This window comes from Microbacterium sp. ZKA21, from assembly GCF_050434165.1.
Taxonomy (GTDB): domain Bacteria; phylum Actinomycetota; class Actinomycetes; order Actinomycetales; family Microbacteriaceae; genus Microbacterium.
Genome location: NZ_JBNPVV010000002.1, coordinates 286,247 through 515,770 on the forward strand (window position 1 = coordinate 286,247; position 229,524 = coordinate 515,770).

General features: G+C 68.6%; 213 protein-coding genes and 2 tRNA genes (1 of these 215 running past the window's edge). 108 read left to right on the top strand and 107 right to left on the bottom strand.

What is annotated here, in order from left to right; translation table 11 throughout:
* Positions 1-673: the 5' end (the start) of a phosphoglucomutase (alpha-D-glucose-1,6-bisphosphate-dependent) gene (gene pgm, locus M2317_RS05560; protein ID WP_429458125.1), read on the bottom strand. It extends 971 nt beyond the left edge of the window; 673 of the gene's 1,644 nt are visible here — the first part of the coding sequence; its start codon is at positions 671-673; the stop codon falls past the left edge of the window.
* 63 nt (positions 674-736) lie between these two features.
* On the opposite strand from pgm, the gene pheA reads away from it, so the two are divergent.
* Positions 737-1,687 carry a prephenate dehydratase gene (pheA, locus tag M2317_RS05565; protein WP_429458127.1) on the top strand — a complete coding sequence of 317 codons (951 nt, stop codon included), beginning with the start codon at positions 737-739 and terminating at the stop codon, positions 1,685-1,687.
* 107 nt (positions 1,688-1,794) lie between these two features.
* On the opposite strand, the gene M2317_RS05570 is transcribed toward pheA, so the two are convergent.
* The 4 genes from M2317_RS05570 to M2317_RS05585 form a co-directional block, all read right to left on the bottom strand.
* A complete protein-coding gene (locus M2317_RS05570; RefSeq protein ID WP_429458129.1) occupies positions 1,795-2,004 on the bottom strand; it encodes a methyltransferase in 210 nt (69 codons plus the stop codon).
* 170 nt (positions 2,005-2,174) lie between these two features.
* Complete coding sequence (locus tag M2317_RS05575; protein WP_429458131.1) at positions 2,175-3,221, bottom strand: LLM class flavin-dependent oxidoreductase; 1,047 nt, start codon at positions 3,219-3,221, stop codon at positions 2,175-2,177.
* Positions 3,222-3,262: 41 nt separating this feature from the next.
* A complete protein-coding gene (locus tag M2317_RS05580; protein WP_429458133.1) occupies positions 3,263-3,898 on the bottom strand; it encodes a phosphoribosyltransferase in 636 nt (211 codons plus the stop codon).
* A 42-nt stretch (positions 3,899-3,940) separates the two neighbouring features.
* Complete coding sequence (locus M2317_RS05585; protein WP_429458135.1) at positions 3,941-4,240, bottom strand: MerR family transcriptional regulator; 300 nt, start codon at positions 4,238-4,240, stop codon at positions 3,941-3,943.
* Between the two features lie 124 nt (positions 4,241-4,364).
* On the opposite strand from M2317_RS05585, the gene M2317_RS05590 reads away from it, so the two are divergent.
* The 3 genes from M2317_RS05590 to M2317_RS05600 all read left to right on the top strand — a co-directional run bounded on the left by M2317_RS05590 (position 4,365) and on the right by M2317_RS05600 (position 7,024).
* Entirely contained in the window at positions 4,365-4,787 is a 423-nt protein-coding gene (locus M2317_RS05590; RefSeq protein WP_429458137.1) for an Hsp20/alpha crystallin family protein, read from the top strand.
* 76 nt (positions 4,788-4,863) lie between these two features.
* Positions 4,864-5,094, top strand: a complete 231-nt coding sequence (locus tag M2317_RS05595; RefSeq protein ID WP_429458139.1) for a DUF2795 domain-containing protein — start codon at positions 4,864-4,866, stop codon at positions 5,092-5,094.
* A gap of 160 nt (positions 5,095-5,254) precedes the next feature.
* Positions 5,255-7,024: a cation:proton antiporter gene (locus M2317_RS05600; RefSeq protein WP_429458140.1), complete on the top strand. Its 1,770-nt coding sequence runs from the start codon at positions 5,255-5,257 to the stop codon at positions 7,022-7,024.
* Positions 7,025-7,123: 99 nt separating this feature from the next.
* On the opposite strand, the gene M2317_RS05605 is transcribed toward M2317_RS05600, so the two are convergent.
* The 8 genes from M2317_RS05605 to M2317_RS05640 all read right to left on the bottom strand — a co-directional run bounded on the left by M2317_RS05605 (position 7,124) and on the right by M2317_RS05640 (position 22,120).
* Positions 7,124-8,545 (bottom strand): dicarboxylate/amino acid:cation symporter, encoded by a 1,422-nt coding sequence (locus M2317_RS05605; protein ID WP_429458142.1) that lies wholly within the window; start codon positions 8,543-8,545, stop codon positions 7,124-7,126.
* Positions 8,546-8,729: 184 nt separating this feature from the next.
* Positions 8,730-9,074, bottom strand: a complete 345-nt coding sequence (locus M2317_RS05610; protein WP_429458144.1) for a hypothetical protein — start codon at positions 9,072-9,074, stop codon at positions 8,730-8,732.
* A gap of 69 nt (positions 9,075-9,143) precedes the next feature.
* Complete coding sequence (locus tag M2317_RS05615; RefSeq protein WP_429458146.1) at positions 9,144-9,419, bottom strand: helix-turn-helix domain-containing protein; 276 nt, start codon at positions 9,417-9,419, stop codon at positions 9,144-9,146.
* 343 nt (positions 9,420-9,762) lie between these two features.
* A complete protein-coding gene (locus M2317_RS05620; protein WP_429458147.1) occupies positions 9,763-11,781 on the bottom strand; it encodes an AAA family ATPase in 2,019 nt (672 codons plus the stop codon).
* Between the two features lie 69 nt (positions 11,782-11,850).
* The gene (locus M2317_RS05625; protein ID WP_429458149.1) at positions 11,851-15,219 is read right to left on the bottom strand and encodes a DUF499 domain-containing protein; all 3,369 of its coding nucleotides are present in this window, start codon (positions 15,217-15,219) and stop codon (positions 11,851-11,853) included.
* A gap of 29 nt (positions 15,220-15,248) precedes the next feature.
* Entirely contained in the window at positions 15,249-18,026 is a 2,778-nt protein-coding gene (locus M2317_RS05630) for a DUF1156 domain-containing protein (RefSeq protein WP_429458151.1), read from the bottom strand.
* 43 nt (positions 18,027-18,069) lie between these two features.
* Complete coding sequence (locus M2317_RS05635) at positions 18,070-21,657, bottom strand: helicase-related protein (protein WP_429458152.1); 3,588 nt, start codon at positions 21,655-21,657, stop codon at positions 18,070-18,072.
* Between the two features lie 73 nt (positions 21,658-21,730).
* A complete protein-coding gene (locus M2317_RS05640; protein WP_429458154.1) occupies positions 21,731-22,120 on the bottom strand; it encodes a helix-turn-helix domain-containing protein in 390 nt (129 codons plus the stop codon).
* Between M2317_RS05640 and M2317_RS05645 the strand changes: the two genes are divergently transcribed.
* The 4 genes from M2317_RS05645 (at position 22,079) to M2317_RS05660 (ending at position 24,032) form a co-directional block, all read left to right on the top strand.
* On the top strand, positions 22,079-22,285 hold the full coding sequence (locus tag M2317_RS05645; RefSeq protein WP_429458155.1) for a hypothetical protein: 207 nt from the start codon (positions 22,079-22,081) through the stop codon (positions 22,283-22,285). The genes M2317_RS05640 and M2317_RS05645 overlap by 42 nt on opposite strands.
* Positions 22,286-22,400: 115 nt before the next feature.
* Complete coding sequence (locus tag M2317_RS05650; RefSeq protein ID WP_429458157.1) at positions 22,401-22,778, top strand: DUF3052 family protein; 378 nt, start codon at positions 22,401-22,403, stop codon at positions 22,776-22,778.
* A gap of 14 nt (positions 22,779-22,792) precedes the next feature.
* Positions 22,793-23,416 carry a DUF3841 domain-containing protein gene (locus M2317_RS05655; RefSeq protein ID WP_429458159.1) on the top strand — a complete coding sequence of 208 codons (624 nt, stop codon included), beginning with the start codon at positions 22,793-22,795 and terminating at the stop codon, positions 23,414-23,416.
* Positions 23,417-23,675: 259 nt separating this feature from the next.
* Positions 23,676-24,032 (top strand): DUF898 family protein, encoded by a 357-nt coding sequence (locus M2317_RS05660; RefSeq protein WP_429458160.1) that lies wholly within the window; start codon positions 23,676-23,678, stop codon positions 24,030-24,032.
* A 54-nt stretch (positions 24,033-24,086) separates the two neighbouring features.
* Here M2317_RS05660 and M2317_RS05665 read toward each other — a convergent pair whose 3' ends face one another.
* Together M2317_RS05665 and M2317_RS05670 are read right to left on the bottom strand one after the other, a co-directional pair.
* Entirely contained in the window at positions 24,087-24,536 is a 450-nt protein-coding gene (locus tag M2317_RS05665; RefSeq protein ID WP_429458162.1) for a TA system VapC family ribonuclease toxin, read from the bottom strand.
* Positions 24,533-24,769 (bottom strand): CopG family transcriptional regulator, encoded by a 237-nt coding sequence (locus M2317_RS05670; RefSeq protein WP_429458164.1) that lies wholly within the window; start codon positions 24,767-24,769, stop codon positions 24,533-24,535. The genes M2317_RS05665 and M2317_RS05670 overlap by 4 nt, the downstream gene beginning before the upstream one ends.
* A 151-nt stretch (positions 24,770-24,920) precedes the next feature.
* Between M2317_RS05670 and M2317_RS05675 the strand changes: the two genes are divergently transcribed.
* On the top strand, positions 24,921-26,516 hold the full coding sequence (locus M2317_RS05675) for a DUF222 domain-containing protein (protein WP_429458166.1): 1,596 nt from the start codon (positions 24,921-24,923) through the stop codon (positions 26,514-26,516).
* A 319-nt stretch (positions 26,517-26,835) separates the two neighbouring features.
* Here the strand turns inward: M2317_RS05675 and M2317_RS05680 are convergent, their stop codons facing one another.
* From M2317_RS05680 to M2317_RS05695, 4 genes are read right to left on the bottom strand one after another with little or no spacing between them, the layout of a single operon-like run.
* Entirely contained in the window at positions 26,836-27,066 is a 231-nt protein-coding gene (locus M2317_RS05680) for a helix-turn-helix domain-containing protein (RefSeq protein ID WP_429458168.1), read from the bottom strand.
* Positions 27,063-27,821, bottom strand: a complete 759-nt coding sequence (locus M2317_RS05685) for a hypothetical protein (RefSeq protein WP_429458170.1) — start codon at positions 27,819-27,821, stop codon at positions 27,063-27,065. The genes M2317_RS05680 and M2317_RS05685 overlap by 4 nt, the downstream gene beginning before the upstream one ends.
* Positions 27,821-28,408 (bottom strand): hypothetical protein, encoded by a 588-nt coding sequence (locus M2317_RS05690; protein ID WP_429458172.1) that lies wholly within the window; start codon positions 28,406-28,408, stop codon positions 27,821-27,823. Before M2317_RS05690 ends, M2317_RS05685 begins: the two co-directional genes overlap by 1 nt.
* The gene (locus tag M2317_RS05695) at positions 28,405-29,016 is read right to left on the bottom strand and encodes a hypothetical protein (protein ID WP_429458173.1); all 612 of its coding nucleotides are present in this window, start codon (positions 29,014-29,016) and stop codon (positions 28,405-28,407) included. The genes M2317_RS05690 and M2317_RS05695 overlap by 4 nt, the downstream gene beginning before the upstream one ends.
* Positions 29,017-29,215: 199 nt before the next feature.
* Here M2317_RS05695 and M2317_RS05700 point away from each other — a divergent pair, with 199 nt between their 5' ends.
* The 4 genes from M2317_RS05700 to M2317_RS05715 all read left to right on the top strand — a co-directional run bounded on the left by M2317_RS05700 (position 29,216) and on the right by M2317_RS05715 (position 33,713).
* Entirely contained in the window at positions 29,216-31,744 is a 2,529-nt protein-coding gene (locus M2317_RS05700; RefSeq protein ID WP_429458175.1) for an ATP-dependent Clp protease ATP-binding subunit, read from the top strand.
* 211 nt (positions 31,745-31,955) lie between these two features.
* Positions 31,956-32,453, top strand: coding sequence for an amino-acid N-acetyltransferase (locus tag M2317_RS05705; RefSeq protein WP_429458176.1), 498 nt, complete (start codon positions 31,956-31,958; stop codon positions 32,451-32,453).
* The gene (locus tag M2317_RS05710) at positions 32,453-33,103 is read left to right on the top strand and encodes a hypothetical protein (protein ID WP_429458177.1); all 651 of its coding nucleotides are present in this window, start codon (positions 32,453-32,455) and stop codon (positions 33,101-33,103) included. The genes M2317_RS05705 and M2317_RS05710 overlap by 1 nt, the downstream gene beginning before the upstream one ends.
* Before the next feature lie 202 nt (positions 33,104-33,305).
* Positions 33,306-33,713: a dehydrogenase gene (locus M2317_RS05715; protein ID WP_429458179.1), complete on the top strand. Its 408-nt coding sequence runs from the start codon at positions 33,306-33,308 to the stop codon at positions 33,711-33,713.
* A 43-nt stretch (positions 33,714-33,756) separates the two neighbouring features.
* Here M2317_RS05715 and radA read toward each other — a convergent pair whose 3' ends face one another.
* Positions 33,757-35,130 (bottom strand): DNA repair protein RadA, encoded by a 1,374-nt coding sequence (gene radA, locus M2317_RS05720; RefSeq protein WP_429458181.1) that lies wholly within the window; start codon positions 35,128-35,130, stop codon positions 33,757-33,759.
* A gap of 94 nt (positions 35,131-35,224) precedes the next feature.
* Here radA and M2317_RS05725 point away from each other — a divergent pair, with 94 nt between their 5' ends.
* Entirely contained in the window at positions 35,225-35,857 is a 633-nt protein-coding gene (locus tag M2317_RS05725; protein WP_429458183.1) for a helix-turn-helix domain-containing protein, read from the top strand.
* A 37-nt stretch (positions 35,858-35,894) separates the two neighbouring features.
* Entirely contained in the window at positions 35,895-36,353 is a 459-nt protein-coding gene (locus M2317_RS05730; RefSeq protein ID WP_429458185.1) for an SRPBCC domain-containing protein, read from the top strand.
* Positions 36,354-36,385: 32 nt separating this feature from the next.
* Here M2317_RS05730 and M2317_RS05735 read toward each other — a convergent pair whose 3' ends face one another.
* On the bottom strand, positions 36,386-37,162 hold the full coding sequence (locus M2317_RS05735; protein WP_429458187.1) for a hypothetical protein: 777 nt from the start codon (positions 37,160-37,162) through the stop codon (positions 36,386-36,388).
* A 108-nt stretch (positions 37,163-37,270) separates the two neighbouring features.
* On the opposite strand from M2317_RS05735, the gene M2317_RS05740 reads away from it, so the two are divergent.
* The 7 genes from M2317_RS05740 to M2317_RS05770 all read left to right on the top strand — a co-directional run bounded on the left by M2317_RS05740 (position 37,271) and on the right by M2317_RS05770 (position 46,657).
* The gene (locus M2317_RS05740; RefSeq protein WP_429458189.1) at positions 37,271-38,317 is read left to right on the top strand and encodes a hypothetical protein; all 1,047 of its coding nucleotides are present in this window, start codon (positions 37,271-37,273) and stop codon (positions 38,315-38,317) included.
* A gap of 117 nt (positions 38,318-38,434) precedes the next feature.
* The gene (locus tag M2317_RS05745; RefSeq protein ID WP_429458191.1) at positions 38,435-40,888 is read left to right on the top strand and encodes a glycosyl hydrolase 2 galactose-binding domain-containing protein; all 2,454 of its coding nucleotides are present in this window, start codon (positions 38,435-38,437) and stop codon (positions 40,886-40,888) included.
* A 227-nt stretch (positions 40,889-41,115) separates the two neighbouring features.
* On the top strand, positions 41,116-42,819 hold the full coding sequence (locus M2317_RS05750) for an ABC transporter substrate-binding protein (protein WP_429458193.1): 1,704 nt from the start codon (positions 41,116-41,118) through the stop codon (positions 42,817-42,819).
* A 43-nt stretch (positions 42,820-42,862) separates the two neighbouring features.
* Positions 42,863-43,852, top strand: coding sequence for an ABC transporter permease (locus tag M2317_RS05755; protein ID WP_429458194.1), 990 nt, complete (start codon positions 42,863-42,865; stop codon positions 43,850-43,852).
* A 5-nt stretch (positions 43,853-43,857) separates the two neighbouring features.
* Positions 43,858-44,859 (top strand): ABC transporter permease, encoded by a 1,002-nt coding sequence (locus tag M2317_RS05760; protein ID WP_429458196.1) that lies wholly within the window; start codon positions 43,858-43,860, stop codon positions 44,857-44,859.
* Complete coding sequence (locus tag M2317_RS05765; protein WP_429458198.1) at positions 44,859-45,770, top strand: ABC transporter ATP-binding protein; 912 nt, start codon at positions 44,859-44,861, stop codon at positions 45,768-45,770. Before M2317_RS05760 ends, M2317_RS05765 begins: the two co-directional genes overlap by 1 nt.
* Positions 45,767-46,657, top strand: coding sequence for an ABC transporter ATP-binding protein (locus M2317_RS05770; RefSeq protein ID WP_429458200.1), 891 nt, complete (start codon positions 45,767-45,769; stop codon positions 46,655-46,657). Before M2317_RS05765 ends, M2317_RS05770 begins: the two co-directional genes overlap by 4 nt.
* Before the next feature lie 50 nt (positions 46,658-46,707).
* Here the strand turns inward: M2317_RS05770 and M2317_RS05775 are convergent, their stop codons facing one another.
* Positions 46,708-48,834, bottom strand: coding sequence for a glycoside hydrolase family 36 protein (locus M2317_RS05775; RefSeq protein ID WP_429458202.1), 2,127 nt, complete (start codon positions 48,832-48,834; stop codon positions 46,708-46,710).
* Between the two features lie 92 nt (positions 48,835-48,926).
* Here M2317_RS05775 and M2317_RS05780 point away from each other — a divergent pair, with 92 nt between their 5' ends.
* The 3 genes from M2317_RS05780 (at position 48,927) to M2317_RS05790 (ending at position 52,389) form a co-directional block, all read left to right on the top strand.
* Entirely contained in the window at positions 48,927-50,042 is a 1,116-nt protein-coding gene (locus tag M2317_RS05780; RefSeq protein ID WP_429458204.1) for an ROK family protein, read from the top strand.
* An 85-nt stretch (positions 50,043-50,127) separates the two neighbouring features.
* Complete coding sequence (locus tag M2317_RS05785; RefSeq protein WP_429458206.1) at positions 50,128-52,242, top strand: alpha-galactosidase; 2,115 nt, start codon at positions 50,128-50,130, stop codon at positions 52,240-52,242.
* 56 nt (positions 52,243-52,298) lie between these two features.
* Positions 52,299-52,389: transfer RNA gene (locus M2317_RS05790), tRNA-Ser, on the top strand.
* Positions 52,390-52,498: 109 nt separating this feature from the next.
* On the opposite strand, the gene M2317_RS05795 is transcribed toward M2317_RS05790, so the two are convergent.
* Positions 52,499-53,410, bottom strand: coding sequence for an aminoglycoside phosphotransferase family protein (locus M2317_RS05795; RefSeq protein WP_429458208.1), 912 nt, complete (start codon positions 53,408-53,410; stop codon positions 52,499-52,501).
* A 137-nt stretch (positions 53,411-53,547) separates the two neighbouring features.
* Here M2317_RS05795 and M2317_RS05800 point away from each other — a divergent pair, with 137 nt between their 5' ends.
* Positions 53,548-54,066, top strand: coding sequence for an AAA family ATPase (locus tag M2317_RS05800; protein WP_429458210.1), 519 nt, complete (start codon positions 53,548-53,550; stop codon positions 54,064-54,066).
* Between the two features lie 234 nt (positions 54,067-54,300).
* Positions 54,301-55,152: an SDR family NAD(P)-dependent oxidoreductase gene (locus tag M2317_RS05805; protein ID WP_429458719.1), complete on the top strand. Its 852-nt coding sequence runs from the start codon at positions 54,301-54,303 to the stop codon at positions 55,150-55,152.
* A gap of 226 nt (positions 55,153-55,378) precedes the next feature.
* Here M2317_RS05805 and M2317_RS05810 read toward each other — a convergent pair whose 3' ends face one another.
* Positions 55,379-55,801: a VOC family protein gene (locus tag M2317_RS05810; RefSeq protein ID WP_429458212.1), complete on the bottom strand. Its 423-nt coding sequence runs from the start codon at positions 55,799-55,801 to the stop codon at positions 55,379-55,381.
* A gap of 109 nt (positions 55,802-55,910) precedes the next feature.
* On the opposite strand from M2317_RS05810, the gene M2317_RS05815 reads away from it, so the two are divergent.
* Both M2317_RS05815 and M2317_RS05820 read left to right on the top strand, forming a co-directional pair.
* Positions 55,911-56,456 carry a PadR family transcriptional regulator gene (locus M2317_RS05815; protein ID WP_429458213.1) on the top strand — a complete coding sequence of 182 codons (546 nt, stop codon included), beginning with the start codon at positions 55,911-55,913 and terminating at the stop codon, positions 56,454-56,456.
* A complete protein-coding gene (locus M2317_RS05820) occupies positions 56,453-57,196 on the top strand; it encodes an alpha/beta fold hydrolase (protein WP_429458215.1) in 744 nt (247 codons plus the stop codon). The genes M2317_RS05815 and M2317_RS05820 overlap by 4 nt, the downstream gene beginning before the upstream one ends.
* Positions 57,197-57,200: 4 nt before the next feature.
* Here the strand turns inward: M2317_RS05820 and M2317_RS05825 are convergent, their stop codons facing one another.
* Complete coding sequence (locus M2317_RS05825) at positions 57,201-57,989, bottom strand: DNA/RNA non-specific endonuclease (protein WP_429458217.1); 789 nt, start codon at positions 57,987-57,989, stop codon at positions 57,201-57,203.
* Positions 57,990-58,083: 94 nt separating this feature from the next.
* Here M2317_RS05825 and M2317_RS05830 point away from each other — a divergent pair, with 94 nt between their 5' ends.
* On the top strand, positions 58,084-59,217 hold the full coding sequence (locus M2317_RS05830) for a calcium:proton antiporter (RefSeq protein WP_429458218.1): 1,134 nt from the start codon (positions 58,084-58,086) through the stop codon (positions 59,215-59,217).
* Between the two features lie 31 nt (positions 59,218-59,248).
* Here the strand turns inward: M2317_RS05830 and M2317_RS05835 are convergent, their stop codons facing one another.
* The 6 genes from M2317_RS05835 to M2317_RS05860 form a co-directional block, all read right to left on the bottom strand.
* The gene (locus M2317_RS05835) at positions 59,249-60,310 is read right to left on the bottom strand and encodes a Gfo/Idh/MocA family protein (RefSeq protein WP_429458220.1); all 1,062 of its coding nucleotides are present in this window, start codon (positions 60,308-60,310) and stop codon (positions 59,249-59,251) included.
* Positions 60,307-61,044, bottom strand: a complete 738-nt coding sequence (locus M2317_RS05840) for a cupin domain-containing protein (protein WP_406248992.1) — start codon at positions 61,042-61,044, stop codon at positions 60,307-60,309. Before M2317_RS05840 ends, M2317_RS05835 begins: the two co-directional genes overlap by 4 nt.
* On the bottom strand, positions 61,041-62,174 hold the full coding sequence (locus M2317_RS05845) for a Gfo/Idh/MocA family protein (protein WP_429458222.1): 1,134 nt from the start codon (positions 62,172-62,174) through the stop codon (positions 61,041-61,043). Before M2317_RS05845 ends, M2317_RS05840 begins: the two co-directional genes overlap by 4 nt.
* Before the next feature lie 92 nt (positions 62,175-62,266).
* Complete coding sequence (locus M2317_RS05850; RefSeq protein WP_429458224.1) at positions 62,267-63,580, bottom strand: ABC transporter substrate-binding protein; 1,314 nt, start codon at positions 63,578-63,580, stop codon at positions 62,267-62,269.
* 39 nt (positions 63,581-63,619) lie between these two features.
* Positions 63,620-64,528 carry a carbohydrate ABC transporter permease gene (locus M2317_RS05855; protein ID WP_429458226.1) on the bottom strand — a complete coding sequence of 303 codons (909 nt, stop codon included), beginning with the start codon at positions 64,526-64,528 and terminating at the stop codon, positions 63,620-63,622.
* A complete protein-coding gene (locus M2317_RS05860) occupies positions 64,518-65,468 on the bottom strand; it encodes a carbohydrate ABC transporter permease (protein WP_429458227.1) in 951 nt (316 codons plus the stop codon). The genes M2317_RS05855 and M2317_RS05860 overlap by 11 nt, the downstream gene beginning before the upstream one ends.
* A gap of 143 nt (positions 65,469-65,611) precedes the next feature.
* On the opposite strand from M2317_RS05860, the gene M2317_RS05865 reads away from it, so the two are divergent.
* Together M2317_RS05865 and M2317_RS05870 are read left to right on the top strand one after the other, a co-directional pair.
* Positions 65,612-66,607, top strand: a complete 996-nt coding sequence (locus tag M2317_RS05865) for a LacI family DNA-binding transcriptional regulator (protein WP_429458229.1) — start codon at positions 65,612-65,614, stop codon at positions 66,605-66,607.
* A gap of 31 nt (positions 66,608-66,638) precedes the next feature.
* A complete protein-coding gene (locus M2317_RS05870) occupies positions 66,639-67,877 on the top strand; it encodes a hypothetical protein (protein WP_429458231.1) in 1,239 nt (412 codons plus the stop codon).
* On the opposite strand, the gene M2317_RS05875 is transcribed toward M2317_RS05870, so the two are convergent.
* The 3 genes from M2317_RS05875 to M2317_RS05885 are packed head-to-tail and all read right to left on the bottom strand — an operon-like array spanning position 67,809 to position 69,504.
* Positions 67,809-68,294 (bottom strand): hypothetical protein, encoded by a 486-nt coding sequence (locus tag M2317_RS05875; RefSeq protein ID WP_429458233.1) that lies wholly within the window; start codon positions 68,292-68,294, stop codon positions 67,809-67,811. The genes M2317_RS05870 and M2317_RS05875 overlap by 69 nt on opposite strands.
* A complete protein-coding gene (locus tag M2317_RS05880) occupies positions 68,294-68,851 on the bottom strand; it encodes a hypothetical protein (RefSeq protein WP_429458234.1) in 558 nt (185 codons plus the stop codon). Before M2317_RS05880 ends, M2317_RS05875 begins: the two co-directional genes overlap by 1 nt.
* A complete protein-coding gene (locus M2317_RS05885) occupies positions 68,848-69,504 on the bottom strand; it encodes a hypothetical protein (RefSeq protein WP_429458236.1) in 657 nt (218 codons plus the stop codon). The genes M2317_RS05880 and M2317_RS05885 overlap by 4 nt, the downstream gene beginning before the upstream one ends.
* A 119-nt stretch (positions 69,505-69,623) precedes the next feature.
* Between M2317_RS05885 and M2317_RS05890 the strand changes: the two genes are divergently transcribed.
* The 3 genes from M2317_RS05890 to M2317_RS05900 all read left to right on the top strand — a co-directional run bounded on the left by M2317_RS05890 (position 69,624) and on the right by M2317_RS05900 (position 72,415).
* Entirely contained in the window at positions 69,624-71,330 is a 1,707-nt protein-coding gene (locus tag M2317_RS05890; RefSeq protein WP_429458238.1) for an MDR family MFS transporter, read from the top strand.
* 1 nt (position 71,331) lies between these two features.
* Entirely contained in the window at positions 71,332-71,787 is a 456-nt protein-coding gene (locus M2317_RS05895; protein ID WP_429458240.1) for a MarR family winged helix-turn-helix transcriptional regulator, read from the top strand.
* Between the two features lie 133 nt (positions 71,788-71,920).
* A complete protein-coding gene (locus tag M2317_RS05900) occupies positions 71,921-72,415 on the top strand; it encodes a MarR family winged helix-turn-helix transcriptional regulator (RefSeq protein WP_429458242.1) in 495 nt (164 codons plus the stop codon).
* A 4-nt stretch (positions 72,416-72,419) separates the two neighbouring features.
* On the opposite strand, the gene M2317_RS05905 is transcribed toward M2317_RS05900, so the two are convergent.
* Both M2317_RS05905 and M2317_RS05910 read right to left on the bottom strand, forming a co-directional pair.
* A complete protein-coding gene (locus M2317_RS05905) occupies positions 72,420-72,989 on the bottom strand; it encodes an NADPH-dependent FMN reductase (RefSeq protein WP_429458244.1) in 570 nt (189 codons plus the stop codon).
* A gap of 68 nt (positions 72,990-73,057) precedes the next feature.
* Entirely contained in the window at positions 73,058-73,846 is a 789-nt protein-coding gene (locus M2317_RS05910; protein WP_429458246.1) for a helix-turn-helix transcriptional regulator, read from the bottom strand.
* Positions 73,847-73,923: 77 nt separating this feature from the next.
* Here M2317_RS05910 and ilvD point away from each other — a divergent pair, with 77 nt between their 5' ends.
* The 12 genes from ilvD (at position 73,924) to M2317_RS05970 (ending at position 89,656) form a co-directional block, all read left to right on the top strand.
* The gene (ilvD, locus tag M2317_RS05915) at positions 73,924-75,837 is read left to right on the top strand and encodes a dihydroxy-acid dehydratase (RefSeq protein ID WP_429458248.1); all 1,914 of its coding nucleotides are present in this window, start codon (positions 73,924-73,926) and stop codon (positions 75,835-75,837) included.
* 123 nt (positions 75,838-75,960) lie between these two features.
* Entirely contained in the window at positions 75,961-76,608 is a 648-nt protein-coding gene (locus tag M2317_RS05920; RefSeq protein WP_429458250.1) for an alpha/beta hydrolase, read from the top strand.
* A gap of 87 nt (positions 76,609-76,695) precedes the next feature.
* The gene (locus M2317_RS05925; protein WP_429458252.1) at positions 76,696-78,105 is read left to right on the top strand and encodes an extracellular solute-binding protein; all 1,410 of its coding nucleotides are present in this window, start codon (positions 76,696-76,698) and stop codon (positions 78,103-78,105) included.
* On the top strand, positions 78,105-79,037 hold the full coding sequence (locus M2317_RS05930) for a carbohydrate ABC transporter permease (RefSeq protein ID WP_429458254.1): 933 nt from the start codon (positions 78,105-78,107) through the stop codon (positions 79,035-79,037). Before M2317_RS05925 ends, M2317_RS05930 begins: the two co-directional genes overlap by 1 nt.
* A complete protein-coding gene (locus tag M2317_RS05935) occupies positions 79,034-79,972 on the top strand; it encodes a carbohydrate ABC transporter permease (protein ID WP_429458256.1) in 939 nt (312 codons plus the stop codon). The genes M2317_RS05930 and M2317_RS05935 overlap by 4 nt, the downstream gene beginning before the upstream one ends.
* Before the next feature lie 31 nt (positions 79,973-80,003).
* Positions 80,004-83,693 (top strand): hypothetical protein, encoded by a 3,690-nt coding sequence (locus M2317_RS05940; RefSeq protein ID WP_429458258.1) that lies wholly within the window; start codon positions 80,004-80,006, stop codon positions 83,691-83,693.
* 22 nt (positions 83,694-83,715) lie between these two features.
* Positions 83,716-85,080 (top strand): Gfo/Idh/MocA family protein, encoded by a 1,365-nt coding sequence (locus M2317_RS05945; protein WP_429458260.1) that lies wholly within the window; start codon positions 83,716-83,718, stop codon positions 85,078-85,080.
* Positions 85,080-86,078 (top strand): LacI family DNA-binding transcriptional regulator, encoded by a 999-nt coding sequence (locus tag M2317_RS05950; RefSeq protein ID WP_429458262.1) that lies wholly within the window; start codon positions 85,080-85,082, stop codon positions 86,076-86,078. The genes M2317_RS05945 and M2317_RS05950 overlap by 1 nt, the downstream gene beginning before the upstream one ends.
* A 251-nt stretch (positions 86,079-86,329) precedes the next feature.
* Positions 86,330-86,713 (top strand): aldo/keto reductase, encoded by a 384-nt coding sequence (locus M2317_RS05955; protein ID WP_429458264.1) that lies wholly within the window; start codon positions 86,330-86,332, stop codon positions 86,711-86,713.
* Between the two features lie 146 nt (positions 86,714-86,859).
* Positions 86,860-87,855 carry a PLP-dependent cysteine synthase family protein gene (locus tag M2317_RS05960; protein ID WP_429458266.1) on the top strand — a complete coding sequence of 332 codons (996 nt, stop codon included), beginning with the start codon at positions 86,860-86,862 and terminating at the stop codon, positions 87,853-87,855.
* A gap of 38 nt (positions 87,856-87,893) precedes the next feature.
* A complete protein-coding gene (locus M2317_RS05965; RefSeq protein ID WP_429458268.1) occupies positions 87,894-89,522 on the top strand; it encodes a sodium-dependent transporter in 1,629 nt (542 codons plus the stop codon).
* Positions 89,519-89,656, top strand: a complete 138-nt coding sequence (locus tag M2317_RS05970; RefSeq protein ID WP_406249026.1) for a methionine/alanine import family NSS transporter small subunit — start codon at positions 89,519-89,521, stop codon at positions 89,654-89,656. Before M2317_RS05965 ends, M2317_RS05970 begins: the two co-directional genes overlap by 4 nt.
* Positions 89,657-89,676: 20 nt before the next feature.
* On the opposite strand, the gene M2317_RS05975 is transcribed toward M2317_RS05970, so the two are convergent.
* Both M2317_RS05975 and M2317_RS05980 read right to left on the bottom strand, forming a co-directional pair.
* On the bottom strand, positions 89,677-90,726 hold the full coding sequence (locus M2317_RS05975; protein ID WP_429458270.1) for a 2,3-butanediol dehydrogenase: 1,050 nt from the start codon (positions 90,724-90,726) through the stop codon (positions 89,677-89,679).
* Between the two features lie 28 nt (positions 90,727-90,754).
* Positions 90,755-91,306, bottom strand: coding sequence for a TetR/AcrR family transcriptional regulator (locus M2317_RS05980; RefSeq protein WP_429458272.1), 552 nt, complete (start codon positions 91,304-91,306; stop codon positions 90,755-90,757).
* A gap of 85 nt (positions 91,307-91,391) precedes the next feature.
* Between M2317_RS05980 and M2317_RS05985 the strand changes: the two genes are divergently transcribed.
* On the top strand, positions 91,392-92,168 hold the full coding sequence (locus M2317_RS05985) for an SDR family NAD(P)-dependent oxidoreductase (RefSeq protein WP_429458274.1): 777 nt from the start codon (positions 91,392-91,394) through the stop codon (positions 92,166-92,168).
* Here the strand turns inward: M2317_RS05985 and M2317_RS05990 are convergent.
* The 3 genes from M2317_RS05990 to M2317_RS06000 are packed head-to-tail and all read right to left on the bottom strand — an operon-like array spanning position 92,158 to position 95,047.
* Positions 92,158-93,546, bottom strand: coding sequence for an MFS transporter (locus tag M2317_RS05990; RefSeq protein ID WP_429458276.1), 1,389 nt, complete (start codon positions 93,544-93,546; stop codon positions 92,158-92,160). The two genes, M2317_RS05985 and M2317_RS05990, sit on opposite strands and share 11 nt — an antisense overlap.
* A 47-nt stretch (positions 93,547-93,593) precedes the next feature.
* Positions 93,594-94,181, bottom strand: coding sequence for a hypothetical protein (locus M2317_RS05995; protein ID WP_429458278.1), 588 nt, complete (start codon positions 94,179-94,181; stop codon positions 93,594-93,596).
* A complete protein-coding gene (locus M2317_RS06000; RefSeq protein ID WP_429458280.1) occupies positions 94,178-95,047 on the bottom strand; it encodes a hypothetical protein in 870 nt (289 codons plus the stop codon). The genes M2317_RS05995 and M2317_RS06000 overlap by 4 nt, the downstream gene beginning before the upstream one ends.
* Positions 95,048-95,192: 145 nt before the next feature.
* Here M2317_RS06000 and M2317_RS06005 point away from each other — a divergent pair, with 145 nt between their 5' ends.
* From M2317_RS06005 to M2317_RS06015, 3 genes are all read left to right on the top strand, one after another.
* Positions 95,193-96,107: a hypothetical protein gene (locus tag M2317_RS06005; protein WP_429458282.1), complete on the top strand. Its 915-nt coding sequence runs from the start codon at positions 95,193-95,195 to the stop codon at positions 96,105-96,107.
* Positions 96,104-96,451, top strand: coding sequence for a GntR family transcriptional regulator (locus M2317_RS06010; RefSeq protein ID WP_429458284.1), 348 nt, complete (start codon positions 96,104-96,106; stop codon positions 96,449-96,451). Before M2317_RS06005 ends, M2317_RS06010 begins: the two co-directional genes overlap by 4 nt.
* Before the next feature lie 122 nt (positions 96,452-96,573).
* Positions 96,574-96,975: a hypothetical protein gene (locus tag M2317_RS06015; protein ID WP_429458286.1), complete on the top strand. Its 402-nt coding sequence runs from the start codon at positions 96,574-96,576 to the stop codon at positions 96,973-96,975.
* A 19-nt stretch (positions 96,976-96,994) separates the two neighbouring features.
* On the opposite strand, the gene M2317_RS06020 is transcribed toward M2317_RS06015, so the two are convergent.
* Both M2317_RS06020 and M2317_RS06025 read right to left on the bottom strand, forming a co-directional pair.
* A complete protein-coding gene (locus M2317_RS06020) occupies positions 96,995-97,339 on the bottom strand; it encodes a hypothetical protein (RefSeq protein ID WP_429458288.1) in 345 nt (114 codons plus the stop codon).
* 92 nt (positions 97,340-97,431) lie between these two features.
* Complete coding sequence (locus M2317_RS06025) at positions 97,432-98,322, bottom strand: LysR family transcriptional regulator (protein ID WP_429458290.1); 891 nt, start codon at positions 98,320-98,322, stop codon at positions 97,432-97,434.
* A 91-nt stretch (positions 98,323-98,413) separates the two neighbouring features.
* On the opposite strand from M2317_RS06025, the gene M2317_RS06030 reads away from it, so the two are divergent.
* Positions 98,414-101,854, top strand: a complete 3,441-nt coding sequence (locus M2317_RS06030; RefSeq protein WP_429458292.1) for a bifunctional proline dehydrogenase/L-glutamate gamma-semialdehyde dehydrogenase — start codon at positions 98,414-98,416, stop codon at positions 101,852-101,854.
* A 263-nt stretch (positions 101,855-102,117) separates the two neighbouring features.
* A complete protein-coding gene (locus M2317_RS06035) occupies positions 102,118-102,603 on the top strand; it encodes an FBP domain-containing protein (RefSeq protein WP_429458294.1) in 486 nt (161 codons plus the stop codon).
* A gap of 492 nt (positions 102,604-103,095) precedes the next feature.
* Here M2317_RS06035 and M2317_RS06040 read toward each other — a convergent pair whose 3' ends face one another.
* The 8 genes from M2317_RS06040 to M2317_RS06075 are packed head-to-tail and all read right to left on the bottom strand — an operon-like array spanning position 103,096 to position 109,501.
* Entirely contained in the window at positions 103,096-103,431 is a 336-nt protein-coding gene (locus tag M2317_RS06040) for a DUF202 domain-containing protein (RefSeq protein WP_429458296.1), read from the bottom strand.
* Positions 103,428-103,793: a YidH family protein gene (locus M2317_RS06045; RefSeq protein WP_429458298.1), complete on the bottom strand. Its 366-nt coding sequence runs from the start codon at positions 103,791-103,793 to the stop codon at positions 103,428-103,430. The genes M2317_RS06040 and M2317_RS06045 overlap by 4 nt, the downstream gene beginning before the upstream one ends.
* Before the next feature lie 31 nt (positions 103,794-103,824).
* Complete coding sequence (locus M2317_RS06050; RefSeq protein WP_429458300.1) at positions 103,825-104,802, bottom strand: PaaX family transcriptional regulator; 978 nt, start codon at positions 104,800-104,802, stop codon at positions 103,825-103,827.
* Positions 104,799-106,007: a kynureninase gene (locus M2317_RS06055; RefSeq protein ID WP_429458301.1), complete on the bottom strand. Its 1,209-nt coding sequence runs from the start codon at positions 106,005-106,007 to the stop codon at positions 104,799-104,801. The genes M2317_RS06050 and M2317_RS06055 overlap by 4 nt, the downstream gene beginning before the upstream one ends.
* Position 106,008: 1 nt before the next feature.
* Positions 106,009-106,962, bottom strand: a complete 954-nt coding sequence (locus M2317_RS06060) for an amidohydrolase family protein (RefSeq protein ID WP_429458302.1) — start codon at positions 106,960-106,962, stop codon at positions 106,009-106,011.
* Entirely contained in the window at positions 106,962-107,816 is an 855-nt protein-coding gene (gene kynA / locus M2317_RS06065) for a tryptophan 2,3-dioxygenase (RefSeq protein WP_429458304.1), read from the bottom strand. Before kynA ends, M2317_RS06060 begins: the two co-directional genes overlap by 1 nt.
* A 51-nt stretch (positions 107,817-107,867) precedes the next feature.
* Positions 107,868-108,923, bottom strand: coding sequence for an alpha/beta hydrolase (locus tag M2317_RS06070; RefSeq protein WP_429458305.1), 1,056 nt, complete (start codon positions 108,921-108,923; stop codon positions 107,868-107,870).
* A gap of 53 nt (positions 108,924-108,976) precedes the next feature.
* Positions 108,977-109,501: a TetR/AcrR family transcriptional regulator gene (locus M2317_RS06075; protein ID WP_429458307.1), complete on the bottom strand. Its 525-nt coding sequence runs from the start codon at positions 109,499-109,501 to the stop codon at positions 108,977-108,979.
* A 73-nt stretch (positions 109,502-109,574) separates the two neighbouring features.
* Between M2317_RS06075 and M2317_RS06080 the strand changes: the two genes are divergently transcribed.
* Positions 109,575-110,282 (top strand): MBL fold metallo-hydrolase, encoded by a 708-nt coding sequence (locus M2317_RS06080; RefSeq protein ID WP_429458309.1) that lies wholly within the window; start codon positions 109,575-109,577, stop codon positions 110,280-110,282.
* A 170-nt stretch (positions 110,283-110,452) separates the two neighbouring features.
* Here the strand turns inward: M2317_RS06080 and M2317_RS06085 are convergent, their stop codons facing one another.
* From M2317_RS06085 to M2317_RS06100, 4 genes are all read right to left on the bottom strand, one after another.
* On the bottom strand, positions 110,453-111,004 hold the full coding sequence (locus tag M2317_RS06085) for a cysteine hydrolase family protein (RefSeq protein ID WP_429458310.1): 552 nt from the start codon (positions 111,002-111,004) through the stop codon (positions 110,453-110,455).
* A complete protein-coding gene (locus M2317_RS06090) occupies positions 111,001-112,452 on the bottom strand; it encodes a purine-cytosine permease family protein (RefSeq protein WP_429458312.1) in 1,452 nt (483 codons plus the stop codon). Before M2317_RS06090 ends, M2317_RS06085 begins: the two co-directional genes overlap by 4 nt.
* Positions 112,453-112,528: 76 nt before the next feature.
* Positions 112,529-115,246 (bottom strand): MSCRAMM family protein, encoded by a 2,718-nt coding sequence (locus tag M2317_RS06095; RefSeq protein WP_429458314.1) that lies wholly within the window; start codon positions 115,244-115,246, stop codon positions 112,529-112,531.
* A gap of 210 nt (positions 115,247-115,456) precedes the next feature.
* Positions 115,457-116,746 (bottom strand): M18 family aminopeptidase, encoded by a 1,290-nt coding sequence (locus M2317_RS06100; protein WP_429458315.1) that lies wholly within the window; start codon positions 116,744-116,746, stop codon positions 115,457-115,459.
* A 104-nt stretch (positions 116,747-116,850) separates the two neighbouring features.
* Here M2317_RS06100 and M2317_RS06105 point away from each other — a divergent pair, with 104 nt between their 5' ends.
* Entirely contained in the window at positions 116,851-123,789 is a 6,939-nt protein-coding gene (locus M2317_RS06105) for a DUF7507 domain-containing protein (RefSeq protein WP_429458317.1), read from the top strand.
* Between the two features lie 134 nt (positions 123,790-123,923).
* Positions 123,924-125,792, top strand: a complete 1,869-nt coding sequence (locus M2317_RS06110; protein WP_429458319.1) for an alkyl/aryl-sulfatase — start codon at positions 123,924-123,926, stop codon at positions 125,790-125,792.
* A 65-nt stretch (positions 125,793-125,857) separates the two neighbouring features.
* On the opposite strand, the gene M2317_RS06115 is transcribed toward M2317_RS06110, so the two are convergent.
* Complete coding sequence (locus tag M2317_RS06115) at positions 125,858-126,574, bottom strand: hypothetical protein (RefSeq protein ID WP_429458321.1); 717 nt, start codon at positions 126,572-126,574, stop codon at positions 125,858-125,860.
* Positions 126,575-126,776: 202 nt separating this feature from the next.
* Here M2317_RS06115 and M2317_RS06120 point away from each other — a divergent pair, with 202 nt between their 5' ends.
* A complete protein-coding gene (locus M2317_RS06120; RefSeq protein WP_429458323.1) occupies positions 126,777-127,637 on the top strand; it encodes an EamA family transporter in 861 nt (286 codons plus the stop codon).
* 14 nt (positions 127,638-127,651) lie between these two features.
* On the opposite strand, the gene M2317_RS06125 is transcribed toward M2317_RS06120, so the two are convergent.
* Positions 127,652-128,308, bottom strand: a complete 657-nt coding sequence (locus M2317_RS06125; RefSeq protein ID WP_429458325.1) for a response regulator — start codon at positions 128,306-128,308, stop codon at positions 127,652-127,654.
* Between the two features lie 227 nt (positions 128,309-128,535).
* On the opposite strand from M2317_RS06125, the gene M2317_RS06130 reads away from it, so the two are divergent.
* On the top strand, positions 128,536-129,717 hold the full coding sequence (locus M2317_RS06130) for a sensor histidine kinase (protein ID WP_429458329.1): 1,182 nt from the start codon (positions 128,536-128,538) through the stop codon (positions 129,715-129,717).
* Positions 129,718-129,879: 162 nt separating this feature from the next.
* Here the strand turns inward: M2317_RS06130 and M2317_RS06135 are convergent, their stop codons facing one another.
* The gene (locus M2317_RS06135; protein ID WP_429458330.1) at positions 129,880-130,623 is read right to left on the bottom strand and encodes a GntR family transcriptional regulator; all 744 of its coding nucleotides are present in this window, start codon (positions 130,621-130,623) and stop codon (positions 129,880-129,882) included.
* 173 nt (positions 130,624-130,796) lie between these two features.
* Between M2317_RS06135 and M2317_RS06140 the strand changes: the two genes are divergently transcribed.
* From M2317_RS06140 to M2317_RS06165, 6 genes are read left to right on the top strand one after another with little or no spacing between them, the layout of a single operon-like run.
* Positions 130,797-131,732, top strand: coding sequence for a phosphate/phosphite/phosphonate ABC transporter substrate-binding protein (locus M2317_RS06140; protein WP_429458332.1), 936 nt, complete (start codon positions 130,797-130,799; stop codon positions 131,730-131,732).
* Between the two features lie 38 nt (positions 131,733-131,770).
* On the top strand, positions 131,771-132,583 hold the full coding sequence (gene phnC / locus M2317_RS06145) for a phosphonate ABC transporter ATP-binding protein (RefSeq protein WP_429458334.1): 813 nt from the start codon (positions 131,771-131,773) through the stop codon (positions 132,581-132,583).
* A complete protein-coding gene (locus M2317_RS06150) occupies positions 132,580-134,304 on the top strand; it encodes a PhnE/PtxC family ABC transporter permease (protein ID WP_429458336.1) in 1,725 nt (574 codons plus the stop codon). Before phnC ends, M2317_RS06150 begins: the two co-directional genes overlap by 4 nt.
* Entirely contained in the window at positions 134,301-135,437 is a 1,137-nt protein-coding gene (locus M2317_RS06155) for a TIGR03364 family FAD-dependent oxidoreductase (protein WP_429458338.1), read from the top strand. Before M2317_RS06150 ends, M2317_RS06155 begins: the two co-directional genes overlap by 4 nt.
* Positions 135,434-136,138 carry an HAD family hydrolase gene (locus tag M2317_RS06160; RefSeq protein WP_429458340.1) on the top strand — a complete coding sequence of 235 codons (705 nt, stop codon included), beginning with the start codon at positions 135,434-135,436 and terminating at the stop codon, positions 136,136-136,138. Before M2317_RS06155 ends, M2317_RS06160 begins: the two co-directional genes overlap by 4 nt.
* Before the next feature lies 1 nt (position 136,139).
* A complete protein-coding gene (locus M2317_RS06165; RefSeq protein WP_429458342.1) occupies positions 136,140-137,219 on the top strand; it encodes an alcohol dehydrogenase catalytic domain-containing protein in 1,080 nt (359 codons plus the stop codon).
* Positions 137,220-137,238: 19 nt separating this feature from the next.
* Here the strand turns inward: M2317_RS06165 and M2317_RS06170 are convergent, their stop codons facing one another.
* Positions 137,239-137,511, bottom strand: a complete 273-nt coding sequence (locus M2317_RS06170) for a DUF7218 family protein (protein WP_429458343.1) — start codon at positions 137,509-137,511, stop codon at positions 137,239-137,241.
* 30 nt (positions 137,512-137,541) lie between these two features.
* A complete protein-coding gene (locus tag M2317_RS06175; protein WP_429458345.1) occupies positions 137,542-137,955 on the bottom strand; it encodes a CBS domain-containing protein in 414 nt (137 codons plus the stop codon).
* Between the two features lie 207 nt (positions 137,956-138,162).
* Here M2317_RS06175 and M2317_RS06180 point away from each other — a divergent pair, with 207 nt between their 5' ends.
* Entirely contained in the window at positions 138,163-138,498 is a 336-nt protein-coding gene (locus M2317_RS06180) for an ATP-dependent DNA ligase (RefSeq protein ID WP_429458347.1), read from the top strand.
* Here the strand turns inward: M2317_RS06180 and surE are convergent.
* Complete coding sequence (gene surE, locus M2317_RS06185; RefSeq protein ID WP_429458349.1) at positions 138,435-139,250, bottom strand: 5'/3'-nucleotidase SurE; 816 nt, start codon at positions 139,248-139,250, stop codon at positions 138,435-138,437. The genes M2317_RS06180 and surE overlap by 64 nt on opposite strands.
* Positions 139,247-140,242 (bottom strand): 1-phosphofructokinase family hexose kinase, encoded by a 996-nt coding sequence (locus M2317_RS06190; RefSeq protein ID WP_429458351.1) that lies wholly within the window; start codon positions 140,240-140,242, stop codon positions 139,247-139,249. The genes surE and M2317_RS06190 overlap by 4 nt, the downstream gene beginning before the upstream one ends.
* A gap of 206 nt (positions 140,243-140,448) precedes the next feature.
* Between M2317_RS06190 and M2317_RS06195 the strand changes: the two genes are divergently transcribed.
* Both M2317_RS06195 and M2317_RS06200 read left to right on the top strand, forming a co-directional pair.
* Positions 140,449-140,907, top strand: coding sequence for an SRPBCC family protein (locus M2317_RS06195; protein WP_429458353.1), 459 nt, complete (start codon positions 140,449-140,451; stop codon positions 140,905-140,907).
* Between the two features lie 81 nt (positions 140,908-140,988).
* Entirely contained in the window at positions 140,989-141,126 is a 138-nt protein-coding gene (locus M2317_RS06200; RefSeq protein ID WP_429458355.1) for a hypothetical protein, read from the top strand.
* Between the two features lie 154 nt (positions 141,127-141,280).
* On the opposite strand, the gene M2317_RS06205 is transcribed toward M2317_RS06200, so the two are convergent.
* Positions 141,281-141,574 (bottom strand): hypothetical protein, encoded by a 294-nt coding sequence (locus M2317_RS06205; protein ID WP_429458356.1) that lies wholly within the window; start codon positions 141,572-141,574, stop codon positions 141,281-141,283.
* Positions 141,575-141,769: 195 nt separating this feature from the next.
* Here M2317_RS06205 and M2317_RS06210 point away from each other — a divergent pair, with 195 nt between their 5' ends.
* The gene (locus M2317_RS06210) at positions 141,770-142,657 is read left to right on the top strand and encodes an SDR family oxidoreductase (RefSeq protein WP_429458358.1); all 888 of its coding nucleotides are present in this window, start codon (positions 141,770-141,772) and stop codon (positions 142,655-142,657) included.
* Positions 142,654-142,968 (top strand): hypothetical protein, encoded by a 315-nt coding sequence (locus M2317_RS06215; RefSeq protein WP_429458360.1) that lies wholly within the window; start codon positions 142,654-142,656, stop codon positions 142,966-142,968. The genes M2317_RS06210 and M2317_RS06215 overlap by 4 nt, the downstream gene beginning before the upstream one ends.
* Positions 142,969-142,994: 26 nt before the next feature.
* Here the strand turns inward: M2317_RS06215 and M2317_RS06220 are convergent, their stop codons facing one another.
* From M2317_RS06220 to M2317_RS06240, 5 genes are all read right to left on the bottom strand, one after another.
* Positions 142,995-144,005, bottom strand: a complete 1,011-nt coding sequence (locus M2317_RS06220) for a cation diffusion facilitator family transporter (RefSeq protein ID WP_429458362.1) — start codon at positions 144,003-144,005, stop codon at positions 142,995-142,997.
* On the bottom strand, positions 144,002-144,505 hold the full coding sequence (locus M2317_RS06225) for a hypothetical protein (RefSeq protein ID WP_429458363.1): 504 nt from the start codon (positions 144,503-144,505) through the stop codon (positions 144,002-144,004). Before M2317_RS06225 ends, M2317_RS06220 begins: the two co-directional genes overlap by 4 nt.
* Before the next feature lie 69 nt (positions 144,506-144,574).
* Entirely contained in the window at positions 144,575-145,309 is a 735-nt protein-coding gene (locus M2317_RS06230; protein ID WP_429458365.1) for a YidC/Oxa1 family membrane protein insertase, read from the bottom strand.
* A gap of 61 nt (positions 145,310-145,370) precedes the next feature.
* Positions 145,371-145,643, bottom strand: coding sequence for a DUF6412 domain-containing protein (locus M2317_RS06235; protein ID WP_429458367.1), 273 nt, complete (start codon positions 145,641-145,643; stop codon positions 145,371-145,373).
* A gap of 42 nt (positions 145,644-145,685) precedes the next feature.
* Positions 145,686-146,303 (bottom strand): FHA domain-containing protein, encoded by a 618-nt coding sequence (locus M2317_RS06240; protein WP_429458369.1) that lies wholly within the window; start codon positions 146,301-146,303, stop codon positions 145,686-145,688.
* A gap of 116 nt (positions 146,304-146,419) precedes the next feature.
* On the opposite strand from M2317_RS06240, the gene M2317_RS06245 reads away from it, so the two are divergent.
* Entirely contained in the window at positions 146,420-147,463 is a 1,044-nt protein-coding gene (locus M2317_RS06245) for an NAD(P)H-dependent flavin oxidoreductase (protein ID WP_429458371.1), read from the top strand.
* A gap of 123 nt (positions 147,464-147,586) precedes the next feature.
* Here M2317_RS06245 and purU read toward each other — a convergent pair whose 3' ends face one another.
* The gene (gene purU / locus M2317_RS06250) at positions 147,587-148,438 is read right to left on the bottom strand and encodes a formyltetrahydrofolate deformylase (protein ID WP_429458373.1); all 852 of its coding nucleotides are present in this window, start codon (positions 148,436-148,438) and stop codon (positions 147,587-147,589) included.
* A gap of 119 nt (positions 148,439-148,557) precedes the next feature.
* On the opposite strand from purU, the gene M2317_RS06255 reads away from it, so the two are divergent.
* Entirely contained in the window at positions 148,558-149,766 is a 1,209-nt protein-coding gene (locus M2317_RS06255; RefSeq protein WP_429458374.1) for a cation:proton antiporter, read from the top strand.
* Positions 149,766-150,221 carry a glutaminase gene (locus M2317_RS06260; RefSeq protein ID WP_429458376.1) on the top strand — a complete coding sequence of 152 codons (456 nt, stop codon included), beginning with the start codon at positions 149,766-149,768 and terminating at the stop codon, positions 150,219-150,221. Before M2317_RS06255 ends, M2317_RS06260 begins: the two co-directional genes overlap by 1 nt.
* A gap of 139 nt (positions 150,222-150,360) precedes the next feature.
* Here M2317_RS06260 and M2317_RS06265 read toward each other — a convergent pair whose 3' ends face one another.
* The 11 genes from M2317_RS06265 to M2317_RS06315 form a co-directional block, all read right to left on the bottom strand.
* Entirely contained in the window at positions 150,361-151,077 is a 717-nt protein-coding gene (locus M2317_RS06265; protein ID WP_429458378.1) for a glutamine amidotransferase-related protein, read from the bottom strand.
* 59 nt (positions 151,078-151,136) lie between these two features.
* A complete protein-coding gene (locus tag M2317_RS06270; RefSeq protein ID WP_429458379.1) occupies positions 151,137-152,060 on the bottom strand; it encodes a LysR substrate-binding domain-containing protein in 924 nt (307 codons plus the stop codon).
* Positions 152,061-152,267: 207 nt separating this feature from the next.
* Positions 152,268-152,675: a transferase gene (locus M2317_RS06275; protein ID WP_429458381.1), complete on the bottom strand. Its 408-nt coding sequence runs from the start codon at positions 152,673-152,675 to the stop codon at positions 152,268-152,270.
* 100 nt (positions 152,676-152,775) lie between these two features.
* A complete protein-coding gene (locus M2317_RS06280; RefSeq protein ID WP_429458383.1) occupies positions 152,776-153,549 on the bottom strand; it encodes a DNA-formamidopyrimidine glycosylase family protein in 774 nt (257 codons plus the stop codon).
* Positions 153,542-154,495 carry an EI24 domain-containing protein gene (locus M2317_RS06285; RefSeq protein WP_429458385.1) on the bottom strand — a complete coding sequence of 318 codons (954 nt, stop codon included), beginning with the start codon at positions 154,493-154,495 and terminating at the stop codon, positions 153,542-153,544. Before M2317_RS06285 ends, M2317_RS06280 begins: the two co-directional genes overlap by 8 nt.
* 66 nt (positions 154,496-154,561) lie before the next feature.
* A complete protein-coding gene (locus M2317_RS06290; protein WP_429458386.1) occupies positions 154,562-159,205 on the bottom strand; it encodes an ATP-dependent helicase in 4,644 nt (1,547 codons plus the stop codon).
* A gap of 84 nt (positions 159,206-159,289) precedes the next feature.
* A complete protein-coding gene (locus M2317_RS06295; protein WP_429458388.1) occupies positions 159,290-160,621 on the bottom strand; it encodes a CHAT domain-containing protein in 1,332 nt (443 codons plus the stop codon).
* A complete protein-coding gene (locus M2317_RS06300) occupies positions 160,615-162,264 on the bottom strand; it encodes a tetratricopeptide repeat protein (protein WP_429458389.1) in 1,650 nt (549 codons plus the stop codon). The genes M2317_RS06295 and M2317_RS06300 overlap by 7 nt, the downstream gene beginning before the upstream one ends.
* Positions 162,261-163,331: a hypothetical protein gene (locus M2317_RS06305; RefSeq protein WP_429458391.1), complete on the bottom strand. Its 1,071-nt coding sequence runs from the start codon at positions 163,329-163,331 to the stop codon at positions 162,261-162,263. Before M2317_RS06305 ends, M2317_RS06300 begins: the two co-directional genes overlap by 4 nt.
* On the bottom strand, positions 163,328-164,638 hold the full coding sequence (locus M2317_RS06310) for a hypothetical protein (RefSeq protein WP_429458393.1): 1,311 nt from the start codon (positions 164,636-164,638) through the stop codon (positions 163,328-163,330). The genes M2317_RS06305 and M2317_RS06310 overlap by 4 nt, the downstream gene beginning before the upstream one ends.
* 143 nt (positions 164,639-164,781) lie before the next feature.
* Positions 164,782-166,416, bottom strand: a complete 1,635-nt coding sequence (locus M2317_RS06315; RefSeq protein WP_429458395.1) for an ABC-F family ATP-binding cassette domain-containing protein — start codon at positions 166,414-166,416, stop codon at positions 164,782-164,784.
* Positions 166,417-166,777: 361 nt separating this feature from the next.
* On the opposite strand from M2317_RS06315, the gene M2317_RS06320 reads away from it, so the two are divergent.
* Positions 166,778-167,032 (top strand): hypothetical protein, encoded by a 255-nt coding sequence (locus tag M2317_RS06320; RefSeq protein ID WP_429458399.1) that lies wholly within the window; start codon positions 166,778-166,780, stop codon positions 167,030-167,032.
* A 3-nt stretch (positions 167,033-167,035) separates the two neighbouring features.
* Here the strand turns inward: M2317_RS06320 and M2317_RS06325 are convergent, their stop codons facing one another.
* Positions 167,036-167,263 carry a hypothetical protein gene (locus M2317_RS06325; RefSeq protein ID WP_429458400.1) on the bottom strand — a complete coding sequence of 76 codons (228 nt, stop codon included), beginning with the start codon at positions 167,261-167,263 and terminating at the stop codon, positions 167,036-167,038.
* A gap of 108 nt (positions 167,264-167,371) precedes the next feature.
* The gene (locus M2317_RS06330; protein WP_429458401.1) at positions 167,372-168,022 is read right to left on the bottom strand and encodes an alpha/beta hydrolase; all 651 of its coding nucleotides are present in this window, start codon (positions 168,020-168,022) and stop codon (positions 167,372-167,374) included.
* Between the two features lie 124 nt (positions 168,023-168,146).
* On the opposite strand from M2317_RS06330, the gene M2317_RS06335 reads away from it, so the two are divergent.
* The 10 genes from M2317_RS06335 to M2317_RS06380 all read left to right on the top strand — a co-directional run bounded on the left by M2317_RS06335 (position 168,147) and on the right by M2317_RS06380 (position 178,483).
* A complete protein-coding gene (locus M2317_RS06335; protein WP_429458403.1) occupies positions 168,147-168,746 on the top strand; it encodes an NUDIX hydrolase family protein in 600 nt (199 codons plus the stop codon).
* Positions 168,747-168,996: 250 nt separating this feature from the next.
* Positions 168,997-170,718, top strand: a complete 1,722-nt coding sequence (locus tag M2317_RS06340) for a dihydroxyacetone kinase family protein (RefSeq protein ID WP_429458405.1) — start codon at positions 168,997-168,999, stop codon at positions 170,716-170,718.
* A 1-nt stretch (position 170,719) separates the two neighbouring features.
* Entirely contained in the window at positions 170,720-171,175 is a 456-nt protein-coding gene (locus M2317_RS06345) for a ribose-5-phosphate isomerase (RefSeq protein WP_429458407.1), read from the top strand.
* A gap of 2 nt (positions 171,176-171,177) precedes the next feature.
* Complete coding sequence (locus M2317_RS06350; protein ID WP_429458409.1) at positions 171,178-171,921, top strand: triose-phosphate isomerase family protein; 744 nt, start codon at positions 171,178-171,180, stop codon at positions 171,919-171,921.
* A gap of 24 nt (positions 171,922-171,945) precedes the next feature.
* Positions 171,946-172,659 (top strand): GntR family transcriptional regulator, encoded by a 714-nt coding sequence (locus M2317_RS06355; protein WP_429458411.1) that lies wholly within the window; start codon positions 171,946-171,948, stop codon positions 172,657-172,659.
* 167 nt (positions 172,660-172,826) lie between these two features.
* Positions 172,827-173,768 (top strand): sugar phosphate isomerase/epimerase family protein, encoded by a 942-nt coding sequence (locus M2317_RS06360; RefSeq protein WP_429458412.1) that lies wholly within the window; start codon positions 172,827-172,829, stop codon positions 173,766-173,768.
* A 25-nt stretch (positions 173,769-173,793) separates the two neighbouring features.
* Complete coding sequence (locus M2317_RS06365) at positions 173,794-174,765, top strand: 3-hydroxyacyl-CoA dehydrogenase family protein (protein ID WP_429458414.1); 972 nt, start codon at positions 173,794-173,796, stop codon at positions 174,763-174,765.
* Positions 174,766-174,776: 11 nt separating this feature from the next.
* Positions 174,777-175,547, top strand: coding sequence for an SDR family NAD(P)-dependent oxidoreductase (locus M2317_RS06370; RefSeq protein ID WP_429458416.1), 771 nt, complete (start codon positions 174,777-174,779; stop codon positions 175,545-175,547).
* Between the two features lie 178 nt (positions 175,548-175,725).
* Positions 175,726-177,120, top strand: coding sequence for an MFS transporter (locus tag M2317_RS06375; RefSeq protein ID WP_429458418.1), 1,395 nt, complete (start codon positions 175,726-175,728; stop codon positions 177,118-177,120).
* Positions 177,121-177,214: 94 nt separating this feature from the next.
* Positions 177,215-178,483, top strand: a complete 1,269-nt coding sequence (locus M2317_RS06380) for an endonuclease/exonuclease/phosphatase family protein (protein WP_429458420.1) — start codon at positions 177,215-177,217, stop codon at positions 178,481-178,483.
* A gap of 414 nt (positions 178,484-178,897) precedes the next feature.
* Here M2317_RS06380 and M2317_RS06385 read toward each other — a convergent pair whose 3' ends face one another.
* Together M2317_RS06385 and M2317_RS06390 are read right to left on the bottom strand one after the other, a co-directional pair.
* Positions 178,898-179,638 carry a tyrosine-protein phosphatase gene (locus M2317_RS06385; protein ID WP_429458422.1) on the bottom strand — a complete coding sequence of 247 codons (741 nt, stop codon included), beginning with the start codon at positions 179,636-179,638 and terminating at the stop codon, positions 178,898-178,900.
* Positions 179,635-180,702: a threonine aldolase family protein gene (locus M2317_RS06390; protein ID WP_429458423.1), complete on the bottom strand. Its 1,068-nt coding sequence runs from the start codon at positions 180,700-180,702 to the stop codon at positions 179,635-179,637. Before M2317_RS06390 ends, M2317_RS06385 begins: the two co-directional genes overlap by 4 nt.
* 48 nt (positions 180,703-180,750) lie before the next feature.
* Here M2317_RS06390 and M2317_RS06395 point away from each other — a divergent pair, with 48 nt between their 5' ends.
* The gene (locus tag M2317_RS06395; RefSeq protein WP_429458424.1) at positions 180,751-182,193 is read left to right on the top strand and encodes an MFS transporter; all 1,443 of its coding nucleotides are present in this window, start codon (positions 180,751-180,753) and stop codon (positions 182,191-182,193) included.
* Between the two features lie 13 nt (positions 182,194-182,206).
* On the opposite strand, the gene M2317_RS06400 is transcribed toward M2317_RS06395, so the two are convergent.
* Both M2317_RS06400 and M2317_RS06405 read right to left on the bottom strand, forming a co-directional pair.
* Complete coding sequence (locus M2317_RS06400) at positions 182,207-182,845, bottom strand: SDR family oxidoreductase (RefSeq protein ID WP_429458426.1); 639 nt, start codon at positions 182,843-182,845, stop codon at positions 182,207-182,209.
* Positions 182,846-182,987: 142 nt separating this feature from the next.
* Positions 182,988-184,415 carry a DUF6421 family protein gene (locus M2317_RS06405; RefSeq protein ID WP_429458428.1) on the bottom strand — a complete coding sequence of 476 codons (1,428 nt, stop codon included), beginning with the start codon at positions 184,413-184,415 and terminating at the stop codon, positions 182,988-182,990.
* Positions 184,416-184,487: 72 nt separating this feature from the next.
* Between M2317_RS06405 and M2317_RS06410 the strand changes: the two genes are divergently transcribed.
* Positions 184,488-184,937: an Lrp/AsnC family transcriptional regulator gene (locus M2317_RS06410; protein WP_429458430.1), complete on the top strand. Its 450-nt coding sequence runs from the start codon at positions 184,488-184,490 to the stop codon at positions 184,935-184,937.
* A gap of 4 nt (positions 184,938-184,941) precedes the next feature.
* On the opposite strand, the gene M2317_RS06415 is transcribed toward M2317_RS06410, so the two are convergent.
* Positions 184,942-185,967, bottom strand: coding sequence for a DUF5937 family protein (locus M2317_RS06415; protein WP_429458431.1), 1,026 nt, complete (start codon positions 185,965-185,967; stop codon positions 184,942-184,944).
* Between the two features lie 45 nt (positions 185,968-186,012).
* Between M2317_RS06415 and M2317_RS06420 the strand changes: the two genes are divergently transcribed.
* The 4 genes from M2317_RS06420 to M2317_RS06435 are packed head-to-tail and all read left to right on the top strand — an operon-like array spanning position 186,013 to position 188,331.
* Complete coding sequence (locus M2317_RS06420; protein WP_429458433.1) at positions 186,013-186,375, top strand: cupin domain-containing protein; 363 nt, start codon at positions 186,013-186,015, stop codon at positions 186,373-186,375.
* Between the two features lie 12 nt (positions 186,376-186,387).
* A complete protein-coding gene (locus M2317_RS06425; protein WP_429458435.1) occupies positions 186,388-186,690 on the top strand; it encodes a DUF4287 domain-containing protein in 303 nt (100 codons plus the stop codon).
* A complete protein-coding gene (locus M2317_RS06430) occupies positions 186,687-187,331 on the top strand; it encodes a dihydrofolate reductase family protein (protein WP_429458437.1) in 645 nt (214 codons plus the stop codon). Before M2317_RS06425 ends, M2317_RS06430 begins: the two co-directional genes overlap by 4 nt.
* A gap of 46 nt (positions 187,332-187,377) precedes the next feature.
* Positions 187,378-188,331 carry a 1,4-dihydroxy-2-naphthoate polyprenyltransferase gene (locus M2317_RS06435; protein ID WP_429458439.1) on the top strand — a complete coding sequence of 318 codons (954 nt, stop codon included), beginning with the start codon at positions 187,378-187,380 and terminating at the stop codon, positions 188,329-188,331.
* A 27-nt stretch (positions 188,332-188,358) separates the two neighbouring features.
* Here the strand turns inward: M2317_RS06435 and M2317_RS06440 are convergent, their stop codons facing one another.
* The 3 genes from M2317_RS06440 to M2317_RS06450 form a co-directional block, all read right to left on the bottom strand.
* Entirely contained in the window at positions 188,359-188,634 is a 276-nt protein-coding gene (locus M2317_RS06440; RefSeq protein ID WP_429458441.1) for a DUF4229 domain-containing protein, read from the bottom strand.
* 61 nt (positions 188,635-188,695) lie between these two features.
* A complete protein-coding gene (locus M2317_RS06445) occupies positions 188,696-189,475 on the bottom strand; it encodes an ABC transporter permease (RefSeq protein WP_429458443.1) in 780 nt (259 codons plus the stop codon).
* The gene (locus tag M2317_RS06450; protein ID WP_429458445.1) at positions 189,472-190,509 is read right to left on the bottom strand and encodes an ABC transporter ATP-binding protein; all 1,038 of its coding nucleotides are present in this window, start codon (positions 190,507-190,509) and stop codon (positions 189,472-189,474) included. Before M2317_RS06450 ends, M2317_RS06445 begins: the two co-directional genes overlap by 4 nt.
* 62 nt (positions 190,510-190,571) lie before the next feature.
* On the opposite strand from M2317_RS06450, the gene M2317_RS06455 reads away from it, so the two are divergent.
* Positions 190,572-191,579, top strand: coding sequence for a helix-turn-helix transcriptional regulator (locus M2317_RS06455; RefSeq protein ID WP_429458447.1), 1,008 nt, complete (start codon positions 190,572-190,574; stop codon positions 191,577-191,579).
* Between the two features lie 69 nt (positions 191,580-191,648).
* Positions 191,649-191,724, top strand: a tRNA-Met gene (locus M2317_RS06460).
* Positions 191,725-191,775: 51 nt separating this feature from the next.
* Here the strand turns inward: M2317_RS06460 and M2317_RS06465 are convergent.
* Genes M2317_RS06465 through M2317_RS06490 form a run of 6 tightly spaced genes read right to left on the bottom strand, consistent with a single transcriptional unit; the run spans position 191,776 to position 198,227 of the window.
* Entirely contained in the window at positions 191,776-192,669 is an 894-nt protein-coding gene (locus tag M2317_RS06465) for a gfo/Idh/MocA family oxidoreductase (RefSeq protein ID WP_429458449.1), read from the bottom strand.
* Positions 192,666-193,556, bottom strand: a complete 891-nt coding sequence (locus tag M2317_RS06470) for a carbohydrate ABC transporter permease (protein ID WP_429458451.1) — start codon at positions 193,554-193,556, stop codon at positions 192,666-192,668. Before M2317_RS06470 ends, M2317_RS06465 begins: the two co-directional genes overlap by 4 nt.
* The gene (locus M2317_RS06475) at positions 193,556-194,479 is read right to left on the bottom strand and encodes a carbohydrate ABC transporter permease (protein WP_429458453.1); all 924 of its coding nucleotides are present in this window, start codon (positions 194,477-194,479) and stop codon (positions 193,556-193,558) included. The genes M2317_RS06470 and M2317_RS06475 overlap by 1 nt, the downstream gene beginning before the upstream one ends.
* 50 nt (positions 194,480-194,529) lie before the next feature.
* Positions 194,530-195,804, bottom strand: coding sequence for an extracellular solute-binding protein (locus tag M2317_RS06480; protein ID WP_429458455.1), 1,275 nt, complete (start codon positions 195,802-195,804; stop codon positions 194,530-194,532).
* Between the two features lie 30 nt (positions 195,805-195,834).
* Positions 195,835-197,205 (bottom strand): sulfatase family protein, encoded by a 1,371-nt coding sequence (locus M2317_RS06485; RefSeq protein ID WP_429458457.1) that lies wholly within the window; start codon positions 197,203-197,205, stop codon positions 195,835-195,837.
* A gap of 2 nt (positions 197,206-197,207) precedes the next feature.
* The gene (locus M2317_RS06490; RefSeq protein ID WP_429458459.1) at positions 197,208-198,227 is read right to left on the bottom strand and encodes a hydroxyacid dehydrogenase; all 1,020 of its coding nucleotides are present in this window, start codon (positions 198,225-198,227) and stop codon (positions 197,208-197,210) included.
* A gap of 61 nt (positions 198,228-198,288) precedes the next feature.
* Here M2317_RS06490 and M2317_RS06495 point away from each other — a divergent pair, with 61 nt between their 5' ends.
* The 8 genes from M2317_RS06495 to M2317_RS06530 all read left to right on the top strand — a co-directional run bounded on the left by M2317_RS06495 (position 198,289) and on the right by M2317_RS06530 (position 211,052).
* Entirely contained in the window at positions 198,289-199,488 is a 1,200-nt protein-coding gene (locus tag M2317_RS06495; protein WP_429458461.1) for an ROK family protein, read from the top strand.
* Positions 199,489-199,549: 61 nt separating this feature from the next.
* A complete protein-coding gene (locus M2317_RS06500) occupies positions 199,550-200,632 on the top strand; it encodes a substrate-binding domain-containing protein (protein WP_429458463.1) in 1,083 nt (360 codons plus the stop codon).
* Positions 200,633-200,734: 102 nt separating this feature from the next.
* Positions 200,735-202,030 (top strand): ABC transporter substrate-binding protein, encoded by a 1,296-nt coding sequence (locus tag M2317_RS06505; protein ID WP_429458465.1) that lies wholly within the window; start codon positions 200,735-200,737, stop codon positions 202,028-202,030.
* A gap of 60 nt (positions 202,031-202,090) precedes the next feature.
* Positions 202,091-203,023, top strand: coding sequence for a carbohydrate ABC transporter permease (locus tag M2317_RS06510; RefSeq protein ID WP_429458467.1), 933 nt, complete (start codon positions 202,091-202,093; stop codon positions 203,021-203,023).
* On the top strand, positions 203,020-203,949 hold the full coding sequence (locus M2317_RS06515) for a carbohydrate ABC transporter permease (protein ID WP_429458469.1): 930 nt from the start codon (positions 203,020-203,022) through the stop codon (positions 203,947-203,949). The genes M2317_RS06510 and M2317_RS06515 overlap by 4 nt, the downstream gene beginning before the upstream one ends.
* Positions 203,946-204,950 carry a hydroxyacid dehydrogenase gene (locus M2317_RS06520; RefSeq protein ID WP_429458471.1) on the top strand — a complete coding sequence of 335 codons (1,005 nt, stop codon included), beginning with the start codon at positions 203,946-203,948 and terminating at the stop codon, positions 204,948-204,950. Before M2317_RS06515 ends, M2317_RS06520 begins: the two co-directional genes overlap by 4 nt.
* Positions 204,951-204,992: 42 nt before the next feature.
* On the top strand, positions 204,993-207,023 hold the full coding sequence (locus M2317_RS06525; protein WP_429458473.1) for a hypothetical protein: 2,031 nt from the start codon (positions 204,993-204,995) through the stop codon (positions 207,021-207,023).
* 198 nt (positions 207,024-207,221) lie between these two features.
* Positions 207,222-211,052, top strand: coding sequence for an SdrD B-like domain-containing protein (locus tag M2317_RS06530; protein ID WP_429458474.1), 3,831 nt, complete (start codon positions 207,222-207,224; stop codon positions 211,050-211,052).
* Between the two features lie 49 nt (positions 211,053-211,101).
* Here the strand turns inward: M2317_RS06530 and M2317_RS06535 are convergent, their stop codons facing one another.
* Both M2317_RS06535 and M2317_RS06540 read right to left on the bottom strand, forming a co-directional pair.
* Positions 211,102-211,305 carry a CDGSH iron-sulfur domain-containing protein gene (locus M2317_RS06535; protein ID WP_429458476.1) on the bottom strand — a complete coding sequence of 68 codons (204 nt, stop codon included), beginning with the start codon at positions 211,303-211,305 and terminating at the stop codon, positions 211,102-211,104.
* On the bottom strand, positions 211,302-212,345 hold the full coding sequence (locus tag M2317_RS06540; protein WP_429458477.1) for an iron-containing redox enzyme family protein: 1,044 nt from the start codon (positions 212,343-212,345) through the stop codon (positions 211,302-211,304). The genes M2317_RS06535 and M2317_RS06540 overlap by 4 nt, the downstream gene beginning before the upstream one ends.
* A 165-nt stretch (positions 212,346-212,510) precedes the next feature.
* Between M2317_RS06540 and M2317_RS06545 the strand changes: the two genes are divergently transcribed.
* From M2317_RS06545 to M2317_RS06555, 3 genes are all read left to right on the top strand, one after another.
* Positions 212,511-212,855, top strand: a complete 345-nt coding sequence (locus M2317_RS06545; RefSeq protein WP_429458479.1) for a PLD nuclease N-terminal domain-containing protein — start codon at positions 212,511-212,513, stop codon at positions 212,853-212,855.
* Complete coding sequence (menD, locus tag M2317_RS06550; RefSeq protein WP_429458481.1) at positions 212,852-214,642, top strand: 2-succinyl-5-enolpyruvyl-6-hydroxy-3-cyclohexene-1-carboxylate synthase; 1,791 nt, start codon at positions 212,852-212,854, stop codon at positions 214,640-214,642. Before M2317_RS06545 ends, menD begins: the two co-directional genes overlap by 4 nt.
* A 128-nt stretch (positions 214,643-214,770) precedes the next feature.
* On the top strand, positions 214,771-215,625 hold the full coding sequence (locus M2317_RS06555) for a PPK2 family polyphosphate kinase (RefSeq protein WP_429458483.1): 855 nt from the start codon (positions 214,771-214,773) through the stop codon (positions 215,623-215,625).
* Positions 215,626-215,636: 11 nt separating this feature from the next.
* On the opposite strand, the gene M2317_RS06560 is transcribed toward M2317_RS06555, so the two are convergent.
* On the bottom strand, positions 215,637-216,884 hold the full coding sequence (locus M2317_RS06560) for an isochorismate synthase (RefSeq protein WP_429458485.1): 1,248 nt from the start codon (positions 216,882-216,884) through the stop codon (positions 215,637-215,639).
* Between the two features lie 106 nt (positions 216,885-216,990).
* On the opposite strand from M2317_RS06560, the gene M2317_RS06565 reads away from it, so the two are divergent.
* The 6 genes from M2317_RS06565 (at position 216,991) to M2317_RS06590 (ending at position 223,490) form a co-directional block, all read left to right on the top strand.
* A complete protein-coding gene (locus tag M2317_RS06565) occupies positions 216,991-217,581 on the top strand; it encodes a DUF402 domain-containing protein (RefSeq protein ID WP_429458487.1) in 591 nt (196 codons plus the stop codon).
* A gap of 241 nt (positions 217,582-217,822) precedes the next feature.
* Positions 217,823-218,674: a class I SAM-dependent methyltransferase gene (locus M2317_RS06570; RefSeq protein ID WP_429458720.1), complete on the top strand. Its 852-nt coding sequence runs from the start codon at positions 217,823-217,825 to the stop codon at positions 218,672-218,674.
* A 36-nt stretch (positions 218,675-218,710) separates the two neighbouring features.
* Positions 218,711-219,772, top strand: coding sequence for a polyprenyl synthetase family protein (locus M2317_RS06575; RefSeq protein WP_429458489.1), 1,062 nt, complete (start codon positions 218,711-218,713; stop codon positions 219,770-219,772).
* A 30-nt stretch (positions 219,773-219,802) separates the two neighbouring features.
* Entirely contained in the window at positions 219,803-221,173 is a 1,371-nt protein-coding gene (locus M2317_RS06580; protein WP_429458491.1) for an FAD-dependent oxidoreductase, read from the top strand.
* Between the two features lie 149 nt (positions 221,174-221,322).
* Positions 221,323-222,366: an alpha/beta hydrolase gene (locus M2317_RS06585; protein ID WP_429458493.1), complete on the top strand. Its 1,044-nt coding sequence runs from the start codon at positions 221,323-221,325 to the stop codon at positions 222,364-222,366.
* A gap of 287 nt (positions 222,367-222,653) precedes the next feature.
* The gene (locus M2317_RS06590; protein WP_429458495.1) at positions 222,654-223,490 is read left to right on the top strand and encodes an endonuclease domain-containing protein; all 837 of its coding nucleotides are present in this window, start codon (positions 222,654-222,656) and stop codon (positions 223,488-223,490) included.
* Between the two features lie 84 nt (positions 223,491-223,574).
* Here M2317_RS06590 and M2317_RS06595 read toward each other — a convergent pair whose 3' ends face one another.
* From M2317_RS06595 to M2317_RS06630, 8 genes are all read right to left on the bottom strand, one after another.
* Positions 223,575-224,198, bottom strand: coding sequence for a GntR family transcriptional regulator (locus M2317_RS06595; protein WP_429458496.1), 624 nt, complete (start codon positions 224,196-224,198; stop codon positions 223,575-223,577).
* A 496-nt stretch (positions 224,199-224,694) separates the two neighbouring features.
* A complete protein-coding gene (locus M2317_RS06600; RefSeq protein WP_429458498.1) occupies positions 224,695-225,297 on the bottom strand; it encodes a hypothetical protein in 603 nt (200 codons plus the stop codon).
* Positions 225,298-226,332: 1,035 nt separating this feature from the next.
* Positions 226,333-226,614: a hypothetical protein gene (locus tag M2317_RS06605; RefSeq protein WP_429458500.1), complete on the bottom strand. Its 282-nt coding sequence runs from the start codon at positions 226,612-226,614 to the stop codon at positions 226,333-226,335.
* A gap of 88 nt (positions 226,615-226,702) precedes the next feature.
* Positions 226,703-227,098: a hypothetical protein gene (locus M2317_RS06610; protein WP_429458501.1), complete on the bottom strand. Its 396-nt coding sequence runs from the start codon at positions 227,096-227,098 to the stop codon at positions 226,703-226,705.
* A gap of 132 nt (positions 227,099-227,230) precedes the next feature.
* A complete protein-coding gene (locus M2317_RS06615; protein WP_429458503.1) occupies positions 227,231-228,013 on the bottom strand; it encodes a hypothetical protein in 783 nt (260 codons plus the stop codon).
* A 25-nt stretch (positions 228,014-228,038) separates the two neighbouring features.
* Positions 228,039-228,356: a hypothetical protein gene (locus M2317_RS06620; RefSeq protein WP_429458504.1), complete on the bottom strand. Its 318-nt coding sequence runs from the start codon at positions 228,354-228,356 to the stop codon at positions 228,039-228,041.
* Positions 228,357-228,640: 284 nt separating this feature from the next.
* Positions 228,641-229,357 carry a hypothetical protein gene (locus M2317_RS06625; protein WP_429458506.1) on the bottom strand — a complete coding sequence of 239 codons (717 nt, stop codon included), beginning with the start codon at positions 229,355-229,357 and terminating at the stop codon, positions 228,641-228,643.
* Positions 229,354-229,497, bottom strand: coding sequence for a hypothetical protein (locus M2317_RS06630; protein ID WP_429458508.1), 144 nt, complete (start codon positions 229,495-229,497; stop codon positions 229,354-229,356). Before M2317_RS06630 ends, M2317_RS06625 begins: the two co-directional genes overlap by 4 nt.
* Positions 229,498-229,524: the final 27 nt, after the last annotated feature.

Below are 229,524 nucleotides of genomic sequence, written 5' to 3' on the forward strand. Positions count from 1 at the left end.
TCGCGTCGATGTCGATGATCGTGGCGAGGTCGCGCACGTATGCGTCGCGGAAGTCGTAGCTGGGCAGGGCATCCCAGTCGATGTCGGCGAAGCGCTCGCTCTTCACGCCCTCGAGGCCGGCTTCGAGCAGGGCGTTGGCGCGGTCGGCGATCCATCCGGTGGCATCGGTGTCGGCGGGGCCGCCGTGCGGCGGGTTGTACTTGAAGCCGCCGTCGCGGGGCGGGTTGTGCGACGGGGTGACGACGATGCCGTCGGCGCGACCAGGGGCGTCGGCCGCCAACTCCTTGTTGTGCGTGAGGATCGCGTGGCTGAGGGCCGGAGTCGGAACCCACGAGTCGCGGGCGTCGACGCGGATGTCGACGCCGTTCGCGACGAGAACCTCAATCGCGCTGCGCTCGGCGGGAAGCGACAGGGCATGCGTGTCGCGCCCGAGGAAGAGAGGACCGGTGATGCCCTGCGCAGTGCGGTAATCGACGATCGCCTGGGTCGTGGCCAGGATGTGGTTCTCGTTGAAGCTGCCGCTCAGCGATGAGCCACGATGACCGCTCGTGCCGAATGCGACTCGCTGCGCCGGGTCGGACGGATCCGGGTGGCGGTCGTAGTACGCGGCGATGAGTTCGTCGACATCGATGAGGTCACTTTCCTCCGCGGGGAGGCCGGCACGGCTCGTCATGTGAACAGTCTGCCCCCAAACAGCGCGCGCGTGCACATTCGGGTCGACATCTTCAGGGCTAAGGTGAAACGCGTGACTGAACGGCGCACCTACAGCTATCTCGGCCCTGCCGGCACCTTCACGGAAGCGGCGCTCGATCAGGTCGCCGAAGCCAGAGGCCAGCAGTGGCGGGCCGTCCACAACGTCGGCGAAGCGCTCGCCGACGTGCTCGAGGACCGCAGCTACGCCGCGATGATCGCGATCGAGAACTCGATCGAGGGCGGCGTCTCGACGACGCAGGATGCGCTGGCCACGCTTCCTGGGCTGCGCATCATCGGCGAGTACCTGGTGAACGTGAACTTCGTTCTCGTCGCCCCGCCGGGCGTCCGCCTCGAGGACGTGTCGGTGATCGCCGCGCATCCGGTCGCGTACGCGCAGTGCCATGGCTGGCTGGGCGAGAACCTGCCGAACCATTCGCACGTCCCTGCAGCCAGCAACGTGGCATCCGCGATCGGCGTGCTCGACGGGACGAGTCCTGCGCAGGCGGCGATCGCCGCCCCCGGCATCGTCCAGCACTACGACGTCGACGTGCTGGCATCCGAGATCGGCGACAACAAGCAGGCGGTCACCCGGTTCGTGCTGGTGACGCGCACGACCACGCCGCCGTCTCCGACCGGCGCCGACAAGACGTCGCTCATCGTCGAGCTGCCGCACGATCACCCAGGATCCCTGCTCGAGATGCTCGAGCAGTTCTCGACGCGCGGTATCAACCTGTCGCTCATCGAGTCACGGCCGATCGGCGACGAGTTGGGTCGCTACCGGTTCGTCATCGACGCCGACGGGCATGTGTCGGACGAGCGGATGGCCGATGCGCTGCTCGGCATCCGCCGGTTCAGCCCGCGCGTCGTGTTCCTCGGATCGTATCCGCGGGCGGACCGGCAGATCGTGCAGTACCCCGACCGTTACTCGGACGACATCTTCGTCGAGGCCCGCGATTGGCTGCGCGGGCTGCTCTCCGGCGAACCGGAGGCTTGACCCACGCGTCCTGCCTCGCGGGAGGCGGCGCAGATGGTCGCTTCACGGGCGTCGATGCGGCCAGGTGCGACCGCGCGCGCGAGGCGTGACGCCCCGCGCATCCGGCCTCAGTGCTCGCGGAACATCGGCCACGCACTGCCCGGAGGCATGTGCGAGTGCAGCGCTCCCTTCGCCGACTCCAGGCTGGGGTAGGTGCCGGTCTCGGCATCCGCTCCTGCCATGACGACGACGTAGCCGTCCGCCTCATGCCGGATGCTGCCGCACACGCCGTTCGATCCGTAGGCGACCCACAGCGCGCGTGTCGTGGTTGTGCTCATCACGAACTCCCTTCCGATGCTCCTGACCGTACGCCCCGGTGCGGAACCGCGCCAGGGGGTTGCGGGGAAACCCGTCGGCGCGCGAGAAAGCAGGGCGCGAGCGGCCACAGCGGACGCGACGGGCGCATCGACGACGGTCGATGCGAGAGGGGTGCGCGGCCGGGGCGGAACTACTGCGCGGCGGCGATGAGCTCGAGCGTCTGAGCGCGGCCGGCCGCGGCATCCTTCGGCTCGGATTCGTAGGCTCCGGCGACGGGCGAGAGCATGACCTCGTCGACGCCGTGCTCGGCGGCGAAGGCGGCGAGTTCGGCGGCGACGGACTCGCCGGTTCCGACGAACCAGCGCTCGCGGGCTGCGGCGACGACCTGGTCGGTCGCCGGATCGGATGCTGCGGCCAGCGCCTCCTCGACGGTCTCGAGCGCGGTCAGCGGTTTGTTCAGTCGGAGTCGAGACATCATGCGCAGCTGCGGGAGGGCGCGCGCCTCGGCCTCTTCCTGCGTGGGCGCGGCCACGACATTGATCGTGAGGAAGGTCCGCGGCGTCGGGCGGGCTTCGCTCGGCTGGTATCCCGAGCGGTAGAGGTCGAGCGCACGCTCCAGCCCCTGGCCCGAGAAATGGTTGGCGAACACGTACGGGAGGCCCTGAGCCGCGGCGAGCTGGGCGGAGTAATCGCTCGAGCCCAGCAGCCAGACCTCGGGCACGCCGGTCGCGGCGGGCGTCGCGCGGACCGTGTACTCGCCGCCGGAGGTGAACTGGATCTGCGCACCTTCGGCTCCGAGGAGCAGAGTGATGTCCTGCACGTGCCGGGGGAACTGCTCGACGTCGCTCGTGGTTCCGGAGCCCCGCAGCAGCTGGGTGATCACGGGGTCGCTGCCCGGGGCGCGGCCGAGGCCGAGATCGATGCGGCCAGGCGCGATCGCCTCGAGCGCCGCGAACTGCTCCGCCACGATGAGCGGAGCGTGGTTCGGCAGCATGACGCCACCGGAGCCGAGGCGCAGTGTCTTCGTGCGCGTGGCGGCCGCGGCGATCAGCACCGGGGGAGTCGTGGATGCCACGGCGGGCATGTTGTGATGCTCGGCGAACCAGTAGCGGCGGTAGCCCAGTCGGTCCGCGGTCTCGGCGAGGTCGAGGGACGCCGCGATCGCCTCCGTGCTGGTCTGGCCGGTGCGAACCGGGACGAGGTCGAGGACGGAGAGGGCGGGGGCTGCGGAAGTCATCCCCGGATGCAACCGGTCGCGCGCAGCCGGTATTCCTGCGTTCAGGATCGGAGCGCACGCAACCGCTCGATGACCTCGTCGTCGGAGACCTGAGCGAAGTCGATGTAGTGCATGCCGACCGACATGAGGGACTCGGGGGTCAGCACGCAGATCACCTCGTCGGCTTCGGGGACGTGCGCTGCGGCATCCGGCGGGGCGACCGGCACGGCGAGGATGACGCGAGCGGCGCCGCGGATCCGGGCGATCGCGCATCCGGCCCGTGCCGTCGCGCCGGTTGCGATCCCGTCGTCGACGACGATGGCGGTACGACCCGCGAGCTCGACCGCCGGAACGCCTGGGCGCAGCAGGGCGACGCGGCGTTCCACTTCGGCGGCCTCGCGCTCACGGGCGGCGGCGACAGTGGAGGCAGGGATCGAACCCATGCCGATGATGTCGTCGTTGAGCACCGTCGCACCGTCTTCGCCAATCGCGCCCATCGCCACCTCCTCGTGTCCCGGCACGCCGAGCTTGCGGACGACGAGCACGTCAAGATCTGCGTCGAGCACGCGTGCGACCTCGACGGCCACCGGGACGCCGCCGCGGGGGAGCGCCAGCACGACGGGGTCACTCCAGGTGCGCTGCGAGAGCTTCGCCGCCAGTCGGCGGCCGGCATCCGTCCGGTCCGTGAATCTGTCCATCTCGCCCTCCTGCTTCCGGCTTACGCCCGAGGGCAGGGCGGGTCAACCCCCGGCCGAGGAGCCCTCGTCCCCGGCGAGCTCGTCGCGCAGGCTCGCGTTCTCGTCCTCCAGTTCGAGCACGCGACGGATGCCGGTGAGGTTGACGCCTTCGCTGCGCAGATCCGTGACCCGCCGGAGCCGTTCGACGTCGTCCTCGCTGTATCGGCGCGTGCCGCCGTCGCTGCGGGACGGCGTGAGCAGCCCCTTGGCCTCGAACAGGCGGAGCGTGGCTTCGGGCACGCCGGACAGCTGTGCGGCGACGGCGATGCCGTACAGCGGGGTGCTCGAATCTCGCTGGGCCATGCTGAGAATTTCCTTACTCGAACTTGCAGATCATCTCGGATCGATCTATAAAAAATATACATCTGATTCTGCAGATTATCTGCAGAGCAGCGCCTGGGTCATCGAAGACGAAAGGAGAACGCTCATGGCGATGACAATCGATCCCCTCAGCCAGCTCGACCGGTTCGCAGCGGCCGTGCTCGACTCCGCCCGGTCTCCGCGTGTGATGCCGGTCGATCTCTTCCGGGACGGCGACCGCTACATCCTGTGCGCGGACCTGCCGGGCGTCGACCCGGGCACGATCGATGTGGACGTGGATGGCGGCCAGCTGTCGATCCGCGCTCAGCGCACCGGCGACACCCGCGACGGCGTCCGCTGGCTCGCGCGCGAGCGCAACACCGGCAACTATCTGCGCCAGTTCACGCTGGGCGACGGCGTGGACATCGACGGGATCAGTGCGTCCTACGAGAGCGGCGTGCTGTCCGTCATCATCCCGGTGAGCGAGCGCGCCAAGCCGCGCAAGATCGCGATCGAGTCCCGCGACGAGCGCCGGGCCGTCACAGCCTGACCCGCCGCCCGATTCCCGGATGCCGGGGTGGGCCGCCACCCCGGCATCCACTCACTGATCAGAGAGGAACAACATCATGGCCGTATCCCCCGCGCTCGACGCCTTCCTCAGGAACATGGAGTACCCCGCGACGAAGGATGACCTGCTCCGCGAGGCTGCGCGAGAGCGCCTGAATCCGAGCGACCTGGCGAGGTTGGAGCACTTGCCGGAGCAGAGCTTCAGCGCCGGCTGGCATATCCGGTACCACCTCGCGCACCGGGCGCTGGCCGACATCACGGCGGCGTCGCGTTCGCTCGCATCCGCCTGACCTGCGGGACGGGTCGTCGTGACCCGCCTCGGATCCTCGAGACCCCGTCCCGCCGGCGAGACCCTGTCGTGTCCACCTCGATACGGCGGCGGGGTCTCGCCGGTGCGGGGAGGTCTGGATGCCCGGGGTGGATCATCGGGCCGGGCGATAGCCTGACGGCATGGATGCCGAGCTGTTCTACGTCCTCGTCGGATCGATCTCCGTGGCGGCGTTCGCCCGTTGGCGGGGGTGGCCGGCCCCGCTGCTGGTCACGGTGACAGCCCTCGCGGTCTCCTTCCTGCCGTTCGTGCCGGAGTTGAAGATCGACGGGCATGTGCTGTTGAATCTCGTGCTGCCGCCGCTGCTGTACTCGGCGGCGCTGGACGTCTCGTTCGTCGGCTTCAAGCGGAGCCTGCCGCAGATCCGTCGGCTCGGGATCTGGCTGGTGCTCATCACCGCGCTCGTCGTCGGACTCGTGGCCTGGTGGATCTTCCCGTCGCTGACTCTGCCCGGCGCACTTCTGCTCGGTGCGATCGTCGCGCCTCCGGATGCGGTGTCCGCCGCCGCGATCGGACGCAAGCTCGGTCTGCCGCGTCGAGTGATGACCGTGCTCTCCGGAGAGAGTCTCATCAACGACGCCACATCATTGACGCTGTACCGCGTGTTCGCGGCGATCATCGCCGGCGGGGCGTTCCAGCTGGGGGCCAGCATCTGGGAGTTCGTCGTCGCCGTGGTCGTCGGCGTCGTGGTCGGGCTGGTCTTCGGCATCCTGCTGCACCAGCTGCGCATCCGGTTGGACGACCCTGTGGTGATCGGCACGTTCGGGCTGCTGGTGCCGTTCGGGGCGTATGCGATCGCCGAGCATCTGGGCGGCTCCGGAGTGCTCGCGGTCGTCGCGATGGGCCTGTATGTCGGATACAACGCGCCGCGCACCGACTACACGACGCGCCAGCAGGAGGCTCCGCTGTGGCTGTCGGCGGACTTCCTGCTGGAGAGCTTCGTGTTCGCGTACATCGGGCTGCAGCTGCCGCGGGTCATCAGCGATCTCGGACGCGAGTCGGTGGGGGAGATCCTGCTGCTCGCGGGGGTCGTGCTCGTGGTCGTGCTCGTCGTACGGCCGGCCTACATCTATCCGGCGCATGCGTGGGCGATGTGGATGCAGCGGATCCGGCTGCGGCGCTGGGAGAGATCTCTCGCCTCGGGGGACTGGGAGCGCAGGGAGCGCCTCGAGCAGGAGCGGAGCGAACGGTTCGCGGCGAAGCATCCGGAGCCGGCGGCGGCTGGTAGGCAGAGGCGGCGTCCGACCGTCGACGAGGTGAAGGCGCGGTTCACCGAGCCGGAGCTCAGCTGGAAGGACAACGCCGTCATCTCATGGGCCGGGATGCGCGGGGTCGTCACGCTCGCGACGGCGCTCGCCGCGGCCGACCTCGCCGAGCTCGATGACGAGGCGTCGCACGCGATCGTCGTGGTCGCGTTCGCGGTGACCGTCGGCACCCTGCTGCTGCAGGGGCTGACGCTGCCGGCGCTGATCCGGGGGCTGGGAATCGCGAGCGACGTGGATGAGGAGCAGGATGCCGCCGAGCTCGCCGCCGTGCGGGCGCGGACGCGGCAGGCCGGCGAGGAGTTCATCGAGCGCAAGCGCGCCGTGTGGGAGGAGAAGTACGGTGCTGCGGACCTCGCCGTCTTCGACCGGTTCGCGAAGCGGATGACGCGGGTCGAGAAGGACACCGATCGGGCACAGGAGACCGAGGATTCGGTGGCGCGCCCGACCTACGAGGATCTCGTGGCGCTGTCGAAGGGCTGGTTGCACGTGCGGCGCGAGATCCTGTTGGAGGAGCGGGATGCCGGGAATCTCGACGAGGAGCTCATGCGGGAGCTGATCACGGCGATGGATGCCGAGGAGCTCGCCCTGGACACGAGGGGCGCGACGCGTCCGCAGTCGAGGGCGTAGTAGTCGTCATGTCATTCGTTTAGCGAGGACGGCAGAGCCGACCGAGACGAAACGGGGTGACTGCTGACCAGCAGTCACCCCGTCTGTCGGTTCAGCGCGTCAGCGGGCGCCGGCCGGCTGCGCCTCGGCATCCTGTTCCGGGGCGTCCGAGTCGCCGGCGGAGTCGTCGGCGAACGGAAGGCCCTCACGCGGAGCGTTGTAGAGATCCTCGTCGAGGATGCCCTCGCGCTTGGCGACGATCGTCGGGACGAGGGCCTGACCCGCGACGTTGACGGCCGTGCGGCCCATGTCGAGGATCGGGTCGATCGCGAGGAGCAGGCCGACGCCCTCCAGAGGCAGGCCGAGCGTCGACAGCGTGAGGGTCAGCATGACGACGGCGCCGGTGGTGCCGGCGGTCGCTGCGGAGCCGAGCACCGATACGACGACGATCAGCAGGTACTGGAAGAAGTCCAGCTGGATGCCGAAGAACTGTGCGACGAAGATCGCGGCGATCGCGGGGTAGATGGCGGCGCAGCCGTCCATCTTGGTGGTCGCCCCGAGCGGCACGGCGAACGACGCGTACGACGAGGGAACGCCGAGGTTGCGCTCGGTGACGCGTTCGGTCAGCGGAAGGGTGCCGATCGAGGAGCGGCTGACGAAGGCCAGCTGCACCGCGGGCCAGACGCCCGAGAAGTACTGCTTGATCGAGAGGCCGTTGGTGCGGATGATCACCGGGTAGACGACGAACAGCACGAGAGCGAGTCCGATGTAGACGGCGGCGGCGAACCAGCCGAGGCCGACGAGCTTGTCCCAGCCGTACTTGATGACGGCGGATCCGATGAGGCCGAAGGTTCCGATCGGGGCGATGCGGATGATCCACCACAGCACGCGCTGGATGACCTTGAGCAGCGACTCGGTGAAGACGAGGAACGGCTCGGCCTTCTTGCCGGCCTTGAGAGCTGCGATGCCGACGACGGCGGCGACGACGATGACCTGGAGGATGTTGAAGCCGACGCTGGAGGTGAACGTGCCGTCGACGGCGCCGGGGCCGGTCGAGACCGTCAGGCCGAGGAAGTTCTGCGGGATGAGGCCGAGGAGGAAGTTCCACCACGTGCCGACCGTGTAGGGGTCGCCGGTCTCGAGGCCTTCGCCGGCGCGGGCGCCGGGCTGGATCACGAGGCCGAGCACGATGCCGATGATCACGGCGATGAACGCGGTGATGCAGAACCACAGGATCGTCTGACCGGCGAGGCGCGCGGCGTTCTGCACGCGGCGCAGGTTCGAGATGCTCGCGACGATCGCGGTGAAGATGAGGGGGACGACGGCTGCGCGCAGGATCGTGACGTAGGAACTGCCGATCCGGTCGAGCGTGTCGGACAGGATCGTCGGGTTCTCGGCGGAGGCGCCGAGCTGGCGGCCGATGAGTCCGGCGACGACGCCGAGGACGAGAGCCGCGATGATCTGGAAGCCGAACGAGGTCAGCAGTTTGCGCGCGGGGCTACGGGTGTCTGGCGCCTTCTGGGCGCGGGAGGCGGTGCTCATGGGGACTCCAAGTCATGGCGCGCCCGGGTGCGCGCCGATGGGAGTCAACGCTAAGCCTGTCAGCGTATTCCCAGGGTCGATATGACGAACGGTGACGGCGCCGAAGCATCCGTCACCGTTCATCTTCAGATCGCTGAGCGGCCCCTATCGCTCGCTGAGCTTGTCGAAGCGCGTCAGCGGGAGGTCACTCTGCGGGAGTCGCGCACTTCGGCGCTGCCTCGGTCACGACCTGAGTCAGGAGTTCCTGAGCATCAGTGCTGGTCTGGATGTCCTTGCCATCGGCGATGTTCGCAAGATCCTCATCCGAGATCTCGGAGTCGACGAGTGCTTCGGAGAGGCAGAGGATGATGTCATCGGTGTAAAGGTCGCTCTGTCCGGCGTCGTCGATGATCTTCGTCCAGCCTTCGGCAACCTCTTCGGCAGAGGGACGCTCGACGGCCGCGCCCCCGCACGCCGCGAGAGAGAACGCCAGTGCCGCGATCGGCACAGCGGAGAGAAGTCGGTTACGCAGTTTCCGGTCGGTGTTCATAGGAACCACGGTATCGCGTTCCCAGCTGATTGATAGGTGCGAGTGGCGGGCAGAAGTGCCCATGCGGCATCAGGCCGTCCGGCGACGTCGGTCGGTCTCGTTCGTGCCGAACATGTCCGCGGTGACGCCGTCGAGCAGGTCGCCAGGGGTCGTCCGGAGGGCATCGGAGATCTTGAGCAGGGTCAGGATGCTGAGCATCGATCGCCCTGATTCGTAGCTGCGGATGTTCGAGGAATCGATCTCGCTGAGCACCGCGAGCTGATCCTGCGTGAGTCCCCGGCGCTTGCGTTCGGCAGCGATCCGAGCCCCGATGTGGGCTGCTGCAGGCGAAGGCGTACGGGGCACTCATCAAGCGTGGACGGCGCCGGTAGCGAGTGCCAGGGTGCGCGTCCCCGGGTACTTGTACACTCTGGCTTGTGGGTAGGGATAGAGACGCTGCGGAGCAGCTGGTCAAGTCGCGGCAGCGCGTCTCGGATCACGGTGAGGTTTTCACGCCGCGGTGGCTCGTCGACGACATGCTCGACCTGGTCAAGTCGGAGACCGAGCGGATCGATTCCCGCTTTCTGGAGCCAGCCTTTATGTGCAAGTCGGGTGTCTCACGAGACATCAGGCGGTATCCGCTGGGGCGCTTCGGCCTGACAGCGTAGACCTTTCGGTCTCAGTTCGCGACCAACGGTCCGGTCTGGGATTAAGCGAGCGCCTTGTTGACCGCAGTCGACAGCGAATGCCACGCTTCAAGTTCCGAAGGATCGAGCGCTTCCGTTCCGTTCGCGCTCAACCACTTCGCGAAGGCGCGCGCGAGTTTCCACTTGGACGCTCCCGGATGCTCGGCGACGAGGATCTCCATCAGAGGACGAGTCGGCTGGCTTCGGACGGTCGCGACGCTGTCCCACCCGAGATCGTCTCGAGCAATCTGAGCCAGAGTCTGACGCAGCAGGTCCTCGATCTCTGCACGTTGCACGCCGGTGATGTGGTCGCCAGTTCGGAGGATCCTCTTCGTGCTCAGAAGTTGCCACAGTGCTTCCTGCTCTGCAGCCAGATCGCCGGCAGAATCCGAGTCCAAGAGTGCAGCCACCTTGAGGCTCTGGCTGGTGAGGATCGTGCTGTAGTAAACGACCTTGCTTGCGCTTCCGGCGGGAACGATTGCGATGTCGTTTTCCAACGCTGGTCCACCGTTCGAGGAGAACGCGGCATCTAGGGCCTCGATGATGAGGAGGTCGGTGATGCCCTCAACCACCAGGTTACGTTGGTGTGTGAACATGCTCTGCGCAAGGTCATAGCCGAGCGCAGCCTGGAGTGGGTAAATCGACTTTGGATCGTCAACAGCCAGGCGAGTGTGGACTTTCGTCCCGACCCTGCGGTCTACCATCTCGACCACCCGAACGAGATCCAGTTCGTCCGCTCCCACCATAAAGGGTGAGTGCGTCGTGTAGATGATCTGGTTCCCCTCGGCCAGAGCGGACACGGTCTTGCGGAACTCCTGCTGTTTGAGCGCGTGAAGGCTGAGCCCGGGCTCATCGAGGAGCAGGATCGCGTTCCGGAGATCGTCTTTGGCTTGAGCATGGAAGACGACGAAGAACGATACGAGCCAGCGGAAGCCCTCACTTCGCTGGTCGAGTTCGACTGGAATCCCGAGCTCATCCTCTACGAGCGTTTGAAGGTACTGGCCGTCGACATCGAGCCGGAGTGTGAGGGAGTCATCGTTCCATACGCGGCGAATCTCGGCGGTCAGACGTGCGCCAGCAGTCTGCAGCGCGCGTTTACGCTCCGTGATCCGGCGTTCATGCGCGGCGAGCTCAGTCTTGTACCGCTCTTGCTCCTGGACATCGGTGTCGTAGTAGGCCCCTTTCACAGGAGCCTCCGAGTCCATATCCGACAGTTCGCGGGCAGTAAAGCCGAGGAACTTCAGCAGTTGCAGATTGCCGAAGTCGTAATCGAGGTCAATCTCGCCTGACTCTTCCCGTTCCGCGAGGCGGTTCAGGTGGATTCGTGGGCGCACCGAGAAGTAGGAGGAGAAGTAGACGAATGGTGGCAACTTTGACAGAAGGTGCTTGCCAATCTTGTCTCGTTGCGTCGCCTCTTTGACTACGGAGTCCAGCGCATCCCAGTACCCTTCGGCAGCAGAGCCGTCCGCGAACAACGGCAATAGCGCATCCAGGTGGCCGAGGAGTTCTTTCGCGATCTCACCACTGATCGAATCGTCTTGGCTGAGGCCTGCCCTCCAGTCGGTCAGCGCCTGAGCGGCGCCCTTTGCGTCTTCGCTCGACTGCTTAGACATTGCGCTGGTGAGGCGAACGATGCTCTTGTCTATGTCTCCGAGCGAGGGGGACGGTTGCAGACCCGTGACACGGTAGGTGCGCTTGCCGCTGAGCCACGCCGTCATCTCAAATCGGATGTCGGCGACATTCGTGAGAGCAAGGCCCTCGAGATCGGTCGCGTCGGGCACCAGCACGACCTTCGCGACCGCCATCTGCTCGCGATCTAGATTCCCGCGTCGGATGTCATCAACCATCGGCGCGGGAGCGTCAAAGAGCCAGTCAATCTTAGGAGTGTCGGGCGTCGGGCTGACGAGCTGAATCGCCTTCAACAGCGCAGTCTTACCTGCTTCGTTGATCCCGACCAGGATTGTCTTGTCAGTTTCAACGCTGAACTCTCCGCTGTCGACGATGCAGCGATAGTTGGTTGCAACTGCTGATTCGATCCTCATCCTCGAGGCTCCTTCCACCTTGATACGGATCCGACGCACGCTTCACGCACGGCGGACTGCTTGCATTGACTAGTTCTCGAAGCCCGAGCTGGCGTCGAACTTCAGGACGCGCGCATTCTCGGAGATCGTGCGCACCTCGCCCTCGTCGAAGCCATCACTCTTGATCGCCTGGATGTCGATCGTGATCTCGAGTTTTGCGCCTGCGCCGACCAACCGATCGATGACCTCGCGGGTTACGTTGCCGATATCCCGTGAGTACCGAGTTGGATCCACCTTCACGGAACCGAAGTAGCGAACGGGACTCCGAGCGGCGTCCAGGGCAGGGGGTACAACCTCGATTGTGACGTCGACATCGGGACTCGGTGTCACGAAGTCGACCGGACCGATGGGTTCAGTTCCTTCACCGGCTGCTTCAGCCGCAGCTCGCCGAGCGGCCTCGGCGCGCTCCGCTTGCGCTTGCTGCTCAGCCAAACTCCAGTCAACGAGCATCGTGCTATCGGTGATCTGAAGTGCCGCCTTGTGATCGGGTGGGACGATGAGCCCACGGTAACGACCTGTCTCTGGGTCCCTGCCGGATGCGATTGCAAAACGCTCACGGTCAACCAGAACTGCGTTGAGCGCGCGCTCGAGGGCAGAATCAAGCACTTCGCGACTGGTAAGACGCGGCAGGTAGACGTAGCGGGTGAAGTACCCCCAGAGTTCACCGACGCTCATTTCCCGGGCGCTGGACCACAGCGTTCCCAACTCCTCATGCAGGGTCGCGCCGAGAATCGGAGCGCCGAGCTCGGTGACGAGCTGATCGTCACGCCCGAGCTTCGCACCTACGCGCTCGGCCAGGGAACGGCCAGCGGAGTCAGGCACCTTCTCGCTCACAACCTCGAAGGGTTTGGTCGGGTCGAATTGTTCCGGGTACAACGCCCACGCGAAGGTCTCACGGATCCGGTCCGACACCGTCTGATTGAGTCGAGTCACCCACTCGTCCGTCTGCTTACGCTGCTGCGTCGAGAGGTTGAGCGAGTCGCTCGTCGCCTGCACTCGCTTCCATCCGAGGTAGCTGCGAGTCGCGGCCTCCAGACTCTCCAACTCGCTTTTGTCCGCCATCAAGAACACTAGTGTGTTCCGGTGGACACGCTGGCTCGCGCCCTTCGATTCGATCGCATCGCGTACCCACTTATGCGCTGCGGAATCGCTTCCGTCTTGCTTACGGCGTGAATGACGCGGATGGACGATCACGAGGCGCGTGTTCTCGAGGTCGGGAATGTCGGCGCTCGACTCAGGCGCGACGTGAACTCGATCGAAAACCCCGCGGGCGCGCTCCTCGCCGCGCAGCCGCTGAACGATCTCGTTCCACACGGTCTCGACGTCTTCACGGAGGCGCTCTGCGTAGTCGCTCGCGGTCTTGGTGACCGACGGCTGGGTGTCGAACCAGTAGTGTCCCTGCTCCTCGTAGAAGTAGGTCGACCGTTGGGCGAGCTGGTCGATGGCGCTGCCGAAGTTGCCGAGCGTGTCACCGGGAGCCGCGGTTCCGAGCCAGACGTATTGCTTGTCCAAGCCCTTCCGGGACGCCTTGATCCGTGGGGCAGCCCCCATAAAGATCGTTCGCGCGATCCGCTGCGTCACGAACCGCTGCCCAAGATTGGGGCGGTCCAGGTCGATTTGCTGCGCCATGGACCCCGGACCGTCGATGTCCGAGTCGATGATCGGCTTCCACTGGTCCTCGAGGTATTGGGTGAGGTCGGTGTTGACGGTCGTTGCCTCCAGCGGCACGTTGCCGGGGAGGATTAGCGGCGACGTGTCGTTGGAAGCCCAGAGCTCGTGCACGATGGATGATACGAGCTTGAGCACGCCGCGGGTGCGCTGGAAGCGCTCCAAAGTGGACCAGTCTTCGTACAGGCGGTCAAGCAGCTCCGGGTGCAGCGGATACGACGCCCGGATGCGCTGCTCGTAGTCGTCGCTCGGGGCTGCGGCATCTCGGGGGAACAGGGCGGTGTTGCTCCTGTACAGCGTGACGAAGCTGCGCGCCACGGCAGAGATCGTAGTCAGCCCCTCCGCGTTCGGCGCCTGGAACAGTCGGCGGCGCACAATCTCGAAGGACTCGTCCTTGCTCGACGATCGCCACTGATCGGCGACACGGCGGATCACATTTTGCAACCGTTCCAGCGCAAGCTGACCGTTCGCGCCACCGATCTCGATGTCACTTCCGCTGCCTGCTTCGCCCGTGTCGGATGCCGGGATCGAGACAACGAGCATCGCGCCCGGCACGGATCGGACGACTTCAGTTAGCGACTGGGCGAACGTAAACTGCGTCTCGAACGAGCCCGCTGGGAGTTCCTTATCCGTGACAAGCTGCCGGGCATACGCGACCCACTCGTCGATCAAGATCAGCGCCGGCGAGTACTTCGCGATCAGTGTCCGCAAGGCTTCGCCCGGGTTCGTCCCCGCACGGTCGTCCTCAGCGATGAGGTTGTAGGCTTCGCGGCCGCCGAGCTGCCACGCGAGCTCACCCCAGAGCGTCTGCACCTCGGTCCCGTCTTCCTTGATGAGCGGTGATCCTGCCTTCAAGTACGTACCGACGAGCGCAACGCGCTTCACACCCAGCGTCGCAAAATCCCGGTTCCCCGTCTTGGCGATGAGCTCCTGCAACTCCTGCGGGAAGTCCTTCGCCGGAGTGCCACTGAACAAGTGGAAGAGAGCGAGCATCGAGTGCGTCTTTCCGCCACCGAAGTTCGTCTGCAGGTTGACGACCGGGCTCGCGTTCCCGTCGCCGCCCACGCGTCGGAGCGCGCGCGACAGCAGGTCGCGCAGACCCTCCGTGAGGTACGTGCGTGTGAAGAACTCCACCGGGTCCCCATATTCGGGGCTCGTCGCCTGACCTGTTCGCACGAGATGCAGGTCGGCGGCGAACTCGGATGCCGTGAACTCGCCGCGTGCGACATCATCGTGCGGACGGATCACCTCACGCCAGGGCCGCAATCCTGAACCTGGGTCGAGCGACACCGTCGTCCGCTTGACCTGCTTGCGCGTCTGATCCTCAAAAACCGTTCGTTGCAGGTCGACGCGGAGCTTGCGGACATCTTCGGCGGAGTCGACCGCGCCGACGGCATGTAGCAGTCGCTCGATCGTGTCGAGAGCGCGCGCAGCATCATCCGAGCTGAACGGCTCGTTATGCGCCCAGAGATTGCGCGTCTCGCGGAGCTCGGACCCGAAGCCCTGCTGCGCCCGCGACAGCACGTCCTTGAACCGGTAGCCCTGCTCAGTGATCGCGCGAAGCTGTACCTGCACGTCGTGCTTCGTCAGCGTTCGTGCGGGTCCGCCCCGGCGCTGGGCGTCCTCTTGTGCCCACACGGCGGGCCAATCCGGAGTGCCGTAGGCGGTGGTCATCACTTCGTCGACGGAGTCGAGCAGTCCCTCCGACAACAGATCGAAGGCCTTGCCCACGCGGTCACGGTTATTCATCGCCATCGGACTCAGTCCCCATCCTCATCGAAGTCGAAAGCCTGTTGAACGGCACGTGGAGAATCGGTGTGCTTTCGCGCCTGTTCATTCACGTCTCCCCATGCGCTTACCAACCCGTTGAAGAGGATTGCGTCCTTGGTATCACGCTTCTTCTCAGCCTCACGGAATAACCAGAGTGACATCTGTTTGACTGCCTCGAGGCTCACACGCGCCTGTACATCGGGCAGCAGTCGGGCGACTTTGTCGACACCATCCCGTGCCATCACCGCGGCCAGGCGAACTGTCGCCTCCCAGACGCTGACGCGCTCGTCGGCGGCGACGTCCCACTCGCCTTCAAGCACCGTCGGCGAGAGGAGGCGTGCCCGTCCGCCTTTCGCTTCGAAAATGCCACCCCGCTCAAGTGCACCCAGTGAGGTTCCGGCCGACTGAGCCATTGTTATGGCTGTACCGGAAATCTCGGTGCCCCAGCCGAACTGCCTGTACCATTTCGCCGCGAATCGGGAATCCGGGTCCGAGTCGGAGAGCTCGTCAACGACTTCGTCCAGAATTGCGTTGATTAACTCCAGTGCGTCTCGGACGGACATGTCGGTCCCGTCTGCCTCTCGAACTCGTGAGTAGCGTGAGAAAACTGCGATCCCTGGACCGATCGCAGCCTGGTCGAGGTCGACCGCTGCGATTGAGCCCTGGATGAGGGTGCGGAGCGCATCGGGGAGTTCGGCGCGCAGCGCGGCGGTCAGCGCGCGTCGGGTCGTGGACGGGGCATTCTCGGGTCGGGGCCGACAGGCGAGAACGATGGAGGAAGCGAGCGCGTTGGTGCCGACGCTGATTAGACGGCCCCCACGCTCGCTCCGCATGGGCCACGTAGCTGTGATCTCCCATCCTGCATCGATCAGCCCTCCGAGTAGCGTGTGCCAACCGGTTGAGGATGTGCCAGCGTCACGAGTGTCCTGTTGCTTGTACGCGTAGTAAACCGTTAATGGGATGTCTGGGTTTGCTTCACGACGAATTCTCGCGAAGACAGAATTAAACCCTCTCACGAAGAAGGCTTGGGCTCCGGCCTTCCCATCATGTCGGTACGGATTGGCCACGAGCTCCTCGGCCTTCGGGGTAAGCATCGTGCTGACTGTCTTCGATTGGATGTGCAGTAGCGACCGCCGAAGCCACACGTAGAAGTAGTCAGACAGATCGGAGTACCCGATGTTGTCGTAATACGGCGGGTCCGTCGAGATGGCCAGGCCTTGGTACGTACGCGCTGCTGCATCGGCCTGAATTACCTCGGCCGGCGGATTTGCGGGAGTGTGCGCCACCGCCTTCGCTACCCATTCGACGTTCCCGGCGAATCCACCGGACGAGTCCGAGAACGGATTGACCTCCGCGTAGTCCCACACCATAGGGATCGCCTGGCGGCCAAACACGTTGCGTACCTTCTCGCCTTGCGACTGCCAGCTAGCGAGAGATGATAGCCGGTCGGTTTGGCGACCGACCGCAAGAGCGAGGTACGTGGCAACGGCGTCCGCGTACGCTGCTGCCTCTCGACCACCGTCTTCCAGCCGTTCGCCCGCCGCGATACCCGCTTCAGTCGCGTCGGCGAATACCCGCTGCCGTACCTCGTCAACAAGATCGCTCAGCGTCGTGAGGGCGACAAGCTGGCGATTCGTAAACGCGTCGGCCCAAGTGGGCATTCCGTACATCGGCATGCGATCAACGTCGTGGTTCCGGGTGGGAACTTCCTGGTTCGGCACGTCGACCGGGCGATCAACCACCGCAGCCGCCGCCTGCAGTTCGTCGCCGCTGAAATAGAGTCGGCTTCGGTTCCCCTCCGCGACGACGGCCATCAGGTGCGCTCCAAGACGGTGCGCTTGAGCTTCGGCGCGAATGTACGAGTTGGGAATCACCGTCCCATCGCCCACGGCACGGCCGTTCCCGCCAGCCACAGTTCCGTCTTCGTTCCCTGTCGGCCCTTCGGCATCGTGACGAACTTTGTATCGGACCTCGCCGTTAACGACGGTAGCTTCGATCCAGGCCTCTTTGCCCTTCTTCTTGTTGAGCCACCACGAGCGAACAAGCGGAACCTCAATGGGATTCGCGGGATTGGGGCTCTTGACTGTGCGTGCCCAGATCCAGGCGATCACCGTGTGCTCGCCTCCGTCCGGAGATACGACGCGGGGGTACAAGGCGCCAATGCGCCTGCTGGCTTCCTCGCGCATCCAAGCCCCGTAGCGCTGGACATCTTCAGCAAGGCCCTCCGCCCGCGCCCAAGTATTCCGTGTCTGTGCGGCGTCGGGATACACGGGTTCATGATCCGAGAACCGTGGTGGGATCTCGACTAGCGCCTTGTTGATCAGCACCGCGAGGGGGTTCAGGTCGCTAGCGTGCGCTTGCAATCCGAGTCGTTGCGCTTCGAGAGGGATCGCCCCACCGCCGGCGAATGGATCGAGGACGGCTGGCAGATCACCGTTGTTGCTCTTGCGAATCTCGACTCGCGCCTGACTCAGCAGAGTTTCGTCATTGCTGTTCTCCCAGATGACCAACCGCTCGAGAAGCCGGTGAAGTCGGGCGCGCTCGATATCCTGCGCCTCAACCGTGGGGAACTCTTCGGGTCGCGATGCCGGGTCATCCACTAACTGCGCGAACAGGACAGCGCGTGCGGCCGCCAGGGGGCGCCGTGCCCAATAAAGGTGCATAGTCGAAGGGTGACCGTGCCGGATCGACTTCTCGCGCGATGCCTCGGCATTGATCGCTTCCAGGGGGAGCGAAGTCTCGATGAGTTTCTTCTTGAACGTCGTCATGTGATGTCCTTCGGCGATGCATTGCGGGTCATGGTGTTCTGGGTCATCGCGGCCCCCCGCCGCGGTCCCAGTAGTCGCGCCACTCTTCATTGAGGGAGCGGGTGGTGTCTGAAGGCTCCATGTGATCGAACGCGTCGACCACGTAGCGGATCTGGTCGTAGGCAGGCCCATCGGGCGAGACGCTGACAAGTGAGAGCCTGTGCCGCTCGCCCTGGGTCTGCGCGAAGGTGACCTCGTTCGTGGTAATGGTGAACGTGTCAGAACCTTCGATGCGCCCCTTGACCTCGATATAGAACATGCGACCGTTGACATCCATTGACTGGATGTCGTAGCCGGGGTTGTTGCGAGCCATCTCGAGTGGTTTGCGACCGAGTTCTCGCTCAGCTGCGAGCGTTGCCTCGACTGCGCGGCGCTCCACCTCCTCCGTGTTCCGGGCGAACAATGCCGGATGCTGCTCCTTCGTCACAAGCATGCTGCTGGGCACCACGAGAGCCATTCCGAGGATCACGGACGGGATGGCGACGACATTGGTGGCTTCGTCGAGCTCGCGCATCCGCCGTTCGAGCCGCTCATCGAGTTGGCGCGAACGCACGAGTGCAGTCTCGGCCCGAAGACGCCCGACCGTCCCGCCACGCTCAAGCGCATCGAGACGGTTGTGCTCTCGATCCCAGTGGTTGATCTCGGCGAGTAGCCGCTCTTGCACCTGGGCGCGAGTTCGAGCGGTCTCGATCTCCAACCGTGCCCTCACCTCGTCGATCCGGGGCTGGAGGCCGTGTCGGAACGCCTGGGCACGGATGAGTTTCTCGTGGTTCGCCTTTGCCCAGTCGCTCGCCACGATCTCGTGGAGATGCGAATCTTCCTCGGGCTGGGGCCGGTCGTAGTCGAGGTACGGCGGAGCCGGCGAGACGGTGACTGTGCCGTCGCTCGAGTACTGCGGATAGTCAAAGTGGTGCGAGATTGTATCGGGCTCAGACGCGGTGTTCTGGATCCGCTGCTCAACCGCGTACATCAGGGCTGGCTCAGTTGCTTGCTTGTCTCTTCGGTCGACGAGGACGGTGCCGCGCTTAAGGACGCTACCGAGGTCGTCGATCGTCGTTTCGATTACCGCGTGAAGTAGAGGGTGGCCCGGGGCGATAAGAGCCGCCTCCACCTTGCCGTCGACGCGCTTCTTGTCGAGTTCGAAGGTGATCCGCTCGTATTGCTCTGTGACCGGCGCCCACCTGTTCAACCTCCGCGCGGAGTCGACGACGCGGCTGGGGACGCGGGTGATCTCGTAGCGACCCTTTTCTCGGCGGCGGATCCTGCCGCCGAGTCGTTCGAGGGCTGGGATGAAGAACGCGGCAATGTAGCCGGGCTGGAGTTTGCGTTCGCGCGCTTTCTCCATGCGGGCTCGGACTTCTTCGAGGTTCAGGGCGCTGAACATTTCGGGGTGAAGGGCGCGCTCTTCGAGCATGTCGTCGAGCCCGTGCGAGACGCTGGCGTCAATGATGTGGTCGAGTTTCGCCTTGGTTTCGGGGCGGTCGCCGTATCGGATCGCCTCGATCAACAGGTCTCTCAGGGAGCGCTCCTGGAAGGCGTCAGCGTCGCCGAGGACGTTGAACAGGCTTCCGTTGTAGGCGATCGACATTTGGTCGATCTTCGAGAGCAGCCGAGCGAAGACATCGCCTTCGCGGGTGTCTTTCGCGACCATGTTCCAGAGGTGGCAGACCTCCCGCTGACCGATGCGGTGGATACGCCCGAAGCGCTGCTCGATACGGTTCGGGTTCCAGGGCAGGTCGTAGTTCACCATCAGGTGCGCACGCTGAAGGTTGAGCCCCTCGCCCGCAGCATCGGTGGCGAGCATGACGACGGTGTCCGGATCATGGGTGAACTGCTCGCGTGCTACCTTGCGATCCTCGCGCCTGGTCCCGCCATGGATCGTAATCACTGCATCGGCACGCCCGAGAAGCGAGGAAATCTTCGCCTGGAGGTAGTCGAGTGTGTCTCGATGCTCCGTGAAGATGATGATCTTCCGCGGTTCGCCCGAGCTCGCGTGCGTGAGCAGCTGTTCATCGAGGATCGCGCGCAGCTCGACCCACTTCTTGTCGTCGTCTTGGAGACGCACGCGACGCGCTGTGCGAATGAGGTCTTCAAGTATCGCGATCTCGGCGCGCAGCTCCGGGATTGTCTGGGCTGCCGTCGCGAGGTCGACGACCGCCTCAACTTGCTCCTCGAATCGGGCGCGTTCGTCTTCGGTGGTCTCGTCGTCGAGCTCTTCGAAGTCGCCGATAGACAGGTTCGGGAGTGCTGTCTCGGCGAAGTCCGGTTCTGTGCGACCAGTAGTCCACTGATCGATGTGCGAGGAGATGGTGGAGCTGTTTCGGGCTGCGTCGGTTGCTCGCTGCATATCCCGTAGCTTCGTTTCCAGTCGCTGCTGGCGGCGTTCGAGGGAGCGCAGGATCGCCTCGGGGCTGGATGCGAGTCGGCGCTGGAGCACGGTGAGAGCGAAGCCGACGTTGTTGCCACGTTTCTTGTCGCCTTCGGCTGCGATGCGCTCGGCGCGTCCCATCTCGGTGCGGACGTAGTTCGTGACCTGCTCATAGAGGTCTCGTTCGGCGGGGCTGAGCTCATACTCGACGGTGTAGGCACGGCGCTCAGGGAACAGCGGCTTGCCCTCGAAGGTGAGGAGATCCTCCTTCACCATGCGCCGCATCAGTCCGTTGGTATCGGTGCGGTGCACGCCTTGGCGGAACTGGCCTTCGAACCTGTCTCGGTCGAGAAGTGACATGAACAGCTGGAAGTCCTCTTCCTTGCCGGCATGCGGGGTCGCCGTCATGAGCAGGAAGTTGTGTGCGGTCTCAGACAACAGGCGGCCGAGACGGAAGCGCTTGGTCTCGTCGACTTCTCCAGCCCACGACGAGTAATGGGCAGACATTCGGTGAGCCTCGTCGACGATCGCGACATCCCATCTCACGTCCGACAGCTGTTCCATGAGATCTTCGCTTCGCGAGGCCTGATCCATCCGCACGATCAGGTACGGATGCAGGTCGAACACGTTGCGGCCTTCGGCATCATCGACCATCTGGCGGCTGAAGACCTCGAAGCGAAGGTCGAACTTCTGGGAAAGCTCTTCGCGCCACTGCTCGACGAGGCCACCCGGAGCGACGATGATGGCCCGCTCGCAGTCGGACCGCAAGATCAGCTCTTTGAGGTAGAGCCCGGCCATGATCGTCTTACCCGCGCCGGGGTCGTCGGCAAGAAGGAATCGCAGAGGGATCCGTGGCAGCAGCTCCTCGTAGACTGCGCGGATCTGGTGCGGCAACGGGTCAACGTCGGAGCTGTTGACCGCAGCCATTGGGTCGTAGAGAGCTGCGTACTTGATCCGCAACGCCTCGGCAGCCAGACGGAACTCGTCGGGGTCTCCGTCGAACGGGGGCGCTTCGTCACGCTCCCGCGCCAACTCGAGTCGAGCGATATCGACGTCAGTCACAGTTCGGGCGCCGCCCCGACCCGAGTCGTCACGGTAGAAGATCTCGAACAGAGAAGCATCGATCGCGTCGACCGCGATCAGCGTGACTGCGCCACCGGGAACGAGCCCGCGGATGCGCTGGCCGGCACGCAACGCCGCTGGCGTCATCGTGGCTTCATCCACTTCGCTCCTCCTCCGATTTTGGGCAAGTCGATCAGGATACGTCTGGCCGCCGACATTGCGGCGACGAGTACGACTACTCGGCCGATGCGGCGTCTCCACGGCGCACCCAATCGTCAACCTCACTCGTCTGGAACTTCCAAAGGCGACCGACCTTGTGAGCTGGCATCCCCTTGTCGGAGATCCAGGCATAGATCGTGTCCTTGGTCACGCCCAGGTAGTCCGCGATGTCGTCGGCAGACAGCCATGGTTCAGGCATGCGGACTCCTCGAAGCAAGTAGAACCGGATCTTTCCGGATATGTCCGAGACTAGCGGGTCGACGCGGCGCCGATGTGAGAGCAGCGCGACGGAAAATTCGGGATCGACGTCGACAGCGGCAATCCTCGCTTCGTGATGCTCGGGGCACAGCGTCGACACCCAGAGATGGATTACGTACTGAGCGCCGTCGGTGAGCCCGACAGCCATTTCTGGGCGTTGACGCGCGATGGTCAAGCGGTCGCCGTGGTCTCCATCGAAGGGCGGTTCCACCGGCCTGGAAAGCCAGTTGTCGATCTTGCGCAGGCATACGTGAAACACCACTGTCGGCTGCGCCCGATGACCGTGGCCCTACTCAGCGACTGGCTCGAGTGAACTGCGTCGAGCCCCTCGCCTGACTGTCATGCAAGAACGCCAGGCGCCAATCCGGCGTGCGACACTGACTGCTGAAGCCGCACACCACAACATCCCTCCGCGAGGAGAACGAGAAATGCCCCGCGCCACCGCCGAGAGGCTCCAGATCAAGTCCGGCACCGAACTGCTGTTCGGCCCGTCAACACCCGAGCAGCGCGCGCTGCTCGATCCGCTCCCTGCGGGCGTGACCGTCGTCAACGGCATCCATCGCGACACCGCGGACGTGGCGGTCATGTTCGCGAGCGATCGTGACGAGCTCGACGCGCTGCTGAGCGAGGTGCTCCCGTTGCTTTCGACACCTCGTGCCGTCTGGATCGGGTACCCCAAGGGCAACAAAGCAGGTATCAATCGCGACGGCATCTGGCAGCGCGTGGAAGAAGTCGGCTGGACGCTCAACGCCAACATCTCGCTGTTGGACGTGTGGTCGTCGGTGCGCCTCAAGCGCGTCGGCTGAAGCGAGGAGTGTCGGTGCCCACCGGCATCCTTCTTCTCATGCCGCCCTTCCCGATCCGCACCGCGGCCCCGGCGCTCGCCGTCCCGCCTGGTCGTCTCGGTTACGACCTGGATGCTGAGACGATGCTGCTCCACAGCATCCAGTCGGCGGAAGCGTTCGACGTCCTCCTCGAGACCGGAGTGCTGCGCGCCGACCCGACTCTTGCCGACTCGCCCTGGCCCGAGGCATACGAGTGGATGAACCGGATGATGGCCGAGCGGCTGCCGACCTCGGGCGATGCGGCGCTGTGGCTCTGGGTGCGCATCCGGAGGCGCCACCTGGTCGCGCTCTGCCGACGCGCCCGCGGCGAAGTTCTGCTCACGTGCCGCATCCCGCGCGGGCGCGTGCTCGTGTCGCACTTCGGGGAATGGCACGTGGCGCTCAATTCCGGGCTTTCTGTGCCGCAGCATCCGGGGGAGTCGGAAGACGAATACGACAAGCGCAACGATCGCGAGTTCGACGACTTCGCGGATCGTGTGGATGCCGCAGGGGCGCGGAACTCCCCGCTAGGCGATTGGCCGTTCGAGCTGCGCACCGAACTCGAGCGCTCCTGGGAGTGCATCCTTGACCGGACCCTGTTCCCGAAGACCGATCACTGACAGGCCACGGTGCATGAGATCCGCGCGGAGGATGTCGTAGGGGCGGTCCGGATCGCGTGAGCTACGCCGCGGGCGATCGCCGAAGCCAGGATCGAGGATGCAGTTGTCCAACAGGCTGTTGGCCAATCGCCCCGTTGGGAGATTCGTGGCTTCGGAGCGCTTGCAATAAGCCAGCCGGTGTCCGACGTTTCCGCTAGCGTCGGCAGCGCATGATCTCAGCATCCTCGGCTCCGAGGGCACCAAACACGAAGGGCTCCACATGGCGACCAGCGCACCCGAACCTCTCGCGACAGGACGCCTGCCGCAGCTGAATTGGGGCTTCGATGGCGGGGCCGGCACCTGGATCGGTGTCCAGATCGGCGGATTCCTCATCACGGTGCTCACGCTCGGGATCTGCTACCCCTGGGCCGTCGTGATGACCTACCGCTGGAAGACCAAGCACACCTTCATCAACGGGCAGCGCCTGCGCTTCACGGGAACGGCGCCGCGCCTGTTCGGGATGTGGATCAAGTGGTTCCTGCTGTGCATCATCACGCTCGGCATCTACAGCTTCTGGGTCTATCCGCGCCTCACGAAGTGGATCGTCGAGCACCAGGAAATCGACCCCGTCGGCTGAGGCTCCAACGCGGCACAGCGTTCCGTCGTCACCGATCAGGCCGCCTAATCGGGCTCACCGACCCGCGGCATCCGCTCCGGGGTCGAACCATTTCAATCCCGAGAACCGGGCGAAGCCGCGGTCTCTCGTCGCCAGCCGGGCACCGCTCGCGAGACACAGCGCTGCGATATGGGCATCGGGCACGAGATTGCCGCGGACCCCGGCATCCGACCGGGCAAGGTGCTCGAACGCGTCCCAAGCGGGCGAGCCCTGTCGGAGCCACTCGGAACCGGGCGCGTCGATCAACTGCCTGGCGAAAGCGAGCGCATCCGCAGGCGGGGTCGGCTCGGCGAAGATGCGTGGATGCGTCACGACGCGCACGAACCCGCTCAGGATGGTATCCGCGACACCCACGCGGTCTGTCTGCAGAGCGCCGTTGAGCCAATCGGCGTAGGCGGTGTGTCCGGGAGAATCCGCGCGGAACGCGTAGATCAGCACATTCACGTCGGGGACGAAGAGTGTCATGCGGACTTGTCCAGCGCGTCCCAGACGGCATCCTTGTCGTCGAGGTCGACGAGCGCTCCCGGGATCTTCGGCGTATGCGTCGGCAGCGGATGCGCGCCCGGCACCGGCTCCTCGCGGGCGAGGTAGTCGCGCAGGGCGTCCTCGAGGAAGCTCGTGAACGTCCGCCCTTCGGATGCCGCGCGCGCCTTCGCCGCTCGCGCGAGCGAGTCGGAGAGGTTGAGCGTGGTCCGCATGCAGATCAGCATACGCTCACGGGCAGATATCTGCATCCAATGTCGGAGGCCAGTGCGACCATGAACTATGGCAGTTTTCACCGAGGTTGCGGCCCTGATTCCCACGCTGCGTGGGCGTCTCGCCCCGGCCTGCGGTGATGATCTTCCGGCGGTGCTTTCAGCCCTTTCGGATGCTGAGATCCTCACGGTCTTCGAAGAATCAGCCGAGCTGGCGAAGCAGGTCGAGCAGATCAAGCTGCTCGCCATCGGAGCGGTCGCGGTGCGCTCGAAGCGCGCGCGGGGGCATGCCGGACTCGCGCAGTCGCGCGGCCGGCGCTCGGCCGTCGATCTCGTGCAGAAGGTGACGGGGTCGACGAAGGGCGAGGCCGCCAGAGAGGTGCGCGTCGGGCAGGCGCTGATCGAAGCGGCGGACGAGAGCGCAGCCGCCGAGGCGGGCGGCGAGCTGGACGGCTCAGACAGGCGGCTGGATGGGGCGGGCGCCGGCTTCGGCGGGACGGAAGGCGGCGAGGGGCCGCCATGGCGCGGGGGCGACGGCGGGTTCGACTTCGGCGATGACGGCAGCGATTCGGACAGCGCCGGCTCAAGCGTCGGTGGCGCCGGCGGTTCCGAGAGCCCCGGGGCAGGCGATGAGGGCCCGTCCGAATCCGCGGGGGAGCAGGAGGCATCGACCAGGTCGCGGCCGTGGCAGGCTTGCCTGCACGCCGCATTGCAGGCGGGACGCATCACCTCCACGCAATTCGATGTGATCCGCAGTGGACTCGCCGAGCCGCCGGAGACGGATGACGACGAGGCCGCGACAGCCGCTCGCGAAGCATGGCGGTGCGCCGCCGAGCAGCTGATCGCCGAAGCGAGCGAGCGCACGGTGGAAGAACTGCGCACCGCCGCTCGCTCGGTGCGTGACATCCTCGACCCGGAAGGCGCCCTGGAGCGGTATCGGGTGCAGTTCGAGGCCCGGTCGTTCCGCACGTACCGGGACTCGTTCGGTCGCAAGCACGGGCACTTCGTGTTCGACGAAGAGAGCGGTGCGTTCGTCGACAGCGCGCTGGCGTCTGCACTGCGACCGCGTCGCGGTGGACCGCGGTTCGTCGACTCGGCGGAGAAGGAGCAGGCGGCACGGCTCGTGGACGATCCACGCACCAACGATCAGCTCGCCTTCGATCTCGTCATGGACGCGCTGCGCGCCGGGGTGCTCGCCGAACCCGAGACCGTGTTCGGCACGCGGCAGGCCGGAGTGCGGCTCGTGCAGACGGTCGACCAGTCGGGCAAGCGATCGGGCACGGTGCTGACAGAGGACGGACTCCTCGCGTTCCCGGCCGCGGTCGCCGACCAGCGCATCTGCGAGAGCGGGGCCGTCACCGTGACGGTGGACTCCTGCGGAAACCCGCTCGACGTCGGACGAGAGCGTCGGCTGTTCACGCCGGCTCAGCGCGTCGCGCTGGCCATCAGGGATGGCGGATGCCGCGTGCCCGGCTGCGATCGGCCGGCATCGTATTGCGAGGCGCATCACATCGATGAATGGTCAGGCGGCGGATGCACCGACATCGATCGCGGGATACTGCTGTGCCGCTTCCACCATATGAACCTGCACGACGGCGGGTGGTGGATCACGCGCGAGGGCAAGGGCGACTTCGTGCTCCATGACCCCGGCGGCGAGACACTCGTCCTGAAACCGAGAGCCGTCCTGCTCTACACGTGGGGCGCGCTCGGAGTCGATCCGCCTCCGAAACGGTTCCGACCGGCGGCGTGATCCTCGCCGGATGAATATCAGTCGACGTTCGACGTTCGACGAGCGTCTTGTGCTCGCGTGGCATGAGGCGGAGACTGGTGCCGAGCCACCGCCCCCTGTGTCTCGACGTTGAGAGTCCATTGGATCTCACTGACCACGGCGCGGTGGCTCCTTCACGTCAGCGACGCACCTGAGCTTTTACGACCTGTGCGCCCACGTCCGCACACCGTGCATGCGTGCATCACCGGCCACCGGCCACCGGCACCGGCGGTCCGCGCCCGTCCGGCCGACGTCCGCAGGCCGCGCGTGCGCCGTCGGGCGGGTTACGCCGTCGGGCGCACTACGCCAGCACGAGCAGCTCGCCCACCTCGCACTCCAGCGCATCGCAGATGGCCCGCAGTGTCGAGTACCGGATCGCCCGCGCCCGATCGTTCTTCAGCACCGAGAGGTTCACGATCGAAACGCCCACCCGCGCGCTCAACTCCGTCAGCGTCATCCCCCGGGAGACGAGCAGCTCATCGAGACGGCAGTGGATGCCGGTGAACTCGTCATCGGAGTCGGCCGGGGTCATACCAGCCCCTCCGTCTCGCGCGCGAGCTGATCCCGCTCGGCCTGCAGGCGGCTGCCCCGGCTGAACACCGCGGCCAGAGCACCCAGTGCGAGCGCCCCGCCGACAGCGGGGAGCGGGACGGACAGCTGGAACGTCATCGGGTACCACTCGCTCCCGGGCTCGAACACCTCGCGCAGGGCGAGCGTGCTCGAGATCTCGGCCATCAGCTCTCCCGAGACACCGGCGATCAGCAGCACGATTGCGCCGATCGTCAGGGCGCGGACCACCGTGCGATGGAACGGCCGCCCCCGCAGCGTCTGGAAGCAGATCACCGCGATCATCGCGGCCGGCAGCGTCGAGACCACCAGCTGACAGAGCTCGGTCAGGCTGCCCAGTATCCGTACGCCGGCGCTCACGTTGTAGACCGTGAGGCTCGCCATCGACGCCGAACCGCACCCCAGCGCCGGGTCCGTCCCGGATCCGGCAGGATCGCCGAGATCCACACACGGCAGCCCTGCCGGAAGCGGGATGCCGACCGACCCGCCGATCTCCATCCAATCCGCGCTGAAGGCCTTTCCGACGATCGCGATCACCCCGAGCGCCGACATCGTCACCCACCACCCGCTCACGGTCAGCGCAACATCGAGCACGAGAGTCTTGCTCCCGCGCCGCCGGGCACGCCACACGGCTACTCCGACCAGAGCGGCGAGCACCAGCATCCCGATCGCGATGAACAGCAGTGACGTGCCGAGATCCGTTGCAGAACCGAAGAACATCAGACCAGCCCCTCCGTTTCCTTCTGCAGCGCGGACCCACGTCGGAAGGCGTAGGCGATCAGGGTCAACCCGGCGAAGATGGCGAAGCCCATCCAGTAGCTCAGCGGGGTCGAACTGCCGGTCTCCCCGAGATCAGCCGCCGTTCGCAGCGATCTCCCGATTGCGGAGTCGAGGAGATAGCACGTCGTCGTGCCCAACAGGACGATGGTCGCCATCGCCGTGAGCAACCGAATCGAACGGACCGAGAACGTCCGGCCGCGGGAGATCTCGACGGCCAGGACGAAATAGCATCCGATCGCGGCGATACCCGCCACCGAAGCAACGGCGACGGTCCCGATGATCAGCGCAGACAGGCCACCACCGGCATCCGGAACCGTCACGATCCCCTGCGTCACCTGCACCGGCGCGCCCAGAGGCGGCGAGCCGGTGTCGCGCGACAGCGGAACCTCCCAGGCCACGCCGCCGCTGTCGAACGCGAGCATCAATCTCGTCGCGGCGACTGTCACGATCCCCGCGACCGCCAGCACCGCCACGACGCCCGTCCACACGATGTTCGCCTCCCAGGGCGCGCGCTCCTCGGCGTTCATACCAGGCCCTCCGTCTCCTTCTGCAGCCGTTGGCCCACCTCGAAAGCCGTCGCGACCAGCGCCAGTGCGATGCCCCAGCCGACCGGTGCGGGGTCGAGCTGATACAGCAGCGTCCAGAACATGCCGGCATCTGAGGCGGGAAGCTGCTCGACGACCTGAGCGCGGGCGACGGCACCGAGGAAGGGAGCGAACATGCCAGCGAACACCAGCGCGATCGCGGCAGTGCCGAGCACGGGCGCCATCGATCTCCGGAATGCGCGTTGACGGATCAGTGACAGCCCGAGCCACCACAGCGACAGACACACGATGACGGTGGCCAGCGCCGGCAGGGCGCTCTCGCCCCACAGCAACCAGCGGGTGCCTGCGGCCAGCGAGTCGAATGACACGAGCGACTGCGTGTACTCCGCGGCGACCACACCAGCGGCATCCGCCATGTCGTCCATCGGCACGTCGTGCACCGGCAGCGACACTGGCACCGGCGAACCGAAGATCTCGACAGCGGCACCCGTCGCGCCGACGACCGAGGCAATCGCGATGCTCACCGCGCCCGTGGCGACGACCCCGAGCGTCACGGCCTCGAGCCGGGAAGGCGTTGTGTTGCGACTCATCTTCCTACCCCTTATCGATAGTCGTTGTTATCGATGGTCGTTAACATAACGACAGTCGATAAGGACTGTCAAGACCCCGCCCCCACCCGCTATGCCCACGGCGAACACGGGCATACCTCCCCGTCTGCGTGGTTACTCTCGATGTACAAGCTTCGCCACGTGCGAGACACGCGAACCACGTGCGAACCAAGGAGTGAACATGTTCGAGAGATTCACGGACCGAGCCCGTCGAGTGGTCGTCCTCGCCCAAGAAGAGGCGAAGATGCTCAACCACAACTACATCGGAACCGAGCACATCCTGCTCGGCCTCATCCACGAGGGCGAGGGCGTCGCAGCCAAGGCGCTCGAAAGTCTCGGCATCTCGCTCGACGCAGTGCGCGAGCAGGTGCAGGACATCATCGGCCAGGGCCAGCAGCAGCCGACCGGCCACATCCCCTTCACGCCCCGTGCCAAGAAGGTGCTCGAGCTGAGCCTGCGCGAAGCGCTGCAGCTGGGGCACAACTACATCGGCACCGAGCACATCCTGCTCGGCCTCATCCGCGAGGGCGAGGGCGTCGCAGCCCAGGTGCTGGTCAAGCTCGGCGCCGACCTGAACAAGGTCCGCCAGCAGGTCATCCAGCTGCTCTCCGGCGCTCCGGGTCGCGAGCCCGCCGCCGTCGGCGCGCAGACGCACGAGACCCAGTCCGGTGCCCAGGGCGGCTCGCAGGTGCTCGACCAGTTCGGTCGCAACCTGACCCAGGCCGCGCGCGACAACAAGCTCGACCCGGTGATCGGACGCGAGAAGGAGGCGGAGCGGGTCATGCAGATCCTCTCCCGCCGTTCCAAGAACAACCCCGTCCTGATCGGCGAACCGGGTGTCGGAAAGACGGCCGTCGTCGAGGGCCTCGCGCAGGCCATCGTCAAGGGCGATGTGCCCGAGACGCTGAAGGACAAGCAGCTCTACTCGCTCGACCTCGGCTCGCTCATCGCCGGTTCCCGCTACCGCGGTGACTTCGAGGAGCGCCTGAAGAAGGTCACCAAGGAGATCCGCACGCGTGGCGACATCATCGTCTTCATCGACGAGATCCACACCCTCGTGGGTGCGGGTGCCGCCGAAGGCGCGATCGACGCTGCCAGCATCCTGAAGCCGCTGCTCGCCCGAGGCGAGCTGCAGACCATCGGCGCAACCACGCTGGACGAGTACCGCAAGCACTTCGAGAAGGATGCCGCGCTCGAGCGCCGCTTCCAGCCGGTGCAGGTCAACGAGCCGAGCCTCCCGCACGCGATCAACATCCTCAAGGGTCTTCGCGACCGCTACGAGGCGCACCACAAGGTGCAGATCACGGACGGCGCGCTCGTCGCGGCAGCCAACCTCGCCGACCGCTACGTCAGCGACCGCTTCCTGCCGGACAAGGCCATCGACCTGATCGATGAGGCCGGCGCACGCCTGCGGCTCAGCATCCTGTCGTCCCCGCCCGAGCTGCGGGAGTTCGACGACAAGATCGCGAAGGTCCGCGAGCAGAAGGAAGCCGCCTCCGAGGAGCAGGACTTCGAGAAGGCCGCGTCCCTGCGCGACGAGGAGAAGGGCCTGCTCGCCGAGCGGCTCCGCCTCGAGAAGCAGTGGCGTTCGGGCGACGTCGCGACCCAGGCGGTCGTCGACGAGGGCCTGATCGCCGAGGTGCTCGCACAGGCCACCGGCATCCCGGTGTTCAAGCTGACGGAGGAGGAGTCCAGCCGACTCGTCTTCATGGAGAAGGCGCTGCACCAGCGCGTCATCGGGCAGGAGGAGGCCATCGCGGCCCTGTCCCGCACGATCCGTCGCCAGCGCGCCGGCCTCAAGGACCCGAAGCGTCCGTCCGGTTCGTTCATCTTCGCCGGCCCGACCGGCGTCGGAAAGACCGAGCTGGCCAAGGCGCTCGCGGAGTTCCTGTTCGACGACGAGGGCGCGCTCATCTCGCTCGACATGAGCGAGTTCGGTGAGAAGCACACCGTCTCGCGGCTGTTCGGTGCCCCTCCAGGGTTCGTCGGCTTCGAAGAAGGCGGCCAGCTCACCGAGAAGGTGCGTCGCAAGCCGTTCAGCGTGGTGCTCTTCGACGAGATCGAGAAGGCCCACCCGGACATCTTCAACTCGCTGCTGCAGATCCTCGAAGAGGGTCGTCTCACCGACGGTCAGGGTCGGATCGTGGACTTCAAGAACACGGTCATCATCATGACCACGAACCTCGGATCGTCCGCGATCGCCGGAGGCCCGGTGGGCTTCCAGATCGAGGGCAACGCGCAGACCAGCTACGAGCGGATGAAGGGCAAGGTCGACGAAGAGCTCAAGCGGCACTTCAAGCCCGAGTTCCTCAACCGCGTCGACGACGTCATCGTCTTCCCGCAGCTGTCGAAGGCAGAGCTCGTGCAGATCGTGGATCTGTTCGTGAAGCGCCTCAGCGACCGCCTGCTGGACCGCGACATGACGGTCGAGTTGACGCAGGCCGCCAAGGAGCGCCTCATCGAGGTCGGCTTCGACCCGGCACTCGGCGCCCGGCCGCTGCGCCGCGCGATGCAGCGGGAGATCGAGGACCAGCTGTCCGAGAAGATCCTGCACGGCGAGCTCAGCGCCGGAGACCACGTCAAGGTGGACTCGGCCGACGGCAAGTTCCTGTTCGAGACCAGCGCCCGTGGCGAGAAGGTCTCGGTCGGAATCAACACCGGCGGTGCGATCTCCGGAACACCCGACCTGGCCGTCGCCAGCGGAGAGTGATCTGATTCGAAGGGCGGATGCTTCGGCATCCGCCCTTCGTCGTGTCCGGGTGCGTGCGGGCGCGGGCCGTGTGCGTGCCGAATCCCAGACGCCTCCGCGTCGAGACGGCGTGTCGACCCCGGCATCCGTGCCGACGCGCCGCCGCCGTCCGGGATTCGGCACGCGGCGAAGTGCCAGGGTGGTCGCGAGCGGCGCGCATAAGCTGGATGCCGTGAGCTACACCGTCCGCCCCGCGCGCAGCGCCGACATCCTCGGCATCCATCGCCTGCTGGAGCCGATGGTGGGCCGACGCATCCTGCTCGGCAAGGACCTCGCGGTGCTCTACGGTGCGACGCAGGAGTTCGTCGTGGCTGAACGGGACGGCGAGCTGATCGGATGCGGCGCCCTGCACGTGATGTGGGAGGACCTCGGCGAGATCCGCACGCTGCTGGTCCGCGACGACTGGCTGCACCACGGCGTCGGGCGGAGGATCGTCGAAGAGCTCGAAGAGCGCGCGCGCGAGATCGGGCTGAGCCGACTGTTCTGCCTGACGTTCGAGGTGGACTTCTTCACGCGGCGCGGCTTCGCGCCGATCGGCGAGCAAGTGGTCGACCCCGACGTGTACTCGCAGCTGCTGCGCAGCCCGGACGAAGGCGTCGCCGAGTTCCTCGATCTCGCGCACGTCAAACCGAACACGCTGGGCAACACCCGGATGCTGAAGGACCTGTGATGGCCAGACGCACCGCAGCTGTGTACCGCCGTCGACGACTGGCCGTCCTGGTCGTGCTGATCCTCGTGATCGTCCTCGTCGCGGCCGGAGCCTGGGCGCTGATCGCGCGTCCGTGGGAGCAAGGACCGCAGCCCGATCCGACACCGACGGCCGAGCAGACCACGACGCCCGAGAGCGCGAGCCCGTCGCCCACCACCGAGGAGAGCCCGACGCCGTCGGCCTCCGAAACTCCGGCGGGAGTCGTCGCCTGCGAGGCCGCCGACATCGAGGTCGTCGCCGTGACGGATGCCGAGACGTACGCGGCTGATCAGTTGCCGCAACTGTCGATCGCTCTCACGAACAAGGGCGCGGCGGACTGCACGATCGACGTCGGAACCGCGACCCAGCGCTATGAAGTGACCAGCGGGAACGACCTGTGGTGGCGCTCCACGGACTGCCAGGCGGAGTCGAGCAGCATGATCGTGACGCTCACGGCCGGGCAGACCGTGCCGAGCGCGACGCCGCTGCCGTGGGATCGCACGCGCTCGAGCACGACGACCTGCGACGACGCGAATCGAGAGCGCGCACCCGCCGGCGGAGCGTCGTATCACGTCGCCGTGTCGATCGGCGGGTTCGACAGCGCCAGCACCCAACAGATCATCCTGCAGTGAGTGCCGTGACAGGCTGACTTCCCCGCCTGTTTGGGATACCATAGACGTGACTCTCGGCACTGATTCGGTGTTCATGCCATCCCCAGTGGCGTCGTATTCAGCGTCCCCAGCGCTTCGACACTCACCGATCGAGAGTCCGAGGGCCCTTTCGAGTACCCCAGTCCCCAATGGAGGACTCGAGAGGGCCCCATACACTTAAGTCATGGCCCGTAAGAAGAGCGCGAAGAAGAAGCCGGCACCCGAGGACTTCCGCTCCGAGGCCCTCGCTCAAGCGCTCGAGAAGCAGGACGTCGCGGCGGTCGCTCTCGCGCTGCGCCACGGCATCACCGTCGTGCCGCTGATCAAACCGGGCGCCAGGGACAACCCGCTCGACAGCGGCGAGGTGTGGACCTACCGAGACCCCGGCACGGGCGACGTCGCGCTGCTGCTGTTCAGCGACGCCAAGAACAAGCCGGCGAACCTTCCTCCCGGCGTCGGCATCTACTCGGCCGACTGGCTGCGCGCGTTCCTGACGAAGCACGCGGATGCCGTGACGACCGTGTTCCTCGACATCGCCGGACCGCACCCGATGCAGGCCGACCCGCAGGAGCTGCTGAAGGCGCTCGCGTAGGCACTGCGCCTCGCAGGGACGCGCCCTTCGTTCGTGGGACAGCTCAGAACGGCGGAATGTCGTCGACCGGGCGCGGGCGACGCCGCCCATGCCCACGGACGTCGTCGATCGCCGCGCGCAGCGTCTGAGATCTCTCGTCGACGACCCGGGAGTACCCCAGCCGTGCCGCTTCCGTGCGCCGCTGCGCCGCCTGCGTGACCGGGCGCACCTCGCCGGCGAGGCTGAGCTCGCCGACGGCGGCGAGCTCGCGCGGGACCGAGAACGGCTCGATCGACCCGGCGACGGCCATCGCGATCGCGAGATCGGCCGCCGGCTCGGTGAACCGCACACCGCCGACAGTGGAGACGTAGACGTCGAGATTCCCCGTGGGGATCTGCGCTCGGCGCTCGAGGATGGCCAGCACCATCGCCACCCGCGAGCCGTCGAGCCCGTGCACGACGCGTCGCGGGTTCGGCCCCGACGCCTTGATCGTGAGTGCCTGCACCTCCACCGGCATCGCCCGCCGCCCCTCGAGGGCGATCGCCACGCACGTCCCGGGTTCGGCCGCCCCCTGAGACAGGAACAGACCCGACGGATCGGGGACCTCGCGGATCCCGTCGCCGGCCATCTCGAAGCATCCGACCTCGTCCGTCGGACCGAACCGGTTCTTCAGCGCACGCACGAAGCGCAACGACGTCTGACGGTCGCCCTCGAAATGGCACACCACATCCACGAGGTGCTCGAGCAACCGTGGGCCGGCGATCTGGCCGTCCTTGGTGACGTGCCCGACGATGATGATGGGCAGGCTGCGTTCCTTGGCCACCCGGATGAGCGTGGCCGCGACCTCGCGCACCTGGCTCGGCTGGCCGGCCGCCCCGTCGATCAGCGACGATGCCACGGTCTGCACGGAGTCCACGATCACGAGCTGGGGCCGCACCTCATCGATGTGGCCGAGGATCGTGGCGAGGTCGGTCTCGCTGGCCAGGTACAGCTCGTCGTGCAGCGCGCCGGTGCGCTCGGCACGCAGGCGCACCTGAGCGGGCGACTCCTCGGCGCTCGCGTACAGCACGCGCCGCCCCGAACGCGCGGACTGCGCCGCGACCTCGAGCAGGAGCGTCGACTTGCCGACCCCAGGTTCGCCGCTGAGCAGGATGGCCGCGCCCGGCACGATGCCCCCACCGAGCACGCGGTCGAACTCGCCGACGCCGCTCGTGCGGCGCGGGGACTCGGCGGTGGTGATCTGCGTGATCGGGCGCGCCACGCGATCGGCGGACGGTGCGAGGGCCGTGACCTGCGGGCGGGCGATCCCCACGGAGGCCGCCTGCTCGACCACCGTGCCCCACTGCTGGCATTCGCCGCAGCGCCCCACCCACTTCGAGGCCGTCCACCCGCACTCGGTGCAGACGAATGCCGGGGGAGCGGGTCGGGTCTTTGCCATGGTCTCAGGGTAGTCGCGGCATCCGACAGGCCCGGTCGGTTATTCACGGCCTGCGGCCCGGCATCCGGTCAGGCGCGTCGGCCACAATGGAGGCATGGCCACCGCGAAACCCGCATACGGGCCGATCTCGAGCTACTCCCGGGTGCAGATCCTGCATCTGGTGCAGGCGCGACCCGAGCGCTCGATCGCCGAGCTGCACGAGGCGACCGGGCTGCACGCGAACACGATCCGCGAGCACCTGCAGCGACTCATCGAGGGCGGCTACGTGATCGCCTCGACCGAGCGCCGCACCACGCGCGGTCGCCCGCGCACGCTCTACAGTGCCGCGACGGGGGCTCCGGAGGCGTCCAGCCCGGTCGCCCGCGAGAAGGTCACCGCGGCCGCGCGTCGCGGCGACCTGCTGCGACGGATGCTGCCCTCCACGACGCCGGACCTCGCACGCGACGCGACCCACCAGCTCGACGCGCTGGTCGAGCACCTCGAGGAGAGCGGCTTCGAGCCGGTCGTCGACGACGATGCCCTCACGGTCGACCTCACGCCGTGCCCGCACGCGGCGGGGCAGCCGGAGCATCGCCCCGTGCTGTGCGCCGTGCACCTCGGGCTCATGCAGGGGGTGCTGAACGAGGCCGGTGGACCGCTCGTCGCGGACTGCGTCCTCGCTCCCCAGCACGCGGCGGAGTGCACGGTCCGGCTCAAGCTGTCGTCGCTGGCCGAAGCGCTCGCCTGATCTGTCGAATGTCCGGACTCCGACGTAGCGTGGAGGAATGGCGAGAACCGATGAGGCCGAGCGGCTGATCGACGCGTCTTCGGTGCGCGTGTACAACGCGATGACGGACCCGGATGCAGTGGCGCGCTGGCTGCCGCCGACGGGGATGACGGGCCGCGTCGACCGCTTCGACGCCCGCACCGGCGGCACCTATCGGGTCGTGCTGACCTACGACGATCCGCAGGGAGCGCACGGCAAGGCGTCAGCCGGCGAGGATGTCGTCGAAGGCGCGTTCGTCGAGGTGATCCCGGGCGTCCGGCTGGTGCAGGACATCGGGTTCCCCTCCGAGGACCCCGCGTATTCGGGCGTCATGCGGATGACGTGGGAGGTGGTCGCGGAAGGCGGCCGGAGCCTTGTGCGCTTCCGTGCCGAGAACGTGCCGGAGGGCATCTCCGCCGAGGATCATCTCGCCGGATTCCGCTCCACACTGAGCAATCTGGCCGCTCTGGTGGAGTGAGCGGTGGCCGCGGCATCCGCAACCGGACGGGCTCAGCCGTAGAGCGGGGCCGGAGGTTCCATCGTGATGCCGGCCGCCTCGAAGGCCCGGCGGCGCTCCTCGATGCGCCGGTGCATCTCGACCTGCGCGTCATCGATGAGCTGTTGGTCGAGGGTCACGCTCTGAGCGTGCGGGTCACCGTGCGCCGCAGCGATGTAGGCGTCCAGTTCGGGACCCGAGGTCCATGAGGTGATGAGCGAGTAGCGGGGCGCGGAGCCGCGATGCCAGACGGCGTGCCAGAAGCGCTGGGTGTCGACGATCACGCGGGAGCCGACGGGCAGCGGCAGGCGCACCTCGGTAGCCGGGTCGAAGCGGTCCTCGCGGAGGATCATGAGCGAGTCGGCATCGTCCGTGAGGTTCAGCATCCCGCGGACGACCCAACCGGTGCCGTCCTCGTTGAGGCGGTTGTTGTCGTCCTGATGCAGGTTGTAGATCGCGTCGGCGTAGGTGTTGGGCTGCAGTTCGATGACACGGCACCGGCCGATGTTCGCCTCGGGCTCCTGGGCGCGCGCGACGACGGTCGGCGCGATCGCCGTCTGGGACTCGATCCACACGCCGTCCTTATCGGTGCGCGGCGGGGTGTGGTTCCAGAAGCCGTTGCAGTCGATGTCGCCGGCATAGCTGGTGAGCGGGGCGAAGCGGGTGATGCCCGAGGAGCGCCATCCGATGTACTCGAGCCGCCGCCACTCGGCGGGGTCGATGGCGCGGTCGTCGCGGTCGAGGACCACGTACCCGGTCTCGGTGAGAGCGGGTGAGGTGACGAAGCCCATGGTGCGCCTCCTGCTCGGCATCCGTTCAGGCCAGCCTAACTTCCCGACCCACGCGACGCAGGCGGGCGGGCCGGGCATATGGCCGTTCAGCGCGGATAGCCTGGAGGCATGACGATGCCGCAGGGTGCCCTTCTCGTGGGCAGTGTGAACTTCGATGATGCCGAGAAGACGATGCGGGTGGCCGCAGCGACGCTCGGGGACCGGCTCAAGCGGATTCCCGACGGCGAGGTCGGCAAGCGATTCCACTGGATCATGTTCCAGCCGGACGTCCTCGGACAGGCCGACGGCATCGAGCGGGTCGGCGACCAGCCGATCCCGTTCCCCGCCGGGCTGGATGCGCGACCGCTGCGCATCGCCGATGGCGTGGATGCTGCCGACATAGAGCTGCCTCCACTCGGCTACGCGGATGCCGCGATCGAGTCCCATGCGGTCTTCACGCGACTGCGGGCCGAGGGAGCTGTGCCTCCAGGCGTGCGCTTCCAGGTGTCCCTGCCGACGCCGGTCGCGGTCGTCTCGTCGTTCTTCTCAGGCGACGATCGTGCCGCGATCGAGCCGGTCTACGAGGCGGCGATGCGCCGCGAACTGGCGCGCATTGCCGAGGTCATCCCGCACGAGGACCTCGCCGTGCAGTGGGATGTCGCCAGTGAGATGGGGATCATCGAGCGCGCGGCCGGATACGGGAAGGTCATGGATGCCTGGTGGCCCGGCGATCCGTTCGGCGGGCTGGTCGCGCGGCTCGCGTCGCTGATCGACGCGGTTCCTGCGGATGCCGAGGTCGGCGTGCACCTCTGCTACGGCGACGCGGGGGAGAAGCACTTCGTGGAGCCTGCGGATGCCGGACACCTGGTGCGATATGCGAACGCCGTGATGGCTGCGGCCGCGCGATCGCTGACGTGGCTGCACCTGCCGGTGCCGATCGACCGCGACGACGAGGAGTACTTCGCCGCATTGGCTTCCCTGTCGCCGGTGGCCGAGCTCTACCTCGGGCTCGTGCACCGGGAGGACGGCGTGGCGGGAGCAGAGCGGCGGATTGCAGCGGCTTCCCGCTTCGTGACGCGCTTCGGCGTCGCGACCGAGTGCGGGATCGGGAGGGCTCCGGCTGGGTCGACCGAAGAGATCCTTCGGACGCACGCGGAGGTCGCGGCCGCCTGGTGAGGCGTCGCTGTGTGATCTCGTGCGCGCGCGGGGGTTTCGCTCCACGGCCTCCTTTGTTAGGTTGTGGAACTAAGTAGCGCACCTGACGCATGGGGCGCCCCGAGGCGAAGGAGCCGCATGGCCATCATCGAACTGTCCGACAACTGGTCCGTCACCGCCGTCGCAGGGCCGGCCCCCGGAGATATCTCAGGAGTTCCGATCCCGGCTCGGGTGCCCGGCGCTGTGCACCTCGATCTGTATCGTGCGGGTCTCATCGCCGAACCGTTCGATGGTGCCAACGAGGCCGAGCAGCAGTGGATCGGCGATGTCGACTGGTCCTTCCGGACGACGTTCCGCTGGGGTGAGGACGGTTCGGAGCGCCGGGACCTGGTCGCCGAGGGACTGGACACGATCGCCACCGTCACGCTCAACGGGATCGAGGTCGGTCGCACGCAGAACCAGCACCGCTCATACCGTTTCGACATCGGCGCCGCACTCGTCGAGGGAGAGAACGAGCTGCGCATCGACTTCGCAGCTCCCGTGCCCGCGGCGCTCGCGCGCTCCGAGGAGCACGGTCCGCGGCCGCACACCAATCACCACGCGTACAACGCCGTCCGCAAGATGGCGAGCAGCTTCGGGTGGGACTGGGGCATCGATGTCGCGGCCTCCGGGATCTGGAAGCCGATCCGCATCGAGACCTGGTCGCGGGCGCGGATCGCCTCCGTCCGCCCGCTCGTCGATGTGGAAGGAACGACGGGGGTGCTCAACGCGCATGTCGAGATCGAACGCGCGGATGGGGTGAAGACCGGACCGCTGACGGTCGCAGTCGAGGTGGACGGTCGGATCGGGACCGTCGAGGTCGCTCCGCGCGAGACCTCGGCATCCCTGCGTATCGAGGTGCCGGACGCGCAGCTGTGGTGGCCACGCAGCCACGGCGCCCAGCCGTTGTACGACGTCGTCGTCCGGCTGGGCGCGGGAGACGAACCGGTGGACGACACGTGGGCGGGGCGCGTGGGTTTCCGGACCATCCGGGTCGACATCGCGCCTGACGAGCACGGCAGTCCCTACGCAGTGCATGTGAACGACCAGCTCGTGCAGATCCGCGGTGCGAACTGGATCCCCGACCACGCGTTCACCACCGAGGTCGACCGCGATCGCTATGCCCGTCGCATCGCGGACGCCACCGAGGCGAACATGAACCTGCTGCGCGTGTGGGGCGGCGGGATCTACGAGTCCGACGACTTCTACGAGATCTGCGACGAGCAGGGTGTGCTGGTGCAGCAGGACTTCCTGTTCGCCTGCGCTGCGTACGCGGAGGAGGACTGGCTCGCGGTCGAGGTCGAAGCCGAGGCTCGAGAGGCCATCACGCGCCTTTCCGGACATGCGTCATTGGCGATCTGGAACGGCAACAACGAGAACATCGTCGGGTACACGGACTGGGGATGGCGCCCTCGGTTGCAGGGCAAGACGTGGGGAGAAGGCTATTACCGCCGGCTGTTCCCGCGCCTGCTGGCGGAGCTCGACCCGACCCGCTTCTACTCCGCAGGCAGCCCGTACTCCTTCTCGTCATACGTGAGCCCCAACCTCGACACCCACGGAACCGTGCACATCTGGGATGTGTGGAACCAGAAGGATTACACCGCCTACGCCGAGTGGAAGCCCCGTTTCGTTGCGGAGTTCGGCTTCCAGGGGCCGCCGGCGTGGACCACGCTCGTGGATGCCGTGCACGACAGCCCCCTCGAGCCATATGGCGAGCAGATGCTCGTGCACCAGAAGGCTCACGAGGGCAACCGCAAGCTCGAGCGCGGCTACCAGCCGCACCTGCCCGAGCCCGCGACGATCGACGACTGGCACTGGGCGACTCAGCTGAATCAGGCGGCGGCGGTGCGATTCGGCATCTCGTACTTCCGCTCGCTCGCGCCGTACAACACCGGCTCGATCGTGTGGCAGCTCAACGACGACTGGCCGGTCATCTCGTGGGCTGCCGTCGACTTCGAGGAGCGCCGCAAGCCCCTCTGGTACGCGCTCAAGGCGGTCTACGAACCGCGCTTCATCACGGTCCAGCCACGCGACGGCCGGCTGGCGGCCGTGCTGCTGAACGACCACGCGGAGGCCTGGAGCGGGCAGGTCGTGGTGCGCCGCCAGTCCTTCGACGGCACGGTCCTGGCGGAGACCGCGATCGCCGCGGACCTGCCGGCTCGCGGCGTGCAGACGCTCGCGATCCCCGAAGAGCTGAGCACTCCGAAGGATGCGCGCGGCGAGGTGCTGGTGGTGGACGCGGCGGGTTTCGCGCGCGGCATCCACGACTTCGCCGAGGTGGTCGGACAGCGGCTGGAGAAGGATGCCTTCACCGCCGAGGCGATCCGCGTCGGCGACGACGTCCGCGTGCGGATCACGGCGCGCTCCTATGTCCGCGACGCCTTCATCCTGGCCGACCGAGGTCATGCGGATGCCGCCGTCGACAGCGGACTCGTGACGCTGCTGGCCGGTGAGAGCCACGAGTTCGTCGTCACCGGTGCGCCGGGGGACGCCGATGCGGATGTCTTCCTCGGGCCGCTCGTACTGCGTCATGCGGGAGATCTGCAGGCCTGACGGCTGCGGACCTCGAGTGCGCCCCGTGACTTCGGTCGCGGGGTGCACTCGTGCGTTCCGGCGTCACGAGAGCGACACTTAGTTTCATTTGTGACAAAGATCCTTGACAGGGTTCGTTTCACTGCGTAACAATGACGAAGTGGGAGGCCGACCTTCCGCCCCTGCAACTGCGCAGGGCTCGTCGACGCCGACGGTCACGATGCCGTGGCGTGAGGAAAGGATCACTGATGCTTCTTGGCTCACAGCGCGCACGCCGCGCGACGCTCGCCCTCGGTGCCGGGGCGGTCGCGCTCGGGCTGGCACTGACCGGTTGCAGTCCCGCCGGCAGTGCGGGCGGCTCGAACGGCGCCTCCGGCGACGCCACCACCCTGGTCGGCTTCACCGGCCAGGCCGGCGACTACCAGATCAACTTCAACCCGTACTCGCCGACCAAGATCGGCGGCCTCGGCACCATCTACGAATCGCTGTTCTTCGTCACCAACGTCAACACGGAGGACTTCGCGCCGCTGCTGGGTACCGAGTACACGTGGAACGCGGATGGCACCCAGCTGGACGTCACGCTGCGCGAAGGCGTCACCTGGTCCGACGGCGAACCGTTCACCGCGGATGACGTCGTCTTCACCTTCCAGCTCATCAAGGACACACCGGCGATCAACACCGGCGGGTTCAAGGGCGAGGTCACCAAGATCGACGACACGCACGTGAGCATCGCGTTCCCGGAGCCGGCGTTCGTCACCGGTCCCGAGGTCCTCGGCAAGACCTTCATCGTTCCGGAGCACATCTGGAAGGACATCGACCCCGTGGCAGATGTGCTGGCCGAACCCGTCGGGACCGGTCCGTACGTGCTGGACAACTTCAAAGCACAGGCCTTCACCCTCACCGCCAACGACGACTACTGGGATGGCGCGCCGAAGGTCGAGAACATCCGCTATCTCTCGCTGTCCGGCAACACCGCCGGTGTCGACGCGCTCGCGGCGGGAACGATCGACTGGCAGACCGGCCCTGTCCCCGATCTCGCGAACGTCTCGAAGAACTACCCCGGCTATGAGGCCATCACGATCGGCATGAACCAGATGGCGCTGCTGACCTGCTCGAACGCAGATCTCGGGTGCACCGGCCCGCAGACAGACCCCGCTGTGCGCAAGGCCATCTACTACGCGATCGACCGGCCGCAGGTGAACTCGCTGGCCTTCCAGGACACGGCGAGCGACATGTCGCCGACGTTCGCGCTGCTTCCGGCGCAGGAGGACTACATCTCCGACGCGATCGAAGAGCCCACAGTGCCGAGCGAACCTGATCTCGACAAGGTCGACGAGCTGCTCACCGGCGCGGGCTACGAGAAGGGTGCCGACGGCATCTACGCCAAGGACGGCGAGCCGCTCAAGCTCACGATCGAGGTGGTCACCGGCTGGACCGACTACATCACCGCGATCGACACCATGGCGCAGCAGCTGAAGGCCGCGGGCATCGATGTCACGGCGGCGCAGTCGTCGTGGAACGAGTGGACCGACAAGAAGACCAAGGGCAACTACCAGCTCGCGATCGACTCGCTCGGTCAGGGCGCCGCGAGCGACCCGTACTACCTGTACAACAACAACTTCTCCACGGCCAACACCGCGAAGGTCGGCGAGACCGCGCCCGTCAACGTGTCGCGGTTCAGCGACCCGGCGGTCGACGAAGCGCTCGCCGTGCTCAAGCGGACGAACCCGGAGGACACCGCGGCCCGTCAGGCGCAGTTCGACATCATCCAGGCGGCCATCGTCGAGGAGATGCCCTACATCCCGATCCTCACCGGAGGAACGACGAGCGAGTTCAACGCGGAGAAGTTCTCGGGCTGGCCGACGCTGGACAACCTGTACGCCTTCCCCGCCATCTGGGCTTCGCCGGACAACGCGCAGATCTTCAAGGCGCTGACGCCCACGGGCGAGTGAGCATGGCCGAGGAGGAGTTCGTGATGACGGAAGGCGCGGATCGGTGAACTACTACCTGCGAAAGGTGGGCTTCTACATCGTCGCCCTCTGGGCTGCGCTGACGCTCAACTTTCTGATTCCGCGGCTGCTGCCCGGCAACCCGGTCGACATCCTGCTCGCCAAGCTCCAGCAGCGCGGCGGCACGGTCTCGGCCGAGACCAGGCAGGCGTATGAACTCCTCCTCGGTGGTGACTCCTCGCAGCCTCTCCTCGCGCAGTACTGGAACTACCTCGTGAACGTCTTCCGGGGCGATCTCGGGGTGTCGGTGACGTACTTCCCCGCGCCCGTCTCCGAGGTCATCGCGACCTCGTTGCCGTGGACGATCATGCTCATCGGGATCGCGACGGTGCTCTCGTTCGTCATCGGCATCACGCTGGGCGCGCTGGTCGGATGGAAGCCGGGCACCTGGCTGGACTCGCTGGTACCTGCGACGACGCTGCTCGCCGCCGTGCCGTACTTCTGGCTCGCGTTGATCCTGGTCTACTTCCTGTCGACCCAGTTGGGCTGGTTCCCGTCGCAGGGCGGTTACGACGTGATCCTCGATCCCGGATGGAACTGGGAGTTCATCCAGTCGGCCATCTACTACGGCTTCCTGCCCGCGCTCACGATCGTCATCGCTTCGCTGGGCGGCTGGTTGCTGGGGATGCGCAACATGATGGTCTCGACGCTGTCGGAGGACTACATCCTCACGGCGCACGCGAAGGGCCTGTCGAACGGGACCATCCTGCGCGGATATGCGGCACGCAACGCCGTGCTCCCCTCCATCGCTGGCTTCGCCATCTCGCTCGGCTTCGTCGTGTCGGGGTCGGTCGTGACCGAGCAGGTGTTCTCCTACCCGGGGATCGGTTCGAAGCTGCTGTCCGCGGTGACCAACAACGACTACGCGCTCATGCAGGGTCTGTTCCTGTTCATCACCCTGGCGGTGCTCGGAGCGAACTTCATCGTCGACCTCTTCTACGGCCTCATCGATCCCCGCACGCGGGCACGGAGCTGATCGCCATGACCAACATCGCCCCCAGTACAGAACCGTCGGTGGCAGACGGCACCGAACTCATCATCACCAGGCAGCAGCGTGACGGTGCGCGTCGACGATCGCGCTCCGCGCTGCGTCAGATGCTCCCGACGATGACCCCATGGCTGGCCACCGGGCTCATCCTCATCGGGGTGATCACGCTGTTCGGGCTGATCGGCCCCTTCTTCGTCGGCGACCCGGCCGCGATCGACAACATCGGGCTGACCCCGCCCTCGGCCGAGCATTGGATGGGGACGACCCAGACCGGTCAGGACGTGTTCGCTCAACTGGCCTACGCCACGCGCGGCTCGCTCGAGATCGGCATCATCGTCGGCATCCTCGCAACCGTGCTGTCGGCCTTCTTCGGCATCCTGGGCGCGTACATCGGCGGCTTCGCCGACGAGGCGTTCTCGCTGCTGTCGAACGTGTTCCTCGTGATCCCCGGCCTGCCGCTCGTGATCGTGATCTCCGGTTTCGTGCCGGCCGAGGCGCGAGGGCTGTGGACCATCGCTGTCGTCCTGGCGATCACGAGCTGGGCAGGATCCGCTCGCGTGCTGCGTGCGCAGACCCTGTCCATCCGCAGCCGGGACTACGTCGCCGCCAACCGCGTCGCCGGCGAACGCGCCTGGCGCGTCATCGTCGTCGAGATCCTGCCGAACCTGCTGCCCGTGCTGGCCTCCCAGTTCGTGTTCGCGGTCATCGCCGCGATCCTCGGCGAAGCCGGGCTGTCGTTCCTCGGGCTCGGGGCGTCCAACGCCTCGACGCTGGGCACGATGCTGTTCTACGCGCAGAACGGCTTCGCCCTGCCGCTCGGCGCCTGGTGGTGGTTCATCCCGCCGGGCCTCATCATCGCCCTGTTCGGCATGGGCCTGTCGCTGGTGAACTTCTCCATCGACGAGATCATCAATCCCAAGCTCAAGAACGTGCGCCTGCACGCGCGCGCCGAGCGTCGTGAACGCCGCGCAACGCGCAAGAAGGAGCGTGCCTGATGGGTGCTGTCACCGAGGAGCGCAGGCCGGTGCTGTCCGTCTCCGACCTCACCGTCGTCTACGAAGTCGACAACCCCGTCACCGCCGTGAAGAACGCATCGTTCGAACTCTCGGCTGGCGAGATCCTCGGCCTCGCCGGCGAATCGGGCTGCGGCAAGACGACACTGGCCTACGCGATCAACCGGCTGCACAAGCCGCCGGCGCGGATCACCACCGGCAGCATCGTCTTCCACGGTCGAGGGGATGACGTCGATCTGCTCGAGCTCGGCGACGAGAAGCTGCGGGCGTTCCGCTGGTCGGAGCTGTCCATGGTGTTCCAGGGCGCCATGAACGCGCTCAACCCGGTCACCAGCATCCGTGTCCAGCTGGAGGATGTCCTGCAGGCTCATCGTCCGCAGATGTCGCGCGCCGAGCGCCGCGCACGTGCGGCGGATGTGCTCTCCCGCGTCGGCGTGGATCCGGCTCGCCTGACCTCGTATCCGCACGAGCTGTCCGGCGGTATGCGGCAGCGCGTCATGATCGCGATGGCGATGATCCTCGAACCGCAGATCATGATCATGGACGAGCCGACCACAGCGCTCGACGTGGTCGTGCAGCGCGACATCCTCCGGGAGATCGTGCGTCTTCGCGACGAGCTCGGCTTCGCCGTGATCTTCATCACCCACGATCTGCCGCTGCTGCTGGAGATCAGCGACCGGATCGCCGTGATGCTGCAGGGCGAGATCGTCGAGCTGCGCTCGGCCGACGAGATGTACCGGGATCCGCATCACGAGTACACCCGCAAGCTGCTGGGGTCGTTCCCGAGCCTGAGCGGTTCGAGAGGATCATTCATCCGCACCGGCATCGATGCAGACGCGGACAGAGACCCGCATACCGACGCCGACACCGACCCCGAGGAGACCCGCTCATGACCGGAGTGAAGGTCACCGACCTCGTCAAGGAGTTCAGCATCCGCAAGGGGCTGCGCCACAACCGGTTCCGCGCCGTCGACAATGTGTCATTCGAGCTCGTTCCCGGCCGCACGGTCGCGCTGGTCGGGGAGTCCGGATCGGGCAAGTCGACCATCGCGCGCATCCTCTCCAAGCTCGAGCGGCCGACCTCGGGGAAGATCGAGGTCACGCAGGCGGATGGTCGCGCCGTATCGGGGCGCGAATACCGCAGCCATGTTCAGATGGTCTTCCAGGATCCGTTCGCGTCGCTGAACCCGTTCCATTCGATCGAGCATCACATCGCGCGTCCGCTGCGCATCCACAAGCGCACCCGCGGGACGCACGAGACCTACGAGCGGGTCGTCGAGATGCTGGAGCGCGTGAATCTGGACGAGTCGTTCGCGCATCGGCGACCGCATGAGCTCTCGGGCGGTCAACGCCAGCGCGTCGCGATCGCGCGGGCGCTCGCCCCCGGTGCGCAGGTGGTGCTGGCCGACGAGCCGGTGTCGATGCTGGATGTCTCGATCCGCCTCGGCGTGCTGAATCTGCTCGGGCGTCTGCAGCGCGAGGACGACCTCGCGGTGCTCTACATCACGCACGACCTCGCGACCGCGCGGCACTTCTCGGACGAGATCCTGGTGCTCTACAAGGGCCGCGTCGTAGAGCGCGGACCGGCGGATGCCGTGATCCTCGATCCTCACCATGACTACACCAGGCTGCTCGCGATGGCCGCTCCCGACCCGGAGCGCATCGGCAAGATCGTGAGCGGCGAGAAGGCACCGGATCGTTCGAAGCTGGACAACTCGACCTGCTACAACCACTTCACCGGTGAGTGGGAGGGCGCGCGGACGCCGGCGGGCGTGAGCTGACGGACGGGGAGGGCGGCCTCCGGGAGCTGCCCTCCCCGTCCGTCCCCGCGTTACAGCGCCCGTACGTCGAACGTGCGGGCGCTCGGCTCCGCCGTCGGTGCGGTCGTCTCGAGGACGCCGGACTCGGCATCCCATGCCCAGGTCCAGCCGGCGGCATCCGCCGGGAAGAACGGGGTCACTTCGATCTCTCGTCCTCGCGCCCAGGGCAGGTGCAGGGATGCCGTGGCGCCGCCGCCACGACGCCACACCGAGACGTAGGCCTGCGCGGCCGTGGGGTCGTGCAGGCCGAGGGAGACCCACTCGGCATCCCACGCGGGCAGCCCGAGTGGCCAGACGGGGTGGCGGTCGCGGACGTCGGCGAGCACCGTCTTCTGCGCGGTCACGGCGGCGCGCACGGCATCCACCTCGACCGACGTCATCCGGTTGAGGTATCCGGACAGGTACATGCGGCCGAGCACGCCGTTCACGAGGGCGAACGTGCGCGCCTCCGTGCTCATCCCGGTCTGCGGGTATGCCCAGTTCCCGGCCTGCTCGGGCAGGATGGCGGCAGGAGCCGCCGCGGCGATCGAGGCGTAGGCGACGGGGTCCTGCTGATCGGAGGTCGACTGCATATGCAGGCGGGACAGCAGCGCGTAGTCCATCCGCATCGCACCCGAGGAGCAGTTCTCGATGAGGAGATCCGGGTGGCGCTCCTGGACGGCGTCGATCCAGTCCAGCAGGGCCCTGGCATGCTCGAGGTGGCCGTGGCCGGGGGCGAGTCCGCCGAGGTCGCTCCCAGGGCCGGTCATGGTGTTCTCGTCCATCTTGATGAAGCCGATGCCGTATTCGTCCACGAGGCGGTCGACCACGGCATCCAGATGCGCACGAGCGGCCGGGTGGCGCAGATCGAGGAGGTGCCGACCGTGCTCGGCGATGCGCACCCCGCGGCGCTGGAAGAACGCGTCGTCCGGCAGCGTCTCGGCGAGAGGCGAGCGCACGCCGATGACCTCCGGCTCCAGCCACAGCCCAGGCGTCATGCCGCGCGAGCGGATGTGCTCCGTCACCTCGGCGATGCCGCCGGGGAAGCGGACCGTCGACGGCTCCCAGGCGCCGACGCCGTCCCACCAATGGCCGTCGGCGTACCAGCCGGCGTCGATGCAGAAGTAGTCGGCGCCCGCCTCGGCCGCGGCGTCGACGAGCGGGAGCAGTCGCTCGGTGGTCGGGTCGCCCATGAGGGTGTTCATATAGTCGTTGAACACGACCGGAAGTGCATCGTCCACTGCGCGGGGATGCCGGATCGCGCGGCGGTGATCGGTGAGGGCGTGCAGGGCGTCCGCCGTATCGCCCAGTGCGACGGCGAGCGACACGGGGACCGAGGCGAACGTCTCCCCGTCCCGCAGCCGCACGCTCCACTGGTGCTCCTGATCGGTGGGACCGGACAGCAGCACGTAGGCGCCATGGCCGTTCTCGCCGAGCTCGGCCAGCCACGGACCGTTGTGCTCGATCTGCCAGGCCAGGGCGTATCCGGCATCCGTGGCGGCCACCGCGGCGACGGGGACCTTCTCGCCGCTGGACCACGAGCCGCGATTCCCGAGCGTGATGCGGGTGCGCGGCGGCTGATGGTGATGCGCCTGCCGGAGGACGTCCACGAGGCCGGCGGTGCGCAGCGGCTCCACCCGCCACCGGCTTTCGGCGATCCAGTCGTTGTCGGCGTGCGCGAGGACGAGGGCGTCGACGGATTCCGCTCGTGCGTCGGCGAGGAAGGATCCGGTCGCGAAGCTCGACACGGCATCGATCACGAGGTCGGTGGCGACCGTCACCTCGGTCCATGTGCGAAGCGCGGCGGTCGATCCGTAGGCCTCGAAGACGCTGGTCACACGGATGCCGCGAGCGGCGTCGACCTGGGTGATGCGCAGCTCGTGCCGGTCATCGTGCGCGGTGCGCGTCTCGGATGCGAAACGGAGCTCGCGGCCGATGACGGTGTCCACATGACGGTAGCTCCCTGGAAACCGCCCGTGGCCGAAGGCGGAGAGCTCCACGAGCGGCTGCTCGCCGTGCCCGCCGGGAAGGACGGGCTCCGGCGCCGGCGACCCGGCCGGTCGCACGCCGAGCACCGACACCGGGCCGTCCTCGGGGGCGGCGAAGCTCACGGAGAGGCCGGGGGTCTCCCAGCGGATGCTGCGGTGGTCCGTTGTCATGGAAATCGGCGCTCCTTCGCGGCGGATGTGATGAGATCCTTTCAAGAGCGGCGGGATCCGCGCAACATACTATGTTTATTGAGGTGACAAACATGGCCGAGATGTCGGCACCGATGCGCGCGGCTCTGCTCGAGGTTCTCATCCACGGCGAGTTGCCGCGCGCCGAGATCGCACGGCGACTCCTGCTGTCCAGAGCGAGCCTGACCCGCATCACGAGACAGCTCGTCGACGGGGGATTCCTGACCGAGGGGGAGACGCGGCTGGTCGGCCAGACCGGCCGCCCGTCGGAGATGCTCTCGGTGCGCGCGGAGGCCCTGCACTTCCTCGGGATCAAGCTCACCGGCGACCGCCTCTACGCCGTCGTCACCGACCTGTCCGCGCGCATCGTCGCGGCTGCGGAACAGCCGATCGAATCACGTGAGCCCGCGGATGTGGTGGCTCAGATCGCCGCGGTCGCCCGCGAGTTCGCTGAGGCGGGGCACGAGCTGTCTGCTGTGGGGATCGCGCTGGCCGGTCGCGCTCGTCAGGGGCAGGGAGGCGCCATCGTGGAGCGCTCCGCGTTCCTGGACTGGACCGACGTCGCCCTGGGGTCGCTTGTGGCGAAGGCCACAGGACTGCCGTGCTCCGTCGAGAACGACGTCCAGGCGCTGACGGCGACGGAGCACTGGTTCGGTGCGGGTGCGGGCATCGACGACATGGCGCTGATCACGGTCGGCGTCGGCATCGGGTGCGGATTGGTCGTCAACGGCGAGGTCGTCGACGGCGCGCACGCTCGGGCCGGCCAGATGAGCCACATGATCGTCGACGAGGCAGGGCCCTACTGCGGGCTCGGGCATCGGGGGTGCGTATCGAGCCTGCTCGTGAATGCGGCGATCAGCAAGGCCGTGCGCCGGAACGAAGACGAGTACGAGCAGTCCGTCGAGGACGCCCGTGACGGCGATCCGATCGCGCTGGCGGCGTTCGCCGATGCCGGACGTGCGCTCGGCGCGCTCATCGCCACGGTCGTGAACCTCGTCGACCCGAAGAAGGTCGTGCTCACCGGCGACGGGATCGCGGTGCACGAGCTGGGGGGAGATGCGATGCGCGCCGCGCTCGCCGAGCGACTCGATAAGGACGCCGCGGAGGTGGATCTGGACGTGCGAGCGTGGGACTTCTCGAAGTGGGCTCGGGCGGGTGCCGGAATCGCGGTTCGAGGGATGCTCACCTAGCCTCTTTGTTTCACCAATTGACAAAGTGGGCTCATTCGCGGGAATCTTGTGTGGACGGCTCGACCGTCACGACGGAGGTTTTCTGATGCCCATCATTCGCCGCTTCCACGCCGCCGGCGCTGCGCTGCTCGTCGCGTTCCGCGACCACGGACTGCCCGAGGTGCTGCACTGGGGAGAAGACGTCGGCGACGTCTCCACCGACGCGCTCCGAGCCCTCGACGAGGCGAGCGCACGACAGATCCCGGCCAGCGCCCTCGACGTGGCCTGGCCGCTGACGATCCTGCCGACGGAGCGGGACGGATGGGAAGGGCATCCAGGTCTGTCCGGCGCCGTCGCCGGTGCGCCGTTGCATCCGGACTGGTCGGTCACGGACGTGGATGCCGACGAGCACGGGTTCTCGATCGCCGCGTCGGCGGAGGGGATGACGCTACACAGTACGCTGCGCTTCGATGACGCCGGCGTGCTCCGCGTCGATCATCGCGTCGTCAACAGCGGCGATGCACCGCTGACGATCGCAGCGCTCGACGCGACGCTGCCGGTCGCCGCTCGAGCGCGGGAGCTGCTCGACTTCACCGGGCGGTGGACGCGGGAGCGCTCGCCGCAGCGGCGTCCGATCGCGATGGGAACGCATCTGCGCGAGTCGCGGCGCGGGCGGACGGGACACGACGCTCCGACGCTCGTCGTGGCGGGGACGCCGGGTTTCGGCGACCGCTCAGGAGAGGTCTGGGCCGTTCATCTCGCGTGGAGCGCGGACGCCGTGTACCGCACCGATCGACTGCCCGAGGGGCGCAGTGCGCTGGGTGCGGGGGAGCTGTTGCGACCGGACGAGATCGTTCTCGCCCGCGGTGAGGAGTTCGCGGCGCCGACGGCCGTCTTCGTGTGGAGCGACGCCGGTCTCGACGGGCTGTCCGCGCGGCTGCACCGGTCGCTTCGCGCGCGGACCGCCCATCCGTCGGCGCCGCGTCCGGTCGTGCTGAACACGTGGGAAGCGGTCTATTTCGATCACACCCTCGAACCGTTGACGGCGCTCGCCGATGCGGCCGCCGAGGTCGGTGTCGAACGGTTCGTGCTCGACGACGGCTGGTTCCTCGGTCGCCGCAGCGACACGGCCGGGCTCGGCGATTGGCACGTGGACGGAACCGTCTGGCCGGACGGGCTGCACCCGATCGTCGAGCACGTGCAAGCGCTCGGGATGGGATTCGGCCTGTGGGTGGAGCCGGAGATGGTCAGTCCGAACTCGGGCCTTGCGGCTGAGCATCCCGAATGGCTTCTCCGGATGCCGGAGCGGACCACGCGGTCGTGGCGCAACCAGTTCGTGCTGGACGTCGCTCAGCCCGAGGTCGCGGACTACCTGCTGGAACGGCTGGGGGCGCTGCTGACCGAGTATCCGATCGAGTTCCTGAAGTGGGATCAGAACCGGGACGTGCTGGAAGCGGTGCACGCCGGGCGGGCGGGGATCGATGCGCAGACCCGGGCGGTGTACGCGCTGCTGGACGAGCTGCGTCGCCGGCACCCGGACGTCGAGATCGAGTCCTGCTCCTCCGGTGGGGCTCGTGTCGACCTCGGCATCCTGGAGCACACCGATCGGATCTGGGCGTCGGACACGAACGACCCTCTCGAGCGCTCGCGCATCCAGCGCTGGACCGAGCTGCTGCTGCCGCCCGAACTGATCGGCAGCCACATCGGCCCGGCCAAGGCCCACACGACCCAGCGGGCGACCGAGCTCAGGTTCCGGATCGCGACGACGCTGTTCGCGCACGGGGGCATCGAGACCGACATCACCCATCTGACCGCAGACGAGCGGGCGGAGGTGAAGGCGTGGATCGGCGAGTACAAGCGCTTGCGGGGGCTCATGCACTCCGGCGAGCTCGTGCACGGCGACGGGGACGACGACGGGCAGGTCCTGACCGGCGTGGTGTCCTCGGATCGCCGTCACGGACTGTTCCGGCTGACGCGTGAGGTGACGGGGGAATGGGCGGTGCCGCCGGCGCTGCGGCTACCAGGACTCGACGCCGCGGCGGACTACCGTGTGCGGGTGGTCCCTGCGCTGTCGGCGACGAGATTCCTGGACGCGAAGCCGGTGCCGTGGATCGCCGAGGGGGCCTGCGAGCTGCCGGGATCGCTGCTCGGCGCGATCGGCGTTCGGGTGCCCCTGCTCGCGCCGGCATCCGCGCTCGTGCTCGAGGTCGAAGCCCTCTGACGCCGGGCCGATCACCCGATTCGCGCAGACGCCGCGTCTCCCGTAAACTGATCCGCGGTGACGTGTCCGAGCGGCCGAAGGTGCAACTCTCGAAAAGTTGTGTAGGGTAACCCCCTACCGTGGGTTCAAATCCCACCGTCACCGCCATGGAAACCCCCGCAGAACCCTTGAAAACACTGGGATCGCGGGGGTTTCGTCATGCCCGTCCGACTTCGCCGGCCGGAGGGCCGGTGGACGGCCTGCTCCCGGAATCATGTCACGCGTCTGAGAGGACCCGGTCGAGCGCCGTCCGGCCCAGCGGCCCCCACGCGGGCTTGCCGCCGGGCAGACCGCGATCGCCGTTCTGGCCCATCAGCATCAGGAAAAGGCACTTCAGCACGGCCAGCCCGCGAGCACGCCGGATCGTCGCGTCATCAGCCTCGGCGTAGATGGTGAAGAAGCGTTCTGCCCCACCCGCCGGCAGCAGCAACCAGGCGGCGGCCAGGTCCACGGCCGGATCGCCGGCGAACAGGTCGCCGAAGTCCACGACGCCCGCCAGCGTCCCGTCTGCGACCACGACGTTCGCCGGATGCAGGTCACCGTGCACCCACACTGCTGGTCCTGTCCACGCCGGGGCTGCGACGGCATCTTCCCAGACGGCCCGAACCGCGGCGGCGTCGGAGCGGATCGCGTCCGCATCAACGGATTCGAGGAAGTCGTCGAAGCCGTTCGTGAGGCCGCTCGGGTGTCCACCGCGGACCGTGTCAGCCGGTGCATCCGTGGGGGCAGCAACATGCAGCGCCCGGAGAAACGTCGCCAAGGCGTCAGCCGCGTGCTCGCTGCGCGTGATCGGCGCGTGGTCCAGTGGAAGACCCGGCACCCACGTCATCACTGTCCATATTCTGGGGAATCGCTCGGAAGGAGCACCATTGCGCATCGGGACGGGGATGGGCAGTGGCAATCGCGGGGCGATCAGCGGCAGCCACCGGCGCTCCTTGAGCTGGTGATCGAAATCGGTATCCATCCGCTGGACCCGCACGGCCAGCTCGTCTCCGAGGCGCCACATCTGATTGCCCCAGCCGCCTTCCACCTCACGAAGCGGCAGCTCAGCGAGGTCCGCGTGCTGGTCTCGCAGCAGATCGCGGATGAGGCTCGCGGTGATCTCGGTGTCGCCCTGCAATTCGGCCATGTAGAGCAACCTACTGAGGCTGGTGCCGATCTGTCGTACTTGTCGTGCTGTGCCGGCGAACTCGTCGAAGTCGCGTCCGAGCGTCCAGAGGGCGCGCATTCCACGGCCGTCCGGCCAACCCCGTTAGGCTGGCCCGCGTGAGCAGGGTCATCTTCATGTGCGGCCCGGCCGGATCCGGCAAATCCACCATTGCGCGTCAACTCGAGGCCGAGGGCATGACGCGGCTGTCCTTCGATCAGGAAGCGTGGCATCGCGGCATCCGGACGATGCCCTTGCCGCCCGAGATGCATCGAGAGATCGAAGACGAGCTTCGCGACCGGTTGATCGCGCTGGTGCGGGCCGGCACCGACGTCGTTCTCGACTTCTCGTTCTGGTCGCGCCGACAACGGGATGCCTATCGCGAACTGCTCAGGCCCTTCGGGCTCGAACCGGAGACGATCTATCTGGCGACGCCCCGTGGCGTTGCTCTCCAGCGTGTCCGTGATCGCGCGACATCCCACGGAGATGAGTTCGAGCTCGATCCGGATGTCGCCGCGGCATACTTCGATCACTTCGAACAGCCCACCGATGACGAAGGTCCGTTGACGGTCATCGACCGGTGGCAGTCGGCTCCGTCGGGCGAACGATCGTCTGTGAGCCCCGACGGCGCGCTCTGACAGTATGACGCGGCCATGTGCGGTCGTGATCAGCCCCTGACGGCACGAGCGTGTTGCTTGTCCGCTGCGCGTCTGATTGCGGCAGCATCCTGAGCGCCGAGGCGATGGTCGAGGAGCCGACTGCCGGCCAGGCGCTCCATCGTGACGGCGGTGATCGGCCGCGATCGCTATCGTGGAGGGATCACTCCTCGCAGCCGCAGCCCTCGCGCCGATGATCTCGGTGCTCCGACGAGCGTGTCCGGAACCGCCCAGCAGAAGACCATCGTGATCACGGGAGCGAGCGACGGCATCGGTGCCGCGGCTGCCCGTCGGCTTCATCGGGACGGCCATCGGATCGTCGTCGTCGGCAGGTCCGCGCGCAAGACCGAGGCGGTCGCCGCCGAGCTGGGCGCAGATCATTTCGTCGCTGACTTCGCTCGCCTGGCGGAGGTGCGGACGCTCGCGGTCGAGCTCGCGGCGAGGTATCCGCGCATCGACGTCCTCGCCAACAATGCGGGTGGCATCTTCGGCGACCGGGGCAAGACGGTCGACGGGTTCGAGAAGACGTTCCAGGTCAATCACCTCGCCCCGTTCCTGCTCACCACGCTGCTGCTGGACACGCTGATCGCGAGCGGTGCCAGCGTCATCCAGACCGCCAGCGTGGGTGCGCGCCTCTTCGGCCGGGTGAACATGGACGATCTCGACCATGACCGTGACTTCTCGCCAGAGCTGGCGTACGGCAGCGCCAAGCTGGAGAACATCCTCTTCACGACAGAGCTCCATCGCAGGTATCAGGCACAGGGCCTGTCCGCCGCCGCTTTCCATCCCGGTCTCGTCGCGACCGGCTTCGCCGCCGACAGCGACAGCTTCATGAAGCGCTTCTACGGCAGCCGCCTCGGGCGGGCGGTGATGTCGGCCCCTGAGAAGGGCGCGGATCAGCTGGTGTGGCTGGCGACGACGACACCCGGCTCGCAGTGGCGGTCCGGGGTCTACTACGAGAAGCGGAGGCCGGCGCGCCGGAACAACCCGCAGGCTCTCGACCCTGATCTCGCGCGTGATCTCTGGGACCGTTCGGCGGAGCTGGTCGACGAGTCCGAGCAGCGGTAGGCCGGGAGAGAGCCGAGCGGCGAACGCGGCACGCTGGTCGTCGGCGGGATCCTCTCGATCCAGTGGCGTGAGCAGTGCGCGCCCTGCGAGGAATCGCGCGGCGCGAGTCGGGGCAGCTGCTCGTAACGGGCACGGTCGGCGGGGCAGAGGTCGATCGGGCCGGCATCCGCGGCATCCCCCAGGCGATGCGCACGGGACCTGACGTCGCGAAACCGCGGGGATGAGGTCAGGGTACGGGCGGTCGGGCGGTGCGAAGGACGTGCGGTGTGCGCGGGGCGAGGACCTCGACGCGGTTGCCGAACCCGTCGCGTGCGTGGAACCGGACGTGCCCCTCGAACGTGTCGCGCTCCGCCCGCGACACCTCGAAACCGGCCGCTTCGATCCTCGTCGCCAGCGCATCCAGGTCGGCGACGCCGTCGACGACGAGCGCAGGGTGCGCCTTCTTCGCCGGGACGAACGGATCGTCGACGCCGACGTGGATCTCGGCCTCGACGACACCATCTCGGATGCCACGGAACCAGCATCCGCCGCGTCCACGCAGCGACGGCGGCTTCTCGACCTCCTCGAGACCGAGCGCGTCGCGGTAGAAGCGCCGGGCGAGCTCCTCTTCGCCGCGCGGCATCGAGACCTGAACATGGTGCAGCCGCATCGCGCCTCCATTTATCTTGATGTCAAGATAAATCTAGCAGGCTGCTCGGCTGATCTGGGCAGTGATGCCCTAGTTGACTAGTCTCCTAGGGGTGTGTTTCACTGACGTCATGACACTGTCCCGCATCATCCTCGGCTTCCTCGCCGTGAGGCCGATGACCGGCTATGACCTCATGCGTGCCTTCTCGACGTCCGCGGCCTATTTCTGGCGCGCCGACAAGGCACAGATCTACCGCACGCTCGCGAAGCTCGTCGACGAGGGCCTCGCCCGCACCGAGGTCGTGCCGGGCACGAATGCTCCTGACCGCGTCGTCCACCACGTCACCGACCGGGGACGCGAAGCGCTGCACGCGTGGCTCGTCGCCCGGCCGGAGTCGCAGGCGCCCCGCGACTCCTTCGTCGCCAGGATGTTCTTCGCCGGAGAGCTCGGCGATGACGAGATCTCATCGCTGATCGATGCCCGCGCGACGGACGCGACGACGGCGCGGGACGCGCTCGCCGCAGTCCGCGCCGAGACTCCGCGCCCGGACCCGCGCTCGGACCGTGCCGGATGGTTGCGCTCCATGACTCTGGATCAGGGCATCCGCGAGCACGACGAGCATCTCGAATGGCTCGACGCTCTCAGGACGGGGCTCGGAGCGAAGGAGAGCCCGTGACGCGTCCGGTGCTCTTCCTCCACGGAGGAACTGTCGGCGGCTGGAGCTGGGCTGGGCAACTGCCGGCCTTCGACGACCGCCTCGCTCTCGCTCCCGACCTGCCCGGGTACCTGTCGCGATGGGACGAACCGTGGGACGACTTCGATGCCGTCGCGGCCCGCCTGGCAGCGTTGATCGATGCGGAAGCAGGAGAACCCGTGGATGTCGTCGGACTTTCTCTGGGCGGGATCACCGCGCTGCACCTTGCCGCTCACCATCCCCAGCAGCTGGCGAGCGTCTTCGTCACCGGAGCCTCGGTGCTTCCCTATCGTCCGTCGATGCGCCTGATGAACCGGGTGGCGCTCACTGTTTGGTATCGGCGTTTCTATTGGGCGGGCATGGCCCGCCAGTTCGGTCTGGAGGGTGAGGAGGCGAAGCGTTTCGTGGTCAACAGCCCGCCGATCTCCCGTGCGAAGCTGATCGAGCAGCTGCGCGAGGTCTACCCCGGAGGCCTGACGCGGCTGGAGGACATCGCAGCCCCGCTCATGGCGATCGCGGGCGAGCGCGAGATGCGGTACTTCCACGACAGTCTTGACGTGATCCGCGCGGTTCGTCCGGACGCGACGATCGGGCTCGCACGCGGAATGCACCATGCGTGGAACGCGGAAGATCCCGCACTCTTCAATCGCATTCTGCGCTCCTGGCTCGACGAACGCACGGCGCACCCCGAGCTGCTCCCGTTGCCGCCGAGAGGATCCTGACGGGTCACCGCAGGCGCACATCCTCCAGGGAATCGAGCTCGCGCCACGGGCCGGGCCTGGCCGCCGGCGCCGCCATCACATCCGCGCCGACCAGCGGCCCGAGGTCGACGCCTGCGGCATCCGCGATGTCCACGATCGGCACCTGGAACGTGCGGAACGCCCCCAGCGGCGGCGCCGCGAGCGCTCCTTCGCTGACATCCACCAGCTCTGACTGATCCAGCAGGAACCCGGTCGCCGCGAGACCGGCTGGTCCGTTCCATGCGGCGACCTTCCAGAACCTCAGCGGGATCCGGATGCCGCGGTACGCCGGATCCTCCGATCCGAGTACAGGTGCGGTGAACACCGACACCCGCTGATCCGTGCTCTCCGCGTACGACAGCACGTGATCCTCGAGACCGAGCCACAGCTCTTTGGACTGGTTGAACCCCGCGGCCTGCGGTGCCGCGTTCGGGTAGAAGAACGTAGCCTCGGTGGCCTCGCGGGCATCCTCGAGGTCGCCCCACCCCGGATCGCGCCGTCGGACGAGGTGTCCGCGATCGAGGTCGTTGCGCGCGTACACGTCGGGACCCGCCTGCTGCTCGGCATCCGCTCGGGGATCCAACCGCCAGTCCCCGGACCTGAGCACGTCGCGCAGCCGCGCGCCGTCGATGTTCACGCCGGTGACGGACGCGAGCCGTCGGCTCGGATCGAGCAGCACCGAGAACCGCGGATAGGGCAGCTCCACCACAGAACCGGCCGGCCGCGGCAGCGGAACCTCGGCATCCAGGAACGCGGGGTCATAGCCGTCTGTCATGCCACCCAGCGTAGGATCGAGGTGCGACATCGCGACCGGGACGACCCGGTTCGTGACATTCTTTCGGGGACGGCCCCGCCCGAAGGAGAACCTCATGCGCACGCGACTGGTCGGCCCCGCCGAGATCACTCGCATCGTGATCGGCTGGGGCGCATTCGTCGTCCTGCTGCTGATCCACCCGCTTCTGGAGGCACCGGCGCCGGTCGCCACCCTGATCATCGCTCTGGTCGGCATCGTCGCGGTCATCCTGTTCTGCGCGTTCGGCGTGGTCAAGCAGGCCGAGGCCCTCGCGCACCGGCTCGGCGACCCTTACGGATCGCTCGTGCTGACGCTCTCGATCGTCCTGATCGAGGTGGTGCTGATCGCCGCTGTCATGCTCGGCCCGGGGGAGCACGCCACGATCGCCCGCGACTCGGTCATGGCCGTGTCGATGATCATCCTCAACCTCGTGATCGGCCTGTGTCTGCTCGTCGGCGGGCTCCGCCACGGAGCGCTGCGGCACAACAGGGTCGGCACCTCCGCGTACCTGACGATGCTGATCGTCCTCAGCGTGCTCGCGTTCGGGCTTCCGGCGGCGATCGGCACGGACGGTGCGTACACGACGGGGCAGGAGATCCCGATCGTGCTGCTGACCCTCGCCGTCTACGCGTTCTTCCTGTACCAGCAGATGGGTTCCAGGGCCGTCGACTTCACGGAGCCGGATGCCGCGGCATCCGACCTCTCCGCTCCGGACGCCGCGACGCACACGCCCATCGGGGACGTGCTGCGCGAGCACCGTCGCGAGATCATCACGCGCCTCGTGCTCCTCGTCGTCACCGTCGTGCCCATCGTGCTGCTGTCGCACGACATGGCGGCGCTGCTCGACGACGGTCTCGGGCGTCTCGGCGCGCCGCCCGCGCTCGCGGGCCTCCTGATCGCGGCGATCGTCTTCCTGCCCGAGTCGATCACCTCGGTGCGCGCGGCGCTGGGCGGCGACGCGCAGCGCGTGAGCAACCTCTGCCATGGCGCGCTCGTCTCCACGGTCGGACTGACGATCCCGGCGGTTCTCGTGATCGGAATGGTCACGGGGCAGACCGTGATCCTCGCCGAGACGCCGGCGGACATGCTGCTGCTCGGCGCGACCCTCGTGCTGTCCGTCGCGACGTTCGCCGCGAAGAAGACCACCGCGATGCACGGTGCCGCGCACCTCGTGATGTTCGCGGCGTACGTGGTCGTGCTGTTCAGCTGAGGTGCGGATCGCCCGGCCGGTAGCCTCGGACTCACCCGGTGAGGACTCGCGCCGACGTCTGCGCCTGCAGGCTCAACTCGGCGGCCTTCAGCGCGTGCGCCTGGGTCATCGCGACCTCGGTCCGATCGAGGCAGTCGCGGATCAACTGCCCGAAGAACGGATAACCGGTTCGGCCACCGGCCTCGAACCGGTACTGGCCGTCCTGATTCACGAGGAGCACCTGACCCGCTCCGTTGTCCGTGGTGATGTCGACGTACTTGCGCATCTCGATGTAGCCGTCGGTGCCGAGGAGGATCGTCCGCCCGTCCCCGAAGACGCCGAGCCCGTCCGGAGTGAACCAGTCCACGCGGACGTATCCGGTCATCCCGTTGTCGAGCACGACGTGCGCGTCGCCGAAGTCCTGCAGTCCAGGAGCCTCCGGATGCGCGTAGTTCGCGACCGTGGCGCTGACGATCTCACCGTCTTTCGCACCCGTGTAGTACAGCATCTGCTCGAAGTTGTGACTGCCGATGTCGCACAGGATGCCGCCGTACCGCTCCGCGTCGAAGAACCAATCAGGGCGACCGGTGCCGATGCGGTGCGGACCGAAGGCCGACACTTGCAGAACGGTTCCGATGGCGCCCTGCGCCACGAGTTGATCGGCGAGGATCGCCGCCTCGGAGTGCACGCGCTCGCCGTAGTAGACCGCGTACTTCCTTCCGGTTCGCGAGGTCGCCTCCCGAACCGCCTCGAGCTGGTCGAAGGTTGTCAGCGGCGCCTTGTCGACGAAGTAGTCCTTGCCGGCCTCGATGACGCGCAGACCCAAGGGGGCGCGCTCTGAGGCGATGTCCGCACTCGCGACCAGACGCACGTCCGGGTCGCTCAGAACCTCGCGCTCGCTCGCGGCGACGCGCACCCCGGGGAAATGCGCGACGAATTCCGCCACCTTGACAGGGTCGGCGTCGTAGACCGAGCGCAGCGTCGCGCCGGCATCGATCAGGCCCCGCGTCATGCCGATCACGTGTCCGTGGGCGAGACCGACGGCGGAGAACACGAAGTCGCCTGGCCCGACGACGGGCTCGGGCAGCGGGTCGAAGACGTACGGATGGTTCACTGCTGATTCTCCTGAGCGTGGGGGGTGCGGTTGGTGACGTCGTAGGTGCGCAGCCGACCGCACATGCCGAAGACCGGTTCGCCGGATGCGGGATCAGCGCGGCTCACCCGCGCTTCGCCGAGGTGCGACGCGGAGCCGGCAGCGATGGCCGTCGCCCGCTCGAGCTCCCGTTCCGCCTGGGCGAGAGGGCCCTGTTCGACGAGGGCGCCCCAGGTCTGCGCGCGCGAACGCACTCGTTCGACCGCCGCGGAATAGAAGGCATCGAGCGGTCCGCGGTCTCCCGCGACCACGGCGTCGCGCAGCGCTTCGAAGCCGGAGACGGCCAGATCGCGCCTGCGTGAAGCCCGTGCCGCGCGCCCGGAGACGTCACCGAGCGAGGTCGCCGACTCGTATGCTTCGGCATCCGCCACCACGTCCACCGGGAACGTGAGCACGGCATCTCCGGCCTCGGGCAATCCGTCGTTGCTCATCAGCACGATCACGCGGAGCTCGCCCTGGTTCACCGCGCGGTGCACGGTCCCCGGAGTGAACCAGACGACCGAGCCCGCCACGAGCGGAGTCTCGCGGTAGCCGTCAGCGTCGATCGTGTGCAGGGCGCCGTGCCCGGCGACCACGATGTACGCCTCGGTCGAGACCAGGTGCACATGCGGGCTGCCGCCGCAGATGCCATCCGGCGCGGCATCCGCATACACCTCCAGGTCGGTCAGCGATGTGCCGCCGGGGAAGGTGCTCACACCCGCACCGCCTCGGCGACGGAACGCTGCTTCTCGTAGAAGTGAGGTGCGGACGACACGAGATGGCCCGCGCGGTAGTACGGGTCGTCTTCGGACAGGGGGAGGGAGACGACCCTGCGATCGAAGCCCGCCTTGTAGATCGCTGTGACGACCTCGACGGCGTTGCGTCCGTCCTGGGCGTCGGCGATCGGCGCGCGTCCGGTGCGAATCGCATCGAGCATGTCGCCGATCTGCCCGGCATGGCCGTGATGGGCCAGCGGCTCGAGGTCGGCGGCGACGCGCTCTATCCGCGCGACCAGCTCGGCGTCGCGTTCACGCTCGGGGAATCCGTCCGGCCGCGCCCGCTCGGCGACGACCTTCCAGGGCTGCGATACGCGCGCCTTCTCGCCCTGGACGATGATCTCCTGCTCCTCGCCGTGGTGCACGACGGAGCTCGTCAGCTGGGCGAGGCCGCGGCCGTATCGGAACACCGCGACCGAGAGGTCCTCGACCTCGGCGTTGTCGTGCTGCGCATTGGCGAGCATGGCCGTGATCTCGCTCGGTCGGCCGAGCAGCCACAGCAGCAGGTCGATGTGGTGGATCGCGTGGTTGAGGGTCGATCCTCCGCCCTCCTTCTCCCAGGTGCCTCGCCACCACAGGTCGTAGTACGGCAGTCCTCGCCACCACGCGGAGTCGACGCGGACGTGCGAGATCGAGCCGAGCAGCCCGGAGTCCACGACGGCCTTCAGCGTGGCGAGGTCGTCGCGGAAGCGGTTCTGCGCCACGACGGAGAGCAGTTTTCCCGATCGCTGCTGCGCGGCGATCATCGCGTCGCACTCCTCGAGCGACGGAGCCATCGGCTTCTCCACGAGCACGTGCACCCCGGCATCCAGCGCCGCGACCGCCAGCGCCGCATGCGTCGACGGGGGCGTCGCCACGCTGACCAGGTCGAGCCGTGCGTCGGCGACCATGGCGAACGGGTCGTCATACGCGACCGCGTCGGTCAGGCCGAAGCCCTCGGCCTTCTGGGCGGCCTTGCCGGGGACGACATCCGCGAGCGCCACGATCTCGCAGTCCTCGCGGAATGCGAGATAACCGTTGATGTGGGCATCCGCGATTCCGCCGGTGCCGATGATTCCGATTCTGAGCATGTCTCTTTCCTTCGGGTGGACCAGTCGGTCCGGTGATGGGTGCGCAGCGCAGCGCAGTGGAGAGGGCGGCCCGTTTCGGACCGCCCTCCGGTTCAGCCGGCTGCGTCGATGGATTTCTGGAGGTCGGCGATGAAGCCGGTCGCCGCGGCCTCCGGGGTCTTGTTCCCGAACAGCACATCCTGCATATAGCGCAGCAGCACCGCGTCCACGTCCGAGGCGCCGTTGGGGACGATCGCTGGCGCCTCTCCGAGGTAGGGAACCCGCGAGTCGGAGTACTCCACGGCCTTGACCTCCTCCGGAGTGAGATCGTCGCCGATCACATCGAGCGTCGTGGAGATCGCGGGCAGGCCCCGCTCGCTGCCGATGATCTTCACGGCCTCGGGGTCGTTGAGGAAGAAGTCGATGAGCAGCGCCGCCTCGGCAGGATGTTTGGACTGCGACGAGACCGACCAGTACATGCCGGCCTTGAAGTAGTCGTACTCCTCCACGCCGCCGTCGGTCGTCGGGATCGGCAGGAGTTCGAGATTCGCCCCTGACGCCTGCGAGAAGACGGACACCTGCGTCGCCGTGATGAAACTCGACGCGACGGTTCCGACGGCGAACGGCGTCTGATCGAGCGCGAGGCTCGAGGACTCGACCCAGGCGGATGCCGGCGCCGATGCGCCGCTCGAGCTCGAATCGAGCGCGGTCTGGAAGAACGCCGTCATCGTCTCCGGATCGATCGCGACATCGCCGTCCTCGAACAGACTGTCATCGTTCTGCCTGGCGAACAGCTGCAGCATGAACTCGTTCTGAGCAAGCGATCCGCCGTAGGTGCCGGAAGGCGCGGCATCCGTGACCGTCCTCGCCCATGCCATGTACTCCTCCCACGTCCAGGTGTCGGTGTTCTCCGGGAGGGGGACCCCGACCTGGTCGAGCAGGTCGGTGTTGACGATCGTCGACATGGCCGACGTTGAGATGGGGATGGCGTACAGCCCGCCGTCCGATTCGCCCATGCCGAGGACGCTGTCTTCCATCCCCTCCGTGCGGATGTCGTAGTCGGCGAGGTCGACGAGGGTGCCGCGGTCGGCGTAGGAGGCGAGATAGAGCTGGTCCATCTGGATGACGTCGGGTGAGTTCTTGCCTGCTGTCGATGTGGCCAGCTTCTCCCAGTAGGCCGTCCAGTCCGAGAATTCGCCCTCGACGGTGATGTTCGGGTACTTCTCCTCGAAGAGGTCGATCACTTCCTGTGTGCGCTGGTGCCGAGCGTCGCCGCCCCACCAGTACATCCGGATGGTGACGGGTTCGTCGCTGAGTTCGGCCGGTTCTCCGTTGCCGCCGCCGGTACCGAGGCCGCAGCCGGCGAGGCCGAGCGCGAGAGTCGCGGCGACGATGCCGGATCCGGCGCGAAGGGTGTTGCGCTTCATGGTGCTCCTTGTTTTCGAGACCGGGTGGTCGGTCGGTGCCTACTTGAGGCCGGTGGTGGCGATGCCCTTGATGAGGAACTTCTGCCCGAAGGCGAAGATGAGGACGAGCGGGATGATCGACACGACGCTCATCGCGAACATCGCCCCGAAGGATGAGCTCGACTGCGCATCGATGAACGAGCGCAGTGCGATTGGCACCGTGTAGTTGCCGGGACTGGTGAGGAAGATGAGCTGCGAGAAGAAGTCGTTCCACACCCAGATGAACGTGAAGATCGTGGTCGTCGCGAGCGCCGGGGTCATCAGCGGCAGCAGGATCTGGAAGAAGATGCGGCCGTGGCCGGCGCCGTCGATGCGGGCGGCCTCGTCGAGCTCCTTCGGCAGTCCTCTGATGAACTGCACCATCAGGAAGATGAAGAATGCGTCGGTCGCGAGGAACTTCGGCACGATCAGCGGCCAGAACGAGTCGTTCAGCCCCAGCTGCGCCCACAGGATGTACTGCGGGACGATCACGACGTGGATCGGCAGCATCAGCGTGACGAGCATGTACGCGAATGCGGGCCTCTGGAAGCGGAAGCGCAGACGCGCGAACGCGTATGCCGCGAGCGAGCAGCTGAACAGGTTGCCGATGATCGAGCCGAGGACGATCACGCCCGAGTTGAGCAGGTACTGCCCGAACGGCGTGCCCAGGGCAGTCCATCCGTATACGTAGTTCTCCCACTCGAAGTCGGTGAGGATCAGCGAGGGGTTGGCGAAGATCTCACCTTCGGGGCGCAACGAGCTCACGACCATCCACAGCACCGGATAGAGCGAGATGACGACCATGACGATCATGAGCGCCTGCCGGACGGCACGTCCCCAGAGCGAACGGCTCTGCTGACGGTAGGGGCGGGGGCGACGCCGACGCTTCGGCGTGACGAGGGTCCTGGTGGAGAGATTCTCAGTCGTCATAGTGCACCCAGTACTTGGAAAGCCAGAAGTTCACGGCGGTGAGGACGCCGATGATGATGAGCAGCAGCCACGCGAGCGCCGAAGCGTAGCCCATCCGGAAGGAGCTGAAGCCCTCCTGGTAGAGGTACAGCGTGTAGAAGAGCAGCGAGTCCGCGGGGCCGCCCGACCCGCCCGAGACGATGAACGCCTGCGTGAAGGCGGAGAAGGAGTTGATCACCGCTAGTACGAGGTTGAAGAAGATGATCGGTGTGAGCAACGGAAGGGTGATCGCACGGAAGCGCCACCATGCCGGAGCCCCGTCGGTGGCTGCTGCTTCGTAGAGCTCGGCCGGGATCTGCCGGAGGCCTGCCAGGAAGATCACCATGGGGGAGCCGAACATCCAGACGTGCAGCAGGATGATGGTCGACAGCGACGTCTCCGGGTTGCCGATCCAGCTCTGGTTCGACTCGATGCCGAGGGCCCCAAGCAGAGCGTTGAGCAGGCCATCGGCACCGAAGATCAGTCGCCACAGCATCGCGATGGCGACGGATGCGCCGAGCAGGCTCGGGAGGTAGAACGCCGAGCGGTAGAAGGACAGGCCGCGCATGCCCTTGTCCAGAAGGATCGCCAGGCCGAGTGCGACACCGAGTTGGAGCGGGACACCGATCAGCACGTAGAGGAAGGTCACCATCAGCGATTGATGCAGCCGGGTGTCGCCGATCATCCGCACGTAGTTGTCGATGCCGACCCAGTTCGGGTCCTGCAGCAGGTTGAAGTCCGTGAAGGACAGATACAGCGACATCAGTATCGGACCGAGCGTCAGAATTCCCGCCCCGAGGAGGAACGGTGCGAGGAAGACGAGTGCGGTCCTATTGTCCGGCGAGGCCGCGCGTCTCTCCTCCCTCGTCCGCTTCCTCCCGGTGCGAGCATGCGACATGCTCCGCAATTCGGCGATGCTCATGTTCCTCCCCATCCTCATCGATGACAGTGGTCGTTACTACGTACTACTAATACGTAGTACTAAGACGTATTGGCTACTATGGCAAAGCACGGATGCCGCGTCAACCGTTTCCTCGGATCGGGCGGCACAGAGGGGAGCCGAGCATGGAGAAGAGGGCGACCAGTCGCGACGTCGCGCGGCTCGCCGGGGTGTCGCAGTCGACGGTCTCGTTCGTTTTCACAGGGCGGGACGGGATCTCTGAGCCGACAAGGAAGCGCGTCATGCAGGCGGCCGCCGAACTCCACTATCGGCCGAACCTCGCAGCGCGCTCCATGCGGACGCACCGGACGGGGCGCCTGGCGGTTGCGATGACCGTGTCCGCGCTGAATCCGCTCACGCTCCTGCACGGCGTGACGACGGCTGCGCGGGAGAGCGGATACGCGGTCGAAGTCGTCTACGTGCCCGGCGAGCCGGAAGCACGTGCCGAGCGGATGGCGGAGATCGTCGCGTCCGAGGAGTTCGAGGGGATCCTCTCCTTCACTCCTCTGCATGCGCCGGTGCCGCCCATCGATCAGGCGCGTACCGTGGTCCTGTCGTTGAGCGAGTTCGACGAGCAGATGCACGTCACCGGAGAATTCACCGATGCGCGGCCGGTGGTCGAGATGATGGAGCGTCTCGTCAAGTTGGGGCACCACCGTTTCCTGCACATCACGGGAGAACTCTCGTACCCCTCGGCGATCGCCCGCCGTGACGCCTATCTCGACACGATCGAGCGTCTCGGCCTTGAATCCATGGGAGTGATCACGGGAAGCTGGCTTCCGGCCGCCGGCTTCGACGCGATCGCGGCGCTGTCGGACGACACAGCTCCCTTCGCCCTCATCGCCTCCAATGACCTCGTCGCGACGGGCGCCATCCGCGCCGCGACGCTGCGCGGATGGTCGGTCCCCGGTCGCATGAGCGTGACGGGCTGGGACGACACCGATCAGAGCGCGTACCTGGTTCCCTCGCTGACGTCCGTCATTCAGGATCGGGAGTCGCTGGGTGAGAATTCCATGCGGCGGCTCATCGCGACGGTGCGGCGCGAGCCGGTTCCCCCACCGGCGACGAGTCTTCAGCGCATCGTCTGGCGCGAGTCGATCGGCGCGCCGACCGCTTCCTGAATCGGTGTTCCCTCCCGCTACCGTGGGAGTCATGCCGCAGCTCATCCGCACGTTCGGGCGCATCGTCGCCCGGCACGGTGTCGTGCTCGTGGCCTGGTATCTGGGCGGCGAAGCCCTGCATGAACTGCTCGTGCAGCTCGCCGGCTTCGTCGGCGGCCATACGACGCTCGGCGGGCTCCTCCTGCTTCCGCTCGCGGTGGCGGCGAGGCTGGCCTCGTACGTCGCGATGTACCTGTCGGTGCGGCCGGCGCTGCCGCACATCGCCGCCCCGGAGCACAGCGGACCGCGCGAGTTCGGCGCGGCGATCCTGCCGGCGATTCTGCCGTTCTTCGCGTTCTACGCCGCGTGGGGGATGCTGACCGCCGACCAGATCGAGTTCATGAACATCGCCGCTCGCATCGCGCTCGAGGAGGTCGCGCTCGACGCGACGCAGCTGGGCGATCGCGGCGGACTCATCACCGCCGGAGTGCTTCCGATCACGGTGCTCGTCGTCGCGCTCGCCGCGCGCTTCGCCTTCTCCCGGTTCAGCGGGCGGCTGCCGACCTGGACGCTGATCCTCGCGACCTACGCCGAGGTCCTCTGGACCTTCATGCTGTTCACCCTCGTCGGGCAGTGGTGGGGCGACGCGCTCGACTGGGCAACCACGACGGCCGGCGCGCAGTGGTTCGACGGCATCGGCGACTGGTTCGCTGCGAACATCGCGGTGGTCGCGGTCGTGTGGGAAGCGGGTACATGGGCGTTCGGCATCCTGATCGCCGCTGTCATCGTGCCGGCCGCCTGGCTGCTCGTCGCCGGTGTCATCTACGGCACGACGTTCGAGAGCGCCGTGCCGCGGATGCTGCGCACGGCGACGGAGTCCCGCGGATCGGCGGCGATCCTCGCCCGCACCCTGACCAGACGATTCGAGGACCTCTGGGCGGCGATGGCCGTCATCTGGCGCAGCGGGCCCGTGCTGTTCGGCGGATACGCGCTGGCCTACTGCCTCTGGGCGCTCGCCGAGCAGGTCGGCACGCGCGGTGTGCTCCAGGCGATCGGCGGGCACGACACGGATTTCTGGGCGGCTTACCTGCCGCTCATCCTGGTCGGCGTCGCCGCCATCGCGGAGCCGCTGCGGGTCGCGATCGTCGCGACGGCGTACGACAGCGTGATCGCGCGTCCCGGGTCCGGCCTGGAGCCGCGCGAGCCCGGCGGCCACGTGCTGTCAGAGCTCGACGGGGAAGCGGACGACGCGGCCATCCTCATCGGTGACGTCGAACCAGAACGGCCCTGACGCGTCGTCCGGGACGACGAAGACCGCGAGAAGGTCGTACGGGGGCGATTCCGCCTGGCAGCGGGATTCCCCGGCATCCGAGGGGATGTCGAGTTCCGACGTCGCCGGCGTCCACACGCGCCCGTCGTCCTGCGCGGTGAGCAGCAGGGACCGGCATCCGGTGGCCTCCGCCCCACCTGTGGAGTGCAGGCGGATGCTCACCGAGTGCGCGCCGTCCGGAGCCTCGAATTCGTCGGCGCGCATCGAGCGGAGAGCGAATCGCTGACCGGCGACGTCGACCGCTTCGTCGGCTGTCACCACGATCGCGTCGTCGGACTCGATCGTCGGCACGACGTCGAACCACACGTGCACCGAGACCACCGCGACGACGGCCACGAGCAGGGCGAGCAGCGAAGCGCGGCGTCCGGACCAGCGCATCAGAAACCCTCCCACTCGGGCGGGGTGATCTCGATCTCGGTCTTCGACGGCAGGTCGTCGAGCGAGAGGGGCAGCACGACCACATCGTCCAGCTGCGGAGTCGAGTACGACGTGATCAGGCGCAGTTCGGCGTCTCCGGCATCCACGTCGGCGGGCAGCTCGAACGCGAGCATCCCGACCGTGTCGGTGCCGACGCGCAGCGCCGCGCCCAGCAGCGAGTCCCGTGCCCGCTCGCTCGCGTGGAACGTGCGGTCGCCGATCTGCATCGCCGCGATGATCACCGCGGCGTCCACCTCGGTCTGCGGTGCCGATGCCGCGACGGTCACGACGAGCCAGTTGCCGTCGGCCTCCCAGTCGCCTCCGCCGGCCGTGACGCGCTCCGTGAAGCTCGCGTCCCTGACCTGCGCGATGAGCGTGCGGCCGGTCACGGCGTCGCCGACTCCGCCCCGGAGGTAGAACGCCTGAGACAGTGCGATATCAGGGGGAGTGAGCGCGACAGCCGCGCCTGCCGCGAGCACGAGCGCTGCGCCGATGGCCCAGGGGGCGGCCCGATTCACGGCGACTCCAACGGAACGGCGATCCTGGTCGCGAGATCGCCGCGCTGCCACGTGATGTGATCGGACGAGAAGATCACCTTCCCGGTGGTGATGTCCGGCTCGTAGACATCGAGCCGGAGGATGCCGTCGGCGAATGAGCCCTCGGGCACCGGCCACGCGATCTGTGCGAGAGTCGGCACGTCGGGCTGCAGCACGATGCCGCCGGCCGAACCATCGGTGCGCCATACTCGGGCGAAATCGGTCGGTTCGACGTCGGCCGGCGCGAGCAGGGGTGCAGGGGCGTTCACGAGGCGGGCCTCGACCCGGTCCACCGATCCGCCGATGTCGATGGGCCGGTCGGAGAGATTCTCCAGGCGCAGCGTGACCACCACGAGAACCTCGCCCTGATCGGCCTCGAACCTGTCCTCCACGGCATCAGTGGTCTCGGCTTCCAGGACCGTGACCGCGTACGACGAGGTGCGGGCCTCCTCGCCTGCGGCGAGTTCGGTCGGTGAGGCGGACGCGGGGCGCAACCCGCCTGAACCGACGAACGCAACGGCGCCGAGGACCGCGACGACGATGGCGGCCCACAGCGGCCAGCCGAGTGCGGCGAGCGCCCGGCGGCCGCGGCGCCAGGCGGACTGCGCCCTGGTCGCGTTCTCGGTGCCGGTCACGAGTGCCAGCCTATCCATCGGCCCTTGCGCAGATGGTTGACCGGCAGCAATGGTTGCGTTAGCGCAACCATTTGTGTATAGTTGATCCCGATCAACCTTTCTATTCAGGAGCAGACACCGTGACCTCCACACCTTCCTCCCCGCCCGAGCAGACGCGCTCGGCCCGCGAGGTCTTCACCGCGATCTCCGGCCTCGTCGTCGGCATGTTCGTCGCCGTGCTCTCCGGCACGGTCGTGTCGACCTCGATGCCCGTCATCATCGCCGACCTCGGCGGCACCCAGGCCCAGTACACCTGGGTCATCACCGCGAGCCTGCTGGCCACCGCGGTCTCCACGCCCATCTGGGGCAAGCTCGCCGATCTCGTCGACCGCAAGATCCTCGTCCAGATCTCGCTCATCCTGTTCACGGTCGGCACCGTGATCGCCGGTTTCTCGACCGACACCAACATGCTCATCGCCGTCCGCGTGCTCCAGGGCATCGGCGTCGGCGGCCTGATGTCGCTCGTCATGATCGCCGTCGCCCTCATCATCTCGCCGCGCGAACGCGGCAAGTACATGGGCGTCGTCGGCGGCATCATGGCACTCGGCACCATCGGCGGCCCGCTGCTCGGCGGATTCCTCACCGACGCGTGGGGATGGCGTTCCAACTTCTTCGTCGGCGTCCCGTTCGCGATCATCGCGCTCATCCTGCTGCAGTTCACCCTGCACCTGCCCAAGCCCGCGAAGGCCAAGGTCTCGATCGACTACTTCGGCATCGTCCTGCTCGCCGTCGGCGTCTCGACCCTGCTGATCTGGGTCTCCATGGGCGGCAGCCAGTTCGAGTGGGACTCCGCCACGAGCATCGCGCTGGTCGTCGGTGCGGGCGTCGCGCTCGCCGCTTTCATCACGGTCGAGTTCTTCGTCAAGGAACCGATCGTACCGATGTCGCTGTTCCGCAACCGCACCTTCACGCTCTCGGTGATCGCCTCGATCGCCATCGGCGTCTCGATGTTCGCGACCTCCGTGTTCCTCGCGCAGTACTTCCAGCTCGCCCGTGGTGCGACGCCGACCGAGTCGGGTCTCATGACGATCCCGATGATCATCGGCCAGATGGGTGCCTCGATCATCATCGGCCAGCTCGTCAGCCGCTTCGGCAAGTGGAAGGCCTGGATGGTGCTCGGCTCCATCCTCGCGGTGATCGGCGTGAGCCTCATGGCGACGCTGCGCTACGACACCCCGTTCACGCTCGTCGCGGTGTACATGTTCGTCCTCGGCGCCGGTCTCGGCATGGTCATGCAGAACCTCACCCTGATCGTGCAGAACGACACCCCGCCGACCCAGCTCGGCGCGGCATCCTCGAACGTCAACTTCTTCCGCACGATCGCCGGCACCATCGGCGTGACGATCATGGGCTCGATCCTCTCGACCAGCGTCGGCAACTACATCGCCGATGACCTCAAGGGCTTCACGCCGACCTCGCAGGAGGAGATCGACGCGCTCACGCACCTCGCCTCCGGCGACGTTCCGAAGATGAACGAGCTGCCGGACACGATCCGCACGATCGTCGAGTCCGCGTACGGTCTGGGCATCGCCGATGCCTTCATGATCGCCATCCCGCTCGCCATCCTCGGAGTCATCGCGATCGCGTTCATCAAGAACAAGCCGCTGTCCACGAAGACCGCCGCCGAGCAGCTGCGCGAGCAGGCGGAGGAGTCGGTGATCGACATCGCCGAGGCCGAGGTGGCCGCATCCCTCAACACGACCGGAGCGATCCGGATCGATGGGACGAAGACCGCGACCGGTTCGGTGGCTGTGATCGAGCGCGAGGACGAGGAGCGGGGGCGCTGACATGGTCGCCGCCGACACCGTCGAATCGACCGAGGTCGACGACGCACTCGCGGACTTCCAGGGGCATCTGAACCTGATCTTCACGAAGGCGCGCTCGCTCTGGAAGGAATCCGCCGCGCGGATCCACCCGGAGCTGCAGCCGGCGGGATACAAGCTCTTGGCCTCCATCGCGAGGGCCGGCAGTACGAATGCGCACCAGCTCGCCGAGTTGTTCGAGATGGACAAGTCCGTCGTCAGCCGTCAGGTGCGGATGCTGGAGGACCTCGATCTCATCGAGTCGCGTCCGGATGAGAACGACGGCCGGCTGCGCGTGCTCACGGCGACGCCGGCGGCGTGCGCGGCTCTCGCCGATGTCCGCGGCGATCACGCGCAGCGCCTGCGGGCGAGCATCACCGGGCTGTCGCCGACGGAGATCCGTACGGCGTCGAAGGTGTTCCGCCTCCTCGCGGAGGCGTGACCGCGGCATCACGGCTCGCTCCGGCATCCATGCATCGAAAGGGCAGTTCGGCACAGTGCGCACGCGCACGACTGTGCCGCACTGCCCTTTCGTGTGATCAGCGGCGCGGGCGTGCGCTCGTAGACTGGCGAGCATGAGTGACCAGCCCGCCGAGACGCCAGCGGACACCGCGTCGTCGCCCGCGGCATCCACGATCGCCGGGGCCGAACTCGACGAGGCGGTCGCGCGCGTCGAGCACGAGCTCGGCCGGCTGTTCGCCCGCATCCGGGTCAGCTGGCGCGAAGCGGCGGTGACCGTGCACCCCGACCTGCAGCCGCTCGGGTACCAGGTGCTCACGTCGATCGCGACCGGCAAGGCCACCTCGGCCGGCGAGATCATCGAGCGCCTGCAGACCGACAAATCGGCGGTGAGCCGTCAGGTGCGTCAGCTCGAGGAGCTGGGGCTCGTCGAGAGCGTGCCATCTCCCACCGACCGGCGGGCCCGCGTGCTCGTCGCCACGGACCTCGCGCAGGAGCGCATCGCGCTCGCCCGCGCGCGCTACGAGGGCCGCATCGGAGACCGGCTGCGCTCCTGGACGGCCGCGGACCTCGACCACTTCGCCGATCTGCTGAACGCCCTCGGCGGCTGACGCCTCAGCTGCGCGGCAGCACCGTGAGCACGCGCTCGATGTGGTCCCGGAACTCCTGCATGTAGTTCGTCAGGAACTCCTTCGTGCTGTCGACGAGCACGTCGCCGTCGTCGTCGAAGATCTCGGGCGAGTAGTGGATGTAGGCCTCCGGCGACGTCATCTGGCGGGCGTTGCAGAAGCTCAGCACCGCTCGCAGGCTCTGCTGCGCCAGCGCGGTTCCGATCGTCCCGATCGAGGCGCCGATCACGGCTGCGGGGATGTGGTCGAACGAGTTCTGACCCCACGGACGGGAGGCCCAGTCGATCGCGTTCTTCAGCGCGCCGGGGATCGACCGGTTGTACTCCGGAGTCACGAAGAGCACGGCATCCGACGTGGCGATGGCGTCCTTCAGCGCGAGGGCGGACGGCGGGTAGGCCTCGTCGAGATCGCGGTTGTAGAGCGGCAGGTCGCCGATCGGGATCTCGGTGAACTCCAGGTCGTCCGGCGCCAGGCGGATGAGCGCTTTCGACAGTGTGCGGTTGATGGATGCCGTCGACAGGCTTCCGACGAAGTAGCCGACCTTGTACGTGACCATGACGAGACCTCCTGTGGGTATGCGGATCTGTGCACCAGCATGCTCCGCAACGCCGGCGGACGGAAGAGTCAGCTCGTCGTCGGCACGTACAGGATGAGCTCGAGATCGGGGAACTCGCTGGGCACGACACCGTGCTGCTCGTACGTCGTGAGGCCGGCGAGCGGATGCTGGAACGACCGCTCCCGCGATACGAATCCTTCGACGTCCCGCTCCTGCCAGATGCGCGCGAACTCCTCGGACGCCGCGCTCACCCGCGCGACGATGCCGTCCTCGCGCGGCGTGCTCAGCCACCGTCGTGCCTCGGCGCGGAACTCGCCGACGAATCGGCGGCTCTGTTCGGCCCAGTCCGGCAGGAGCCGGCGCAGCTCCTGATCGGTGAACAGCAGCCAGAGGAGGTTGCGGTCCTCGGCGTCCAGGCTCTCGATGCGCGGGTACAGATGCGCATACGCGATGTTCCAGCCGATGATCGTCCAATCGCCGGCCAGCAGGAACGCCGGGAAGGGGAAGGACTCCAGCAGACGCCGCAGACGCTCCGGGGCGTGCTCGGTGGTCGCGGGGGCGGTGATCTCGCCGTGGCCGCCGAGGGTCAGCAGGTAGGTCAACTCGACCGGGCGCAGCCCGAACAGCCGGCCGAGCGCTTCGAGCACCTGACGGGACGGATTGATCTCTCGCGCTTGCTCGAGCCAGGTGTACCAGGTGACGCTGAGGCCGGCGAGCGTCGCGACCTCCTCACGGCGCAGACCCTGCAGTCGTCCGCGCGGAGCATCGGGCAGCCCGAGCGCCGTGCGGTCGGCACGGGCACGTCGGTCGCGCAGGAAGGCGGCGAGCTCCTCGCGGCGTCGGAGCGCGGCATCCATGTTCCTCCAAGTGGTAGTACCACTACTAGTATCACCGGCGTCTGGCAGGACGGGCGAACCTGTGGCGGAATGGTTCCATGCCCGCACTCCGCTCTCGCACCATCACCCACGGCCGCAACATGGCTGGCGCCCGCGCACTGCTGCGCGCCGCCGGCGTGAACGGCGCCGATCTCGGCCGCAAGCCGATCATCGCCGTCGCCAACAGCTTCACCGAGTTCGTCCCAGGCCACACGCACCTCCAGCCGGTCGGCCGGATCGTCTCGGACGCGATCTCGGCGGCCGGCGGGATCCCGCGCGAGTTCAACACCATCGCGGTCGACGACGGCATCGCGATGGGCCACGGCGGGATGCTGTACTCGCTGCCTTCGCGGGACCTGATCGCCGATTCGGTCGAGTACATGGTCAACGCGCACTGCGCCGACGCACTGGTCTGCATCTCGAACTGCGACAAGATCACTCCTGGCATGCTCATGGCCGCCCTGCGCCTGAACATCCCCACCGTGTTCGTCTCCGGCGGACCGATGGAGTCGGGCCGTGCGACTCTGGTCGACGGCTCGATCCGCACGCTCGACCTCGTCGACGCGATCTCGGATGCCGTGAACGAGAACATCTCGGATGCCGACATCCAGCGCATCGAGGAGGAGGCGTGCCCCACGTGCGGTTCATGCTCCGGCATGTTCACCGCCAACTCGATGAACTGCCTCACCGAGGCGATCGGACTGTCGCTGCCGGGCAACGGCTCGGTGCTCGCCACGCACACGGCGCGCAAGGCGCTGTACGAGAACGCCGGCTCGCTGGTCGTAGAGATCACGCGGAAGCACTACGACGAGGACGACGCGTCTGTGCTGCCGCGCAGCATCGCCACCCCTGAAGCCTTCGGCAACGCCATGGCGCTGGACATCGCGATGGGAGGATCGACGAACACGATCCTGCACCTGCTCGCGGCAGCGCACGAGGCCGGGGTGCAGTTCGGTCTCGACGAGATCGACGCCGTCTCGCGCCGTGTGCCGTGCCTGGCCAAGGTCGCGCCCAACGTCGCGGGCGGCGGCAAGACGTACTACATGGAGGACGTCCACCGCGCCGGCGGCGTCCCCGCGATCCTCGGCGAGCTGCGCCGCGGCGGCCTGCTCGACGAGAACGTGCACACCGTGCACTCGACGACGATGGGCGAGTGGCTGGATGCGTGGGACGTCCGCAGCGGGTCCGCCACCAATGAGGCGTTCGACCTCTGGCACGCGGCTCCTGCCGGCATCCGCTCGTCGAAGGCGTTCTCGCAGTCCTCTCGCTGGGAGGAGCTGGATCTGGATGCCGCCGGCGGCTGCATCCGCTCCGTCGAGCACGCGTACTCGCAGGACGGCGGCCTCGCCGTGCTCCGAGGCAACATCGCCGTGGACGGTGCCGTGGTGAAGACCGCCGGCGTCGACCCGTCGATCTGGACCTTCTCCGGTCCGGCCGTGGTGTGCGAGTCGCAGGACGAGGCCGTGGCGAAGATCCTCGCCAAGGAGGTCACCGAGGGCGACGTCGTCGTGATCCGCTACGAGGGCCCCAAGGGCGGGCCAGGCATGCAGGAGATGCTCTACCCGACGTCGTTCCTGAAGGGGCGAGGCCTCGGAAAGAAGTGCGCGCTCATCACCGACGGACGCTTCTCCGGCGGGACGTCCGGGCTGTCGATCGGGCACGTCTCGCCCGAGGCCGCGTCGGGCGGCGTCATCGCGCTCGTCGAGGACGGCGACATCATCACGATCGACATTCCCACCCGCGGGATGACGCTCGAGGTGTCGGAGGAGGTTCTGGCCGAACGTCGCGCCCGCCTGATCGCCGACGGCGGATACCGGCCCCGCGACCGCGAACGCGTCGTCTCGCCGGCGCTGCGCGCCTACGCCGCGATGGCGCTGTCGGCCGACAAGGGCGCCGTCCGCGACGTCGACCGCGTCGAGCGCGCCCTGCGCGAGCAGGAGGCGCGCGAGGCGGAAGCCGTACTCGCGGTCTGATCTCGGCTTTCTGCTCAACGGCCCCCTCCCGCCTCGGCGGGAGGGGGCCGTTGAGCGTGCCCGACACGTGTGGCACATTTTCGGCACGCTAAGGTCATAAAAACCGCTTTCAAAGGAGACGTCATGACCGCTGTCGCGCTGATCCTGCCCGGCGGCGGCTACCGCGAGCATGCGCCGCATGAGGCCGACCCGGTTGCGATCTGGTTCCGCGAGTTGGGCTTCGATGCGAAAGTGCTTCGCTATCCGTTGACTCGGCATCCCGGACCACTCGACGCGGTGCGGGAGCGGGTCGCCGCGCTGCGCGCTTCCGGCGCGACACGCGTGCTCCTCATCGGATTCTCGGCGGGCGGACATGCCGCCGGACTGGCTGCGCTCCAGTCCAGCGGACTTTCGGAACAGGTTGACGGCGTCGTGCTGGGATATCCGGTCGTATCCTTCGTGGAAAGGCCCCACATCGCATCGGAGCAGGCGCTCCTCGGGCGAGGTCGCCCAGAGAGCACGCGTCGCGAGGTGTCATTGGAGGCGCTCGTCACCCCGATGTCTCCGCCCTTCTTCCTGTTCCACTCCCTCGACGATGAGAAAGTCCCCGCAACGCATTCGCTGGAGCTGAGCCGGGCGCTCGCAGCGGTCGGGGTCGAGCATGAACTGCACCTCTACTCGGGCGGAGGGCACGGCGGCGGGCTTGATCACAACAGCGGAGCGTGGCGGGCGCCCTGCCGGGATTGGCTCGTTCGCAGCAGGCTGATGCCTACCTCCGAAACCTCCTCTTGACAGTCTTCCGCGAATGCGCCAGAGTTTAGAAACCGCTTTCAAGAAATCGTTTCCTGACATTGAAGAAGTGCTACGAAGGAGTAGAACATGACACAGCAGTCCTGGCTCCGTACGATCGGCCTGGCCTCCGGAGTTCTCATCATCTCGGCGTCGCTCGCGGCGTGTTCCGGAGGATCTGCCTCCTCAGACTCGTCCGACGAGGCGGCCGGTGCCGTCTGCGATCCCGAAGCGGACGTGACCATCACGCTCGGCGAGCGCCCCACATCCGATCAGGCGGCGACGCTCGACGCCTGGGAGAACTCCATCGCCGCATTCGAAGAACTGCACCCCAACATCACGATCGAAGACGAAGAGACGAAGTACGACGTCGCCACCTTCTCCGCGATGCTCGTCGGCGGCACGCTCCCGACGACGCTCCAGGTGCCGTTCACCGACATCCAATCGCTCATCGACAGGGGCCAGGTCGCAGACATATCGACCTACGTCGACAACGACGATGTGCTCAGCCAACTGAACCCTCAGCTGGCGGCCGTGACTCAGGACGGCGACGGACACACGTTCGGCATCGTGCGCGCCGCCTACACCATGGGCCTCATCTACAATCGGACCCTGTTCGAAGAAGCCGGACTCGACCCCGATGCACCGCCGACCACATGGGATGAGACGCTCGAAGCCGCCGAGGCGGTCACCGAGAAGACCGGTGAGACAGGATTCATCATCCCGACCACGGGGAACGTCGGCGGGTGGCTGCTCACCTCGATGGCATACTCCAACGGGGATCTGGTCGAACAGACCGATGGGGATGAGACGACCGTCACGTTGGACACGGACGGTATGCAGGCCAGCCTGCAGTTCCTGCACGACGTGCGTTGGACGGCGAACGCCGCGGGGGCGAACTTCCTGCTCGACAACAATGGCTCCCGCGACGACATCGCCGCCGGCTACATCGGGCAGACCCTCAATGGTGCCAACCTCTACAACAGCCTGGTGATCGGCCGCGGAATGCCGAAGGAGGATTTCGGTCTCGCGCCGTTCCCGGCATCGGACGACGCGATCGGCGTCCTCGGCGGCGGGAACATCCAGTGGTTCAACCCTTCGGCGACGCCCGATCAGCTGTGCGCAGCGATGGAGTGGACGAAGTACTACTTCCTCGAGCGCTACGTTGACGAGGACGCTGCAGTGGCCTGGGCCGAGTCGCAGGTCGCGGACGATCTGCCCGTCGGTCTGCCGGAGGTCCCGGTCGTCTCGGACGAGCAGTACGCGGACTTCCTCGGCTGGATCGAGCCTTACATCAACGTCCCGCGCGTCAACTACACCGCCTACATCGACAGCCTCGCGGATGCCGTGATCGTGCCGGAGCCGGCGAAGAAGGCGCAGGAGCTCTACGCGGCGCTCGATCCGGTGGTCCAGGCCGTACTCACCCGCGAGGATGCTGACTTCACCGAGCTGCTGCAGACCGCCCAGACCCAGGTGCAGGACCTGGTCGACGCAGAGTGATGTTCCAGTCCGGTACGCCGACCAGGCGTGAGCGCCGCTCTCCGCGGGAGGCGCTCACGCTGTGGGTCCGCCGCGGAGGGCCCGCCACCCTCGTGATCTTCATCCCGCTGCTCATCACGTTCGGCTACTTCGCGTGGTGGCCGATTCTGAAGAGCCTGATCCTCGCCTTCCAGAAGAACGATCTGTTCACCGAGCCGACCTGGGTCGGGATGAGCAATTTCGAGCGGGTGCTCGCGGACCCGCTGCTGTGGACGGCGGCCGGAAACACGGTCTGGTTCGCGGTGCTGGCGCTGATCGTCGGGTTCCCGTTGCCGATCCTCGGCGCGGTCGCGATGGCGGAGCTGCGCCGGAGCCGGCAGATCGCGAGTGTGCTGGTCTACCTGCCGGTGATCATCCCGCCGGTGGTGAGCGTGCTGCTGTGGAAGACGTTCTACGATCCCTCGGAGTCGGGGCTCTTCAACACGGTGCTCGGCTGGTTCGGCGCGGGACCCGTCGGCTGGCTGCAGGATCCGGCGTTCGCGATGCCTGGCATCGTCATCCAGGCGACCTGGGCGACGGCCGGAACGGCGACGATCATCTACCTCGCTGCCATCATGTCCGTGCGCACCGACCTGTACGACGCGGCCGAGGTCGATGGGGCATCCGTCCTGCGGCGGGTGTGGCACGTCACGCTGCCGCAGTTGCGCGGTGTCATCCTGCTCATGCTCCTGCTGCAGATCATCGGGACCATGCAGGTCTTCACCGACCCGTTCGTGATGACCGGCGGCGGTCCGGAGAACCGCACCGTGACCCTGCTGATGCTGATCTACAACTACGCCTTCCTGTCGGGTGACTTCGGCAAGGCGACCGCGCTGAGCCTGCTGCTCGCGCTCGTGCTCGGAGCGATCTCGATCGTGTATCTGCGCCTGACGAAGAAATGGAGCCAGTCATGACCTTCGTCACGACGACCGTGCGCCAGCTGACCGGGCGCCGCAAGCCGGAGCCGGACCCCGAGGACCGCACCAACGTCTCGGATCTCGACCGCCGCCGCCCCGGGGTGCGGATCACGATGGCGATCATCGCCGTCGTGGTGGTCGGCGCGCTGATCGTGATGTCGGCGGGGCCGCTGCTGTGGTTGTTCAAGTCGGCGCTGTCGACGAGTCAGGACATCCTGCGCGATCCCTTCGGCTGGTGGCCGAGCGGGGTGCAGTGGCAGAACCTCTCCGATGCCTGGAACAAGATCCAGATCGGGCAGTACCTGATGAACACGATCTGGATGACGCTCGGCTGCTGGTTCTTCGGGCTGCTGGTCGCCGTGACCGGCGGCTACGGCATAGCGATCCTCAAGCCCGCCTATGCCCGCTTCATCAACGCGGCCGTGCTGGCGACGCTGTTCATCCCCGGCGTCGTCTCGCTCATCTCGCTCTACGTCACCGTGCTGGACGTGCCGCTGGTCGGAGTCAGCCTGGTCAACACCTTCTGGGCGGTGTGGCTGCCGAGCGCGGCCAGCGCCTTCAACGTGCTGCTGGTCGCCCGGTTCTTCGACGGGCTGCCCAAGGACGTCTTCGAGGCGGCCCGCATCGACGGCTCCGGCGTCTTCCGGGTGCTGTGGTCCATCGTGCTGCCGATGTCCAAGCCGGTGCTCGGCGTGGTCTCGCTGCTGACGATCGTCGCAGCCTGGAAGGACTTCCTCTGGCCGATGCTCGTGCTGCCGTCCCCTGATCTGCAGCCTCTGTCTGTCGGGCTGTACCGCATCAGCGACACCGCTCCGACGAGCCTGCTGATGGCCGGCATGTTCATCTCGGTCATCATCCCCGTCCTGCTGTTCGTGATCTTCCAGAAGCAGTTCCTCCGCAGCGCCGGCCAGGCCGGCGCGATCAAGGGCTGAGTGACGATGCTCGGTCCGGAAAGCGAGAACCATGCGTGTTCGGCGATCCCTCGCGGCCTCGGCCGCCGTCCTGCTCACCGCCGTCCTGCTCGTCGCGGCGCCCGGTGCCGCGCAGGCCGGTGTCGCGGAGTCAGACTCGTTCGACGGCTGGACCACGACGGTCTCCGGCGCACCGGAGTTCGTCGTCTCCGCCGACGGCGAGTCGGTCCATGAGGGCGCAGCCTCCGCGCGGATCGCATACGACAGCGCCTACTCCAACAGCTACGTGGATCTGCGCCAGTCGATCAGAGCCAACGGCGGCACGACCTACGACATGAGCGCGTGGGTGCGCACCGAGGAGTTGTCGTCCTCGGACTCCGCATACTTCGTCCTCAGCGGCGACCACTCCCAGCGCGTCGAGCTCCCCGAAGGCACGAGCGATTGGACGAAACTGGAGTGGACGTACACGCAGCCTGCCGGGAGCATGACCTTCGTCATGCGGCTTCTGATCCGCGGTACGGGCACCATCTGGGTCGATGACGTTCGCATGGTCGCGCGGGGCGCCGACACCGACCTCGTGATCAACGGGTCCTTCGAGGAGCACGACCCGCCGCCGGGCACGCTGGCCTTCTCGGACACGGTGCTGGTCTACACCGCCGGTGAAGCGGCGGTCGGTGTGAGCACGCTCGGCGCCGAGATCGACTGGGAGGTGCGCGCGGCATCCGGTCAGCGGGTCGACTCCGGCCGGGAGACCACCTCGACGGGAGAGGCATCCATCGACCTCTCCGCACTGCCCGTAGGCTACTACCGGATCCGGATGTCGATCGATGCACCCGTCGCAGCTGTCCGTGAGGCCTCGCTCGCGATCATCGCGGAGGCCCAGGCCTCCGGCGAGAGCCCGATCGGGATGGCCGTGCACGTGAATCGCTACACGGTCGATCAGGTCGATGCTTTGATGGGGCCGCTCGGAGCCGGAGCGCTGCGCGAAGGACCGGCATGGGACACGATCGAGACCTCACCGGGCGTCTACGAGTTCCCGGAACTGTTCGACGCGCAGGTCGCTGCAGCCAAGGCCAGAGGTGAGCGCCCGCTCGTGATCCTCGCTTACTTCAGTCGCTGGTACGACGAGGGGAAGACACCGAGCTCGCCCGAGGGCATCCAGGCCTTCGCGGACTACGCCGCGGCCGCGGCCGGGCACTACGGATCCGATGTCGACTACGAGGTCTTCAACGAGTTCAACCATTCCTTCAACACGGGAGCGTGCGGGATGACGGCGGCCTGCTACGAGCAGTTGCTGGAGCCGGCCGCGGCGGCGATCCATGCTGCGGCGCCGGGGGCACGGGTGGTCGGCCCGGTGCTGGCCGGCGCGGACTGGACCTTCTTCGAGGAGCTCTTCGCACTCGGCGCGCTCGAGTACCTGGACGTCGTCAGCTACCACACCTACGACTTCCCCGTCGCGCCGGAGGGCAAGACCGAGGCGGGCGTCGCGCGGTTGCGCGCCCTCGTCGATCAGTACGCCCCGGACGGTTCGGACATCCCGATCTGGCTCACCGAGCACGGCTGGCCCACCACGATGGGCGGCACGACCGAGCAGGAGCAGGCCGCCTACTACCTGCGCTCCGCAGCGCTGCTCGAGGCCGCCGGGGTCGAGAAGGTCATCTTCTATGAACTCATCGATTCCGGCGTGAATCCGGCTGAGCAGGAGCATAACTTCGGCATCGCCCGGAGGCCGGTCGACGGCGGTACGGCGCTCTCGCCGAAGCCGGCATTCCCTGCGCTCGTCGCGTTCAATCGATTGACCGCCGGTCTGGATCTGGTCGGTGTCGAGAGCCCGGGCGATGTGCGCGTCGCGACGTACGCCGGCGCGACGGCATCCGAGACCGTCCGAATGCTGTGGGCACCGAGTGGTCACGGCGTCGTCCATACCGACATCGGCGCATCGGCGCGTGTGGTCGACACCGACGGGCGCGAACGGCGGGTCCGCCCCGGGGGTCCGCTGGAGCTCGTGCTGAGCGGCGATCCGGTGTTCGTCGTCGGCGACACCGCCGCCCCCGAACCCGTGCAAGAGGCAGCGGTCACCATCTCGACGCCGCCGGAGATCGCCGCGGGCTCCGGCGCCGACGTGCCCGTGACCGTGCGTGGAGCGGATCTCGCGCTCAGCGGGAACGTGACGGTGGCCGGTCCGGTCGGCGCTGCTGAGGCCCTCGCCGCGACCGGGAACGCGTACTCCGGAACGCTCGCGCTCGCCGCGCTGCGCGACGTCGGCTCCATGCCGCTGACGTACACCGTTCGGCAGGGCGACGGCATCGTCGCGTTCGTCGATGCGACGACCGAGGTCGTGACCAATCCGGTGCTCTCCTTCGGCCCGGTCGCCTCCGGCGGCGCGGTCGAGCAGGTGCTCGAGGTCCGCAACCTCGCCGAGGACGAGGCCTCGCTCGGCGAGATCTCCTGGCGCGTCGGTGAGGAGCAGGGCGTGCTCGACGATGCCGCCGTGCCCGCCGGCGGGAACCTGTCATTGCCCATCGTGTCGGACGTCTCGGACTGGTCCCCGGTGCCGTTCTCGATCTCGACCGTCGCGGACGGCGTGCAGCGCACTCTCGACGGCACCACCGTGTCGGCACCGATCCCGGCGCGAGCCGATGAGGCGGTCGACGTGAGCATGGCAGAGCACGGCGACTACGTGGCGATCGCCGGCACGCAACCGGATGCCGTCGATCTGGACGCCGGGTTCGCCCTGAGTTGGAGTCCCGAGGGCCTGCGCATCCGGGTGGATGTGGTGGACGACGAGCACGTCGCGGCGGCCACGATCGACCGTCTGTGGAGTGGTGACTGCGTGCAGTTCGCCGTGGCAGCCGGATCGCCGGGTTCGGCACCGGCTTCGCGGGTCGAATTCGGTGCGTATCTCGGAGCGGACGGCCCCGGCGTCTACCGCTACACGTCGCCGGTCGGCGCCGATGCCGCCGTGACGGCCACGATCGAGCGCGACGGTACGACGACCCGCTACGACCTGCTCGCTCCGTGGAGCGAGCTCGGCATCGACCCGGCAGACGGAGCCTTCTCGTTCTCGCTGCTCGTCGGCGACAATGACGCCGGCGTGCGCCAGGGTTTCTACGAGTGGGGGAGTGGGATCGGGGCATCCAAGAACGCCGCGATGTTCCTGCCGGTGGTGCCGATGCCTGCGCCTGCCGCGGCATCGTCGATCCTCGTCGACGGTCACGAGATCGACGGCTTCGATCCGTCGGTCACCGACTACGAGATCGGCGCGCTCGCCGGCGGGCCGTTGCCGACGATCACCGCGACGGCTCCAGAGGGCGTCCATGTCGACGTCGTGCAGGCGACGGCGGCTCCCGGCCAGGCAGTCGTGACCGTCGAGGCGGAAGGGCGTCCGACCACGACGTACACGATCACTGTGCGCCGCGTGGTGGGCGATGATGCGTCGGCCGAAGCATCCGCCACCGCCGTCTGCATCGACGGGACGGCGCGGCTGGCTGTGCGGATTCGCAACACGGCTGTGTTCGCCTCCGACGTCCGCGCCACGACGACCTTCGACGACCGCACGCAGAAGGGGCTCGAGGCCGGCGCAACCGCCGAGCTCGTCCTCGACACCGGTGCGGCATTCGTGGACGCGGGCGACGTCCGCATCGCGGCCTATGCGCCCTACGCCGCGCCCGATCGTGCGGCGTCGTACCTCGAGTTCCGCGTCGCGAGCCCAGCCGTCGACTGCACCACTTCGCACCCCTGAATCCGCAAGGAGCACCATCCCGATGTCTCACCCCCTCCGCTACGCGCTCGTCGGCGCCGGTTCGCGAGCCCAGGTCTACCTGGATGCGATCCTTCGTCGTTCGGACGATGCGCTCCTGGTCGCCTGGGCCGACACCAACGTCGGCCGGCTGGACTGGAATCAGGATCGCTGGATCGCTGCGGATGCCGCAGTGCCTGCCCGCTTCGACCTGGCCGAGTTGTCCGCAGCCGTCGGACGATTCGGCCTCGATCGGGTCATCATCACGAGCCCCGACTTCACCCACGCCGAGCTGGTGGTGGCCGCGCTCGCCGGCGGCGCGGATGTCATCGTGGAGAAGCCGCTGACGATCGATGAGGCCGGCGTGCGCCGGATCGCCGAGGCTGTCCGGCGCACCGGCCGTTCCGTGACCGTCGCCTTCAACTACCGGTACTCGCCGCGCAACGCGGCGTTGCGCGAAGTGATCGCCCGTGGCGACATCGGCGAGGTGACCTCGGTGAGCTTCGACTGGATGCTCGACACCTCGCACGGCGCCGACTACTTCCGGCGCTGGCACCGCGACAAGGAGAACTCGGGCGGTCTGCTCGTGCACAAGTCCTCGCATCACTTCGACCTGGTCAGCTGGTGGCTGGACGACGTGCCCGAGCGCGTCTACGCCAGCGGCGGCCTGCGCTTCTACGGCGCCGAGAACGCGCATCGGCATCCCGAATCGGCACGCGTCGGTCGCGGATCGACGGATGCCGCGCGCGCCGACCCGTTCGGGCTCGATCTCCGCGCGCACGACGTGCTGCGGGGGCTGTACTTCGAGCAGGAGCAGTACGACGGATACCTGCGCGATCGCAACGTCTTCGACGAGGGCATCACGATCGAGGACAACCTGGCCGTGATCGCGGACTTCTCGCGCGGCGCGACCCTGAACTACTCGCTCAACGCCCACGCGCCGTGGGAGGGGTACGCGGTGGCCGTGAACGGCACGCTCGGACGCGCCGAGCTGAACGTCGTCGAGCGCGGTGCCGTGCTGCTCGACGGTGACGGCGGCATCCGCGTCGTCGATCCCAGCGCCGCACACGATGCCGTCATGAGCGGGACCGGCCGTCCGGCCGGCGAGCGGCTCGTCGTGCAGAAGCACTTCGGACCGGCCGAGGAGATCCCGATCCCCTCGGCCGCCGGCGGACACGGCGGTGCGGACGAGGCCATCATGAACGACCTCCTCGCCGGGGCGCACGCGGATCCGCTCGGCCGGGTCGCCGGGTGGGAGGACGGCGTCCGTGCGCTCTCGCTCGGCATCGCGGCGAACCGCTCGCTGAGCGTCGGCGGACCGATCCGGGTGAGCGAACTCTCGTTCGGCCCGGAGGAGCTCGAATTCCGCCCAGAGAATAGACTCGCGTGATGTCGAAGAATCCGACCGTTCGGCTGAGCGATGTGGCCACCGTCGCCGGAGTCTCGATCGCCACGGCATCCAAGGCCCTCAACGATTCGCCGCTGGTCTCGGCGAAGACCAAGGCGCATGTGCGCGACGTCGCCGCCCGGCTCGACTTCCGCCCGAACGCGCTGGCGCAGTCGTTCGCATCCGGCCGCAGTCAGGTCGTCGGGGTGCTCACGCACCGTGCCGGCAGCAGCTTCGCGCGGCTCGTGGTCATGGGCGCGATCCTCGAGCTCGGTGAGCGCGAGCGCGCCGCGCTCGTCTACGACGGCCGCGTCCAGGTGCAGCAGGAGATGGCCGAGAGCATCCGCAAACTGCGCGATCGCCGTATCGACGGGCTGCTCGTGGTTGGCTCGAGCAACCGGCTCGTGATGCCGTCGGTCACGCATCATTTCGACGTCCCTGTGACATATGCCTACACGGTGACGGATGCCGCGGCCGATACGACCTTCCTGCCGGACGACGAGGCGGCCGGCTATCTCGCGACTCGGCATCTGATCGAGCAGGGGCGCACGAGGATCGCGCACATCACCGCCGAAGAGGTGAACATCCCCACCCGTCGACGCGAGGCCGGCATGCGCCGCGCACTCGCCGAGGCCGGCCTCGAGGTGGTCGAGATCCTGCACGGCAAGTGGCGCCAGGAGTGGGGAAGTGCGGCAGTGGCCGCGCTCATCGATCGCGGCGTCGAGTTCGACGCGCTGTTCTGCGGCAACGACCACATCGGGTTCGGAGCCCTCGAGGCACTTGCGGCGCACGGTCGGAGCGTCCCGGACGACGTCGCGGTCATCGGCGTCGACAACTGGGAGGAGGTCATCGTCGATCAGGAGCACCGCCGGCTGACCTCGGTCGACCTCGACCTCGCCGGTCTCGGTCGCCAGGCCGCGGTCCACGTCATCGGCTCCGATGGCGTAGGCGGGGGCGAACGCTTGACGGCGCCCCGGCTCGTGCTCGGCCCGTCGGCCTGACGTCGCGATAGGTTCGAAGGGTCTCGCCTGGCACGGACGACAGGAACCGCGACGAAGTACCCAACGCTCGGCCGAACCGGCATGAAGATCTCGGAGATCGTCCTCGGATGCATGAGCTACGGGGTCTGGGACCGAGGGCCGCACGCGTGGACGCTCGATGAGCAGACCAGCCGCCCCTTCATTCGACAGTCGCTCGAGGCGGGGATCACGACGTTCGACACAACCTCATCCAGCGCGAGGAGGAGCGAGAGATGCATCCCCTCTGTGCGGACGAGGGCATCGGCGTCCTGCCGTGTTCCCCGTTGGCCAGAGGCAGGCTGACGCGCGACTGGGACGTCGAGTCGAACCGCTCCGGCACGGACCTCTTGACCCAGGGCATGTATCACGCCGAGGAGGCCTCCAACCGTGTGATCGCGGATGCGGTCCGTGCGGTCGCGGACGCGCGCGGCGTCAGCCGCGCCCAGGTCGCGCTCGCCTGGGTGCGGCAGCAGCCGGTGGTGACGGCGCCGATCGTCGGAGCGACGAAGCTCCACCACCTCGCGGACGCGATCGCCGCGCTCGAACTGGAGTTGACCGAGGACGAAATCGCTCGGCTCGACGCGCCGTACACGCCCCGCCTGCCGGAAGGATTCTGACCCGCAGTTGTGGCGCGGGTGTTCGCCGCGTTACTCTCACGATGTGTCCCTGACCTGTCGTTGTTGTCGCTGAGCGCTTCCGCTCTCCCTCGACGACCCCAGATCATCCAGCGCAGCTCTGCGCGCATCGTGTCAGGAAACCACTCGTGCGTTACGCCAACCACATCGCCGAACTCGTCGGCTACACCCCGCTCGTCCGCCTGAACTCAGTGGCGGCCGGCACCAGCGCCACCGTCCTCGCGAAGGTCGAGTACTTCAACCCCGGCGGCTCCGCGAAGGACCGCATCGCGGCATCCATCATCAACGCGGCCGAGCGCGACGGACATCTGAAGCCCGGCGGGACGATCGTCGAGGCCACGAGCGGCAACACCGGGGTCGGACTCGCGTTGATCGCGCTGCAGCGCGGATACCGGATGGTGTTCGTCGTGCCGGACAAGTTCGATGGGCCCAAGGTCGCGACCCTGCGCGCATACGGCGCCGAGGTCGTCGTCACGCCGACGAGCGTCGAGCCGAGCGATCCGCGGTCGTACTACAGCGTGGCCGCGCGCCTCGCCGCCGAGATCCCCGGTGCGTTCAACCCGAACCAGTTCGCGAACCAGAACGGGCCGCAGGGGCACTTCGAGACGACTGGTCCCGAGATCTGGGTCGATACCGACGGCCAGGTCACCCACTTCGTCGCCGGCATCGGCACCGGTGGCACCATCAGCGGCACCGGTCGCTACCTCAAGCACGCGAGCGCCGGGCGGGTGCAGGTCATCGGCGCCGACCCGGAAGGATCCATCTACTCCGGCGGACCGATCCACGGCTACCTGGTCGAGGGCGTCGGCGAGGACTTCCTGCCCGAGACTTTCGACGGATCGGTCGTGGACTCCTACGAGCGCGTGTCGGATGCCGAGGCGTTCGCGATGACGCGGCGACTGGCCGCCGAGGAGGGGCTGTTCGTCGGCGGTTCGAGCGGCATGGCCGTCGTCGCGGCGCTGCGGGCCGCGGCATCCCTCGGGGAGGAAGATGTGGTCGTCGTCCTCCTGCCGGACCACGGCCGCGGCTATCTCGACAAGCTCTACGACGACGCCTGGCTGGCCGAACACGGATTCGCGGTGCCGGAGAGCCGGAGCTCCGCCGCGGCGGCGGACGCGAACTGATCCTCACGCGCGGAACCCGGTGAGATATCGTCGGGGACATGGCAGCCGCGACGACGCTCTCCCAAAGTCCGAAGCGTGAAGCATTCGGCTCGCGCAATGTGTTCATCCTCTCCGCCATCGGCTCAGCGGTCGGACTCGGCAACATCTGGCGATTCCCGTACGTCGCGTACGAGGGCGGCGGTGGGGCGTTCCTCATCCCGTACCTGTGCGCGCTGCTGACCGCCGGCATCCCGCTGCTGTTCTTCGACTATGCGATCGGGCATCGCTTCCGCGGCTCAGCGCCACTGGCGTTCCGCCGGATCCACCGCGCGGCCGAGCCGCTCGGATGGTGGCAGGTGCTGATCTGCGTCGTCATCGCCGTCTACTATGCGGTGATCATCGCGTGGGCCGCGATGTACACCTGGTTCTCGGCGCAGCTGAGCTGGGGGCCGGGCAACGAGGAGGCGTTCTTCGGAATCGACTTCCTGCAATCCGAAGACGTCGGCGAGGTCGGACTGTCGAGCACGTTCGTGCCGCAGGTGGGCATCCCGCTCGCGGTGGTGTGGGTGGTCGTGGTCGTCATCATGGCCCTCGGCGTCAAACGCGGCATCGGCGTGGCGAACATGATCCTCATGCCGCTGCTGACCGTGATGTTCGCCGCACTCGTGGTCCAGTCGCTGTTCCTGCCCGGCGCGATGGAGGGGCTCAACGCCTTCTTCACGCCGAACTGGACGGCGCTCGCGGATCCGGCCGTGTGGGCGTCCGCCTACGGGCACATCTTCTTCTCGCTGTCGGTGGCGTTCGGCATCATGGTGACGTACTCGTCGTACCTCAAGCGCAAGACGGATCTCACCGGCTCCGGGCTCGTCGTCGCCTTCGCGAACTCCGGTTTCGAGATCCTCGCCGGCATCGGCGTGTTCGCCGCTCTCGGCTTCATGGCGCAGGCGCAGGGCGTCGAGGTCGCGGGTGTCGCGTCCTCCGGCATCGGTCTGGCCTTCGTCGCGTTCCCGACGATCGTCTCGCAGGCGACCGGTGGATCGATCATCGGCGTGCTGTTCTTCGGTGCCCTCGTATTCGCCGGGATCACGTCGCTCATCTCGATCCTCGAGGTGATCGTCGCCGCCCTCCAGGACAAGCTCGGCTGGGGGCGCGTGCGCACGACGCTCACGGTGTCGATCCCGCTGGCGATCATCTCCATGGCGCTGTTCTCGACGACGACGGCGCTGACGGTGCTGGACACGACGGATGCCTTCGTCAACGCCTTCGGCATCATGGCCGTCGCGCTGGTCGCCGTCATCGTGGTCGCGTGGCTGCTGCACAAGCTGCCGCAACTGCAGGAGCACCTGAACCGGCGCTCGAGCTTCCGTGTCGGCATCCTCTGGCGTCTGCTGGTGGCGGCCGTGGCGCCCATCGTCCTCGGCTACCTGTTCATCACCGGACTCATCGAGAAGATCGCGGAACCGTACAGTGGGTACCCGGTGTGGTTCCTCGGTGTCTTCGGGTGGGGGATGGCGATCGCGCTCGTCGTGTTCGCGATCCTGCTCTCGCTGGTTCCGTGGAGCTCCCGTTCGCACGCGAAGGACGACGACGAATACGACGAGTTCCTCGCGGATGAGCACTACGACCCGGACCCGGAGACCGCGGCGCTGCGATTGCCGGTGGCCGAGCAGAGGGGGGACATCGCATGACCACGACAGCCATCATCATGATGATCATCGCCATGCTCACGGTCTGGGGCGGTCTCGTCGCGGCGATCGTGAACCTCGCGCGGCATCCGGAGGTCGCCGATGACGAGCCGGAGGCCCCGCCGGTCGAGCTCTGAGGCCCGACCGGCGGCGCGATTCAGTCCGCCTGGACCAGGATCTTCGCCCCGGCGCCGCCCCGCAGGGCGTGGATCGCGTCGACGACCCCCTCCAACGGGACTTCCTGCACCCACCCTGTCGTGTCGTACACGCCGCGGGACATCGCATCGATGACGGCGTCGAAGTCCTCGGGAAGGTACGCCAGCGCACCGGCGATCTCGGTCTCGCCCATCACCAGCTGTGTGGGCAGGAACTCCATCGGCCGCTCATGGATCGCGACGACGACCACGCGGCCGCCCGGGGTCAGGCTGGCCAGCGCTGAGGTGATCGCCGGTCCGGCGCCTGCGGCGTCGAACGCGGCATCCACGCCGGCTCCGTCCGTGAGCGCGGCGACCGCGGCGGCGAGGTCCTCGTTCACCGGATCGACGACTGTCGCTCCGAGTGCGGCGATGATGGCGCGACGCTCGGCGCTGGGCTCCGAGACGAGAACGCGCTCGACGCCGCGGGCCTTGAGTGCGAACCAGACACCGATCCCGATGGGGCCTGCGCCGGCGATGAGCGCCGTCTGCCCGGCCGTGAGGTGCCCACGAGAGACGGCGTGCCACGCGACGGACATCGGCTCGACGAGAGCTCCCATCCGCAGGTCGACGTTCTCGGGGAGCGCGTGCAGCTTCGACGCATCCACTGTCGTGAACGCCGCCATGCCGCCGCCGTTCGAGCTCAGCCCGTGGAAGCCGATCTTCTGGCAGGCGTTGAACATGCCCTTGCGGCAGGCGGGGCACTCGCCGCAGTAGTAGATCGGCCAGACGGCGACGCGATCCCCGACCTTCACGTTCGTGACGCCCTCGCCGAGCTCGACCACCGTGCCGGAGAATTCGTGGCCGAGGATCTGCGGCAGGGTCGATCCGGTCACCGGATGCGGGTGATCGAAGTCGAGACCGGCCGCCTCGGGCGAGTAGTACACGTGCAGGTCGGACCCGCAGATGCCGGCGAACGCGTTGCGCAGCTTGACCTGGCCGGGGCCGGGGGTCGGCTCAGTGACCTCCTCGACGCGGAGGTCCTCCTGCGCGTGGAACACTGCTGCCTTCATGATTCCTTCTTTCTGTCACGTGGCGGCTTCAGCGCAGCCACCACTCCGGTGAGGCCGCGAGGATCACCTCGACGGCCCGGTCGATGTCGTCCTCGCCGGACGACAGCCAGACTTCGATCGCGCCGATCGTGCCAGCGGTCGCATAGGCGGTGGCCATGCGCACGGCAGTCTGATCGCCGGCGATGCGAGACGGCACGATGTGCGGGTGCATGCGCACCCAGGTCTCCAGGCCCTCGCGGATCGCGCGCTCCAGCATGCTGCGGACGGGAGCGGCCAGCACCGGATGCATGGCTGAGCGGTAGACATCGGCGTGCTGCTGAACGTGCGCCAGGAGCGCTCGTTCCGCTTCGCCGATGCCATCTCGTTCCGGCAGCTGCGTGATCACGGCATCCAGCTCCGCAGCGAGCGCGTCGGAGAGCAGCGCGACGGGATCCGTCGCGTGACGGTAGAAGGTGTCCCGGGTGATGCCGGCCTCACGACAGATCGCGGCGACGCTGATCTCGGTGACCGGGATCAGTGCAGCAAGGGTGAGGACGGCTGCGCGCAGCTTCTCCCGCGAGCGTCGCGACCGTGCGTCCATGTCTCCATTATATGCGACATGTGTCAGATAAAGGCGTAGCCTCGAAGGTGCAAGCGACGCCGGAGTCGGGTCGCGGAGAGGGAACATGAGTGCATTCGAGAACAGCGTCGCCGTGGTCACGGGCGGAGTGTCCGGCATCGGCGCGGCCATCACCCAGCGCCTCGTGGACCGTGGTGCCCAGGTGCTCGTGGCGGACATCAATGCGGATGCCGTCGCGGCGGCAACCGAAACGTTCGGGCCGAACGTCGCAGGTCACCGCGCCGATGTCACCGATGAGTCGTCGATGGAGGCGCTCTTCGCCGCCGCCGTCGAGCGGTTCGGGACGATCGATGCGGTCTACAACGTCGCGGGCGGATCGAAGCCCGGTGCGATCGTGGACATGGATCTGGCGACCTGGGACTTCAACATCAAGCTCAACCTGTACGGAGCCTTCCTCGGTACGAAGCTCGGGGCGAAGCAGTTCCTGGCCGAGGGCAAAGCGGGGGCGATCGTCAACATCGCCTCGCTCAACTCCCAGGTCCCCATGCACTTCGGTGCGGGGTACTCGACCGCCAAAGCCGGCGTCGTGATGCTCACCAAGAATGCGGCGCTCGAGCTGGGGGAGAAGGGCATCCGCGTCAACGCGGTTTCCCCGGGGCTCGTCTCGACGCCGCTCACGGGCGGACTGCTGGGGCTCGACGGCGTGATGGATGCCTACCTCGACCGGATCCCCGCGAAGCGGCCGGCCGGCCCGGACGAGATCGCCGGCGTCGCGCTCTTCCTCGCATCGCCGGATGCGTCATACGTGAACGGCGAGAACATCGTCGTGGACGGAGCATGGGCGACGACGGGCTATCCGGACCTGCGCCCGTTCATGGCCTGAGCGGTGCCGCCGGATCCGCCGGCTCGGCCACGGGGCGGCGGATCCCGATCCACGACACGACGCCGCCGATCGCGAACAGGGCGGCCGTGACCCACGCCGCATTGTGAAAGCCGTTCAGATCGAGCGCTCCGCCGACGATCGTCGACAGCATCGCCACGACGAGCAGACCGGCCACGCGCGAGATCGCGTTGTTGATCGCCGAGGCGATGCCGCTGCGGCGTTCGTCGATCGCGCCGAGGATCGCAGCGGTGAGCGGCGCGACGGTGAGCGAGAGCCCGATGCCGAGCACGATCATCGCCGGCAGCACCTGCCACCAGTAGTCGAAGTCGGCGGACACGGTCAGCAGAAGCAGAGCGCCCACGGCCATGATCAGGGGGCCGAGGGTCATGAAGATGCGGGGTCCCCAGCGCCCGGCCCACGCTCCGGCACGGGCGCTCAGCAGGATCATCAGGATCGTGATCGGCAGGCTCGCGAGCCCGGCAGCGGTCGCGCTGAGACCAGCGCCCTGCTGCAGATACACCCCGATCACGAAGCCGTTCAGCGACAGTGCGGCGTAGACGAAGAGCGTCGCCAGGTTGCCCCAGCCGAAGTTGCGGATGCGGAACAGCGACAGCGGCATCATTGACTTCTCGGTGCGCTGGCGCAGCAGGAACGCTCCGAGGAACAGAATGCCGAGGACACCGGGAATCCAGATCGCGGGCGAGGTCCAGCCGAGGTTCGGCTGCTCGATGAGGGCGAAGACGATGCCGGCGAGGCCTGCCGCGCACAGCGCGCCGCTGAGCCAGTCCACGCGGATGTCGCGGGGATGCTCCGGCAACCGGAGCCGGGTGAGCAGGACCAGCGTGACGGCGATGGGGATCACGTTGATGAGGAACACGAATCGCCAGGACAGGAAGTCGACGAACAGTCCGCCCAGCAGCGGGCCGATCAGCTGTGCCGAGGTGGTGAACGCCGTCCACACGCCGATCCCTCTGGCCTGCACTTCGCCGCGCATCGTCGCGGTGATGAGGGCGAGCGAGCTGGGGACCAGCAGGGCTCCGGCGGCACCCTGCGCCGCACGGGCGATGATGAGCATGACAGGGTCGAACGCGAGTCCGACGGCGACCGATGAGATGCCGAACGCGATGAGTCCGATGCGCATCACGAACACGCGACCATAGGCATCCGATACGGAACCGGCCAGCAGGATCAACGCGCTCAGCGTGATGAGGTAGGCGTCGACGGCCCACTGCTGCGTGGTGATGCCGCCGCCGAGCTCCTCGCTGATCGCCGGCAGTGCGACCGTCACGACGGTGCCGTCGAGGAAGGTCACGAACGAGGCCAGTACGGCGATGGAGATCACCAGTCGCTGCGTGCCGGAGAGGGATGCCGTGGTCACACGCCGAGACTACGCCCGGCAGGGGACACGGAGGCGGTTCAGAGGGATCATCCGTCGTTCGCGAACCGGCGGAGCAGGAGATCGGATCCGGGGCCCGGCGCGGCGTGCACGCAGTGATAGCCGAGGTCGTAGCCGGCACGGATGATGTCGTCGTGCGCCTCGGTCAGGAGTACGCGCGTCCGGCCCGGATGCTTGTTCAGAGCGGTCGGATCCTCGAAGGCATAGATCTGCCAGGTCGAGCCGATGGTGAACCGGTCGAGGGAATCCGCGGCGATGATGTCCGCGATCGTCGTATCGACGCCGGTCCCGCCGGTCTCGACCGTGACGACGACGAGCTCGTAGGTCGGCACTTCGCTGTCCCCTTCCGGCTCGGCGTTGACGATCGAGCGACCCGTGACCGTCGCGGTCCGGGGTGTGCGGTCCAGAGCGGGGAGCGTCCTGCTGAAGCCGCTGTCGAGGAGCATGGGCGCGGCGAAGCATCCGGCCACTAGCCCGACGATCAGCTGCTCCTGCCAGGACGCGCGAGGTTCGCGGAAGAATCCGAGCACGACCCATGCGAGCAGCACGGAGACGATGATCCAGACGACGCGATTCAGCCTGCGGTCGGCGTCCCGCCGCTCCGCAGCAGACTTCACCGCGCGCTCCGATGCTCGGCCCTCCTGCGCAGCCGAGCGCGGATCTTCCGCAGTTCGGGTTCCGTCGGGACGGTCGTGACATGCTTCCCGCCCGCGCCGTCGTCGTCCGGATCGCGAGGGTCGGAGACGAGGACCCACTCGTGCTCGAGGAAGTCTCCGACAGAACCGAAGCCCGGAATCGAACCGAGGTAGAGGCCGCCGGCGCCCGGCGGGCCGAACAGCTCCGCCGACGTGATGAGGGAGCGCCCCTGCAGCGATCCGAACTCCAGTTCGCCCTGGACGTCGGACTGCGACAGCCAGGCCTCCAGCGCGCGGAAGACCCTGGCCGCATCCTCCTCCGGGAGTCGATGATCGATCGCGACGAAGGTCGGCCACGTACCGCCCTCACCGTCCGTGGCCTCGTACGGCGACGGATGAATCGAGTGCGCGACACCGTGCGCGTAGATCCACTCGGCATCCTTGCGGACATCCGGCGCGACGAGCCATATGCGGAAGGCGAGCACGGCGACCGCGCCGAGCAGCCAGATGATGATGCCGACCCAGACGATCCAGTAGCTCCAGAGCCCGGCCTGGACGCTTTCTCCGAAGACCGTGACGACCCAGCCGATGCCCGTCGGGTTGGTGATCGCCCCGTGGATCAGGACTCCGAGAGCGGCGACGGGCAGGCACACCCAGAAGATCGGCGCGTAGTAGAGCTCGATCCGGTCGAATCCGTTCGGGTCCTCCCAGCGGGCGACTTCGTCCACCGACTCAGGGCGCGGGGCCCTCCCCGGTCGGACGAAGGCAGGCAGGCGGGATGCCGCGGCCTGCGCCCACCTCGTCGACGGATCGCCCGGCCACACGGTCGGCGGAGTATCGGAGTGCATCGTCGCTCCCTCGCTCGTGGTCTGAGTCATCAGCGTGCCATCGGCGCAGGGCTACCGATCACAGGCCGTCGTCGCCATGCTGGCGAGTGTGTCAATCGACTGCTACATTGCGTATCAACCGATTGACACACTCGAGGAGGCGCGCATGCCGCTCTATCTGCTCTTCGCCTTCGGTCCACCGGTGATCGGCATCCTTCTCGGCGTTCTCTGGTGGTTCCTGCGCACCCGTCGCGACGGAGCGCTCAGCCCCGGCATCCGGGCGCTGTCGATCATCGCCGTCGGGGTGGGGTTCGCCGTGCTGCTCGTCCCGCATGTCGACGCCGCCCTGTGGCTGTGGGGCGCGCCGGCGGAGTTGACCATGAGGTTGCTTGATTTGCGGTACACGTTGCCGCTCATCGTCGGCATCCCTGTGGTCGCGGTCCTTGCCATCCCCGGGCGCACTCGACGGCTGCCGGGGGTCGCGCAGGTCGCACGGCGGACGCTGCTCAGTTTTCTGCCGATCGGCTGGGTCATCGCGGTCGCCGTGATCGTGCTGTTCATCCTCGCGCTCACGTTGAGCGCGGGATTCGCCTCAGTACCCGACGACTTCGGGGACCACCGGATGTTCGAGATCGAGATCGGTTCGCTGATGACCGCCGGAACCGAGATCTACGGATGGTACTACTCCGTCGTGCCGTTGGCTCTGATCGGCGTCCTGCTGATCGTGGCTGCGTTCGCGATTGGGCTCATCGCACGGCCGCCCCTGTCGTTCGATCCGGATGAGGACGCCCGAGTGCGTCGCGTGCGCAGCACGAACGTCGCGCGCGTCACGGCCGGTGCACTCATGCTGCACTGCGCGGCCGTCCTCTCCTCGCTGTCCGGAACGGCCGCGCTGTACGGCACGACGACGGCCGCCGGGTCAGCCGGAGCGATCTCGGTCGGCACATCGTTCGCCGCGCTCGAGGGTGCGCTCCGAGTCTCCGGACAAGTCGCGGTCGCGGCAGGTCTGTTCCTGTGGATCGTCGCACTCATGGTCTCGCTGGCCAAGCCGCGCAGCGCCACATCCAAGGCGACACCATGATCATCTCCGTCACCACCGGCGGTGCCCCGCCCGCCGAGCAGATCCGTGACCAGATCGCGGGGCTCATCACGACCGGACAGCTGCCGGCAGGGGAGCGGCTGCCGTCCGTGAGGCAGCTCGCCGGTGACCTCGGACTCGCACCGGGGACGGTCGGGAAGGCGTACAAGGCGCTCGAGGCGGACGGCTTCCTGATCACGCGGATCGGCGCCGGCACACGCGTGAACCCCGATGCGGTTTCGATCCCGGATGCCGTGGTGCACGCCGCGCGCGCGCTCGGCGCGACAGGGCGAGCGGCGGACCTCGACCTCGACGATGTCATCCGCATCGTTCGTGCGACATGGTGAGCGACCGCGGCATCCTCGGATTCCCCATCGACTCACGCCCGCCTCCGGGTCTACTCTGGCACCAGGCGGGTCTCCTGCCCGCTTCTCACCGGCGAGAGCCGCGACGACAAGCGAGGTATGAAATGGACTCGATGATGATGGGCGCCATGTCCAAGGACATGATGTCGATGCCCGGCATGGACATGATGGACATGGCCGTCATGCAGGCCTGCATGGACGCGTGTTCGGCCTGCGAGCAGGCGTGCACGGTCTGTTCGATGCAGATGATGGACTGCGCTCCGGCGTGCATGAACTGCGCCGACATGTGCAACACGATGATGCGCTCGATGATGCGCATGCAGGGCATGACTCCGGCGAGCATGATGGCGATGCTCGACGCCTGCATCGCCATGTGCCAGACCTGCATGGACTCGTGCATGGAGCACGCCGACCACAGCGAGGTCTGCAAGATGTGCGCTCAGTCGTGCCAGGCCTGCATGGACGCCTGCATGGCCATGAAGGACATGATGATGGCGGCTGCCTGAAGCGGCCGTTCCGGCGAGCTCAGATCGCGACGTTGAACTGCGTGCGGCCGACGGCCAGCACGTGGTAGCGGGGGTGCAGCGCCACCGGCGTGCCTGCGCCGGCTTCGAGCGCGGCGCCCGAGCCGTTCCACAGCGTGTGCGCCGTGCCGTCCAGGTCGCGCACGATCAGGGAGCCGGTCACGGCATCCGCGGACTCGACGATCCCGTCGATCCACTCGGTCGGCGTCGCCGACGCCAGCCGAGCCTGGATCAGGTGCAGGGCGTGCCCCGGCGCGAACGAGGAGCAGACGTCACCGTGGTCGCACATGCACGCCGCACGCTCACGCACCTGGAGGGGCGAGAAGGCGGGTTGCGGCGTGGACACGATGATCTCCTGACGGTCGGGGCGTTCCAGCAAGAGTAAGACGGGGCCGCTGTTCACGGAAGCGGCGCCGACACGCGCCGAAACAAACCGGCTCAGTGCGGGCGGTGGGCCTCGAGGGCCTCGGTCAGGGCATCGCGCACGGCGACGACCGCGGCGTTGTCGCGCGATGACGCCCTGGTCGCCGCGAAGATCTCGCGCACGGGCGAACCGGGCAGCTCGAGTAGACGCACGCTCGCATGATCTCCGGTCCAGATGAGATCCGGCAGCATGGCCACCGCATGACCTGCTGCGACGAGGCGGGCGTGCGCGACCAGATCGGTCGCCTCGTATCGGACGTCCGGCTCGAATCCCGCTGCCCGGCACTGCTGCTCGGCCCACCGCCGGACGGCAGCACCCTGCGGCTCCAGGACCCACGCGCGATCGCGCAGTTCGGTCAAGTCGGATGCCGGATCGCCGCGCGGTACCGCCAGCCGGATCGGATCCCGCCTGAGCAGCGTCCGATCGATCCCCTCGCTCACCGGACGCGTGTGTCCCGGGTACTGCTCCGCCACCACGAGGTCGAACGCCCGTGCCTGCAGCTCGAACAGGGCGACCTCCGGCGCCAGTTCGCGCATCTCGACGCGCAGCTCCGGCATTCGCTTCGTCAGGGTCGTGAGCGCGGCGGGGACGAGCGCCTCCGCCGCCGTCGGCATGACGGCGATGCGCACCCGCGTCGGAGTGTTCTGCGAGCTCGACAGCTCGGCACGAGCCGCTTCGTCCGATTCGAGCGCCCGCGCGGCGTGCGCGGCGAGCACACGGCCCTGCGCGGTCAGCCGGACGCGTCGTCCGTCGGGTTCGAGCAGCGACACCCCGGCTTCGCGTTCCAGCTGGGCGAGCTGCTGCGACACCGTCGAGGCGCTGTACCCCAGCGAAGCGGCGACCTCGGCGATGGTGCCGCGCAGCGCCAGTTCATGCAGCAGTCGCAGGCGTCTCAGCTCGAACACGGCACCCCCAGGAAAACATCGATGATCTCGAACAGTATCCATCGTAAACGTGCGCTTTTCATGACCAATCCACGAAGCGCACACTGAGACCATGAGCACACCTGCGGCCTCCGCCGAAGCATCCGTCTCCGACCTCGCAGATCTCGCCGACGACGCCGTCGCGCTGGTCAGGCAGTGGCTCGTCGAGAGCCGGGAGGTGCCGGTGGATGCCGCGGGCGAGCGCCTCGCCGGCGTCCTGCGCGACGAGCACGGGTTGGACTTCACCGTCGGCTTCGTGGACGGCGTGGTCCGCCCCGAGGACACCAGGGTCGCCGCCCGCAGGCTCAAGGAGCTCGTGCCGCTGACCCCCGGCTTCCTCCCCGCGCCGATGCGCGCGGCGATCGGCATCGGCGGCGCCACCTCCACGATGCTCCCGGGCATCGTCGTCCCCGCCGCCCGCGCCGTGCTGCGCCAGATGGTGCGCCACCTCATCGTCGATGCGCGCGACGAGAAGCTCGGCGCCGCGATCAAGCACATCCGCGAGTCGCAGGGCGTGAAGCTCAACGTCAACCTGCTCGGCGAGGCGATCCTCGGCCGCGACGAGGCATCCCGCCGGCTCGATGGCACCCGCCGACTGATCGAGCGCGACGACGTCGACTACGTGTCCATCAAGGTCTCGTCCACGGTTGCCCCGCACAGCCCGTGGGCGTTCGACGAGGCGGTCGCGCATGCCGCCGAGGCGCTGCACCCGCTGTACGAACTCGCGGCGAAGGACGACACGTTCATCAACCTCGACATGGAGGAGTACAAGGACCTCGACCTGACGATCGCGGTGTTCACCGGCATCCTGGATCGTCCGGAGTTCCATGGTCTCGAGGCCGGCATCGTGCTGCAGGCCTATCTTCCGGATGCCCTCGGCGCCATGATGCGCTTGCAGGAGTGGGCAGCCGCCCGCACAGCGAACGGCGGCGCACCGATCAAGGTGCGCGTCGTCAAGGGCGCCAATCTTCCGATGGAGACGGTGGATGCCGAGACGCACGGCTGGCCGCTGGCCACGTGGTCGACCAAGCAGGAGTCGGATGCCTCGTACAAGGCGGTGCTCGAGTACGCGCTGCGCCCCGAGCACATCGGGAACGTCCGCGTCGGGGTCGCGGGACACAACCTGTTCGACGTCGCTCTGGCCTGGTTGCTCGCGGAGCGCCGCGGTGTCACGGCCGGAATCGAGTTCGAGATGCTGCTCGGCATGGCGAGCGCCCAGGCGCAGGTCATCAAGCGCACCGTCGGATCGCTGCTTCTGTACACGCCGGTGGTGCACCCGGACGAGTTCGACGTCGCGATCGCGTACCTGATCCGCCGTCTCGAGGAGGGAGCGAGCCAGGAGAACTTCATGTCGGCCGTCTTCGACCTCGACGAGGACCCGGCGCTGTTCGAGCGGGAGAAGCAGCGCTTCCTGGCGTCAGTCACCTCGGTGCCGACCGACGTCCCCACCCCGAACCGGATCCAGGACCGGCAGCAGCCCGCAGTACCCGCCCTGACGGACGGTTTCGAGAACACCCCGGACACCGACCCGTCGCTCGCGGCCAACCGGGTGTGGGCCGACGGCATCCGCTCGCGCATGGCGGACTCGGTCCAGGGGTACGACACCGTCACGGCCAACACGCTGTCGACGCCGGAGCAGGTCGCCGCCGTGATCGAGAAGGCCGTCGCCGCGGGCGAGGCGTGGCGCGCGCTCGGTGCCGAGGGGCGCGCCGCGATCCTGCACCGTGCTGGAGATGTGCTGGAAGCGCGTCGTGCCGACCTGCTCGAGGTCATGGGATCCGAAGCGGGCAAGGTCATCGAACAGGGCGACCCCGAGGTCTCCGAGGCGATCGACTTCGCGCACTACTACGCCGAGTCCGCACGGGCGCTCGCCGACGTCGACGGTGCGACCATGCGTCCCGTCGAGCTCACCGTCGTGACCCCGCCGTGGAACTTCCCGGTCGCCATCCCGGCCGGCTCAACGCTGTCGGCACTCGCCACCGGCTCGCCCGTGATCATCAAGCCCGCCCGGCAGGCACGACGCTCCGGCGCCGTGATGATCGAGGCCCTGTGGGAAGCCGGCGTTCCGCGTGAGGTGCTGCAGTACGTGCAGTTGGACGGCCGCGAACTGGGGCAGCAGCTCATCAGCGACCCGGCCGTCGGCCGCGTGATCCTCACCGGTGGGTTCGAGACGGCCGAGTTGTTCCGCGGCTTCCGCACCGACCTGCCGCTGCTCGCCGAGACGAGCGGCAAGAACGCGATCATCGTCACGCCGTCGGCAGATCTCGACCTCGCCGCGAAGGACGTCGCATACTCGGCGTTCGGCCACGCAGGCCAGAAGTGCTCGGCCGCCTCGCTCGTCGTGCTGGTCGGCTCCGCCGCGCGGTCGGAGCGGTTCCGCCGCCAGCTCGTCGACGCGGTGCGCGCCTACGACGTCGGCTCGCCGTCGGACGGATCGAACCGGATCGGGCCGCTGATCGGACCGGCCGAGGGCAAGCTGCTCGGCGCCCTGACGACCCTGCACGGCGGGGAGTCCTGGCTGCTCGAGCCGGAGAAGCTCGACGAAGCAGGGCAGTTCTGGCGTCCCGGCATCCGCGAGGGCGTGGCCCGCGGCAGCGAGTTCCACCGGGTCGAGTACTTCGGCCCCGTGCTCGGGATCATGACGGCCGACACGCTCGGCGAGGCGATCGACATCGTCAACGACATCGACTACGGGCTGACCAGCGGCATCCACTCGCTCGACGAGGACGAGATCCAGCAGTGGTTGGCCACGATCGAGGCGGGCAACGTCTACGTCAACCGCGGGACCACGGGCGCGATCGTGCAGCGGCAGCCGTTCGGCGGCTGGAAGAAGGCCGCCGTCGGCGCCGGGTCCAAGGCCGGCGGGCCGAACTACCTCGTCGGGTTGTCCGAGTGGGCGGATGCCGAGGTGCAGTCGTCCACCGCGCTCGACGAGCTGGGCGCTTCGGCCGTCGCTCTCGTCGAGGGTGCGGATGCCTCGTGGCTCCGCGGGGCTCTTGCCACCGACGTCGATGCCTGGGCATCCGAGTTCGGCATCGTTCGCGACGCCACCGGCCTCGTCACCGAGCAGAACCTGCTGCGCTACCAGGCGGTCCCGGTGACGCTGCGCTTCGAGGGCGAGCGCGTGGTCGAGCTGATCCGCGTCGCGGCGGCCGGTCGGCGAGCGGGGTCGCGCATGACGGCGAGCGTCGCGTCACCGCTCCCCGCGGGCATCGCCACGTGGCTGGGCGCGCAGGACGTGACGGTCGTCACCGAGGATGATGCGGCGTGGGCGGCGCGGGCGCGTCGCCTCGCGGCATCCGGTGGTCGCGTCCGTCTGATCGGAGCGGATGCCTCGGTGACCGCCGAGGCCGTCGACGGTTCTCCGAGCCTGGCGCTGTACGCGAACCCGGTCGTGGCGGCCGGCCGTGTCGAGCTGCTGACATTCCTGCGCGAGCAGGCCGTCTCGATCACGGCGCACCGTTTCGGAACCCCGCGCCGCTACGACGTGCCGCTGCTGGCGCCGGTGCGCTGAGCAGCGGCCGGTCATCGTGCACCTGATGCCGGGGCGCGTTCGGATCCGGCCGGTGTAAACTCGCCGGGTGCTGTTCCCGATGAGCGCCCTTGAGGCGCGGAAGGTGGCTGCAGGCGCGCATCGCGCCGGCGGCAGAGGCTGACCGACAGCCGGAGGCGGAACCCCCGTCGCCGGCGATACGTCGTACCCGGCATCCCTCTGAGCGGATGCCGTCACTCCACCTTCACTTCCGGCCTCCGGGCCGCCGTACGAAAGCACCTCTCATGCGTCCCATCGACGAGCGCGAGATCCGCGCGTCCCTCATCAACGCCTCCCGCAAGGAAGCCGCCACACTCTCGATGCCGGCCGATTTCGCCGACATCGACTTCAGTCGCCTCGACTACCTCGGTTGGGTGGATGCGAAGCATCCGCGTCGCGCCTGCATCGTGACCGAGGTCGACGGCGTTCTCACCGGCGCCCTTTTGCAGCGCGCCGAGCAGCGCATCCGGACCCGTGCGCAGTGCACGTGGTGCGAAGACGTCACCCTGCGCAACGACGTCCAGTTCTACGCGGCGCGGCTGGCGGGTCCGCGCGGTCGCAACGGCGACACGATCGGCACGCTCGCGTGCGCCGAGTTCGGCTGCTCCCGCAACGTCCGGATGCTGCCTCCGCTCGCCTACGAGGGCTATGACCGCGAAACCGCCCGTGACCTGCGCATCCTGAAGCTGCAGGAGAACGTGGCGGCGTTCCTCCGCGAGATCCGCGGCTGAGGGGTCCCCGGTCGTCGCTGCCCGCCGCAGTTCCTGCGGCGGGCAGCGTTCCGGTCGCAGTTCGCGCCGCTGTCCTGCGGGCACCGGTGGTTCCGGTCGCAGTTCGCGCCGCTCAGATCGCGCCTATCCGGCACGAACTGCGACCGGACCCGTGCGATGCACGAGCGTTCCGGCGGGAATTGCGACCGGAACGCCGGTCGTAACCGGAACGCCGGTCCCGACCGGAACTCCGGTCCCGACCGGAACGCGGGTCCCGACCGGAACGCGGGTCCCGACCGGAACGCGGGTCCCGACCGGAACGCGGGTCCCGACCGGAACGCGGGTCCCGACCGGAACGCGGGTCGTGACGCGAACGCGGGGCGTGACGCGAACGCGGGCCGCAGGGCGGGGCCATTCCCGCCGCCGGGCCAGCCGTCCCGCCGGTCCATCCACGCACGTGGCGCGCAGGACGGACGGCGCCGGGTCAAACGCGGGGAGGACGGCACCCGTCGGTCAGCGCGGCACAGCCACGAGCAGGACGACCAGGGCGAGCACGCCCGCGGTCACGACGAACACCGCCAGTAGTGCGATCAGCCGGGCATCCGGCATCCGATCGGGGCGTCCGCCGGACAGTGCCTGGTCGACCGCCCGCGCCCGCCGTGCCGCCGCGACCCAGAACAGGGCGGATGCCGCGACGCCGACGACCCCGGGGATCACCCAGAGCCCCGAGCCGAGGATCGCCGGCAGCGCCCGTGCGGCGATCAACGACACCACGGCGATCGAAAGCGCGGTGCGGCGCCAGGCGAGCTGTGTCCGCTCCGGCTGGAGGCCGGGGTCGTACTGCGTCACAGCAGGGCCGCGATGAGCACCAGGATGCCGGCGACGGTCACGGCGACGGCGACCACCGGCGCGAGCAGCGACCCGGGCAGCGGTGCCGCCAGGCGCATGGCGCGCTCGCTGCGGATCCAGCCGACCCATGCCAGCAGCGGTGTCGCGATGCCGGCGACGATGAGCACGAGCGATGCGATCAGGCGCAGCTGCGGGTGCAGGTCAAGGCCCAGCACCTCGAGTGCGACGCCACCGGCGATCAGACCCAGGGCGGTGCGGATCCAGGCGAGGAGGGTCCGCTCGTTCGCGAGCGTGAAACGCGGGTCGGGCTCCGTGCCGTGGCGAAAGACGGCGGCAGGGAAGCGCGTGCGCTCAGCGGACATCCGGCTCCTCCGATTCGGGTTCGGCCCCATCCTATGGCGCGTCCCGGACAGGGTCGCTCCCGATCTGTCCGACCGATGTCGACACGTGCCGCATCGCCCGCGCCGCCAGTGCGGCCGACAGTTCGGCGAAGACGGAGAAGCTGGCCGCTCCCGGCCAGTCCGCGGGCAGGAGCTCGGCGGGCAGGCCCGGATCAAGGTACGGCAGCGTCCGCCAGGCATCGATCAAACGGACGTACGCCGCGAACGCGTCGCGGTCGGTCGCGGCATCCGGAAGCTCCGACACGGCGGCCTGGAACCGTTTGTGCTCGGCGCGCAGCGCCGTCAGATCCCACCAGTCGGACACGGCCTCGGCGAGCGACCCGGCGACGATCGGCGCATCCGTGCGGAACAGCACGGCGGTGTCGCGGACGTCGAGCGCGCGCAACAGGTCTTCGGCCTCGTCTGCCAGGTGCCCGGGCAGGATCCACAGCGCGGGCGAGACCGCGCCGGCGCCGAGCCACTGCAGGCCGCGCCGCAGCCGATGCCGCAGCCCCCGCCGCGACTCGGGGATCGAATAGGAGATCAGACACCACTGCTCGCCCTCCGACATGATGCGGATGTCGAAGATCCTCCGGTCGCCGCGTTCGAGCATCGGGAGCGCAGCCGGGTCGAGGCGGTAGCCCGCGGCATCCGTCCGTTCGGCCGTCAGCAGGCCCCGCTGCTTCAGCCGGGCGATGCCGGTGCGCGCTCGGGATGCCGGGATGCCGAGGTCGCCGGCGAGCTGCACGAGATCGGCCGTCGAGATCCATCCGCCCAGCGGTCGCAGGTACAGGCCGACGACGGTGCGCAGCAGGGATGCCGTGCTGCCCGGACGAGCGTCGAAGTCGTCCTCGGCGGCGCCGGGGGACGTGTCCTGTCGGTGGCTGCGTTTCGACTCGCTTCCCTCGCTCAACGAGCGAGGGGGATGCTCCTTCGTGCGCCTCGCGAGCACGGCGGAGACACCCGAGTCGAAACGCGCCGCGTCGCTCACAGAGCGTCCCTGACCGCCAGGACGCCGGAGACCGCCTCGACGTGCGATGTGCTCAGCGGCGATACGCCCAGCCGGATGCCGTCGGGGAACCGGAAGTCGGGGATCACGCCGTCCGCCCACAGCTCCTGCGTCACGCGCTGGAAATCGGGATGCCCGATCGACACGTGGCTGCCGCGCACCGCGGCATCCCGCGGACTCAGCAGCCGTACGCCGCGCGGCGCCAGCTCCTCGTCGTACGCCCGGAGCACCAGATCGGTGAGCGAGATCGACTTCGCCCGGATCGCGTCGATCCCGGCCTCTTCGATGTGCTCCAGCATCCCTTGCATGGCGAGCATCCCGACGACCGGTGGCGTCCCGCTGATCAGCTGGCGGATGCCGGGGTCCGGCGCGTAGGTCGACCCCATGGCGAACACGTCGGCGGCGCCCATCCAGCCCTGGATCGGCTGCCGCAGAACACCGTGCAGCCCGCTGCGCACATAGGCGAACGCCGGCGACCCAGGGCCGCCGTTCAGGTACTTGTACGTGCAGCCGACGGCGAGGTCGACGCCCCAGGCGTCCAGCTGCATGGGGATGACGCCGACCGAGTGGCACAGGTCCCAGAGCGCGAGCGCGCCCGCCTCGTGCACGATCCGGGTGATGCCGGCCATGTCCGCGAGCGCACCGGAGCGGTAGTCGACATGGCTGAGCACGACGAGCGCCGTCTGGTCCGAAACAACGGCGGCGACGTCGGATGCCTGCACGCCCCGCACCGGGTCGGGCGCGATCCAGCGCAGCGTCAGACCGTGCTCGGCCGCGACGCCTTCGGCGACGAAGCGGTCGGTGGGGAAATTGCCCTCCTCGATGACCAGTTCGCGGCGGTCGGGACGTCCGGCGACGCCGGCGCGCATGAGCTTGTACAACAGCACGGTCGTGGAGTCGGCGACGACCGTCTGCCCTGCAGCCGCCCCGAGGCACGCGGCACCGATGCGGTCGCCGAGTCGTGTGGGCAGCGACATCCACTGCTCGTCCCACGAGCGGATGAGGCGCGTGCCCCAGTCGTCTCGTACGAAGTCGGCGATCCGATCGGCCGTCGAGGCGAGCGGGCGCCCGAGCGAGTTGCCATCGAGATACGCGGTGACGCCAGGGGCTGCAGAGAACGCGCCCAGGTGCCCGGCGAGCGGATCGGCGGCGTCGAGGTCGCGGGCGAGCGCGAGCAGGTCGGTCATGTCAGGCCTCCAGGTCGGCGGGGGTGAGCGGTCGGGCGTGCAGCGGGTCGGCGGTCTCGGGCGTTGCCCCGGGGGAGAACAGCAGCCGCGTCGCCGCGTCGAGCGGATCGCCCGGCGAGAGGGCGCGCAGCAGATCGGCGCCATCGATTCCGGCATCCCGCAGCGCCGCGATCTCGCCCGCATTGAGCCCGACCGGAGTCGGGCCGTTGCCCATGTCGGTGCCGTAGTGCACGGTCCCGCCAGCTGCGCGGAAGCGGCGCACGTTGTCGACCGCGATGTCGTACGTCTCGCCCTCGTGGATCGCCAGGGTGGAGATCCACCGCACGGAACCCGCCTGCGCGGCGATCTCGTCATCGGTGAGGCGCTCGCTGAACGGTGCGTGCGCCAGAACTCCCGCACCCAGCCGAGCCACGCGCTGCGCTTCGCCGGGCCCCTCCGCGTGCGCGACGACGGTCAGGTCCACGGATGCCGCGATCCGGACGATCGCGGCGAACAGCTCGTCCGAGAACACCGGGCCCGCGGTTCGATTGCTGGCGACCTTGATGCAGGTTGCCCCGGCATCCTTCATCTCCGCTACGGCGGATGCCGCGGCCTCCGCATCGGGGATCTCACGGACCGAACCCGTCGGTGCCCACGCGCGATCGGAAGGATAACCACCCGGGGGAGTGAGAAACGCACCCGCGAAGCGGATCGTGACGCCGGGGACGGGGGCGAGGCTGCCCAGGGCGGATCCGAGGTCGAGCACCATGCCCAGCGCCGACGTCGCCAGCGGAGCGAGGTCGACCAGCGCGAGGTGCACGTGCGCGTCGGTGAACGCGCCGGTCACGACGCCCTCCAGGTGGGGGAGGTCGTCCGGCGGCGTCTCGTCCGTCACCACGACGCGGCCGTCGTCGACGCGGCCCACCCCGAGCCGCCACGACCGCGCATGGCGGTCGAGCCAGGTGACGGCGCGCATCAGCCGCCGATCTCCGTGCGGACGGTGTACAGCTCGGGGAAGAAGGTCAGCTCCAGTGCGCGCTGCAGGAACGCCGCGCCACTCGATCCGCCGGTGCCGTGCTTCATGCCGATCGTGCGCGTCACGGTCTTCAGATGCCGGAAGCGCCAGAACTGGAAGTTGTCCTCGAGATCGACGAGGTCCTCGCACGCCTCGTACAGATCCCAGTGCGTCTGCGGGTTCTGGTAGATCTCGCGGATGGCCGGGACGAGCTCGGGGTGCGGACGGTACGGCTCGCGGACATCGCGGTCGAGGATCTCGGCGGGCACGGGCAGCCCGCGGCGGGCGGCGAAACGGAGGAATTCGTCGTAGAGCGTGGGGCGCTCGTACTCGGTCGTGAGCAGCGCGAGGTTCTCCGGATGATCGCGGAAGACCGACAGCATCCGCTCGTTCTTGTTGCCGAGCGCGAACTCGACGGCGCGGTACTGCACCGACTGGAAGCCGGACGAGTTGCCCAGCGCGCCACGGAACTGGGCGTACTCCGTCGGCGTGAGCGTGGCCAGCACCGACCACTGCTGGGTCATGACGTCCTGGATGCGCTTGACGCGCGCGATGCGCTTGAGCGCTTCGCGCAGGTCGTCGCTCGCGAGCAGATCCCGGGCGCTGGTCAGCTCGTGCAGCAGGAGCTTGAGCCAGAGCTCGGTGGTCTGGTGCTGGATGATGAACAGCATCTCGTCGTGGTGCTCCGGTCGGCTGACCGGATGCTGGGCCGACAGCAGCGTGTCCAGCTCGAGGTAGGAGCCGTACGTCATCCGGTCACGGAGATCGGTGACGATGCCGTCTTCCAGGGCGCGTTCGTTCTGTTCGGAGGTCACGCTCGAACAGTATCACTTGCGTGACGACCGTCACAGGTCTGAAACGTGCGTTCAGGGGGTCGTGTGCGCGTCCAGGAAGTCGATCGTCTCTTGCAGGGCGGTCTGCGCGTCCGGCATGTCCAGATGGAACTGGTACTCGTGCGGCAGTGCCGGTTCGTGCGCTGCCGGCCAGAACTGCGTCGTGACGTCGACACCAAGTTCCGTCAGACGATCGGCCATCGGAATGGACTGGAGCCAGGTGAGCCCGTCGCCGTTGCCACCCGAGATGTAGGTGGTGGGGAACTCCGCCGTCACCCAGTTCACGGTCGACATGGTCGCGCCGGACGAGTCCTCGGCCCAGTTCTTGGTTCCGGCGTACGCCCACATCGACGACTTCAGTCCCCACCCGACGATGCCATCGAGTGCCGCCAGGGCGGCCAGGTCGTACACGCCGCAGTTCAGCACTGTCGCGACGACCTGATCCGCCTTCAGCGCCGGTGTGACCGACATGATCTCGGCGTAGTCCGCACTCGTCATGATCGTCGCCATCTGGCTGGCCAGCTGGGCGCCGGCCGAGTCGCCGGCCAGGACGATCTGCGACGCATCGACGTTCAGCTCGGCGGCGTGCTCGTCGATGTAGGCGAGCCCCTCGTTGAGCTGGTTCACCGCCGTCGGGTAGGCGCCCTCGGGGCCCAGCGTGTAGTTCACGGCGATGGTCGTGTAGCCCTCGGCGGCGAGGATCCGCAGGTACGGATCGGCGTTCTCCTTCGATCCGGAGACCCACGCTCCGCCATGGATCCACACGATGGTCGGCAGCGGACCGTCGGCGGATGCCGGGGTGAACACGTCCATGGTCGTGTCGGCGCCCTCGTCGGTGTAGGCGACATCCAGCGTCTCGGTGAGCGCCGTGTCGGGGACGTGACCCTCCATCTCCTTCGCGGTGGCGTCGCCGCCCTGCGTGAAGACGGCGCGGATCGCCATGGCACTGGGCCACGGGGTGAGCGAGGACACGGCCATGACGGCGAGCACGACGGCGACCAGGATGCCGAGAGTGATCTTCGTCTTCCGCCAGCGTCGCCGTGGCTTCACGGGCGCGGTTTCAGTCGTCTCGGCATCCGGCATGGTCATGGATCCTCCCAGCGCTCAGTGTGGCAGGTGATCGCGGATGGACGGCGCCCGCGTCACGCCTGCAGTCCGGCGATGATGCGCTCCAGGCCGTAGGCGAACGCCCGGTCGACGTCGCCGCCGAGACGGAAGGCGCCGGCGAGCTCCATCTGCAGGAAGCCGGTCGCCCAGGCGGTGAACAGGCGCGCGGCGTCCAGGGCCGCGTCCTCTCCGACCAGCTCGGCCGCCGCGCGGAGAACGGGCCTGGCGGCCCGGTCGAGGGACGCCAGGGGTGCCGCTGCCGTGAACATCAGCCGGAACCCCTCCGGATTCTCCTGCGCGTACTCGCGGTACGCGGCTGCGAGTCCCGAGAGGTCGTCGCCCGAGGCATCCAGGCGAACGGCGAGGTCGTCGACGACAGCTTCGGTCACGGCGGCGAGCAGTGCGTCCCGATCCCTCACGCGCTTGTAGAGCGATGGTGCTCGGACTCCGACCCTTGTCGCCACGGCCTGCATGGTGAGTCCGGCGGGTCCTGACTGTTCGAGGATCTCTCGCCCCGCGGCGACGATCTCCGCGTACGAGGTGCGTTCGGGTGTCGGCATCCGATCCTCCATAGCTATTGACAGTAGCCATGATAGCTACATATCGTAGCCATGTCATCTGGAAGGACCGCACATGAAGCTCGCGCCGCACCTGCACCGCCTCGGCAACGACATCGTCGCCTCGTATCTCATCGATCTGCCCGAAGGGATCACGCTCGTCGACGCCGGACTGCCAGGTCACTGGACCGACCTGCAGGATGAGCTCGCGCTCATCGGACGTTCCCTCTCGGACATCCGAGGGCTCATACTCACGCACGGTGACAGCGATCACATCGGGTTCGCCCAGCGGCTGCTCCAGGAGACCGGTGCGCCGATCTTCGTGCACGCCGCCGACGCGCATCGCGCTCGCACGGGTGAGAAGCCCAAGACGCCGATGGGGCCGGCGCGGCTCCGGCCCACGCTCGGCTTCTTCGCGTACGGGTTGCGCAAGCGGGGGATGCGCACGCAGTACGTGCAGGATGTCGTCGAGATCTCGGACGGTGACGTCCTGGACCTTCCGGGTGCGCCCGTCATCATCGGAATGCCGGGCCACTCGCCCGGCAGCATCGCCGTCCACATCCCCGCGGCGGATGCCGTCTGCGTGGGCGACGCGCTGACCACGCGCCATGTGCTGACCGGACGCGAAGGCGCGCAGCCCGCGCCGTTCACCGACGAACCCGCCGTGGCGGACGCCTCGCTCGACCGGCTCGCCGATGTCTCGGCATCCTGGGTGCTGCCAGGGCACGGTGCGCCGTGGCGGGGGAGCCCGGCAGACGTGGTCGCCGTGGTCCGCGCCGCCTGACCCGCGTCGCCCGCTCCGGATCCGACCCCGGACCGGTCCGTGCGCGATGCAGATGTCAGGACGATTCACGGATGGCCGTCGATCGCGCGGCCTTTCTCCCGACATCCGGGGGATCTCCCGACACGTGTCCCGGCCGAGCCCTGGCGCACCCGGCGTGTCCGGCTGCGCGCTCACCGCGCGGCGAGCACCGTCGCGGTATCGCTCATCATGATCTGCGGGGGATACAGCCCCATCACCTGCACCGCTGCGGCGTGGTTCTCCGCCGTCGAGCCGGCGCACGCGTCGACGGCGACCGTGACGTGCGCCCCGGCATCCGCTGCGGCCAGCGCGGTCGAGAGGACGCAGCAGTCCGTCGAGACCCCGGCCAGCACCACGCGCGCTCCGCGCCCGACGATCGCCTCGAGCTCGGCACCCCACTTCCCGAAGGTGGGCAGATCCAGGGTCGGATGCCGTGACAGCCCCGCGGCCTCGGGCACGAGATCGAACAGCGGATCGGTCGGCGGCTGGTCGGCGAACGGCCAGGCCGCGAAGTAGTCGCCCCACGACGTGGTGCGGTCGGCGGTCGGGATCCAGCGCGTGACGACGACGTTCTCGCCGAACGCATCGGCCAGCTCGCGGATCCGCGGCATCGCCTTTCCGAAGAACGGCGATCCCCAGGCCGACGTCGGCGAGGCGAAGATCGTCTGCGGGTCGACGACGACGAGCCAGTCGGCGCGCGTCACGCCTGCTCCTGCCGCCGGATCTTCGCGGCGCGGGCGAACCAGGTCACGAGGAACGACAGCACCAGCGCGAAGAAGACGCCGAGGTTCGCGTACGCCCATTCGCCGTCCCGGCCGCCGATCAGGAACAGCAGATAGCCCTGCCAGTTGTTCCACGGCGCGGCATCGGCGAAGTTGTTCACCACCAGGCCCCAGCCGATCAGGCTCGTCACGATCATGGTGCCGATCGAGGTCCAGTCCCACGCGCCGTAGCGTCCTGAACTGTCGAACAGGGCGGCCTCGTCGTAGTCCTTCTTCCGTCGCAGGATGTCGGCGATGAGGATGCCCGCCCACGACGCGAGCGGGACTCCGAGCGTGATGAGGAAGCTCTGGAAGGGGCCGAGGAAGTCGGTCGCGAAGAACACGACGACGATGGTTCCGATCGTGAGGATCACGCCGTCGATCGCCGCCGCCGAAGGGCGCGGGATGCGGATGCCGAGGCTGAGCAGCGTCAGCCCGGAGGAGTAGATGCCCAGGACGGCGCCCGAGACGAGCGCGAGCACGGCGGTGAGCAGGAAGGGCACGAGCACCCAGGTCGGCAGGATGGTCGCCAGGGCGCCGATCGGATCGGCGGCGATGGCAGCGCTGAGCTCGGCATCCGAACCGGCCAGCAGGATGCCGAAGACCACCAGGATCACCGGGGCGACCGAGCCGCCGATCGTGTTCCAGGCGACGATCGCGCCATCCGAGGCCGTCCGCTTCTGATAGCGCGACCAGTCGGCGGCGATGTTGATCCAGCCGAGGCCGAACCCGGTCATGACCATGACCAGCGCGCCGGTGACCTGCCCGACGTTACCGGCGGGCAGCGCCATGACCGCCGCGAAGTCGATGCTCGAGGAGGCGAGGATGATGTACAGGATCGTCACGACGCCGGTGATCCAGGTGAGCACCGACTGCAGCCGCATGATCGTGTGATAGCCCAGCACGGATGCCGCGACGATGAGCGCCGCGACGATGGCGGTGGCTGTGATCTTCAGCCACACGCTGTCGCCGTCACCGCCGAGCTGGGTGATGACGGTGGCGGTCGCGAGCACCGCCATGATCGCCAGGAACGTCTCCCAGCCGATCGACGTCAGCCAGCTCACGATGCCCGGCACCTTCTGCCCCTGAACGCCGAACGCGGCGCGCGAGAGCACCATGGTCGGAGCCGATCCGCGCTTGCCGGCGATGGCGATCAGCCCGCACAGCAGGAACGACACCACGATGCCGATGATCGACACCAGCGTCGCCTGCCAGAACGAGATGCCGAAACCGAGCACGAACGATCCGTACGACATGCCGAACACCGACACGTTGGCGGCGAACCACGGCCAGAACAGGTCACGTGGTCGTGCAGTGCGCTCGGACTCGGGGATGATCTCGATGCCGGCGCGCTCGATCAGGGCCGGTGCCGCGGCGATCTTCTCGGACATGACTGCCTCCCGACGGAGGCTGCTGCGTCGAGCCGTCCGCTGGAATTCATCATGGCACCGTGCGGCGCCCGCCGGATCAGCGGGTCGCGGCGCGCCCCCGGCGGATCATCAGCAACGCGCCGGCGCCGATCGCGAACGCTCCGAGGCCGACGAGCGCGACCGGGAACGGTGCACCGGTGGTGGCGAGGTCCTCCGGGTCGGTCGGATCGCTGCCGCTGGTGCTGCCCGTGCCGCCGCCGGATGTGCCGGCGTCGGTCGGATCGGTCCCTGCGGCCGTGGCGTCCGCGCCGGCACCGACGGTGCCTCCCACGGCATCCGCGGTGGATCCCACGGCATCGGCGGTCGCTTCGGAGCCTGCGGCCGGGTCTGCGTCGGCTGCGGTATCGGCGGCGGCGTTCGCGTCGGCCGTGGAATCGGCGTCGGAGGCTGCGGCGGTGTCGATGTCCGCGTCGGCGTCGGTATCGACCTCCGCGACCGCATCGGCGGCCGCGTCGGCGTCGACCGCGGCACCCGGGTCGACCGCGGCGTCGGCTTCGACGGCAGCGTCCACGCCGGCGTCGGCGTCAACGGCAGCGTCCGCATCGACTGCGGCATCGACTGCGGCATCGGCGTCGGCTCCGGCGTCCGCGTCGACTGCGGCATCGGCGTCGGCTCCGGCGTCCGCATCGACTGCGGCGTCCGCGTCGACCGCAACATCGGCGTCGGCTCCGGCGTCCGCGTCAACCGCGGCATCCGCATCGACGGCAGCGTCCGCGTCGACCGTGGCGTCGGCGTCCACTCCGGCGTCCGCATCGGCGGCGGCGTCCGCGTCGACCGCGGCGTCCGCGCCAACCGCGGCGTCGGCGTCCACTCCGGCATCCGCATCGACGGCAGCGTCCGCGTCAACCGCGTCAACCGCGGCATCCGCGTCCACTCCGGCATCCGCGTCCACTCCGGCGTCTGCGTCGACGCCGGCGTCGGCATCCGCATCCGGATCCCCGGGGCCGACGGCGACGAGGGTGAAGTTCTGGTCGATGAAGATCTCGCCGACATCCGTGATCGTCACGGTGATCGTCGGCGAGCCCACGATCTCGTATCCGTCCGGCGCGATGACCTCGATCGTGTGCCGCCCGTTCCGCAGGTCGGTCACGCTGTAGGTGCCGTCGTCGGCGGTGGTGACCGACGAGGATTGCCCGACGGAGCTGATGTTCAGCGTCACACCCGGAACGGGAGCGCCGGCGTCATCGAGGACGGCCCCGATGACGGTGCCGTAACGGCCGAGAGCGAAGTCCGCGTTCACGACGTCCTCGTTCACCGGATGCGTGCGCGACGCCGTGTAGCGATAGGTCCCTGCGGGGATGTCCTCCGGGCCGACGGACACGGTGTATTCGCCGACCGGCAGTCCGGGGAAGGAATACGCGCCGTCGGCGTCCGTCACGGTGGTCAGCGGACCGCTCGGCCCTTCGAGATGCAGGGTGACACCGGCAACGCCCTCACCCGCGATGGTCACGTGTCCGGACAGCGAGGGGTTCTCGGCCAGCACGGCATCGACGTTCTCGATCGGCGTCTCATCGCCCTCGGGGATCGTGATCGCCGGCGGCGGCGTCAACAGGGCGTACCCCGCTGGTGGGGTCGTCGTGGGCTGCCAGGTCCCGACCGGAACCTCGTCGAACAGATACGTGCCATCCGGTCCCGTCGTCACCGTGAGATCGCCGTCGTCGGTGGGGATCGTCACGATCGCGCCGGGAACCGGATTGCCTTCCTCGTCTCGCACCGTTCCGGATACCGCTACCGGGATGATGTCCCGCACCGACAGGTCGACAACGGCATCCGTGCTGCGCAGGTCGGCGGTCCCGGACCCCACGACGGCGATCTTGCCCGTCGGAGGCGTCACGATGACGGTGTAGCCGTCGGTGGCGATCTGGCCGGGGAAGTCGTAGGCGCCGCCCGGGCCCGATGCCGTCGTCCCGAGCACGTCGCCGTTCGCGTCGATGAGGGTGACGGTAGCTCCCTCGAGGCCGGCGCCGGCATCCGTGTCGGTCACAGTGCCGGTGATGTCACGGGCGAGGACCGAGAACCAGGTCTGGTAGACGGGGAACCCGGTGCGACGCGTGAACTCGATCGTCAGTGACGAGAGCGAGACGGTCGGTTCGAACCACGCCGCAGCTCCCGCGGTGTCGAGCGCCTGCTCGTTGCCGGTGAGTGTGAGAGCGTCGGCATCCCACTCCGGGATGTCGTCCGCGACCCCCGCACAGGACGGCTTGCCTGCGACACCGGGCGCGCAGTAGTTGAATCCGCCCTGGAACCCGAGATCGGCGGCGGTCGCGCGCGCCCCGGACGCGGTGACGGCAGACAGACGGACGGCATCGGCGTCGATGTCGCCGAGCGTGAACGCCCAGCCGGAGGCGGGGGTGGGGCGGTCGAACGAGTAGGTCGTCGTCGACGGCGAGGACGCGTTGTCGGCCTTCGGACGGAGGTTCAGGTACGGGCTGTTCCTGCTGCTGCCGTACTTCGCGCCGACCGGCGTTCCCTCGGACAGCCACGTCGTCCCACCGCTGAACACGCCGACTCCACCGCGGGAGTCGCTCGTGACCGTCGCGCTCAGCGCCGGTCGGTCGACGAACGAGACGGCCGTCGAGTAGTCGTTTGGGCTCCCGGTGAGCGGGGCCCACGTCGCCCAGGTCACCGTCGCCGCGGCTGATGCGGAGAGCGCCCCGCCGGCCGCCGGTGCGACGAGCATCACCGCGGCCAGGAGCGCGAGTGCAACTCTGCCGCCTCGTCTGCGTTCGGATCGGACGGAGCTCGTGCGCGGCATGTGGCTTCTCCCGGTTGAGGGCGGAGGTCGGCCTCAATATATCGACTCGTCGTCGATCCCGATATACCGGAGTGCGAAACGATCAACCGTCCGCGGCGAGAACACGGATGCTCGTGCGGCCGCAACGTCGGAGTATTCCCGTTCGTCGAGCGAATGGCGCGGCTCGCGTCCGACGGGGGGGCTTCGCCGCCGGCGCCGACTCGTCCGGTGTCAGGCCGAGAAGAAGCTCTCCGCGACGCGGGCGAGGGCGTGCAGATCGCTGACTCCGGCGAGCTCGCGGGCGGAATGCATCGACAGGATCGGGATGCCGACATCCACGGTGCGGATCCCGAGCCGCGTCGCGGTGATCGGGCCGATCGTCGACCCGCAGGGAACGGCATTGTTCGACACGAACTCCTGCGAGTCCACGCCCGCCGCTTCGCACCAGGCGGCCCAGGCGGCGGCGCCCACGGCATCCGTGGCGTAGCGCTGATTGGCATTGACCTTGAGGATCGGACCCGAGCCGAGCAGCGGCTGCACCACCGGGTCGTGCTTGTGCGCATAGTTGGGGTGCACGGAGTGTCCGACATCGCTGGACAGGCACCAGGATGCCGCGAACGCACGGCGCTGCTCGGACGAGTCAGCCCCGAGTCCGGCGTAGACGCGCACCAGGACGTCTTCGAGGAAGGGGCCGGCGGCACCGGAGCGAGAGGCCGAGCCGAGCTCTTCATGGTCGAACGCAGCGAGCACGGCGATCGCGCCGGATGCGGTCGGAGAGGACGCGAGTGCCCCCAGCGCCACGACACCGGCGTGCACGGAGGCCAGGTCGTCCAGGCGGCCGGAGGCGAAGAACGCGTCGTCCTTGCCGAAGACCGCTCCGCGCGCGGAGTCCGCGATGACGGCGTCGAACCCGCGGATGTCCGCGGCATCCACACCCGCGGATGCCGCGAGCTCGCCGAGCAGGTCCTCCTCCGTCGGGTCGCCGAGGCCCCACACCGGCTGGGTCTGGAACTGCCTGTCCAGGGCGAGTCCGCTGTTGGCCTCGCGGTCGAGATGGATCGCGAGCTGCGGCAGGCGCAGGAGGGCTCCGGTGTCGGCGAGCACGACGCGGCCGTCGGCGAGCGCCAGGCGCCCGGCGAGGCGCAGCTCCCGGTCGAGCCACGAGTTCAGCAGCGGGCCGCCGTAGACCTCGACTCCGGCCTGCAGCCAGCCGCGGGCTCCGGTCGTGGGCTTCGGCTTGAGCTTGAACCCTGGGGAGTCGGTGTGCGCACCGAAGATGCGGGATGCCGTGGTGGGCGACGCGTCAGCGGGCACGGCCCAGGCGATGGCGGCGCCGTCGCGGACGACGACGAAGCGTCCGCCGGCCTGCGTCGGCCACGCCTGCTGCTCGTCCAGCCGCACGAAACCTACCCGCTCGAGCCGGCGCGCGACCTCCTCGGCGGCGTGGTAGCTCGACGGCGACGCAGCGACGAAGTCCGCGAGATCGTCGGCGTGCGAGAGGGCGGTGGAGGAGACGGGCATGTGAGACCTTCCGGGCGCGGACATCATCTCGATGGTATTACTTCCGGTGCTATCGGTCGGACCCGCCCGCTAGCATGACCCCTAGCCCGCGAAAGGACGTCGACGTGCCCTCCGAGACCCGCACCAGGACCTTTAGAGGAGCCGCCCTGGCCATCAGCGCGGTGCTGCTGACCTCGATGCTCGGGATCGTGGTCGATGCGGCCGCCCCGGCACCCGCGGTCGCCGCCCAGGACCCGACGGTCTGCCAGGACTCCGTGGCCCTCGTCAACGGCGGATTCGAGCAGCCGACGGTCGCGGCCGGGAGGTACCAGCTCTTCGACGAGTCCGCTGTCCCCGGCTGGTTCACCAACGACGTCCAGAACAAGATCGAGATCTGGAACAGCGGCTTCAACAACGTGCCGTCGGCGGAAGGACGGCAGTTCGCCGAGCTGAACGCCTACAGCGCCAGCCGCCTCTACCAGGACGTGGCGACCACGCCGGGTCAGACGCTCTCCTGGTCGCTGCAGCACCGCGGACGCCAGGGGACCGACGTCATGCGCGTGCTCATCGGCCCGCCGGCGTCGCCCGTGCAGTCGGGACCCAACCTCAGCGACGGTCTGAGCTGGGGAACCCACGCCGGAACGTATGTCGTCCCGGCGGGCCAGACCACGACCCGATTCGCGTTCGAAGCGGTGAGTTCTGCCGGAGGCAATGCCGGCGTCGGCAACTTCCTGGACGACATCACGTTCGGGACAGGGCCCTGCCTCATCAGCGACAAGACGGTCGAGAACGTGACCAGCGGTGCGCCGGATGCCGAGGTCGGCGATGTGCTGCGCTACACCGTCACGACGCGCAACGACGGCGGCAACCCCGCGCGCACGACCGTGGCCACGGACGTGCTCGATCCCGGTCTGGACTTCGTCCCGGGGTCGCTGCGCATCGTGAGCGGGACTGGTGCCGGTGCTCTGACGGATGCGGCGGGCGACGACCGAGGCGAGTACACGACGGCTGATCGCACCGTCCGGGTCCGCCTCGGCGACGCGGCCACATCGGCCGCCGGTGGAGCGATCCCGGCCGGTTCGTCGACCAGCTACACGTTCGATGCCCGCGTGAATCTCGCCGGTGCCGCGACGACGATCGAGAACGAGGCCCAGGTCGCGTTCCGGGACGACATCGTCGGCCAGGATCGCGTCTCCACGACGCAGACCACCGAGACTCCCGTCGGCGACGCCGCCGACCTCGAGATCGTCAAGACGCTCCACACGGCGCCGCTCGTCGCCGGCGAGCCCGTGTCGTACACGCTGGTCGTCACGAACAACGGGCCCCAGGCCGTGGATGACTTCTCGGTGTACGACCCCATTCCCGCGGTGCTGAGCGATGTCCAGGTGGAGACGACCTCGGGCTCCTGCGTCGTGACTGCGAGCATGAACTGCGCCGGAGGTCCGCTCGGCGTCGACGAGAGCGCTGAGATCACGATCACGGGAACGCTCTCCGCCGATGCGCCCGCCGGCTCCGCCGTGGTGAACACCGCCCAGGTCGAGTCGGCCACCACGGACCCTGACCAGTCGAACAACACCTCCACCGCCTCGGGCACCGTGACGTCGGCAGCCGACGTCTCGATCGCGAAGTCGTTCGAACCGGAGAACCCCGTCGCCGGTGAGCAGGTCACGTACACGCTCACGGCCTCGAACGCCGGCCCATCGGCGGCGGCCGACGTTCTGCTGACCGACCCGCTGGACCCGGAGACCACGTTCGTCAGTGCGGAGTCGGATGCCGGGACCTGCACGCTCGACGAAGACGGCACGGCGGTCTCCTGCGCGATCGGGACGCTCGCGCCCGGCCAGACGGTCGAGGCGCGGGTCACGGTGACGCTGGATCCCGATGCCGAGGTCGCCGTCCAGAACACCGCGACCATCACGACCTCGACGTCGGACAGCGACAGCGGCGACAACGCCAGCTCGGCCAGCTTCGAGCCCACGGTCACGGCGGATCTGGCCGTGACGAAGGACGTATCGGCCGCGACCGTGACGGCCGGCGACGCGTTCACCTACACGATCGGCGTCGAGAACATCGGTCCCTCGACCGCCGAGAACGTCGTGCTCAGCGACACCGTCCCAGCCGGCATCACGGTCGAAGAGGTCATCGCGCCGCCGGGCGCGACGTGCACGGTCACGGGCAGCGCTGTGCGCTGCGACTGGGATCAGCTCGGACCGGAGGAGACCGCGACGGTCGAGATTCAGGCATCCGTGCAGTCCGACGCTCCGGCCGGCACCCTGATCAACACGGCCTCCGTCGCGGCGCCGACGGAGGACACCGACACGACGAACAACTCCGACTCGGCGACCATCACCGTCGAGCAGAGCGCCGACGTGGGCGTGGAGAAGACCGCGACCCCGACGACCGGCGTGCCGGGGACCGCCCAGTCGTTCACGATCACGGTCACGAACCACGGCCCGTCCACGGCGCGGGGAGTGACCGTCGCCGACTTCCTGCCCGCCGGGTTCGACGACGTGACCACGAGCACCGAGGGATGCCGCATCGTCGGAACCGTGGGCGTCTGCGAACTGGGCGACCTCGGGCCCGACGAGTCCCGCACCGTGACGATCGATGGCGCCATCGCGTCCGACGCCGTCGGTTCGATCACGAACACGACGACCGCCGCATCCGCGACCCCCGACCCGAACGCGGACAACTACTCCGCCAGCGTGGTCGTGCCGCTCGCCCCGAGCGCAGACATCTCGCTGACCAAGACGACCTCGACCCCCGAGGTCGCGCTGGACGGCGAGGTGCAGTACCTCGTGACCGTGCGCAACGATGGCCCGTCGGACGCGCTCGGCGTCGTCGTCGAGGACGTCGCCGAAGACGGTATCGCGCTCGGAGACGCCGTCGCCTCCGCAGGTACGTGGTCGGGAGGCACCTGGACCGTCGGCATCCTTCAACCCGGCGAGGAGGAGACCCTCGCGGTCACGGGAATCGCCACGGCAGAGGGCACGTTCACCAACACGGCCACCGCGTCGTCCGAGACCGCGGATCCGGACTCGGGGGATCTCATCGGCACGGCGGACGTGGTCGTCGCGGCATCCGCCGATCTCGCGATCACCAAGACGGTCTCCGCTGACCCTGCGCCGCTGAACGGCGAGCTCAGCTACACGCTGACGGTGGAGAACCTCGGGCCGAACGACGCCAGCGGCGTCGTCGTGACCGATCAGCTTCCCGCCGCACTCATCGACCCGGTCACGACGAGCCCGGGCTGCGAGATCACCGGGGCGGTGCTGACATGCGAGCTCGCAGCGCTGGCGGACGGCGACACGGCCGAGTTCGTCGTGACCGGAACGGTCGACCCATCGACGTCGGCGGCTGACATCACGAACACCGCCGGCGTCACCGCGACCGAGGCCGACCCCGATCCGGACAACAACAGCTCGACCGTCACGACCCCCATCTCCGGCGAGGGCGCGATCGAGATCTTCAAGACGGCGACTCCGGCGACCGACACGAACGGGGACGGCCGGATCGGGGCCGGCGACGAAGTCACCTACAGCTTCACCGTGCGCAACACCGGGCCGACCACCCTGAGCGGTGTGGCCGTGAGCGACCCGCTCCTCGGCGGCCCGGTCGACTGCCCCGCCTTCGACGACGTGACCCTCGCCCCGCAGGACGAGGTCGACTGCGGCCCGATCCCGTACACGCTCACGCAGGCCGATGTCGATCGGGGCGGAGTCGTGAACACGGCATCCGTCTCGGCGACCTCGCCGCGGGGTCCTGTCAGCGACGACGACACGATCACCCTCTTCGTTCCGGCCGTGAACGGCGTGAGCCTGGACAAGACCGCAGGCGAGGCGACGGACGTCGATGGCGACGGCTCGCTCGGCGCCGGAGACACGGTCCAGTACGCGTTCACGGTGACCAACACGGGGTCGACGACGCTCGCCGGAATCGCCCTGACCGACGAGATGCTCGGCGGGTTCGTCGAGTGCCAGAACCCGGGCGGTCTGCTCGCTCCGGGTGCGACGGTCGACTGCGGTCCCGTGACGTACACCCTCACCCAGGACGACGTGGACGCCGGCTCGGTGCACAACACCGCGACGGTGACGGCCCTGTCTCCCGCGGGCCCGATCACCGACACGGCGGAAGCGGACGCGACCATCGACGGCACCGATGCGATCGAACTGCGTAAGACCGTCGGCGCCGTCACCGACGTCGACGGCGACGGGCGCTACGGCGAGGGCGACGAGATCGAGTACGCGTTCACGGTGATCAACGGCGGTACGACGACCGTCACGCTCGACGCACTGACCGATGCCACGCTGGGCGGCGACCTCGGATGCTTCGCCGAGGGGGCGGTGACTTTGGCTCCCACCGAGTCCGCCGACTGCGGTCCGGTGGCATACGCGATCACGCAGGAGGATATCGATGCCGGTGTCGTGGACAATACGGCGACGGTGGAGGGGGACGGACTGGAGCCCGTGCAGGACGACGGTTCTGCCCAGGTGATGATCGCCGGGGCGCCGCGGATCGATCTCCTCAAGACCGCGACGGCGCCCGTGGACGCGGACGGCGACGGCATGATCGGCACCGGGGATGAGGTCTCCTACTCGTTTACCGTGACCAACACCGGGACCACCACGCTCACGGACGTGGCGATCGATGACCCGCTCCTCGGCGGTGCACTCGACTGCGCTGCGCTCGAAGACCTCTCGCTCGCACCGGGCGACGACGTCGAATGCGGGCCCGTCGTGTACGCGTTGACGCAGCAGGACGTGGACGCCGAGACCGTGCACAACGACGCGACGGTCGCCGCGCAGTCCTCCGCCGGCGAGGCTCGGGACGCAGCATCCACGGACACTCCGATCGCCGGGACGGACGCGATCGAGTTGGTCAAGACCGCCGGCGCACCGACCGACGTCGACGGCGACGGGCGGATCGGGGCCGGCGACACCGTCGACTACTCGTTCACGGTGACGAACACCGGGACGACGACGCTCACGGCCGCCGCGATCGACGATGCCCTGCTGGGCGGGGCGCTGGAATGCCCTGACCTGGCCTCGGCGGTCCTCGCTCCCGGTGACGACGCCGCGTGCGGTCCGGTCGCCTACGCGCTGACCCAGGAGGATGTGGATGCCGGAGTCGTGCGCAACACGGCATCCGTCTCGGCGACGTCTCCGAGCGGCTCCGTCACCGACGACGCCGAGACGACCGTGACGATCGCCGCCGCCAACGGCGTGAGTCTCGTCAAGACGGCGGGTCTGCCGGTGGACGCAGACGGCGACGGTGCTCTCGGTGCGGGCGACACGATCGAGTACTCGTTCGCGATCACGAACACGGGGACGACGACGCTCTCCGGCGTCGTCGTGACCGACCCGATGCTCGGGGGCGTCGTCGACTGCGCGGCCGCGGACGGGGCCGTGCTCGCACCGGGCGCGTCGGTCTCGTGTGCGCCCGTCGTGTACACGCTCACTCAGGAGGACGTCGACGACGGGACCGTGCGCAACACGGCGATCGTGGACGCGGAGGCGCCGAGCGGCGGGGTATCCGACACCGCCGCCACGGAGACGACGATCGACAGCACCACGGCCATCACGCTCGTCAAGACGGCGCTGACCGTCGCCGACACGACCGGCGACGGACGGATCGGCGCGGGCGATGAGGTGTCGTTCACGTTCGCGGTCACCAACGTCGGAACCACGACGGTGACGGATGCCGAGATCGAGGATCCGCTGCTCGGCGGGATGCTGGACTGCCCGACGCTCGCCGACGCATCGATCGCCCCCGGCGAGGCGATCGAGTGCGGCCCGTTCGTCTACGCGCTCACGCAGGAGGACATCGACGCGGGGGTCGTGCACAACGAGGCGACCGTGACGGCGGGGACGGCGAGCGACGACGCGAGCATCGACGTGATCATCGGCGGTGCGGACGGCATCGCGCTGGACAAGCTCGGCGCCGCTCCCATCGACACGACCGGTGACGGACGCATCGGTGCCGGGGACGAGGTCGCCTTCACGTTCACCGTGCGCAACACGGGAACGACGGTGCTCCGCGACCTGCAGCTCGACGACCCGCTGCTCGGCGGTGCCGTCGACTGCCCGGCACTGGACGGTGCTGAGCTCGCGCCCGGCGCCGCGATCGAGTGCGGCCCTGTCGCGTACGTCCTCACACAGGACGACGTCGATGCGCAGACCGTGCACAACGAGGCGACAACCACCGGCAGCGGTCTCGGATCGGTCGACGCCGTAGCGAGCGCCGACGTCGCCGTGGCGGGTCACGACGGCATCGCACTGGTGAAGTCGGCCGCCGCGATCGAGGACGCGAACGGCAACGGCGTGACGGATGCCGGCGACACGATCGACTACACGTTCGCGGTGACGAACACCGGTACGACGACGGTGTCGAACGTCGCGATCGCCGACGCGCGCGTGGACGGCGAGATCGTGTGCGAAGCGACGTCGATCGCGCCCGGTGAGATGGTCCTCTGCGGGCCGGTGACCGTGGCCCTCACGCAGGGCGACATCGATGCCGCCGAGGTCGTCAACACGGCGACCGCGTCGGCGGTGGGCGCCGGCGGATCGGCCGTGACCGTCGAGGCGGGCGTCACGACGCCGATCGACGCGCAGCCGGCGGTATCGGTGGAGAAGTCCGGCGGCGACTACGCGGACGCGAACGGCGACGCGAAGGTCAGCGCGGGCGATACCATCCAGTTCCGCTTCGCCGTCACGAACACCGGGGCCGTGACGATCACGGACGCGACGATCGTCGATCCGAAGCTCGGTGGCGACGTGGCGTGCGACGTCCCCGATCTGGCGCCAGGTGAGTCGTTCACCTGCGGCCCGGTGGCGTACACGATCACCGCCGAGGAGGCCCAGGCGCGCTCCGTGACGAACGCGGCGACCGTGACGGCGATCAGCGGAACGGTGACGGTCACGGCATCCGATTCCGTGACGGTCGAGCTGCCGGAGCTCGCTGTGACCGGAGGTGTCGTGATCGGTCTGGGCTGGGCGATCCTGCTGATCGCCCTCGGACTTCTCGGAATGCTGATCGCGCGGGTCCGCCGGACGCGCCTGGTGTGACGGGCAGCGGTCGGCAGCTGGGCGGCTGAAACGGGGAAACGCACGGCCCGCGGTCGTTGTCCGTGGTGCGGCACGATGCGAGGATCGGAAGAAGCCGATGCGCAGATCGTGCATCGGAGGATGGAGGTTCGATCGTGGGTTCCAACGAGGCGACGAAGGCGATCGCCGCGCAGCAGAAGGCTCTTCTCGGCAGCCTCCCCTTCGAAGATGAGACGGATTTCGACGCGGCCGATCGCGGATTCCTCGGGACGCTCGATGACCCGAAGATCCGCGACGCCGCTGGCGAGGTCGTCTGGGATGCGTCGACCTACGACTTCTTGGCGGGGGACGCGCCGGACACGGTGAACCCGAGCCTGTGGCGGCAGTCGAAGCTCGTCGCCAAGCACGGGCTATTCGAGGTCGTGCCCGGGCTGTATCAGGCGCGCGGACTGGATCTGTCCGTCATGACGTTCGTCGAGGGCGACACGGGCGTCATCGTCATCGACCCGCTCATCTCGAAGGAGACGGCGGCGGCGGCGATGGGCCTGTACCGGAGGCACCGCGGCGACCGCCCGATCACTGCGGTGATCCACACCCATTCGCACATCGACCACTTCGGCGGCGTGCAGGGCATCGTCGACGAAGCCGACGTCACCGCCGGTCGGGTGGAGATCATCGTGCCCGAGGGCATGGTGGAGCACGCGGTGGCGGAGAACGTCTACGCGGGCACGGCGATGGGGCGCCGCGCCGGGTACATGTATGGTGCGGCACTGGCGCGCGGGCCGAAGGGAGCCGTCGGGGCCGGACTCGGCCAGACCACCTCGACCGGTGAGGCGACGCTGATCCCTCCGACACGGGAGATCACCACGACCGGTGAGACCCATACGGTCGACGGGCTCGAGATCGTCTTCCAGATGGCACCGGGTACCGAGGCGCCGAGCGAGATGCACTTCTTCTTCCCGCGGTATCGTGCGCTGTGCATGGCGGAGAACGCCACGCACACGCTGCACAACCTGCTGACGCTCCGCGGCGCCGTGGTGCGCGACCCGCACGTGTGGTCGCGGTACCTGACCGAAGCGATCGAGCGCTTCGGCGACGACGCAGAGGTCGTCTTCACCTCGCACCACTGGCCGACCTGGGGCAACACCGAGATCCGCCGCTTCCTCGGTCTGCAGCGCGATCTCTACGGCTACCTGCACGATCAGACTCTGCGAATGCTGAATCAGGGCCAGACGGGCGCGGAGATCGCGGAGGACATCCAACTCCCACCGGTGCTCGAGAACGCCTGGCACGCGCGCGGCTATTACGGGTCCGTCAGCCACAACGTCAAGGCGATCTACCAGCGCTACATGGGCTGGTTCGACGGCAACCCGGCACGCCTGTGGCCGCACCCGCCGAAGGCTCAGGCCACCCGCTACGTCGAGGCTCTCGGCGGAATCGACCGGGTGCTCGAGCTGGCGAGGACGGCCTTCGACGAGGGCGACTTCCGATGGGCGGCTACGCTGCTCGACCATGCGGTCTTCGTCGAACCGGACAACGCCGCGGTGCGCGAGCAGTACGCGGACACGCTCGAGCAGCTCGGCTACGGCGCCGAGAACGGCACGTGGCGCAACTTCTTCCTCTCCGGCGCCACCGAACTGCGCAGCGGCAACTTCGGCACGCCGACGGTCACGAACGCGCCGGCCATCGTCGCGCAGCTCACCCCGGAGCAGCTCTTCGACGCGGTCGCGATCACGGTCGACGGTCCGCGCGCATGGGACCTCGATCTCGCCTTCGATGTGACGCTGTCCGATCTGGCGCGGTCGTTCCATGTGACGCTCCGCAACGGCGTCCTGGTGTACGTCGAGAAGGAGCCGACCGGCGACGACCCGCACCTGACGCTGAGCAAGCAGCGGCTGATCCGACTCGCCGCCGGTGACCGCGAGTCCGACGGCATCGAGGCGACGGGTGGCCTCGACGTCATCGATCAGCTCCTCGGCGTCCTCTCACCCGGGGACCCCGCTTTCGAGATCGTCGTTCCCTGACAGCAACGACGCGGAGGGGCGCGGAGCATCGCTCCGCGCCCCTCCGCGTCCGCCGGCCGGCTGCATCACTCCTTGACTGGCAGCACCTGGTACTTTCCGGTCGTGCCCGGCGCCGGCGGGACGACGGCGACGAACTCGCCCTTGCCCTGAACGGGAGCGGCGACGATCTCGGACGGGAGTCCGGGGGTCAGCGCCGCTGCGCTGATGCCGCCCTTGAGGATGCCGGCCTTGACCGCCGCAGCGGAGGCGGCCTTCGCGCCCTTCTTGTCGAGCGCGGCGATCTGCGTCGCATGCTGCTGCACGATGGCATCGAAGTTCTCATCGGGGATGCTCGGGTGCGACACGTAGACGACGTCGACGGTGGCATTGCCGTTCTTCACCTTGAGGCCGGTGAAGCGCTGACGCCCCACCCATCCGCGCGACTGGAAGTCGGCGAACAGGGTCGCACCGTTCTTCCTGCGCGTCGAGAAGTGCACGATGAGCAGGATCACGCCCAGCGGGATGAGGATGATCGGCCCGTACACGTACAGGAACCGCCACATCTCAGCGCGGCCGGCGCGGCTCCCGGTGAACTCGATGGCCTGCGCATCGAAGAAGTAGCGGATGATCAGGCGCCAGTTCCAGTCGCTCGCCGAGCCCAGCTGGAAGAGGTTCATCGCGACTCCGGCGAGTCCGGCGATGAGGCTCGTGAGTCCTCCGGCGTAGGCTGCGCTCTTCGGCGTGACGGCCTTGGCGAATCCCTCTGGGGTGGACAACTGCTGCTGCACGGTGCCGATGCTCATTGCAAGATCATAGCGAGCGCGCAGAACCGGCCCGTCACGTCGGGATGCTATGGTGTCGCGCGACAGTGCCTAGGGTTCCGGGGCTCGCGCCCGACTGGTCCGAGCGGCACCACGATCTCCGGCCGAACGGGGGTCGTCATCTGACAGGACAAAAGCCCGGAGGAGCCCGTTCGTCGCGCCCGCGACGGGCAGAAGGCTCCGCATGACTCCGCTCGCACTGTCACTCGTCCTGGCCGCCGCCGTCGCGCACGCGGCGTGGAACATCATCGCCCATGGCGTGAGCCGTGCCGGCATCCCGTTCCTCTGGTGCGGAGCCGTCGGCTCCGCGATCATCTGGGGACTCGTCATCCCTTTCACCGGCGGCACCGGTGCCGACCTCCCCGGTTTCCTCATCGGGATCGGCGTCTCCGGCATCCTGCACGTCGCCTACATGCTGGTGCTGCAACGGGGCTACCGGGAGGGGAACCTGTCGACCGTGTACGCGACCGCGCGAGGAACCGGGCCGTTCCTCGCCGTCATCGCCGCAGTGGTGCTGCTCGGCGAGCGACCGTCGCCGCTCTCGCTCGTGGGTGTGCTGGCCGTCATCGTCGGGGTGGTCGCGCTCGGCCTCGTGGACCGAACGGCATCCGAACGGCGGCGCGGCCTCGACCCCGCAGTCGTCTACGGGCTGCTCACCGGCGTGATGATCGCGACCTACACGATCTGGGACGCGCACGCCGTGCGCACCTGGTCGATCAGTCCGGTCGCCTACATGGTCGGCACCTGCGTCGCCGAGGTGGTGGTGTACACCCTCCTGCTGCGCCGCCGACGCCGGGAGACGATCGCCCTGGCCCGGATGCAGTGGCGCCGGATCCTCGCATTCGCGGTGCTGTCGCCGCTGTCGTACATCCTGGTGCTGTACGCGATCACGATCGCCCCGGTCGCGCTCGTCGCCCCGCTGCGCGAACTGAGCGTCGTGCTGGTGAGCCTGTTCGGCGCGTTCGTGCTGAAGGAGCCGCATCCGGCCAGACGGATCGTCGCGGCCACGGTTGTCGTGGCGGGCATCGTGCTGCTCGCGCTGTGACGTGGGACCTCGGGTCAGCGGAAGTCGATCAGCCCTGCCCGCGCGGCGGTGACGAGGATCTGCACGCGGTCGCGCAGGTGCCACTTGGCCATGATGCGCCCGAGATGCGCCTTGACGGTGCCCTCCGAGACGATGAGCGCCCCGGCGATCTCGGCGTTCGACATCCCGGCGGCGAGTCGATCGAGGACCTCGGCCTCGCGCTCGGTGAGCGGTTCGAGATCCGCGGCGCCCTGCGCGCCGGATGATGCCTCGCGCACGTGACGGATGAGCATCGACGCGACGCGGGGCGACAGAGAACTGGCTCCGCCGTGCACTTCGCGGATGCCGGCGACGATGCTCTCGGCGCTGGAGTCCTTGAGCAGATACCCGGCCGCACCGGCGCTGAGCATCGGCAGCACGGTATCGCTTCCATCGAGGGTCGTCACGGCGACGACCCGCACATCGGGCCAGCGCTGGGTGATGGCGGTGGTCGCCTCGATACCGTTCATCTCGGGCATCTGGACGTCCATCATGACCACGTCCGGTCGATCGCGCTCGATGGCGTCGAGCGCCTGTCGGCCGTCCTCGGCCTGACCGATCACGTCGATCTCGGGGTCGCGAGAGACGAAATGCGCGAGCGCAGTGCGCACGAGGGGGTCGTCATCGACGATGAGCACGCGGATCTCCGGCATGGAGGAAGCCTAACGGCTGAAGGGAAGGTCTATGCGGGCATAGACCTTTGGCCAGAAAACTCTGTCCGTGAGGCCGATGTGCACGATCAGGAACGTCGAGAAGATGTAATCACTGCTGGACAAACGACCTAATTCGGAGGTGAATGACCATGACTTTCTGGGAACAGTTCGGACGCTGGATCGGCCTCTACGGCTAAGAGTACCTGGCGGATGGGACATACTGAACTATGGCTTTGGACGGATCGGCGCGGAGCGCCTCCGACATCCTGAGATTGGGACGCGGAGAGAAGCTCAACGTCATCGAGCGCATCTTCCTCCTGGCCATCGTCGCCGGCGTCATCCTTCTCGACGTCTTCGGTGTGATCTCCACGCCGGACGCCGATCATCTGCGCTCCGCGGTGAGTATTCTGGCCACCGCGACTCTTGCTCTTTTCGTCGCCTCGCCCCTGGTGGCGACATCCGCCCTCGGCGCCGCCTTCGCGCTGTCGTTCCTCGTCGACGCTCAGGCGCTGGTGCTGACGACGGCCGCTGTCGCCGCCGCCCTCGTCATGCGCCTCGGGCGCACATCGCTGATCCTGTCGTACACGGCGGGCTTCCTGGTGGCGACGGCCATCGTCGCCTACAGCGACACGGACGTCCCGGTCAATGTCGGCATCTACCTCATCGCAGCGACCGTCGCCGGTGGCGTCGGCTTCGCTCTGCGGATGGCCTTCGCGCGCGGCCAGCGGCTCGAGAAGCAGTTGGCCGCGAGCGCCGAGCAGGAGCGGCAGGCCGTGCTCGCCGAGCGGCGCTGGATCGCGGGGGAGCTGCATGACAGCATCGCCCACCACTTGACGATCGTTTCGCTGCACGTCCAGATGCTGGAGGATGCCGAGGTCCGAGCCGATTCGCAGGAGGCGATCCGGGTCGCGGCGCGCAAGGCGATGACCGACCTCCGATTCGTGATCGATCTCGCCGAGGACGGCCCGCGCGGCTCCGAGGTCCAGATCGGCGACCTCGCCGATGCCGTGACCGAGGCCCGCGAGGAACTCGACGCGGCGGGGCATCCCGTCGTGTTCGACGGCGACATCCGGGACGAGCGCATCCCCCGGTCGGCAGAGATCATCCTTGCGCGCGTCGCGCGCGAGTCCGCGACGAACATCCTCAAGTACGCGGGCAGCGGCCCGATCGTCATGAGCCTCGATGTCACGGACGAGATGGCGACGCTGACGATCAGCAATCCGCTGGCGCAGACGCCGCGACGCGGTCTTTCGTCGAGCCGTACCGGGCTCGAGCGCATGGCCGAGCGCGTCCTCGGCGGCAGCGGAGAGTTCCGGGCGGGAGACGTCGACGGGCGATGGGTCGTCGTGGCCCGTCTGCCGATCGCCCGGCGCCCGGACGCCGCCGCGGACTCTGTCCAAAAGTCGTAGGCACTCTCGACCTTCGACACTGTTCGGAGGTGAATTCACGAACGTATCCTGGGGGTTCCCCAGAGTACGGCGTCCCCAGCGCCGTGATCGCGAGCGCAGGGTCAGGGCTTCCAAACGGATCCGCGCTCGCGATCTTCTGTTTTCGGGCGCAGGTGTCGCCGGTCAGCCGACAGCGCGCATGTAGTGCCCGTCGTCCGAGATCCCGGATGCCGCGACGGTGAAGCGCACCACATCGCTGAGATAGCGATCCTCGGATGCCTCGAAGATGCGGCCGTCCGGCCCGCGCGACGTGCGGGTGAGGCGCAGGATCGGCGAGCCCGCAGGGACGCGCAGCAGCTCGGCATCCTCCTCGTCCGCGGCGACCGCATCGATCTCGTGCTGCAGTTTCACGATCGGGTGGCCCTTCGAACCGAGGAACTCGGTGATGGAGATCCGGTCAGGGTCCGCGTCGAGCAGAAGCCTGCCCACGGATTCGATGTAGCAGAGCCGCTCAAGCATGGTGGGCCGGTCGTCCAGCAGGCGCAGCCGCACGACCGTGACCACCATGTCGTCCTCGTCGATGCCGAGCGCCGCGGCCTTGGCCGGCCCGGCCCGGCGCAGGCTGACCTGCTGCGTGCGCGCGCCGGGGGTCACGCCGAGCTCGCGCGCCCACCGCGTGAACGGGACCGAGACATCGACGGCCTGGTCGGCCTTGCGCGCGACCACCCTGGCCGGCCGACCCCGTGTCGTCTCGATCAGCCCCTCGTTGCGCAGCGATGCGAGCGCGTTGCGGATCGGGCCGCGCGAGGTGCTCCATCGAGCAGCCAGGTCGGCCTCCGTCGGCACGTCGTCCCCGGGACGGAGTCTGCCCGAGGTGATCTGCTCGCGCAGGTCGTCCGCGATCTGGATGTACACAGGTTCAGCCACATAGGCATATTACTTGTCTCGATCCGCACAGGGAAGACCCGTTCCTCCGGCGTTCACCGCGGCGTCGTCCAGGTGAACGACGCCTGAACTCTTTCGAGGTAGGTATACATCTCAGGGCTCTGGGTGTCAGAGTGGCATGCGGATCACAGCCCTCCCTCATCCGAAAGGTCCTCATGAAGCTCCGCCTTCTGCCCGCGCTCGCGGGTGCCGCCGTCCTCGCCCTCGGCCTCGCCGCCTGCTCCACCGGCGCGGACGCCGATACCGCGAACGGCGACAGCAGCGACAGCAGCACCTCGGCCGGCACCTTCGCCGTCGACGAGAACACGCTCGTCTTCGGCGTCGTGCCGGATTCGGTCGACACCGAGACGAACTACCAGCCCCTCATGGACTACATCGCCGACGCCACCGGCAAGACTGTCGAGTACCACGAGTCCACCGATTACGCAGCGCTCATCGAGGCAGCGATCGCAGGCAAGATCGACGTCGCGTCGTTCTCCGGCTTCACCTACGTCACCGCCACCAACAACGGCGCAGAGCTCACTCCGGTGTCCTCGATCATCACGGAGGAAGGGCAGGAGCCCGGCTACTACTCGCAGGCCATCGTGCCCGCGGACAGCGCCATCGCATCGATCGACGAGTTCAAGGGCAAGAAGGTCTGCTTCGTCGACCCGTCCTCGACGTCCGGCTACCTGTTCCCGAGCTTCAACCTGCTCGAGGCCGGGATCGACCCTGAAGCAGACATCACTCCCGTCTTCGCAGGCAAGCACGACGTCAGCGTGCAGAAGACCGGTGAGGGCGTCGAGTGCGAGGTCGGATTCGCCGAGGACAGCGAGGTCGAGAAGTCGGATGCCGTGAAGGTGATCGACGAGACCATGGTCCCCGGTGCTCCGATCGTCGTCTCCACGGTGCTGCCCGACGACATCAAGGCCACGCTCACCGAGGCGCTCGCCGAGGTGACGATCGATGACATCATCGCCGCCGGCATCGAATCCGCCGACACGGACGCCTTCCGCAGTGTGTTCTACGCCACCTCGCCGGTGGACGACGCGTACTACGACCTGATCCGCGACATCTGCGCGGAGACCAACGCGACCCAGTGCCAGGGCTGACGCCCGGACACCTCTGAACCGGATCCCGGGAGACTGACATGAACGCATCCGCCGTGGTGAACATCGAGCGCCTCACCAAGCGCTTCGGGTCCACGATCGCCCTGAGCGGCGTGAACCTGACCGTGGAACGCGGTGAGATCGTCGTGCTGCTCGGCCTCTCGGGATCCGGAAAGTCCACCCTGCTGCGTCACATCGACGCACTCGAGACGCCCACGTCGGGAGAGATCTCGGTTCTCGGGGCGGACGTCCCTGCGCTGGGCGGCCGCGCGCTGCGGCGGCTGCGCAGTCGCGTCGGCTTCATCTTCCAGCAGTTCGAGCTCGTCGGCTCGCTCACCGTGCTCGAGAATGTGCTGACCGGTGCACTCGCAGGGCTCCGAGGCCCCCGCCTCGGCCTGTTCTCCTACTCGAGGGCGCTCAAGCTGCGCGCCCTCGGACATCTCGACCGCGTCGGGCTGCTCGACCGTGCCTACCAGCGGGCGGACACGCTCTCCGGCGGCCAGCAGCAGCGCGTCGCCATCGCCCGTGCCCTCATGCAGAATCCCGAGGTGCTGCTGGCCGACGAGCCGGTCGCCTCACTCGACCCAGAGTCCAGCTCGCAGGTCATGGCACTGATCCGCGAGATCGCGGCCGATGACGGACTGACCGTGCTGTGCAGCCTGCACCAGGTCGACCTCGCGATCGACTGGGCAGATCGGATCGTCGGCCTCCGCCACGGCGAGGTCGTCCTCGACACGGTCACGGACGGGCTCGACAAGGCCCAGGTGATGGAGATCTACGGCCGGGTCGCCACCACGACCGCCGAGCTCGCGGCCGTCCAGAACGAACTGCTCACCGCGGAGTCGGTGGCATGACCCTCACCGCAGCGCGGGCTCCGATCGCGCCGTCGGGTGCGGACCTCGAGGCACGCGCGCCCCGGCGTCGCCTGAGCCCCGAGCGCATCTGCGCGGCGATCACGCTCGTCGTGATCGCCGGGCTCGCCGTCGCCGCCCTCGTCGATCTCGACATCTCGGTACCCGGCATGCTCTCCAGCTGGGAGAACGCGGAGCGCTTCTTCGGCCGCGTCGGCGGGTTGAGCTTCCCCGAGCCGGCCGAACTCCTGCAGCTGACGGTCCTGACGGTCGGCCTCGTGCTCACCGGCACGGTGCTCGCCGCCGTCCTGTCGGTCCCGATCGCCTTTCTCGCGGCATCCAACACGACGCCAGGGCCTGGTTGGCGCGCGGCCGCACGCTTCATCGGCGTGCTGACCCGCGCGCTGCCGGATGTCGTGCTGGCCATGGTCTTCGTCCTGATGTTCTCGCTCGGCGCCCTGCCGGGCATCCTCGCCATCGGCATCCACTCGATCGGGATGATCTCGAAGATGTTCGCCGATGCCATCGAGCAGATCGATGAGGGTCCTCGACTGGCGATCCGTGCGGCCGGCGGAAGCACGCTGCAGGAGTTCAGCGCCGGTGTGCTGCCCCAGGTGCTGCCGAGTTGGGTCGCCACCGTGCTGCACCGCAACGACATCAACCTGCGCGGCTCGGTCGTGCTCGGCTACGTCGGCGTCGCCGGGCTCGGGCTGGAGATGTCGCACGCGTTCAAATCGCTGAACTACGGGCTCGGGCTCGGCATCGCGCTGGTGATCTTCCTGCTGTGCGTCGTGATGGAGATCATCTCCTCGTCGGTGCGCGTCGCGATGCTGGGGGAGCGGGATGCCGGCAGGGGCGTGTTCGTCAAGCTCTTCGCCCGTGCCCGCCGGTCCGGCGGCGCAGCATCCGCACCCGAGCGCCACTTCGCCTCTGCCGCTGCAGCCGTGCACCGACCGTGGACCGGATCGCGGGTGCGCAACCTGATCGCCGGCTGGCTCGCGGTCGCCGTCGTCATCGCCGGCGTCGTGGTCAGCGACATCACCTGGAGCGACTTCCTCACGTTCTGGGGCAAGGTCCCCGCGATCGCGGCATCCTTCTGGCCCCCGAACTTCGGAAGCTACGGCTTCGCGACCCTGTTCCAGGCCATGCTCGACACCATCATGATCGCGCTCGCCGCGACCCTGCTCACCTTCGTCGCCTCGCTCGTGATCGGCTCGTTCGCAGCGCGCAACGTCGCGCCGAACGACGGTGTCCGCATCGGCTCCCGCCTGCTCCTCGTGATCATCCGCGGCATCCCCGAGATCATCCTCGCCATCGTCCTCATCGTCATCACCGGTCTCGGCGCGCAGGCGGGCACGATCGCACTCGCGTTCGGCGGCATCGGGCTCCTGGGCAAGCTCATCGCGGACTCCTACGAGGAGGTGCCGCGCGGTCCGGAGCGCGCGCTGCTGGCCGCCGGCGCCACGCGTCTGCAGATGTTCGCCGGTGCCACGTTCCCGCAGGGCTCCCGTGCCCTGATCGGGCACACCTTCTACCTGCTCGACACGAACATCCGCGCGGCCACGCTGCTCGGCATCGTGGGCGGCGGCGGCATCGGCTACTACCTGCTCAACGCAGGTCAGGGGTCGAACTACCAGCTCGTCTCGAGCATCGTGATCATGATCCTGGTGACCGTTCTGCTCGTCGAAGGACTCGCCATGTGGATGCGGCGGGTGTTCCGATGAGCGCGAGCGCGGACGTCGTCGTCGTCGGCAGCGGCATCGTGGGCCTCGGCACCGCCGACGCCGCCGCCCGCCTCGGGCTGAGCGTCATCGTCGTCGACCGGACGGCAGGACCCATCGGTGCCACGGTCCGCAACTTCGGCCACCTCTGCATCGGTGCCCAGACCGGCACCGCCAGGGAGTTCGCCGACGCGGGCCGCGAGCACTGGCTCCGCCTGTCCGCGGATGCCGGGTTCTGGCTCCGCGCATCCGGCACGCTCGTGGCGGCCAGGGAGGACGACGAGCTGGACCTCCTCGCCAGGGCGGCCGAGGACGGCGGCATCCGGATGCTCGAGGCGGACGAGATGCTCGAGCGCACTCCGCTGCGCCCCGGCGTCGCCGTCGGCGGTGCACTGGTCGAGCCGGATCTGCAGACGCACCCGCGGGAGGCCGCGGCCGCCATCGTGCGGCATCTGGCGGAGCGCGGTGTGGAGTTCCGCTTCCGCACCGCCGTGACGGGCGTGCGTTCGGGCGTCGTCGAGACGACACGGGGACCGATCACCGCAGGGCGGATCGTCGTCGCCGTCAACCACGACATCGACCAGTTGCTGCCGGAGCTCGCCGAGCGGGTGGGCATCGAGCGCTGCGCTCTGGACATGATGCGGGTGGCGACCGACCTCCCGAAGCCGCTCGATGCCCCGCTGCTGACCGGCTGGTCGCTGGTGCGCTACGGACGCTTCGGTGCGCTCGCCGAAGCGTCCGCTGTGCGCACCCGCCTGTACGGCGAACGGCCCGACCTGGCCGCCCTTGATCTCAACCAGATGTACACCCAGCTGCCGGACGGCTCGCTGATCATCGGCGACTCGCACGCGAAGGCCGTGCAACCCGGTCCGTTCCAGCCGGAGGCGGCGTTCGAGGCCTTCCTCGATGAGGCGCGGGCCCTGTTCGCAGTGGATCGGCTGCGCGTCCTCGAGCGCTGGCAGGGCGTGTACGCCACCGGACCCGACGAGTTCCTCATCGAGGAGACCGAACCGGGCGTGCACGTGATCGCCGCCACGACGGGTATCGGCATGACCTGCGGATTCGGACTGGCCGAGCACACGATCCGACACGCATTCGACCGGGCACGGCAGCCCGCACAAGGAGGAATCTCATGACCATCGAACTCGTCGTCCTCGACATGGCCGGCACCACCGTGAGTGATGACGGCGTGGTCGAGCGGGCGTTCCAGCGTGCCGCCGAGCGCACCGGCGTCGCCGATCGGATGCCGTGGGCCGACGCCCTCCAGTACGTGCGCGACACCATGGGGCAGTCCAAGATCGACGTCTTCACCCACCTCGCCGGCGGCGACGTCGCCGCGGCCGAGTCCGCCACAGCGGCGTTCGAGACGGCGTACGCCGAGATCATCGCGGATTCCGGTGCCGAGGAGATCGCCGGGGCGGGCGACGCCATCCGCGCGATGAAGGATGCCGGACTCGCCGTCGTGCTCACCACGGGTTTCGCACCCGTGACCCGCGACGCGCTGCTGGATGCTCTCGGCTGGCGCGACCTGGTCGACCTGGTGCTGTCGCCGGTGGATGCCGGACGCGGGCGGCCGGCGCCCGACCTCGTGCTCACGGCCCTGCTGCGCACCGGTGCTTCGGCGGTGGACGCGGTCGCCGTCGTCGGAGACACCTCGAGCGACGTGCAGTCCGGACGGCGTGCGGGTGCGGGGCTCGTCGCCGGTGTCCTGACCGGCGCGCACGACCGCGCGACGCTGACGGATGCCGGTGCGGACGCCGTGATCGACGACGTCACCGGACTCCTCCCGCTGCTGACCGCCCGTGGTCTGGTGGCGGCTCCAGCGCTGGTCGGCTGACATGCGGACGCTGCTGCCGCACGCCGAACTGCGCGACATCGCCCTGCGCCCGGCGGCCACGGCACGGGTCTGGCTCGGTGCGGGGATGCCGCTGGAGACCGTCGCCGTCCCCGGCGTCGCGCTCGCCGCCGGGGACGCGCTGGTGGCCGTCGAGCTCTCCACGATCTGCGGCTCGGACGTGCACACCGCGCGCGGTGATCGCCCCTCGCCCATGCCCGCCGTCCTCGGTCACGAGAGCATCGGTCGCGTGATCGCGCTCGGCGACGGAGGCGCGCAGACAGTCGACGGCGGCGACCTGCGCGTCGGCGATCGCGTGGTCTGGTCGGTCACGGTGTCCTGCGGCACGTGCGATCGGTGCGCATCGGGGATGACGCAGAAGTGCCGATCGCTGGCGAAGTACGGCCACGAGCGGATCGAGCCGCGCTGGGAGCTCACTGGCGGCTTCGCCTCGCACGTGCATCTGCGACGGGGGACCGCGATCGTGCGCGCGCCGGAGTCGCTTCCGGCGGCGGTGCTCGCGCCGGCCTCGTGCGCGACCGCGACCGCCTGGGCCGCTGTGGCACGGGCAGGGCGGGAGCTCGACGGCGTGCCCGTCCGCGTATACGGCGCGGGGCTGGTGGGTCTCACGGCCGCGGCCATCGCGGCCGATCTCGGTGCGCGGGTCACCGTGGTCGATCCGTCGGACGAGAGACGCCGGCTCGCGGAGCGCTTCGGCGCCGAACCGGGCGCGGGCGTCGGCGCCCCGAAGGTCGTGATCGAGGCCTCCGGCCACGCGGTGGCGCAGGCGATCGACGAGGTCGACGTCGGTGGAACGGTCGTGCTCGTGGGCAGCGTGTTCCCTGCTGCGGCCGTCGCACTGGATGCCGAGGACGTCGTCCGTCGTCTCATCACGATCACCGGAGTGCACAACTACGGGGGAGCGGACCTGTCGGCGGCCGTCGGATTCCTCGCCGGCCGCGGCAGGGCGTATCCGTTCGGTGACGTCGTCGGTGCGGTCCACCCGCTCGCCGATGCGGATGCCGCGCTCGCCGCAGCCGCGGCACCAGGTGCGCCGCTGCGGATCGGCCTCACTCCTCGGTGAGACCGATCCGCGCGGAGGGTCAGTGGTCGCGCAGCGCCGAGATGAGCTCGCCCTTGCGCTTGTCGGAGTAGCCCTGCAGCCCGAGCTCCTTGGCGCGCTTCTTCAGTTCGGGGACGGTCCAGTCCTCGTAGCTGCCGGATTCACCGCCGCGACGGCCGACCTCCGAGCGGCCCTTCTTCGTGCCGCCCGTGGCGTTCGAGATGCGCGCTGCCTTCTCCTTCGACGCGCCGTCCTCCCGCAGCTCCTCGTAGAGCTCCGGGTCCTTCAGTCGTGATCGCTGATCGCGTGGCATGGTCCTTCTCCTCTCTTCGGATGCCGATCGTCACACCGAGATGCGTTCGACGGTCTCACCGGTCTCCGCAGCTGGCATCGCGCGAGCGACATCCGCCTGGCTGACGATCCCGACCAGCAGGTGGTCTTCGATCACGGGAAGGCGGCGGATCTGATGCTCCTGCATGCGGCCGAGCGCGACGGAGATGTCGTCGGAGGCGGCGACGGTGATCGGCTTCCCGACCGCCAGCACCCCCGTACGGGTCGTTTCGGGGTCCATGCCGTTCGCGACCGCCTTGATGACGATGTCGCGATCAGTGAGCATCCCCTTCAGCCTGCTGTCCTCCCCGCAGATGGGCAGGGCTCCGACATCCAGCTCCGCCATCACGGTCGCGGCGATGTGCAGCGAGTCGTTCTCGCCGATGCATCGTGCGCCCGGTGTCATGATGTCGCTGACCAGGGTCATGATGAAGCTCCTCTCGTGTGCATGAGCGCCACGATACGAGCGCGGCGGCATACGCGTCCGGGGGTTGACACCCGGGGGTCGGGCGGACTCGCGGGTCGAACACCCCGGGTGCGCAGGATGACCGCGGCCGGACGACTACGCTGTGGACGAGGAAGCGCCACGGCCGTGCCCGATCCCCGGCGGGCTCGACACAGGAGAGGAATCTGCATGGGCAAGTTCATCTACGAGGGCGGCGTCAAGGTCGAGATCGAGGACCGCGCGCTCACGCACATCCAGCTGGTCATCAGTGCGAAGCTGCGCCGAGGCGAGCCCTTCCCGTTCTCCTGGCGTGAAGACGCCAGCGTCGGCGGCGGCCGCACGACCGTGTGGGTGCACGCCTCCAGTTCGCTGGTGTTCAAGTACTACGGCAGCCGCTCTCCGGCGATCAATCGCGCATGGATCGAGGCGCTGGCCTTCACCGCGAACTCGCCCGGTGGACTCTACCTCGTGCCCGAACCGGCGGACGGCGGCGAACCGGTCACGGCGGAGAACCCTGCGCTCTGACCGGCCAGCTTCGCGGGGAGTGGGAACGCGCAGCTGCTCACGGGGTCGATCCCGGTGACGGTCACCCATCCCTCCGCGAGGAGGGCGGCGTCGCTGTTCTCCGTGGGGATCAGAGGCAGATCCTCGACGGCGAGACGCACGTAGTGCTCGTCAGCCTCCATCAGGGTGGTCTGGACGATGCCGAACGGGGCGAGGGGCGCCTCGACGTACCCGCGCACCTCCGGTGCGTTGGGCACGTTCACGTTGACGACCGCTCCACGGGGGCGCGTCAACAGCTGCGGCACCAGTCGCAGCGCGGCATCCGCTCCCGTGCGCCAGTGGTACTCCGCCGGCTCGATGCCGACGTCGAGCGAGACCGCCATGCCCCGCGTGCCGCCGAGTCCGCCTGTGAGGGCGGCGCCGACCGTGCCGGAATGCAGGATCGCACGGCCCACGTTCGCGCCGTGATTCACACCGGACAGCACGAGGTCGACCGCGGCGCCGAACGCACCGCGCGTCGCGATCAGTGCGATCAGGCCGGGGCCGCCGTGCACGGCGTGCGCAGGGATGCCGACCAGGGCGTCCAACTCGCGTTTCTCGATGCGGATCCGGCCATCCGCTTCCTCGGCCAGGATGGACGCGCTCGATCCGCTGGACTGCTTCGCGGGTGCCGCCACGACCACGTCGAATCCCGCTGAGACGGCAGCAGCCGCGAGGGCATGCAGACCGGGGGCATCGATGCCGTCGTCGTTCGTGACCAGCACGCGGGTCATGAGCCCTCCCGGGGCGTCGCACGCGCCGCGAGGCCATCGGGGCTCGTGCGCTCCTCGGCGATCGGTGCCTCATCGGCATCGATCGTGCGCTGAAGCACGCGGTCGCGGAGCCCCCGGATGGCCGATCCGTCTCCGGTCCCCAGTCCGTGCCTGGTGACGTTGAGAGCACCGGCAGCGACCCCGAGCGAGATCGCCCGCCGCAGCGGCTCACCGCGCACGAGACCCGCCACGACGCCGGCGGTGAGCGAGTCGCCCGCTCCTCGGGTCTCCGCCTCGGCGAAGGCCCGCAACGAGACCTCGACGGTCCCGTGCTCGTCCATGAGCAGCAGCGGATCCGACGAGCGCGTCACGATCACCGAGCGTGCGCCCGCGTCGCGCAGTGCGCGCATCGCGGCACGGATGGCGACCGTCGAATCGTCGACGATGAGCCCGTCCGCTGTGAGCTCTTCGTGGCTCACCTTGAGGACATCGACTCCGCCGGCGACGACGGCCTGCATGCGGTCGCCGGCGAGATCCGCCACCACCCGGCGCTCGCCGTCGTGCAGGTCGGAGGCCAGACGGCGATACATGTCGGCGGGGACGGTCGCGTCGCCGACCGGTCCGCTGAGGATCGAGACGCGCGACCTCGTCGCGGCATCCAGCATCCGCGTGTACAGATCGTCGAGCTCATGGCGTCCGAGCGGGTCGCCCTGTTCCTCGGCGATCGCGACCCGCTTCCCTTCGCGGCGGTCGTGGACGTAGGCCGACCCGCGTCCGGCGCGCTCCACGGCGACGACGCGGAGTCCCTCGTCCTCGAGCAGGTGGCGGAGGGCGCCGCCGATCTCGCCGGTGAGCACGCAGCACATCGTGACCTCGCATCCCAGCCGCCGCAGCATCCGGGCCTGCCACACGCCCTGCCCGCCGGCATGGACGTGGATCTCGGAGCCCTGCGGGTGGTCCTCGACGGTGATGGTCAGGGTCGGGGACGGTGCGAAGACCGTGACATCGCTCATGTCGGCACGGTACGAGCGGTCGCGACCGCTGGCGCAGGGGATTGACGCGACGACGCCCAGCGGTTAGCGGTCCGTTCCCGTCGTACACTCGGCCGTCGACGGGAAGGCACGGTACGCGCCGGACCCGACGCGGTCAACCCCGAGGCGGTCTCGGCCGCGGCATCCCTAGAGTGAGCGGTCCGAGACCAGACGAGGAGATGAGTGGAATGACCGAGGCGATCAGAGCGGAGATCGAGGTCGAGGCGCCGGCGAGTGCGGTGTACGACCAGTGGGCGCGGCTGGAGGACATGCCGCAGTACATGTCGATGGTGAAGAGCATCGAGCGCCTGAGCGAGAATCGGACGCACTGGGTGGTCAACGTCGGAGGCGTGGAGCGCGAGTTCGACGCCACCGTGACCGAGGCGGTGCCGAACCAGCGCATCGCCTGGGCGAGCGAGGGCGAGAAGGTGCACACCGGCGTCGTGCGGTTCACTCCGATCGATGCCGAGCGCACGCGCATCGAACTGGAGATGGGCTGGGTGCCCGAGACCGTCACCGAGAAGGCAGGCGCCCTTCTGAACCTGGACGAGCGAGCTGCGGTATCCGACCTCAAGCGCTTCAAGGAACTCATGGAGGGCGGCGGGGGCGGGACCCGCGTCGGAGCAGACCCCGACCTCGCCTTCTGAGGCGAGCGCACATGGTCGTCATCGGCTTTCACGCGTCGCACGAGCAGGTGGCTCCGGCGACGCTGCTTCAGGCGGTCAGGGATGCCGAGGCTGTCGGTTTCGACGGCGGACCTGCTGTCCGATGCGCCCGTCGAGTCGACGGACGGGCACCTGATGGATCCGGAGAGCTACGGCTTCCGCGGGCTGCGACGGGTGGGCTCGGGAGCGCGCCGCTCCTGACCCGGTGAGCGGCCGACTCCTGGCTCGATCGGCGGCTCGTTCGGCCGTCGTCCGCGTGGTCCCTTCCTGGCCGATTCTTCGGCCTCGACCTGCTCGTCGTCCGGCGGCTGCGGCTCGACATGCGCAGGGCGCAGGCCCTGGTCTCCCACGCCGCTCATGGCGCCTCATCGCGGAGATCGGCGGGTTCGGCGTCCGAGCGGCTCGCGTCCTCCGCCAGGACGTCCGGCTCGTCCTCGGGGGACAGGTCACCCTGGCCGTCCTCGCCGAGGTCGGCCTCGAGCGGCTCGTCGCCCTGGGTCTCGGGCTGCTCGTCCACGTCCGCAGGGCCGTCGACGGTTTCCGGTTCGGCCTCGGCATCCGCCGGATCGATGTTGTCGGCATCCCGTTGTTCGACCCGCTCCGGCGGGAACGGCAGTTCGTCTTCGGGAATGGCTCGCGTGCCTGACATGGCTTCCTCCTTCGATCGGTGCAGTCCACCGTGCCGCAGGCGCATCGGCCGGTCAGCCCCGTTGACAGATAGCGCGCGAGCGCCCACGCACGCGGAGGATGACCGCGCGCTCAGTGTCAACCCCCTGGTTCTCCCGCGCGGCATGAAGGAGGGTCGGTCACGACCTTCCTTCCGTTTCCCCACAGCGAGGATGACATGACAGACACCGCAGAAGACCCCCGCTATGCGCACACCGACGGGCCGTTCCCTCCGCAGACGCAGGACGAGCAGCCGGGTCAGACCGACGAGACCAGGCCCACCCCCGATCACGGCGAGCAGAGCTACGTCGGGCACGGCCGACTGGCGGGACGACGCGCTCTCATCACGGGTGGCGACTCCGGCATCGGACGCGCGGTCGCGATCGCCTTCGCCCGCGAGGGAGCAGACGTCGCGATCGTGCACATGCCCGAGGAGCAGGAGGATGCCGACGACACCCTGGGCCTCGTCCGCAACGCGGGACGCAAGGGGCTGAGTCTCGCCGGCGACGTCCGTGAGGAGCAGTTCGCCACGGATGCCGTGATCGAGGCCCGTCGGGCACTCGGAGGCCTCGATGTGCTCGTGCTCAACGCCGCGTACCAGCACGACGTGGGCGGCTTCGCGAACCTGAGGACCGAGGACATGCGCCGCGTGTTCGACACGAACCTCGCGGGCCTGATGTACTCCGCACGCGCCGCGTACCCGTCGATGGAGGCCGGTGCATCGATCATCGTGACGGCGTCGATCCAGGCGGCCGAGCCCTCGCCCGGTCTCATCGACTACGCGATGACGAAGGCGGCGCAGGTGGCCTTCGTGAAGGCTCTGGCGCAGGAGGCGGGCACCCGCGGCATCCGGGTCAACGCCGTCGCCCCCGGGCCGATCTGGACCCCGCTGATCCCCTCCACAGGGTGGGACGAGGAGAAGGTGTCGCACTTCGGCTCTGATACTCCACTCGGGCGCGCCGGACAGCCGGCGGAACTCGCCGGTGCCTACGTGTACCTCGCGTCGACCGAGTCGTCGTACACGTCGGGTGCGGTTCTCGCCGTGACCGGAGGGAAGGCGCTGTGAGCATCGTGACCCCGACCGACCCTCCGTCAGCAGCGACCCCCTCGTGGGAGATCATCCCGCTCGGTCGTACGGGTTGGCGCATCTGCGACGCCACCCGTGGGCACTCGGATGCCGCGCGGCTCGTCGCCTACGCCGAGAAGAGCGAGCTCGGCGCGATCGAGGTGCTCTGGCTGCGCAGCCCGTGTCCGCACCGTTCGCGCTACCGGGATCTGGACGAACTCCTCGCCGAACTGGATGCCGCGGTGGCCGCCGCAGCCGAGGATCGTTCGACGCGCCCCTTCGAGATCCCGCACTTCCCGCCCGGAGGGTAGGAGCCGGAGGCGTGGCCCCGGATGCCTCAGCGGGCCATGCCCGTTGAGGCATCCGCACCGCGGTCGGCCTCGTCGGGCAGTTGCTCGACCGGAATGACGACCACATCCTGAACCTTCCAGTCCAGGGCTGCGATGCCCTCAGAGGCGCGGCGCACCTTCGGCAGCGACACCCGTGTGCGGTACGGCCGCACGAAGGCCTCGATGTGGAACACCTGTCCCTCGTCACGCATGCGGACGGCCGCGTCTGCGACCCACGGCAGCCCGCGGAGGTACCGCACGACCTCGGCGGCGAGGGGGTGCGGCGTCCTGTCGTCATACGTCCGCGCCCGCTGGTCCATGAGGTCGCGCACGGCGGAGCGGGTGTTGCGCACGCCGTCGCGCACGATGCCGATCGAGATGAACAGGGCGGCTGCTCCATCGAGCCACCACACTCCGAGTCCGATGCCCAGGACCCCGACGATCGAGGCGGCGTTCGTCTGCCAGTCCGCTTTCGCCATATCGGCGTCCGCGTGCAGGAGCTTGTTGTGCAGGAGCGGCGCGAGTCGCGCCTTGGCGGGCCCGTAGAAGAAGACCGGCCCGATCACGATGACGCTCATCACCCCCACCATGAGCCAGCCCAGCCAGATCGTCTGCCCGAACAGCTGCACCGTGCCGATCGTCGGATGATCCTGCGTGACGAGCCCGCTGACGGCTTCGAAGGCGAGGTTCAGACCCACAGTCGCGAGGGCGACACCGGCGACGACGTGGCCGACACCCATCGCGCGGTGACGGCCGTACGGATGGTCGATGCTCGGCCGGCGCCGGACCAGGAGCAGCGCGACGAGGAAGGCGATCTGGGGCAGCAGTGACAGCATGTCCTCGATCCACGCCGTGCGCATCGATTGCGATCCGCCCACCACGAACGCCACCACGATGATCGTCGCGGTCGTGTAGGCGATCGTGAACCACTCCCACCGGATCGCGGAATCCAGCGCCCGACGCTGCTCGCGCGGCAGATCCGTCCGTCCGAATCGGTGCCGCTCGGTGCGGATCATCATCCGGCCTTCCCATCCAGGAAGAGCTCGATGTCGGACAGCAGCGCGTTCTCGCCGGCCGGCACGAGCCACACGACGGTGCGCCCCTTCAGGTCCGGAAGATCGGAGTAACCGCGCGTCGTCCCCACCCGTTCGGACCAGGGCGTCTCGGCGCTGAACCCGCCGATGGCGATGTCGATGGCGCCGTCCTCGAGCAGGCCGACGAGCGTCTCCTCGCCGGCCGGTGTCCACGAGATGCGCGCGTCGATGGAGTCCGCGTAGTCGTTCGCGAGCTCGATCAGCGGCCCGTCCGGGGGATCACCGGGTCCGCTTCCGAGTTCGGCGAGGTCCGGTTCCGCACTCAGACCGATCCGCAGCGTCCCATCGGTCACGGACTCGAGTGTTCCGTCCGGGTCGACGGGCATCGTGCCCAGGCATCCGCTCAGAGCCAGCACCAGGGCGCCGCTCGCGGCGACGGCAGCGGAGCGCGGGAGGGGCGATCGTCGAGCGGTACGGTCCGGCATGCGTTCAGGATCCGCATGTCGGATGCCGTGCTCAACAGGGTTGACCACGGCATCCGGCCCGGCTAGCAATCACACCGGCAGCGGATACCGGCGGCGCAGGATGATGCGCTGGATCAGCGTCCAGATCACCGTGACCGTCAGATACAGCGCGGCCGCCAGCGGGACGAACAGGGCGAACACCACGGTGGCGTAGTGCAGGGCGCTCATCATCCGCAGCATGCCAGGGGAGGACATCGGCGAGTCGTCGACGGGCGTCGGTCGGAACACGCGTCGGGTGATCTCGGTGGTGACCGCCATGATGGCCAGGAGCCCGCCGAAGACCGCGAACGTCTGGAGCGAGAAGGGACCAGCGGTCAGCATGTGCACCAGGCTCGTGCCCAACGGCGCCCCGAACAGGTCGTGCGCGAGCAGGTCGTTCGGGTGACCGGCGATCTCGGCACGCAGGAACAGCGTGTACAGGAGACCGACGACGGGCGCCTGCAGCAGCACGGGGAGGAAACCGGCGAACGGCGAGGTGTTCTCGTCGCGGTAGAGCTGCAGGGTCTCGAGCTGCAGTCGTTCGGGGTTCTTTCCGTGGCGCTTCTGGAGCGCGCGCAGTCGTGGGGCCAGGCGCGCCCTGGTCTGTTCGGCCCTGGCCTGGGAGATGCCGACCGGGATGAGCAGCGTCCGGATGATGAGTGTGACGACGACGACAGCGAGGGCGGCGGCACCGGCCGCGGGTTCGAAGAAGGTGGCGAGGCCCGCGAGTGCGCCGTAGGCGGCGTCCAGGAGCGCGGCGAGGGGCGGGAAGGCGAAGATGTCCATGGGGTCCGTTCGATGAGTCGGGAGGGTCGGCGGATGCCGTGTCCCGAAACGAACGGACGGGTCACACGGCGCGCACGACTCCCGGCGCTCGCGGACGAGGGTGACCGGCGGCATCCGGATCGCTTTGCGAGAGCAGAGCAGACGCATCGATGCCGCGCAGCGGATGCGGGGGCGAGTCCTTGCCGACGGCGGGCGCGCTGATCGCGACGGCGACGACGAGTGCCGCGACGGCGAGGACCGCGACGGCCAGCCCCAGGGCGGCCATGTCCGGCATCGCCACGAGCCCGAGCACGGACAGCACGAACGCCATCAGCTGCTCGATCGTCGCGGTCATGACATCGAGGGTACTCCTCACGGGTGGGCGTCGGCCGCGGGGTCAGCTCCAGGGCTCGTTGGAAGCGCCGTCCTCATCCGGCGCAGTCGCACCCTGCTTGTCGCCGGACAGCCGTGCGGTCGTGGACGACCGCACGGCGCCCTCCGCCGAACCGCCCTGCCCGGAGGCGTTGGCGGTCGTCGGATCCTTCGCAGCGGCATCCGTGCCGGAGCGCGGTGCGGCGGCATCCTCCGAGTAGTCGGGGCGAGGCGGTTGCAGGTCCTGATCGGACAGCTCCCCGCCCTGGCGTCCGCCGTACGGGCGGCCATGGTCCGCGGACTCCTCGCGCCTGAACACCAGCTGCCACTCGCCGATCGTGAAACTCGCTCCGGTGCGCAGGATCTGGGTGCGCTCGCCGGTAGCGTCCTGGGACGCGGCGCTCGTCTCACCCTCTCCGTGCAGCGTCAGCACGTACTCGTCGCGTTCGTCGTGCGTGATGGTCGCGTGCACAGGGTCGGCACCGGCGAGGACGAGGTCGCTGCCCGCGGCCGATCCGATCTGCACGACGTCGCCCTGCAGGTGGTAGACGAGGCGGTCGTCGTCACGGGTGATGCGCAGGTGCGGATCGCCGGCACCCCAGGCGTCGTGCGTCGTGGTGGGCGTGTGCGGTTGCGTGCTCATGGTGACCTCCTGGTCCGGCGGCTGATCTCCTGGTCCGACGGTAAGCGGATGCCGTCGCGGGGCGAGAGGGGGTTGACAGCGACCGAGCGGAGCGGCGGCGGGCGTAGCCTCGAATCATGACCGATCTCGCAGAACTTCTCGGCATCCGGCATCCGATCGTGCTCGGCGCGTTCGGAGGGCTGTCCTCGATCGAACTGACCGCGGCGGTCAGCGAAGCGGGCGGACTGGGATCGTACGGGCTGTACGGGTACGACGGCGAGCGGATCCGGCGGACGGCGGCCGAACTCCGCGCCGCGACCGAGCATCCGTTCGCGTTCAACATCTGGCTGCCGTTGGGCGACGAGGTCGAGCCGGGCCCGCAGCACGCCGTCTTCGCGCAGGCGCTGGAGCCGTTCTACGAGGCGGTCGGCGTCGATGTCCCTGCGCCACCGGAGCGCTACCTGCCGTCGCTCGAGGAGCAGCTCGACGCGATCTGGGATGCCGCTCCCGCCGTGCTCAGCGTGGTCTACGGCGTTCCGTCGGAGGCGATGATCTCCGAAGCGCGCGCCCGCGGCATCCGCGTGGTCGGGACGGCCACGACCGTGGCCGAGGCGCTGGCTCTCGAGGCGGGCGGAGTGGACGCCATCGTCGCGACGGGCATGGAAGCGGCGGGGCACCGGGTGTCGTTCCTGCGGGAGCCGGAGGAATCCCTGGTCGGTGCGTTCGCGCTGGTTCCGCAGGTGGTGGATGCCGTGGGCATCCCGGTGATCGCCGCCGGCGGCATCGCGGATCGACGCGGTGTGGCCGCAGCCTTCGCTCTGGGCGCCTCGGCGGCTCAGGTCGGCACAGCGTTCCTGGCGACCGCGGAGTCGGCGGCCAACGAAGCGCATCGGGCGGCCATCCGTGCGACATCGGCCGACGCCAGCGTGCTCACTCGCGCGATGAGCGGGCGCCTGGCGCGCGGCGCCCGCAACCGGGCCGTGCGGGCGATCGAGGCGAGCGGGAGCATTGCACCGTTCCCGATGCAGAACTGGCTCACCGGACGGTTCCGCACCGCCGCGGGTGAGCAGAACCTCGGCGAGCTGCAGTCGCTCTGGCTCGGGCAGTCGGCGCCGCTGGCGCGGTGGGACACGGCATCCGCCCTGTTCGAGGAGCTCGTGGCGGGGGTACCGGGGAGCTGACGGCCCGGCTCGCGTGCGGAATTCCGGATGCTCACGGCGCGTCGGCTCCGCGCGGACGGCCGACACGCGGATGCCGCGGTGAGCCGTCCGTGATCCGGCACACGCGCCGGGCGTCGACCAGCCCTACAGGATGACGGTCGACCGTCCGTGCACGATCACGCGGTCTTCCGCGTGCCACTGCACGGCGCGGGCGAGGACGAGGCGCTCGACATCGGCGCCGCGGCTCTGTAGCTCGGCGGCGGATTCGGAATGCGTGACGCGGGTGACGTCCTGCTCGATGATCGGACCCTCGTCGAGATCCGCGGTGGCGTAGTGCGCGGTGGCGCCGATGAGCTTCACCCCGCGCTCCTTGGCCCTGGCGTACGGGTTCGCCCCGATGAACGCCGGCAGGAACGAGTGGTGGATGTTGATCACCGGGACGCCGAGCTGCTCGATGAACGTGTCGGTGAGGATCTGCATGTACCGGGCGAGGACGACGAGGTCGACGTTGCCCTGCAGCAGGTCGAGCTGGCGCTGCTCCATGGACTGCTTGTCCCCTGACGGGATGTGCACGAACGGCACGCCGAAGCTGCGCACCGATTCGGCGAGGTCGGGGTGGTTGGAGATGACCATCGTGATGTCGATGTCGAGCTGGCCGCGCTGCGCGCGCCAGAGCAGTTCCATGAGGCAGTGGTCGTACTTCGACACGAAGATCGCGACCCGCTTGCGGCGCGAGACGTCGTGCAGCGACCACTCCATGCCGAAGCGGTCGGCGACCCGCTGGACGGAGGCCTCGAGCGCGGGGCGCGCGGCCGAGAGCCCGGGCAGATGGATCACGGTGCGCTGGAAGAACCGCCCGCCCTCGGAATCCGTGGAGTGCTGATCCAGCGAGATGATGTTCGCGCCGTGCTCGGCCAGCACACCGGCGACGGCGGCGACGATTCCGGGCTGGTCGTCGCACGCGATGAGCAGACGGGCGGTGTCGGGCTGGGACATGGGTGCTCCTTGCAGGGTCTGGGTCGATTCTGCCCCGTGTGCGGCGGTGGTGACGAATCGGAAGGCGCTCGCGCGGAATCGGCCCGCCCGCCGACGTCGGGGCCGATAATCTGACAGGCGTGAACCCGAGCGAAGCAGGACTCGTCCTCGTCCCCCTGATGGCCGTGCTGGCGCCCCTGCTCGCGAAGGGCGTGCGACCGGTGCTGCGCGTTCCCGTCATCGTGTTCGAGCTCGTGCTCGGCATCCTGATCGGTCCGTCGCTGCTGGGCTGGGTCGAGACCAGCGAGCTGCTCGACAAGCTCAGCGAGTTCGGGCTGGCACTGCTGTTCTTCATCGCCGGCTCCGAGATCGACTTCCGCCGGCTCGCGGGCAAGCCGCTCGTGCGGGCATCGCTGGGCTGGGTCCTGAGCGTCGCGCTCGGCATCGGCCTGGGCTTCTTCTTCGCCCCGGGCGAGGGGATGGTCGTGATCGGAATCGCCCTGAGTTCGACCGCCCTCGGCACGCTGATGCCGATCCTGCGCGATGCCGGTGAACTCGGCACGCCCTTCGGCCGCACGGTGACCGCGATCGGAGCGGTCGGCGAGTTCCTGCCGCTGATCGCCATCTCGGTCTTCCTCAGCACGCGGACGACGTGGGTCGCGACCGCGGTGCTGCTCACCTTCGTGGTGCTCGCCGGCGCCGTGGTGCTGTTCGCGCAGCGGACGCCGCATGGACGCCTGCACGCCTTCCTGCGGGCGACGCTGCACACGTCGGATCAGTTCGGCATCCGGTTCGTGCTGCTGCTCATCGCATCGCTCGTCGCCCTGAGTGTCGTCCTCGATCTCGACATGCTGCTCGGCGCGTTCGTCGCCGGCGCCGTGTGGCGCATCATCATGGCACGGGCGCCGAAGGAGGATGCCGAGGAGATCGAGAGCAAGATCGAGGCGATCGCCTTCGGCTTCCTGGTGCCGATCTTCTTCATCTACACCGGCCTCACGTACGACCTCGATGCGCTGCTCGCGTCGCCTCAGGCCATGACGCTGGTGCCGGTGTTCCTGATCGCGCTGCTGCTGTTCCGCGGCGCGGCCGCGCAGTTCTCGGCGGAGCCGGGGGCGAGCATGCGAGAGCGGTCGGCGCTCGCGCTGATGTCCGCGACGGGGCTCCCGATCATCGTCGCGGTGACGGCGATCGGCGTGGAGCAGGACATGCTCGACTCGGGCATCGCTGCGGCGCTCGTCGGAGCAGGGATGCTGTCGGTGCTGCTGTATCCGCTCATCGCGATGTCGCTGCGCGGCGACAGCGCCAAGCTCGCCGAGGCGGGCAGGGGCAAGCCGGTCGGCGAGCTGTGATGTCGACCGCAGCTCTCCTGCAGGATGCCCGCCGACAGCTCGTCGGCGTGGCCAAGGAGGGGCTCGGCGAGGAACGGCACTCGCGCTTCCGCGGTGACCGGATCGTCCGCATCGGCGAGGCCTGGCATGTGGGCGTCCTGCTGCTGACGGACGATGCCGTGCTGGCCACCGCCGAGGTGCTGCGTGCCGCGGATGCGGGTCGGCGCGGGTACACGGCCGAGTCCGCGCGTGAGCGTGCGGTGCGCCGGGAGTGGGCGCTGCGCGGCGGGTTCGGCGAGGGAGAGGTCGCCCACGTCGGGTGGAGCGTGATCGATGCGGATGCCGTGGATGCCGGCGGAGCGTCCGGTCCGCTCGCGATGCTCGACGGCGTCCCGCACGTGCGGTGGTCGAGCGCCGGTGGGTACATGCCGCTGGACGCATACCTGCGCGAGCGGATCGCGCTGCTGACCGGGTGACGGCCGGCGCGGCGACCGGCCTGATCCGCGAGACTTGCGTTGCGACGTGAGACTTGGCCGGGGCGGACAAGCGTCGCCCCGCAACGCAAGTCTCACGGGCTGACGGGCTGACGGGCGGGCGGACCGGCCAGCGGACTTTTCAGGCGAAGGTCGTGGCGAAACGGGACAGCAGCGCCTCGCCCTCGGTGACGGTGGAGGCGAGCACGCGCTGCTGCACGGCGTCGAACGCGTTCGCGTCGAAGTATCCCTTGGTGCGGTAGAACGTCATGCGCTCGGCGAAGTCGGCCGGGCTCGGCTCCGGATGGAACTGCGTCGCGTACAGGTGCGTGCCGACGCGGTACGCCTGCACAGGGCAGGCCTCGCCGATCGCGAGCAGCTCGGCGGTCGGCGGGGTGGCGGCGGCGGACTCCTTGTGCGCGGTGAACACCGTCAGCTCGGGTCCGCTCGGACCGAAGACCGGGTCGTCGGCAGCGGCCGCGGTCGCGCGGATCCGCACGGCCGCGGTGGATTCGGGATGCTCCAGCGTCACGGTGCCGCCCAGCATCCGCGTCACCACGCCGATGCCGTAGCAGGTGAACAGGGCGGCGATGCGTCCGTCGATCGCGACGCCGGCGATGCGCTCCAGGTCGGACTCGACGCGTCGCTGCAGCGCGGACGGTGTCGGTTCGGTGACATTCAGGGGGGAGCCGCCGATGACGATGCCGCGATGGGCGTCGAGTGCCGCGGCATCCAACGGGGTGGTCATCAGGTCGAGCCTGTCGAGCTCGTCGACGCCGAGTCCGCGGCGGAAGGACGCGTGCTCCGCATCCGCCGCGGCCAGCTCGGGGCGCACGCTGATGTAGAGAAGCGAGGCCATCCGGTGATTCTAACCAGTCGCGCAGCGCGTGGACGAGGCGGATGACGGACGGTGACGCATCAGCGCGAGGAGTTCGTCGTGCGACCGCGGATGATCCCGACGAACGTCTCGACATCGTCTGTCGTGCGCTCGCGCGGCCAGGCGAACGCGACGGTCGACCGAGGACCATCGCTCAGCACGCGGAACTCGACATCCTTGCGGTGGTGCAGGCGTGCGAGTGACATCGGGACGATGGCGATCCCCACGCCGGTAGCGACGGTGGCGACGAGGTCTGCTGTCGTCGGAACGGCGCCGAATGCGGATGCCGTCGTGTCCGGAAGATCGAGCTCCAGGACGTCCTCGTCGGAGGCCAGCAGCACTTCGCCTGCCAGGTCGGCGGTCTCGAGCTCGTCGGCCGCGAGGAGATGCGATTCGGCGGATGCCACCACGACCGCCACCTCGTCGTAGAGCGGTATCACATGCAGGTCGGCATCCTCGATCGGCAGACGGATCAGCGCGGCATCCAGATCGGCCAGCGCCGCGCGCTGGCCGGAGACCAGCAGCGGGACGAGTTCGAGGGGGATGTGCGGCATCCGCTGCTTCCAGGCATCGATCCATTTGCCGGGAGTCGCGCCGGGGATGGCGCCGAGACGGAAGGTGCGCTGATCGGATGCCGTGGCGCCGCGCTGCGCGGCCGAAGGCGCGCCTTCGGGCTGGGCGTTCGCACCGGATCCGACCGAAGCGGCGGTGGACGGTCGCGAGGCACCCTTGGTTGACTGCGCCTTGCCGGACTGCGTCTTGCCGGATTGTGCTTTGGACGGCTGCGCCTTGCCGGACTGTGCTTTGGACGGCTGCGCCTTGCCGGGCTGCGCCTTGGCTGACTGCGCCTTGCCGGACGTGGGCGTGCGGCCGCCCTTGCCGGTGCGGACGGGCGTGCCCTTGCTGGCGGAGCGTCGTCCGCCGCCTGCGCGCCCGCTCCGTCCGCTGCCTCCCGCTTTCGCCACGTCCCTCAGGCTACTCGCCCAGACCGCGGACCCTCGCTCGGTGGTTTGCGTGATCTGCACTGTCGGGGGAGATGCGTGGCAGGGCGGGGGACGCGAGAAACCACTCGGCGCGTGAGAAACCACGTCACGAGTGGTTTCTCGCGGCGGGAGTGGTTTCTCGCCGCGATCGGCAGCCCCGCGGCCACGGCTCGCCGGGCGCTCGCGGGATCAGGCGGCCAGCCAGAGCCCCTTGCGGTCGGTGGCGATCGTGAGGCCGGCGGCGACGATCTCATCGTCGCCGATGCGCGATCCGCGGACGATGCGCGCGCCCGCTCCGACCTCGGTGCGGACGCCGATGTGCGCCCCCGCGCCGACGGCGGCACCCTGGCCGATGTGCGCATGCGCGTCGATCGATGCGTTCTCGCCGATCACGGCATCCGGCTCCACCCACGCGCCACGGGCGATCTTCGCGCCGGCGGCGATGCGCGCACCCGGTTCGATATAGGCGCCGGCCTCGATGACAGCCATCGGGTGCACCTTCGCGCCGTGCGCGACGAGGCCGCGGCCGTTGGCGTGCTTGCGATACCGCAGCGTCGCGCCCTGGTCGTCCTCGATATCGATGTAGTTCTTGCCCACTTTTCCTCCCAGTCCGGAGACTCCCGGATATATTGACAACCAGCAGACCGGCGAATTCATTCCCGGATCGGGATGTTGGGTCCCTGCGCTCGTCGACGGGTCATCGCTGACAGTTCGGGCACCAGAACGTGACGCGTTCGCGCGTGGGATCGGCACCCAGTTCGCCACGGAGGATGAGCGTCCCGCAGCGTCGGCACGGCTGTCCGGCGCGCCCGTACACCCAGTCGGTCTGACCGCGTCGAGCGACCCCGGTGAAGGTGCGATCCGGCCGGTCGCGGTTGGCCTGGATGGTCCTGGCGCCGAGGGCGACGAGCGCGCCGGCATCGACGTCCGCGGCCGGCGTCGTCGGCAGGATTCCGCGCAGGAACAGCAGTTCAGCGGCGTACTCGTTCCCGAAGCCGGCGACGTTGCGCTGGTCGAGCAGCGCAACGTGGATGCTGCGGGGATCGGCGTTCAGCCGCGCGGCGGCCTCCGCGGCATCCCACTGCGGGCTCAGCGGATCGGGACCGAGATGCCCGACGATCTGATCCTCGTCGCGCGTGCGGATGAGGGCGACCTCGGCGAGGTCGACGCCGACGGCGTCGCGGCGAGCTGTGCCGACGATCGCGCGTACGCGGAACGCCGGGTGCCGCCATCGTTCCCCCGGAAGGTAGAGATGCCATGCGCCGTCCATCCTCAGATGGGAATGCAGGGTGTCGTCGCCGATGCGCAGGAGCAGGTGCTTGCCGCGAGCGACGCAGCCGTGGATGGTCTCGCCGGTGAGATCGGCGGTGGCTGCACGGGGAACGCGCAGGTCGAAACGCGTCACGTTCTGCCCCGCGAGCGCCTCGTGCAGGCGCCGCGCGGTGCGGAAGACCGTGTCGCCTTCAGGCATCGGGGCTCGGGAAGGCGGTCGGCGGAGGCGAGGCGGGGCTCGGCGGCGTCGACGGTGCTGGCGGGGCCTGCCTTGACGAGCCGGTCGGTGGTGGCAGATGCGGAGGCGAGGCGGGACTCGGGGGCACCGAAAGGGCCGGCATCGACGGGGCGGACGCTGACGTCGGTCCAGGAGCGGAGCTCGCGGTTGCGGTCGGGGCGAGACCGGCCGCCGGCCGCGGGGCGCGCTCGACCAGGGAACGCGCGAGGGCAGTCGATCCGGCGACGGCCGCCGGCATGGTGATGATCGCGCCGAGCGGAATCATGAAGCACAGCTGGGTCGCCACGCCGAATCCGAGCACGCGTGCACGGCTGATGCGCAGCACCTCGGAACGCGAATAGCTCGTGAGGCCCCGCGCGTCGAAGGCGCGGCCGGTGAGTTCGCGGGCGAGCAGACGTCCGGTGAGCACGATGCCGGTCGCTCCGGCGACGAAGCCGCCGATGACCGGGATGAACCCGATCGCCAGGGTCAGCAGTGCCACAAGAAGGCCGAGCGCGATCAGCCGGATGCCTTCGCCGACCGTTGTCCAGAACCCGGTGTCGCCGGTGGGTTCGCCGCCCATCGAGCGTTCGACGCCGCGCCAGATCCGCTGGTAGAACGGGTCGCCGATCGTCAGCGTGAGCGCGGTGAAAACGGCGCCGGCGAGTGCGAGCGCGGCGATGAACATCACGACGCCGAGACTCACGCGCAAGACCTCGCGCCACGGACTGACCCACTCGTCGGCGAATGGTGTCGCCCAGTCGGTGAGCAGGCCGAGGCTGAAGCCGAACGGGACGAGCGCGGCGGCGAGGACGAGGAACGCGATGACGGCGGGGATCAGGCCGAGTGCCATGAGCTTCGGGCGCACAGTCCAGAACCGGAAGCCTGTGACGAGCATTCCGACGCCGATTCCGAACTCCCGCAGCATGCCTCCAGCGTAGAGGGAGGGGCGGACGCGCTGCGCCCCGGGCGTTGCGCACCGGCGCTGCTGCCGTCAGACCGCCTTGCGCAGTGTGTAGCCGCGGGGCGTCGCGACGAATCCCGCCTCCTGCAGCGCGATCGCGAACGCCGTGCCGTAGACCGGCTCGCCGTTGATCTTCTCGACCGTGAGGGTCTCCAGCCGTCGCGCGCGGGACGTCGCCGCGAGATCGGAAGCCGCGGCCCGCAGCGCCTCGTCGTCATCGCCGAAGGCCAGCACCGTGCGTCCACCGCGCTCCAGGTACAGCACGAGGGCGCCGTCCACGAGCACCACGAGGCCGCCCGCCTTGCGGCCTGGACGGTGCGTCACGCCCTCGCGCCGCGGCCACGGCAGCGTGGCCCCGTACGGATTGGCCGGGTCGGTTGCGGCGAGGGTCATCGCATGACGCGGGGGCGGGTCCGCGAGGCCGGCGAAGGTGCGCAGTCGGTCGACCGTGGTGGATGCCGCGAACTGCGTGGCCCCGAGCTTCTCGATGACGTACCCGCGCCGGCAATGACCGGCCTCTTCGAATCCGGCCAGCACGCGGTACACCTGCGCGAAGCCGCCGGGGACGCCCTCGGACTGCGCCGAGCCGCGCGTGACGACGCCGTAGCGGTCCAGGAGCAGCCCCGCGGTCACGGTCGCCCGCCGAGCGGCATCCGTCTCGCCGGCGGGCAGCAGCGACCAGCGGCCGCCCGTGATGGTCGGACGGGCGACGGCGCCCGTGAACGACACCCCGCGGTAGGTGCGGGCGCGGGGCGCGCGCCGCACGGCCTTGTGCGCCTGCGATCCACCCGCGAGCAGCTGACGGACGGGCGCGAACGTGTCGTTCGTCACCCGGCCCGACCAGGTCAGCGCCCACAGCGCGTCGAGCACCGACTGCTCGTTCTCGGCGCCGACGCGGTCCCGCAGGTGCGTGGCGAACGACGCGCCGCCCGCGCCGAGAGCGCCCAGCAGCCGTGCCTCGAGCGAGTCGTCCGCGATCTCGGTCTCATCGGGTTCGGGGAGCGTGAACGGCGCGAGATCGACCGGATGCAGCGACACCCAGCCGTCGCGCCCGGGCAGCGTGCCGTGCCCCGACCAGATGACCTCGCCGTTCGCGGTGAGTTCGTCCAGCAGCGCGGGGGAGTAGTCGCGCACCCGAGACGGCAGGACGAGCGACTCCCACGCGCTCGCCGGGATCGGCACGCCGGCGAGCTGCTCGATCACGCTGAGCACGCCGTCCAGCCCCTCGACCGGCCGGGAGAGATGCTGCCAGTCCGGCAGGAAGCGCGCGAAGGCCGCCGGTTCCACCGGCTCGACGCTGCCGCGGATGGCGGCGAGCGACCGCATCCTCAGCCGACGCAGCACTTCGGTGTCGCACCATTCCGGTCCCGCATCCGCGGCGGCCTCTGCAGCGGACAGGAAGTACCCGCTGCTGATGCGTCCCGCGCTCTCCAGACGCTGCAGGGTGTGCCGCGCCACGGCCGTGCCGATGCCGAACCGGGTCGCCACGGCATCCGTCGTGAACGGTCCGTGCGTGCGCGCATGCCGCGCGATGAGGTCGCCGAGCGGGTCGGCGACCGGTTCGAGGAAGGCGACCGGGATGCCGGTGGGCAGCGCTGCGCCGAGAGCATCGCGCAGGCGCGCGGCGTCCTCGATCGCCGCGAGGCGGGGGACGCCGCCGATCGTGACGGAGATCGCCCGTCGTGCGGCGACGAGGGCGTCGAGGTGGGCTGCGGCCGTGTCGCGCTGCACAGGCGCTTCGGCTCGACCGGCTGCGCCGTCCTCGCTCGACGAACGATCGTTCGCGAGCCGCTCGGCGATCTCGACGGCATCCATCGGACCGAGCATCCGGAGCAGGTCGGCGACGCCCTCGAGGCCGCGGGCTCGGCGATCGGGATCCAGCCGCTGCGCCTCGCGTTCGAACTGGGCGATGACCTCGGGGTCGAGCAGCTCCCGCATCTCGACCGTGCCGAGCAGTTCGCCCAGCAGTGCAGGGTCCACCGAGAGCGCCGCCGCGCGTCTTTCAGCGAGAGGGGAGTCGCCCTCGTACATGAAAGCGCCGACGTAGCCGAAGAGCAGATCGCGCGCGTACGGCGACGGCTGGGCCGGCTCGGTCTCGACGAGGCGCACGCGGCGATCCGCGATCGACGTCGCGAGCCTGCGCAGCGAGGGCAGGTCGTAGACGTCCTGCAGCACTTCGCGCAGCGTCTCGAGAATCACGGGGAAGGTGGGATGGCGCCGGGCGACTTCGAGCAGCTGGGCGCTGCGCTGCCGCTGCTGCCACAGCGGCGAGCGGCGATTCGGATTCGTGCGCGGCATGAGCAGGGCCCGAGCCGCGCACTCGCGGAAGCGCGACGCGAACAGCGCCGACCCGCCGACCTCTTCGGTGACGAGCTGTTCGAGCTCGTCCGGGTCGAACACGAACAGGTCGGCGCCTGGCGGCTCGCTCTCGGCATCCGGGATCCGGACGATGATGCCGTCGTCGCTCGCGACCGCAGAGCCCTCGACGCCGAGGCGTTCGCGGACGCGCGCGTTGATGGCCAGCGCCCACGGCGCGTGGACCTTCATGCCGTATGGGGAATGCAGGATGATGCGCCAGTCGCCGACCTCGTCGTGTCCGCGTTCGACGGTCAGCGTGCGGTCGGTGGGCAGCGTCCCGGTGGCCTCGCGCTGCTCGGTCAGGTGCGCCATGAGGTTGTCGCGCGCCATCGCGTCGAGGCCGGCGTCGATGAGGCGCTGCGCCGCCTTCGCCGGCTCGGCGGACGACACTTCGCGCGAGAACGCGCCCAGGGCCTCGCCGAGCTCGAACGGGCGCCCGATGCCGTCGCCGTGCCAGAACGGCACCCGCCCCGGCTGGCCGTACGCGGGGATGACGTTGACGCGGTCGTGCGTGATCTCGGCGATGCGCCAGCTCGTGGTGCCCAGCGTGAACACGTCGCCGACCCGCGACTCGTAGACCATCTCCTCGTCGAGTTCGCCGACTCTGGCGCCGGTCGTCTCGCCGGCGACGAAGACGCCGAACAGGCCGCGGTCGGGGATCGTCCCCCCGCTGGTGACGGCGATGCGCTGCGCGCCGGGGCGGCCGGTCAGCGTCCCGGCATCCCGATCCCAGACGAGGCGAGGGCGCAGCTCGGCGAACTCGTCGGACGGGAAGCGCCCGGCCAGCAGGTCGAGTGTCGCTTCGTACGCCGAGCGCGGCAGCGATTGGAACGGCGCGGACCGGCGCACCGTCTCGAACCAGTCCTCGACGCCGATCGGATCGATCGCGCACGCGGCGACCGTCTGCTGCGCGAGGATGTCCAGCGGATTGCGCGGCACCGAGATCGCCTCGATCTTGCCCGCCAGCATCCGCTCGGTCACGATCGCGGTGTGCAGCACATCGCCGCGGTGCTTGGGGAACATCGCCGCACGGCTGATCTCGCCGACCTGGTGACCCGCGCGTCCGACGCGCTGCAGACCGGATGCCGCGGACGGCGGGGCCTCGACCTGGATCACGAGATCGACGGCGCCCATGTCGATGCCGAGCTCGAGGCTGCTGGTCGCGACGACGCACCGCAGGATGCCGGACTTCAGCTCTTCCTCGACCTGGGCCCGCTGCTCTTTCGAGACCGACCCGTGGTGGGCCTTCGCGAGCACCGGATCGGCGCCGGATGTCGTGCCGCCCTGAGCGGGCATCGCCGCGGGCACCCGCCGCGCCGGAGCGGGCGGCGGGCTGTCGCCGATGCGCTCGGCGTAGATCTCGTTGAGCCTGCCGGTGAGCCGTTCGGCCAGGCGACGCGAGTTCGAGAACACGATCGTGGAGTTGTTCTGCAGGATCCGGTCGACGATCGCCTCTTCGACATGCGGCCAGACCGAACCGGTGACCTCGGTGTATTCGGCGTCGTCCGGTGCCAGCGGGTCCGGCGCTCCCGGCGGTGCCGGCGGGTTCGTCATGTCCGGGATCGGGACGACGACACCGAGTTCGAACGTCTTCGTGGCGCGCGGTGCGACGATCTCGACCGGCTCCGAGCCGCCGAGGAAGCGGGCGACCTCGTCGATCGGCCGCACGGTCGCCGACAGCCCGATGCGCTGCGCCGGTGATTCGGCACCGCGGGCGCGGCGGAGGGCGTCCAGACGCTCGAGGCTCACCGCCAGGTGGGCTCCGCGCTTGGTCGCGGCGACCGCGTGCACCTCGTCGATGATCACGGTGTGCACGCCGCGCAGGGTCTCCCCGGCGCGGCTGGTCAGCATGAGGTAGAGCGACTCGGGGGTGGTGATGAGGATGTCGGGGGGATTCGACACCAGCTTGCGGCGATCGCTCGAGGTCGTGTCGCCCGAACGCACGCCGACGGTGACGGAGGGCGCAGGGATGCCGAGCCGCCGCGCGGACTGACCGATGCCGACCAGCGGCGAGCGGAGGTTGCGTTCGACGTCGACGCCGAGCGCCTTCAGCGGTGAGATGTAGAGCACCCGCGTGCGCGGTGCGTCGTCGTCGGCATCCGCGGAGGGCCCAGCCGTCCGCTCGCGGAAGATGCTGTCGATCGCCCAGAGGAACGCGGACAGGGTCTTGCCGGATCCGGTGGGCGCGACGACAAGGGCGTGCTTGCCCGCGGAGATCGCATCCCACGCGCCGGCCTGCGCGGCCGTGGGCGCGGCGAAAGCCCCGCGGAACCAGTCCTGGGTCGCGGGGGTGAATCGCTCGAGCACATCGCTCACCCCTCCATCATGGTCGGTGCCTCGGACAATGGGGCCGACGACGTCCGAAGCGAGGAGCGGCTCCGCGACCGCATCAGCCTGCTGTCAGCCGAGCACCGGCGGAGCCGGAGCCCACGCCGTCGTCAGCGTCCCCCAGATGATCGGCGAGTACCGCGCATCCCCGGTCGATGTCCAGCGACGGCGCTGCTCGCGCTGCCAGGCGCCCAGTGCCGCGATCGGATCGGATGCCTCATGCGCGGCGTTCACCGCGACGATCGCGTCGCTCAGCATCCCCTCCGCGCGGCCGGCAAGGGCGGGCGAGTACCGGTCGAGCCCGGCCTCCGTGGGCAGCGTCCACCGGGTCGCCGTGACGTACTCGGCGCCGCGGTGCACGAACGCGGCCATCAGCCCGGTGGGTTCGGCATAGCGCGCATCGGCACCGGAATCGCAGGCGATCAGTGCGACCCGATTGGGTGCGCGCAATGGCTCGAGGCCAGGGGCGCCGAGCGCGATGTCGGCAGCGGTGTACGGCCGATGCGCCCCGACCGGGACGGCGAGGCCAGGCGCATCGATGCCGTCGGAAAGGTGCATCCGAGCATCCAACGCGTGCGTCGACGCGGTCACGTGACCGACGTAGATCAGCCGACCGGCTTCCGTCGCCGCTGATGCCAGCGCGACCCGGTCGATGTCCGCGCGCCGGAACGCCGCGCCGGACGGCAGCCTCCGCGTGCCGAGCTCCTCGGCCATGCGTGCAAGCGGTGATCCGGGCGCGACGGGTCCGAGGACGCTCCCCAGCTCGCCCGCGTCGGCGAAGCCGGGCACGACGGGATCGAGCACCGCGGCGACCGGCGAGCCGGGTGCCCAGGGCGACAGCTCCCTCGTCGGGTCGTTGCGCAGCGTCGCGGGCAGGAGCAACGACACGTCGACCATGTCGATGCCGCGCTCCCCGTCCGAGGTGCTGAGCAGCTCCCACGGCAACTGGGCGGTCGACGGCGACAGCTGCACACGCACATGCGGACGCAGCCCGGCGACCTCGAGGGCGTTCAGCTCCAATCCCAGCCACAACGGGATGAGCGCCGCCGTCAGGGTCTCCGCGAGGTGCTGCTCCCGCTCGAGATCGAGCAGCACGCCGTGCGCCAGCGCACGGGTCAGCGCCTGATCCCCGCTTTCACCCGAGCCGGGAATCGGGGTGGGCAGCGCCTCCGCGAGGGCCGTCAGCGCCGGCGCCACGAGGCGACGTTCGATCACGGTCATGCGCGGGGAGTCCGGCTGGTGGTCCCAGATCCAGTTGACGAAGAGGTCGTCGCCGTCGACGTAGCGCAACCGCGCCACGGGCTGCCGGTCCGCGGGGAGGTCGACGAGCACCCGGTCGCCGTCGACGGCCGTCGCCCTGCGCACCGGACCGAGGTGCGTGAGTTCACGCCAGTTCTTCACCATGACGCCACCGTCCGCTCCGATCGGACGGTCACGCCGTACTCCTGCTCGGCCGCGCGGATGAACGCATCCAGCACCGGCGGCCGCCCGGGGATCGCGACGACTCGCGGCGGGGCAGCGAAGCGCAGGCCGAGGGTTGCGGCGCCCAGGTCCCCGATGAATCCGGATGCCGCGGCCGGCAGCAGATCATGCGGGAACGACGCCGGATGGGGCGCCGCGGCCGGCTCTCCCGCTCGCGGGCCCGGCCCCGCGTCGAGCACGGTCAGGGTCGCCGCGGCATCCCTCGCCTCGATCGTCTCGGCCATGAGCGTGGCCGACGCCGTCGCGTTCTCGATGAGCGCGAAGAGGAGTTCGCCGTCCCCCAGCGTCACCGCCAGACGGAACGCCAGTTCGCGGGCCGGGGCCGCGACCTGCAGGCTCCATCGCTCGCGCACGGGGCCAGGCGCGAAGTCGCCGCGCAGCGCCTCGGTCGCCAGCAGCACGGGAATCGCGAGGTGCAGCCCGGCGGTGAGCCGTTCGGCGCGTTTCCGAGGGCCTGGCGTGAAGCTCGCCCATTCGGCCTGCATCTCAGCGCGCCGCAGGTTCACGCGGCAGCGTTCATGTGCCGAGCGCGTGAGGTCGCGCGCGGCCAGGTAGGCCTCGTCCGCGGCGGCGAAGCGGCCGCGCTTCGACTCGGCATCGCCGAGGAATCCGTAGGCCTCGCGTCGCTCGTGCACGGCGCCGGTGGGGTCCATGTCGGCGATCAGCTCCCGCAAGCGCTTCGCGGCGCGTGCCGGGTTCCCGGACTCCAGGTAGACGGCCGCGAGGCCGGTGCGACTCGCGGCGAGGCGGGTGCGCAAGCCCGCGGCCTTCGCCAGCTCGGCCGCCCGCAGGAATCCCTCTTCCGCTTCCGCGAACCGCCGCTGCCGCATCGCGACCCTGGCGCGGTTCTCGACGGCGATCTGCGCGGCGATCACGTCGGAGTCGTCGCCCTGCAGGCGTGCGGCGAGGTCCGTGAACTCCCACGCCGCCTGCTCGTCGCCGGTGCGCTGCGCGATCGCCCCCAGGTTCATGTACGCGTGGACGGCCAGCCGCGGGTCGACCGCGAGCGCCGTCGCCAAGGAGCGTCGGGCCTCGGCATCCGCCTCCTCCAGACGCCCCAGGAAGATGAGCAGACCGGTGCGGATGTTGTGGGCCGAGAAGCGCATCAGGTCGGCCTGCTCGAGCTCGTGCTCGCCCAGGACCTCCTCGGCCACGGAGATCTGCGCGAGCGCGTCGTCCAGCCGGTCGCGGGCCGCCAGCGTCTGGGCGCGCGACAGGAGCGCGTTGATCTGCACGATGCGAGTTCCGTACTCGTCTCCGTCGCGCTCCAGGACAGCGGATGCCGTGGCGATCGCCTCATCCGTCATCGCGAGCGCCGCTGCCGTGTCGACGCCTTCGAGGGCGGACGCGAGATTCAACTGCGCGCGCGCCCGCAGATCCCACGCCGACAGGTCGTCGGTGCCCTCCAGCGCCGTCAGCACCTCCCGCAGGTGCCGGGTGGCCGTGTCGACATCGCCGGCCTGCAGCAGTTCGACGGCCGCGTTGTGCGCGTCGCGCAGATCGTGCCACTGCGGCGCCAGGGGCTTCTTGGCGCGGATCGCCCGCGGGTCGACCTCCTCCGTCACCGCCGCGCTCCGGCCGCCCGCTCGGCCAGGCCGGCGCTCGCATCGACGATGCGCGCGGACGCATGCGCGAGCGCGGCCTCGCGCGCGTCCGCCGACTCGACGGGCCCTGGGTGCGCGGCCATGCGCGCATCGCGCACCCACAGGATCCGCTGCTCGATCGGCAGCAGCGCCACGGATGCCGGCACACGGGCCGATCCCGAGAACACCGAGCCGGACAACGGAAGCGGCAGGTCGATTCCCGGTTCATCGGGGCCGAAGCGTGCTCTCAGGTCGGCGCTGCCGCCGGGGACAGCGGCGACCTCGACCACCAGGGTCGGCTCACCGGCCGCGTGCCGGAGCGACCAGCGGGCCTCGGCATCCGCGGCGACCGTCTGAGTCGGAACGTCCGCCCAGCGCACCGGCGCCGTGCCGTGCGCGATCTCGATCCCGGCCGCTCCCGATGCGCTGCCTCCGGCGGCGAGCGCCCACTCGGCGCGGCGTTCGACGACAGGCAGCAGCTCGACGCCGTGATCATCGGCGAGCGACGACAGCTCATCCGCGAGGGCTGCGGCGTCCTCGGCGAACGACGAGGTGAGTGCCGCGAGGGCGCTCGGTGCGCCGACGGCGTCGGACACCGCGTGTTCGGTGGCCTCGTCATCGTCGAGCACGTGGTCGACGCGATGCGTGGCGATCGCGATCTCGGCTGCGAGGACCGAGGTATCCAGCGGGGGAACCGCCGTCCCGGCGGGCCACCAGTCGCGGGCCCAGGTCAGCAGAGCGAGCCGGCGCACGTCGGCGGCGAGACGCGTCTCATCCGGGAGGGCGATGTCCTCGGCGGAGGTCCCCGCCGTCGCCGCCTGCCGCACGGCCTCGGCCACGGCGTCCCCGTACACGTCGGCGAGCCACTCCGCAGCCAGCAGAGGGGCGTGCACCTCGGCATCAGGGAACCGTCCTGGTGGGATCGTCCAGCTCAGCAGAGCGCCGCGGGCCTCGACGAGCGCGACGGCGAACGGTTCGGTCCGAGACTCCTCGGGCTCCGAGGCCGCCACGCGGGCGCGTGCGCCGTCGATCCGGATGCCGACGCTCATGCCGCCCCCTCCAGATCGCGCCCGAGTGCGGTCTTGAGCCGGTGGCGCTGGTCCATGATGACCGAGCGCAGGATGCCGTCGAGGGTGTCCCACAGTTCGGCGGCATTCGTCACCTGTCCGCGCAGCTCGCGACCGTGCAGGCGCACCCACAGCCGGCGCAGGTAGCCCTGACGGACCGTGCGGATGTCGGATTCGACGTTCTCGGGCACGCCGGTCGCGCCGGCCGGCAGGCGTCGAACGCGACGGACGTACGCTTCGCGATCCCAGCGATCGCGAAGCATCCGGTGGGCGTTGGTCGGACGCAGCAGCGCGGTGGGCTCGAGTGCGTGCGAGGCCTCGGCGCCGAGCAGCATGACCACGCGGCTCTGCTCGGTCGCGAGTTCCCACGGTGCGGCCGAGCGGGCGATCTCGTCGGCGAGGACGTCCTCGGCGTCGAGCCCGATCTCCGCCGGCGCCCCGCCGGACAGCGCGGCGAACAGGCGTTCGTAGATCGACCGGTCGAACGGCCATGGCAGCTCCCGCTTGGATGCCGTGGCACCCAGGCGCGGCAGCGGAGGCGTCTCGTGCTCGGTGAGCCCCAGCAGTCGGGCGACGCCTCGTTCGGCGAGCTCGGCCCCAGCCGCTGTGCCGGCGCGCTCGGTGCGCAGGGCGTCGAAGTCGGATGCCGCGTCGCGCGCACCGCAGGCATCGAGGGCCGCGCTCACGCGCGCTGGGTCGATCGGTGCGGACCGTTCGCCGGCCCGCAGGCTCCACGCAGCGGCGAGCCGATCGACGAAGGCTGCCGAGGCATCCTCATCGATGAGCAGGTCGCGTACACGCGCCAGCACCGATTCGCCGCCCGCCTGCGCGATCTCCGCCACCGTCTCGTCGGCGATCGCCTCGGTCGTGGCCGCGCCGGGCACCGGGCGGCCCTCGGTCCTGGCGAGTTCGAAGCAGCGCTGGAAGTAGCGCTCCTGCGGATTCCCGTCCGTGATGCCGCGAGCACGACGCGCCCTCTTGAGCACGCCGAACCACTCGCCGGTGGCGGCGAGGTCGTCGCCGGCAGCGGCGATGCGGCCTGCGAGCTCGATCGCGGCATCCTCGGTCAGAGCGGCGCCGGCCAGGTGCGGATTCTGCACAGGGCGGATGACGAGTGGTTCGAGGATGAGCTTGACCGTGCGTGCCAGCGGCCGGCCGGACCCGTTGCTGAGCGGGGCGACGGCCTCGCCCAGTTCGCTCCACGCGCGGGCGATCACGTGCACGCGGAGAGCGGCCGCCTCCCCGGAGGGGCGGGCGACCGGCGGTGTGAGCCTCGGCGACGCGCTCATAACGCTCCACTCTATAGAGGCTTCGTGCACGGGAGCCGCCGCGGAACTCGGGTGGATCCGTGGTGCTGGCCGATGGCCGCTCGCTCGGCGAGACACGCATCGGCCAGCACCCTCCGGTGGATGAGCCGGTTCGGCTGGCCGGGTCAGTCGACCTGCACGAGCCGGCCCACCTGATCGATCTCGAGGGTGAGATCGAGCCCGAGGCGGGCGAGGAACGCGTCGTCGTGGCTGACGACGAGCACCGCGCCACGGTACGCCCGCAGCGCGTCGACGACCTGGTCGACCGTGTCGATGTCGAGGTTGTTCGTCGGCTCGTCGAGCACCACGAGGTGCGGTGCGGGGTCGGCGAGCAGCAGCTTCGCCAGCGCGACGCGGAAGCGCTCGCCGCCGGAGAGCGCGCCAACGGGTCGGTCGGTCGTCCCTCCACGGATCAGGAACCGCGCGAGTCGGTTGCGCAGCTCCTTCTCGGGGATGGACGGCGCGGCCGCGGCGATGTTCTCGAACACGGACTGCGTCTCGTCGAGCCCGTCGACGCGCTGCGGCAGGTAGCCGATGCGGTCGGTATGGGCTTCGGTGCGCAGGTTCGGGTTCGACATGGGCGCGCCGGATCGGAGAGGTGCGCTTGTTCCGGCGTCCGCCACCAGACGCTCCAGCAGCGTCGTCTTGCCGACGCCGTTGCGCCCGACGAGCGCGACGCGCTCGGGGCCCTGGATGATCCACTCGCGGTCGTCGTCGCCGATCGTCACGATGCGGCGGGTGCGCGAGATCTCGGGATCGGGCAGCTCGATCTTCATCGTGTCGTCCGAGCGGACCCGGCGACCTGCCTGGTCCAGCACCGATCTGGCTGCGTCCTCCTTGGCTGCGACCTCGGTTCGCAGGCGGCCGGCCGACACCTCGGCGGCCATCTTGCGGCCGTTCGCGATGATCTTCGGCACCCGTTTCTCCTCGAAGGCCTTGCGGCCCATCTGAGCGCGAGTCGCGAGCTTCGACTCGGCCTCGATCCGCTGGCGCTTCTCCTTCTTCAGCGCCTGGGCGGCATCGCGCTCCGCCTGCTTCGCGGCATCCTGTTCGGCATCCAGCCATGCCCGCCACTGCGAATAGGGCCCGCCGAACACGCTGAGGGTGTGGGCGTACAACTCGGCCGTATCGTCCATGAGCTCGAGCAGAGCGAGGTCGTGGCTGACGACGATGAGCGTGCCCTTCCACGACCGCACCATGTCGGCGAGTTTGGCCCGCGCGTCGCGGTCGAGGTTGTTGGTCGGCTCGTCGAGCAGCGTGATCGGCGCGCGGCGCAGGCGGATGCCTGCGATCGCGACCAGCACGGCTTCGCCGCCGGACAGCTCGCCGATGCTCCGGTCCAGGAACGACGGGTCGAGTCCGGCTTCGGCGAGGGATGCCGCGGCGCGTGCCTCGATATCCCAATCGTCTCCTACGGCATCGAAATGCGCGGGGTCGACGTCGCCCGATTCGATCGCGCGGACGGCGTCGAGCGCTCGGGCGACCCCGAGGAGCTCGGCGACCCGGCGATCGGTGTCGAGCGTCAGCCGTTGCGGGAGGTACGTGATCTCGCCGGTCGCGTGGATGCTGCCGGAGGTCGGCGCGAGTTCGCCTGCGATGAGGCGCAGCAGCGTCGACTTGCCAGATCCGTTGCGGCCGACGAGCCCGGTGCGTCCGGTGCCGAACGCACCGGAGATGCCGTCGAGCGCGTTCGAGCCGTCCGGCCAGGTGAAGGTGAGTCGGTCGAGGGTGACCGATGCATGAGGGGTCGGGGTTGACATGAGTGTCTCCTGTCGAGTGCGAGGGTGCACTGACACCGGGGGATCGCTCGACGCCGTAGCAGGCGGAGGATGCCGTGTCCGTGAAGGATCGTCGGGTCAGCGCGCGGAAAGAGGAGCGCGGAGGCGACGATTCAGATCAAAGGACTTCCAAACACGGCGGACAGGACATGGCGAGATTACCGGCGCGGGCGGATTCGCGCAACCCGGGCGTGTCGCGGGGAACCCGCGAGACGTGATCTGTGCGGTGAGACTTGACTGAGCAGGCCACGTGTCGCTCCGCAATGTAAGTCTCGCGGGCTCCGCCGCGCGGGTCCACCGTGCGGGGGATGCCCACGGATGCGGCGCGGCATAGCGTGGAGGCATGGCAGATGACGGGATGAGTCCGCACGAGGCGCGGCAGCGCGCGACCTGGGGCATCGGCATCGCACTCGGAATGGGCGTCGGCGTCGCGCTGGGGTCCGCGCTCGACAACATGGGAGTCGGTATCGCGCTCGGGATCGCGATCGGCGTGGCCTTCGCGGTCGCATTCGGCCGGACGGGGCGCGGCGAGTCCGGCGGGGCGGATGCTGATGACGACGCCACCGCGGACGATGGCCGGCCGTCGCGCGACTCGTAGTCGCTACTCCTCGCGATCCAACCCGAAATTCCGCTTGACGAGCGCTTGCACGTCGCGGTCGATCCCATCGATCCGCGTGTTGACCGAATCGAATCGCACGTTCATCTCGATGCGCAGCGATCCGATCTCCGTCCGGAGCACACGGACGAACATCGTGGACACGATCGTCATCATGCCGAGCATGAGCGCCGTGAACGATCCGATCATCGTCCAGATCTGCGGCTCGGTCATGCTCAGCATCCCTTCATTGTGCGCTTCGTCATCCAGTTTGCCAACCGATCACGGCCCGCGCCGCGATCGGTGGAGAACTTCGTTTCGGCTCGAACTGTGCAGGGCGATTCAGCCGATCCGCTCCAGCCACTTGTCGAGGAAGGCGCGGACGTCGAGCAGCTCGTCCTCCGAGATGCTGTGCGTGAGACCGGGATACACGCGGCCGGACAGGTCGGCGTGCTCGGGCAGCCAGAGCGCCGTGTGCGCGATCAGGTCGGGCGGGATCACGTCGTCGTGGGTTCCTCGCCCCCAGAACACGGCGGGGCGCAGCTCCCGCAGGTCGTCATCTCGAGGCAGGTCTCCCGGGGTCGCGTAGCCGCTCAGGGCGACGACGGCGTCGAAGCGCTCCGGCTCGAGCCGCAGGGCCTGCAGGGATACGGCGGCGCCCTGCGAGAATCCGAGCAGCACCACGGAGGGTGCCTCGGGTGCCGCGGCATCCAACCAGGCCAGCACCGCACGGGCGGCGGCCGTCGTCGGCTCGGGACTGCGGGAGGTGAGGCCCTCGATCGGATACCAGGAACGGCCGGGCATCGGCCAGGGCGGCGTGAGCGGTGCCGCGATCGATGCGACCGCAACGCCCTCGGGAAGGTACGGGACCAGGCCGAACAGGTCGTGCTCGTTCGCGCCGTAGCCGTGCAGGAGCACGACCAGGGGCCGGCCGTCCCGGTCGCCGGACGCCCAGCGCGTCGCAGTGTCGTCGATTCTCAGCACGTCATCCACGCCACCATCCTGCCAGCGACCGCCGACAGGACCTGCGGTCGGGTGGGGAACCGCGGCTCGGGTCCGCCTGGCGGAGCTGACGATGAGGAACCGCGGCTCGGGTCCGCCTGATAGAAATAGAGCCATGACCGTCCGCACACCCGACCCAGATCCTGAGGACTCCGGCGACGACCTCGCGCGGTTCAGCGAGGTGCCGGCCGGGGCGGCGAATCCGGGCTGGCTGAGCGAGGTCGAACTGGCCGAGGCGCGCCGCCGCCTGCCGATGATCTATGTCGAGGCGCTGCCGGTGCGCACGGACGGGGTCGGACAGGTCACGGAGGTCGGGATCCTGTTGCGTTCGACTCCGCTGGGCGAGATGACCCGCACGATCGTGTCCGGCCGCGTGCGCTTCGGCGAGACGATCCGCGACGCGCTGTTCCGCCACGTCGAGAACGATCTGGGGCCGATGGCGTTCCCGCTGCTGCCTCCGCAGCCGGCTCCGTTCGCAGTCGCGGAGTACTTCCCGATCCCGGGTCTGAGTCCGTTCCATGACGACCGGCAGCACGCGATCTCGCTGGCCTTCATCGTGCCGGTGACCGGCACGTGCGAGCCACGGCAGGACGCCCTCGAGGTCACGTGGTTCTCTCCGGAGGATGCCGCATCCGACGAGGTCTCCGCCGAGATGGAAGGCGGACGGGGCACGCTCATCCGCCAGGCGCTCGCCGCCCTCGGACTGTTGCGCTGACACGCGTCCGCTGCGTCCCGCGGCCGCGTGTGGACCTCGGCGTTGCCGCGCCGACCTCGGGCCCTGCCGCGCCCCTTCGCATCCGCGACACGTCATGTCCGTGCCTGCATCCCGCGCCCCGCACCATCGCCCCGCGTGCCCGATCCGCGTGCCAGGGCGAAACCCCGCACATGGCGCTTCTATCCGATTTCCTATAGGATTCTGAGCACGGCGGCGATACCGCGGCCGAACCCGCTCTAAGGAGATCGCAATGACGCGCCTGTTCAACGATCCGGACGACTTCGCCGCCGACTCCGTGGCGGGGTTCGTCGCCGCGAGTTCCCGATGGGTGCGCCCGGTGACCGGAGGCGTCGTCCGTTCGACGCGGGGCGCAGATCCCATCGTCTCCGTCGTGATCGGCGGCGGCAGCGGCCACTACCCGGCGTTCGCCGGTCTCGTCGGCCCCGGCCTCGCCGCCGGCGCGGTCATGGGAAACCTCTTCGCCTCGCCCTCCGCCCACCAGGTGCACTCCGTCGCAACGGCGGCGCACGAGGGCCGCGGCATCCTGCTCAGCTACGGCAACTACGCCGGCGACGTGCTGCACTTCACGCAGGCGCAGGAGCGCCTGCGGGCGGCGGGCGTCGACTGCCGCACCGTCACGGTCACGGACGACATCTCCAGCGCCCCGGCATCCGAGCGGGAGAAGCGCCGCGGCATCGCCGGCGACCTGGTCGTCTTCAAGATCGCGGGCGCGGCGGCCGAAGCCGGCCGCGGCCTCGACGACGTCGAGCGCCTCGCGATCATTGCGAACGACCGCACCCGCTCGCTCGGCGTCGCCTTCAGCGGCTGCACGCTTCCCGGCGCGGACGAACCCCTGTTCACGGTTCCCGAGGGGCGCATGGCGGTGGGGCTCGGCATCCACGGCGAGCCGGGCATCGACGAGGTCGACGTGCCGACGGCCGCTGGCCTCGCACAGCTGTTCGTCGAGTCCCTGCTCGAAGAGATCCCCGATGGCGTCGTCCGCGAGGGCGCGCGCGTCGTGCCCATCCTGAACGGCCTGGGCAGCGTCAAGTACGAGGAGCTCTACGTCGTCTACGCCGAGGTCGACCGTCTGCTCGCCGACGCGGGCATCACCGTCGTCTCGCCGGAGGTGGGGGAGTTCTGCACCAGCTTCGACATGGCCGGCGTCTCGCTGACGCTCCTCTGGCTGGACGACGAGCTCGAAGAGCTCTGGCTCGCCCCGTGCGACACTCCCGCTTTCCGTCGCGGCGCGGTCGAGGGCCGCATCACCGTCGACACGGTGGCCTCCGAGGAAGAGGAGTTCGTCATCGGTCCGGCATCCGACGACTCACGGGATGCCGCGCAGACGATCGGCCGGGCGCTCTCCGCGATGGCCGCGATGCTGGATGCCGAGGCGGAAGAGCTCGGCCGCATCGATCGGATCGCGGGCGATGGCGACCACGGCATCGGCATGCAGCGCGGCAGCAGGGCCGCAGCCGCGGCGGCCGAGGAAGCCGTCGCAGGCGGTGCCGGCGCTCGCACGACTCTCCAGCACGCCGGTGATGCCTGGGCCGACAAGGGCGGCGGAACCTCGGGTGCGATATGGGGCGAGATGCTCGTGGCGCTGGGCATGGCGCTCGGCGACGACGCGGACGTCGACGCGGATGCCGTCGGATCCGGTGTCGCGCGCATGAAGGACGCCGTGATGTCCTTCGGCAAGGCGACCGTCGGCGACAAGACGATGATCGATGCGATCGTCCCGTTCGCTGATCGGCTGAACGAGCGGCTGGATGCCGGTGACGAACTCGTCGCAGCCTGGGCGGACGCCGCGAAGCTGGCCACCGAGGCGGCAGAGGCCACCGCGAACCTGACCGCCAAGCTCGGCCGGGCGCGATCGCACGGCGACAAGAGCCTCGGCACCCCCGACCCGGGCGCGGTCTCGTTCGCGCTCATCGCACACACGGTTCTCGACATCCTGAAGGGGAATGATTGATATGGCACTTCGACTGGTGATCGGCTGCGACGATGCGGGCTTCGAGTACAAGGAGCGCATCAAGGCAGACCTGCTGAACAACCCGCTCGTCGCCGACGTCGTGGATGTAGGCGTCGACGCGGACGGGCACACGAACTACCCGAAGATCGCGACCACGGCCGCCGAGAAGGTGGCCGCCGGTGATGCGGACCGTGCGATCCTCATCTGCGGCACGGGCCTGGGCGTGGCGATCGCGGCGAACAAGGTGCAGGGCATCCGTGCCGTCACCGCGCACGACTCGTTCAGCGTCGAGCGCTCGGTGCTCTCCAACGACGCCCAGGTGCTGTGCATGGGACAGCGCGTCGTGGGCATCGAGCTCGCCCGCCGTCTCGCCGCCGAATGGCTGACCTACACGTTCGACCCGCAGAGCGCGTCGGCTGCGAAGGTCGACGAGATCTGCGCGTACGAAGCGCGCTGATCATGGCGGACCGGATGCTCATCGGCGCGAGCCTGAAGATGTACTTCTCGCACGCCCGGACGGTGGCCTGGGTCTCGGGCGTCGCCGAGATCCTCGCCGATCATCCGGCCCGGGACGCCGTCACGGCGTTCGTGATCCCGCAGTACCCGTCGATCCCCGCGGCACTTGAGCACGGCGGCGCGCTCGCCGTCGGTGCGCAGGATGTCGCGACCGAGGATGCCGGTGCGTTCACCGGCGAGGTCTCGGCCGCCGTGCTGGCCGAGCTCGGCTGCCGCTTCGTGGAGGTCGGTCACGCCGAACGGCGACGGATGTTCGGCGACACCGACGAGGTCGTCGCCGCCAAGACGCACGCGGCGCTGCGCAACGGCATCACGCCGATCCTGTGCGTCGGCGAGGTCGACCGGATGGCGCCGGATGCTGCGGCAGAGGTCTGTCTCGCGCAGATCCGTTCCGCACTGTCGGACGCATCGGATGCCGGGGTCGCCGGCCCGCTCGTGATCGCCTACGAGCCGCTGTGGGCCATCGGCGCCCCGGCCCCCGCGGAACCGGATCACATCCGCGGCGTCTGCAGCGCGCTGCGTGCTGAATCGGGTGCGGAGGTGTCGGTGATCTACGGCGGCAGTGCGGGGCCTGGGCTCCTCACGCAGATCGCGGACAGTGTCGACGGGCTGTTCCTCGGCCGGTTCGCGCACGAACCAGCCGCGGTTCGTGACATTCTCGATGAAGTGGGATCACTGACGGCGTGATCGCCGTTCACGAGGGAGAAGACGATGACTGACGGGGGACTGCTCGGACTCGAGAGCACGATCGAGCGCCGTGGCCTGCGCGATCACGTCTACGAACGCATCCTGCAGCTGCTGCTGAGCGGCGAGGCGGCGCCAGGGGCCCGGCTCTCGATCGACACGATCGCGCGTCAGCTCAACGTCTCGCCGACGCCCGTGCGCGAGGCGATGGTGCAGCTCGAGCGCACCGGACTCGTGACCCGCGAAGCGCTCAAGGGGTATCGGGTGGCACCGCCTCTCGGCCTCGCCCAGCTGCAGGAGCTCTTCGAGGCGCGCATCATGCTGGAGTCCCGCGCGGCGCGTCTGGCGACGCCGGCGACCGAGGAGATGCTCGACGAGCTGCGCGTCGCCGAGGAGACGCACCGACGCATCGGTGAGCAGGTGATCACGGCGATGCGCGCCGCCACGACGGACGTCGAACTCACGACCGCCTACTTCACCGCCGATGCCGCGTTCCACCGGGTCGTGTTCGCGCACTGCGGCAACCGCTACCTGACCGAGATGTCCGAGTCGCTGGGTGCCCAGCTGCATCGGATGCGGCAGTCCGCCGAGCACGGTGTGACCGACGTGCGCGAGGCGATCGCCGAGCACGAGGCCATCGTCGACGCGTTCGGGAGCGGTGACCCTGATTCGCCGGAAGAGCTGATGCGCCGCCACATCGAGCAGGTCAGGTCCCGTTCGCTCGATCTCGAGCAGTCCTGAGGCTCTCGCTCGAGCGATGACCCCTCGCTCGTCGAGCGACGAGTCGAAACCCGCGATCACCGCCGAGCAGCGTCCGCTCGAGATCGACGCTTGCGCTCACGACTATTTCCTATAGGATCTATGAATACCGACAGGATGTCGGCAACAGGATCGTCAACGGAGTCGTCATGACCGCAACGTCGCAGCCCCTCACCAGTGCGAACTGGCCCATCGCCGTCTGCATGCACGGGTTCAGCCCCATCGCCCCCGACGGGACCCGCCTTCATGACGCGTCCGCCGAGACGTGGGACGGCGTTTTCGGACAGATCGAGCGCCTCGGGTTCACCGCGGTCGAGATCGCCGACAGCCACATCCGCCCCTCCGAGCTGACCGATGAACGCCGGAACGAGCTGAAGACGATCGCCGGCAGCCACGGCATCCAGCTCATCTCCGTGCACGTGCAGCGTCAGAGCGTCATCGAGCCGGGCAAGGGCGAGGAGAACCTCGCCTACGCGCACCGGGCGATCGACGCGGCCGCCGAGCTCGGCATGCAGGTCTTCTCCACCGGCCTGCACCAGCCGTTCACCGAGGCGCAGCGCAAGGCGCTGTGGTTCTGGACAGCGCAGGGACCGGTCGACCCGGACGACGCCGACACCCGTGCCCTGGCGGTCAAGCGACTGCGGGAGCTCGGCGAGCACGCGGCATCCGTCGGCCTGCCGATGTCGCTCGAGATGTACGAGGACACCTACCTCGGCACCGCCGACAGCGCCGTCCGCCTGATCGAGGAGATCGGACTCGACAACGTCGGACTCAACCCCGACATCGCCAACCTCATCCGTCTGCACCGTCCGATCGAGGACTGGCGCGAGATGCACGAGAAGACGCTGCCGTACGCCAACTACTGGCACGTCAAGAACTACACCCGCGACGAATCGGCCGACCGCAGCTGGGCGACTTCAGTGCCCACCAGCATGGAACTCGGCCTCATCAACTACCGCGCCATGGTCGCCCATGCGATCGAGGTCGGGTTCCGCGGTCCGTTCCTCATGGAGCAGTACGGCGGCGACAGCCTCGGCGTCTGCGCCACGAACCGCGACTACCTGCGGACGCTCCTTCCGGACGCCGTCTGAACGATTCACCCAGGAGACGATTGACATGACTGACCAGGAACGCCCCGTCTACGCCGTCATCGGCAGCGGATACATGGGCGGCGGTATCGCCCAGTCGCTCGCGCTGTCCGGTGCCGACGTCCGCATCGCCGACGTCGACATCGAGATCGCCCGCGGCAACCGCGAGCGCCTCATCACCGAGGCCGCGCAGTTCGCCGCCGACGGACTCTTCCCCGCAGACGCGTCGGCCATCATCGCCGAGCGCCTGACCGCTGCGACGATCGAGGATGCCGTGGCCGGCGCCTCCTTCATCGAAGAGGCCGTGCCGGAGAAGATCGAGATCAAGCACGCGACGCTGCGCCGCATCTCTGAGGCTGCGGCACCGGACGCCATCATCGGCAGCAACACCTCGACCATCCTCATCGGCAAGCTGGCCGAGGCCGTCTCCCACCCGGAGCGCTTCCTGGGCGTGCACTTCTCCAATCCGGCGCCGTTCATCCCCGGTGTCGAGCTCATTCCGCACGCCGGAACGGATGCCGCGGTCCTCCCCGTCGTCGAGCAGATCGTCGCGGCCACCGGCAAGGAGACCGCGCGCGTCAAGGACGCCACCGGCTTCGTCCTTAATCGTCTGCAGTACGCGCTCTTCCACGAGGCGACCCAGCTCGTCGAGGAGGGCGTCGCGAGCCCGGAGGACATCGACACGATCGTGCGGACGACGTTCGGATTCCGGCTGCCGTTCTTCGGCCCGTTCGCGATCGCGGACATGGCCGGGCTCGACGTGTACGCATTCTGCTACGCGTCGCTGCAGACCGAGTTCCCGGAGCGGTTCGCGACGCCGAAGGCGCTCGCCGACCTCGTGGAGGCCGGCAAGCTCGGCACGAAGTCCGGGGCCGGTTTCCTCGACGTGCCGGCCGACCGGACGCCCGAACTGATCGCGTACCGCAACAAGGCCTATGTCGCGATGAAGAAGCTCATCGACGAGCTCGGCCCCGCCCCGATCCACCCCGCACAGAGCTGAAGGAGCCGACGATGGCCACTCCCTTTCCCGCAGAGCGCACCGCGATCCTGACCGGTGCAGCCAGCCCCCGCGGCATCGGCCGCGCCACCGCCTTCTACCTCGCCGAGCGCGGATGGAACATCGGCATCATCGATGTCGACGGCGAAGCAGCGGCGCGCACCGCCGCCGAGGTCGCCGAGGCGCACGGTGTTCGCGCCGCAGGCGTCGGTGCGAACGTCGCCGACCGCGAGCAGGCCGTCGCGGCCGTCGACGCGCTCGAGGCGCAGCTGCCGCAGACCGTCGCCCTGGTGAACTTCGCAGGGGTGTCATCCCCGATCCCGTACCTCGAGGTCACGCCCGAGGAGTGGTTCCGTGTCGAGTCGATCAACCTCGACGGTGTGCACTGGATCACCCAGCGGGTCGCGCGCACGATGGCCGACAACGGCATCGGTCGTCTCGTCGGCATCTCGTCGGTGTCCGCCCAGCGCGGCGGCGGCACGTTCTCCAAGACGCCCTACTCGGCATCCAAGGCCGCCGTCATCGGCCTCATGCGATCGATCGCCCGCGAGCTGGGACCGGTGGGGGTCACGGCGAACGTGATCTCGCCCGGTCCGATCGACACCGACATCATGGGCGGCACCCTGACCGAGGAGCGCAAGACCGCGATGGCCGCCGACGGCGTGCTGCCCCGCATCGGCACCCCCACGGACATCGCCGCCGCTGTCGCCTACCTGATCAGTGAGGATGCCGGATTCGTGACGGGTCAGACCCTGAACGTCGACGGCGGCCTCTACATGCACTGAGATCCGCCTGAAACGGAGCATTCCATGACCCGACCCTGGTCCAAGGGGCGCATCGCCTTCCTGGTGCTCGGAGTGATCTGCGTGGCCGTCGGCCTCGTCATGATCATCCCGGCGCTGGGAAGCTGACGCTCCGCACGACATCCACCCCCAACCACCGACTGCTCAAAGGAGAGTCATCGTGTCCTCATCCGAGTTCGGCGAGACGACGCGCGCCAATGTCACTGTCGCGCAGGGCCTGCTCAACAGCCCGCACCTCGCCAGCGGCATCCGCAAGGCGACCTTCCGCCTCATGCCGATGCTGATCATCCTCTACTTCGTCGCGTTCCTGGATCGCACGAACGTCGGCTTCGCCGAAGCGGCCATGGAGGTCGATCGCGGCATCTCCGCCGGCGCATACGCGCTCGGCGCCGGCATCTTCTTCATCGGGTACGCGCTGTTCGAGATCCCCTCGAACCTGCTGCTGGACAAGTTCGGCGCCCGCTTCTGGCTCGCACGCATCGCCATCACCTGGGGCATCGTCGCATCGCTGTTCGCGTTCGTGAACGGCGAGACGATGTTCATCATCCTGCGCTTCCTGCTCGGTGTGACCGAGGCCGGACTCTTCCCCGGTGTGATCATGTTCCTGGCGCAGTGGTTCCCGAACAAGCGCCGCGTGCAGATGTTCGCGCTGTTCTACCTGGCCCAGCCGTTCTCGCAGATGGTCGGCGCCCCGCTGTCGGGTGGACTCATCAGCTTCGGCGAGCAGTTCACACCGTGGGCGGGCTGGCAGGTGATGTTCTTCGTCGAGGGAATGATGGCCGTCGTCGCCGGTATCGCCGCGTTCTTCTTCCTGGTGGATTCGCCGCAGAAGGCGAAGTTCCTCACGGATGACGAGAAGTTTGCCCTGAAGAGCGTGATGGAGCACGAGGACGGCATCAAGGAATCCGATGGTCCACGCGGTATCGGCGCCGCGCTGATCAGCTGGAAGGTCTGGTACTTCACGGCCATCTACTTCTGCCTGCAGATCGCCGTGTACGGCACGACCTTCTACCTCCCGCAGCAGGTGGCCGGCCTCATCGGACAGGACGTCGGCTGGCAGGTCGGCCTCGTCTCGGCCATCCCATGGGCGGTGGGCCTGTTCGCCTGCTACTACGTCGGCAAGTTCGCGACGTCGGTCAAGCGCCGCCGCAACTGGGGAACGCTGTTCTTCTTCATCACCGGGATCGCGATCCTCGTCTCAGCCTGGGCCGGCGCCAACGGGCAGAGTCTGCTCGGCATCCTGGCGATCACAGTCGCCGTAGCGGCGTTCCTCTCGACCGGGCCCATCACGTGGTCGTTTCCGACCTCGTTCCTCACGGGAGCCGCGGCTGCGACCGGTATCGGACTCATCAACTCGCTCGGCAACCTGGGTGGATTCGTCGCCCCGATCATGCGCAACAGCGTGAACGAGACGGTCCCGACGGACAGCGGAGCCTGGGGCGTCGTCTCGCTCGGAGTGTTCGCGTTCCTCGGCGCAGTCCTGATGTGGGCGACGCGCTACTTCAGCGCCAAGGCCGACGCACTGCTGGTCGAGGGAGCCGTTCCCGGGCACTGACGCGGATCGAATGGAAGCGGGACGTGCGTCGGAGGACGCGCGTCCCGCCTTTGTCGTTCACCCGGATGTCACCGGCCCTCGGTAGCGTTCTCGCATGAGCACAACACGACGTCGCCTCGGAGCGGTGGGCATGGCCGCCGCCCTCATCCTCGTGGGCGGCGCAGCCGCCCCGGCCCTCGCCGCCCCGCCCGCGGCATCCGATTCGAAGGGGTCGCGCACCGATGCGCGGTTCGCGACCTTCAACGCCTCCCTGAATCGCGGCGTCGAAGGTCAGCTCGTGACCGATCTGTCGGAGCCGGGCAACGCGCAGGCGGATGCCGTGGCCGAGATCATTCAGCGCGCGAAGCCGGACGTGCTGCTGATCAACGAGTTCGACTACGACGCCGAGGGCGAGGCGCTGCGGCTCTTCCAGGACAATTACCTCTCGATGCCGCACGGCGATGCCGAGGCCGTCACGTACCCATACCGCTATACGGCACCGGTGAACACCGGCGTCCCGAGCGGATTCGACCTCAACGGGGACGGCCAGATCGCCGGTGGCGATGACGCGTGGGGCTTCGGTCTCTTCCCTGGTCAGTACGGCATGGCGGTGTACTCGAAGTTCCCGATCGAGGAAGAGGCCGTGCGCACCTTCCAGAACTTCCGCTGGGCCGACATGCCTGGCGCGCTCCTGCCGGATGACCCGTCGACTCCCGAGCCGGCCGATTTCTACTCCGAAGAGGAGCTCGCGCTCTTCCCGCTGTCGAGCAAGTCGCACTGGGACGTCCCCGTGCAGGTGTCGAAGAACAAGACCGTGCACTTCCTCGTGTCGCACCCGACGCCGCCGACCTTCGACGGTCCTGGGGACCGCAACGGCACCCGCAACCACGACGAGATCCGCTTCTGGGCGGACTACATCTCCGGCGGCAGGACCGGCGCCTACATCTACGACGACGCCGGCCGGTCAGGCGGGCTGCGCGGCGGAGACCTCTTCGTGATCGCCGGCGACCAGAACGCCGACCCGAACGACGGCGACTCGACGGCCGGCGCGATCGACCAGCTGCTCGAGCACCCGGCCGTGAACACCCGCTCCGTTCCGACGAGTGCGGGTGGTGCCGAGGCATCCGTCCTGCAGGCGGGGATCAACGCTGAGCACACCGGGGATGCCGCACAGGACACCGCAGACTTCTCCGAGCCGCCGGGGAACCTGCGGGTCGACTACGTGCTGCCGAGCCGTCAGATCCGCATCCTCGACTCCGAGGTGTTCTGGCCGGAGCAGGCCGACCCGCTGGCCGCGCTGACCGGCGTCTACCCGTTCCCGTCGAGCGATCATCGTCTGGTGTGGTCGGATATCGACGTGCCGGGGGCGAAGCCAGGGCGCTGAGCCGATTCCACCCTTCGAGGAGCTGCTCAGCCGACGGATCGTTCTCGACTTCGACGCGCTCGCGGCCAGCCAATCAGGAACGATTCGAGCGGACCTCGCAGCGCGAGAAACCCCCATCGGCGGGTACGACCTGCTGCTGGCCGGCCAGGCGCTCGCATCCGACCTGACGATGGTGACGAACAACGTCAACGACTTCGACCGGGTTCGCGGGCTGCGCGTCGAGGACTGGTCGCAGCCCGCATGACCCTCGGGCGGCACGCTCCGTGGTTCAGGTCGCAATTGACGCCGTTCTGACGCCGTCGAAACGGCAGAAAGTGCGACCGCAACAGCTGCCGACAGGCCTGAAACGGCAGAAAGTGCGACCTGAAGCATCCCCCGCAGAAGGTGCGCGTCCGTCGAGCGCGGGCCGTACGGTCAGTTCCGCAGCCGCCGCGCGAGCAACTCGATCTCGGGCTCCGTCATGCCTGCATCCCGCAGGTAGGCGCGCACGTCCAGGTCAGCCAGCCAGCTGTCGAGGGCGGCCACTCGATCGGCGATGCGCTCCTCGATCTCCTCGTCGCTGAACTTCGGTTCGACGTAGCCGCCCTGGCCGGGGAGCGGCACCGCGGGAAGATCACGGGAATGGCGCCGGCTGGCCTCGCGGAATCCGGCGCCGTAGTCGAGCAGAATCGCGTCGCGCTCGACCTCGGCCAGCGTCAGCAGCATCCCGGCGATCATGCCGGTGCGGTCGCGCCCGCCGGCGCAGTGGAACAGCGCGGCGCCCTCGGCTGCGGCCAGCGCCGTGAACACGGCGGCGAACCGCTCCGGGTACATCCGCGTGTTGTCGGCGTAGGACCGGGGATGATCCAGCCACGGCCCGCACACGCGCATGAACTCGGCATCGTCAGGGTCCTCCGTCGGCGCGTGGATGATGACGACGCCCTCCGCATGCTCAGCGGCGAGGGCCGGATCCGTGTCGCGTCGCGTCCGCTCCGGGGCGTTGCGAAGGTCGACGATCGTCCGGACGCCGGCGGAGCGAAGAGCATGCCAGCCGGCATCCGTCAGGGTCTCGGGGCGCCCTGACCGGTACACGCGACCATGCACCGTCATCCCGCCGCCGTTCAGCGGCAGTCCGCCCAGATCGCGCAGGTTGAACGCGCCGTCCCAGTCGGTCACGCGGTCGTCAGCCGACCGATCTCGGCGATGAACGCGTCGACATCGCTCTCGGCGGTGTCGAAGCTGCACATCCAGCGCACTTCGTTCCGCGCGGCATCCCAGTCGTAGAAGCGGAAGGATTCGCGCAGGCGATCGGCGACGCCGTCGGGGAGCGTCGCGAAGACACCGTTGGCCTGGGTCGGCTGGGTGAACTCCACGCCGCGGATCGAGCCGTCCGCGAGTCCGGCCTCGATTCCGCCGCGCAGTCGTTGCGCCATCGCATTGGAGTGCGACGCGTTGCGCAGCCAGAGGTCGCCCTCGAGCAGCGCGATCAGCTGCGCGGACACGAACCGCATCTTCGAGGACAGCTGCATGTTGAACTTGCGCGAGTAGATCAGCCCAGCGGAGGCCTCGGGGTTCAGCACGACGACGGCCTCGCCGAGCATCGCACCGTTCTTGGTGCCGCCGAAGCTGAGCACGTCGACGCCCGCATCGCGCGTGAACGCGGCGAAGGGGACGCCCAGCGCGGCGGCGGCATTCGAGATGCGCGCACCGTCCAGGTGCAGCTTCATCCCGCGCTTGTGCGCATGGTCGGCAAGCGCGCGGATCTCGTCCGGCGTGTACAGGGTGCCGAGCTCGGTCGATTGGGTGATCGACACGACGAGCGGCTGGGCTCGGTGCTCATCGCCCCAGCCCCACGCCTCGCGGTCGACGAGTTCAGGAGTGAGCTTGCCGTCGTCGGCCGGCACGGTCAGGAGCTTGAAGCCGCCGATCCGCTCGGGAGCGCCGCCCTCGTCGACGTTGATGTGGGCGGTGGATGCCGAGATCACCGCGCCCCACCGCGGAAGCATCGACTGCAGGCCGGTGACGTTCGCGCCCGTGCCGTTGAAGACCGGGAAGGCCTCCGCATCCGCACCGAAGTGCGAACGGAAGACCTCCTGCAGGCGTTCGGTGTAGACGTCCTCGCCATAGGCGACCTGATGCCCGTCGTTCGCGGCGGCGATGGCCGCCAGAACCTCGGGGTGGATGCCGGAGTAGTTGTCCGACGCGAAGCCCCGGATCGCGGGGTCATGAAGGGTGCTCACCGCATAAGCCTATGTCGGATGTCCGTGGTGACGATTACTCTCGGAGCCATGGACAGGGCCCTTGCGAAACGCGCCTTCGCGAACGTCCTCGTCAACACGCTCATCGCGAACGTGACGACGAGCTTCCTGTGGTTCGCGCTGACGTTCTGGGTGTACATCGAGACGCAGTCCGTGCTCGCCACCGGCATCATCGGCGGCGCCTACATGCTGTTCGTCGCGATCTTCGCGATGGTGTTCGGCACGATCGTCGATCGGCACCGCAAGCACGCCGTCATGGTGCTGTCGAGCGTCATCTCCGCTGTGGCTTTCGGCATCGCCGGCGTCCTCTACATGTGGCAGCCGGAGTCCGAGCTGCTGAACCTCGGCGGCCCCTGGTTCTGGCTGTTCTCGGGGGTCATCCTGTTCGGCGGCGTGATCGAGCAGTTGCGCAACATCGCGCTGTCGACGACCGTGACCCTGCTGATCGAAGAGGACAAGCGCGCGAACGCGAACGGCCTCGTCGGCACGGTGCAGGGGCTCGCGTTCCTCGTGACGAGCGTGTTCTCGGGGCTGTCGATCGGGTTCCTCGGCATGGGGTGGACGCTCGTCATCGCGATCGCCGCGATGGGGCTGACGTTCGTGCATCTGCTGTTCGTGCGGATCCCCGAGGAAGAGCCGCACCCGGATCCGGATGCGTCCAGCGCCCTCGACTTCCGCGGCAGCGTCCGCGCGATCCGGCTCGCCCCCGGATTGTTCGCGCTGATCGTGTTCTCCACCTTCAACAACCTCATCGGCGGCGTCTACATGGCGCTGATGGATCCGTACGGACTGACGCTCTTCAGTGCCCAGGTGTGGGGGTTCGCGCTGGCGTTCGCGTCGACCGGGTTCCTCATCGGCGGGGCACTGGTGGCGAGGTTCGGTCTCGGCAAGCGCCCGGTGCGCACGCTTCTGCTCGTGGTCATGGCGATGGGGCTGCTCGGCGCCGTCTTCATGCTGCGCGAGTGGTGGCCGCTGTATGTCATCGGGATGTGGTTCTACATGATGCTGGTGCCGCCGGCCGAGGCCGCCGAGCAGACGGTGATCCAGAAGGTCGTGCCGTACCAGCGGCAGGGCCGGGTGTTCGGCGTCGCGGCGGCGATGGAGGCGGCGGCAGCTCCGATCACGGCGTTCCTCATCGCACCGATCGCCGAATTCTGGATCATCCCGTACATGAAGACTGCACCAGGTCAGCAGCAGTGGGGATGGCTGCTCGGCGACGGAGAAGCGCGGGGCATCGCGCTCATCTGCCTGTTCGCCGGGATCATCATGGTGATCATCGGGGGACTTGCATTCTTCACCCGGTCGTACCGGAAGCTCACCGAGCTGTACGCCACGGCCCCAGAGCAGGAGGTCGGGCCGGACGCCGAGTCACCCGAGGCCGCACACGCAGGAGACGAAGCGGCGCACACCCCGGACGCGCCTCCGCCTGTCCGCGGCATGCCACCGGAGTTCCCCGAGCATCACGACCGCTGAGCGCCTCGCGACCTCAGATCTCGATGACCGTGTCGTTCAGGTCCACGCCAGCCTGATCCCACAGGCCGACCACTGCCGCCGCCAGGGCATCCGGTTCCAGGCTCTTCGCCCGGAAGACGACGGATGCCGCGTGCAGTTGCTCCTCGGCATCCCGTGCCGCTTTCGCGAAACCGTGGGCGACCGCGCGCGCCCACGCCTCGCTCGCCGCCTTCACCGCGGCGTAGTTCGCACCACCCGCCAGCGGGCGCGCGACAGCGGTGGACGAGACGATCGCGAAGCGTCCGGCATCCGACGCGCGGAGCGCGTCATCGAATGCCCTGCTCGTCGCGCGTACGGCCTGCAGTGCGGGAAGGAGCGCGTCGAAGTCCTCGTCGCTCTGCCCGGCGAGCCCGCCGCCGCCGCGCCATCCGCCGACCAGAGGGAGCACGCCGTCCACCGGACCGATCTTCGCCGCCAGCGACGTCATCGCCTCCAGCGAGGTCGCGTCCGCCACCTCGACCTCCGCCCCGGCATCCCGCAGCGCCGCGAGCCGATCTGCGGAGCGTCCGGTCGCGATCACCTGCGCCCCGGCATCCGTCAGAGCCCGCGTCACCGCCAGACCCGTCTCGCTCGTCGCCCCTGCGACGATCACCACGTGTCCTGCTGCGCTCATGATCTGCTCCTCCCGCTCCGTGCCGACTTCGCTCCGCCGCGCGGTCGGTATCTCGCAGACTGGCATCCTTCTCGCAGGAACTCTCGGATTTCCTGCGAGATCAGTGCTGTTCTGCGAGATCCGTGCATGGCCGCAAGCGCGCTCAGTCGTCCGTCCCGCGGATTCCTGCCGTCGATGCGATCACATCGCGCATCTTCTTCTCCAGCGCCTCGAAGAACATCGACAGGGGGAACTCGTCGTCCAGCACGGCATCCGTGTATCCCTTGGGAGGACCGGCAAGCACCTCATCCGAGAGGCCGCGTGCCCAGACTGATGCCGGATTCGGCGTCACCACCGAGCTGACGAGCTCGTAGGCCGCGAGCCAGTGCGCGGTCTTGGGCCGGTCGATGGAGCGCCAGTACAGATCGTCGATCGCGGCGCCCAGCGCGATCACGGCATCCGGAACCTCGGCCCAGTCGAAGGCGAGCTGCGTGTCGGTCCAGTGCAGGACTCCGCGCTGGTGCAGCCAGGCGAACAGCAGTTGCCCGCCGAGACCGTCGTAGTTGCGCACGCGCGAGCCGGTGATTGCGAATCGGAAGATCCGGTCGAAGATCACCGCGTACTGCACGAGCGCGGCGTGCTCGAGCATCTGCTGCTCGGCATCCGACAGCTCATCGCCCGAGCCGACCCGCGTGGCCAGCCGCTCCTGAATCGCGACCGACGACCGGAACGCGGTCAGATCGCACCGCAGCTCCTCCAGCGAGTACAGGAAGAAGGGCATGCGCTGCTTGATCATGAACGGGTCGAACGGCAGATCGCCGCGCATGTGGGTGCGGTCGTGGATGATGTCCCACATCACGAACGTCTGTTCGGTGAGGTCCTGATCGTCGAGCATCCGTGCCGCCTCGGCGGGCAGGTCGAGCTTCGTGACCTCGGATGCCGCACGCACGACGCGACGGTAGCGCGCGGCTTCGCGGTCCTGGAAGATCGCGCCCCACGTGAACGGCGGGATCTCCCGCATCGCGACCGTCTCGGGGAACAGCACCGCCGAATTCGTGTCGTACCCGGGCGTGAAATCCACGAGCCGGAGCGAGACGAACAGCTTGTTGCCGTAGTCGCCCGCCTCGAGCTCGGCGATGAACTCCGGCCAGATCGCCTGCACGATCAGCGCCTCGACGAGCCGGTCGGACGAGCCGTTCTGCGTGTACATCGGGAAGACGACCAGATGACGGATGCCGTCGACCCGGTGCTGCTGCGGCTGGAACGCGACGAGGGAATCCAGGAAGTCCGGCACGCCGAACCCGGATTCCGCCCAGCGCTGGAAGTCCGCCATCGACGCGCTCAGATACTCCGCATCGTGCGGGAAGGCGGGGGAGAGGGCGCGGATCCCCGCGACGATCGCGGCGACGTGCTCTCCCGCGGCGGGGTGGTCCGCGGCATCCGGGATCGACCCGTCCTTGATCTGCAGTTCGCGGATCGCGATCGCCGCATCCTTCAGCTGCGCCCACGCAGCACTCGTCTCAGCGATCGAAGCGTCCTCGACGACCTCGGGTTCGCCGATGATGGCGTTGGCAGCAGGAAGAGTGGGCATCGGGACCTCCGATTCTGAGGTTTGACGGAATATCTCCGGCGAATGCCGGATATCACCGATATTCTTCCATGTATGGAAGATGCTGTCGACCGTGCGATCATCACCGAGATCTCCCGCGATGCGCGCGCCACGCTCGCGCAGCTGTCCGAGGCGGTGGGGCTGGGCACGTCCGCCGTGCAGTCGCGTCTCAAACGGCTCGAATCGCGCGGCGTCATCACCGGCTACCGTGCGCTCATCGATGCCGAACAGGTCGGCAAGCCGCTATCCGCCTTCATCGAGATCACCCCGCTCGACCCCGCGCAACCCGACAACGCACCGGAGCTCCTCGAGCACCTCACGGCGATCGAGGCCTGTCACTCGATCGCCGGCGCGGCGAGCTACATGCTGTTCGTGCGCGTTCCGACGCCGCGGGCCCTGGAAGAGCTCGTGCGCGACATCAGGCTGGCGGCCAACGTGAGCACCCGCACGACGGTCGTCCTGCAGACGTTCTACGAGCACCGACCGATCGTCCCGGCCGGGTAACGGTTCAGAGCGCCGCGCCCACCATCGCCTCCCCGAGCGGCGTGCGCAGATGCAGCATCCGATTTCCGTCGCGTTCGCTGGCGATCAGGCCGGCATCGCGCAGGATGCCGAGGTGGTGGGATGCCGTCGACACGGCGATCCCGGCATCCCTGGCCACCTGCGATGTGGTGCGGGCGGATCCGGCCGCGAGCAGGACGTCGGCGCGCGCCGGTCCCAGCAGAGCGCCCAGCGCGGCATCCGTCTCGGCGGAATCGCGTGCCCACCCGGCCGTGACACCCCGCGCCGGATAGAACAGCGTGGGCTGCGCCGGCGGTTCGGTGAGCACCATGCATCCCCACGACGACATGACCGATGGCACGAGGACGAGCCCGCTGCCGCGGCAGTCGACGTGCTCGCTGTGCTTGCGCAGGCGCACGCGCACGGCGCCGTCGCCCCAGCTGACGCGTTCGTGCAGGTCGCCCGCCATGGCGGAGATCCCGGACGCCGCGATCGTCCGCGAGCGCGTGGCAATGTCGGCGCGCAGGATGCGCTCGAGCTGCGGCCACACCGGGGCGAGCGCGGCATCCCAGACCTCCGACCGGGCATCGGCGATCATGCGCCGTGCGCGGATCGGATGCGCCTGCATATCGCGCAGCGCCTGCTGTCTGGCGCCCTGCGAGCGCAGCACCATCTTCCCGAAGTCGACGCGCATCGGCTCGAGTGCTGCCGTGCGCAGGGCGTCGACCTCGGCATCCGGAGTCATGTCCCAGCGCGGGGCGGCCGTGAGGAAGTCCGGCATGTAGCCGTCGTCGCCGATGACTGCGGCCAGCAGGGCGAAGCTGTCCCGAGGGAGGCGCTCGCGCACCGAACGCAACCAGCCCCACTGCAGCGGATGCTGCGCCGGACGCAGCAGGACCCGAACGGCGTGAGCGAGTTCGTGTCCGGGGGAGATGCCGAAGCGCACGGCCTGGATGTCGCCGTGGCTCAGCTGGAACTCGACGCGATGGTCCGGGTGCTCGACGCCTTCGACCGGACGGGTGTTTCGATCCACATCGAAACTCTAGGATGCCGTCCGCGCAGTGTCGAGACTGGAGCCATGAACAGCACAACGCTTCCCGAAGGGGTCGTCGCCGCAGCGGATATCCGCATGGGCAGTGGCCGCAGCCGCAAGTTCGTCGGGCAGGAGCACGGCGCCGACGTGTCGTACTTCTACGTCGAGAACCAGCCCGGCGAGGGGCCGGGACTGCACTGGCATCCCTACTCCGAGACCTGGGTCGTCCTCGAGGGCACCGCCCGCATCACCCGTGCAGGCGAGAGCTTCGACGCGGTCGCCGGAGATACCGCGACGGTCGCCGCTTACGTGCCGCACGGATTCGTGAACGCCGGCACCGGCGTGCTGCGCATCCTCTGCATCCACGCATCCGCCATCATGATTCAGACGTTCCTCGACGAGGACTGAACAGGAGACCCCATGTCCTTCCAGGCGTACCTCGACAACATCGAGACCAGAACGGGCCTCACGCCGCGTCAGTTCCTCGACCTCGCGACCGAGAGGGGATTCGGCGCCGAGACCAAGGCGACGCCGATCCTCGAATGGCTGAAGGCCGACTACGACCTCTCGCGCGGCTACGGCATGGCGCTCGTGCACGTGATCACGAAGGGCCCGCAGATCAGCAGCAAGCACGTCGGCACCGACGGTGCGCACGCCGATGCAACCGACACCCTGTGGCTGGACGGCAAAGACACGAACCCCGCAGGAAAGGACCGTGCATGACCGTCCGCGTCGATCTCAACATCTCTCTCGACGGCTTCGCCGCCACCGCCGATCAGACTCCGGACGACCCGATCGGGAAGGACTGGATGCGCCTTGTCGCGGCCTACACCGCGACCCGCACGATGCAGCAGCGCGTGTTCGGCGACACCTCGGGCGCCGGGACGACCGGCGTGGAGGAGAAGTACGCGAGCGCGTACTTCGAAGGGATCGGCGCCGAGATCATAGGCGCCGGCATGTTCGGGCTGCACATCTACGGCAACGACCCGGAGTGGCGCGGATGGTGGGGCGAAGAGCCGCCGTTCGGCTGCCCGGTGTTCGTGCTGACGCACACCCCGCGCCCGTCGATCGCGTTCGACAACGGCACGGTGTTCCATTTCGTGGATGCCGCGCCCGCGGACGTTCTCCGCCAGGCGGTCGAGGCCGCGGGGGATGCTGACGTCCGCGTCGGCGGCGGGGTCGACGTCGTACGACAGTTCCTCGCCGCAGGCCTGGTCGACCGGCTGCACGTCGCGGTCGTCCCGATCGTGCTCGGCCAGGGCGCGCGCCTCTGGGACGGCCTGCGCGGGATCGAGGACGGCTACGACGTCACGAGCGAAGTCGCGGAGAGCGGCGTGACGCACCTCACGTTCCAGCGCTCCTGACGCAGGCTGCCACGGGGCGCATCGGTGCGGCCACTATGATTCCCCCGTGGCATCCAGCAAGCGATCTTCGAAGAAGCGTCCCCGTACGAGCGGCAACCCGGCCAGACGACCCATCGTCGAGGCACCCCCTGTGACCTTCGGCGACTGGGTGGGCGCCGCACGGCTGCGGACGCTGCCGCTCGCGGTCGCGCCGGTCGTCATCGGCACCGGAGCCGCGCAGATCGTCGACCCGCGACTGCACTGGGTCCTCGCGCTCGCCTGCCTCGCTGTCGCTGTCCTGCTGCAGATCGGCGTGAACTTCGCGAACGACTACTCCGACGGCATCCGTGGCACCGACGCGCACCGGGTGGGGCCCGCTCGCCTCACGGCATCCGGTCGCGTCTCCGCGAAGAGCGTGCTGATCGTCGCGCTGGTGTTCTTCGCGCTCGCGGCCGTCGCCGGCCTCGCGATCGTGATCCGCACGCAGCAGTGGTGGATGCTGGCGGTCGGCGCCGTCAGCATCATCGCCGCGTGGTTCTACACGGGCGGCAAGCGCCCGTACGGGTACTTCGGCCTCGGCGAAGTCTTCGTCTTCGTCTTCTTCGGGCTGGTCGCCACCCTCGGCACCACGTGGGTGCAGGCCTTCGCCCTCCCGCAGGAGGCGTGGCTCGGCGCGATCGCGGCCGGCCTGTTCGCGTGCGCCGGGCTGCTCGCGAACAACCTGCGCGACATCGATCAGGACCGGGTGGCCGGCAAGCGCACGCTGACGGTGCTGATCGGAAAACGGGCGACGCAGGTGCTGTACACGCTCTTCCTGATCGTGCCGTTCCTGATCTCGAGCTTCATCGCGCTGCTGTACCCGATCGCCTGGCTGGCGCTGCTCGCGCTGCTGGCGGGACTCCCGGCGCTGGCGATCGTGTGGAGCTACCGCAAGGCGAGCGAGCTCGTGATCGCGCTGGGACTCACTTCGCTCACCGCGCTGCTCTACGCGGGCGGGCTGTACTGGGCGTTCGTCGGCTGACGCCCGATCCGCCGGTCGTCCCGAGGCTCAGTCGGTGGCGGCGTCCTCCGCCGCGGCATCCTCAGCGGCCGTGCTGCTCCGGCTCTGCCCGGTGACGCGTCGCTCGTGGAGCTCGGACGACGCATCCGACAGGGGCTTGCGCAGGAACAGGAACGAGATGCTCATTCCGATCAGGGCGGCGAAGATCGCGGTGAGCCACCAGTACTCCCGCAGGATCGGGAAGAACAGCCACATGATCGCGAGCGGGACGACGAACGCCAGCAGGCGCAGGACCGAGTACACGAGCAGCGGCGGGATCTTCACCCGTCGAGTCTAAGCGGCGCACCTGTGCGGCATCCGGAGGTCGGATGCCGCACAGGAACCGTCAGCTGCTGCGCCTGATCGCGCGGATGCCGACGAGCAACCCGACCACGGCTACGACGACGCCGGCCAGCCAGCCCCAGGCGATCGCGGTGTTCGCGTAGTCGCCGGCGAACAGCGCGCGCTCGGCCTGCACGACCCAGTTGACCGGGTTCACCCCCGCGACGACGCGCATCCAACCGGGACCCCCATCCAGCGGCAGGAGCATGCCGGACAGGATGAGCAGGGGGAAGATCAGCGACTGCTGCACGCCCCAGAAGAGCCATTCCCGGTCCTTCGTGGCGAGGGCCAGCGCGTAGGACAGCGACCCGAGCCCGACGCCGAAGACCGCGAGCAGTGCAAGACCGGCGATCAGGCCCAGCGGGTTGATCGTGAAGCCGAACGGCCAGGCGATCAGCACGATGATCAGCGCCTGCACCACGATCGGCGCGACCTCCTTCAGGGCCCGACCGACGAGCAGCGAGGACCGGGCGAGCGGTGCGACGAGGGTGCGCTCGTGCGAACCGGTCATCATCTCGTACTGCAGGTTGGAACCGGTCGCGCCGGTGCCGAACAGCACGATCATCACGAGCACGCCCGGCACGAACCACTGCAGCGTCTCGCCGGCGGGCTGACCGGACGAGCCGATCAGCAGCGGCGCGAAGAGCCCGAGGAACACGAGCGGCTGCAGCAGGCTGAAGATCAGGGTGAACGGATCCCGCAGGGTGGGCCGCAGCTCGCGGACGAGCACGTTGCGGGTGTCGCGGGCGAGATTCGCGCGCACCAGGGTGTCTGGGGTGGTCATGAGAGTGCTCCTGTCGTGATGGTCGTGGCCGCGTCGCTGCCGCTGTCATCGGCGGGAGCGTCGCCGCCTTCGCCGGCCTCGCGCAGCGTGCGCCCGGTGAGGGCGAGGAAGACGTCGTCGAGGGTGGGCGGAACGCCCGTGGCACTCGTGACGGCGATCCCGGCGGCGTCGAGTTCGCGCACGATCACGGGCAGCAGGCGATCGCCGTCGGGCACCGCCAACGAGAGCGATGCATCCTCGCGAGCGACCGCGCGGGGCGTGAGCCGAGCGACGATCGGTTGCGCGGCCGCGGCCTGCGCGGCATCCGCGAAGCCGAAGGTCAGCACGTCGCCGGCGAGCGTCGCCTTGAGCGCATCGGCTTGATCGTCGGCGATGATGCGCCCGCGATCCATGACCATGACCCGTTCCGCGTACCGGTCGGCCTCCTCGAGGTAGTGCGTGGTGAGGAACACGGTCGTGCCGTGCTGGTGGCGCAACTGCAGGATGTGCTCCCAGAGGTTCGCCCGGCTCTGCGGGTCCAGACCCGTGGAGGGCTCGTCCAGGAAGAGCAACGGAGGCGCATGCATGAGCCCGAGCGCGATGTCGAGCCGGCGCTTCTGCCCCCCGCTGAGCTGCTGGACGGTGCGGGTGGCGAACCCGCCGAGATCGAGCGACTCGATCAGCTCGTCCGCGCGACGGATGCTGTCGTGTCGGCTCATCCCGTAGAAGGCGCCCTGGCTGAGCAGTTCGTCGCGCACGCGCTGGGCGAAGCTGCCGCTGGTGAGCTGGCCGACGTATCCGATGCGCGCGCGGACGCCCGCGGCATCCGTGCGGATGTCGTGACCGACCACGCGTGCCGTGCCGGAGGTCGGCGGGATGAGGGTGGTGAGCATGCGCAGGCTGGTGGACTTGCCGGCGCCGTTCGGCCCGAGGAAGGCGACCAGCTCGCCCCGGTTCGCTGCGAAGGTGAGGTCCGTGACGGCGGCGACCTCGGCCTTCTTGACGGTGAAGACCTTGGTGAGGCCTTCGGTCTCGATGATGTGTTCGTCAGTCATGGGACGAGAGTAGGAACAGTTGCGGACAGATGCTGTCCGCAATCTCTGGCAATCTTGACCACATGACCGACACCACCTCCCGCGCGCTCGCCCTGCTCAACCTGCTGCAAACGCACCGCCACTGGTCCGGCGCCGAACTCGCCCGCAGGCTCGAGGTCACCGAACGGACTGTGCGCCGCGACGTCGATCGGCTGCGGGAGCTCGGATACCGCGTCGAGTCGGCACCGGGATCTGCTGGCGGGTATCGCCTCGAAGCGGGCAGCGCCGTCCCGCCGCTGCTGCTCACGGACGATGAGGCGGTCGCGATGGCGATCGGCCTGCGGGTGGCGGCGACGCAGCAGCTCGTCGGCGGCGCCGAGGTGACGCTCACGGCACTCGCCAAGCTGGAACAGGTGCTCCCCTCGGCGCTGCGGCGGCGGGTGAACGCGCTCGCCGGCGCGGTGCAGCCCGCGCGCATCGGTGACGGACCGGCCGTGTCGCCGGTCGTGCTGGGCGAGCTCGCGCTCGCCGCGCGGGACAGCGAGCGGGTGCGATTGCGTTACACCGATGGGCAGGGCGCGCAGAGCGTCCGCCGCGTCGAGCCGCACGTGCTGTCCCCGGCCGGTCGCAAGTGGTATCTGCTGTGCTGGGATGTCGAGCGCGAGGACTGGCGGACCTTCCGCGTCGATCGGATCGAAGACGTCGAGCACACGCGCGTGCTCTTCGCACGGCGCGACATCACGGACGAGGAGGTCGCCGAGCGGATCCTGATCGCGACGTCGTGGTCGCCGCAGAAGATCGAGGCCGACGTGGTGATGGAGCTGCCGCTCGAGCAGATGGAGGAGCATTTCGGCGTGTGGGCGCAGGGCGCAATGGCAGAGGACGACAGACGCACGCGCTGGCCGCTCGGCGGCGGCGACTGGCGGGAGGCGCTGTACGGGATGCTGTACATCCCGCCGGGCGTCGACTACGTCACGGACTTCCCGGAGCCGGAGCGCTCCGAGCTGCGCGAGTCGCTCGTGCGGGTGCAGCGAGCACTGGACGCCGATCCGCCTGCCCCGCGTCATCCCGCGTCATCCGCTGACTCATAGGGTTATCCCAGGCGGCAGCTCTGGCCTGGAAGATCACGGGCGGGTAACGTCGATCGCGTTGCAAGACATCGCGGCGATCCGGGCGGTCCCGGGCTCCAGTTCATACCTGAGAGCGCTGCGGGTTCGACTCCCGCCGTCGCGTCCACTCTCGAAGCTGCGCACCCGTGGCGCGACAGGCCGCGGCGGACGACCTGGGTCAGCGCCCCGCACCCGGCGAGCGCAGGGCGTGCGATCGGCCGTCGGCGATTGCCGCGGATCCGGCCTGGACGATCGCTGCGATCTCGAGAATCTCCCCGTGCGCGATAATCACGGTGCCCTGGCGGTAGGAACTGATCACGCTCTCCAACAGGCCGACGAGCATCCCCTCATTCGCCTCGATCTCGAACTCGATGTCGCCGTCGGACGTGCGCGCCCGACCGCGCGTCCACGGGTTCCACTCCGCTGGACCCGAGATCGTCGCGCTCCTCCCGTCGTCCCACAGCAGCCGAAGGCCTTCGCTTCCCGGCTCGACGCGATCGCATCCGGGCCCCAGCGCGGCCACGGCCAAGTCGACGAGATGCACGCCGTACCAGGCCAGCCCCGGATGCCCCGGCTGCACGACGATCGGACCGCTGAGGTCGATCGAGGAGACGTCGCTCGACAGTATCCCCTGGACCTGCGGCGTGAAACGCTTGGGTGAACCGCTCAGCACGAGGCAGTCGTGCGCATCGGCGGTCTGAAGCATCTTCCGCGCATCCTGCACATTCGCAGCGAAACGGGTGTCGACGTAGACCGGCTTGCCGAAGGGCGCGATGCGCTCGAACTGCTCGCGGCGCGTGCGCACGTCTGAGGAGACCAGGAGCAGCGCATCGGATGCCTCGGCCACCTCCTGCGCGGAACCGAGGAGCTCGACGCCCAGACCTGCGAGGGCGTCCGCGTTGCTGTCGTTTCGGTCACGACTGGGCGGGAAATCCGCCGACGTCGGTCCCTTCCAGGCGGAGATGACCGTCGCGCCCTGGACACGCCCGCGACCATCTGCGAGCAACCGGGTGAACTGCAGCGCGTGGGACGAGTCGACGCCGATCAGGCCGAAGCGCAGCGGCTCGATCATCCCTTGATCCCGCTCGCCGTGATGCTCTCCACGATGTGGCGCTGGAGGAAGATGAAGATCAGGAAGCAGGGGATGAAGCTGATCAGCGCCGCCGCCATGATGTTCGACGTCGACACCGTCTCCGTGTTCAACGTGGCGAGTCCGACCGTGAGCGTGCGCGCGGCGTCGGACTGCCCGACGACGAGCGGCCACAGCAGGTCGTTCCAATGCCAGAGGAACACGAAGATCGCGAGCGTCGCGAGCACGGGCTTGATCAGCGGCAGGACGATCGACACGAACGTCCGCCACTCGCCTGCGCCGTCGATACGGGCGGCATCGAACAGTTCATCCGGCATATCCATCACGAACTGGCGGATCAGGAAGACGGCCTGCGCGTTCGCGAGCGTCGGCAGGATCAGCCCCCACAGCGTGTTCACGCCGCCGGCGCCGGCGATGAGGATGAACGTCGGGATCAGCGTGGCCTGCATCGGCACCATGAGGGTCGCCACGATCGCCCACAGTAGCGCGTTGCGCCCGGGGAAGCGCTTACGGGCGAGTGCATACGCGGCCATGGATGCGGTGAACAGTACGATCACGACCGAGACGACCGAGTACACCAGCGAGTTCCACACCCACAGCGGGAACTCTCCCACGTTGAAGATGCGGAGGATGTTGTCGATGGTGAGCGACTCCGGGATCGCGTGCGGGATGGTCGGAGCGTCGACGGGCGACAGCGCGAGGACCACGACGGCGATCAGCGGCGCCACCGTGAACAGCGAGATCACGATGAGCGAGACGATCGTCCATCTCTGCCCGCGGTTGCGCTTCCGGCGCGCGGGGCGAGACGGCTGTGCGGAGGGGCGGACGGTCTCCGCCGCAGCGACGGGAGGCAGGCTGGTGGAGGTCATCACCGCTCCTTCCTTTCGAAGAGTCCTCGCTGGATGAGCGAGAGGATGAGCACGATGACGAACAGCACGATGCCGACCGCCGCCGCGTATCCGAAGTCGAAGAACTTGAAGCCCTGGTCGTACAGGAAGTAGATGAGGCTGTAGCTGGCGCGGGCGGGGCCGCCGCCGGTCATCACGTAGATGGTGTCGAAGACCTGGAAGCCGACGATGGTCTCGATCACGAGCACGAAGAACAGCACGGGCTTGAGCAGCGGAAGCGTGATGTGCCAGAACGACTTCCACGCTCCGGCGCCGTCGATCGTGGCGGCTTCGTGGACCTCGGCCGGCTGGGCCTTGAGGCCCGCGAGGAAGATGAGCATCGAGTACCCGAAGCCCTTCCAGACCGCGACCACGGCGAGGCTCGCGAGTACCAGCCACTGGTCGCCGGTGAGGAACGGCACCGGCTCCAGTCCCACGGAGGTGATGACCGTGTTCAGGGGGCCGTCCGATGCGAAGATCCACTTCCACACGATGCCGGCTAGCACGAACGAGCTGAGGTACGGCACGAACAGCAGCGCCCGGAACAGGCCGCTCAGGTGCACGAGCCGGTTCAGCAGCACGGCGCCGGCGAGCGAGACAACGATGATCAGCGGGACGAAGAGCACGACGTACAGCAGCGTGACCCACAGGCTCTGCCAGAAGTGCGGATCGGCGAAGAGCCGGGTGTAGTTCTCCGCTCCGAGGAACTCGACGTCGCCGTTCAGCCGGTATCGAGTGAGGCTCATCGCCCCGGCCCCGATGATCGGCAGGAACTTGAACAGCGCGAAGATCGCGAGGGTGGGCAGGACGAACAGGATGCCGGCCATCGCCTCTCGGCGGCGTGCGGCGCGGCCCGCGACGGCCCGGGCGTCGGCGGCCCGACGCGGTGCAGTGGTGACGGACATGGCGTCCTCTCGGAGAGGGTGCGGGGGCCGGGGCCCCCGCACCTGGTTGGTCAGGAGCGGTCGAGAACGGCCTGCGCCTCTTCGGCGGCCTTGTCGAGGGCCTCCTCCGGCGAGAGGTCGCCGCGGAGGGCCGACTGGATGTACGGCGCGAGCACCGCCATCACCTGGCGGGCGGAGGGGTTGGGCTCTCCTGGGTTCGCGACCGCGAGCGCATCCTCGTACGCGGCGCGGTCGCGCTCGTCACCGGCGACGGGGACGTCCGTCCGCGTCGGGAAGTTCCCGGCCGTGGCGTTCAGCTCGGTCTGGAAGTCCTTCGAGGTGAGGAACGAGAGCACCGCATACGCGGCGGCCCGGTTCTCCTGCTTGTTGATCGAGGTGAGCGAGAGCAGGCCGGGGTTGCCGTACGTCGCCTCGACCTCGCCGGTCAACGGCGCGCCGACGGCGACGTTGTCCTCACCGAGTGCGGCGCGCATCTGCGCGAGCTCGGCGGGCGACGTGGTGGGGCGGATGCCGACCTTGCCTGCGGCGAGCGGAGAGCCTTCGATGCCGACGGCCTGGGTGGCGGCATCCGCGGGGAGCCCGCCCTCCTCCTGCAGATCGACGAGGAACTGGAGCGCCTCGACGCCCTCCTCGGAGTCGAAGGCGATCTTCGTCCCGTCCTCGGAGAACACGGTGCCCCCGGCCTGCCACAGGAACGGGTAGAAGCTGAGGTTCAGCGTCTGCTCCGGGGTGCCCAGGTAGTCCATCACGGCGATGCCGTTGTCGGCGAGCACCGGGGCCGCCTGGCGGATCTCGTCCCAAGTGGTGGGCAGTTCGAGCCCCGCGTCCTCGAAGATCTGCGTGTTGTACGCGGTCGTGAACACGTTCTGGAACAGCGGCACGCCGTACAGTTCGTCCTCGAACGTGGCCGCGTCCAGGGTTCCGGGGAAGAAGATGTCGCGGTCGTCCGCGATCGCGTCGTCGACCGGCAGCAGGCCGCCGACGTTGAGGTAGGTCGCCGCCTGGTCCGGCGTGATGAGCACGATGTCCGGGCCGGAGTTCGCGGCGAGCGCGGCGGAGATCTGCTCGTCGCGCTTGTCGAACGTCTGCAGCTCGATGTTCAGGTCGACGTCGGGGTGCTCCTTCTCGAAGTCGGCCTCGGTCTGCTCCCAGAAATCCTTGCTGGCCGCCTCGTCCCGGATGACCGGATACATCCACAGGGTGACCTCGCCCGCCACCTCCCCGTCGGAGGCGGGATCCGGTGTCGACGAGGGGGAGGAGCAGGCGGTGAGGGTGAGAGCCGCGACGGCGGTGAGGGCGGTCGCTCGGGCGATGCGGTGCTTCATTGCAGTGTTCTCTTTCTCGGGTTCGGGGGTTCAGGCTGGCAGGTCGACCGGCGCTGCGCTGTGCATGCGCGCGATCTGTTCGAGGGTGGTGAGGGCGAGGGTGTGACGGGGGGAATCGGCATGCCGAAGCAGCGGGTCGTCGGTGGATCGCATCCACTCCCACAGCGCGGCCGCCAGTTCGGCGACCTGCGGCTGCCGCTCGGGCATGTGCACGACGTTGCGCAGTTCGTCCGGGTCGTCGAGGAGATCGTAGAACTCCATCACCGGGCTCGTGCCGATCGTCGGGCCGGTGAGATCGATCGGGAGGCAACGGTGCATCCAGGACTGGGTCGGATCCATGGCCCGCGGGGCGTTGGAGAAATTGACGATGAGCTTCGCGGATGCCGAGCGCACGGAGCGCTTCGGATCGAAGTAGATGTGATGGCTGAGCTGCCCGAACGCGTACTCGCGGACGGGGGAATCGTGTTCCACGAGCGGTACGAGGCTCGTGCCCGACGCATCGGATGCCGCGGCATCCGATGCGAGCTCCAGCAGGGTCGGCACGACGTCGACATGACTGACCAGTTGCGGCACGCGGCGCCCCCGCCACGCCGGCCGATCCGGCACACGCAGGAGTAGGGCGACGCCGGTGCCGGCGTCGTACAGCGTGCATTTCGCGCGGGGGAGGGCCAGTCCGTGGTCGGTCGTGAAGACGACGATCGTGTCGTCCGCGAGGCCGAGCTCGTCGAGTCGTCGCAGGATGGCGCCGACTCCCTCGTCCATCTGGCGCACCGCACCCTGCAGCTCGGCGATCTCCTCGCGGGCCTCCGGCGTGTCGCGGAGGTAGGGCGGAATCGAGCTGCCTCGCGTGTCGTCCGGGACGACCCCGTCGCCCAGGAAGCCCATGACACCGGCCCGATCGTGCGGGGAGGGCGTGCGGTGCGGCTCGTGGAAGCCGACCTGGAGGTAGAACGGCCGGTCCGACGCCGCCGCGCGCTCGAGCGCCTCGGTCGTGCGCTCCACGACGACGTCGCGGTTGCCGCCGGTGCGAACCCTGTCGAACCCGAGGCGGACCGCGAGTTCGTCGTCGGGCAGCGTCCTGGACTCGTGATGGACGCCGATGAGCTCGGTACCGAATCCCTGTCGCTTCAGCCGGTGCGCGAGATGGGTGGTCGGGTCCTCGAGGTCCCAACCGAAGGGCTCGTGCGTGAGGCCGAGCACACCGTGCTGCTGGGGGTAGGCGCCGGTGAACAGCGAGGCGCGCGCCGGGCTGCAGTGCGGGGAGGTCGCGAAAGCGGACTCGAACAGCGTCGACTCGACGGCGAGGGCGTCCAGGTGCGTCGTGGTGACGGTGCTCGCGCCGTAAGTGCCGAGGAGGCGGCCGAGGTCGTGGCAGTGCAGCAGCAGGATGTTGTGCGCCATGGTCAGCCCATCCGTTCGAGCGCGTCACGCGTCACGCGATGCCGGAGTTCCCGACCGCTCAGGAAACGACCGATCTCGTCGACGACGATTTGTCCGGCGCGGGCGCGGGACTGTCGAGTCGCTCCGGAGACATGCGCGGTGAGCAGGACGTTCGGAAGGGCGCGCCAGCGGGCCGCCACCGGGAGCGGCTCCTCGTCGAAGACGTCCAGCGCCGCATCCAGGCGGCCGGCGGAGGCCTCGTCGTAGAGGGCATTCATGTCGACCAGCGAGCTGCGGGCGGTGTTCACGAGCCCGGACCCGTCGGGCAGCAGTGCCAGCTCGCGCCGTCCGATCATCCCGGTGGTTTCCGCCGTCGCCGGTGCGTGCAGGGCGACGATGTCGCTGTGCGCCAGGACATCGTCGAGCCCGGCCGCCAGTTCTGCGAGCGGGTCGCTCCCGGACAGGTACGGGTCGAAGACCAGGACGTCGGCGCCGAGCGCGCGGCACATCCGGATGTACTCGCGACCGGTGCGGGAGGCGCCGATCACGCCGATCCGGGACCCGGAGAGTTCGCGGGCGCGGTCGAAGGCCCGTGCCTGCTCCCAGGTTCCGCCGGTGCGCAGGACATGATCCATGCGGTGGGTCCGTCGAAGAAGGGCGAGCGTGAGGGTGAGGGACATCTCGGCGACGGCGGGTGCCATCGCGGCACCGGACTGCGACACGGGGATGCCGGATGCCCAGAACGCGTCGCTGATGAGCGATCGCACGGACGATGCGGCGTTGACGACCAGGCGCAGGTGCGGCATCCGTGCCAGCAGGTGCTCGTCCAGGCGGGGGAATCCCCAGGCCACGACGGCGATGCCGATGCTCTCGAGGTCGCCGGAGGCGAGCACGTCGCTCGGATCGATCGTCGTCACCTCGCCCGCGCTCGAGAGCGCCCGCAGCGTGTCAGCAGGGAAGAACGCCTCGCGCTCCGGGGGCGCGACGCTCAGGAGAATGCGAGGGGTTGCGGAGCCCTCGATCGGTACGACGTTGTGCGACATGCGGGAAAGTCAACAGGGCAATGTTCGTTTTGTCAATGACAAAAATAATAGGATGAGTGCCATGGCTCAAGGACGAGCGGTGCAGAGCGCACCGCAGCACACTGTCGAATGGTCGGGTGGACGCGTTGGCAGCAAGGCGTTGATCCGCGAGATCAACGAGGCACTCGTGCTGGACGTGGTGCGCCGGCGCGGCACGACGTCGAGGGCGGAGATCACGAATGCGACCGGGCTCAGCCCCGCGACCGTGACGGGGATCACCAGCCAGCTGGTCCGCGATGGGCTTCTCCTCGAAAGCGACGTGCTTCGAGGGACGGGAGGCCGCCCGGCCCGGTTGCTGGAATTGGGGCGCGATGCCGTCGTCGTCGCCGGGGTCCGGTTGTCTCCTGACGCGATCGAGGTCGCGCTGGTCGATCTCCGCGGCGACGTCGTGTCGAACCATCGGATGCCGCTGTCGGCGACCGATCCGGAGACGGCCGCCGACGCAGTGGTCGCGGCGGTGGCCGCGGTGCGCGCTGTCAGGCCGGATGCGGCGCTGCGCGGCGTCAGCATCGCGCTGTCCGGCATCGTGGACCGGCGCACGGGCGTCGTCCGTCACAGTGGAGCGCTCGGGTGGCAGGAGGTGCCGTTCGCCGCGATGGTCGCGCAGCGCACAGGGGGCAGGGCGGCGATCGACAGCCTGGTCAACAGCGTCGCGACCGGCCTGGTCCTCGTCGACGAAGCACTGGCCGAGCGGGATGCGCTCGTCTTCAGCGTCGGCGCGAGTCTCGGCGCCTCGCTGCTGGTGGCTGGGCGCATCCACCGGGGGTACGGCGGTTCGGCCGGCGGGTTCGCGCACTCGGCGCTCGGCGTGCGTGCCGGGGGGCGGCCCTGCCACTGCGGCGGCTCGGACTGCCTGGAGACGTGGAGCAGTGTCTGGGGATTGCAGCGCGAAATGGAGCGTCGCGGCACGGCCGCGCTGGATCTCGATGCCCTGGAGGCGGCGAACGTGCTCCGAGAAGGGGGCGCGCATCTGGGGATCGCCATCGCCAACGCCGCGAAGATGTTCGGCCCGGAACGCGTGGTGCTCGTGCTGTCGCCCGAGGTGCGCGCCACCGCGTTCGCGGCGAGCTGCCGAGAAGCGTTCGCCGGCGAGTACGCGTTCGGTGACGGGGCGGCACCCGAACTGGTCACAGTGCCGGCTGACCCCGACGTCTTCGCGCGCGGCGCCGGCTACAGCATGATCACCGAGTTGTTCAGCGCCGACCGCGCAGACTCGACCTGAGACGCGTATGGTGAGTCGTGTTCGCTTGCTGAAACGAACATGAACGCACAGGAGGTGCAGCATGGTCGCTGCCGCCCGACACGACGCGATCCTGCGGGAGCTGGAACTGCGCGGCTCGCTCCGCGTGGCCGGGCTCTCGGAACGGCTCCGCGTCTCCGACATGACGCTGCGGCGGGATCTGATCGAGCTGGAATCGCGAGGACTCCTCGTGCGCGTGCACGGAGGCGCCGTCTCTCTCGCCGTCTCCGCCCAGCAATCGAGGTCGGCTGCGGACGCCGCCCCACGGCGCCCGATCGCCACGATAGGCATGATCGCGCCATCGGCGACCTACTACTTCCCGCAGGTGATCCGAGGGGCCAGCGAAGCGGCACGAGAGCTGAACTGCCGGCTCGTGCTGGGGACGACGAACTACTCGGAGCGGGAAGAGCTGCGTCAGGCCGAACGCCTCATCGCGGGCGGCATCGATGGACTGATGATCACGCCGCATGCCGGTCTCGCTGAGGGAGAGCCGCTGCTGCGGCTGCTCAAGGAGTCGCCGGTGCCCGTCGTCGTCATGGAACGCGATGTCGATGAGCGACTGGCGAGCCGTGTCGAATCCGTGCGCAGCGACCATGCGTACGGCGCCGAACTGGCGGTGGAGCATCTGCACGAGCGCGGCCATCGTCGTATCGCGCTCGCCGCGAGAGAAGCGCCGACCGTGCGCGGACTGCGCGATGGCTACGAGCGCTCCATGGCGCGCCTCGGGCTCGCGGACGACATGCTCTACCGGGAGCTGCCGACTCCGGCGGTGGGTGCGGATCCCACGACGGACGTGCTGGAGGAGTTCCTGTCCGAGTGCCTCCGCGCCGATATCACCGCGGCGCTGATGCTCGGCGACGTCGACTCCATGGCATTCGCGGACCTCGCGGCCGAACGCGGCATCCGCATTCCGGAGGACTTCGCCCTCGTCGCCTACGACGACGAGTTCTCGGCTTTCGCGGCCGTTCCGCTCACGGCCGTGGCGCCTCCCAAGCACGACCTCGGACGCATCGCTCTGAAGCTCTGCCTCGACCGCATCCGGAATCCATCGGATGCCGGGCGCGCAGTCACCCGCACGTCACTGCTGCCCACGTTGATCGAGCGTGAATCGACCAGGACATCCTGATGTTTGTTTGAAAATGTTTGTTTTGAGCGTCTTTGCTTGCGTTGACGGATCATCTCGGCTTCAGTGTGGTTACCCGATCCACATTCGAAGGAGAATCCGGACATGCACAAGCGTCGCATCACTCTGGGCGCAGGAGCGCTCCTGTCCGTCGGCGCTCTCGCCGTCGGCTGCTCCGCCAGCCCCGCCGCACCTCAGGAACCCGCCGAAGCACCCATCGGCGAGATCACGTTCTGGTCGTCGCTGAGCGGCATGGCCGACGTCGCCGCCGCCTTCAACGAGAGCCAGGACGACATCGTCGTCACCTTCGAGGAGATCCCCAACGGCGCCAACGGCGGCTACACCAAACTCGCTGCCGCGATCGATTCCGACACCGGCCCCGACGTCGTGGGCATCGAGTACTACCGGCTGCCCGGATTCGTCGGCGCCGAGCAGGTCATTCCGATCGACGAGCTCGTCCCGTCGGACGTCGTCGGCGAGTTCGGCGACCAGGTGCGCGATCTGGTGACCTTCGGCGACGCGACCTACGCCCTGCCGTATGACGCTCCGCCGCTGGTCATGTGGTACCGGCAGGACGTGCTCGACGCCGCGGGCGTCGAGGTTCCGAAGACCTGGGATGAGTTCGAGGATGCGGCGCGCGCCGTGCGGGCGTCGAACCCGGATGCCTACCTGACGAGCTTCTTCACGAACGAGCCGCAGCTCGCGCCGCTTGCCTGGCAGGCCGGAGCGGAGTGGTTCACGGTCGAAGACGACCACTGGAAGGTGTCGATCGACGACGAGGCCACCACGATGGTCGCCGACTACTGGCAGAAGCTCATCGACGAGGACCTCGTCAAGCCGCAGCTCGGATTCAGCGACGAATGGACCGCCGATCTGGCGAGCGGCGTGGTCAACGGCTGGGTCGGCGGTTCGTGGAGCGCGTCCGGCCTGAAGGCGCGGACCGAGGAGAGCGGCCAGGCCGGCAAATGGATCGCCGCCGCACCGCCGTCCTGGGACGGCGAGCAGACCGGAGCGCTCAGTGGAGGCACCGGATTCGCGGTGACCGAGAGCTCGAAGAACACCGCGGCAGCCGCGGTCTTCCTCGAGTGGCTGACGACCGACCCAGCGGCCGTCGAGGCTCGCGGCGAGGTCGGCACGGCGTACCTCGCCTACCCCGCCCTCAACGAAGCGGCCGAGAAGACCGCTCCTACCGACTACTTCGGCAACGACATCTACGAGGTCTTCGACGAGGCATCCGCGAGCGTGCTCGGCGGCTGGGCCTGGGGGCCGAACTTCGACATCACGAACACCGCGATGAAGGATGCCGTCACCACCGCCCCCACGCTGGGCGAAGCCGTCGAGGAGATGCAGACCGACACCGTCGACGGCCTCGAACAGCTCGGCCTCGACATCTCGGAGTAGCACTCGGATCGGTGCCGGCGGCCACGAGCCGCCGGCACCGGCCCCATCGAAGGGAACCCCATGACCATCCGATCCACCGTCGGGACGCGGAAGCTCCGGCACCGGCCGCTCGCCGGCACCGGCGGACGCACCGCCGCCATCTTCCTCAGCCCCTTCTTCGTCCTCTTCGTGCTGGCCATGGTGGCCCCCGTCATCTACGCGATCGGCATGAGCCTGTTCGCCGAGCGCCGCAACGGGCTCGGCTTCGGCGGAGCCGTGGTCGAGTTCGTCGGCCTGGGCAACTACGTCGACGTGCTCTCCAGCGAGACGTTCGTGGCCGGATTCGGTCGCCTCGCGCTGTACTGCATCCTCTACATCCCCGCGCTGCTGGCCGTCGCCCTGCTGTTCGCCCTGCTGCTGGACGCGGCAGTCGCGAAGGCCAAGCGGGTCTTCCAGCTGCTCCTCTTCCTGCCGCACGCCGTCCCCGGCGTGATCGCGGCTCTGATCTGGGCTTATCTCTACACGCCAGGAGTGAGCCCGTTCGTGTCGGCGCTCGAATCCGGCGGCATCCAGATCGATTTCCTCTCCCTGCAGATGGTCCTGCCCTCGATGGTCAACATCGCCGTCTGGGAGTGGGCCGGGTACAACGTGATCATCCTGTTCACCGCTCTTCAGGCGGTGCCCCGCGAGGTCCTCGAGGCGGCACGCGTCGACGGTGCGAGCGAGATCCGCACGGCACTGTCGATCAAGACGCCTCTCATCGCACCGGCGCTCGGCGTCGCTCTGCTGTTCACTGTGATCGGCTCGCTGCAGCTGTTCACGGAGCCGAAGATCCTGTCGACCGCGACGACAGCCGTCACGAGCACCTGGGTCCCGAACATGTGGGCGTACGACGCGGCCTTCAACCGCAACAACCTGCCGCAGGCGGCGGCGGCCTCGATCATCCTGGCGGTTCTCGCCGGGGCGCTCTCGTGGGTCGTCACCCGCTTCACTTCCAAGGAGCGCACCCGATGACTGCGACACTTCACGAGCCGCCGCTGACCGTCGCGTCCGCGCCGGCCGACGCCCAGCACTCCGCGGAACCGGCCGCGCCGCGTCGGCGCCCGCGCCGACACATCGCCTCGACCGGTGCGGTGAACGGCCTGCTCGTCCTGGGCTCCGCCTACATGGTGCTTCCCCTGCTGTGGCTGGTGTTCGCCGTCACGAAGGACCCGGCCAGCCTGTACGGCTCGAGCGCCTTCACCCCTGGTGGCGCCTTCTTCGAGAACATGCAGCGCCTGGTCACCGAGGACGACGGCCTCTTCCTGCGCTGGCTGGCGAACAGCATCCTGTATGCCGGCGTCGGCGCGATCGTCGGCGGCTTCGTCGCCCTGATGGCCGGCTACGCCTTCGACAAGTTCTCGTTCCGCGGCAAGAACACCCTCTTCGGCTCCGTGCTGATCGGCGTGCTGATCCCGAACACGGCGACGGTCATCCCGCTGTACCTCCTCGCTGCCTCGATCGGTGCGACGAACACGATCTGGGCCGTGCTGATCCCGGCGTTCTGCAATCCGTTCAGCGTCTACCTCGCCAGGGTCTTCAGCGCCGGCTACCTTCCGGACGAGACGCTGGAAGCGGCGCGCGTTGACGGTGCGGGGCCGATCCGCAGCTTCTTCAGCGTCGGTCTGCCCATGCTGGTGCCCGGGTTCGTCACGATCGCCCTGTTCCAGTTCGTCGGCATCTGGAACAACTTCATGCTCCCGCTGATCATGCTGCAGAACCGGGATCTGTTCCCGACCAGCGTCGGCATCTTCCTCTGGCAGAGCCAGGTCCAGCAGAACCCGGAGTACCTCCCGCTGGTCATCGCAGGCTCGTTCCTGTCGGTCGTGCCGCTGATCATCGCGTTCGTGCTGCTGCAGCCGTTCTGGCGATCGGGTCTGTCGGCGGGGAGCGTCAAGTGACCCGGCCGCGCCTGCAGGTCGTCTTCGCCATGGCCCCCGATGCTCTGCGGCGCATCTTCCCCGATCCGCGCCGCGCGCGCATCGCGGAGATCGCGGACGTGCGCGGTGTCGTCACGGAGTTCGAATCGGATGCGGCGCGCACCGCGCTCGCCGAGGCCGACGTGCTCATCACCGGGTGGGGCTCGCCGTTCATCGATCTGGACGTGCTGCGGGCGGCACCGCGACTGACGGCGATTCTGCACTCCGGCGGGACGATCAAGCCGTACGTCTCGGATGCCGTCCTCGCCCGCGTCGACGTCAGTACAGCGGCCGCGGCCAACGCCGTGCCCGTCGCCGAGTACACGGCCGCGATGATCGTGCTGGCCAACAAGAAGATCCTGCCGATCGCCGCGCGCTACCGCCGGCTCCAGGAGGAGTTCGACGTGGAGGGCGCGTTCGGCGGCATCGGGAACTTCGACAAGCGCATCGGCATCGTCGGTGCCTCGAAGATCGGCCGCATCGTCATCGAGCTGCTGCGGGCGTACGATCTCGAGGTCGTCGTCCACGACCCGTTCCTCTCGGCATCCGACGCAGCAGACCTGGGCGTCCAGGCGGTAGAGCTGGACGAGCTGCTGGCGACGTCCGACGTCGTGTCGGTGCATGCGCCGTCGCTGGAGGAGACCCGGAATCTCATCGATGCGCGCCGGATCGGGCTGATGCCTCATGGCACGACGCTGGTGAACACAGCCAGAGGCGAGCTCGTCGACCAGTCGGCGTTGACCGAGCGCGTCGTGGCAGGGGAGCTGTGCGCGATCCTCGACGTCACCACGCCATGGATCCTCGAGCGCGACCATCCCCTCTATCGGCACGAGAACGTGATCCTGACTCCGCACATCGCCGGCTCCGTCGGCACCGAACTGCACCGGCTCGCCGATGTCGTCGCAGCGGAACTGGGCCGTCTCGCCGCCGGCGCGCCCCTCGCTCATCCGATCGCCGTCGACCGGATGGCGATCACCGCCTGAACCCGCATCCCCTTCCGCCCACGAACTCAACGAGGAGACATCATGACCGAATCACGGACGTTCACGCGCAGGACCGTGCTCCAGGCGGGCGCCGTCGGCGGACTGCTGGCGGCTGCGACGCTGCTGCCCGCCACCCGCGCTCACGCCGTCGGCGCACGGCCGATCGGTCGGGGCGAGGCGCCCACGATCACCGATCTCGGCCCGGCCGTCCAGCAGTTCGGGCTGATGAGCGCCCTGCTCGTGGGCGACACGGTCTACGTCGGCTCTCGCAACATCGAGCCGACGGGGGTCATCGGCTTCCATCTGCCCACGCGCACCGTGACGGTGCGCACCGAGGTCGCCACCGGCTACAGCGTCCAGGCGATGGCCGCCGACCCGACGGGCCGATACCTCTACTTCGGGGTGCTGCAGAAATCCGGTGGCCCGCAGGCGAACCTGTACCGGTGGGACCTGCAGACACCCGAGTCGCCGGCCGTCGCGATCGGACGGATCGGCGACCGCGACGTGCGCGACCTCGCGGTCGCGCCGGACGGCGTCGTGTTCGCCGTCGGCGGCGGCAGCGGCACCGCACCCGCACTCTGGGAGTACGACCCGGCGACGCAGCAGGTCCTCGACCGGGGGATTCCGGATGCCGGGGCGACTCTGGCCAGGGCCGTCGCCGCGACGGATGACTACGCCTTCTTCGGTGCCGGGAGCACGCTGGGCGGCGGCGGGACCACGAGCCGCGCCTCGCTCTACGCGTATGACCGCGCCGCAGGCACGTTCGCATCGGTCGCGCCGGTGGAGTTCGCCGTCGATCCCAGCATCCGGGAACTCGCGATCGTCGGCGATCGCCTGATCGCCACGACGGCGGGCGCGGGCGAGCCGTCGAAGGCGGCGGCCATCGATCTGCAGAACCTGAGCTCGTACACCGTGGCGACATCGGTGGGCAAGACTGCGAAGAACATCACGGCCATCGGCGAGGACGTCTACTTCGCGAACGAGACCGGACTGCTCGTCTGGGAGGGCGCGTCCGGCGCGATCCGCGCCGTCGATGTCCAGGGCCTCGACCTCGGTGAGATCTGGGGCGTCGACGCGCGCGATGGGGCGCTCGTCGTCGTGTCCGCGTACAGCTTCGTCGCCGAGATCGATCCGCGCACCGGGGAATCGACCGTGACCGACCTCGGCGAGGCGGGGGCGCCGGTGAGCCCGCAGACCTGCATGGGGCTCGCCGCCGGCGGCGGCTTCGTTTACGTCGGAGGCAACGGGGTGATCGCGCGGCATTCGCTCCGCACGGGCGAGGTCGTCAATCTGCAGGCGCCCGGTGAGGCGAAGGACGCCGACATCATCGACGGTGTCCTGTACACCGGGCAGTACAACGCACAGGGAATCTGGGCCTACGATCCGCGGCACGGCGATCCGATCATGCGGGTGGCGTCCTTCGACCCCACCCAGAACAGGCCGTTGGACACCGCCTGGGACGACGACAACCGGCTGCTGCTCGTCGCAGCCCAGTCCGACACCGAGGGCGGCGGGTCGCTGTGGACGTACAGCCCGGACACGAAGGCGTCGACGATCGTGGTGAACCCGATCGACGACATCCAGCTGGTCCGCGCCGTCGCGGTCTCGGACGGGATCGCCTACCTCGGTGGCGACAACGCGCAGAAGACCGGCCCGCGGGGGACCGTCGTCGCCTGGGATCCGGTGCGCCGGAGCGAGCTCTGGCGGATCGAGACCGGTCTGGGCAACGGCATCGCCGCGCTCGCCGTGCGTGCGGGGCACCTGCACGGCCTCACAGTGCGGGGCGGATTCTTCGTCATCGACCTGGCCACCCGGACGATCGTGCACACAGCCGACCATCGGGCGGTGAGCCCGGGGTTCGCCGCCCTCGTCGAAACCCGCGGACTGATCTACGGCGTCTCCGACACCGACCTGTTCCGATTCGATCCGAAGACGTTCGCGATGACGGTCGTCGTCTCCGACATCAACGGCGGGTGGTACAGCGGCGCGCATCTCAACGTGGACGAGCGCGGGCGGATCTACACGCTGCGCGGGCGCAACCTCGTCCAGATCGAGGACCGGCCGCGACGCTGACGCACCCGCACGCGATGAATGTTCCGTCATTCGCGTAATGAATCCGCAGGACCGACGTCTCTCCCTGTGACGGGCCACCCGAACGGCCTGTCATCTCGGGTGCCGCCCAGGCGGCGCCTTCGCGAAGGCGCGTGAAGTTCGCGCGCCTTTCTGTGTGTTCGTGCGCTGTGGTGGCGTGCGTTGGGGACAAGGGGAAAAATGTCCAAGGACGATTCGGCGCGCCCTCGCGCGCGCACTCTCATGCACTGGTTGGCCGGGATACTGGTCGCCCTGCTCGCCGTCGGAGGCGTCAGCACTCCGGCGTTCGCGGCGGGCGGCAAGGTCACGCTGTTCCCGGTGGAATCCGGGAGCGAGCACAACGGGATGCCGGTGCTCACCGAGGGCGGGACCTACAACCTGCAGCTCGGCTACGGGAGCATGGACGACGGAGCAGCGGTCGAGATCACCCTGCCCGAGGGGATCACGATCCCCGATCCGGCGCTCGTCGTTCCGGTCGGCAACACCGCCGTCGAGTCTCTGGCGGTGAATGACGCGGGACGGCTGGTCGTGACGTTCAAGGATCCGTTCCCGACGGACGTCAACCAGGGCGTGCTGGATCTGCAGTTCACGGTCGACGTCGTCGAGGAGTCGGAGGTGCGCGATCTCGTCTGGGAGGTCGACGGAGAGCAGACCACGCAGACGGTGATCGTGACCGACGAGGGCGACTCTCCGCGCGACACCACGACCTGGTCGAACAAAGCGGCCTCGTGGGTGTCGATCCCGCACACCGTCGTCGACGGGAAGATCGTCTTCGACGAGAGCGTTCTCGACATCGAGATCCCCTACACGGTGACGATCTCCAGCGCCGAGGCGCGTGAGGTCACGCTGACCGACACGCTCGGCGCGCACCTCGCGTTCGTGGACGGGTCGCTGTCCGGTTCGAAGACCGTCCGCGATGAGAACGACCTCAACCCGGTCACCACGGCCCTCGACGGCCTGCCCACCATCTCGGGCACCACCTTCACGTACGCCTTCGACGCCGAGGCGAACTCTGTCCACACCTTCACCTACAAGGCGCGGATCGCGGATGCCGCGGCGCTCGCCGCTCTGCGGGACGAACTCCAGGCCGCGTACGACGCGGTCGACGAGGTGAACGGTGGCGGCTACTCGGTCGCGCTGACCAACGCCGCTGACATCAACGGCGAGAAGCGCACGACGACGACGACCGTCAGCGGTTCGGTCAAGGGCCAGGACCGGCCCGGTGGCGGCAGCACGTTCACGAAGACTGCTGACCCCGTCGCCGTGACTCTCGACGAACAACTCGCCGGCGGCGCGACGCTCGCCGACGGCATCCCCGTCACCTACACGCTCGGAGCCGACCTGACCGATTTCGCGGACTTCGCGGACGGACCCTTCGCGCTGACGGAGAACCTGGTCATCGTCGATTCGCTGCCGGAGCAGAGCGCGTGGAACGTCGACGACGAGGGCTTCATCACGCTGACCGATCAGGACGGCACGGCGATTCCGCTGTCACCCGCCGTCGGGATCGGGGACGACGCCGAGAACGAGATCGGTGCGGACGAGTACGTCAACACCTACCTCGTCCGCGGAACGTCTCTCTTCCTCAACATCGGCAAGGACGTCACGAAGAGCTACACCATCACCGCGTCGGCGACGATCGTCTCGCTTCCGCAGGACGCTCGAAGCGATTCGCAGTACGCGACGACGTACGAGGTGCCCAACTGGGCGTACTTCCTCCTGCCTGGTGACGCGTACGAGACCAGGAAGGCGACGACCACGATCACGGTCCCCAAGGACACGAGCGGCGGCATCGACGATCCGAGCAAGTTCGCGAAGACCACGCAGGGCGGAACGGTCACGATCAGCTCCGGCACCGCCGCGCAGATCCCGTACACGTTCACGATCGGCCAGGGCGTCGGGGATGCCGCGGCTTCGCGCATCGTCGACGACATCGACCACGATGTGTTCGACGTGTCGGAGGACACGCTCCCGCAGATCAAGGCGTCGCTCACCGGCATGTACGACTGGAACTATCCGCTGGACGGCGACACGTTCGACGTGTCGATCGACGACGCGGGCGACCTCGTGATCGCGCCCAACGCAGCCTTCCCGAAGGCGGCCTCGTGGGGTGCGACGGCTGCGGCGCCGTACACGGGGACGTGGAACATCACGATCACGCTGCCCACGCACGTGCTGCAGGGCAAGCAGACGCTCGACGTCGTGAACTCGGCGCGCTACGAGGGCACCGACCAGGAGATCGTCTACACCTCGAGCTCGAGCACGACGGCGACCAGTTACGGCAACGAGATGGAGGTGCGCAAGCGCGTCTACGACGCGGCGAGCGGAACCTTCACCTCGAACCTTCGCGTCGAGACGGACGACGACGGTTCGTTGGTCCAGGACGAGTTCATCTACCGCGTCGAACTGATGCCGCACGGCACCTTCTCGAACATGGTCGAGGACGTCGTCGACCGGCTTCCCGAGGGCGTCGAGTTCGTCGGCTTCGTGAACGATGTCGCGTCGGGTTCGACGGTTGCGGGCGACACCTACGCGATCCCCGATTCTCAGTTGGTCGCGTCCTACGATGCGGATGCCGGAACGGTGACGGTCGAGCGGGGACGCATGACGAGCGGTAAGACCGTCGCGCTGCACTTCGCGGTCCGCATCGTCGAGCACGAGCCGAACATGGGCATCACGAACGTGATCGGTGCGGCGGGCGCGACCATCACCCCGACGAACGACTACCCGCTGAGCCTGCTCAAGCGCGACAGCACGAACGCGGCGAAGATGATCACGGATGCCGGGGCTCGCTTCTCGGTGCTCGCGGATGATCAGAGCACGGTCGTGCTGAGCGACCTGCGTGTCACGGACGGCAAGATCGTCACGGCGGACGGGGCGACTCCGGTCGTCGCAGAGCCCGGCGGCTATTGGCTGCGCGAGGACGTCGCTCCGGCCGGATACGAGAAGGCTGCGGAGCTGAGCCGGATCGTGGTCGGAGAGGACGGCGGCTCGGCCGATGTCGTGCTGTTCAACACTCCTGGTGAGACCGTCGAGCCGGAGCGGACCTACGCGATCGGCGATGTCGTCTGGATCGACGCCGACAAGGACGGTCAGCAGGAGAAGGGCGAGGAGGTGCTGCCCGGCGTGAAGGTCGAGCTCATCCGCGACGGCGAGGTGATCGACTCGACGACGACGGACGAGTACGGTCGCTACCTGTTCGACGAGCTGCCGGCGGGGGAGTACCAGGTGAAGTTCACCCTCACTGATGAGCAGAAGGAGATCTACATCTTCACCACGGCGGATGCCGGTGACGACGATGCTGCGGACTCCGACTCCGATCCGGCGACGGGACTGACCACCACGATCGTGCTCGGCGAGGACAACACGCGCCTCACGCACGACTATCCGTGGGGCGAGATCCGCGCGAGCGAGGGCATCGACCCGACCTGGGATGCCGGTGTGATCGTGCGGGACGTGGATCCGGTGGATCCTGTGGATCCTGTGGATCCGGTGGATCCTGTCGACCCGGTGGATCCGGTTGATCCGGTGGACCCGGTGGATCCTGTCGATCCGGTGGACCCGGTGGACCCGGTGGATCCGGTGGATCCGGTGGACCCGATCGATCCGGTTGACCCGACGGACCCGACGGTTCCGGTGGACCCAGTGGACCCGGTGGACCCGACGGACCCGACGGTTCCGGTGGACCCGGTGGACCCGGTGGACCCGGTGGACCCGACGGTCCCGGTGGACCCGACGGATCCCGTTGACCCCGTGGACCCGACCAACCCCGTGGACCCGGTGGATCCGGTCGACCCCGTCGACCCGGGGACGCCCGTCGAGCCGTCACCCGAGCACCCCGCTCCGGTGGCGCCCGAGAACGGCGGGGTCGACCCCGCGCACCCGGGTACGCCCGGCGTGAACGAGTTGCCGCGCACCGGCGGTTCGCTTCCGCTGGGTCTGGCTGCGACGGCGCTCGTGCTGGTGTTCGCGGGCGGAGCAGTCCTGTTCTGGCGGCGCCGGAAGGCCTGACGCAGACGATCGGGACGGCGCGGACGCGCCGTCCCGATCTGGCCGGTCTTCAGTCACCCTCCGTCCTGAAGCCGGCCGCTTTGTGGGTGCCGTCGCAGAACGGCTTGATCGACGACAGCCCGCATCGGCACAGAGCCACGGTGCGTCTGTGCCGTGGAACGGGTTCGCCGTCGGGTGTGCGCAGATCGACGTCTCCGCGCACGAGCAGCGGCCCGTCCGGGTACGGCGTTATGGTCACGCGCTCGCCGGTCATGAGCCCGCCTCCGCGCGCAAGGAGGATTCACCGCGCGACCACGTGTCCAGCATGTGCTCGCCGACCCAGCCGTCGACGGCCAGGCAGGCGGCCGCCCCGAACATGATGTCCGCCAGCAGGTCGGGACGGTCCTCCGCGAGGGACCCGGCCAGGTCGCGCCCGGCGATCTGCTCGTGGACGGCATCCGCCTCGACGTGCTCATCGAAGTAGTCGGTCACGTCATCGCCGAAGCCGAGCCGACGCAGGCCGTCGGCGTACATGCGGTTCGGGATCGATGACGTCATCTCGAATGCGGCGAGGTGCCCGACGATGGCGCCGAGCAGGCGCCGGTTGAGGCCGAACATCGACATCATGTTGTGCGATGCGATCGTGATGGCGGGGACATCGTCCACGTATGCGCCGTAGGAGTCGTCGAGCCCTGCGCCGCGCATGGATGCCGCGAAGATCGTGGCGTGCACCCGGTCCGCCCGTCCGCCGCCGTACTCGTCGGATTGGATCTCCACCAGGGCGGCCTTCGCCCGCCCGTGCAGGCGCGGAATCGCCCAGGAATGGGGGTCCGCTTCGCGCAGCGTGTACACCGAGCGCTGCACGAGGAACTCCCTCGCCTGCGTCGGCGTCGCCGTCCTGGCGAGATACCGCGACAGGCTCGGACCCGCATCGACGGACGTCAGCGCGAAAAGCGATCGCGCGACGGCATCCGCGCTGGGCGGCGGCAGCTCGGGCTGCCGGATCCGGGAGCGCAGCGCCTGTTCGAAGTGCTCCTCCAGCATCCGTCGCGTCGAGATCAGCTCCGGGTCCCACTCTTTGAGCGGGGAGAACGCATCGATCGAGCCGTACGCCGAGGCGTACAGCGCGAAGAGAGCGAGCTGGATGTCCTCGTCCCTGATGGGGTCGGACGTGCCTGCGAGCGCACGGCGCGCCTGCTCGGCGAGGTCGCCGTCGCCCGGCTTCCCGCTGAGCGCCTGCAGCACGGCATCGCTGAGCGGGCCGCGCCCGGAGAACGGAAGGCGGACGGCGGGCGCGACGGTGGCGAGGGACACGATGATCTCCGATCCTGGGTGGGATCGACTGGATCCGATCCCGATGCTGTCCGCCAGTCTGCGGTGCGGCGTCGTCGGAGTGAACAGCCTTGACCGAGGCTGCCGGACGGGATAGGTCCCGACACCTCTCAGCCTGGGGACTCCGAACCGGCCTAGACTGAGGGCGTGGTTCGACTGTTGTTCATCGGAGGCCTGCTGGCCCTCGTCTTCTGGGTGTTCAGTATCGTCGACTGCGCGGTGCAGCCGGCGACGCGGCACCGCGGTGTGTCCAAGGGCGTCTGGATCGCGATCGTGGTCCTCATCCCGGTGATCGGCGGCATCCTGTGGTTCACCATCGGGCGCTTCCGCGCCGGCGGCCGGGGTGCAGCGCGCTCGGTGGCACCGGACGATGATCCCGAGTTCCTGAAGAGCATCAGCAAGACCGAGCAGGATGACCGCATCCGCCGTCTGGAGGAGGAGCTGGCTCGCCTCGACGACGAGACCGACCCTCCGGCGGAACAGCGGCCGTGACGTCGTCCCCGGCGACGGATGCGGCGGCCTCGCTGCTCTCGTCGCTCATCGCGCACGGGGTTCGCGATGTCGTGATCTCGCCCGGTTCGCGTTCGCAGGCCCTCGCGCTCGCCGCGACGCACTTCGCCCGCCAGGAGTCGCTGCGCGTGCACGTGCGGATCGACGAGCGCGTCGCCGGGTTCACCGCGCTCGGCATCGCCCGTGAGCAGCGGGCACCCGTGGCCGTCGTCTGCACGTCGGGCACAGCAGTGGCGAACCTCCTGCCCGCGGTGATGGAGGCCTTCCACGCCGGCGTGCCGCTTCTGCTCCTGACCGCCGACCGGCCACCCGAGCTGCGCGGCGTCGGCGCGAATCAGGCCACGGTTCAGCCCGGCCTGTTCGAGCGGTTCGCGCGGCTCAGCATCGACGCGCCCGTCCCTGGCGACGATCACGGCTTCGACTGGCACGCGCTCGGCACTCAGGCTGTCTCTGCGGCCCTCGGAATGGTCGGCACCTCATCCGGCGACGCCGCACCCACGGGCACGGACACGTTCGCCATCGACCGATCGACCGTGCTCCCGGCATCCGTGCACCCACGCGCAGCCGAGGATCCGCGGCAGACCGCGGCACCGGTGCTCGACGGCATCGCCGGTCCCGTTCATCTGAACCTCCCGTCCCGCGAGCCCCTGTCGGCAGCACTCGCGTCGTCGAAGACGGCGACGCCGGGTCCGGCACCCTTCACGGCTCCGATGCCGCCTCTCGAAGTGCACCACGGGCCACGGACACTGGTCATCGCAGGAGCCGATGCCGGACCGGATGCCGAGGCGATCGCCCATGCCGGCGGCTGGCCGCTCGTGGCCGAGATCGTCAGCGGCGCACGGTTCGGGCGCAACCTCGTGCACGGGTACCGCGAACTCCTCCGGGACGAATCGCTTGGCGGCCGCGTCGAGCGTGCCATCGTGCTCGGCCATCCGACGCTCAGCCGCGAGGTCACGGCGCTGCTGCGCCGGAAGGACGTAGACGTCATCGCCGTGCGCTCCGGTGGCGAAGCGCTGAACCTCAACGGGCGCACGGTCGCCGCGGCATCCGTCGTCGTGGCCGCGGGCGAGCCCGACCGAGCCTGGCTCGGCGCGTGGCGTGCGGCGTCGGCCGCAGCATCCGTCGATCTGTCGGACCCGGCTCCGGATGCCGGAGGCCTGCTGTCGACCGACGCCGCGACCAGACGTGATGCGGTCAGTGTCGAGCTCGCCGCCGTCCGCCGCCCGCTGGACAGGGCGCTGCTCGCGGACGCCGTCTGGCGAGCCACCTGGCCGCACGATCGGCTCGTGTTCGGTTCCTCCCGGCTGGTCCGCGTCGCGGACGCGGTGCTCCCGGGCAAGAAGGTCCCGGTGCACGCGAATCGGGGACTCGCCGGAATCGACGGCACGATCGCCACGGCCACGGGCATCGCGATCGCCAGCCAGGCTGCGGGAGCCGCCGGCATCACCCGCGTCCTGCTCGGCGACGTCACCTTCCTGCACGATGTCGGTGCGCTGCTGCTCCCGCCGGACGAACCCGAACCGCGCCTGCAGGTGATCGTCGGCAACGACCGCGGCGGCACGATCTTCGACGCGCTCGAGGTCGCATCCGAGGCCCCGGGCGACGACCTCGACCGCGCGTTCTACACGCCGCACACCGTCGGGATCGAGCACCTCGCGCGCGCGTACGGCTGGGAGTACCAGCGGGTCACGACGCGAGCGGCGCTCGACCAGGCGCTCACCACCCCGGCCGGCGGTCGGCAGATCATCGAGGTCCCGCTCGAGCGCTGACCGCGCCCGACGTTCCCTCCGCCTGATCCCCGACGGGTCGTGCGCCACTTCTCGGCGTCTGCGACACCTTTTATGTGGCGCGAACTCGGAGAAGTGTCGCAGACCTCGGCATCCGGCAAGATGGGCGCATGAGCACACACGGCTGGCATGCTGAGGCATCCGAGATCCTGCGAGTGGGCGATGGGTTCCGCCTCTCGGATGTCGACCCCGACGGTGCCCCGGGGTACGACGGCGACAAGCACTCCGCGGCGAAGGATCTCTCCACCCGGGTCCATGACCTCGACGATCTGCAGGAGCGGCTGTGGGCGCAGAGCCGCACCGGTGACGCGCAGGATGCCGTGCTGCTCGTGCTGCAGGCGATGGATTCCGCGGGCAAGGGCGGGATCGTCCGCCACGTCGTCGGCGGCGTCGACCCGCAGGGCGTCGAGCTCGCCGCATTCAAGGCGCCGACCGACGAGGAGCGCGCGCACGACTTCCTCTGGCGTGTCGAGAAGCGCCTGCCCGCTCCCGGATTCATCGGTGTCTTCGACCGCTCGCACTACGAGGACGTGCTGATCGCCAAGGTCCGTTCCCTCGCGGATGCCGCGGAGATCGAACGACGCTACGACGCGATCAACGCCTTCGAGGCGCGGGTCGCGGCATCCGGAACGCGCATCGTCAAGGTGATGCTGCACATCTCGCCGGACGAGCAGAAGGAGCGGCTCATGGAGCGGCTCGACCGCCCGGACAAGCACTGGAAGTACAACCCCGGCGACGTCGACGAGCGGATGCTGTGGCCCGCGTACATGGACGCCTATCAGACCGTGTTCGATCGGACATCGACGGATGCCGCGCCCTGGCACGTCGTCCCGGCGAACCGGAAGTGGTACGCGCGCCTCGCCGTGCAGGAGCTGCTGCTCACGGCGCTGCAGGACATCGAGCCGCAGTGGCCGGCGGCGGACTTCGACGTGGATGCCGAGAGGGCGCGCCTCGCGGCGAGCTGAGCGGTGGCCGCCTACGCCAGCGCGTCCACCAGCGGCCGGAACTTCACGCGCGTCTCCAGCAGCTCGGTCTCCGGATCGCTTCCCGCCACGATGCCGGCGCCCGCATACGCGGTGACGGGGATCGGGGCATCCGCTTCGGCATCCGTCCCGAACTGGGCGCAGCGCAGCGCGATGGCCCATTCGCCGTTGCCCGCGGCATCCACCCAGCCGACCGGCCCGGCGTAGCGCCCCCGGTCGAACGGTTCGAGCTCGCGGATCGCGGCGATCGCGGCATCCGTCGGGGTCCCGGCCACAGCGGCCGTCGGATGCAGCACGCCGACCAGATCCAGCGCCGACTCCCCGTCGGCCAGCTCGCCCTCGACGTCGGTGGCGAGGTGGAACAGGTTCGGCAGCTTCAGCAGGAACGGCTGCTCGCTGGCCGCCATCGCCCGCACGTGCGGGCGCAGCGCCACGAGCAGACTTTGCACCGCGTACTGATGCTCGTCGAGATCCTTGGTGCTGGAGGCGAGGGATGCCGAGGCGACCGTATCCGCGTCCGGATCCGCCCCGCGGCCGATCGTCCCGGCGAGCACGCGCGCGGTCACGGACCGATCCTGTGCCGTCACGAGCGTCTCCGGGCTCGCGCCGATCAGCCCGTCGACGGCGAAGGTCCAGGTGTCGGGATACCCGGTCGACAGGGCTCGCGCGAGGCGGCGCAGATCGGACCCGGCCGGGATCGTCCCGGCGAGATCGCGCGCGAGGACGACCTTGCTCAGCTCGCCGGTGGCGATGCGATCGAGGGCGGCGTCCACCGATGCCTGATACCCCTCGGGCGTCTGCGCGCCAGGGCCGGCGGTCCCTGCCCAGTGCGGGCCGTACTCCCGTTCGGCGAGCGGGGCATCGGTGTCGCCGATGCGGGTGATCCAGCTGCGTCCTTGGCGTTTGCCGATGATGATCGACGGCACGATCAGGATGCTGTCGGCATCCGAGTCCTCATCGAACGTGAGCGTGCCGAAGGCCACGAGGCCGGTACCGGGGAGGTTCACGGCGTCGTCGACCACGGCATCCGCGCAGAGCGCACGCCAGGCTTCGGAGGCGATCGCGGCTCGCGAAGGGCCCCTGCCTGCGGGGATGCGGATGACCGCGGCGGCTCCGGAGCCCGCCGCGACGAATCCGTCGCCGCGGCGCAGCCAGGCGAGGGGGGATGCCGGGTCGGCGTGGACCAGCAGATCCTCGACCGGTTCGATCTCGCGGGTCTGCACGACCAGGCTGTTGCTCACCCTTCCAGGATATGGCCGTCCCGCCCCCCCGCACGCCCCGCGCGTTCCCGTGCTGTGCAACTGTTCCCGGCGATGGGTGCGCAGACGCCCCGCATAGGCTGGCACCATGAGCGACCGCCCCGAACCCGGCACCGAGATGACCTTCCAGTGGCGCAAATGGGACGGCTCGCCGCACTGGCGTCACGAGTGCGTCTACCTCGGATCCGACCAGTGGGGCGACTGGGTCGGGCAGCCCGTCGGCTTCCACAGCGCGCGACCCGGTGCGGCCTTCGACGCCGACGTCCCGAACGTCACGCTGATCCCCGCGATCGACCACGTCGGGCAGCGCAACAAGGTCACGCTGATCCCGGATGCCGCCGACTACGCTCTCACCGTGAACCGCGATCATCCCCGCGATCTGCGCATCTACATCGACCTCGCCTGGGATGTCCGCTGGGAGAGCCCCTTGCTCGCGACCGGCATCGACATGGACCTCGACGTCGTCCGCCGCACGAACGACGAGGGGACGTACGTCGACGACCGCGACGAGTGGGCTGATCACAGCGCCCGGTACGGATACCCCGCCGACGTCATGGAGCACCTGGAAGCCTTGACCCTCGATCTCGAGGATCGCGTGCGCCGTCAGGAGGCTCCGTTCGACGACGCCACCGGGGATGCCTGGCTCGACCGCCTCGTCGCCCTCGGCCTCGATCGCTGAGTCGGGCGGGATTCCGGATGCCTCCCGGCATGTTGGGGGTGCGAGGTGCCGACGCGCGGTCACCCGCCTGCAATTCGGCACGGTGAGGGCCCCGGTTGTCCCCGTCCGAGCTGGTACCTGGGCCGGATTCCTGATGCCTCCGGGCGTGTCGGGGGCGCTCGGCGCCGACACGCGGTCAGCCGTCCGGAGTTCGGCCCGGCGATGCACGCCGCCCCGAATCGTCCCGCGACCGCCGCCTAGACTGGATCCCGTGACTGAGCCCAACCGCGCCGATCTCGGCAAGGACCCGTCGCGCGTCAGCGGCATGTTCGACCAGGTCGCCGAAGGATACGACCGCACCAACATCGTGATGACGTTCGGCAACGACGCGCTGTGGCGCGCGGCATCCACCCGGGCCGTCGCCCCGAAGCCGGGGGAGCGGATCCTCGACCTGGGGGCCGGAACGGCATCGTCATCGGCATCCCTCGCCCGCAGCGGAGCGGAGGTCGTCGCAGCCGACTTCTCACCCGGGATGCTGGCCGAAGGCCGCCGTCGCCACGGTCATCTTCCGAACCTGTCGTTCGTCGAGGCCGACGCCATGGACCTGCCGTTCGAGGATGCCGCGTTCGATGCCGTCACGATGTCCTACAGTCTGCGCAACGTGCACGATCCGAAGAAAGCGATCCGCGAGCTGTACCGGGTGACGAAGCCGGGGGGACGACTGCTGATCAACGAGTTCTCCACGCCGCCGAATGCGGTGTTCCGCGGGCTCTACCGGTTCTACAACGCGCAGGTCCTGCCCCGCGTCGCGCGCGTGGCCGGCACCAATTCCGAGGCGTACGACTACCTGAACGAGTCGATCCGCGACTGGCCGGACCAGAAGACTCTCGCGAGCTGGATCCGGGATGCCGGATGGATCGACGTCGCGCACCGCAACCTCACCCTCGGCATCGTGGCTCTCCACCGTGCGACCAAGCCGAAGTCCGCCGTGCCCTCGGCCAAGGCGACCGCCGCACGCAAGCCGGAGCCCGCCGCCAAGCGCCCCGCTGCCAAGCCGGCCGCGAAGCCCAAGCCCGACTCTGCTCCCACCCGCACGTCCGAGAAATCCGACTGACCGATCGACCCAGGCCATACGGGTAGGCTGACAGACGTGACTTCGAGCCCTACCGCTCCGGGTTCGCGCCTGGCGAGCCGACTCGGCTTCAGCGACCGCGTCTTCATCGGCCCCGCGGCCCGTCGCGTCGCGCGGGAGATCGAGGACGGCCTCGAACTGGTCGAAGAGGGCCTCGCCGTCGACCTGCGCGTCGCCGACTCCGTGGCTGATGCCGCGAGCCGCTATCTCCTCGAAGCCGGAGGCAAGCGCGTGCGCCCGGTGCTGACGCTGCTGACCGCCCAGCTCGGCGACGGCAACACTACCGCGGTCATCGACATCGCCAAGGCCTTGGAGATGACCCACCTCGGCTCGCTCTACCACGACGACGTCATGGACGGCGCCGACCGTCGCCGCGGCGTTCCGGCCGCGCACGCGGTGTGGGGCAACAGCGTCGCGATCCTCACCGGAGACATCCTGTTCTCCCGCGCCAGCCAGCTCATGTCGAAGTACGGCGACCGCGCCATCCGTCTCCAGGCCGACACGTTCGAGCGCCTCGTCCTCGGGCAGCTGCACGAGACCGTCGGTGCGCAGCCGGGCGATGACCCCATCGAGTTCTACATCCAGGTGCTCGCGGACAAGACCGGATCCCTCATCGCCGCGGCGACGCAGGCCGGTGCCCTGTTCTCGAACGCGCCGGAGGAGTACCACGAGCCGCTGCGCGTCTACGGCGAGAAAGTCGGTGTCGCCTTCCAGCTCATCGACGACGTGATCGACCTGTCGGCCAAGCCGGAGGACACCGGCAAGGTCCCGGGGACCGACCTCCGCGCCGGGGTACCGACGATGCCGTACCTCCTGCTCAAGGCTCGAGAGGATGCCGAGGCGCAGGCCCTCGCGGCCCGCATCGATGACGGGGTCGCCCGCATCGCGGAGGGCGCAGACCCGAGCATCCTCGACCAGCCGCTGGCCGAACTGCGCGACCATGCCGTCACGCAGCAGACCCTCGAACTCGCCCGCACGTGGACGAACGACGCGATCGCCGTGCTCGCTCCGCTCCCGAAGGGCACCGTGCGCGAGGCGCTGACGCGTTTCGCCGATACCCTCGCCGGCCGCAGCAGCTGACGCGGTCAACGCAGCATCCGAAAGGCAAACATGACCAAGCTCAGGCTGGCCATCGTCGGGGCAGGCCCCGCAGGCATCTACGCGGCGGACATCCTCCTCAAGACCGAGCGCTCCTTCGACGTCTCGATCGACCTGTTCGAGCAGCTCCCCGCGCCGTACGGCCTCGTCCGGTACGGCGTCGCGCCGGATCACCCGCGCATCAAGGGCGTCATCGGTGCTCTGCGCGACGTGCTCGATCGCGGCGACATCCGCATCTTCGGCAACGTCCGCTTCGGCGAGGACATCACGATGGCGGACCTCAAGAAGCACTACAACGCGGTGATCTTCGCCACTGGAGCGATCCGCGACACGACCCTCGACATCCCGGGCGCCGACGCCGAGGGGTCGTTCGGCGCGGCCGACTTCGTGAGCTGGTTCGACGGGCACCCGGACTTCCCGCGGGACTGGACGCTGAATGCCGAGTCGGTCGCCGTGCTCGGCAACGGCAACGTCGCCCTCGATGTGGCACGCATCCTCGCCAAGCACGCCGAGGACCTGCTGCCCACCGAGATCCCGGACAACGTCCACGCCGGCCTCGTGGCGTCCAAGGTCACCGACGTCCACGTCTTCGGGCGCCGCGGGCCTGCGCAGGTGAAGTTCACGCCGCTCGAGCTGCGCGAACTCGGTGAACTGCGCGACGTCGACATGGTCGTGTACGACGAGGACTTCGACTACGACGACGCATCCAAGGCGGCCGTCGAGAGCAACAAGCAGGTCAAGGTCATCGACCGCGTCCTGCAGCAGTGGCGCACCCGTCCGGGCGTGAACAACGCAGGCGGCGAGGCATCCCGCCGCCTGCACCTGCACTTCTGGGCCCGCCCGGTGGAGATCAAGAAGGACGCGACCGGTCGCGTCGCGGCGATCGTCTACGAGCGCACCCAGTCGGATGGCTCCGGCGGCGTCGTCGGCACCGGCGAGCTGCGCGAGATCGCGATCGGCCAGTTGTACCGCGCGATCGGCTACTTCGGATCGCCCCTGAAGGACGTGCCGTTCGACAAGAAGCACGGCGTCATCCCGAACCACGAGGGCCAGGTGCTCGCGAAGGACTCGAACGAGCGCGTCCCCGGCGTGTACGCGACAGGCTGGATCAAGCGCGGACCCGTCGGCCTGATCGGTCACACGAAGTCCGACGCCATGGAGACCGTGCAGCACCTCGTCAACGACCAGGGCTCGTGGTGGCAGCCGGAGGACCCGTCCGAGGACGCGATCCCGGCGCTGCTCGCTTCGCGTGACGTCACCTGGACCGACCTCGACGGCTGGCACCGCCTCGACCAGCACGAGATCGCGCTCGGCGCCCCGCACGACCGCGCCCGAATCAAGGTCGTCGACCGCGACGAGATGGTGCAGATCTCCCGCGACTGAACCGGGTTCGGTCACGCTTCCGGTGGGTGGATGCCGCGGCATCCCGCCCGTGCCGTGACCGTTCCGCGGTTCGGTCACGCGCCGGGCGACTGCGCGTGCCCTGAGCCCGCCCCAACCGTGACCGAGCGTCCGATGGGTACCCTGGGCACATGACCGATTGGGCCCCCGACATCCTCGGCGACGAGTTCGAGCAGCTGACGCTGCCGCTCGGGTCGGATGCCGAAGGCGATGTCGTCGCGACCCTCGTCCGCGCTCTGCCGACGCCGACGCGTGCGCTGGAGCAGCCGAGCGGCTGGGACCGGTTCATGCGCCGACTGCGCGGACGCCCGCTCGCGGTGCCCACGCCGGACCTCGCCGACGTCGACGTGCTCTACGTGCACGGCTGGTCGGACTACTTCTTCCAGAAGCGGCTGGCGCGCTTCTGGACGGCCCGCGGGGCGCGCTTCTTCGCCCTGGATCTGCGCAAGTACGGCCGGAGCCTCCGCGACGGTCAGACGCCCGGGTACATCGCCGACCTCGCGACGTACGACGCCGACATCGCCGCCGCTCTGGACGCCATGACGGATGCCGCGGCATCCGGTCGTCGCCTGGTGCTGGTCGGGCACTCCACTGGTGGGCTGGTGCTGAGCCTGTGGGCGTCGCGCAACCCGGGGCGGGCGGCCGCGGTGGTCCTGAACTCTCCGTGGCTGGAGTTCCAGCTCGGTCCGATCCGGCAGGCGATCGCTCCGATGGTCGGGTGGGGTGCGCGGGTGCGCCCGCTGGATGCCGTGCCGCAGGTGGATCTCGGCTTCTACACGCGGGCGCAGGCCGAGGCCGCCGACCCGGACGACCCGATGGAGGTCAACCTCGCGTGGCGTCCAGAGCAGACGATGCCGGTGCACACCGGATGGCTGCACGCCGTGCTCGCAGGTCATGCGAAGGTCGCCGCCGGCCTCGCGATCGATGCGCCGGTGTGCGTGCTGCTGTCCGCACGGACCGCCGTGCCGACGCGCTGGTCGGACGATCTGACGAGTGCCGACAGCGTCCTTGTCGTCGACGACATCGCCAGAGCTTCGCTCAAGCTCGGGTCGTCCGTGACGGTCGAGCGGATCGACGGGGCGCTGCACGACGTGTTCCTGTCGCGGCACGAGGCGCGCGAGGACGCCTACCGCCGGCTGGACCGGTGGGTCACGGGGTGGGCGGCGTCACGCTGACGCGTGTCGTCACGCCCCACCGACCCGCGTCGTCCGACGAATCCCGGATGCCGTGACGAATCACGGACGACGGATGACGGATGCCGTGACGAATCACGGATGCTGTGACGAATCCCGGATGCCGTGACGAATCACGGATGAATCCGGTGAATCCGTCCGTGATTCGTCATCGGGTCCGTGAAACGTCATCGACCACTCGCCCTGCACAGCCGTCCGTCGGTCGCGGGTTGTCCACAAACGGCGATGTCGCCGCCCGGCGGAGGGCCCGTTGTCGCAAGGTGGTCGGCATGCTCTCTGCAAACGACACCATCACGCGGCTCGGGGGAATCGCCCGCGGTTCGACGCTGCAGCATCTGGGTTTCACCCGACAGGCTCTCGCGGTGGAAACGCGTCGAGGGACGATTCAGCGCATTCGGAACGGCGTCTTCGCGACGACGACCTTGAACGACGATGTGAGGACGGCGATCGAGCACGGGGGAGCACTCACCTGCGCCAGCGTTCTGCGGGTCCGTGGAGTGTGGGTGCTTCCGCGACCGGACGGACTCCATGTCTGGATGCCGTCGAAGAGGCATCCCCTCAGCCACCCGTCCTGCACCTGCGTCTCGCACTATTTCCGCGGAAGTCCGCCGCTCGGATCCGCGTCGATCGAGACGGCTCTGCTGCACCTGCGCCGGTGCGCGGGGGACGAGGCGTTCTTCGCAGCATACGAGTCGGCATGGAGGCAGCGGCTCCTCTCCCGCGCCGCCCGTGCGCGCCTTCGCAGCGCGTTGCCGGGAACGGCGCGTTGGCTGGTCGACATCGCACGAGCGGATGCCGACAGCGGTCTGGAGTCCCTGCTCCGATTGAGATTCCACCTGCTCGGCATCCGATTCGACTGTCAGGTGACATTGGACGGGGTGGGTCGGGTCGACTTCGTCGTGGCGGGCCGCCTGATCATCGAGGCGGACGGGGACGAGAACCACGGGTCGTCGACGAAGCGCCATCGCGATCGGGTGCGGGATGCCGCGGCATCCGATCTCGGATACGAGACTCTCCGGTTCGACTATGCCCAGATCGTGCATGATTGGCCCACGGTCCAGGCCGCGATCCTCGCGGCACTCCGCCGTCTGCGGATGATGCGGTGACGAATCACGGATGCCGTGACGAATCACGGATGAATTCGGTGAATCCGTTCGTGATCCGTCATAGGGTCCGTGAAGTGACGCCGGTCACAGCTCGTGGATGGCCCGGCTGACCTGCTCTGCGGCATCCGCATCCCCCGTCGTCAGGGCGTCGCGGAGCGCCCGATGAAGCGCGAGCATCTCTTCCCGGTCCTCCGAGGCCAGTTCTCGGAGGTTGCGTGCGAGCGCCATGCTGACTTCGCGCAGCACCTGATGCTGCAGTGCGTTCCCGCTGAACTCCGACAGTCGGCCGAACAGCGCCTTGCGTGCGAGGGAGTAGCGAACCGGCTCATCGATGCTCTCGTCGAGAGCATCGATGAGCGTCGACACCGTGTCCCGTTCGGCATCGGTCATCCGCGCGGCGGCGAGGCGGGCGACGAAGCCGGCCTGGAACGCGGCGAACTCATGGGAGTCGGCGACGACCTGATCGGTGACGGACGTGACCTCGGTGTACCTGCTCGGATACATCGTCACCAGCCCGATCCGTTCGAGACGTTGCAGCGCCTCGCGGATCGGCATGCGCGACACGTGCAGCTGCACGGCGAGTTCGGCATCTCGGATGCGCTCGTTCGGTGCGAGATCGCCGTTCACGATGGCCGTGCCGAGGTGCTGGAACACCTCCTCGGCCAGCAGCTTCTTCGTGCGTCCGATCCGTCGCGAATCCCCAGTCATCGCCTTGCCCCCAAGTGCGTCTCTTCCCCAGCCCCTGCGTTGCGGCCGGGGTGTTACTACATCACGAACCGGCGCGGGATGCCAACCCGGGACGTGCTGTGGCCGGCGGGCCCCGGGGGTGCCGGCCGACCACAGGCGGTGCCGGCCCGGCATACGCCGACGGTCCTCCTCGTTCCCCACCGAGGACGCCTCTGATCCCCCGATCAGAAGAGGCACCGCCTACCAGCTTCTCGGATCGCAACCCGTATATCAGTATGTGATTCCGGGTGCCCGATCAACCCGACGGATCCGGCGGGCGGCCCGGATACGACGAATGCCGGCATCCGTCGGGATGCCGGCATTCGTCGCGCGTCAGCGATAGTTGATGAATCGCACCCAAGCGATGGTGCAATATTGGCCGCTTACGTGATCCGCGTGATTACGGGGAAAGACTGCTGGCAGTCGATGGTCCTTCATGGGCGCGGGGGCGAGTTCTGCGGACTTTCTGCGGACCGTGCTACTGCTGTGGCGGGATGTAGAAGCCGGGGTCGTTGTCGTAGACGACGCCGTTCTCGTCGCCGACGCTGGTGATGGCGTACATGTCGAGGTTGAGGGTGTCTCCGGGGTAGAGGGCGCTCGCGCCGTTGCGGCGGACGGAGTTCACCATCTCGATCCAGATGCGCTGCGTGCACAGGCGCTCGCCGATCGCCCATAGCGTGTCCCCTTCGGCTACTCGGTAGGCAACAGGTGTACCTGCGTCGTTGAGGGAGACATCGCCGGTCGCGCCGGTGCGGGGACCAGTGTCTCGGATCATGTCGTTGCGGTAGCCGACGACGCGGTCGGGGTCGGAGTCGTCGACGGGAACGAGGGCGATCGGTCCGCCGCATTCCTCGCGGTACGTTTCGCTGGGCGTGGGCTCGGTCGCGGGCTCGGCCTCGACAATCGACTGCGCAGCGGGAGCTTCCGTGCTCGTCGGTGCCGGCATCGGCGTCGACGTCGTCGCGGCCGGTGTCAAGTCATCGTCGACGCTGACGAAGGCAGGGACAGCGAGGGCGACGAGACCGGCGAGGACAGCGACACTGACGGCTGCGGCGATGATCGTGGTGCGACGGTTCGGCATGACCAGGATCGTAGGCGATCGCGCAGACAATGCGCAGCGGGTCCGGCGAGTGAACACCCATAGAGTGGTTGACATGCAGTGGTGGGCATGGGTCGCATGGGCACTCAGCGTGCTCACGGCGCTTACCGCCCTTTACTTCGGAGTCCGTGCGGATCGACGCGCGCGCTACCCGCAGCTCTGGGTGCTGAAGACAGACCCGCCGCGTGCGTCGAACCGCACGGGTGAAGACGCACACAATGTGCTCGTCTTCATCGAGGACCGTGAGCGGGTGCTCGGGGTATGGAAGGCGGAATCGATCGAGCCGGACGACGATATACCGCTTCCGGGCTTGGCGATTGGGAACGAGGTGACAATCATCTGGATACGTCCTTCGTCGGGCAGATTGCACACATGGCCTTGGGGTTGGATCGTGAGATGGCGCTCTCGACGTCTTCGATGGCACTGGTGGAAGACGAACATGCGGCATCGACTCCGAGCTCTACGCAGACCCAGCCTCGACGCTGAGATCCTGAACCGGTCGTAGGCCGGCGAGCAGACATCGAAGACGTGCCCGTGCGCCGAGGATGAGTCCTGCCGTTGTAACGCTTTTCGCGCCACGCGCCAATCTCCCGCGTCGAGGTCTATCGACCTCCTGGACTGCCTCGGCGGCTCCGTTCGCGCGCCGAACCCCACACGCACGGCCCCACAACCCCGAAACAAAAAAATCGCGGGGAGAGAAGGGCCCTATGCCTCCGTGAGGGCCGCGGGAGGGGCGGGAGGGTGGTCCCCCCACCCGTGCCGTTCAGCGATCGTGGGCGCCATCGGTCGATCGTGGTTGCTCGGTCGTTTCGATGATGTGCGCTTCTACCCATTCACGCACCTCTGTTTCGACGTACACGATGGTCTTGAGTGTCGGTTTCCGGTATCGCGGACCAGTTCCGTTCTCCCGCATTGCTCGAAGACGTCGAACAGTCAGGCCGGGGACGAGGTCGCATACCTGCTGTGGCGACAGGTAGCGATGTTCGGTGGCGTCGCCATGGTATTCCCCGCTCATCGTCAGGGCTTCGAGTCGGGCATCGTCTCTATGAGCCGGAGATAGCGTGCCTGCTCCGCTGGAGTGCAGAACTCCGGGAGTATCTCGGTCCGTATGCGTGCCAGGAGGTCCTCCGGGATCGCGAGGGCGGGGGCGTCCGGGTCCTCGAGCATCGAGGTCAGGGCTTCCCACGGTTCCCCTCCGGCCATGAGGATGTCGAACACCTCGAGCAGGCCGGGAGACGTGGCCACGGACGGGCGGAGCGTCTCGACGAACTCGTAGAGTTCCGGCTCCGTGGTGATCATGATGGCATCCTACGATCGGTTGCTGACGTTAGGGATCGGCTGCGCCCCGAGACGTGGGTGGCCGTCTCGGGGCGCGAATGGTTCAGCGTCACAGAACGAGCAGGCCGTGCCACGTGACGGGCGGCGTCCCGCCGGTGATGAAGCTCGGGGCGAGGCGGGCGTTTACGGCGTAGCTTCCTGCCGGGATGATGCTCGGCGGGGTCGTCGCCGTGTACGGCCCCTCGTGCACCAACTGTCGTGTCTGGCCCATCTGATGCTGGAACCAAGACGACGAGACGACGATCTGCTTGCCGTCGGACTGGCGGCGCAGACCGATGCGCAGCTCGTAGCGGTCGTTATGGGACGCATCGAGCAGGTTGCCGCTGCCGTCGACGATCTTGTCGACTCGGAGGGACATAGGACCGCGTGCATGACTGCGGAACGTCGGGTACTTCTTGAGTTCACCGAGCGGGTCGATTCGCCCGCTGAGGGAGTAGTTGGCCATGGGTGCCTTTCGGCTTAGGCCCAGGTGCATCCTGGGCGGTTGGGGATGGGATTCGTGTGATCGGTGCGCCGCGTGTGGTGGCCTGTCGAGGAGGGCCGCGAGCAGGCGGCGCAGGAGCGCGCATGCCGGGGGTTACTCGTCTTCGGTGTCGTCGAGAGGATCGGTGTCGTGATCGGCCGCGTAGGCGTCGAAGGCGGCGGTGCGGTCGCGCCTGTGCTCAACTACTGCGGCATCGCGTGCTCTGGCGGCGGCCTGTTCGAAGGCTTCCGCGAACGTGCGCTCGTCCTCGCGGACCTGATCGGAATTGCGGAGCAGCGGCCTACGGATGTCGAGGTGTGCGAACGACATCTCCCCGAGCTCCCCAGCGTCGCGGCGATCCTTGCTCTCGATCCGCTCGGCGAGAGCGTTGTACTCTTCGTTCGCCCGTACCAGCTCGGGGTACTGACTGAAAACATGTGGGTCGACCCGGCCGCGTCGGCCCTCTCCCTCAGCTCGGTACTGCGCGGTGACGAACCGCTGCTTGATGTCGTCGTACTGTTGCTTGGCTTCGTCGTAGGACTCGCGCTGAAGCTTGAGCCAGTGGCCGACGTTGGCTCCGCGCTCGGCGATCGCGACAGCCTCGACGTTCTTGTACGCAACCCATGCAGCGAGCGCGTCTCCGTTGTGGGCGACGGCGTCTTCGAATGCTTCGCGTGCCTCGCGAACTCGGCGGTTGAACCGGGACGGCCACTCGGCATCGCGCTGCTTGACGAACTGGTTCAGCGCTCGTCGACGGGCACGCTTTGCTGCCTGTTCTGCTTCGTCTTTCTCGGCGTACAGGCGGGCGGCTTCGGCACGCGCTTGTTGCGCGGCGGCCTCGGCGGCGCGGATCTGATCCTCGATGGGGCGAAGCTGGTCTTCGATGGGGGTGCTCATGGTGTGTCTCCTTGCTTCTCGGTGCTCAGTGGGTGGTCGGGTGTCCGGTGATCGGATCGACGGCGGTGTTCTGCGCGAACGTCGTGGCGGGGAATCCGCGGCGGACCGCGTCACATGTCACGAGTGCCTGGTTCGCGCGCGCTTGCTGCTCGGCGGGAGTCGTGAACATCGCCGCGAGATGCTCGGCCTTCTGCGCGGTCGACGTCGGCGTCGCGGCCGGCGGCGTCGCCAGCGGATGCTGGGTGACTTCGTGCGCGGCGGCGCGTGCGATCTCGAGTGCGGCTTCGATCTGCGCTTTCTTCTGATGCTCGATCGTCGCCATGGCGATCTGGTCTTGGTTCATTCGGTGCTCCTGTTCTTGTCGGTGGTGCCGTGGTTCCCGGCGGGTTGGTCATGGCAGTGGGGGTCGGCCGTTTGGCCAGACGTGCGTTGGCAGTGGTTCGAGGACTCGTGCTTGGGTGCGGGCGCAGTCAGCGAGGACGAGGGTCCGCAGAGCTCGCACTTCGGATTCGGGGAGTTGCGATTTCAGTCCGGCGGTCCAGAGGTGGCGCTCGAGGACGGCGGGCAGGTCCCCGCGTTCGGGGCGGCGCGGACGGGCACTGGCGCCTGTTGAGTCGGTGGTGGTGGTCATTGGTCGGTTCCTTCGAAGAGTGCGGCCCAGAGGCCGTCGTGGTCGTGTTCGTTGGCTTCCCAGGTGCACTGGTTGCACGCGTACCAGGTCGGTGCTCGTGCTTGCCGGGGAGGGATGATGTGGACGTCGAGCAGCTCGCAGTCGGGGCATGGCTTGTTGGCGCGTCGCCGGCGGTCCGCGAGCGGCCAACGGTTGAGTGCGCGGCTGATGGTCCAGTAGTCGTCGTGGCCGGGGATCTCGTGCGGCATGACGATCGCCCACCATTGCGGGAAGGCGTCGGCGTCGTTCGCGATCGCGTCGTAGTCGGCGAGGATCCGGGCGATGCCGTCTTGTGCGTGCGCACGCCATGCTGCGGGCGAGGCGTCTGCGGTCGTCGACGGGGCGTAGATCGCGGCCATGATGTCGCGGGAGGCATCGACCGCGGAGACGTCCATGGGTGCGGTTCTCGGCTGCCGTGATCCGGTTGTGCGTTCGTGCCCGTAGCGCTTCGCGGCCGCTTGGCCGATCGACGAGCGGATGTGCTCGATGAGGGCGGGTGTGTCCTCGAGGTGGCGTCGGAGGCGTCCGTAGCAGCGGGAGCAGACCATGGCGCCGTCGCGAGCTTCGAGGGGTACGCATCCGGTGCACTCCCCGTCGGCGCGTCCGTAGTCGGCGCATGCGGCGTAGTGCTCGCCGGTTCTCACGCATCCGCTGATGCACGCCCGATCGCTCATCGGTAGTCCTTCCCGGCCCAGAATCCGGCCGTCGGGCGCGCGGCATCCGCGTACGCGGCGCAGAGATCGCGGATGCCGCACTCGTAGCAGCGCGCGCGCATCTCAGCGGCGTCGGTCCGATTCAGCGCCGCGGCGTCCATGGTGAAGCGATCGTCGCCACGGCATGC

Bases quoted from the DNA above. Each gene is read 5' to 3' on its own strand.
- M2317_RS06480 (WP_429458455.1), bottom strand. From the start codon at position 195,804: ATGAAGCACCGCATCGCCCGAGCGACCGCCCTCACCGCCGTCGCGGCT.
- M2317_RS06370 (WP_429458416.1), top strand. From the start codon at position 174,777: ATGGCCACTCCCTTTCCCGCAGAGCGCACCGCGATCCTGACCGGTGCA.
- M2317_RS06075 (WP_429458307.1), bottom strand. From the start codon at position 109,501: ATGCCGACACCCGAACGCACCTCGTACGCGGAGATCGTCGCCGCGGGG.
- M2317_RS05745 (WP_429458191.1), top strand. From the start codon at position 38,435: ATGGCCATCATCGAACTGTCCGACAACTGGTCCGTCACCGCCGTCGCA.
- M2317_RS05845 (WP_429458222.1), bottom strand. From the start codon at position 62,174: ATGCTCAGAATCGGAATCATCGGCACCGGCGGAATCGCGGATGCCCAC.
- M2317_RS05680 (WP_429458168.1), bottom strand. From the start codon at position 27,066: ATGACCCCGGCCGACTCCGATGACGAGTTCACCGGCATCCACTGCCGT.
- M2317_RS06260 (WP_429458376.1), top strand. From the start codon at position 149,766: ATGTCGACCGCAGCTCTCCTGCAGGATGCCCGCCGACAGCTCGTCGGC.
- M2317_RS06405 (WP_429458428.1), bottom strand. From the start codon at position 184,415: ATGCCCACTCTTCCTGCTGCCAACGCCATCATCGGCGAACCCGAGGTC.
- M2317_RS06400 (WP_429458426.1), bottom strand. From the start codon at position 182,845: ATGAGCGCAGCAGGACACGTGGTGATCGTCGCAGGGGCGACGAGCGAG.
- M2317_RS06140 (WP_429458332.1), top strand. From the start codon at position 130,797: ATGAAGCTCCGCCTTCTGCCCGCGCTCGCGGGTGCCGCCGTCCTCGCC.
- M2317_RS05695 (WP_429458173.1), bottom strand. From the start codon at position 29,016: ATGAGTCGCAACACAACGCCTTCCCGGCTCGAGGCCGTGACGCTCGGG.
- M2317_RS06265 (WP_429458378.1), bottom strand. From the start codon at position 151,077: ATGGCCTCGCTTCTCTACATCAGCGTGCGCCCCGAGCTGGCCGCGGCG.
- M2317_RS06190 (WP_429458351.1), bottom strand. From the start codon at position 140,242: ATGAGCGATGTCACGGTCTTCGCACCGTCCCCGACCCTGACCATCACC.
- M2317_RS05750 (WP_429458193.1), top strand. From the start codon at position 41,116: ATGCTTCTTGGCTCACAGCGCGCACGCCGCGCGACGCTCGCCCTCGGT.
- M2317_RS06175 (WP_429458345.1), bottom strand. From the start codon at position 137,955: ATGACCCTGGTCAGCGACATCATGACACCGGGCGCACGATGCATCGGC.
- M2317_RS06335 (WP_429458403.1), top strand. From the start codon at position 168,147: ATGACCGTCCGCACACCCGACCCAGATCCTGAGGACTCCGGCGACGAC.
- M2317_RS06530 (WP_429458474.1), top strand. From the start codon at position 207,222: ATGTCCAAGGACGATTCGGCGCGCCCTCGCGCGCGCACTCTCATGCAC.
- M2317_RS05660 (WP_429458160.1), top strand. From the start codon at position 23,676: ATGGCGACCAGCGCACCCGAACCTCTCGCGACAGGACGCCTGCCGCAG.
- M2317_RS05855 (WP_429458226.1), bottom strand. From the start codon at position 64,528: ATGACGACTGAGAATCTCTCCACCAGGACCCTCGTCACGCCGAAGCGT.
- M2317_RS06630 (WP_429458508.1), bottom strand. From the start codon at position 229,497: ATGGACGCCGCGGCGCTGAATCGGACCGACGCCGCTGAGATGCGCGCG.
- M2317_RS06490 (WP_429458459.1), bottom strand. From the start codon at position 198,227: ATGTCGCACAACGTCGTACCGATCGAGGGCTCCGCAACCCCTCGCATT.
- M2317_RS05970 (WP_406249026.1), top strand. From the start codon at position 89,519: ATGACCACGACAGCCATCATCATGATGATCATCGCCATGCTCACGGTC.
- M2317_RS06360 (WP_429458412.1), top strand. From the start codon at position 172,827: ATGACCGCAACGTCGCAGCCCCTCACCAGTGCGAACTGGCCCATCGCC.
- M2317_RS06225 (WP_429458363.1), bottom strand. From the start codon at position 144,505: ATGCCGGACCGTACCGCTCGACGATCGCCCCTCCCGCGCTCCGCTGCC.
- surE (WP_429458349.1), bottom strand. From the start codon at position 139,250: ATGACCCGCGTGCTGGTCACGAACGACGACGGCATCGATGCCCCCGGT.
- M2317_RS06625 (WP_429458506.1), bottom strand. From the start codon at position 229,357: ATGAGCGATCGGGCGTGCATCAGCGGATGCGTGAGAACCGGCGAGCAC.
- M2317_RS06155 (WP_429458338.1), top strand. From the start codon at position 134,301: ATGAGCGCGAGCGCGGACGTCGTCGTCGTCGGCAGCGGCATCGTGGGC.
- M2317_RS05870 (WP_429458231.1), top strand. From the start codon at position 66,639: ATGCCGCAGCTCATCCGCACGTTCGGGCGCATCGTCGCCCGGCACGGT.
- M2317_RS05975 (WP_429458270.1), bottom strand. From the start codon at position 90,726: ATGAAGGCAGCAGTGTTCCACGCGCAGGAGGACCTCCGCGTCGAGGAG.
- M2317_RS06125 (WP_429458325.1), bottom strand. From the start codon at position 128,308: ATGCCGGAGATCCGCGTGCTCATCGTCGATGACGACCCCCTCGTGCGC.
- M2317_RS05980 (WP_429458272.1), bottom strand. From the start codon at position 91,306: ATGGACGCACGGTCGCGACGCTCGCGGGAGAAGCTGCGCGCAGCCGTC.
- M2317_RS06595 (WP_429458496.1), bottom strand. From the start codon at position 224,198: ATGACTGGGGATTCGCGACGGATCGGACGCACGAAGAAGCTGCTGGCC.
- M2317_RS06115 (WP_429458321.1), bottom strand. From the start codon at position 126,574: ATGAGCATCGGCACCGTGCAGCAGCAGTTGTCCACCCCAGAGGGATTC.
- M2317_RS06070 (WP_429458305.1), bottom strand. From the start codon at position 108,923: ATGACCATGCCGGATGCCGAGACGACTGAAACCGCGCCCGTGAAGCCA.
- M2317_RS06095 (WP_429458314.1), bottom strand. From the start codon at position 115,246: ATGCCGCGCACGAGCTCCGTCCGATCCGAACGCAGACGAGGCGGCAGA.
- M2317_RS06475 (WP_429458453.1), bottom strand. From the start codon at position 194,479: ATGTCCGTCACCACTGCACCGCGTCGGGCCGCCGACGCCCGGGCCGTC.
- phnC (WP_429458334.1), top strand. From the start codon at position 131,771: ATGAACGCATCCGCCGTGGTGAACATCGAGCGCCTCACCAAGCGCTTC.
- M2317_RS05785 (WP_429458206.1), top strand. From the start codon at position 50,128: ATGCCCATCATTCGCCGCTTCCACGCCGCCGGCGCTGCGCTGCTCGTC.
- M2317_RS05945 (WP_429458260.1), top strand. From the start codon at position 83,716: ATGTCTCACCCCCTCCGCTACGCGCTCGTCGGCGCCGGTTCGCGAGCC.
- M2317_RS06010 (WP_429458284.1), top strand. From the start codon at position 96,104: ATGATCATCTCCGTCACCACCGGCGGTGCCCCGCCCGCCGAGCAGATC.
- M2317_RS06220 (WP_429458362.1), bottom strand. From the start codon at position 144,005: ATGATGATCCGCACCGAGCGGCACCGATTCGGACGGACGGATCTGCCG.
- M2317_RS05910 (WP_429458246.1), bottom strand. From the start codon at position 73,846: ATGGATGCCGCGCTCCGACGCCGCGAGGAGCTCGCCGCCTTCCTGCGC.
- M2317_RS05670 (WP_429458164.1), bottom strand. From the start codon at position 24,769: ATGCGGACCACGCTCAACCTCTCCGACTCGCTCGCGCGAGCGGCGAAG.
- M2317_RS06420 (WP_429458433.1), top strand. From the start codon at position 186,013: ATGAACAGCACAACGCTTCCCGAAGGGGTCGTCGCCGCAGCGGATATC.
- ilvD (WP_429458248.1), top strand. From the start codon at position 73,924: ATGCCCGCACTCCGCTCTCGCACCATCACCCACGGCCGCAACATGGCT.
- M2317_RS06315 (WP_429458395.1), bottom strand. From the start codon at position 166,416: ATGTCAACCCCGACCCCTCATGCATCGGTCACCCTCGACCGACTCACC.
- M2317_RS05600 (WP_429458140.1), top strand. From the start codon at position 5,255: ATGGATGCCGAGCTGTTCTACGTCCTCGTCGGATCGATCTCCGTGGCG.
- M2317_RS05765 (WP_429458198.1), top strand. From the start codon at position 44,859: ATGGGTGCTGTCACCGAGGAGCGCAGGCCGGTGCTGTCCGTCTCCGAC.
- M2317_RS05640 (WP_429458154.1), bottom strand. From the start codon at position 22,120: ATGGCTGTCGGGCTCACCGACGGCGCTCAGTACGTAATCCATCTCTGG.
- M2317_RS06535 (WP_429458476.1), bottom strand. From the start codon at position 211,305: ATGACCGGCGAGCGCGTGACCATAACGCCGTACCCGGACGGGCCGCTG.
- M2317_RS05610 (WP_429458144.1), bottom strand. From the start codon at position 9,074: ATGAACACCGACCGGAAACTGCGTAACCGACTTCTCTCCGCTGTGCCG.
- M2317_RS05965 (WP_429458268.1), top strand. From the start codon at position 87,894: ATGGCAGCCGCGACGACGCTCTCCCAAAGTCCGAAGCGTGAAGCATTC.
- M2317_RS06355 (WP_429458411.1), top strand. From the start codon at position 171,946: ATGACTGACGGGGGACTGCTCGGACTCGAGAGCACGATCGAGCGCCGT.
- M2317_RS06465 (WP_429458449.1), bottom strand. From the start codon at position 192,669: ATGATCGAGCCGCTGCGCTTCGGCCTGATCGGCGTCGACTCGTCCCAC.
- M2317_RS06470 (WP_429458451.1), bottom strand. From the start codon at position 193,556: ATGACCTCCACCAGCCTGCCTCCCGTCGCTGCGGCGGAGACCGTCCGC.
- M2317_RS05780 (WP_429458204.1), top strand. From the start codon at position 48,927: ATGGCCGAGATGTCGGCACCGATGCGCGCGGCTCTGCTCGAGGTTCTC.
- M2317_RS05905 (WP_429458244.1), bottom strand. From the start codon at position 72,989: ATGGTCACGTACAAGGTCGGCTACTTCGTCGGAAGCCTGTCGACGGCA.
- M2317_RS06610 (WP_429458501.1), bottom strand. From the start codon at position 227,098: ATGGCCAACTACTCCCTCAGCGGGCGAATCGACCCGCTCGGTGAACTC.
- M2317_RS05715 (WP_429458179.1), top strand. From the start codon at position 33,306: ATGGCCCGTAAGAAGAGCGCGAAGAAGAAGCCGGCACCCGAGGACTTC.
- M2317_RS06600 (WP_429458498.1), bottom strand. From the start codon at position 225,297: ATGCCGAACCGTCGCACCACGATCATCGCCGCAGCCGTCAGTGTCGCT.
- M2317_RS06230 (WP_429458365.1), bottom strand. From the start codon at position 145,309: ATGGACATCTTCGCCTTCCCGCCCCTCGCCGCGCTCCTGGACGCCGCC.
- M2317_RS06280 (WP_429458383.1), bottom strand. From the start codon at position 153,549: ATGCCTGAAGGCGACACGGTCTTCCGCACCGCGCGGCGCCTGCACGAG.
- M2317_RS05955 (WP_429458264.1), top strand. From the start codon at position 86,330: ATGCATCCCCTCTGTGCGGACGAGGGCATCGGCGTCCTGCCGTGTTCC.
- M2317_RS06090 (WP_429458312.1), bottom strand. From the start codon at position 112,452: ATGTCCGAGAAGATCGCCGCGGCACCGGCCCTGATCGAGCGCGCCGGC.
- M2317_RS06380 (WP_429458420.1), top strand. From the start codon at position 177,215: ATGAGCACAACACGACGTCGCCTCGGAGCGGTGGGCATGGCCGCCGCC.
- M2317_RS05950 (WP_429458262.1), top strand. From the start codon at position 85,080: ATGTCGAAGAATCCGACCGTTCGGCTGAGCGATGTGGCCACCGTCGCC.
- M2317_RS06060 (WP_429458302.1), bottom strand. From the start codon at position 106,962: ATGCGCGCCGTCACCTGGCTCGACCGCCATGCGCGGTCGTGGCGGCTC.
- M2317_RS06210 (WP_429458358.1), top strand. From the start codon at position 141,770: ATGACAGACACCGCAGAAGACCCCCGCTATGCGCACACCGACGGGCCG.
- M2317_RS06605 (WP_429458500.1), bottom strand. From the start codon at position 226,614: ATGATCACCACGGAGCCGGAACTCTACGAGTTCGTCGAGACGCTCCGC.
- M2317_RS05590 (WP_429458137.1), top strand. From the start codon at position 4,365: ATGGCGATGACAATCGATCCCCTCAGCCAGCTCGACCGGTTCGCAGCG.
- M2317_RS05760 (WP_429458196.1), top strand. From the start codon at position 43,858: ATGACCAACATCGCCCCCAGTACAGAACCGTCGGTGGCAGACGGCACC.
- M2317_RS06170 (WP_429458343.1), bottom strand. From the start codon at position 137,511: ATGCCACGCGATCAGCGATCACGACTGAAGGACCCGGAGCTCTACGAG.
- M2317_RS06450 (WP_429458445.1), bottom strand. From the start codon at position 190,509: ATGACTGACGAACACATCATCGAGACCGAAGGCCTCACCAAGGTCTTC.
- M2317_RS06005 (WP_429458282.1), top strand. From the start codon at position 95,193: ATGCCGCTCTATCTGCTCTTCGCCTTCGGTCCACCGGTGATCGGCATC.
- M2317_RS06240 (WP_429458369.1), bottom strand. From the start codon at position 146,303: ATGAGCACGCAACCGCACACGCCCACCACGACGCACGACGCCTGGGGT.
- M2317_RS06525 (WP_429458473.1), top strand. From the start codon at position 204,993: ATGACCGAATCACGGACGTTCACGCGCAGGACCGTGCTCCAGGCGGGC.
- M2317_RS06000 (WP_429458280.1), bottom strand. From the start codon at position 95,047: ATGCACTCCGATACTCCGCCGACCGTGTGGCCGGGCGATCCGTCGACG.
- M2317_RS06165 (WP_429458342.1), top strand. From the start codon at position 136,140: ATGCGGACGCTGCTGCCGCACGCCGAACTGCGCGACATCGCCCTGCGC.
- M2317_RS05875 (WP_429458233.1), bottom strand. From the start codon at position 68,294: ATGCGCTGGTCCGGACGCCGCGCTTCGCTGCTCGCCCTGCTCGTGGCC.
- M2317_RS05725 (WP_429458183.1), top strand. From the start codon at position 35,225: ATGGCCACCGCGAAACCCGCATACGGGCCGATCTCGAGCTACTCCCGG.
- radA (WP_429458181.1), bottom strand. From the start codon at position 35,130: ATGGCAAAGACCCGACCCGCTCCCCCGGCATTCGTCTGCACCGAGTGC.
- M2317_RS06445 (WP_429458443.1), bottom strand. From the start codon at position 189,475: ATGACCACCCCAGACACCCTGGTGCGCGCGAATCTCGCCCGCGACACC.
- M2317_RS06035 (WP_429458294.1), top strand. From the start codon at position 102,118: ATGCGTCCCATCGACGAGCGCGAGATCCGCGCGTCCCTCATCAACGCC.
- M2317_RS06245 (WP_429458371.1), top strand. From the start codon at position 146,420: ATGACCGATCTCGCAGAACTTCTCGGCATCCGGCATCCGATCGTGCTC.
- M2317_RS06080 (WP_429458309.1), top strand. From the start codon at position 109,575: ATGAAGCTCGCGCCGCACCTGCACCGCCTCGGCAACGACATCGTCGCC.
- M2317_RS05935 (WP_429458256.1), top strand. From the start codon at position 79,034: ATGACCTTCGTCACGACGACCGTGCGCCAGCTGACCGGGCGCCGCAAG.
- M2317_RS06350 (WP_429458409.1), top strand. From the start codon at position 171,178: ATGGCGGACCGGATGCTCATCGGCGCGAGCCTGAAGATGTACTTCTCG.
- M2317_RS05605 (WP_429458142.1), bottom strand. From the start codon at position 8,545: ATGAGCACCGCCTCCCGCGCCCAGAAGGCGCCAGACACCCGTAGCCCC.
- M2317_RS06505 (WP_429458465.1), top strand. From the start codon at position 200,735: ATGCACAAGCGTCGCATCACTCTGGGCGCAGGAGCGCTCCTGTCCGTC.
- M2317_RS05930 (WP_429458254.1), top strand. From the start codon at position 78,105: ATGTTCCAGTCCGGTACGCCGACCAGGCGTGAGCGCCGCTCTCCGCGG.
- M2317_RS06580 (WP_429458491.1), top strand. From the start codon at position 219,803: ATGACCAAGCTCAGGCTGGCCATCGTCGGGGCAGGCCCCGCAGGCATC.
- M2317_RS05825 (WP_429458217.1), bottom strand. From the start codon at position 57,989: ATGACAGACGGCTATGACCCCGCGTTCCTGGATGCCGAGGTTCCGCTG.
- M2317_RS05570 (WP_429458129.1), bottom strand. From the start codon at position 2,004: ATGAGCACAACCACGACACGCGCGCTGTGGGTCGCCTACGGATCGAAC.
- M2317_RS05940 (WP_429458258.1), top strand. From the start codon at position 80,004: ATGCGTGTTCGGCGATCCCTCGCGGCCTCGGCCGCCGTCCTGCTCACC.
- M2317_RS06100 (WP_429458315.1), bottom strand. From the start codon at position 116,746: ATGCCCGTCTCCTCCACCGCCCTCTCGCACGCCGACGATCTCGCGGAC.
- M2317_RS06295 (WP_429458388.1), bottom strand. From the start codon at position 160,621: ATGGTGAAGAACTGGCGTGAACTCACGCACCTCGGTCCGGTGCGCAGG.
- M2317_RS05730 (WP_429458185.1), top strand. From the start codon at position 35,895: ATGGCGAGAACCGATGAGGCCGAGCGGCTGATCGACGCGTCTTCGGTG.
- M2317_RS05575 (WP_429458131.1), bottom strand. From the start codon at position 3,221: ATGACTTCCGCAGCCCCCGCCCTCTCCGTCCTCGACCTCGTCCCGGTT.
- M2317_RS05900 (WP_429458242.1), top strand. From the start codon at position 71,921: ATGAGTGACCAGCCCGCCGAGACGCCAGCGGACACCGCGTCGTCGCCC.
- M2317_RS05985 (WP_429458274.1), top strand. From the start codon at position 91,392: ATGAGTGCATTCGAGAACAGCGTCGCCGTGGTCACGGGCGGAGTGTCC.
- M2317_RS05665 (WP_429458162.1), bottom strand. From the start codon at position 24,536: ATGACACTCTTCGTCCCCGACGTGAATGTGCTGATCTACGCGTTCCGC.
- M2317_RS05815 (WP_429458213.1), top strand. From the start codon at position 55,911: ATGACACTGTCCCGCATCATCCTCGGCTTCCTCGCCGTGAGGCCGATG.
- M2317_RS06585 (WP_429458493.1), top strand. From the start codon at position 221,323: ATGACCGATTGGGCCCCCGACATCCTCGGCGACGAGTTCGAGCAGCTG.
- M2317_RS05865 (WP_429458229.1), top strand. From the start codon at position 65,612: ATGGAGAAGAGGGCGACCAGTCGCGACGTCGCGCGGCTCGCCGGGGTG.
- M2317_RS05595 (WP_429458139.1), top strand. From the start codon at position 4,864: ATGGCCGTATCCCCCGCGCTCGACGCCTTCCTCAGGAACATGGAGTAC.
- M2317_RS06120 (WP_429458323.1), top strand. From the start codon at position 126,777: ATGACTCCGCTCGCACTGTCACTCGTCCTGGCCGCCGCCGTCGCGCAC.
- M2317_RS06510 (WP_429458467.1), top strand. From the start codon at position 202,091: ATGACCATCCGATCCACCGTCGGGACGCGGAAGCTCCGGCACCGGCCG.
- purU (WP_429458373.1), bottom strand. From the start codon at position 148,438: ATGTCCCAGCCCGACACCGCCCGTCTGCTCATCGCGTGCGACGACCAG.
- M2317_RS05740 (WP_429458189.1), top strand. From the start codon at position 37,271: ATGACGATGCCGCAGGGTGCCCTTCTCGTGGGCAGTGTGAACTTCGAT.
- M2317_RS05690 (WP_429458172.1), bottom strand. From the start codon at position 28,408: ATGAACGCCGAGGAGCGCGCGCCCTGGGAGGCGAACATCGTGTGGACG.
- M2317_RS06615 (WP_429458503.1), bottom strand. From the start codon at position 228,013: ATGAGCACCCCCATCGAAGACCAGCTTCGCCCCATCGAGGATCAGATC.
- M2317_RS06045 (WP_429458298.1), bottom strand. From the start codon at position 103,793: ATGTCCGCTGAGCGCACGCGCTTCCCTGCCGCCGTCTTTCGCCACGGC.
- M2317_RS06200 (WP_429458355.1), top strand. From the start codon at position 140,989: ATGCCGAGGCTGTCGGTTTCGACGGCGGACCTGCTGTCCGATGCGCCC.
- M2317_RS06395 (WP_429458424.1), top strand. From the start codon at position 180,751: ATGGACAGGGCCCTTGCGAAACGCGCCTTCGCGAACGTCCTCGTCAAC.
- M2317_RS06565 (WP_429458487.1), top strand. From the start codon at position 216,991: ATGAGCGACCGCCCCGAACCCGGCACCGAGATGACCTTCCAGTGGCGC.
- M2317_RS05770 (WP_429458200.1), top strand. From the start codon at position 45,767: ATGACCGGAGTGAAGGTCACCGACCTCGTCAAGGAGTTCAGCATCCGC.
- M2317_RS06130 (WP_429458329.1), top strand. From the start codon at position 128,536: ATGGCTTTGGACGGATCGGCGCGGAGCGCCTCCGACATCCTGAGATTG.
- M2317_RS06180 (WP_429458347.1), top strand. From the start codon at position 138,163: ATGGGCAAGTTCATCTACGAGGGCGGCGTCAAGGTCGAGATCGAGGAC.
- M2317_RS06345 (WP_429458407.1), top strand. From the start codon at position 170,720: ATGGCACTTCGACTGGTGATCGGCTGCGACGATGCGGGCTTCGAGTAC.
- M2317_RS06055 (WP_429458301.1), bottom strand. From the start codon at position 106,007: ATGACCGACCTGCTCGCGCTCGCCCGCGACCTCGACGCCGCCGATCCG.
- M2317_RS06425 (WP_429458435.1), top strand. From the start codon at position 186,388: ATGTCCTTCCAGGCGTACCTCGACAACATCGAGACCAGAACGGGCCTC.
- M2317_RS05795 (WP_429458208.1), bottom strand. From the start codon at position 53,410: ATGGCCGAATTGCAGGGCGACACCGAGATCACCGCGAGCCTCATCCGC.
- M2317_RS05775 (WP_429458202.1), bottom strand. From the start codon at position 48,834: ATGACAACGGACCACCGCAGCATCCGCTGGGAGACCCCCGGCCTCTCC.
- M2317_RS06015 (WP_429458286.1), top strand. From the start codon at position 96,574: ATGGACTCGATGATGATGGGCGCCATGTCCAAGGACATGATGTCGATG.
- M2317_RS06320 (WP_429458399.1), top strand. From the start codon at position 166,778: ATGGCAGATGACGGGATGAGTCCGCACGAGGCGCGGCAGCGCGCGACC.
- M2317_RS06455 (WP_429458447.1), top strand. From the start codon at position 190,572: ATGACCGACACCACCTCCCGCGCGCTCGCCCTGCTCAACCTGCTGCAA.
- M2317_RS05650 (WP_429458157.1), top strand. From the start codon at position 22,401: ATGCCCCGCGCCACCGCCGAGAGGCTCCAGATCAAGTCCGGCACCGAA.
- M2317_RS06030 (WP_429458292.1), top strand. From the start codon at position 98,414: ATGAGCACACCTGCGGCCTCCGCCGAAGCATCCGTCTCCGACCTCGCA.
- M2317_RS05860 (WP_429458227.1), bottom strand. From the start codon at position 65,468: ATGAGCATCGCCGAATTGCGGAGCATGTCGCATGCTCGCACCGGGAGG.
- M2317_RS05920 (WP_429458250.1), top strand. From the start codon at position 75,961: ATGACCGCTGTCGCGCTGATCCTGCCCGGCGGCGGCTACCGCGAGCAT.
- M2317_RS06430 (WP_429458437.1), top strand. From the start codon at position 186,687: ATGACCGTCCGCGTCGATCTCAACATCTCTCTCGACGGCTTCGCCGCC.
- M2317_RS05735 (WP_429458187.1), bottom strand. From the start codon at position 37,162: ATGGGCTTCGTCACCTCACCCGCTCTCACCGAGACCGGGTACGTGGTC.
- M2317_RS06305 (WP_429458391.1), bottom strand. From the start codon at position 163,331: ATGAGCGTCGGCATCCGGATCGACGGCGCACGCGCCCGCGTGGCGGCC.
- M2317_RS06150 (WP_429458336.1), top strand. From the start codon at position 132,580: ATGACCCTCACCGCAGCGCGGGCTCCGATCGCGCCGTCGGGTGCGGAC.
- M2317_RS06410 (WP_429458430.1), top strand. From the start codon at position 184,488: ATGGAAGATGCTGTCGACCGTGCGATCATCACCGAGATCTCCCGCGAT.
- M2317_RS06285 (WP_429458385.1), bottom strand. From the start codon at position 154,495: ATGCTGCGGGAGTTCGGAATCGGCGTCGGAATGCTCGTCACAGGCTTC.
- M2317_RS05700 (WP_429458175.1), top strand. From the start codon at position 29,216: ATGTTCGAGAGATTCACGGACCGAGCCCGTCGAGTGGTCGTCCTCGCC.
- M2317_RS05620 (WP_429458147.1), bottom strand. From the start codon at position 11,781: ATGAGGATCGAATCAGCAGTTGCAACCAACTATCGCTGCATCGTCGAC.
- M2317_RS05630 (WP_429458151.1), bottom strand. From the start codon at position 18,026: ATGACGACGTTCAAGAAGAAACTCATCGAGACTTCGCTCCCCCTGGAA.
- M2317_RS06485 (WP_429458457.1), bottom strand. From the start codon at position 197,205: ATGGCGCACAACATCCTGCTGCTGCACTGCCACGACCTCGGCCGCCTC.
- M2317_RS06590 (WP_429458495.1), top strand. From the start codon at position 222,654: ATGCTCTCTGCAAACGACACCATCACGCGGCTCGGGGGAATCGCCCGC.
- M2317_RS05585 (WP_429458135.1), bottom strand. From the start codon at position 4,240: ATGGCCCAGCGAGATTCGAGCACCCCGCTGTACGGCATCGCCGTCGCC.
- M2317_RS06515 (WP_429458469.1), top strand. From the start codon at position 203,020: ATGACTGCGACACTTCACGAGCCGCCGCTGACCGTCGCGTCCGCGCCG.
- M2317_RS06365 (WP_429458414.1), top strand. From the start codon at position 173,794: ATGACTGACCAGGAACGCCCCGTCTACGCCGTCATCGGCAGCGGATAC.
- M2317_RS05850 (WP_429458224.1), bottom strand. From the start codon at position 63,580: ATGAAGCGCAACACCCTTCGCGCCGGATCCGGCATCGTCGCCGCGACT.
- M2317_RS05645 (WP_429458155.1), top strand. From the start codon at position 22,079: ATGGATTACGTACTGAGCGCCGTCGGTGAGCCCGACAGCCATTTCTGG.
- M2317_RS05710 (WP_429458177.1), top strand. From the start codon at position 32,453: ATGGCCAGACGCACCGCAGCTGTGTACCGCCGTCGACGACTGGCCGTC.
- M2317_RS05895 (WP_429458240.1), top strand. From the start codon at position 71,332: ATGGTCGCCGCCGACACCGTCGAATCGACCGAGGTCGACGACGCACTC.
- M2317_RS06325 (WP_429458400.1), bottom strand. From the start codon at position 167,263: ATGACCGAGCCGCAGATCTGGACGATGATCGGATCGTTCACGGCGCTC.
- M2317_RS06495 (WP_429458461.1), top strand. From the start codon at position 198,289: ATGGCTCAAGGACGAGCGGTGCAGAGCGCACCGCAGCACACTGTCGAA.
- M2317_RS05810 (WP_429458212.1), bottom strand. From the start codon at position 55,801: ATGCGGCTGCACCATGTTCAGGTCTCGATGCCGCGCGGCGAAGAGGAG.
- M2317_RS06620 (WP_429458504.1), bottom strand. From the start codon at position 228,356: ATGAACCAAGACCAGATCGCCATGGCGACGATCGAGCATCAGAAGAAA.
- M2317_RS06195 (WP_429458353.1), top strand. From the start codon at position 140,449: ATGACCGAGGCGATCAGAGCGGAGATCGAGGTCGAGGCGCCGGCGAGT.
- M2317_RS06235 (WP_429458367.1), bottom strand. From the start codon at position 145,643: ATGACCGCGACGATCGAGCAGCTGATGGCGTTCGTGCTGTCCGTGCTC.
- M2317_RS06310 (WP_429458393.1), bottom strand. From the start codon at position 164,638: ATGAGCGCGTCGCCGAGGCTCACACCGCCGGTCGCCCGCCCCTCCGGG.
- M2317_RS05925 (WP_429458252.1), top strand. From the start codon at position 76,696: ATGACACAGCAGTCCTGGCTCCGTACGATCGGCCTGGCCTCCGGAGTT.
- M2317_RS05580 (WP_429458133.1), bottom strand. From the start codon at position 3,898: ATGGACAGATTCACGGACCGGACGGATGCCGGCCGCCGACTGGCGGCG.
- M2317_RS06205 (WP_429458356.1), bottom strand. From the start codon at position 141,574: ATGTCAGGCACGCGAGCCATTCCCGAAGACGAACTGCCGTTCCCGCCG.
- M2317_RS05685 (WP_429458170.1), bottom strand. From the start codon at position 27,821: ATGTTCTTCGGTTCTGCAACGGATCTCGGCACGTCACTGCTGTTCATC.
- M2317_RS06160 (WP_429458340.1), top strand. From the start codon at position 135,434: ATGACCATCGAACTCGTCGTCCTCGACATGGCCGGCACCACCGTGAGT.
- M2317_RS06500 (WP_429458463.1), top strand. From the start codon at position 199,550: ATGGTCGCTGCCGCCCGACACGACGCGATCCTGCGGGAGCTGGAACTG.
- M2317_RS06555 (WP_429458483.1), top strand. From the start codon at position 214,771: ATGAGCACACACGGCTGGCATGCTGAGGCATCCGAGATCCTGCGAGTG.
- M2317_RS06340 (WP_429458405.1), top strand. From the start codon at position 168,997: ATGACGCGCCTGTTCAACGATCCGGACGACTTCGCCGCCGACTCCGTG.
- M2317_RS05830 (WP_429458218.1), top strand. From the start codon at position 58,084: ATGCGCACGCGACTGGTCGGCCCCGCCGAGATCACTCGCATCGTGATC.